The 226,208-nt window shown below is 67.2% G+C and carries 220 protein-coding genes, 2 tRNA genes, 3 rRNA genes, 1 other RNA gene, 3 pseudogenes and 1 other annotated feature (2 of these 230 only partly in view); of the genes and pseudogenes, 133 read left to right on the top strand and 96 right to left on the bottom strand.

What is annotated here, in order from left to right:
* A protein-coding gene (locus tag GKZ92_RS17295) for an MFS transporter (protein WP_035755101.1) crosses the window boundary here: on the bottom strand, positions 1-110 show its beginning. 1,132 nt of this gene lie to the left of the window's left edge; the window shows 110 of its 1,242 coding nt (coding positions 1-110); it begins with the start codon at positions 108-110; the stop codon falls past the left edge of the window.
* Between the two features lie 111 nt (positions 111-221).
* Between GKZ92_RS17295 and GKZ92_RS17290 the strand changes: the two genes are divergently transcribed.
* Positions 222-1,412: a hypothetical protein gene (locus GKZ92_RS17290; protein WP_035755104.1), complete on the top strand. Its 1,191-nt coding sequence runs from the start codon at positions 222-224 to the stop codon at positions 1,410-1,412.
* A gap of 73 nt (positions 1,413-1,485) precedes the next feature.
* Positions 1,486-2,982, top strand: coding sequence for a flavin-containing monooxygenase (locus GKZ92_RS17285; RefSeq protein ID WP_035755107.1), 1,497 nt, complete (start codon positions 1,486-1,488; stop codon positions 2,980-2,982).
* A 10-nt stretch (positions 2,983-2,992) separates the two neighbouring features.
* Here GKZ92_RS17285 and GKZ92_RS17280 read toward each other — a convergent pair whose 3' ends face one another.
* The 3 genes from GKZ92_RS17280 to GKZ92_RS17270 are packed head-to-tail and all read right to left on the bottom strand — an operon-like array spanning position 2,993 to position 5,429.
* Complete coding sequence (locus tag GKZ92_RS17280; RefSeq protein WP_006360107.1) at positions 2,993-3,607, bottom strand: TetR family transcriptional regulator; 615 nt, start codon at positions 3,605-3,607, stop codon at positions 2,993-2,995.
* A gap of 17 nt (positions 3,608-3,624) precedes the next feature.
* The gene (locus GKZ92_RS17275) at positions 3,625-4,305 is read right to left on the bottom strand and encodes an ABC transporter ATP-binding protein (protein WP_035755109.1); all 681 of its coding nucleotides are present in this window, start codon (positions 4,303-4,305) and stop codon (positions 3,625-3,627) included.
* Positions 4,302-5,429: an ABC transporter permease gene (locus GKZ92_RS17270; RefSeq protein WP_155225474.1), complete on the bottom strand. Its 1,128-nt coding sequence runs from the start codon at positions 5,427-5,429 to the stop codon at positions 4,302-4,304. The genes GKZ92_RS17275 and GKZ92_RS17270 overlap by 4 nt, the downstream gene beginning before the upstream one ends.
* Before the next feature lie 139 nt (positions 5,430-5,568).
* Here GKZ92_RS17270 and GKZ92_RS17265 point away from each other — a divergent pair, with 139 nt between their 5' ends.
* Entirely contained in the window at positions 5,569-6,597 is a 1,029-nt protein-coding gene (locus tag GKZ92_RS17265; RefSeq protein WP_075863907.1) for a zinc-binding alcohol dehydrogenase family protein, read from the top strand.
* A 1-nt stretch (position 6,598) separates the two neighbouring features.
* Here GKZ92_RS17265 and GKZ92_RS17260 read toward each other — a convergent pair whose 3' ends face one another.
* Complete coding sequence (locus GKZ92_RS17260) at positions 6,599-7,381, bottom strand: SOS response-associated peptidase (RefSeq protein ID WP_155225473.1); 783 nt, start codon at positions 7,379-7,381, stop codon at positions 6,599-6,601.
* Between the two features lie 62 nt (positions 7,382-7,443).
* The gene (gene ybaK, locus GKZ92_RS17255; RefSeq protein ID WP_006360101.1) at positions 7,444-7,938 is read right to left on the bottom strand and encodes a Cys-tRNA(Pro) deacylase; all 495 of its coding nucleotides are present in this window, start codon (positions 7,936-7,938) and stop codon (positions 7,444-7,446) included.
* A 181-nt stretch (positions 7,939-8,119) separates the two neighbouring features.
* Between ybaK and GKZ92_RS17250 the strand changes: the two genes are divergently transcribed.
* On the top strand, positions 8,120-8,953 hold the full coding sequence (locus tag GKZ92_RS17250; protein WP_006360100.1) for a sigma-70 family RNA polymerase sigma factor: 834 nt from the start codon (positions 8,120-8,122) through the stop codon (positions 8,951-8,953).
* Positions 8,950-9,237 (top strand): mycothiol system anti-sigma-R factor, encoded by a 288-nt coding sequence (gene rsrA / locus GKZ92_RS17245; protein ID WP_035755116.1) that lies wholly within the window; start codon positions 8,950-8,952, stop codon positions 9,235-9,237. Before GKZ92_RS17250 ends, rsrA begins: the two co-directional genes overlap by 4 nt.
* A gap of 122 nt (positions 9,238-9,359) precedes the next feature.
* Here the strand turns inward: rsrA and GKZ92_RS24015 are convergent, their stop codons facing one another.
* Positions 9,360-9,434, bottom strand: a complete 75-nt coding sequence (locus GKZ92_RS24015; protein ID WP_369758845.1) for a 50S ribosomal protein bL37 — start codon at positions 9,432-9,434, stop codon at positions 9,360-9,362.
* A gap of 142 nt (positions 9,435-9,576) precedes the next feature.
* On the opposite strand from GKZ92_RS24015, the gene GKZ92_RS17240 reads away from it, so the two are divergent.
* Positions 9,577-9,792 carry a biotin/lipoyl-binding carrier protein gene (locus tag GKZ92_RS17240; RefSeq protein WP_035755118.1) on the top strand — a complete coding sequence of 72 codons (216 nt, stop codon included), beginning with the start codon at positions 9,577-9,579 and terminating at the stop codon, positions 9,790-9,792.
* 38 nt (positions 9,793-9,830) lie between these two features.
* Complete coding sequence (locus GKZ92_RS17235; RefSeq protein ID WP_035755120.1) at positions 9,831-11,336, top strand: sensor histidine kinase; 1,506 nt, start codon at positions 9,831-9,833, stop codon at positions 11,334-11,336.
* 101 nt (positions 11,337-11,437) lie between these two features.
* On the opposite strand, the gene GKZ92_RS17230 is transcribed toward GKZ92_RS17235, so the two are convergent.
* A complete protein-coding gene (locus GKZ92_RS17230) occupies positions 11,438-11,692 on the bottom strand; it encodes a WhiB family transcriptional regulator (protein ID WP_004023450.1) in 255 nt (84 codons plus the stop codon).
* Positions 11,693-12,137: 445 nt separating this feature from the next.
* Between GKZ92_RS17230 and GKZ92_RS17225 the strand changes: the two genes are divergently transcribed.
* Positions 12,138-13,343 (top strand): MFS transporter, encoded by a 1,206-nt coding sequence (locus tag GKZ92_RS17225; protein WP_155225472.1) that lies wholly within the window; start codon positions 12,138-12,140, stop codon positions 13,341-13,343.
* On the opposite strand, the gene GKZ92_RS17220 is transcribed toward GKZ92_RS17225, so the two are convergent.
* Entirely contained in the window at positions 13,295-14,230 is a 936-nt protein-coding gene (locus GKZ92_RS17220) for a diacylglycerol/lipid kinase family protein (RefSeq protein ID WP_196222055.1), read from the bottom strand. The two genes, GKZ92_RS17225 and GKZ92_RS17220, sit on opposite strands and share 49 nt — an antisense overlap.
* 129 nt (positions 14,231-14,359) lie before the next feature.
* Here GKZ92_RS17220 and GKZ92_RS17215 point away from each other — a divergent pair, with 129 nt between their 5' ends.
* A complete protein-coding gene (locus tag GKZ92_RS17215) occupies positions 14,360-14,806 on the top strand; it encodes a hypothetical protein (RefSeq protein ID WP_035755124.1) in 447 nt (148 codons plus the stop codon).
* 109 nt (positions 14,807-14,915) lie between these two features.
* Positions 14,916-15,704: a ParA family protein gene (locus GKZ92_RS17210; protein WP_006360093.1), complete on the top strand. Its 789-nt coding sequence runs from the start codon at positions 14,916-14,918 to the stop codon at positions 15,702-15,704.
* A 10-nt stretch (positions 15,705-15,714) separates the two neighbouring features.
* On the opposite strand, the gene GKZ92_RS17205 is transcribed toward GKZ92_RS17210, so the two are convergent.
* Together GKZ92_RS17205 and GKZ92_RS17200 are read right to left on the bottom strand one after the other, a co-directional pair.
* Positions 15,715-16,989: an Rv3212 family protein gene (locus tag GKZ92_RS17205; RefSeq protein WP_006360092.1), complete on the bottom strand. Its 1,275-nt coding sequence runs from the start codon at positions 16,987-16,989 to the stop codon at positions 15,715-15,717.
* Between the two features lie 18 nt (positions 16,990-17,007).
* Positions 17,008-18,675, bottom strand: coding sequence for a DEAD/DEAH box helicase (locus GKZ92_RS17200; protein WP_155225470.1), 1,668 nt, complete (start codon positions 18,673-18,675; stop codon positions 17,008-17,010).
* Between the two features lie 340 nt (positions 18,676-19,015).
* Between GKZ92_RS17200 and GKZ92_RS17195 the strand changes: the two genes are divergently transcribed.
* The gene (locus GKZ92_RS17195) at positions 19,016-19,708 is read left to right on the top strand and encodes a ferritin-like fold-containing protein (RefSeq protein WP_006360090.1); all 693 of its coding nucleotides are present in this window, start codon (positions 19,016-19,018) and stop codon (positions 19,706-19,708) included.
* A gap of 113 nt (positions 19,709-19,821) precedes the next feature.
* On the top strand, positions 19,822-20,052 hold the full coding sequence (locus tag GKZ92_RS17190; RefSeq protein ID WP_006360089.1) for a DUF3107 domain-containing protein: 231 nt from the start codon (positions 19,822-19,824) through the stop codon (positions 20,050-20,052).
* 102 nt (positions 20,053-20,154) lie between these two features.
* Here GKZ92_RS17190 and GKZ92_RS17185 read toward each other — a convergent pair whose 3' ends face one another.
* On the bottom strand, positions 20,155-20,835 hold the full coding sequence (locus tag GKZ92_RS17185; RefSeq protein WP_075863905.1) for a TetR/AcrR family transcriptional regulator: 681 nt from the start codon (positions 20,833-20,835) through the stop codon (positions 20,155-20,157).
* Between the two features lie 66 nt (positions 20,836-20,901).
* Here GKZ92_RS17185 and GKZ92_RS17180 point away from each other — a divergent pair, with 66 nt between their 5' ends.
* From GKZ92_RS17180 to GKZ92_RS17145, 8 genes are all read left to right on the top strand, one after another.
* Positions 20,902-21,945: a DUF3152 domain-containing protein gene (locus GKZ92_RS17180; protein WP_035755133.1), complete on the top strand. Its 1,044-nt coding sequence runs from the start codon at positions 20,902-20,904 to the stop codon at positions 21,943-21,945.
* Between the two features lie 72 nt (positions 21,946-22,017).
* Positions 22,018-23,214, top strand: a complete 1,197-nt coding sequence (moeZ, locus tag GKZ92_RS17175) for an adenylyltransferase/sulfurtransferase MoeZ (RefSeq protein ID WP_035755135.1) — start codon at positions 22,018-22,020, stop codon at positions 23,212-23,214.
* Between the two features lie 59 nt (positions 23,215-23,273).
* A complete protein-coding gene (locus tag GKZ92_RS17170) occupies positions 23,274-24,128 on the top strand; it encodes a TIGR02569 family protein (protein WP_006360085.1) in 855 nt (284 codons plus the stop codon).
* Between the two features lie 239 nt (positions 24,129-24,367).
* Positions 24,368-25,831 carry a nitrate/nitrite transporter gene (locus tag GKZ92_RS17165; protein ID WP_155225469.1) on the top strand — a complete coding sequence of 488 codons (1,464 nt, stop codon included), beginning with the start codon at positions 24,368-24,370 and terminating at the stop codon, positions 25,829-25,831.
* A gap of 50 nt (positions 25,832-25,881) precedes the next feature.
* Entirely contained in the window at positions 25,882-28,464 is a 2,583-nt protein-coding gene (nirB, locus tag GKZ92_RS17160; RefSeq protein WP_155225468.1) for a nitrite reductase large subunit NirB, read from the top strand.
* On the top strand, positions 28,461-28,871 hold the full coding sequence (locus GKZ92_RS17155; RefSeq protein ID WP_006360082.1) for a nitrite reductase (NAD(P)H) small subunit: 411 nt from the start codon (positions 28,461-28,463) through the stop codon (positions 28,869-28,871). The genes nirB and GKZ92_RS17155 overlap by 4 nt, the downstream gene beginning before the upstream one ends.
* Positions 28,868-30,058 (top strand): uroporphyrinogen-III synthase, encoded by a 1,191-nt coding sequence (locus GKZ92_RS17150; RefSeq protein ID WP_006360081.1) that lies wholly within the window; start codon positions 28,868-28,870, stop codon positions 30,056-30,058. The genes GKZ92_RS17155 and GKZ92_RS17150 overlap by 4 nt, the downstream gene beginning before the upstream one ends.
* A 36-nt stretch (positions 30,059-30,094) precedes the next feature.
* Positions 30,095-30,838 (top strand): sirohydrochlorin chelatase, encoded by a 744-nt coding sequence (locus GKZ92_RS17145; protein WP_006360080.1) that lies wholly within the window; start codon positions 30,095-30,097, stop codon positions 30,836-30,838.
* Between the two features lie 10 nt (positions 30,839-30,848).
* Here GKZ92_RS17145 and GKZ92_RS17140 read toward each other — a convergent pair whose 3' ends face one another.
* Together GKZ92_RS17140 and GKZ92_RS17135 are read right to left on the bottom strand one after the other, a co-directional pair.
* Entirely contained in the window at positions 30,849-31,148 is a 300-nt protein-coding gene (locus tag GKZ92_RS17140; RefSeq protein WP_035755140.1) for an MGMT family protein, read from the bottom strand.
* Positions 31,149-31,155: 7 nt separating this feature from the next.
* Positions 31,156-31,941 (bottom strand): alpha/beta fold hydrolase, encoded by a 786-nt coding sequence (locus tag GKZ92_RS17135; protein WP_035755142.1) that lies wholly within the window; start codon positions 31,939-31,941, stop codon positions 31,156-31,158.
* 99 nt (positions 31,942-32,040) lie between these two features.
* On the opposite strand from GKZ92_RS17135, the gene GKZ92_RS17130 reads away from it, so the two are divergent.
* From GKZ92_RS17130 to nudC, 4 genes are all read left to right on the top strand, one after another.
* Positions 32,041-35,442 carry an ATP-dependent helicase gene (locus GKZ92_RS17130; RefSeq protein WP_035755144.1) on the top strand — a complete coding sequence of 1,134 codons (3,402 nt, stop codon included), beginning with the start codon at positions 32,041-32,043 and terminating at the stop codon, positions 35,440-35,442.
* A complete protein-coding gene (locus tag GKZ92_RS17125) occupies positions 35,435-38,830 on the top strand; it encodes an ATP-dependent helicase (RefSeq protein WP_155225467.1) in 3,396 nt (1,131 codons plus the stop codon). Before GKZ92_RS17130 ends, GKZ92_RS17125 begins: the two co-directional genes overlap by 8 nt.
* Before the next feature lie 60 nt (positions 38,831-38,890).
* Entirely contained in the window at positions 38,891-39,970 is a 1,080-nt protein-coding gene (locus tag GKZ92_RS17120; RefSeq protein ID WP_006360075.1) for a potassium channel family protein, read from the top strand.
* A 68-nt stretch (positions 39,971-40,038) separates the two neighbouring features.
* On the top strand, positions 40,039-40,959 hold the full coding sequence (nudC, locus tag GKZ92_RS17115) for an NAD(+) diphosphatase (protein WP_006360074.1): 921 nt from the start codon (positions 40,039-40,041) through the stop codon (positions 40,957-40,959).
* Between the two features lie 70 nt (positions 40,960-41,029).
* Here nudC and GKZ92_RS17110 read toward each other — a convergent pair whose 3' ends face one another.
* Positions 41,030-41,314 carry a mycoredoxin gene (locus GKZ92_RS17110; protein WP_006360073.1) on the bottom strand — a complete coding sequence of 95 codons (285 nt, stop codon included), beginning with the start codon at positions 41,312-41,314 and terminating at the stop codon, positions 41,030-41,032.
* Positions 41,315-41,435: 121 nt separating this feature from the next.
* Between GKZ92_RS17110 and GKZ92_RS17105 the strand changes: the two genes are divergently transcribed.
* The 3 genes from GKZ92_RS17105 (at position 41,436) to GKZ92_RS17095 (ending at position 44,459) form a co-directional block, all read left to right on the top strand.
* Positions 41,436-43,568: an ATP-dependent DNA helicase UvrD2 gene (locus GKZ92_RS17105; RefSeq protein WP_035755206.1), complete on the top strand. Its 2,133-nt coding sequence runs from the start codon at positions 41,436-41,438 to the stop codon at positions 43,566-43,568.
* Between the two features lie 125 nt (positions 43,569-43,693).
* Positions 43,694-44,014 carry a hypothetical protein gene (locus GKZ92_RS17100; protein ID WP_075863898.1) on the top strand — a complete coding sequence of 107 codons (321 nt, stop codon included), beginning with the start codon at positions 43,694-43,696 and terminating at the stop codon, positions 44,012-44,014.
* Positions 44,015-44,168: 154 nt separating this feature from the next.
* Entirely contained in the window at positions 44,169-44,459 is a 291-nt protein-coding gene (locus GKZ92_RS17095) for a WhiB family transcriptional regulator (RefSeq protein ID WP_006360070.1), read from the top strand.
* 60 nt (positions 44,460-44,519) lie between these two features.
* Here the strand turns inward: GKZ92_RS17095 and GKZ92_RS17090 are convergent, their stop codons facing one another.
* The 3 genes from GKZ92_RS17090 to GKZ92_RS17080 form a co-directional block, all read right to left on the bottom strand.
* Positions 44,520-45,836, bottom strand: coding sequence for an ABC1 kinase family protein (locus GKZ92_RS17090; RefSeq protein WP_155225466.1), 1,317 nt, complete (start codon positions 45,834-45,836; stop codon positions 44,520-44,522).
* A gap of 15 nt (positions 45,837-45,851) precedes the next feature.
* Positions 45,852-46,763, bottom strand: a complete 912-nt coding sequence (locus tag GKZ92_RS17085) for a hypothetical protein (RefSeq protein ID WP_006360806.1) — start codon at positions 46,761-46,763, stop codon at positions 45,852-45,854.
* Between the two features lie 87 nt (positions 46,764-46,850).
* Entirely contained in the window at positions 46,851-48,320 is a 1,470-nt protein-coding gene (locus GKZ92_RS17080) for a zinc-dependent metalloprotease (RefSeq protein ID WP_006360805.1), read from the bottom strand.
* Positions 48,321-48,427: 107 nt separating this feature from the next.
* On the opposite strand from GKZ92_RS17080, the gene GKZ92_RS17075 reads away from it, so the two are divergent.
* Entirely contained in the window at positions 48,428-49,492 is a 1,065-nt protein-coding gene (locus GKZ92_RS17075) for a YlbL family protein (RefSeq protein WP_051405994.1), read from the top strand.
* Between the two features lie 24 nt (positions 49,493-49,516).
* On the opposite strand, the gene GKZ92_RS17070 is transcribed toward GKZ92_RS17075, so the two are convergent.
* On the bottom strand, positions 49,517-50,074 hold the full coding sequence (locus GKZ92_RS17070; protein WP_035755156.1) for a PPA1309 family protein: 558 nt from the start codon (positions 50,072-50,074) through the stop codon (positions 49,517-49,519).
* Positions 50,075-50,248: 174 nt separating this feature from the next.
* Between GKZ92_RS17070 and GKZ92_RS17065 the strand changes: the two genes are divergently transcribed.
* Positions 50,249-53,239, top strand: a complete 2,991-nt coding sequence (locus GKZ92_RS17065) for a UPF0182 family protein (RefSeq protein WP_035755158.1) — start codon at positions 50,249-50,251, stop codon at positions 53,237-53,239.
* Positions 53,240-53,322: 83 nt separating this feature from the next.
* Here GKZ92_RS17065 and GKZ92_RS17060 read toward each other — a convergent pair whose 3' ends face one another.
* Positions 53,323-53,604 (bottom strand): hypothetical protein, encoded by a 282-nt coding sequence (locus GKZ92_RS17060; RefSeq protein WP_006360800.1) that lies wholly within the window; start codon positions 53,602-53,604, stop codon positions 53,323-53,325.
* A 228-nt stretch (positions 53,605-53,832) separates the two neighbouring features.
* On the opposite strand from GKZ92_RS17060, the gene GKZ92_RS17055 reads away from it, so the two are divergent.
* From GKZ92_RS17055 to rrf, 4 genes are all read left to right on the top strand, one after another.
* Positions 53,833-53,909: transfer RNA gene (locus GKZ92_RS17055), tRNA-Met, on the top strand.
* Between the two features lie 735 nt (positions 53,910-54,644).
* A 16S ribosomal RNA gene (locus GKZ92_RS17050) occupies positions 54,645-56,167 on the top strand.
* Positions 56,168-56,629: 462 nt separating this feature from the next.
* Positions 56,630-59,764: ribosomal RNA gene (locus GKZ92_RS17045) — 23S ribosomal RNA — on the top strand.
* 112 nt (positions 59,765-59,876) lie between these two features.
* A 5S ribosomal RNA gene (gene rrf / locus GKZ92_RS17040) occupies positions 59,877-59,993 on the top strand.
* The 16S, 23S and 5S rRNA genes sit together here, the layout of an rRNA operon.
* Before the next feature lie 221 nt (positions 59,994-60,214).
* Here rrf and GKZ92_RS17035 read toward each other — a convergent pair.
* A complete protein-coding gene (locus GKZ92_RS17035) occupies positions 60,215-62,005 on the bottom strand; it encodes a flavin-containing monooxygenase (RefSeq protein WP_230461968.1) in 1,791 nt (596 codons plus the stop codon).
* 53 nt (positions 62,006-62,058) lie between these two features.
* On the opposite strand from GKZ92_RS17035, the gene GKZ92_RS17030 reads away from it, so the two are divergent.
* Together GKZ92_RS17030 and GKZ92_RS17025 are read left to right on the top strand one after the other, a co-directional pair.
* A protein-coding gene (locus tag GKZ92_RS17030) for an IS3 family transposase (RefSeq protein WP_085948638.1) occupies positions 62,059-63,197 on the top strand; the annotation gives its coding sequence in 2 pieces (ribosomal slippage) (positions 62,059-62,329 and positions 62,329-63,197; 1,140 coding nt in all).
* A 270-nt stretch (positions 63,198-63,467) separates the two neighbouring features.
* Positions 63,468-64,703, top strand: coding sequence for a helix-turn-helix domain-containing protein (locus GKZ92_RS17025; RefSeq protein WP_006357492.1), 1,236 nt, complete (start codon positions 63,468-63,470; stop codon positions 64,701-64,703).
* Between the two features lie 116 nt (positions 64,704-64,819).
* Here the strand turns inward: GKZ92_RS17025 and GKZ92_RS17020 are convergent, their stop codons facing one another.
* Positions 64,820-65,506, bottom strand: coding sequence for a response regulator (locus GKZ92_RS17020; RefSeq protein WP_006357493.1), 687 nt, complete (start codon positions 65,504-65,506; stop codon positions 64,820-64,822).
* Positions 65,503-66,672 (bottom strand): sensor histidine kinase, encoded by a 1,170-nt coding sequence (locus GKZ92_RS17015; protein WP_035750978.1) that lies wholly within the window; start codon positions 66,670-66,672, stop codon positions 65,503-65,505. Before GKZ92_RS17015 ends, GKZ92_RS17020 begins: the two co-directional genes overlap by 4 nt.
* 165 nt (positions 66,673-66,837) lie before the next feature.
* Between GKZ92_RS17015 and GKZ92_RS17010 the strand changes: the two genes are divergently transcribed.
* Positions 66,838-67,443 carry a universal stress protein gene (locus GKZ92_RS17010; RefSeq protein WP_006357495.1) on the top strand — a complete coding sequence of 202 codons (606 nt, stop codon included), beginning with the start codon at positions 66,838-66,840 and terminating at the stop codon, positions 67,441-67,443.
* 45 nt (positions 67,444-67,488) lie between these two features.
* Here the strand turns inward: GKZ92_RS17010 and GKZ92_RS17005 are convergent, their stop codons facing one another.
* A complete protein-coding gene (locus GKZ92_RS17005) occupies positions 67,489-68,445 on the bottom strand; it encodes an alpha/beta fold hydrolase (protein WP_006357496.1) in 957 nt (318 codons plus the stop codon).
* A gap of 73 nt (positions 68,446-68,518) precedes the next feature.
* Here GKZ92_RS17005 and GKZ92_RS17000 point away from each other — a divergent pair, with 73 nt between their 5' ends.
* From GKZ92_RS17000 to GKZ92_RS16980, 5 genes are all read left to right on the top strand, one after another.
* Complete coding sequence (locus GKZ92_RS17000) at positions 68,519-68,962, top strand: MarR family winged helix-turn-helix transcriptional regulator (RefSeq protein ID WP_006357497.1); 444 nt, start codon at positions 68,519-68,521, stop codon at positions 68,960-68,962.
* 154 nt (positions 68,963-69,116) lie between these two features.
* Complete coding sequence (locus tag GKZ92_RS16995) at positions 69,117-70,997, top strand: propionyl-CoA synthetase (RefSeq protein WP_040003984.1); 1,881 nt, start codon at positions 69,117-69,119, stop codon at positions 70,995-70,997.
* A gap of 14 nt (positions 70,998-71,011) precedes the next feature.
* Entirely contained in the window at positions 71,012-71,494 is a 483-nt protein-coding gene (locus GKZ92_RS16990; RefSeq protein WP_006357499.1) for a DUF6790 family protein, read from the top strand.
* A 15-nt stretch (positions 71,495-71,509) separates the two neighbouring features.
* Positions 71,510-71,974, top strand: a complete 465-nt coding sequence (crcB, locus tag GKZ92_RS16985) for a fluoride efflux transporter CrcB (RefSeq protein WP_006357500.1) — start codon at positions 71,510-71,512, stop codon at positions 71,972-71,974.
* The gene (locus GKZ92_RS16980; RefSeq protein WP_006357501.1) at positions 71,959-72,339 is read left to right on the top strand and encodes a fluoride efflux transporter FluC; all 381 of its coding nucleotides are present in this window, start codon (positions 71,959-71,961) and stop codon (positions 72,337-72,339) included. The genes crcB and GKZ92_RS16980 overlap by 16 nt, the downstream gene beginning before the upstream one ends.
* Before the next feature lie 79 nt (positions 72,340-72,418).
* On the opposite strand, the gene GKZ92_RS16975 is transcribed toward GKZ92_RS16980, so the two are convergent.
* Both GKZ92_RS16975 and GKZ92_RS16970 read right to left on the bottom strand, forming a co-directional pair.
* A complete protein-coding gene (locus GKZ92_RS16975) occupies positions 72,419-73,642 on the bottom strand; it encodes an acyl-CoA dehydrogenase family protein (RefSeq protein WP_006357502.1) in 1,224 nt (407 codons plus the stop codon).
* Between the two features lie 26 nt (positions 73,643-73,668).
* Complete coding sequence (locus tag GKZ92_RS16970) at positions 73,669-75,036, bottom strand: acyl-CoA dehydrogenase family protein (RefSeq protein WP_040003985.1); 1,368 nt, start codon at positions 75,034-75,036, stop codon at positions 73,669-73,671.
* Between the two features lie 161 nt (positions 75,037-75,197).
* Here GKZ92_RS16970 and GKZ92_RS16965 point away from each other — a divergent pair, with 161 nt between their 5' ends.
* Together GKZ92_RS16965 and GKZ92_RS16960 are read left to right on the top strand one after the other, a co-directional pair.
* The gene (locus tag GKZ92_RS16965) at positions 75,198-75,656 is read left to right on the top strand and encodes a DUF2752 domain-containing protein (protein WP_006357504.1); all 459 of its coding nucleotides are present in this window, start codon (positions 75,198-75,200) and stop codon (positions 75,654-75,656) included.
* Positions 75,657-75,674: 18 nt separating this feature from the next.
* A complete protein-coding gene (locus GKZ92_RS16960; protein ID WP_006357505.1) occupies positions 75,675-76,334 on the top strand; it encodes an MBL fold metallo-hydrolase in 660 nt (219 codons plus the stop codon).
* Between the two features lie 48 nt (positions 76,335-76,382).
* Here GKZ92_RS16960 and hisN read toward each other — a convergent pair whose 3' ends face one another.
* Entirely contained in the window at positions 76,383-77,213 is an 831-nt protein-coding gene (gene hisN / locus GKZ92_RS16955) for a histidinol-phosphatase (protein WP_006357506.1), read from the bottom strand.
* 19 nt (positions 77,214-77,232) lie between these two features.
* Between hisN and GKZ92_RS16950 the strand changes: the two genes are divergently transcribed.
* The 7 genes from GKZ92_RS16950 to smpB all read left to right on the top strand — a co-directional run bounded on the left by GKZ92_RS16950 (position 77,233) and on the right by smpB (position 82,579).
* Positions 77,233-77,634: a hypothetical protein gene (locus GKZ92_RS16950; protein ID WP_006357507.1), complete on the top strand. Its 402-nt coding sequence runs from the start codon at positions 77,233-77,235 to the stop codon at positions 77,632-77,634.
* 78 nt (positions 77,635-77,712) lie between these two features.
* Positions 77,713-78,828, top strand: a complete 1,116-nt coding sequence (gene prfB, locus GKZ92_RS16945) for a peptide chain release factor 2 (RefSeq protein WP_040003986.1) — start codon at positions 77,713-77,715, stop codon at positions 78,826-78,828.
* Positions 78,825-79,790 (top strand): mechanosensitive ion channel family protein, encoded by a 966-nt coding sequence (locus tag GKZ92_RS16940; RefSeq protein WP_006357509.1) that lies wholly within the window; start codon positions 78,825-78,827, stop codon positions 79,788-79,790. Before prfB ends, GKZ92_RS16940 begins: the two co-directional genes overlap by 4 nt.
* The gene (locus GKZ92_RS16935; RefSeq protein WP_006357510.1) at positions 79,790-80,275 is read left to right on the top strand and encodes a hypothetical protein; all 486 of its coding nucleotides are present in this window, start codon (positions 79,790-79,792) and stop codon (positions 80,273-80,275) included. The genes GKZ92_RS16940 and GKZ92_RS16935 overlap by 1 nt, the downstream gene beginning before the upstream one ends.
* 89 nt (positions 80,276-80,364) lie before the next feature.
* Positions 80,365-81,051, top strand: coding sequence for a cell division ATP-binding protein FtsE (ftsE, locus tag GKZ92_RS16930; protein ID WP_006357511.1), 687 nt, complete (start codon positions 80,365-80,367; stop codon positions 81,049-81,051).
* Between the two features lie 55 nt (positions 81,052-81,106).
* Entirely contained in the window at positions 81,107-82,015 is a 909-nt protein-coding gene (gene ftsX, locus GKZ92_RS16925; RefSeq protein WP_006357512.1) for a permease-like cell division protein FtsX, read from the top strand.
* Positions 82,016-82,102: 87 nt separating this feature from the next.
* Complete coding sequence (gene smpB / locus GKZ92_RS16920; protein WP_075863866.1) at positions 82,103-82,579, top strand: SsrA-binding protein SmpB; 477 nt, start codon at positions 82,103-82,105, stop codon at positions 82,577-82,579.
* A gap of 19 nt (positions 82,580-82,598) precedes the next feature.
* Here smpB and GKZ92_RS16915 read toward each other — a convergent pair whose 3' ends face one another.
* A complete protein-coding gene (locus GKZ92_RS16915; RefSeq protein ID WP_006360811.1) occupies positions 82,599-82,955 on the bottom strand; it encodes a hypothetical protein in 357 nt (118 codons plus the stop codon).
* 130 nt (positions 82,956-83,085) lie between these two features.
* On the opposite strand from GKZ92_RS16915, the gene GKZ92_RS16910 reads away from it, so the two are divergent.
* On the top strand, positions 83,086-83,640 hold the full coding sequence (locus GKZ92_RS16910; RefSeq protein WP_006360812.1) for a TetR/AcrR family transcriptional regulator: 555 nt from the start codon (positions 83,086-83,088) through the stop codon (positions 83,638-83,640).
* Positions 83,641-83,702: 62 nt separating this feature from the next.
* Positions 83,703-84,078: a transfer-messenger RNA gene (gene ssrA, locus GKZ92_RS16905) on the top strand.
* A 53-nt stretch (positions 84,079-84,131) separates the two neighbouring features.
* Here ssrA and GKZ92_RS16900 read toward each other — a convergent pair.
* From GKZ92_RS16900 to GKZ92_RS16870, 7 genes are all read right to left on the bottom strand, one after another.
* Complete coding sequence (locus GKZ92_RS16900; RefSeq protein ID WP_006360813.1) at positions 84,132-84,674, bottom strand: hypothetical protein; 543 nt, start codon at positions 84,672-84,674, stop codon at positions 84,132-84,134.
* 111 nt (positions 84,675-84,785) lie between these two features.
* A complete protein-coding gene (locus tag GKZ92_RS16895) occupies positions 84,786-85,661 on the bottom strand; it encodes a metal ABC transporter permease (RefSeq protein ID WP_006360814.1) in 876 nt (291 codons plus the stop codon).
* On the bottom strand, positions 85,658-86,431 hold the full coding sequence (locus GKZ92_RS16890; RefSeq protein WP_006360815.1) for a metal ABC transporter ATP-binding protein: 774 nt from the start codon (positions 86,429-86,431) through the stop codon (positions 85,658-85,660). The genes GKZ92_RS16895 and GKZ92_RS16890 overlap by 4 nt, the downstream gene beginning before the upstream one ends.
* Positions 86,428-87,354, bottom strand: a complete 927-nt coding sequence (locus GKZ92_RS16885; protein WP_155225465.1) for a metal ABC transporter substrate-binding protein — start codon at positions 87,352-87,354, stop codon at positions 86,428-86,430. Before GKZ92_RS16885 ends, GKZ92_RS16890 begins: the two co-directional genes overlap by 4 nt.
* Before the next feature lie 117 nt (positions 87,355-87,471).
* Positions 87,472-88,614 (bottom strand): ABC transporter permease, encoded by a 1,143-nt coding sequence (locus GKZ92_RS16880; RefSeq protein WP_035751012.1) that lies wholly within the window; start codon positions 88,612-88,614, stop codon positions 87,472-87,474.
* On the bottom strand, positions 88,611-89,450 hold the full coding sequence (locus GKZ92_RS16875) for an ABC transporter ATP-binding protein (protein ID WP_006360818.1): 840 nt from the start codon (positions 89,448-89,450) through the stop codon (positions 88,611-88,613). The genes GKZ92_RS16880 and GKZ92_RS16875 overlap by 4 nt, the downstream gene beginning before the upstream one ends.
* 18 nt (positions 89,451-89,468) lie before the next feature.
* Complete coding sequence (locus GKZ92_RS16870; protein ID WP_035751014.1) at positions 89,469-90,710, bottom strand: CaiB/BaiF CoA transferase family protein; 1,242 nt, start codon at positions 90,708-90,710, stop codon at positions 89,469-89,471.
* A 141-nt stretch (positions 90,711-90,851) separates the two neighbouring features.
* On the opposite strand from GKZ92_RS16870, the gene GKZ92_RS16865 reads away from it, so the two are divergent.
* Entirely contained in the window at positions 90,852-92,636 is a 1,785-nt protein-coding gene (locus tag GKZ92_RS16865; protein WP_006360820.1) for a long-chain-acyl-CoA synthetase, read from the top strand.
* A 22-nt stretch (positions 92,637-92,658) separates the two neighbouring features.
* On the opposite strand, the gene GKZ92_RS16860 is transcribed toward GKZ92_RS16865, so the two are convergent.
* The gene (locus GKZ92_RS16860) at positions 92,659-93,165 is read right to left on the bottom strand and encodes a hypothetical protein (protein ID WP_006360821.1); all 507 of its coding nucleotides are present in this window, start codon (positions 93,163-93,165) and stop codon (positions 92,659-92,661) included.
* A 58-nt stretch (positions 93,166-93,223) separates the two neighbouring features.
* Positions 93,224-93,874: an alpha/beta fold hydrolase gene (locus tag GKZ92_RS16855; RefSeq protein WP_035751018.1), complete on the bottom strand. Its 651-nt coding sequence runs from the start codon at positions 93,872-93,874 to the stop codon at positions 93,224-93,226.
* Between the two features lie 143 nt (positions 93,875-94,017).
* Here GKZ92_RS16855 and pgm point away from each other — a divergent pair, with 143 nt between their 5' ends.
* Positions 94,018-95,661: a phosphoglucomutase (alpha-D-glucose-1,6-bisphosphate-dependent) gene (gene pgm / locus GKZ92_RS16850; protein ID WP_155225464.1), complete on the top strand. Its 1,644-nt coding sequence runs from the start codon at positions 94,018-94,020 to the stop codon at positions 95,659-95,661.
* On the opposite strand, the gene GKZ92_RS16845 is transcribed toward pgm, so the two are convergent.
* Entirely contained in the window at positions 95,662-96,360 is a 699-nt protein-coding gene (locus tag GKZ92_RS16845; RefSeq protein WP_155225733.1) for a VIT1/CCC1 transporter family protein, read from the bottom strand.
* Positions 96,361-96,542: 182 nt separating this feature from the next.
* Here GKZ92_RS16845 and GKZ92_RS16840 point away from each other — a divergent pair, with 182 nt between their 5' ends.
* Positions 96,543-97,292: a DsbA family protein gene (locus GKZ92_RS16840; protein ID WP_005198469.1), complete on the top strand. Its 750-nt coding sequence runs from the start codon at positions 96,543-96,545 to the stop codon at positions 97,290-97,292.
* Between the two features lie 110 nt (positions 97,293-97,402).
* A tRNA-Ala gene (locus GKZ92_RS16835) sits at positions 97,403-97,475 on the top strand.
* A 123-nt stretch (positions 97,476-97,598) separates the two neighbouring features.
* Here GKZ92_RS16835 and GKZ92_RS16830 read toward each other — a convergent pair.
* Entirely contained in the window at positions 97,599-99,245 is a 1,647-nt protein-coding gene (locus GKZ92_RS16830; RefSeq protein ID WP_155225463.1) for an Eco57I restriction-modification methylase domain-containing protein, read from the bottom strand.
* 92 nt (positions 99,246-99,337) lie between these two features.
* On the opposite strand from GKZ92_RS16830, the gene GKZ92_RS16825 reads away from it, so the two are divergent.
* A complete protein-coding gene (locus GKZ92_RS16825) occupies positions 99,338-100,510 on the top strand; it encodes a phospholipase D family protein (protein ID WP_155225462.1) in 1,173 nt (390 codons plus the stop codon).
* Positions 100,511-100,535: 25 nt separating this feature from the next.
* On the opposite strand, the gene GKZ92_RS16820 is transcribed toward GKZ92_RS16825, so the two are convergent.
* The 5 genes from GKZ92_RS16820 to GKZ92_RS16805 form a co-directional block, all read right to left on the bottom strand.
* Positions 100,536-101,018 (bottom strand): tyrosine-type recombinase/integrase, encoded by a 483-nt coding sequence (locus GKZ92_RS16820; RefSeq protein WP_230461826.1) that lies wholly within the window; start codon positions 101,016-101,018, stop codon positions 100,536-100,538.
* Positions 101,019-101,061: 43 nt separating this feature from the next.
* On the bottom strand, positions 101,062-102,315 hold the full coding sequence (locus tag GKZ92_RS16815) for an IS256 family transposase (protein ID WP_155225461.1): 1,254 nt from the start codon (positions 102,313-102,315) through the stop codon (positions 101,062-101,064).
* 107 nt (positions 102,316-102,422) lie between these two features.
* Positions 102,423-102,683, bottom strand: a complete 261-nt coding sequence (locus GKZ92_RS23780) for a hypothetical protein (protein WP_230461825.1) — start codon at positions 102,681-102,683, stop codon at positions 102,423-102,425.
* A gap of 88 nt (positions 102,684-102,771) precedes the next feature.
* On the bottom strand, positions 102,772-103,179 hold the full coding sequence (locus GKZ92_RS23775; RefSeq protein ID WP_230461824.1) for a hypothetical protein: 408 nt from the start codon (positions 103,177-103,179) through the stop codon (positions 102,772-102,774).
* A 38-nt stretch (positions 103,180-103,217) separates the two neighbouring features.
* On the bottom strand, positions 103,218-103,754 hold the full coding sequence (locus tag GKZ92_RS16805; protein ID WP_155225460.1) for a hypothetical protein: 537 nt from the start codon (positions 103,752-103,754) through the stop codon (positions 103,218-103,220).
* 58 nt (positions 103,755-103,812) lie between these two features.
* Here GKZ92_RS16805 and GKZ92_RS16800 point away from each other — a divergent pair, with 58 nt between their 5' ends.
* The 5 genes from GKZ92_RS16800 to GKZ92_RS16780 all read left to right on the top strand — a co-directional run bounded on the left by GKZ92_RS16800 (position 103,813) and on the right by GKZ92_RS16780 (position 106,694).
* Positions 103,813-104,043 carry a helix-turn-helix domain-containing protein gene (locus GKZ92_RS16800; RefSeq protein ID WP_155225459.1) on the top strand — a complete coding sequence of 77 codons (231 nt, stop codon included), beginning with the start codon at positions 103,813-103,815 and terminating at the stop codon, positions 104,041-104,043.
* Between the two features lie 156 nt (positions 104,044-104,199).
* Entirely contained in the window at positions 104,200-104,658 is a 459-nt protein-coding gene (locus GKZ92_RS16795; protein ID WP_155225458.1) for a hypothetical protein, read from the top strand.
* Positions 104,597-105,445 carry an AAA family ATPase gene (locus GKZ92_RS16790; RefSeq protein WP_230461823.1) on the top strand — a complete coding sequence of 283 codons (849 nt, stop codon included), beginning with the start codon at positions 104,597-104,599 and terminating at the stop codon, positions 105,443-105,445. The genes GKZ92_RS16795 and GKZ92_RS16790 overlap by 62 nt, the downstream gene beginning before the upstream one ends.
* A 119-nt stretch (positions 105,446-105,564) precedes the next feature.
* Positions 105,565-106,200 carry a hypothetical protein gene (locus GKZ92_RS16785; RefSeq protein WP_155225456.1) on the top strand — a complete coding sequence of 212 codons (636 nt, stop codon included), beginning with the start codon at positions 105,565-105,567 and terminating at the stop codon, positions 106,198-106,200.
* The gene (locus GKZ92_RS16780; RefSeq protein ID WP_230461822.1) at positions 106,197-106,694 is read left to right on the top strand and encodes a hypothetical protein; all 498 of its coding nucleotides are present in this window, start codon (positions 106,197-106,199) and stop codon (positions 106,692-106,694) included. Before GKZ92_RS16785 ends, GKZ92_RS16780 begins: the two co-directional genes overlap by 4 nt.
* On the opposite strand, the pseudogene GKZ92_RS16775 reads toward GKZ92_RS16780, so the two are convergent.
* Positions 106,652-107,934, bottom strand: a pseudogene (locus GKZ92_RS16775) (IS3 family transposase). The gene GKZ92_RS16780 and the pseudogene GKZ92_RS16775 overlap by 43 nt on opposite strands.
* Positions 107,528-107,656: a sequence feature (AL1L pseudoknot), on the bottom strand. Its footprint overlaps the pseudogene before it by 129 nt.
* Before the next feature lie 244 nt (positions 107,935-108,178).
* Positions 108,179-109,234 (bottom strand): N-acetylmuramoyl-L-alanine amidase, encoded by a 1,056-nt coding sequence (locus GKZ92_RS16770; protein ID WP_155225455.1) that lies wholly within the window; start codon positions 109,232-109,234, stop codon positions 108,179-108,181.
* A gap of 154 nt (positions 109,235-109,388) precedes the next feature.
* On the opposite strand from GKZ92_RS16770, the gene GKZ92_RS16765 reads away from it, so the two are divergent.
* Positions 109,389-109,802 (top strand): NUDIX hydrolase, encoded by a 414-nt coding sequence (locus tag GKZ92_RS16765; protein ID WP_155225454.1) that lies wholly within the window; start codon positions 109,389-109,391, stop codon positions 109,800-109,802.
* Positions 109,803-109,869: 67 nt separating this feature from the next.
* On the opposite strand, the gene GKZ92_RS16760 is transcribed toward GKZ92_RS16765, so the two are convergent.
* Positions 109,870-110,484, bottom strand: a complete 615-nt coding sequence (locus GKZ92_RS16760) for a TetR/AcrR family transcriptional regulator (protein ID WP_155225453.1) — start codon at positions 110,482-110,484, stop codon at positions 109,870-109,872.
* A 455-nt stretch (positions 110,485-110,939) separates the two neighbouring features.
* On the opposite strand from GKZ92_RS16760, the pseudogene GKZ92_RS16755 reads away from it, so the two are divergent.
* A pseudogene (locus GKZ92_RS16755) lies at positions 110,940-112,528 on the top strand (multicopper oxidase family protein).
* A 64-nt stretch (positions 112,529-112,592) separates the two neighbouring features.
* On the opposite strand, the gene GKZ92_RS16750 reads toward GKZ92_RS16755, so the two are convergent.
* The 6 genes from GKZ92_RS16750 to GKZ92_RS16725 form a co-directional block, all read right to left on the bottom strand.
* Positions 112,593-112,826, bottom strand: coding sequence for a hypothetical protein (locus tag GKZ92_RS16750; RefSeq protein ID WP_155225452.1), 234 nt, complete (start codon positions 112,824-112,826; stop codon positions 112,593-112,595).
* Between the two features lie 68 nt (positions 112,827-112,894).
* Complete coding sequence (locus tag GKZ92_RS16745) at positions 112,895-113,371, bottom strand: hypothetical protein (RefSeq protein ID WP_155225451.1); 477 nt, start codon at positions 113,369-113,371, stop codon at positions 112,895-112,897.
* Positions 113,372-113,386: 15 nt separating this feature from the next.
* Entirely contained in the window at positions 113,387-114,586 is a 1,200-nt protein-coding gene (locus tag GKZ92_RS16740) for an NAD(P)/FAD-dependent oxidoreductase (RefSeq protein ID WP_155225450.1), read from the bottom strand.
* Positions 114,587-114,637: 51 nt separating this feature from the next.
* The gene (locus GKZ92_RS16735; protein WP_155225449.1) at positions 114,638-115,378 is read right to left on the bottom strand and encodes a pyrimidine reductase family protein; all 741 of its coding nucleotides are present in this window, start codon (positions 115,376-115,378) and stop codon (positions 114,638-114,640) included.
* Positions 115,375-115,848: a flavin reductase family protein gene (locus GKZ92_RS16730; protein WP_196222053.1), complete on the bottom strand. Its 474-nt coding sequence runs from the start codon at positions 115,846-115,848 to the stop codon at positions 115,375-115,377. The genes GKZ92_RS16735 and GKZ92_RS16730 overlap by 4 nt, the downstream gene beginning before the upstream one ends.
* Positions 115,849-116,042: 194 nt before the next feature.
* On the bottom strand, positions 116,043-117,008 hold the full coding sequence (locus tag GKZ92_RS16725; protein ID WP_155225447.1) for a hypothetical protein: 966 nt from the start codon (positions 117,006-117,008) through the stop codon (positions 116,043-116,045).
* 415 nt (positions 117,009-117,423) lie between these two features.
* Here GKZ92_RS16725 and aqpZ point away from each other — a divergent pair, with 415 nt between their 5' ends.
* The 4 genes from aqpZ to GKZ92_RS16705 all read left to right on the top strand — a co-directional run bounded on the left by aqpZ (position 117,424) and on the right by GKZ92_RS16705 (position 120,957).
* Complete coding sequence (gene aqpZ / locus GKZ92_RS16720) at positions 117,424-118,224, top strand: aquaporin Z (RefSeq protein ID WP_035751045.1); 801 nt, start codon at positions 117,424-117,426, stop codon at positions 118,222-118,224.
* Positions 118,225-118,265: 41 nt separating this feature from the next.
* A complete protein-coding gene (abc-f, locus tag GKZ92_RS16715; protein ID WP_006357372.1) occupies positions 118,266-119,921 on the top strand; it encodes a ribosomal protection-like ABC-F family protein in 1,656 nt (551 codons plus the stop codon).
* Between the two features lie 172 nt (positions 119,922-120,093).
* Positions 120,094-120,468, top strand: a complete 375-nt coding sequence (locus GKZ92_RS16710) for an ArsR/SmtB family transcription factor (RefSeq protein ID WP_006357373.1) — start codon at positions 120,094-120,096, stop codon at positions 120,466-120,468.
* A gap of 3 nt (positions 120,469-120,471) precedes the next feature.
* Complete coding sequence (locus GKZ92_RS16705; RefSeq protein WP_006357374.1) at positions 120,472-120,957, top strand: SRPBCC family protein; 486 nt, start codon at positions 120,472-120,474, stop codon at positions 120,955-120,957.
* 4 nt (positions 120,958-120,961) lie between these two features.
* Here the strand turns inward: GKZ92_RS16705 and ygiD are convergent, their stop codons facing one another.
* Together ygiD and GKZ92_RS16695 are read right to left on the bottom strand one after the other, a co-directional pair.
* The gene (gene ygiD, locus GKZ92_RS16700) at positions 120,962-121,822 is read right to left on the bottom strand and encodes a 4,5-DOPA dioxygenase extradiol (RefSeq protein WP_006357375.1); all 861 of its coding nucleotides are present in this window, start codon (positions 121,820-121,822) and stop codon (positions 120,962-120,964) included.
* A 103-nt stretch (positions 121,823-121,925) separates the two neighbouring features.
* Positions 121,926-122,282: a hypothetical protein gene (locus GKZ92_RS16695; protein ID WP_006357376.1), complete on the bottom strand. Its 357-nt coding sequence runs from the start codon at positions 122,280-122,282 to the stop codon at positions 121,926-121,928.
* 82 nt (positions 122,283-122,364) lie between these two features.
* Here GKZ92_RS16695 and GKZ92_RS16690 point away from each other — a divergent pair, with 82 nt between their 5' ends.
* The 4 genes and pseudogenes from GKZ92_RS16690 (at position 122,365) to GKZ92_RS16675 (ending at position 126,116) form a co-directional block, all read left to right on the top strand.
* Positions 122,365-122,868 (top strand): winged helix-turn-helix transcriptional regulator, encoded by a 504-nt coding sequence (locus GKZ92_RS16690; protein ID WP_035751052.1) that lies wholly within the window; start codon positions 122,365-122,367, stop codon positions 122,866-122,868.
* 71 nt (positions 122,869-122,939) lie between these two features.
* Entirely contained in the window at positions 122,940-124,175 is a 1,236-nt protein-coding gene (locus GKZ92_RS16685) for a serine hydrolase domain-containing protein (RefSeq protein ID WP_155225446.1), read from the top strand.
* Between the two features lie 33 nt (positions 124,176-124,208).
* Positions 124,209-124,793: pseudogene (locus GKZ92_RS16680) on the top strand (DUF1707 SHOCT-like domain-containing protein).
* 81 nt (positions 124,794-124,874) lie between these two features.
* A complete protein-coding gene (locus GKZ92_RS16675; RefSeq protein WP_006357380.1) occupies positions 124,875-126,116 on the top strand; it encodes a cation:proton antiporter in 1,242 nt (413 codons plus the stop codon).
* Here the strand turns inward: GKZ92_RS16675 and GKZ92_RS16670 are convergent.
* Together GKZ92_RS16670 and GKZ92_RS16665 are read right to left on the bottom strand one after the other, a co-directional pair.
* A complete protein-coding gene (locus GKZ92_RS16670; RefSeq protein WP_035751056.1) occupies positions 126,070-127,116 on the bottom strand; it encodes a PHP domain-containing protein in 1,047 nt (348 codons plus the stop codon). The genes GKZ92_RS16675 and GKZ92_RS16670 overlap by 47 nt on opposite strands.
* A gap of 90 nt (positions 127,117-127,206) precedes the next feature.
* Positions 127,207-127,551, bottom strand: coding sequence for a histone-like nucleoid-structuring protein Lsr2 (locus GKZ92_RS16665; protein WP_006357382.1), 345 nt, complete (start codon positions 127,549-127,551; stop codon positions 127,207-127,209).
* Between the two features lie 1,092 nt (positions 127,552-128,643).
* On the opposite strand from GKZ92_RS16665, the gene trhO reads away from it, so the two are divergent.
* The 6 genes from trhO (at position 128,644) to GKZ92_RS16635 (ending at position 134,133) form a co-directional block, all read left to right on the top strand.
* Positions 128,644-129,489, top strand: a complete 846-nt coding sequence (trhO, locus tag GKZ92_RS16660) for an oxygen-dependent tRNA uridine(34) hydroxylase TrhO (RefSeq protein ID WP_006357384.1) — start codon at positions 128,644-128,646, stop codon at positions 129,487-129,489.
* Positions 129,477-130,541 carry a CobW family GTP-binding protein gene (locus GKZ92_RS16655; protein ID WP_075863843.1) on the top strand — a complete coding sequence of 355 codons (1,065 nt, stop codon included), beginning with the start codon at positions 129,477-129,479 and terminating at the stop codon, positions 130,539-130,541. Before trhO ends, GKZ92_RS16655 begins: the two co-directional genes overlap by 13 nt.
* A gap of 219 nt (positions 130,542-130,760) precedes the next feature.
* Positions 130,761-131,786: an N-acetylmuramoyl-L-alanine amidase gene (locus GKZ92_RS16650; RefSeq protein WP_155225731.1), complete on the top strand. Its 1,026-nt coding sequence runs from the start codon at positions 130,761-130,763 to the stop codon at positions 131,784-131,786.
* 33 nt (positions 131,787-131,819) lie between these two features.
* On the top strand, positions 131,820-132,743 hold the full coding sequence (locus GKZ92_RS16645) for an SDR family oxidoreductase (protein WP_006357387.1): 924 nt from the start codon (positions 131,820-131,822) through the stop codon (positions 132,741-132,743).
* Positions 132,740-133,519, top strand: coding sequence for a fructosamine kinase family protein (locus GKZ92_RS16640; protein ID WP_035751066.1), 780 nt, complete (start codon positions 132,740-132,742; stop codon positions 133,517-133,519). The genes GKZ92_RS16645 and GKZ92_RS16640 overlap by 4 nt, the downstream gene beginning before the upstream one ends.
* A gap of 50 nt (positions 133,520-133,569) precedes the next feature.
* Entirely contained in the window at positions 133,570-134,133 is a 564-nt protein-coding gene (locus tag GKZ92_RS16635; RefSeq protein WP_035751069.1) for a nucleosidase, read from the top strand.
* 15 nt (positions 134,134-134,148) lie between these two features.
* Here the strand turns inward: GKZ92_RS16635 and GKZ92_RS16630 are convergent, their stop codons facing one another.
* The 4 genes from GKZ92_RS16630 to GKZ92_RS16615 form a co-directional block, all read right to left on the bottom strand.
* Entirely contained in the window at positions 134,149-135,084 is a 936-nt protein-coding gene (locus GKZ92_RS16630; protein WP_187346528.1) for a DUF6542 domain-containing protein, read from the bottom strand.
* Between the two features lie 4 nt (positions 135,085-135,088).
* Positions 135,089-136,318: a DNA recombination protein RmuC gene (locus tag GKZ92_RS16625; RefSeq protein WP_035751071.1), complete on the bottom strand. Its 1,230-nt coding sequence runs from the start codon at positions 136,316-136,318 to the stop codon at positions 135,089-135,091.
* A 55-nt stretch (positions 136,319-136,373) separates the two neighbouring features.
* Positions 136,374-136,937 carry a methylated-DNA--[protein]-cysteine S-methyltransferase gene (locus GKZ92_RS16620; RefSeq protein ID WP_035751074.1) on the bottom strand — a complete coding sequence of 188 codons (564 nt, stop codon included), beginning with the start codon at positions 136,935-136,937 and terminating at the stop codon, positions 136,374-136,376.
* A gap of 68 nt (positions 136,938-137,005) precedes the next feature.
* A complete protein-coding gene (locus tag GKZ92_RS16615; RefSeq protein ID WP_155225445.1) occupies positions 137,006-138,538 on the bottom strand; it encodes a DNA-3-methyladenine glycosylase 2 family protein in 1,533 nt (510 codons plus the stop codon).
* A gap of 106 nt (positions 138,539-138,644) precedes the next feature.
* Here GKZ92_RS16615 and GKZ92_RS16610 point away from each other — a divergent pair, with 106 nt between their 5' ends.
* The 5 genes from GKZ92_RS16610 (at position 138,645) to GKZ92_RS16590 (ending at position 142,615) form a co-directional block, all read left to right on the top strand.
* A complete protein-coding gene (locus tag GKZ92_RS16610) occupies positions 138,645-138,974 on the top strand; it encodes a hypothetical protein (protein ID WP_230461821.1) in 330 nt (109 codons plus the stop codon).
* Positions 138,975-139,060: 86 nt separating this feature from the next.
* Complete coding sequence (locus GKZ92_RS16605) at positions 139,061-140,362, top strand: AI-2E family transporter (protein WP_035751080.1); 1,302 nt, start codon at positions 139,061-139,063, stop codon at positions 140,360-140,362.
* A gap of 83 nt (positions 140,363-140,445) precedes the next feature.
* Positions 140,446-141,525, top strand: a complete 1,080-nt coding sequence (gene ychF / locus GKZ92_RS16600) for a redox-regulated ATPase YchF (RefSeq protein WP_035751083.1) — start codon at positions 140,446-140,448, stop codon at positions 141,523-141,525.
* Positions 141,518-141,874, top strand: a complete 357-nt coding sequence (locus GKZ92_RS16595; RefSeq protein ID WP_075863840.1) for a zinc ribbon domain-containing protein YjdM — start codon at positions 141,518-141,520, stop codon at positions 141,872-141,874. The genes ychF and GKZ92_RS16595 overlap by 8 nt, the downstream gene beginning before the upstream one ends.
* A gap of 303 nt (positions 141,875-142,177) precedes the next feature.
* Positions 142,178-142,615, top strand: coding sequence for a VOC family protein (locus GKZ92_RS16590; protein ID WP_075863839.1), 438 nt, complete (start codon positions 142,178-142,180; stop codon positions 142,613-142,615).
* Positions 142,616-142,618: 3 nt separating this feature from the next.
* Here GKZ92_RS16590 and GKZ92_RS16585 read toward each other — a convergent pair whose 3' ends face one another.
* Positions 142,619-142,894, bottom strand: coding sequence for a hypothetical protein (locus GKZ92_RS16585; RefSeq protein WP_075863838.1), 276 nt, complete (start codon positions 142,892-142,894; stop codon positions 142,619-142,621).
* Positions 142,895-143,024: 130 nt separating this feature from the next.
* Between GKZ92_RS16585 and GKZ92_RS16580 the strand changes: the two genes are divergently transcribed.
* Both GKZ92_RS16580 and GKZ92_RS16575 read left to right on the top strand, forming a co-directional pair.
* The gene (locus tag GKZ92_RS16580) at positions 143,025-144,440 is read left to right on the top strand and encodes an amino acid permease (protein ID WP_075863872.1); all 1,416 of its coding nucleotides are present in this window, start codon (positions 143,025-143,027) and stop codon (positions 144,438-144,440) included.
* A gap of 65 nt (positions 144,441-144,505) precedes the next feature.
* Complete coding sequence (locus GKZ92_RS16575) at positions 144,506-144,994, top strand: nucleoside deaminase (RefSeq protein ID WP_035751348.1); 489 nt, start codon at positions 144,506-144,508, stop codon at positions 144,992-144,994.
* Between the two features lie 38 nt (positions 144,995-145,032).
* On the opposite strand, the gene GKZ92_RS16570 is transcribed toward GKZ92_RS16575, so the two are convergent.
* The 4 genes from GKZ92_RS16570 to GKZ92_RS16555 all read right to left on the bottom strand — a co-directional run bounded on the left by GKZ92_RS16570 (position 145,033) and on the right by GKZ92_RS16555 (position 148,326).
* Positions 145,033-146,340 carry a S1C family serine protease gene (locus GKZ92_RS16570; protein WP_035751092.1) on the bottom strand — a complete coding sequence of 436 codons (1,308 nt, stop codon included), beginning with the start codon at positions 146,338-146,340 and terminating at the stop codon, positions 145,033-145,035.
* Positions 146,341-146,440: 100 nt separating this feature from the next.
* Positions 146,441-146,944, bottom strand: a complete 504-nt coding sequence (locus GKZ92_RS16565; protein WP_035751095.1) for an SRPBCC family protein — start codon at positions 146,942-146,944, stop codon at positions 146,441-146,443.
* Positions 146,941-147,648, bottom strand: a complete 708-nt coding sequence (locus tag GKZ92_RS16560; protein ID WP_035751097.1) for a hemerythrin domain-containing protein — start codon at positions 147,646-147,648, stop codon at positions 146,941-146,943. Before GKZ92_RS16560 ends, GKZ92_RS16565 begins: the two co-directional genes overlap by 4 nt.
* Positions 147,649-147,678: 30 nt before the next feature.
* Positions 147,679-148,326: a TetR/AcrR family transcriptional regulator gene (locus GKZ92_RS16555; RefSeq protein ID WP_035751099.1), complete on the bottom strand. Its 648-nt coding sequence runs from the start codon at positions 148,324-148,326 to the stop codon at positions 147,679-147,681.
* A gap of 202 nt (positions 148,327-148,528) precedes the next feature.
* On the opposite strand from GKZ92_RS16555, the gene GKZ92_RS16550 reads away from it, so the two are divergent.
* Positions 148,529-149,392: an AraC family transcriptional regulator gene (locus GKZ92_RS16550; RefSeq protein ID WP_035751101.1), complete on the top strand. Its 864-nt coding sequence runs from the start codon at positions 148,529-148,531 to the stop codon at positions 149,390-149,392.
* Between the two features lie 34 nt (positions 149,393-149,426).
* Here GKZ92_RS16550 and cynS read toward each other — a convergent pair whose 3' ends face one another.
* On the bottom strand, positions 149,427-149,879 hold the full coding sequence (cynS, locus tag GKZ92_RS16545; protein ID WP_006357409.1) for a cyanase: 453 nt from the start codon (positions 149,877-149,879) through the stop codon (positions 149,427-149,429).
* A 319-nt stretch (positions 149,880-150,198) separates the two neighbouring features.
* On the opposite strand from cynS, the gene GKZ92_RS16540 reads away from it, so the two are divergent.
* Positions 150,199-151,077 carry a formate/nitrite transporter family protein gene (locus GKZ92_RS16540; protein ID WP_035751103.1) on the top strand — a complete coding sequence of 293 codons (879 nt, stop codon included), beginning with the start codon at positions 150,199-150,201 and terminating at the stop codon, positions 151,075-151,077.
* Here the strand turns inward: GKZ92_RS16540 and GKZ92_RS16535 are convergent.
* Positions 151,064-153,148 (bottom strand): DUF2339 domain-containing protein, encoded by a 2,085-nt coding sequence (locus GKZ92_RS16535; RefSeq protein WP_035751105.1) that lies wholly within the window; start codon positions 153,146-153,148, stop codon positions 151,064-151,066. The two genes, GKZ92_RS16540 and GKZ92_RS16535, sit on opposite strands and share 14 nt — an antisense overlap.
* Before the next feature lie 98 nt (positions 153,149-153,246).
* Here GKZ92_RS16535 and GKZ92_RS16530 point away from each other — a divergent pair, with 98 nt between their 5' ends.
* Both GKZ92_RS16530 and GKZ92_RS16525 read left to right on the top strand, forming a co-directional pair.
* Positions 153,247-153,579: a hypothetical protein gene (locus GKZ92_RS16530; protein WP_006357412.1), complete on the top strand. Its 333-nt coding sequence runs from the start codon at positions 153,247-153,249 to the stop codon at positions 153,577-153,579.
* Between the two features lie 71 nt (positions 153,580-153,650).
* Positions 153,651-154,937 carry an MFS transporter gene (locus GKZ92_RS16525; RefSeq protein WP_042375694.1) on the top strand — a complete coding sequence of 429 codons (1,287 nt, stop codon included), beginning with the start codon at positions 153,651-153,653 and terminating at the stop codon, positions 154,935-154,937.
* Here GKZ92_RS16525 and GKZ92_RS16520 read toward each other — a convergent pair.
* The gene (locus tag GKZ92_RS16520; RefSeq protein ID WP_006357414.1) at positions 154,918-155,520 is read right to left on the bottom strand and encodes a TetR/AcrR family transcriptional regulator; all 603 of its coding nucleotides are present in this window, start codon (positions 155,518-155,520) and stop codon (positions 154,918-154,920) included. The two genes, GKZ92_RS16525 and GKZ92_RS16520, sit on opposite strands and share 20 nt — an antisense overlap.
* Before the next feature lie 179 nt (positions 155,521-155,699).
* Between GKZ92_RS16520 and GKZ92_RS16515 the strand changes: the two genes are divergently transcribed.
* The 6 genes from GKZ92_RS16515 to urtE all read left to right on the top strand — a co-directional run bounded on the left by GKZ92_RS16515 (position 155,700) and on the right by urtE (position 161,987).
* Positions 155,700-156,746 carry an oxygenase MpaB family protein gene (locus GKZ92_RS16515; RefSeq protein WP_006357415.1) on the top strand — a complete coding sequence of 349 codons (1,047 nt, stop codon included), beginning with the start codon at positions 155,700-155,702 and terminating at the stop codon, positions 156,744-156,746.
* Between the two features lie 300 nt (positions 156,747-157,046).
* Positions 157,047-158,330 carry an urea ABC transporter substrate-binding protein gene (urtA, locus tag GKZ92_RS16510; RefSeq protein WP_127962670.1) on the top strand — a complete coding sequence of 428 codons (1,284 nt, stop codon included), beginning with the start codon at positions 157,047-157,049 and terminating at the stop codon, positions 158,328-158,330.
* Between the two features lie 84 nt (positions 158,331-158,414).
* Entirely contained in the window at positions 158,415-159,302 is an 888-nt protein-coding gene (gene urtB / locus GKZ92_RS16505) for an urea ABC transporter permease subunit UrtB (protein WP_006357417.1), read from the top strand.
* A complete protein-coding gene (urtC, locus tag GKZ92_RS16500) occupies positions 159,299-160,411 on the top strand; it encodes an urea ABC transporter permease subunit UrtC (protein WP_006357418.1) in 1,113 nt (370 codons plus the stop codon). Before urtB ends, urtC begins: the two co-directional genes overlap by 4 nt.
* On the top strand, positions 160,408-161,289 hold the full coding sequence (gene urtD / locus GKZ92_RS16495; protein ID WP_155225444.1) for an urea ABC transporter ATP-binding protein UrtD: 882 nt from the start codon (positions 160,408-160,410) through the stop codon (positions 161,287-161,289). Before urtC ends, urtD begins: the two co-directional genes overlap by 4 nt.
* Before the next feature lie 5 nt (positions 161,290-161,294).
* Positions 161,295-161,987 (top strand): urea ABC transporter ATP-binding subunit UrtE, encoded by a 693-nt coding sequence (gene urtE, locus GKZ92_RS16490; protein ID WP_006357420.1) that lies wholly within the window; start codon positions 161,295-161,297, stop codon positions 161,985-161,987.
* 1 nt (position 161,988) lies between these two features.
* Here the strand turns inward: urtE and GKZ92_RS16485 are convergent, their stop codons facing one another.
* The gene (locus GKZ92_RS16485) at positions 161,989-162,732 is read right to left on the bottom strand and encodes a hypothetical protein (protein ID WP_035751111.1); all 744 of its coding nucleotides are present in this window, start codon (positions 162,730-162,732) and stop codon (positions 161,989-161,991) included.
* Between the two features lie 65 nt (positions 162,733-162,797).
* On the opposite strand from GKZ92_RS16485, the gene GKZ92_RS16480 reads away from it, so the two are divergent.
* On the top strand, positions 162,798-162,977 hold the full coding sequence (locus tag GKZ92_RS16480) for a hypothetical protein (RefSeq protein ID WP_035751114.1): 180 nt from the start codon (positions 162,798-162,800) through the stop codon (positions 162,975-162,977).
* Between the two features lie 67 nt (positions 162,978-163,044).
* Positions 163,045-163,467: a hypothetical protein gene (locus tag GKZ92_RS16475; protein ID WP_035751115.1), complete on the top strand. Its 423-nt coding sequence runs from the start codon at positions 163,045-163,047 to the stop codon at positions 163,465-163,467.
* 122 nt (positions 163,468-163,589) lie between these two features.
* Here GKZ92_RS16475 and GKZ92_RS16470 read toward each other — a convergent pair whose 3' ends face one another.
* Together GKZ92_RS16470 and GKZ92_RS16465 are read right to left on the bottom strand one after the other, a co-directional pair.
* The gene (locus GKZ92_RS16470) at positions 163,590-163,925 is read right to left on the bottom strand and encodes a transglycosylase family protein (RefSeq protein WP_035751117.1); all 336 of its coding nucleotides are present in this window, start codon (positions 163,923-163,925) and stop codon (positions 163,590-163,592) included.
* Between the two features lie 274 nt (positions 163,926-164,199).
* Positions 164,200-165,510 (bottom strand): cytochrome P450, encoded by a 1,311-nt coding sequence (locus tag GKZ92_RS16465; protein ID WP_042375623.1) that lies wholly within the window; start codon positions 165,508-165,510, stop codon positions 164,200-164,202.
* A gap of 89 nt (positions 165,511-165,599) precedes the next feature.
* Here GKZ92_RS16465 and GKZ92_RS16460 point away from each other — a divergent pair, with 89 nt between their 5' ends.
* Positions 165,600-166,193 carry a TetR/AcrR family transcriptional regulator gene (locus GKZ92_RS16460; RefSeq protein ID WP_035751122.1) on the top strand — a complete coding sequence of 198 codons (594 nt, stop codon included), beginning with the start codon at positions 165,600-165,602 and terminating at the stop codon, positions 166,191-166,193.
* A 3-nt stretch (positions 166,194-166,196) separates the two neighbouring features.
* Here the strand turns inward: GKZ92_RS16460 and GKZ92_RS16455 are convergent, their stop codons facing one another.
* Positions 166,197-167,282, bottom strand: a complete 1,086-nt coding sequence (locus GKZ92_RS16455; protein ID WP_006357427.1) for an NADH:flavin oxidoreductase/NADH oxidase — start codon at positions 167,280-167,282, stop codon at positions 166,197-166,199.
* A gap of 56 nt (positions 167,283-167,338) precedes the next feature.
* Between GKZ92_RS16455 and GKZ92_RS16450 the strand changes: the two genes are divergently transcribed.
* The 4 genes from GKZ92_RS16450 (at position 167,339) to GKZ92_RS16435 (ending at position 170,313) form a co-directional block, all read left to right on the top strand.
* Complete coding sequence (locus tag GKZ92_RS16450) at positions 167,339-167,857, top strand: hypothetical protein (protein ID WP_230461820.1); 519 nt, start codon at positions 167,339-167,341, stop codon at positions 167,855-167,857.
* A gap of 18 nt (positions 167,858-167,875) precedes the next feature.
* Positions 167,876-168,658, top strand: coding sequence for an enoyl-CoA hydratase-related protein (locus GKZ92_RS16445; protein ID WP_006357429.1), 783 nt, complete (start codon positions 167,876-167,878; stop codon positions 168,656-168,658).
* A gap of 92 nt (positions 168,659-168,750) precedes the next feature.
* Complete coding sequence (locus GKZ92_RS16440) at positions 168,751-169,050, top strand: hypothetical protein (protein ID WP_006357430.1); 300 nt, start codon at positions 168,751-168,753, stop codon at positions 169,048-169,050.
* Positions 169,051-169,176: 126 nt separating this feature from the next.
* On the top strand, positions 169,177-170,313 hold the full coding sequence (locus tag GKZ92_RS16435) for a Rieske 2Fe-2S domain-containing protein (RefSeq protein WP_006357431.1): 1,137 nt from the start codon (positions 169,177-169,179) through the stop codon (positions 170,311-170,313).
* A 60-nt stretch (positions 170,314-170,373) separates the two neighbouring features.
* Here the strand turns inward: GKZ92_RS16435 and GKZ92_RS16430 are convergent, their stop codons facing one another.
* Complete coding sequence (locus GKZ92_RS16430; RefSeq protein WP_035751127.1) at positions 170,374-170,985, bottom strand: TetR/AcrR family transcriptional regulator; 612 nt, start codon at positions 170,983-170,985, stop codon at positions 170,374-170,376.
* 107 nt (positions 170,986-171,092) lie between these two features.
* Here GKZ92_RS16430 and GKZ92_RS16425 point away from each other — a divergent pair, with 107 nt between their 5' ends.
* Positions 171,093-171,845, top strand: coding sequence for an SDR family NAD(P)-dependent oxidoreductase (locus tag GKZ92_RS16425; protein WP_035751129.1), 753 nt, complete (start codon positions 171,093-171,095; stop codon positions 171,843-171,845).
* Positions 171,846-171,858: 13 nt separating this feature from the next.
* Here GKZ92_RS16425 and GKZ92_RS16420 read toward each other — a convergent pair whose 3' ends face one another.
* The 4 genes from GKZ92_RS16420 to GKZ92_RS16405 form a co-directional block, all read right to left on the bottom strand.
* Positions 171,859-172,611 (bottom strand): IclR family transcriptional regulator, encoded by a 753-nt coding sequence (locus GKZ92_RS16420; protein WP_035751131.1) that lies wholly within the window; start codon positions 172,609-172,611, stop codon positions 171,859-171,861.
* A 262-nt stretch (positions 172,612-172,873) separates the two neighbouring features.
* Positions 172,874-173,548 carry an IclR family transcriptional regulator gene (locus GKZ92_RS16415; RefSeq protein ID WP_006357435.1) on the bottom strand — a complete coding sequence of 225 codons (675 nt, stop codon included), beginning with the start codon at positions 173,546-173,548 and terminating at the stop codon, positions 172,874-172,876.
* Between the two features lie 182 nt (positions 173,549-173,730).
* A complete protein-coding gene (gene bphC, locus GKZ92_RS16410) occupies positions 173,731-174,645 on the bottom strand; it encodes a biphenyl-2,3-diol 1,2-dioxygenase (protein WP_005198618.1) in 915 nt (304 codons plus the stop codon).
* Between the two features lie 29 nt (positions 174,646-174,674).
* On the bottom strand, positions 174,675-175,847 hold the full coding sequence (locus GKZ92_RS16405) for an acyl-CoA dehydrogenase family protein (protein ID WP_006357437.1): 1,173 nt from the start codon (positions 175,845-175,847) through the stop codon (positions 174,675-174,677).
* A gap of 240 nt (positions 175,848-176,087) precedes the next feature.
* Here GKZ92_RS16405 and GKZ92_RS16400 point away from each other — a divergent pair, with 240 nt between their 5' ends.
* Complete coding sequence (locus GKZ92_RS16400; protein ID WP_006357438.1) at positions 176,088-176,573, top strand: nuclear transport factor 2 family protein; 486 nt, start codon at positions 176,088-176,090, stop codon at positions 176,571-176,573.
* 16 nt (positions 176,574-176,589) lie between these two features.
* Here the strand turns inward: GKZ92_RS16400 and GKZ92_RS16395 are convergent, their stop codons facing one another.
* The 3 genes from GKZ92_RS16395 to GKZ92_RS16385 all read right to left on the bottom strand — a co-directional run bounded on the left by GKZ92_RS16395 (position 176,590) and on the right by GKZ92_RS16385 (position 178,835).
* A complete protein-coding gene (locus GKZ92_RS16395; protein ID WP_268902896.1) occupies positions 176,590-177,699 on the bottom strand; it encodes an oxidoreductase in 1,110 nt (369 codons plus the stop codon).
* A gap of 96 nt (positions 177,700-177,795) precedes the next feature.
* Entirely contained in the window at positions 177,796-178,335 is a 540-nt protein-coding gene (locus GKZ92_RS16390; RefSeq protein ID WP_042375614.1) for a nuclear transport factor 2 family protein, read from the bottom strand.
* Complete coding sequence (locus tag GKZ92_RS16385) at positions 178,332-178,835, bottom strand: flavin reductase family protein (RefSeq protein WP_006357441.1); 504 nt, start codon at positions 178,833-178,835, stop codon at positions 178,332-178,334. The genes GKZ92_RS16390 and GKZ92_RS16385 overlap by 4 nt, the downstream gene beginning before the upstream one ends.
* Before the next feature lie 182 nt (positions 178,836-179,017).
* Here GKZ92_RS16385 and GKZ92_RS16380 point away from each other — a divergent pair, with 182 nt between their 5' ends.
* From GKZ92_RS16380 to GKZ92_RS16370, 3 genes are read left to right on the top strand one after another with little or no spacing between them, the layout of a single operon-like run.
* Entirely contained in the window at positions 179,018-179,884 is an 867-nt protein-coding gene (locus GKZ92_RS16380) for an alpha/beta fold hydrolase (protein ID WP_155225442.1), read from the top strand.
* Positions 179,881-180,735, top strand: a complete 855-nt coding sequence (locus GKZ92_RS16375) for a MaoC/PaaZ C-terminal domain-containing protein (protein WP_006357443.1) — start codon at positions 179,881-179,883, stop codon at positions 180,733-180,735. Before GKZ92_RS16380 ends, GKZ92_RS16375 begins: the two co-directional genes overlap by 4 nt.
* 2 nt (positions 180,736-180,737) lie before the next feature.
* Entirely contained in the window at positions 180,738-181,802 is a 1,065-nt protein-coding gene (locus GKZ92_RS16370) for a ferredoxin--NADP reductase (RefSeq protein ID WP_042375607.1), read from the top strand.
* Between the two features lie 62 nt (positions 181,803-181,864).
* Here GKZ92_RS16370 and GKZ92_RS16365 read toward each other — a convergent pair whose 3' ends face one another.
* The 5 genes from GKZ92_RS16365 to GKZ92_RS16345 form a co-directional block, all read right to left on the bottom strand.
* Positions 181,865-183,412 carry an FAD-dependent oxidoreductase gene (locus GKZ92_RS16365; protein WP_042375605.1) on the bottom strand — a complete coding sequence of 516 codons (1,548 nt, stop codon included), beginning with the start codon at positions 183,410-183,412 and terminating at the stop codon, positions 181,865-181,867.
* Positions 183,413-183,558: 146 nt separating this feature from the next.
* Positions 183,559-184,710 carry an acyl-CoA dehydrogenase family protein gene (locus tag GKZ92_RS16360; RefSeq protein WP_042375604.1) on the bottom strand — a complete coding sequence of 384 codons (1,152 nt, stop codon included), beginning with the start codon at positions 184,708-184,710 and terminating at the stop codon, positions 183,559-183,561.
* A 20-nt stretch (positions 184,711-184,730) separates the two neighbouring features.
* Positions 184,731-185,963: an acyl-CoA dehydrogenase family protein gene (locus GKZ92_RS16355; protein WP_042375601.1), complete on the bottom strand. Its 1,233-nt coding sequence runs from the start codon at positions 185,961-185,963 to the stop codon at positions 184,731-184,733.
* A 90-nt stretch (positions 185,964-186,053) separates the two neighbouring features.
* The gene (locus tag GKZ92_RS16350; RefSeq protein ID WP_006357448.1) at positions 186,054-187,247 is read right to left on the bottom strand and encodes an AI-2E family transporter; all 1,194 of its coding nucleotides are present in this window, start codon (positions 187,245-187,247) and stop codon (positions 186,054-186,056) included.
* Positions 187,248-187,354: 107 nt separating this feature from the next.
* A complete protein-coding gene (locus GKZ92_RS16345) occupies positions 187,355-188,125 on the bottom strand; it encodes an IclR family transcriptional regulator (RefSeq protein ID WP_035751149.1) in 771 nt (256 codons plus the stop codon).
* 128 nt (positions 188,126-188,253) lie between these two features.
* On the opposite strand from GKZ92_RS16345, the gene GKZ92_RS16340 reads away from it, so the two are divergent.
* The 3 genes from GKZ92_RS16340 to dmpG are packed head-to-tail and all read left to right on the top strand — an operon-like array spanning position 188,254 to position 191,076.
* A complete protein-coding gene (locus GKZ92_RS16340; RefSeq protein WP_035751151.1) occupies positions 188,254-189,066 on the top strand; it encodes a 2-keto-4-pentenoate hydratase in 813 nt (270 codons plus the stop codon).
* Between the two features lie 28 nt (positions 189,067-189,094).
* A complete protein-coding gene (locus GKZ92_RS16335; RefSeq protein ID WP_035751154.1) occupies positions 189,095-190,057 on the top strand; it encodes an acetaldehyde dehydrogenase (acetylating) in 963 nt (320 codons plus the stop codon).
* Entirely contained in the window at positions 190,054-191,076 is a 1,023-nt protein-coding gene (gene dmpG / locus GKZ92_RS16330; protein WP_035751157.1) for a 4-hydroxy-2-oxovalerate aldolase, read from the top strand. The genes GKZ92_RS16335 and dmpG overlap by 4 nt, the downstream gene beginning before the upstream one ends.
* 82 nt (positions 191,077-191,158) lie before the next feature.
* Here dmpG and GKZ92_RS16325 read toward each other — a convergent pair whose 3' ends face one another.
* Positions 191,159-193,558, bottom strand: a complete 2,400-nt coding sequence (locus GKZ92_RS16325) for an acetyl-CoA acetyltransferase (RefSeq protein WP_155225441.1) — start codon at positions 193,556-193,558, stop codon at positions 191,159-191,161.
* Between the two features lie 196 nt (positions 193,559-193,754).
* Between GKZ92_RS16325 and GKZ92_RS16320 the strand changes: the two genes are divergently transcribed.
* Both GKZ92_RS16320 and GKZ92_RS16315 read left to right on the top strand, forming a co-directional pair.
* On the top strand, positions 193,755-194,978 hold the full coding sequence (locus tag GKZ92_RS16320) for an acyl-CoA dehydrogenase family protein (protein WP_155225440.1): 1,224 nt from the start codon (positions 193,755-193,757) through the stop codon (positions 194,976-194,978).
* 17 nt (positions 194,979-194,995) lie between these two features.
* Positions 194,996-196,300, top strand: a complete 1,305-nt coding sequence (locus GKZ92_RS16315) for a WS/DGAT domain-containing protein (protein ID WP_006357455.1) — start codon at positions 194,996-194,998, stop codon at positions 196,298-196,300.
* Positions 196,301-196,547: 247 nt separating this feature from the next.
* Here GKZ92_RS16315 and GKZ92_RS16310 read toward each other — a convergent pair whose 3' ends face one another.
* Positions 196,548-197,462: a hypothetical protein gene (locus GKZ92_RS16310; protein ID WP_155225439.1), complete on the bottom strand. Its 915-nt coding sequence runs from the start codon at positions 197,460-197,462 to the stop codon at positions 196,548-196,550.
* Between the two features lie 82 nt (positions 197,463-197,544).
* Positions 197,545-198,117 carry an HhH-GPD-type base excision DNA repair protein gene (locus GKZ92_RS16305; protein ID WP_006357457.1) on the bottom strand — a complete coding sequence of 191 codons (573 nt, stop codon included), beginning with the start codon at positions 198,115-198,117 and terminating at the stop codon, positions 197,545-197,547.
* A 130-nt stretch (positions 198,118-198,247) separates the two neighbouring features.
* On the opposite strand from GKZ92_RS16305, the gene GKZ92_RS16300 reads away from it, so the two are divergent.
* Positions 198,248-198,700, top strand: a complete 453-nt coding sequence (locus GKZ92_RS16300; RefSeq protein ID WP_155225730.1) for a hypothetical protein — start codon at positions 198,248-198,250, stop codon at positions 198,698-198,700.
* Between the two features lie 10 nt (positions 198,701-198,710).
* Here GKZ92_RS16300 and GKZ92_RS16295 read toward each other — a convergent pair whose 3' ends face one another.
* The 4 genes from GKZ92_RS16295 to GKZ92_RS16280 form a co-directional block, all read right to left on the bottom strand.
* Positions 198,711-199,415: a lysoplasmalogenase gene (locus GKZ92_RS16295; RefSeq protein ID WP_035751167.1), complete on the bottom strand. Its 705-nt coding sequence runs from the start codon at positions 199,413-199,415 to the stop codon at positions 198,711-198,713.
* A gap of 7 nt (positions 199,416-199,422) precedes the next feature.
* Positions 199,423-200,706, bottom strand: coding sequence for an alpha/beta hydrolase (locus GKZ92_RS16290; RefSeq protein WP_155225438.1), 1,284 nt, complete (start codon positions 200,704-200,706; stop codon positions 199,423-199,425).
* Positions 200,707-200,784: 78 nt separating this feature from the next.
* Entirely contained in the window at positions 200,785-201,687 is a 903-nt protein-coding gene (locus tag GKZ92_RS16285; protein ID WP_035751171.1) for a hypothetical protein, read from the bottom strand.
* 308 nt (positions 201,688-201,995) lie between these two features.
* Positions 201,996-202,829 (bottom strand): Rv1157c family protein, encoded by an 834-nt coding sequence (locus GKZ92_RS16280; RefSeq protein ID WP_155225437.1) that lies wholly within the window; start codon positions 202,827-202,829, stop codon positions 201,996-201,998.
* Positions 202,830-203,155: 326 nt separating this feature from the next.
* Between GKZ92_RS16280 and GKZ92_RS16275 the strand changes: the two genes are divergently transcribed.
* Genes GKZ92_RS16275 through GKZ92_RS16260 form a run of 4 tightly spaced genes read left to right on the top strand, consistent with a single transcriptional unit; the run spans position 203,156 to position 207,878 of the window.
* Complete coding sequence (locus GKZ92_RS16275; protein ID WP_127962695.1) at positions 203,156-204,244, top strand: thiamine ABC transporter substrate-binding protein; 1,089 nt, start codon at positions 203,156-203,158, stop codon at positions 204,242-204,244.
* A 7-nt stretch (positions 204,245-204,251) separates the two neighbouring features.
* Positions 204,252-205,913 (top strand): ABC transporter permease, encoded by a 1,662-nt coding sequence (locus tag GKZ92_RS16270; protein ID WP_155225436.1) that lies wholly within the window; start codon positions 204,252-204,254, stop codon positions 205,911-205,913.
* Positions 205,910-206,968, top strand: coding sequence for an ABC transporter ATP-binding protein (locus GKZ92_RS16265; RefSeq protein ID WP_127962697.1), 1,059 nt, complete (start codon positions 205,910-205,912; stop codon positions 206,966-206,968). Before GKZ92_RS16270 ends, GKZ92_RS16265 begins: the two co-directional genes overlap by 4 nt.
* Positions 206,969-206,981: 13 nt before the next feature.
* On the top strand, positions 206,982-207,878 hold the full coding sequence (locus GKZ92_RS16260; RefSeq protein ID WP_155225435.1) for an EamA family transporter: 897 nt from the start codon (positions 206,982-206,984) through the stop codon (positions 207,876-207,878).
* A gap of 4 nt (positions 207,879-207,882) precedes the next feature.
* Here the strand turns inward: GKZ92_RS16260 and GKZ92_RS23585 are convergent, their stop codons facing one another.
* Complete coding sequence (locus tag GKZ92_RS23585; RefSeq protein WP_196222013.1) at positions 207,883-208,059, bottom strand: hypothetical protein; 177 nt, start codon at positions 208,057-208,059, stop codon at positions 207,883-207,885.
* 185 nt (positions 208,060-208,244) lie between these two features.
* Here GKZ92_RS23585 and typA point away from each other — a divergent pair, with 185 nt between their 5' ends.
* The 7 genes from typA to cofG all read left to right on the top strand — a co-directional run bounded on the left by typA (position 208,245) and on the right by cofG (position 217,452).
* A complete protein-coding gene (typA, locus tag GKZ92_RS16255; protein ID WP_006359473.1) occupies positions 208,245-210,155 on the top strand; it encodes a translational GTPase TypA in 1,911 nt (636 codons plus the stop codon).
* Positions 210,156-210,221: 66 nt separating this feature from the next.
* Entirely contained in the window at positions 210,222-212,156 is a 1,935-nt protein-coding gene (locus tag GKZ92_RS16250) for an ABC transporter family substrate-binding protein (RefSeq protein ID WP_155225434.1), read from the top strand.
* The gene (gene mshB / locus GKZ92_RS16245; RefSeq protein ID WP_006359471.1) at positions 212,153-213,043 is read left to right on the top strand and encodes an N-acetyl-1-D-myo-inositol-2-amino-2-deoxy-alpha-D-glucopyranoside deacetylase; all 891 of its coding nucleotides are present in this window, start codon (positions 212,153-212,155) and stop codon (positions 213,041-213,043) included. The genes GKZ92_RS16250 and mshB overlap by 4 nt, the downstream gene beginning before the upstream one ends.
* 5 nt (positions 213,044-213,048) lie before the next feature.
* Positions 213,049-213,438: a hypothetical protein gene (locus tag GKZ92_RS16240; RefSeq protein ID WP_006359470.1), complete on the top strand. Its 390-nt coding sequence runs from the start codon at positions 213,049-213,051 to the stop codon at positions 213,436-213,438.
* A 62-nt stretch (positions 213,439-213,500) separates the two neighbouring features.
* Entirely contained in the window at positions 213,501-214,655 is a 1,155-nt protein-coding gene (locus GKZ92_RS16235; protein WP_196222012.1) for an FO synthase, read from the top strand.
* Between the two features lie 41 nt (positions 214,656-214,696).
* A complete protein-coding gene (locus GKZ92_RS16230; RefSeq protein ID WP_155225728.1) occupies positions 214,697-216,205 on the top strand; it encodes a flavin-containing monooxygenase in 1,509 nt (502 codons plus the stop codon).
* Complete coding sequence (gene cofG / locus GKZ92_RS16225; RefSeq protein WP_155225432.1) at positions 216,205-217,452, top strand: 7,8-didemethyl-8-hydroxy-5-deazariboflavin synthase CofG; 1,248 nt, start codon at positions 216,205-216,207, stop codon at positions 217,450-217,452. Before GKZ92_RS16230 ends, cofG begins: the two co-directional genes overlap by 1 nt.
* A gap of 31 nt (positions 217,453-217,483) precedes the next feature.
* Here cofG and GKZ92_RS16220 read toward each other — a convergent pair whose 3' ends face one another.
* Complete coding sequence (locus tag GKZ92_RS16220; protein ID WP_155225431.1) at positions 217,484-217,870, bottom strand: rhodanese-like domain-containing protein; 387 nt, start codon at positions 217,868-217,870, stop codon at positions 217,484-217,486.
* Entirely contained in the window at positions 217,867-218,487 is a 621-nt protein-coding gene (locus GKZ92_RS16215) for a cysteine dioxygenase (RefSeq protein ID WP_155225430.1), read from the bottom strand. The genes GKZ92_RS16220 and GKZ92_RS16215 overlap by 4 nt, the downstream gene beginning before the upstream one ends.
* A gap of 329 nt (positions 218,488-218,816) precedes the next feature.
* Between GKZ92_RS16215 and GKZ92_RS16210 the strand changes: the two genes are divergently transcribed.
* From GKZ92_RS16210 to fdxA, 9 genes are all read left to right on the top strand, one after another.
* Positions 218,817-219,536 (top strand): 3,4-dihydroxy-2-butanone-4-phosphate synthase, encoded by a 720-nt coding sequence (locus GKZ92_RS16210; protein WP_329602431.1) that lies wholly within the window; start codon positions 218,817-218,819, stop codon positions 219,534-219,536.
* A complete protein-coding gene (locus GKZ92_RS16205) occupies positions 219,533-220,588 on the top strand; it encodes a LysR family transcriptional regulator (protein ID WP_155225428.1) in 1,056 nt (351 codons plus the stop codon). The genes GKZ92_RS16210 and GKZ92_RS16205 overlap by 4 nt, the downstream gene beginning before the upstream one ends.
* 243 nt (positions 220,589-220,831) lie before the next feature.
* Positions 220,832-222,328, top strand: a complete 1,497-nt coding sequence (locus GKZ92_RS16200) for a sodium:solute symporter family transporter (protein ID WP_230461819.1) — start codon at positions 220,832-220,834, stop codon at positions 222,326-222,328.
* Positions 222,325-222,672 (top strand): hypothetical protein, encoded by a 348-nt coding sequence (locus GKZ92_RS16195; RefSeq protein WP_155225426.1) that lies wholly within the window; start codon positions 222,325-222,327, stop codon positions 222,670-222,672. The genes GKZ92_RS16200 and GKZ92_RS16195 overlap by 4 nt, the downstream gene beginning before the upstream one ends.
* A gap of 65 nt (positions 222,673-222,737) precedes the next feature.
* Positions 222,738-224,051: an LLM class flavin-dependent oxidoreductase gene (locus tag GKZ92_RS16190; protein ID WP_155225425.1), complete on the top strand. Its 1,314-nt coding sequence runs from the start codon at positions 222,738-222,740 to the stop codon at positions 224,049-224,051.
* A gap of 59 nt (positions 224,052-224,110) precedes the next feature.
* Positions 224,111-225,118, top strand: coding sequence for a YeiH family protein (locus tag GKZ92_RS16185; RefSeq protein WP_155225424.1), 1,008 nt, complete (start codon positions 224,111-224,113; stop codon positions 225,116-225,118).
* Between the two features lie 83 nt (positions 225,119-225,201).
* Positions 225,202-225,753: a flavin reductase family protein gene (locus tag GKZ92_RS16180; protein WP_230461818.1), complete on the top strand. Its 552-nt coding sequence runs from the start codon at positions 225,202-225,204 to the stop codon at positions 225,751-225,753.
* A gap of 32 nt (positions 225,754-225,785) precedes the next feature.
* Positions 225,786-225,926, top strand: a complete 141-nt coding sequence (locus GKZ92_RS16175; protein WP_230461817.1) for a tautomerase family protein — start codon at positions 225,786-225,788, stop codon at positions 225,924-225,926.
* A 209-nt stretch (positions 225,927-226,135) separates the two neighbouring features.
* A protein-coding gene (gene fdxA / locus GKZ92_RS16170) for a ferredoxin (protein WP_155225423.1) crosses the window boundary here: on the top strand, positions 226,136-226,208 show its start. 257 nt of this gene lie beyond the right edge of the window; only the first 73 of its 330 coding nucleotides appear in the window; its start codon is at positions 226,136-226,138; the stop codon falls past the right edge of the window.

The raw sequence follows: 226,208 nt of genomic DNA, 5'->3' as shown, positions 1-226,208 counted from the left end.
GCGAAGGCGTAGACCGCCGCCACGAAGGAGGGGGTGGTCGAACGAGGCGCGGCCGATGCCGATGCACCTCGGCCGGAACGGGATGACGGGGTGCCGGATCGATCAGTCATGAGACTGCCAAACTACCGCCGGACCGGATCGGGGCGCTCACCGGTAACAGATCCTCGTCATCTGTCCGTCATCACGGGCCGGGTGCCGTCGCGTCGCCTATCGTCCCTGCCATGCAGGCCTCTGAACCGCACATCCTCGTGACCACATCCCGGATGCCGTTCGCCGTCGACGAGATCCACAAGCTCGGGGAGACCGGGCGGGACGTCACCGCCGCGGACACCTTCCGAGCGGCGCCGGGAAGTCACTCCCGCGGCGCGCGACGCCATCTCGTGTTCCCCGCACCCACCCAGCAGACCACCGCCTTCGTCGACGCGGTGATCGATGCGATCGGCGAGCACGGCATCACCTGGCTGCTCCCGATGTTCGAGGAGGTCTTCTACCTCGCCAGACACCGCGACCGCATCTCCGCCGCACACCCCGACGTCGAGTTGTTCTTCCCCGATTTCGAGACCCTCGCCCGCGTCCACGACAAGGTCGGGTTCACCGCCCTCTGCCGCGAACTCGGACTCCCGGCCGCGGAATCGGTGACCACGACGAGCCGCGACGAGCTGCGCGAGGCCACCGAGAAGTGGCCGCACTGGTTCGCCCGGGCGGCCTTCGGTCGCGGCGGGCTCGACGTCCTCACCAACACCGGGCCGCTGGCGGGGGAATCGTCGATCGACGACGTCAGCCCGACCCCCGCCGATCCCTGGCTCGTCCAGGAGTACCTCACGGGCGCCGACCGGTGCAGCTGGAGCGTCGCCCATCACGGCGAGATCGTGCTGCACTCCTGCTACGAGCACCCCCTCGCGATCGACGACCGCGGCGGCATCGTCTTCCAATCCGTCGACTCGCCGGAATCGCTCGCCGCGGCCCGGACCATCGCGCGAGAACTGAACTGGCACGGGCAGATCAGCTTCGACTACCTCGTCACCGACGACGGCGTCCACCACATGGTCGAGTGCAATCCCCGACCGACAGCGGGGTGCACGGTCGCGAGCGCCGAGGAGTTCGACGCCGCCTTGTTCGATCCGGGTGACCTCGTCGTCGTCCCCGCGGGCCGCAAGAAGATGATCAAGGCCGCGGTACTGCGTGATGCGCTCAAGCACCCTTCTCATCTGCGCCGGAATCTCGCCGTGGCCAAGGGAGCGGGCGGCGTGTACGACCAGCCGGGCGACCACCTGCCGCTGATCTACTCGGCCCTCTCGCTGCAGCACATCCTGGCCTATCGCAAGGAACTCGGACTCGACCGGAACAAGCGCGAGGAACTGATGGCGACACAGTTCTTCGATGTGCTCTGGGACGGCACCACGATCGCCTGACCAGGTCCGATACACACGACGGCGGTGTGTGCTAAGTTACAGTAACTGTCGGTTACAGTTATTGGGGTCTCTCATGCAACCTGCACACGACGCGCCTGCCCACGACGTGCTGATCGTCGGCGCCGGCTTCGGCGGAATGGGTGCCGCGATCGCCTTCAAACGCCTGGGCATCGACGACATCGCGATCCTCGAGCGCGAGGACGACCTCGGCGGGACCTGGCATGTCAATCACTACCCGGGTCTCGCCGTCGACATCGCCTCGGTCACCTACTCGTATTCCTTCGAGCCCAACCCGAACTGGTCGCGTCTGTTCGCGCCCGGTCCCGAGCTCAAGCGCTACGCGCACCATGTCGCGGACAAGTACGACCTCAAACGGCACATGGAGTTCGGGACGACCGTCGACTCCGCCGAGTGGGACGACGACGCGCGGCGGTGGCGGGTGCGGACCGGTGACGGAACGGAGCGCACCGCCCGCTATCTCGTCACCGCGACCGGCTTCCTCTCCCAGCCCCACGTCCCGGACTTCCCGGGGATCAAGAACTTCCAGGGGACGATCCTGCACACCGCGGCGTGGGAGGACGGCTTCGATTTCACCGGCAAGAAGGTCGCGGTCATCGGAACCGGTGCGACGGCAGTCCAGCTGATCCCGGAGGTGGCCGAGCGTGCCGATGCGCTCACCGTCTTCCAGCGGACGCCGATCTGGGTGGTGCCCAAGATCGACTTCGCGATCCCGTCCGCGGTGCAGCAGGTGTTCCGGCGAATCCCGTTGACGCAGAAAGTGGCTCGCCTGGTCAACACCTCGCTGCTGGAGCTGCTGATGGTCTCCGGCGTCCTGCATTTCAAGCAGCTCAAGCCCGGCAACAAGCTGGCGGCCCGGCTGGCCAAGGCGCACCTGCGGTCCCAGGTCTCCGACCCGGAATTGCGTCGGAAGCTGACACCCGACTACGACTTCGGCTGCAAGCGGCCGACCTTCTCCAACACGTACTTCGCCAGCTTCACCAAGCCGAACGTGATCCTGCAGACCAACGGCATCGCCCGCCTCGAGGCCGACGGGATCCTGGCCGGCGACGGCACGAAGACCGAGATCGACACCCTAGTACTGGCAACGGGATTCAACCTGTGGGACGTGAACTTCCCGGCCTTCGACATCGTCGGTCGTGAGGGGCGCAACCTCGGAAAGTTCTGGCGAGAGGGCAGATTCCAGGCCTACGAGGGTGTCACCGTGCCGAAGTTCCCCAACTTCATCTCGCTCAACAGTCCGTACTCGTACAGCGGCTTGTCGTACTTCACCACGATCGAGGGGCAGATGAAGCACATCACCCGGCTCTTCGGTGAACTCCGACGCCGCGGGCAGGACACCTTCGAGGTCACCGAGCCCGCCAACGACGCCTTCCTCGACGAGGTGACCGACCGTCTGCAGTCCTCGGTCTTCTACAACGGCAACTGCGTGGGCTCGCGCAGCTACTACTTCAACCAGCACGGCGAGGCGACGCTCCTGCGTCCGGCCTCCACGCTGCGAACCCTGCGGGAGATGGACTCGTTCCCGTTGAGCGACTACGCCTTCCGCTGAGCGGCTCGAGTCAGCGGTCGGTCAGTCCCAGGTAGTCGCCGATCAGCCGGCGGATCATCGCGGTGATCTCCGCGCCTTCGGCTCGTGTGGGATCCTCGGTAGCGGTCGTGGAATGCTCGGCCCCCCACGACCTGCACGCCTGGACGATCATCGAGTCGATCAGCTGCGCGACCTCGAGCGGGCGCGGTTCGCCGTGCGCGATCAGGGCGTCGACGAGCGGTTCCTGCAATTCCCGGTGGAACCGTTGCATCGGCTCCTGCAGGACGCTCGGATCGACGATCCGGACGAGCGCATTCGCCACTGCCTGTTCCGACCCGACGATCAGCTCGACGTTCGCACAGATGTATCCCCAGATCTGCTGTCCCGGTTCGGTCTGGGCACCGACACGATCGCGGACGAACCGATCCCAACTGGGGAGGAGATCGGCCAGGACCGCGGCCACGAGTTGCTCGCTGGACGAGTAGTACTGATACACGCTCGAGCGGGCGAGGCCCACGCGCTTGCCGACCGCGGCAAGGGTCGGTGCCTCGCCGGTTTCCGCGAGGATGGCCTTCGCGCCGTCCAGGATCGCCTGCTCCTGCTTACGGCGGTGCTCGGCGACGGTGGGCGCCTCGATGCGTGGCAAACGCCCACCTCCTCAGCTCATGCGGACGCCGCAGACCCTTCGTTCAGATGTCCGTCGACCATCTCGTACACCTTGTCACAGTGTAGGAGAACGTCCTGGTCATGGGTCACCATGACCGTCGCGACGCCGTGTTCGTGGGCCTCGCGAGCGAGCAGTTCGACGATCTCGTGACTGCGCCGCCGGTCGAGGGCCGCGGTGGGCTCGTCGACGAGGAGGACATCCGGCCGGGTCATCAGCGCTCGCGCGATGCCGACGCGCTGCCGCTCACCGCCCGACAACTGATGGGGGCGGCGCTTCGCCTTGTGCGACATACCGACACCGGCGAGCAGTTCGGCCGGTGAGCGGGCCTCGGCGACGCGACCGAACGTGAGTGGCAGACGCAGCTGGTCCTCGACGGTCAGCGCGTCGAGCAGGTTGCCGCTCTGGAACACGAATCCGATGTGTTCGCGACGGATCCGGGTCAGCTCGCGCTTCGGCGCGGTTCCCAGGTCGGCGTCGCCGACGGTGACCGTCCCCGACGTCGGGGTGATGAGACCGCCCGCGACCGCGAGCAGGCTGGACTTGCCGGAACCGGACGGGCCGACGACGGCGACGAACTCGCCTGCGGCGACCTCGAGGGTCACCGCGTCGAGTGCGGTGACCACGTCTTCCCCGTCACCGTGGACGAGACTGACGTCGTTGAGTGCGAGCGCGGTCATCGGTTGCCTCCCAAGGCGGTCAGGGGGTCGACCCGGGTGATGCGGAGCACCGCGACGGCGGCGCCGATCATGCCGAACAGGATCAGCAGCCCGCCGGCCGCGGCGACCGAACCGGTCTCCAGGGCGAAGGGCATCGGGGTGGAACCGATGGCGGCACCGAGGCCGACGCCGATCCCGATGCCGATGCCGGCAGAGACGAGCAGCAGGATGAACGACTGCATCAGCGAGTCGCGCAGAAGGTAACCGGTCGAGGCGCCCATCGCGCGCATCACGGCGATCTCCTGCCTGCGCTGGATCGTCCAGACCGTGAAGAACGCGCCGACGACCAAGGCCGAGATCGCGTAGAGGAAGGCCTGGATCAACGTGAGGGTTGACGTCTCGGCGGTGTAACCCGGTGAGGCGCCGAAGGATTCGTCGAGAGTCAGCGAGGTGGTGTCGGCGGCGGCGTCGCCGGCGGCCAAATCGACCGAGCTGTCGGTCTTCACCGCTACGGCGGTGATGTCGTCGTAGACGCGCGGCGGCACGGGCTCACCGGGACGAGCGCCGGCGCGGATCTCCTGCCACGTCTTCAGCGGCACGAACGCGACGTCTACGTGTCCGAAGGTGCTCTGGCCGTCGAGGATTCCGACGACCCGCAGCTGCGTGCCGAGCGGCTCGACGGTGACCGTGTCACCGATCGACAGTCCGTCCTCGGCAGCGGTCTCGCTGATGACGAGCTCACCGGGGGTGTTCGACAGCGACCTGCCCTCGGAGGCGGTGGGGCTGACGAAGCTGCCCGGTTCCACGCCGAAGAGGGCGAGGTCGATGTCGACGCCGGTGTTGGTGCGTCCGTTGATCAGGGTGTTGCCGAACGGTGCGGCGTCCTCGACGCCCGGCTGCTCGGCCCATGTCCCGACCGCCGACGTCGGCACCAGGGAGCGGGAGAAGGCGGAGTCGGTGGCGATGTCCTTCTGGAAGGCGAAGGAGGTCACCGGCAGTTTCTTCAAACCGGAGACGCCGTCGTTGACCAGGCCCACCGACAGGCCGCTCAGCAGGACCATCAGGATGGCGATCAGCGCGACCACCGACCCCATCAGGGCGAATCGTCCGCGTGCGAATGAGAGTTCTCGAAGGGCAAGGAACACGTCACTGCCCTCGCATGTTTACCGACACCATGTCGGCAACGATACCGACACTGTGTCGGGAAGGTGTACTCCGTTCGGTGTGAGACCGGTCATTCGCAACACCGTGCCGCGCCGTGCGGGCGGGTTTAGCCTGAGGTACATGCGCGCTTGGGCGGTGACCGAGCCGGGGCCGATCGACACCCGACCACTACGGCTCGTCGACAAACCGGAACCGCGGCCCGGGGCCGGCGAACTGCTGGTCCGGGTTCGTGCTTGCGGTGTCTGCCGTACGGACCTCCACGTCGCCGAGGGTGATCTGCCGGTCCGCCGCGCAGAGGTGACGCCCGGACACGAGGTCGTCGGGGAGGTCGTCGAACTCGGTCGCGACACCGCCGGCTTCTCCCTCGGTGACCGCGTCGGCGTCGCCTGGCTGCACAGCACCGACGGGACCTGTGATCGCTGTGTCCGCGGTGCCGAGAACCTCTGTGCGGCATCGGTGTACACCGGATGGGACGTCGACGGCGGGTATGCCGAGCTGGTGACCGTGCCCGCGGGCTTCGCCTATCCGCTGCCGTCCGGCATCGACGACGTCTCGATCGCGCCGCTGTTGTGCGCGGGGATCATCGGCTATCGCGCGCTACGGCGGACCGGCCTGCTCGACGACCTCGGAGCCGGCTCCGATCGTCCGAAGCGGCTGGGGCTCTACGGTTTCGGTGGGAGTGCGCACCTCTGCGCACAACTGGCGATCGCCCTCGGGATCGAGGTGCACGTCCTCACACGTGGCGAGCAGTCCCGACGCCTGGCCGCCGACCTCGGTGCGGCGTCGGTCGGCGATGCCACCGATGCGCCGCCGGTGTCGCTCGACGCCGCGATCACCTTCGCCCCGGTCGGCGAGCTGGTGCCGGTGGCGATGCGCGCGCTCGATCGCGGCGGCGTCCTGTCGATCGCCGGCATCCACCTCACCGACGTACCGCCGCTCAACTACGAGCGGGAACTGTTCTACGAGAAGGAGATCCGCTCGGTCACCGCCAACACCCGCGCCGACGGCGCCGAGTTCCTGACGCTGGCCGCCCGGCACGGCGTCCGGGCGACGACGCACGAGTACCCGATGTCACAGGCCGACCGCGCGCTCGCCGAACTGGCCGCCGGACGGTTCGACGGGGCAGCGGTTCTCGTCGCCGACCTCTGAGTCAGAGCGGGTTGAGCAGCTCCGGCCCGTTGTTGGCGACGCGGTTGACCAGCGGCGCGACCCCGCGGATGTCGATCGCCTCGGCGAGCGATTCGGCCGGCGGCGCGAACAGGTCGTCCGGTGCCCGGTGATCCGGATCGAGCCAGGCATCCCAGTTGTCGTACGGCATGATCAGCGGCATCCGGTCGTGGACGTCGCGCAGTTTGCCGACCGCATCGGTGGTCAGGATCGAGCAGCTCAGCAGCGGCGGGGCGTCGTCGGAGTGCTTGTCATGCCACACCGACCACAACCCGGCCATGAACAACCGGGTGCCGTCCCGCGGGGACATGTAAAACGGGATCTTGGTGGGCTTGCCCCTGCTGTCGAGCGGGCCTTTCTTCCACTCGTACCAGCCGTCCATCGGCACCAGGCACCGCTTGGACTTCACCGACGCGCGGAACGAACTCTTCTCCGCGGCGGTCTCGGCGCGGGCGTTGAACAACAGTGGCCCCTTGCCGACCTCTTTGCTCCACGGCGGCACGAGCCCCCAGCGCATGGCGCGGATGCGCAGCAGCGGATCGTTGTCGGGATCCTCCGGCGAATGCCGTTTGACCACGGTCATCACCGTGGTCGTGGGCGCGACGTTGTAGTTGGGGCCCAGTGCGCGAGGTGCGGGGGTGTCGAGGTCGAGGTCGAGGGCATCGGGGTCGGCCGGTTCCTTCGCCGGCTCGGGTACCTCGTTCACCGCGTCGATCTCCGCCGCGAGCTTCGCCGGATCGGTGGTCACCGCATAGCGTCCGCACATGGTCACCATGCTGCCCTACGCCTGACCTCCGGTAGTAGATGTTCCCGCGGGAAGAGGAACCCTCACACCGCGATGTCGGCGACCACTGCTTTGGTCACCGCGACGAGGTCTGCGGGTGCCAGTGCGATCTCCAGTCCACGCCTGCCCGCGCTGCAGAGAATCCGGTCGAACTCGAGCGCCGAGGAATCGACGACCGTCGGCAGAGCGGTGCGCTGGCCGACGGGGGAGACGCCGCCGAGGACGTAGCCGGTGCTGCGGGTGACGGCCTTGGCCTCGGCCATCTGGGCCTTCGACGCCCCGAGCGCGGCGGCGGCCGCCTTCACCGACAGCTTGCGGGGAACCGGGACCACGGCGACGGCGAGACCGGGGCGGCTACCACCGGACAGTTCGACGACGAGCGTCTTGAAGACCTGTTCACCGACGATGCCGAGGGTGTCGGCGAGCTCGTCCACTGCTTCGGTGCCGAAGGACTCCGACCGCGGGTCGTGGTCATAGCGGTGGACGGTGTGCGCGATCTTCGCGCGTTCGAGGGCCGCGATCGCGGGTGTTGCCGCCATGGTCGGGGTGCCTCCTGGTGGGACGTGTCGGTGTCTGACCTGGAGAGCGTATTCGACCAGCGCTCTGTTCACCGTGACGAAAAGGGGTGCCGGTCACGTCGGGAACAAACCGCCCGGCCCGACCTGTTGTGACTGGTTGCGACACGAAGATCGGGAGCGCATGCGAGGAGGTAGAACCGAGATGAGCACAACGGCGGTACTCGAGCCACCGGTACTCGTGGAGGCGACGCACCTCCTGGCCGGGCCGGGGTCGGTAAGCTTGACCGGCAACGTCCCAGTGACGCCTCTCATCGAAGGGATCGTAGTGGCCGAAGCCGAATCAGCCGACACCGAAGCAGCCGTTACGGAGTCCACCGCGACCGGAACCGCTGCGCACGTGTCCGCCGAGAAGGGTGCGCCCCGACGCGCCGACCCGAGCGAGTCCCCCGAGGAGCTCACCGAACGGTTCGAGCGCGACGCATTGCCGTTGCTCGACCAGATGTACGGTGCCGCCCTGCGGATGACCCGTAATCCCGCCGATGCCGAGGACCTGGTCCAGGAGACCTACATCAAGGCGTTCACCGCTTTCGCGTCGTTCCGGGAGGGCACCAACCTCAAGGCGTGGCTCTACCGGATCCTGACCAACACCTACATCAACGGCTACCGCAAGAAACAGCGCCAACCCGCGCAGTACCCGACCGACGAGATCACCGACTGGCAGCTCGCGGCGACCGCAGAGCACACCTCCCAGGGGCTGCGCTCGGCGGAGATCGAGGCCCTCGACGCCCTTCCGGACGACGAGATCAAGGCCGCGCTGCAGGAGCTTCCGGAGGATTTCCGGATGGCCGTGTACTACGCCGACGTGGAAGGCCTGCCGTACAAGGAGATCGCCGAGATCATGGACACCCCCATCGGCACCGTCATGTCCCGACTTCACCGAGGACGTCGTCAGCTGCGTGAGCTGCTGGCCGACGTCGCCCGGGAGCGTGGTTTCCACAGATCTGCCACGGCCAAGGGTGCGGAGGTGGCGCGATGAGCGACATCGATCCGGAAGTCACCCAGCTCGACTGCTCGGCCGTCATCGCCGACGTCTGGTTGCTGCTGGACAACGAATGCGACGAGAACGCCCGCATGCGGCTCCAGGGGCACCTCGACACCTGCCCGTCGTGCCTCGCCCACTACGGCATCGAGCGGCAGCTGAAGGCGCTCGTCAACCGCAAGTGCGGCGGCGACCAGGCACCTCAGGGGCTGCGTGATCGTCTGCGCGTGGAGATCCGCCGGACGGTCATCATCCAAGAGATCGCCGAGACCGACCGCTGAATCGCCCGTCACCCCCGGCGAATCCCGGGGGTGACGGCATGAAAAAGCCCGGGTGGCCATGAAGGCCGTACCCGGGCGTTTTTCTTGGTGCTCGTTCGCCGAACCCCGCCGTGAGGCGAAGATCAGGCGTTCGGACGCTTGCCGTGGTTGGCAGCGTTCTTCTTACGAGCGCGCTTCTTGCGTCCGCGCTTTCCCATGACGCATCTCCTTTTGCCGGCGGATGGGGACATCACAGTGTCTCAGGCATTCTCCCACGTGCCAAAACCCGGTCGGCCATCGCCCGGTCGAGACCGGGCCCGACCCGTCGTCGCCGGTGACCCCGTGGGCTAACTTGAGTGCATGGCTGAAGACGTGGTGGCAGAGATCGTCGCGAGTGTCCTCGAGGTCCTGGTCGCACCCGGACAGCAGATCGAGGTCGGTGACACGCTGGTGCTGCTCGAGTCGATGAAGATGGAGATCCCCGTTCTCGCAGAGGAGGCGGGCACCATCGCCGACCTCAAGGTGAAGGTGGGCGACGTCATCCAGGCCGGCGACGTCATCGCCACCTTCGAATAGCCCGCGCCGCACCCTCTCCGCGAACCCGGAGCCTTCCCATGTCGACACTTGCCGACCTGCTCGCCGAGCACACCACCCTCTCCGACGCCGCTGCGGCGCACCTGCAGCGACTCGTCGCCGAGTGGCAGTTGCTCGCCGACCTCTCCTTCGCAGATTTCCTCCTGTCGGTGCGCACCGACGAGGGGGCCGTGGTCACCGTCGCGCAGTGCCGGCCCAACACCGCGTCGACCGTCTTTCCCACGGACGAGGTGGGCCGGGTCATCGACACCGCGGTGCACCCGCAGGTGCTCCGCGCCTTCGATTCCGACAAGGTCCTCCGCGACGAGGACCCGACGTGGTTCGGGGCCACCGCGATGCGGCAGGAGGCGGTCCCGGTCGGCTTCGACGGTGCGGTGATCGGTGTGCTGACCCGCGCCGTCGACCTCACCCATCCGCGGCTGCCGTCGCCCCTGGAGCTCGCCTACCAGGACTCGGCGGACGATCTGTGCCAGATGGTCGCCGACGGCACGTTCCCGCACGAGGAGGGCAATCCGCGGGGATTGTCGACGCCTCGCGCGGGTGACGGTTTCATCCGGCTCGACCGGACCGGGACGGTCACCTACACGAGCCCCAACGCGCTCTCGGCGTTCCACCGCATGGGCTGGACGGCCGAGCTCAACCACACGCGGCTCTCCGACGTGGTGAAGCAACTCGTCACCGAGCCGTTCGAGGCCGACGATGTCGCGATGATGCTCGACATCGCGGCCGGGGTGGCCGAGGTGCCGACCGGCCCGTACCGCGACATCGGCATGCGGGTGGAGGCCGACGCCCGACGCGCGACGGTCCTCATCCGGGCGGTGCCGCTCCGCCCGAAGGGTGAGGAGTCGGGGAGCGTGGTGCTCATCCGCGACGTCACCGAGGTCAAGCGGCGCGACCGCGCGTTGATCAGCAAGGACGCGACCATCCGGGAGATCCACCACCGGGTGAAGAACAATCTGCAGTCGGTGTCGGCGCTGCTGCGCCTGCAAGCCCGGCGAACCTCCAACACCGATGCCCGGGAGGCGCTGAACGAGGCCGTGCGCCGCGTCGCGTCGATCGCTCTGGTTCACGAACTGCTGTCGGGCAGCGTCGACGAGGAAGTCGATCTCGACGAGGTCGTCGACCGTCTCGTCCCGATCCTGGTCGACGTGGCGTCCAACGAGTCACGGGTGACGGTGCGTCACCGCGACCGGCTAGGGGTTCTCCCCGCCGAGCTGGCGATGCCGTTGGTGATGGTGCTCACCGAACTGATCCAGAATGCGATCGAGCACGGTTTCGACGGTTCGCCCCGATCCGACGCAGAGATCGCGGTCATCGCCGAACGCGACGTGCGCAACCTCCGTATCGCGGTGCGCGACAACGGCTCCGGACTGCCCGAGAACTTCGACCTGGCCACCTCGGATCACCTCGGACTCCAGATCGTGAAGACGCTCGTGTCGATCGAACTCGGTGGCGAGCTCGACGTCCGGCCCAACCCGGAAGGGTTGGGAACCGAAGTCGGAGTGCATATTCCGCTGCGTTCCTGAGAACGCAGTTCTTCCGTGGGGTGAGAACCGTTGCCGGACACGAAAAAACCCGGCCGTGGCCGGGTTTCTTCGAATCCGGGCGAACGCCGGCTCGGATGAGCCTAGACGCTGCTACGGGTGCGGGTACGCGCGGTACGCCGCTTCAGCGCGCGACGCTCGTCCTCGCTCATGCCGCCCCAGACGCCTGCATCCTGGCCCGACTCGAGGGCCCACGAGAGGCAGTCAGCGGTGACAGGGCACCGTGCACAGACGAGCTTCGCGTCGGCGACCTGTGCGATGGCCGGACCGCTGGTTCCCACGGGGAAGAACAGCTCCGGATCCTCGTCGCGACAGATGGCCTTGTGACGCCAGTCCATTCCACTACTCCTTCAGGCGCGTTTCCGCGCACCACTCGATTAGTTGATTGCTTGCTGATTGTTTGGCTGGTAACTCTCAGTTCACGCGGCCGCACCAAATGTTTCCGCGTTGTTGCTTGTGAATACTTTCACGAATCCGGCCGAAGTCAATGGTTCTCGGTTAACACGTGGGCAACATCACGTCCCGCGCCTACCACTTCGGCCGAAGGCGCCCCCACGGGGGGTACGGACAGCGGGTTCGCCGTCCGTGTAGTAGCCTACGCGCACCCGCCGACGACTGTCGATGAGTTTCCGCAGGTCGCGCCCCTCCCAAGGCCCGAAATAGTCCGTGACGTGGAGTGACGTGTCGCGTATTCTTGCTCACATGCGTCGACGATGTTGATCCACACCACGCCGATCCGGCCATGACGGGCCGGGTCCACAACGGCGATTAACGGCCGCGGCCGTGTGCGCCGCCCTCTTCGAGGACCTGATACCGCTCTACCCGGTCTACGCGATTCTGTTCGCCGATGCCACCGTTCCCGGGGCCGGGTTGACGGCCGCCGAGATCAGCGCACTGTTCGCGATCTGGTCGCTGTCGACGGTGATCGTCGAAGTGCCGACCGGGATCCTGGCCGACCGATTCTCGCGACGCCGCCTACTGGTCGCGGGGCCTCTGGTCACCGGCGCCGGCTTCGCGCTCTGGACCTACGCGCCCTCCTTCCTCTCCTTCGCCGCCGGCTTTGTGCTGTGGGCGATCGGCGGATCGCTGCGATCCGGCACGAACCAGGCGCTCGTCTACGACGAGCTCGCGCATCTCGGCAGGTCGCAGGACTACGCACGGCTCTCGGGCGCGATGCGGGCGGCGGCCGCGGTCGGGGTCATCGGCGGCACGGCCCTGGCGGTGCCACTCCTCGCGTGGGGCGGATACGCCGCCGTCGGTACCGCAAGTGTCGCGGCCTGCGTGCTCTGCGCGTTGATCTCCGCAGGACTACCGGAGACGGGCCGGATCGGAGTGGGGCGCTCCGGACCGGACGTGACGCCGGATGCCGGCACCGCCGACCTCGACGAACCGCCGGTCGGGTGGTTCGCGATCCTTCGCGGCGGCCTGCACCACCTGCGCAACCAGCCGACCGCACGCCGGCTGCTGATCCTGGTCGTCGTCCTGACCTGGGTCGCGGCGCTCGACGAGTACCTGCCGTTGCTGGTCGAGTCCTTCCTGAGCGGCACGGTGTCGGGCGTCGCGACGCCGGAGTCTGTCGCACTGCTCATGATCGTGGTCGCAGCCGGGGACATCTGCGGTTCCCTCGCGGCCCGGCGCGTCCGGGATCCCGCTGCGATCGGCCCCGCGGTGGGACTCGGCGCATCGGTGCTGATCGTGGCCGCGCTGTGGGGTCACCCGGCCGGTGTCGTCGGCGTGGCCGTCGCGTTCGGGATCTTCGGGTGGGCGCTGGTCGTCGCCGACGCCGCTCTGCAGGACCGACTGGACTCCGCGTCGCGGGCGACGGTCACGTCGATCGCGGGCGTGGGGGAGGAGGTGGTCGCGATCCTCGCCTTCGCCGGATGGGCTGCGGGATCGGTACATCTGGGGCCGGCGGCGTTGTTCGCGATCGCCGCGTCGCCCTATGCGGTGGCGGCGGGTGCGATGACGGTCAGGGCGTCGCGCCGATGATGAAAACGTATGTCGCGGAACGCACCGATGTAGTCGCCGTCCATCTGCACGTCGATCGGGGCCTCCGCCATGAACCGGACCTCGTCGACGTCGTCGTCGCGAAAGAGGTGGTGTGCCTTGGGATCTGCCTGGGCCAGCAGCCGCGTGGCGAGCGGGAGGTTGCGCAGGACCCCGGTCGACGTCGCCACGAACACGCCGAGTCCGGTGTCGAAACCGGTGGTCGGATTGGTGCGGATCTCGCGCGGCCCGAGATAGGTCCACGGACTGGTGTTGGAGACGAAACCGAAACGGGCGCCGACGATCCGGTCGCGGCCGGGGATCTCGACGTCGAACGTCGCCGAGCTGCCGGCCTGCTTGAGGAAGCTGCTGACGGTGGTCCACAGATACCGGGCGGGCGTGGCGGCCTTGCCCGCATGCCGCTTGTCCTCCATCGCGTGCACCACGACGGCGTCCATGCCCATGCCGGTGTTGAACAGGAACCAGCGGTCGTCGGTGTGACCGAGGCCGATTCGACGGCTCTCCCCGGCGTCGAGGAGCGAGATGATCTGCTGGGTCGCGAGCAGCGGGTCGGGGTCGATGCCGAGGGTGCGCGCGAAGACGTTTGCGCTGCCGCCCGGGATGACGGCCAGACTCGGCCGGCGCCTCGCGGGATCGCTCGTCCCCGGGGGATCGAGGAGGCCGTTGGTGGCCTCGTTCACCGAGCCGTCGCCGCCGTGGACGATGACCGTGTCGAATTCCTCGGCGGCCGCACGGGCGGCGAGGTCGAAGGCATGCCCACGGTGGGTGGTCAGCTCGACGTCGAGGTCGAAGTGAGCGCTCAGTGTGTGCACGAGAGCATCGCGCCCGGCCGGACTGGTCGCGGTGGCGAAGGGGTTGACGATGAGCATGACGCGCACGACACCCGAGGATATGGGGTAGGTGGCCCAAGCGCGCAATCCGCCCTGCGTCCCGGTGCCGGGAGGGGGCCCCGTGGGGTGCGCGGCCACCGCCCGACCGGCGCCGAATACCCTGGACGCGTGAGCACGGAGAAGGACCGCCCGGAGCAGGACCGGCTTGAGATCGACGTCGATCCGTCGGTGACGCCCACCCAGATCAAGGTGGCCGGCGCGGTGACCACCGTGGAAGGCCTGGTCGGCGTCGCGGTGGCGGTGATCCTGGTGATCCGCGGGCTCGCCGGACACGAGGAGACGGCCATCAGCGGCTACGGCACCGCCATCTGGTTCGGGATCATCGGTGGCGGCGTCCTCGTCGGCGGCGTGGCCCTGTTGGCGGGTCGGCGCTGGGGTCGATCGATCGCGATGGTCGCCCAGATCCTGCTGCTTCCGGTCGCGTACTACCTGTACACCAGCGGCTGGCCGGTGTTCAGCGTGCCGTTGGCACTCGCGGCGATCGCGGGGCTGGTGATGCTGTTCAGCCCGGCCGCCGTGCGGTGGCTCGCCGGGGATCTCGAGCCCGACCACTGAGCCCTTCACCGGTCGCGGGATCGGGCATCCCGATCAGTTGACCCAGTTGTTACCGCAACCCTGACTCTTATATGTCGACGCCCGGGCGGGCGCCCGTACAGTAGGGCACATGACGCGCATCCTTGCGATTGCCAATCAGAAGGGTGGGGTCGCCAAGACCACCACGGTCGAGTCCCTCGGAGCCGCACTTGCCGACCTCGACGTGTCGGTCCTCGTCGTCGACCTCGACCCGCAGGGCTGTCTCACCTTCTCCCTCGGCCATGATCCCGATCAACTGGAGTCCTCGGTGCACGATGTGCTGCTGGGCGACGAGGAGATCGCCGACGTACTCCTCGACACCGAGGACAAGGTGACGCTGCTGCCCGCCACCATCGACCTGGCCGGTGCCGAGGCGCTGCTGCTGATGCGGCCGGGACGTGAGTACGCACTCAAGCGGGCACTCGCCGAGGTCGGGCAGGACTTCGACGTCATCATCGTCGACTGCCCGCCGTCGCTGGGCGTGCTCACGCTCAACGGTCTGACCGCGGCCGACGAGGTGATCGTCCCGCTGCAGTGCGAGACGCTCGCCCACCGTGGTGTCGGGCAGTTGCTGCGCACCGTCCGCGAGGTCCAGCAGATCACCAACCCCGACCTCACGATGCTGGGTGCGGTGGCGACGCTGTTCGACGCGCGGACCACGCACAGCCGCGACGTCCTCGCCGACGTCGCCGATCGCTACGACCTTCCGGTGCTGAACCCGCCGATCCCGCGCACGGTCCGTTTCGCCGAGGCGTCGGCTTCCGGTGCCTCGGTCATGCGGGGACGAAAGAACAAGGGCGCCACCGCATATCGCGAACTCGCGGAGAACCTGTGGAAGCACTGGGACGCGGGGGAGGACGTGCGGACCCTCGACTTCTGAGGGGACGACGTCAGGCCGGTCCGAAGGCCTCGACCGTCGTGCCGCGCTGTTCGACGACCATCTCGCCGATGACCCGCAGGCTCACCACGCCGTCCGGTGCGGTGCTGCGGGTGAGTGGGATCGACCGGATCTCACGTCCACCGGCCACGTCGCGCACGCTGATCCCGGACGCACTCGGCAGCAGGAGTTGCCCCGCCATCACCTCACCGGGGCCGAGTGTCGCCGGTACCTGGTAGATCGGTTTGAGGCTCTGCGCATCCAGCACCACGGTGGCCTTGCCGGTCCAGTAGGTGACGACGCCGTCGCCCCCGAGCGGGACGCTGTCCTTCGGAGGAATGGCGTCCCCGGCGACGGTGTTCGAGCCGGTGGCCACGCCCTCGGAGTCGAAGCGGCGGATCGACGGTCCGCTGTCACCGCCGAGCGCCGGTGGTTCGGCCGGACTCGCACCGCCGTCGTAGACGGCGATACCCGTCGACGACATCGCGATCACCACCGGCGGAGGTCCGCTGACGTCGCCGGTGATCAGCGTCGAACCGTACTGCTCGACGCGTTCGTCGTCGTCGAGGAGGGCGCCCAGCACGGTCAGCCGGTAGCCCGGGTCGTCGGCACAGCGTTCGACGACGGACAGGCGGTCGCCGGTGATGGCCGAGGAGTAGATGACGCAGTCCTTGCGCTTGGCCTCGTCCTCGGGGCGCACGGGTGCCTCCACGCGGCCGTACTCGATGCCGCGGACCAGGTTCGAACCCCACGTCTCCAGTCGCCCGGAGCCCTGGGCGACCACGTATCCGTAGTCGCTGACCAGCCGGAGCTCGTCGTCGGCGTCACTGGTCCGGGAGCCCTTGCGGGCACCGGTCTTCGCGTCGAGAGCGGTGACCTCCGAGCAGCCCCGCGAGTTGCGGTAGACCGCGAGCGCGAGGTCGGTGCTGGCGGTCCAGGCGGTGTCGACGACGCAGAGGTCGAGGTCCCGGCGATAGGACCACAGTTCGTCCCCCGAAGCGGGGTCGCGTCCGACGACGGTGCCGCCGTCGCCGGTCACCACCACCGAATCGGCGATCGCCGGGACGACGGTGGCGTCGGAGGCGGCCTGCCAGCGCGGCGCGAACGCGTCCGGAACCGCCGCGGGCTGTTCGACCTCGGGTGGGGTGGACTGCGCCTGAACGCTGGTCGTCCCGCGGACGGGGCTCACCAGCCAGGCGATCAGCCCGGCAACGGCGACGAGCACGATGATGGTCGCGGTGATCGCGAGATCGATCGGCCGGCGCCGCTCCGGTTTGACGCGTGCCACGCGTGGACTCGTGGTGGGTTACTCGGCTGCGGCCGGTGCGGACTGTGCGGCGACCGGGGTCGCGTCGGAGCCTGCACCCGAACCCTCGCCCGCCGTCGCGCGGTTGGCGCCGCCCCGACGGCGACGGCGACGACGCGGCTTCGAGGTTCCCTCGGCGGTGTCGTCCCCGGAGGTCTTCGCCTCGGCGTCGTCGGTGGTGCTCGTGGTGGTCTCGCTCGTGGTGGTCTCGCTCTTGGTCGTCTCGGCGCTTGCGGCATCGTCGCCCTGGCCGCCGCGGGTACGACGACGGGTGCGGGTGGAACGCTTACGCGGCTCCCGATCCTCGCGCGTCTCGCGGGTCTCGTTCGGGTCGCGCGCCGGCTTGGCGGCCACGATCCGGCCGGTGACCGAGTCCGGGATGGACATCTCCTCGTGCAGGTGCTCGGAGGTGGAATAGGTCTCCGCGGGCTCGGGGATGCCGAGTCCGAGGGCCTTGTCGATGAGCTCCCAGCGGTGCAGCTCGTCCCAGTCCACGAGGGTCACCGCGATCCCGGTGCGGCCCGCGCGGCCGGTACGGCCGATCCGGTGGACGTATGTCTTGTCGTCCTCGGGGCACTGGTAGTTGATCACATGGGTCACGTCGTCGATGTCGATGCCGCGGGCGGCGACGTCGGTGGCGACGAGGACGTCGATGGTGCCGTTCCGGAACCGGCCGAGGGCCTTCTCACGGGCGATCTGACCGAGGTCGCCGTGCACGGCGCCCACCTTGAATCCGCGCTCGGCGAGGTCGTCGGCGACCTTCTGGGCGGTGCGCTTGGTACGCGTGAAGATCATCGTCGCGCCGCGACCGTCGGCCTGCAGGATGCGGGCCACGAGTTCGGCCTTGTCCAGCGCGTGAGCACGGTAGGCGTACTGCTTCGTGCGGTCGTGCACGGCGGAGTCGTTGGCGTTCTCGGCCCGGATGTGCGTCGGCCGATGCAGGAAGGTGCGGGCCAGGGTGACGATCGGGCCGGGCATGGTCGCCGAGAAGAGCATCGTCTGACGCGGCGTCGGCAGCGCGGACATGATCCGCTCGATGTCCGGCAGGAAGCCGAGGTCGAGCATCTCGTCGGCCTCGTCGAGGACGAGGATCGAGACCTTGCCGAGCACGAGGTGTCCCTGCTGGGCGAGGTCGAGGAGGCGGCCCGGGGTGCCCACAACGACGTCGACGCCGGACTGCAGTTCGGCGATCTGCGCCTCGTAGGGGCGGCCGCCGTAGATCGAGGTGATCTTCAGCATGCGGTTGGTGCCAGTGTCCTTCGGCCCGCTCGCTCCGCTCCCGGCGCCGGGGGCAAGGGTGACGTCGGTCTTGCGGGCGGCGATCTCGAGGTCGCTGGTGACCTGCACGCAGAGTTCGCGGGTGGGCACGATGATCAGCGCGCGAGGGGTGTTGTCGAGGGGGCGGACACCCGTTGCCTCGGCGTTGGCGAGGCGATGGAGCAGCGGGATGCCGAAGCCGTAGGTCTTGCCCATGCCGGTACGGGCCTGACCGATGAGGTCGTCCCCGCCCATGGCGAGGGGGAGGGTCAGTTCCTGGATGGCGAACGTCTGGGTCTTGCCGTCGTCGGCGAGTGCCGAGACGATGCGCTCGTCCACGCCGAGTTCGGCGAAGGTGGGGGCGGTGTGGGTTTCGTCGACGATGGTCGTCTGCACGGCCGAATCGCTCATATGCGTGTGTTGCCTTTCTGGCCAGTCTCTTGCGCGCGTGTGATTCCTGCGCGCACGAGGAAAAAGCTCGAAAGTGCGCGCGCAAATGTCGTGGTGGCACCGGGGATTCGACCGAGGTGTCGTGAGACGGACTCTTCGATCCGGCGAGGAACTCGCTGTCTCGATCCCGCGAGGAGATCGCGAGGGGGCGTCGTCACATCCAATCGGCCGCATCCACACGCTCGCGCCGGCGAGCACGCGATGATCACGCAGCTCAGCGGGCAGGCGCCGGGGGGTCCCGTCGGAGTGCACCGAAGTCGAGTGTACTTGGTGCTTCCGGAGAGGCCGCTACCATCACCTCATGGCGCCTGTACCCGACCCCTCCGACATCACCCCGGTAGCTGCGATCGAGACCCAGGACCGCGTGGTCGGGAAGCTGTTCGCGGTGCTGCTGGCCGGCGAGTTCGCCGCCTTCCATCGGCTCATCGAGGAGTCGGCGATGGCTCCCGACGTGCCCAGCAAGATCGCGATCGCGCGGATGGCCGCCTCCGAGGTCGGCCACTTCGACCGCCTCGCCGAGCGGGTCGAGACGATGACGGGCCTCACCGCCGCCGAGGCGGTGGAACGGTACCGGTCGGTCTTCGACCAGTACCACCGGGCCACCACCCCGAAGACCTGGTACGAGGCGCTGGTCAAGGCCTACGTCGGTGACGGTCTGGCCTCCGATTTCTACGTCGAGCTGTCCGACATGCTCCCGCCCGACTCGCGCACCGTGATGGCCGAGGTGATGGCGGAGACCGCCAACTCGGCGTTCGCCCGCGAGCAGGTCCGGGCGGCCGTCGAGGCCGATCCGTCGATCAAGTCCGCGCTGGTCCTGTGGGGGCGCCGTCTGCTGGGCGAGGCCATCACCCATGCGCAGTGGGTGCTCGCGGCCGAGGAGGAGGTCACCGATCTGCTGTTCTCCGGGGGCTCCTCGCTGTCGGGGGTCGCCCACTTCTTCGACGCGGTCGCGGCCAAACACGGCGAGCGCATGGCCGATCTCGGTCTCGGCTGACCAATCCGCTCGTTCCCTTGCTTTTTCGCTGTCAGCGGAGCGGCTGTCCGGTCCCGTGACCGCTGGACTAGCCTTGTGCGGCAAGCGTTGTTGACACCGGAGGAGGGCGGCACATGGCCGTGGAAGTGAAGATCGGCATCACCGACAGCCCGCGTGAGCTGACCGTCGCGACGTCGCTGACCAGCGACAAGGCCTATGCCGAGGTCGAGGCGGCACTCGGCGGCAAGCAGCAGTTGCTGGCCCTGGTGGACGAGAAGGGCGCCCGTTACCTGATCCCGGTCACCAAGATCGCCTACGTCGAGGTCGGGGCGTCGGAGAACCGTCGCGTCGGGTTCGGTTCCTGAGGCGGGACACAGACCAACGAACAAGGGTCCGGTGCGCACCTCGCGATCACTCGCGAAGGTCGCACCGGACCCTTGTCGTCGGTCTGGGTCTGTCGTCTGAGTTCAGGACTGACCGTAGTCGGTGTCCTCCGCCGGGGTCTCCGCGTCGGTCTGCGGTGCGGCCTGGCGCGGGAAGTGGGACAGACCGCCCCAGAGCAACGCGACGGTGGTGTCGACGGCCGTCTGCTTGTCCACGGGACGCTTGGCCTCGAGCCAGTAGCGCGCGTTGACCTGGCTGGCCCCGACGAGCCCGGAGGCGAGCATGCGGGAGCGGTACGGATCGAGACCGGAATCGTGCATGACCAGGCCGTACACTGCGTCCACGCAGGCCTCGGTGGCACCTTCGACGCGGCGGATGACCGCGGGGTCGGAGGCATCGGAGGAGAAGATCAGCCGGTAGCCGGAGTTGTCCTGGTCGATGAAGTCGAAGAAGGCCTCGACGGCGGCACGGACGCGCTTCCGGTTGTCGGTGGTGGTGCGCAGGGCGGTGTTCACGTCGCTGACCAGCTTCTCGGCATGCGAGTCGACGACCGCGATGTAGAGGTCCAGCTTCGACGGGAAATGCTGATACAGGACGGGTTTGCTCACTCCCGCGTGCACGGCGATCTCGTCCATCCCCGCGGCGTGGTAGCCGCGTTCGACGAAGATCTCACTGGCCGCATCGAGCAACTGCATGCGCCGTGCGCTGCGAGGCAGGCGCGTACTGCGTCCGGGAACCGAGGACGCGTTGGTTGCGGTCGACATGGCGAAGATCGTACTCGGGAGACCTTCCTGCGCAGTATCTGCGGTCCGCTGTGAGAAAGTTGTCCCGTGAGCCGCGCAGAGGATGGTGGCACCGGCCTTGATCAGGGACCGGTGCGCACCAAGGATGTCGGCCCGAGATCGTCGGGACGCCCCAAGCCGGACCAGCCGCTTCGGGCGCGCTGGGACCCGACCGATGACAGCGGCCGTCCCCGCGTCGACCGCGAGGCACAGCCCGAGTACAAGAAGCAGTCGTCGCTCGGCCGCTTCGTCTCGACGTACGGCTGGCGCGCCTACGCCATCCCGGTCCTCACGGTTCTCACGATCGCGCTGATCGTGGTGACCATCCAGGACGGGCGCGGTTCCGATCTGGCCCCGACCGCCGCGGTCAACCCGGACTCGGCTGCCCGCAACACCGACATCAACACCGAGACCCGCCCGATCGGTGCGCCGACTGGCGACATCCAGGCCGCCGCGCTGCCGGCCGGCACCCTTCCGCAGGGCGGACCGTTCACCACGCAGGGCCGCCAGACCTTCCGGGTGCTGCGCGGCGCGGGACCGAAGGTCGGCACCGGAGGCCAGGAGTACACCTACACCGTCGAGGTGGAGAACGGCCTGAACCCGCAGGACTACGGCGGCGACCCGACCTTCGCGAAGATGGTCGACATGACGCTGGCCAATCCGCGCAGCTGGATCGGCGACGGGCGCGTGAGCTTCCGGCGCATCGACCGCGGGGAACCGGACCTGCGCATCACCCTGGTCTCCACCGGCACGACCCGCGAACTGTGCGGGTACCAGATCAGGCTGGAGACCTCGTGCTACTACCCGCCGCAGGAGCGCGTGACCCTCAACGAGGCCCGCTGGGTCCGCGGGGCGCTGTCCTATCAGGGTGACGACATCGCCTACCGGCAGTACCTCGTCAACCACGAGGTCGGCCACGGACTCGGCTACGCATCGCATGAGCCGTGCCGCGAGGACGGGGCGCTCGCGCCGGTGATGATGCAGCAGTCCTTCGGCACCGACAACTCCGAGATCATGGCTCTCGACCCGGACATGAAGGCCAACCGCTCGCTCGTCTGCCGCCCGAATCCCTGGCCGTTCCCCAAGCGCTGACCCCGGGAATGAGCGGACCCTTCCGGTGGTTGTGCCAAGAGTCCGTGTACTCGCCGAATACTGGAGGCGTTCGTGTCGTCGCAAGGGTCGCTCACCGGGTCGCTGCCACCGCTCGTGGAGCCGGCAGCCGAACTGAGCAACGAAGAGGTGGCCCGCTACAGCCGCCACCTGATCATCCCGGATGTCGGGATGGACGGGCAGAAGCGCCTGAAGAACGCGAAGGTGCTCGTGATCGGCGCGGGCGGACTCGGTTCGCCGACGCTGCTGTACCTCGCCGCGGCGGGTATCGGCACCATCGGCATCGTGGAATTCGACATCGTCGACGAGTCCAACCTGCAGCGCCAGGTCATCCACGGACAGTCCGACATCGGGCGCCCGAAGGCCGAGAGCGCGCGGGACTCGATCCTCGAGATCAATCCCTACGTCACCGTGAACATCCACGATCAGCGACTCGAACCCGAGGGCGCGATCGAGCTGTTCTCGCAGTACGACCTCATCCTCGACGGCACCGACAACTTCGCGACCCGCTACCTGGTCAACGACGCCGCGGTGCTCGCGCACAAGCCCTACGTCTGGGGATCGATCTACCGTTTCGAGGGTCAGGCGTCGGTGTTCTGGGAAGACGCCCCCGACGGTCGCGGCATCAACTACCGCGACCTCTACCCGCAGGCCCCGCCGCCCGGGATGGTGCCGTCGTGCGCCGAGGGCGGTGTCCTCGGCATCCTGTGCGCCTCGATCGGATCGATCATGGGTACCGAGGCCATCAAGCTCATCTGCGGCATCGGCGAGCCGCTGCTCGGCCGCCTCATGGTCTACGACGCCCTCGACATGACATACCGGACCATCAAGATCCGCAAGGACCCGGAAGGCGAGCGCATCGCCGGCCTCATCGACTACGACGACTTCTGCGGTGTGGTCTCCAGCGAGGCCTCCGACGCCGCGGCCGGGTCGACGCTCACCGCCGCCGAACTCAAGCAGAGGATCGACGCGGGGGAGAAGCTCGCGATCATCGACGTACGTGAACCGGTCGAGTGGGACATCGTCCGGATCGAGGGCGCGACCCTGATCCCGAAGGGCGAGATCCTCTCCGGCGAGGGCCTGGCGAAGGTTCCGCAGGATCGCCCTACGGTCCTCTACTGCAAGACCGGCATCCGGTCGGCCGAGGCACTCGCCGCACTCAAGCGGGCCGGTTTCGCCGACGCCACGCACCTGCAGGGCGGGGTGACCGCCTGGGCCAACCAGGTCGACAAGACGTTGCCGGTCTACTGACCGCCGTTCCCACCGCGTGCCTTCTCGAATCGGTCACCTGCGCTCGGTAATCTGGCCTGGTGAATACCGTCGAGCCGCCCGAACACGTGTTGAACACGTTCGGGCTCACCTCCCATCCGCCCGTCGCCATGGGCGAATCATGGATCGGTGGCTGGCGCGTCGGTGAGGTCGTGCTGTCGCTCGTGCCCGACCACGCGCGCGCCGCCTGGTCGGCCGCCGTCCGCGAGACGCTCTACGTCGAGGGCATGCGGATCGCACGCCCGTTCCGCGCCACCGACGGCCGCTACGTCGTCTCGGGTTGGCGTGCCGACACCTACATCGCCGGAACACCCGAGCCGCGCCACGACGAAGTGGTCCTCGTCGCCGACCGCCTGCACGAGGCGACCGCAACCCTCGAACGTCCGCGCTTCCTGCTGCAGCCGCCCGCGCCGCCGCACACCGACGTCGACGTCTTCACCGCCGCCGACCGCGCCGCGTGGGAGGAGGTCCCGTTGCGCTCGGCCCGTGCCGCGGGCATGGCCGAGCCGACCGCACCCGACGGGGTGCAGAGCGTCGAGATGCTGAGAACCCTTGCGAAGCTTCGCAAGCCGGTCGACCTGCCGTCCCAGGTCGTGCACGGCGACCTGTTCGGCACCGTGCTCTTCGCCGGTGCCGCGGCGCCCGGCATCACCGACATCGTCCCGTACTGGCGACCTGCTCCGTGGGCGGCCGCGGTCGCGGTGGTCGACGCCCTCGCCTGGGGCGGCGCCGACACCGAACTCATCCAGCGGTGGTCCGATCAGCCGGAGTGGCCGCAGATGATGCTGCGGGCGACGATGTTCCGTCTGGCCGTCCACGCGCTGCACCCGCGCTCGACCGCCGGCGCACTGCCCGGGTTGCAGCGGGTCGTCGAGCTGGTACGTTTGCTCGTATAACCGCAGCTCACAGCCCCGATCTGAGTTTGTCGGAGTTCTCACAGGGCCCTTGGGGTGAAGTGAGAACAACGTGACGGTCCGGTCACCTCGCGGAAAATCCGCGCAACACGCCCCCGGGATGCTTGGTCTCAGTCGCACGACACAGGTGTCGGCGTCCGATATGACAGTTCGCTGTCGTGTCGAGAAGACAGCCCGCACTGCTCGTGCAGTGACCACCAAGCATCGGAAGACGGGGACGAATGGCCTTCGCAGACCTCAGAACACAGCTCAAGCGTGACCACACGATCACCGACTGGGACCCGGAGGATCGCGTCGCCTGGGAGAACGGCAACGCCGCGATCGCCAAGCGCAACCTCGTCTGGTCGGTGATCTGCGAACACGTCGGCTTCTCCATCTGGTCGCTGTTCTCGGTGATGGCCCTGTTCATGGGTCCCGAGTACGGCATCAGCATGGATCAGAAGTTCGTCATCGCCGCGACCGCGACCCTCGTCGGCTCGTGCCTGCGCATTCCCTACACCCAGGCCACCGCGAAGTTCGGTGGACGCAACTGGGCCATCTTCTCCGCCATCGTGCTCCTCATCCCGACGGGCCTGACGATGATGCTGATGATGAACCCGGGCGAGTTCGGGTTCGGCTGGTTCCTCGCGGTCGCGGCCATCACCGGCTTCGGCGGCGGCAACTTCGCCTCCTCGATGACCAACATCAACGCCTTCTACCCGCAGCGACTCAAGGGCTGGGCGCTGGGCCTCAACGCCGGCGGCGGCAACATCGGCGTCCCGGTCGTCCAGGTCATCGGACTGCTGGTCATCTGGCTCTTCGCCGACCAGCCCGAGCTTGTCTGCGCGATCTACCTGGTGGCACTTGCGGTCGCGGGCATCGGCGCGGCGATCTACATGGACAACCTCGACCATCAGACCGCCAGCGGCAAGGCGATGATCGACTGCCTCAAGTACCGCGACACCTGGCTCATCTGCCTGCTCTACATCGGCACCTTCGGCTCGTTCATCGGTTTCGGTTTCGCGTTCAGCCAGGTCCTCAACATCAGCTTCACCTCTGCCGGCGCCTCCAAGCCCGCCCTCGCGGCGGCGCAGATCGCCTGGATCGGACCGCTTCTCGGCTCGCTGGCCCGTCCCTACGGCGGCAAGCTCGCCGACCGTATCGGCGGCGGCAAGGTGACGCTGTACTGCTTCATCGCGATGGCCGCGTCGGCGTCGATCCTCGTGATCGCCGGTATGTCGGCCGACGCCAACGGGAAGGTGATCAGCGGCGGTGTCCTCGCGGCCTTCATCACCGGCTTCATCCTGCTGTTCCTGATCTCCGGGATCGCCAACGGTTCGGTCTACAAGATCATCCCGACGATCTGGGAGCACAAGGCGCAGACGCTGTCGGGTCTGAACGCCTTCGGCAAGTCCACCTGGTCGCGCAGCATGTCCGGCGCGCTCATCGGCATCGCCGGTGCGGCCGGCGGCCTCGGCGGTGTCGGCATCAACCTGGTGCTGCGGTCCAGCTACAAGTCCAATCAGTCGGCGACGCAGGCATTCTGGGTGTTTCTCACCTTCTATGTGGTGGCCGCGGTGGTCACCTGGTGGTTCTACGCACGACGCCCGATCGTCGTCGGCGAGACCACCGACCTGCCGGTCGCGGAGACCGCAGGCACCACCGCCGGCACCGGCGAGCCGGTCACCAAGGAAGCGCTGGCCTGAGTTCACCCGCGGCGCAACCCGACCAACAGGCAAGGCACAGGGAGTAGACAATGAGCAGCGAGACCAGCACCGGCCGCAACACCGTCGTCGTGATTGGTCACGGCATGGTCGGCCACCGCTTCGTGCAGGAGATGCGCAAGCGTGACACCGACAACCGGTGGCGCGTCGAGATCGTCAGCGAGGAAGCCGATCCGGCCTACGACCGCGTGGGTCTGTCCTCCTACGTCGGTGCGTGGCAGCGCGATGCGCTCGCGCTGGACGGCAATACCTACGACGGTGACGATCTCGTCGTCACGCATCTGGGGGAGACCGTCACCGGCCTCGATCGGGCGCAGCGTCGGGTGGTGACCTCCGCGGGACGCGAGATCGACTACGACGCACTCGTTCTCGCGACGGGTTCCTACGCCTTTGTGCCGCCGGTGCCGGGGCACGACAACTCCAAGTGTTTCGTCTACCGCACACTCGACGACCTCGACGACATCCGGGCGGCCGCCGACACGGCCGGCCCGGGTGCGACGGGCGTCGTGGTCGGCGGTGGCCTGCTCGGGCTCGAGGCGGCCAACGCCCTGAAACTGATGGGCCTCAAGCCGCATGTGGTCGAGTTCGCACCGCGGCTCATGCCGATGCAGGTCGACGCCGGCGGCGGGGCGATCCTGAAGAACCTCGTCACCGACCTCGGCCTCGAGGTCCATACCGGCGTCGGCACCTCGGAGATCGCCGACGGCGAGAACGGTGGCCTGCGTGTCACGCTCTCGGACGAATCGCTGATCGACGCCTCGCTGGTCGTCTTCTCGGCCGGTGTCCGACCCCGCGATCAGCTCGCCCGCGACGCGGGCCTGGCGGTAGCGGAGCGCGGCGGTGTCCTCGTCGACACGAACTGCGTCACCGACGACGAGCACATCTTCGCCATCGGTGAGGTCGCCGCGGTCGAGGGTCGCTGCTACGGACTCGTCGCGCCCGGCTATTCGACGGCCGAGGTCGTCGCCGACCGCCTGCTCGGCGGATCGTCGACCTTCCCCGGCGCCGACCTGTCGACCAAGCTGAAGCTGCTAGGTGTCGACGTCGCCAGCTTCGGAGACGCGTTCGCGACCACGGAGAACGCGCTCGAGATCACGTACCACGACGCGGTCGCGGGCCGCTACGCCAAGATCGTCGTCAGCGACGACGCGAAGACCCTGCTCGGCGGCATCCTCGTCGGGGATGCCTCGGCCTACGCGCTGCTCAAGCCGATGGTCGGTCGCGAGATCCCCGGCGACCCCGCTGCCCTGATCGCTCCCGAGGGCGGCACCGGCGTCGGCATGGACGCGCTGCCCGACGATGCCGAGATCTGCTCCTGCAACGGGGTGTCGAAGGGCTCGATCTGCTCGGCCATCGCCGACGGCGCCTGCGACATCGCCGCGATCAAGGGCTGCACCTCGGCCGGCACCACCTGCGGCGGCTGCCTGCCGAGCATCAAGCAGCTCCTCTCCGCGTCGGGCGTCGAGCTCAGCACGTCGCTGTGCGATCACTTCGCCCAGTCGCGCGCCGAACTGTTCGAGATCGTCGCCGTCACCGGCATCCGGACCTTCTCCGAACTCATCGACCGCTTCGGCACCGGCCTGGGTTGCGAGATCTGTAAGCCGACCGTCGCCTCGATCCTCGCCTCCACGTCGAGCGATCACATTCTCGACGGCGAGCAGGCCGCCCTGCAGGACACCAACGATCACTTCCTCGCGAACATGCAGAAGAACGGCTCGTACTCGGTGGTGCCGCGCATGCCGGGCGGCGAGGTCACGCCCGAGCAGCTCATCGTCATCGGCGAGATCGCCCGCGACTACGGGCTGTACACCAAGATCACCGGCGGCCAGCGCATCGACCTGTTCGGCGCCCGCGTCGACCAGCTGCCCGAGATCTGGCGGCGCCTCGTCGACGCCGGGATGGAGTCCGGTCACGCCTACGGCAAGAGCCTTCGCACGGTGAAGAGCTGCGTCGGCTCCACCTGGTGCCGCTACGGCGTCCAGGATTCGGTCGGCATGGCGGTCTTCCTCGAGAAGCGATACCGGGGTCTGCGGTCGCCGCACAAGATCAAGTTCGGCGTCTCGGGATGCGCCCGCGAATGCGCGGAGGCCCGCGGCAAGGACGTCGGCGTCATCGCCACCGAGAACGGCTGGAACCTCTACGTCGGCGGCAACGGCGGTCAGAGTCCCAAGCACGCGCAGCTGCTGGCCAGCGGAGTGGATGACGACACGCTGGTCGCCTACATTGATCGGTACCTCATGTTCTACATCCGGACTGCCGACCGACTGCAGCGCACAGCCCCGTGGCTGGAGTCGCTCGACGGCGGTCTGGACCATCTCAAGGCCGTCGTCTGCGACGACAGCCTGGGGCTCGCCGCCGAACTCGAGGACGCGATGGCCCGGCACGTGGCCGGGTACACCGACGAATGGGCGGCGGTGCTCGACGACGAGGACAAGTTGAAGAGGTTCGTGTCGTTCGTGAACGCACCCGACGTGGTCGACCCGACCATCCGGTTCGCCGAATACGAACGTAAGGTGCCGGTGCTGCTCGACATGCCGCAGGTGCGTCCGGGAGCGGACGCGGACACCGGGCCGGTTGTGGACGCGGCGCCGGTGAAGGAAGGAGTGCCGACATGACCATCGCACCAGACGAGACCGGGCAGATGCCCGGGACGGTCGAGGGGAGTTGGATGCGGGCCTGCCCGATCGACGACCTGATCGTCGGCCGCGGCGTCGCGGTGCTCGGTCCGCGCGGTGAGCAGGCGGCGCTGTTCCGCCTGCCGGCCGCCGAGACCGACCGCGAGGCCGCACCCGGCCGTTCCCGCCTGTACGCCATCGGCAACATCGACCCGTTCGGCCGCGCCGCGGTCCTCTCGCGCGGACTCACCGGGGACCGCGCCGGCGAGCCGACGGTCGCCTCGCCGCTGGGCAAGCAGGTGTTCGCACTGCGGACCGGCGTCTGCCTGGACGACGAATCGGTCTCCGTGCCGAGCTACGGCGTGCGCGTCGTCGAGCGGATCGTCGAGGTGTTCTTTCCCGCGTGAACGCCATCAATCTTCCCGGTGACCCGACCGACCCGGACCCGTTGCCCGCCGACCCGCTACCACTGACCGGATTCACCATCGGCATCACCGCGGCGCGTCGTGCCGAGGAGTTCGCCGCACTGCTCGAACGACGCGGTGCCCGGGTGGTCCAGGCTCCGACGATTCGCATCCTGCCGCTCGTCGACGACACCGAACTCGAGCGGGTGACCGAGGAGATCATCGCCTCGCCGCCGCAGATCATGGTGGCGACCACCGGCATCGGTTTCCGCGGTTGGATCGAGGCGGCCGACGGCTGGGGCAACGCCGAGGACGTGCTGCGTTCGCTGTCGCAGAGCAGGCTGATCGCGCGCGGTCCCAAGGCGAAGGGCGCCATCCGCGCCGCGGGACTGCGCGAGGAGTGGTCGCCGGAGAGCGAGTCCTCCTCGGAGGTGCTCGACCACCTGCTCGCCGAGGGCGTCGAGGGTGTGCGGATCGCCGTCCAGCTGCACGGCGCGACGAGCGAATGGGAACCGCTGCCGGACTTCTGCACCGTCCTGCGGGCCGCGGGCGCCGTGGTCGTGCCGATCCCGGTCTACCGCTGGAACATGCATCCCGACGTGGCGCGCATCGACAAGATGATCGCGCAGGTGCTGCGCGGTGACCTCGACGCGATCACCTTCACCAGTGCGCCGGCGGCGGCGTCGATCCTCACCCGCGCCAAGGAACTCGGCAAGCTGCAGCAGTTCGTGCACGCACTGCGCACCGCGGTCCCGGTGATGTGTGTGGGATCGGTGACCGCGAGTCCGCTGGAGGCGCTGCAGATCCCGACGACGTATCCGCGCCGGTTCCGGCTCGGCGCGCTCGCGCGCCTGATCACCGACGAGCTCCCGCGCCGCGCCCACGTGCTGCGAGTCGCCGGACACGACACCGCGATCCGCGGGCAGGCCGTCGTCGTCGACGGCGAGCTGAAGGACCTGTCGGCGACGGGCCTGCTGCTGTTGAAACTGCTCGCACGCAATCCCGGTCGGGTGGTGTCGCGGCAGGAGATGCTCGCGGTGCTGCCCGGCGACAGTTCCGACACCCACGCCGTCGAGGTTGCGGTCGCGCGACTCCGTGCGGCGCTGGGGGATTCGAAGATGGTCCAGACCGTCGTCAAACGCGGTTACCGCCTGGCCGTCGACCTCGAGTACGACGCCGAAGACGAATGACTGCCGAAGACAATGACCAGGTCCAGGGGAGGACACATGCGAGACAACCACGTCCGGCTCCCGCACGGCGACCGCCTGCGCGACGTCAGTCCGGTGCTGGTCGCCCACGGCACCCGTAACCCGCACGGCGTCAACGTGATCGCCGAGATCGCCGAGGCTGTTGGCGCGCGGATCGGGCTCACCCGTACCGCCTTCGTCGACGTGCTCGGACCGACGCCCAGCGAGGTGATCGCCGATCTCGACAAGCCCGCGGTCCTGGTGCCGGCCTTCCTCGCATCGGGGTACCACGTTCGCAAGGACATCCCCGAACACGTCGCTCTGGGGGGTCGAACCGACACCGTCGTGACCCGTGCGCTAGGCCCCGACCCGTCGATCGCCGCGGTGGCGCGGCTCCGACTCGCCGAGGCCGGCTGGGAACCGGGCGACGCGGTGGTCCTGGCCGCCGCCGGATCGTCGGATCAGAGTGCTTGCGGCCAGGTGCATCTGGCTGCACGGCAACTCGAGTCGCTGATCGGCGGCCGCGTGGAGGTCGGGTTCATCACGACCGCGCAACCGTCGGTGCCCGAGGCGATCGAGAGGGCGCGCCGCACCGGACGCCGCGTCGTGGTCGCCAGTTACCTGCTCGCGCCGGGACTGTTCCACCAGCGGCTCGAGACCTACGGCGCCGACGCGGTGGCCGCGCCCCTCGGACCCGACCCGCGCATCGTCGACCTCATCGTCACGCGCATGCGTGCCGCGATCAGCCCGTACCGACGAACCCCGGTGCCGCGCCTCGTCTGACCCGTCGGCGCTAGGGGATGGCCCACCGGCACTCACGCAACCGGATTCGTCCGCCGACGATCGGAACGCCCTCCGCGGCAAGCCGTTCGAGCTGACGGTTCGCGAGATGAGGTGCGGGACGGCCGCTCGCGGGGACGACCCGATGCCACGGGAGGTCGGCGGTGTCGGTGCGCATGATCCAGCCGACGATGCGGGCGCTGGACAACCCGGCCGCGCCGGCCAGGTCGCCGTAGGTGCTCACCTGACCGACCGGGATCTCCGCGACCAGGGCGCGGACGGCTTCCACCTGCTCCTCGGTGATCGCAGCCATCGGGGCCCTAGAGCAGGGAGCGGATCAGCGACGCGGACAATTCCGGTTCCAGGAACGGCACCATGTGCGCGCAGTCGACGTGGTGCACGGTCACGTCGTCACCGCGTTCGCTCGCGCAGGCCTCCAGGAACGCCGGCCGCACGAACGGCGGCTGCACCTGACCGGCGACGACGATGTGCGTCGGCACGCCCGGCGGCGGTAGGACTGCGGGCCTGGCCATCTCGCTCCACGACGCGGCGGCCGCGGGTGCGCTGACCCGCCAGCCCACCCGGCCGTGCGGGCGGGGGATGAGGTGCTCGGTGAGCTCGGCCTCGAGGATGTCGTCGGGCACGTCCGCCCAGCCTTCGGCGCGTTTGGCCGAGCGTGCGGCGTCGGCGCTCGCGTAGTCCCAGTTGTCGAGACTGTCGGTGGCGACCTGGAGCGCGAACTCGAGGTCGAGGCCCTGGGCGGGGTCGAGGAGGACGAGTCCCTTGACGGCGTCCGGCCGGCGATTGGCCAGGTGTAGCGCCAGCGCACCGCCGAACGAGTGGCCCACGATGACGATCGGCCGCCCGGCCGGGACGTGATCGTCGAGCACGGCGGACAGTGCACGAACATGATGCTCGATGCTCCACGGCGGACGCCACGGCGAACGACCGTGGCCGATGAGATCGGGAGCGACGATGCGGACACCGCTCAGGTTCTGCGCCAGCGGCTCCCAGCGACGACCGTGGCCGGTGAGACCGTGGATCGCGAGGACCGTGTCGCCCTCCGCCGAGCCGCCGCCGAAGACATACGTGTTGAGAGCTGTCACCCGTCCATCCTGCCGTATGCGCGGGTCGCGAGCCCGACCCACCCGCACCGACACCTCGGGCCGCCGGAGTCGTCGGTGCCGCATGATTCGATGGAGCCCATGAGTCGGAAACCGGGCACCCAGGCGTCGCGCAGCGCCCTGCGCGCACGGCTCGTCGCGGCGCCCGAGGCCGCGGACCGTCCCCGTGAGTGGCCGCCGGCGATCGCGCAGGTCATCGACCCTGCAGCCAGCATCCCGGCCGGCGAGGAGGAGCAGGCGTGGCGTCCGGTCCGGGTCCACGGCGGACCGGGCAGCGGCAAGACCGCCCTGATCGTCGACGCGGCCGTCGCGCGTCTGCTCGATCCCGCGACCGATCCCGAATCGGTCCTGGTTCTGGCCTCGAGCCGCCGCGCGGCGGTCGCGTTGCGCGAGGAGATCACCCGGCGCGTGCTCTCGGCCAACGCGACCGGGCGGCGCGTGCTGGGCGGAGCGCTCCGCGAACCCCTCGTGCGTACCGTGCACTCCTACGCCTTCGCGATCCTGCGCCTCCAGGCGAGTGCGCACGGCAACCCGCCCCCGCGGCTCATCACCGGCTCCGAACAGGACGTCGTGCTGCGCGAGCTGCTGGCCGGCGACATCGAGGACGGTGCGGAGTACTGGCCCGCACATCTACGGCCGGCACTCGGCACCGACGGCTTCGCGCAGGCCCTGCGCGACCTGATGATGCGGGCCGCCGAACGCGGCGTCGGCCCGGAAGAACTCGCGGCGCTGGGTCGCGAACACAAACGCCCCGAGTGGACCGCCGCGGCCCGTGCCTACGCCCAGTACGAGCAGAACATGCTGCTGCGCGGCGCGGTCGGACTCGAGACGCCCGGTGCATCGGCACCGGCGGTCGACGCCGCCGAACTGATCGGTTCGGCGCTGTCGGCCTTCGCGACCGACCCCGAACTGCTCAGCGGCGAACGCCGCCGCATCCGCCACCTGCTCGTCGACGACGCGCAGCATCTGGATCCGCAGGCGGCACAGCTGATCCGGCTGGTCGGCACCGGCACCACCTCGACGATCATCGCGGCCGACACCGATCAGTCGGTCTTCGGATTCCGCGGGGCCAGCCCACGTTTCGCCGACGGGCTCGCCGAGGCGGGATCCGAGCGCGACATCGTGCTCGAACACGACTTCCGCTCCCACCCCGATCTCGCGCGCCTGGGACGTGCGATCGCCGCACGGCTCCCCGGGGCGCGCCCGCACGCGTATCCGCAACCGGTGCAGACCGAATCCGCCGCTGGCGTGCCACGCGACGCCGCGGCGGTGCGCGTGTACGGCTCGGCGGCCAAGGAGGCCACCGCGATCGCCGATCTGCTGCGCCGCGCGCACCTGTTCGACGGCGTGCCGTGGTCGCAGATGGCCGTGATCGTCCGGTCGGTGTCCCTCGCCCTGCCTCCGCTGCGGCGCGCGTTCCGGTCGGCGGGTGTCCCGGTGACCACCCCGGCCAGCGACCTGCCGCTGCACCGCCAGCGTGCGGTGATCGCGCTGATGCTGGTGCTGCGCGTGGTCGCCGCCCGCCGCGAGGACCCGTCGACGCGGAGCGAGGCGACCCCGCAGCGCGAGCTGTTCACCACCGAGGACACGCTCACGTTGCTGTCCGGCCCGGTGGGAGCGGCCGATCCCGGCGCGATGCGGCGCCTGCGGCGTGGCATCCGACGCCTCGACGAGAAGAACGACCCGACGGCTCAACCGGATTCGCTGACCTCGCTCACCCGCGCACTCCTCGACCCCGAGCTCGGTGCGCGGTACCGCCGTGCCCTGACCGAGACCGAGGCGGCGCCGCTGGCCCGCGTACTCGACGTCGTGGCCGCCGGGCAGCGGGCACATGATGCCGGCCGCGGCGTCGAGGAGACGCTGTGGGCGGCCTGGCAGGCCACCGGTCTGGAACGACGCTGGGCGGCGTCGGCGGTCCGGGGCGGCCCGGCCGGGGAGCAGGCCGACCGCGACCTCGATGCCGTGATGGCGATGTTCGAGGCGGCGGCCAACTTCGCCGACACCCTGCCCGCCGCCGGTCCGGCCGGATTCGTCCACTACCTCTCCCAGCTGCAGATTCCGCGTGACAGCCGAACCGCCACGGCGGCAAGCGAATCGGTGACCGTTCTGTCGGCGCACGCCGCGGTGGGCCGGGAGTGGGAGGTCGTCGCGGTCGCCGGGGTCCAGGACGGGCTGTGGCCGTCGCTACGCAGCCGGGGTGGCGTGCTCTCCACCGGCGCGCTGGTCGACATCCTCGACGGCATGGACGCCGGCGCGGTCGACACCGTCGCGCGCGGCGCCACCGCACTGGCCGACGAGCGGCGGCTGTTCCTGGTCGCCTGCACGCGTGCACGCAGCAGGCTCCTCGTCACGGCGGTGGAGGACGGCAGCGGCGACGCCTCGCCGTCCCGCTTCCTCACCGAACTGGCCGATCTCGTCGACGATCCCGACGACGAAGCGCCCCAGGCCGAGCTCCGGCTCGACCCCGGCGTGGACCGCGTGCTGTCGCTCCCGTCACTGGTCGCGACCCTGCGTTCGGTGGTCATGGGCGGTGCCCACGAGCCCGATGACCGGACCCGGGCCGCCGCCCGCCTGCTCGCCGAACTCGCCGACTCCGACATCCCCGGCGCCCACCCGCGCGACTGGTTCGGGCTCGCCGAACCCAGCACCGACGCGCCGCTGTGGACGCCGGACACCGGACCCGTCGTGCTGTCGCCGTCGAATGTCGAGGCGTTGAACCGGTGTTCGCTGCGTTGGGTGCTGGAACGGAACGGCGGCCGAGACGGTGACGGTACGCCCGCGCTCACCGGAAGCCTGGTCCACACGCTCGTGCAGGCCGTTGCGGGACAGCTGGATCCGGCCGAGGTGACCGCGGCGCTGCGCGGGATCTGGGACCGGGTCGACACCGGTGCGGGTTGGTACTCGGCCCGGGAACTCGAACGCGCCGAGAGCATGCTCGGCCACTTCCGCGACTGGCTGCGGATCTCTCGTGCCGACCTCGAGGAGGTGGGTGTCGAATTGCCGGTCGACGCAACCGTTCCCGGCGGTCCCACCGGTGATCCCGACTCCGCGGATGCACCCGACGTGCGTCTGCGCGGCCGCGTCGACCGCCTCGAGACCGACTCGGCCGGACGCCCGGTGGTGGTCGACGTCAAGACGTCGAAGAACGCGATCACCAAGGCCGAGGCCGACGAGCACGCCCAGATGGCGGCCTATCAGGTCGCGCTGGCCCACGGGGGAGTGCCGCAGTTCGGAGATGTCCCGCCGGGTGGCGCACGTCTGGTCTACGTGTCCACCGCGAACCGCAATTCCGGTGCGGCCGAACGTGTCCAGTCGCCGCTGACACCGGAGATGCTCGACGAGTGGATCGGCGTCGTGCGCCGGGCCGCGCGGGCGAGCATCGGCCCGACCTTCCACGCGACACCCAACCCGGGCTGCGTGCACTGCAACCTCACCACCAGCTGCCCCGCGAAGATCCCCGGAAAGGCGGTGACCGATGACTAGCGCACCGACGACCGGCCGGACGCTGATCGGCGCGAAATCGCTGGCCGCGGCGCTCGGCCTTCCCGACCCGACCCCGGAACAGGTCGCGGTCATCGAGGCGCCGGTCGAACCGATGCTCGTCGTCGCCGGTGCCGGTGCGGGCAAGACCGAGACGATGGCCTCGCGGGTGGTGTGGCTCGTCGCCAACCAGGTCGTGGCCCCCGACGAGATCCTCGGACTCACTTTCACGCGCAAGGCCGCCAGCGAGCTCGGCGCACGCATCCGGCGTCGCCTGTCCATGTTGTCGGGCGCGCCCGCACTGCGGACCTGGGACCCGGACGGGACGCTGGCCGCGCGCTTGCGCGGCGCGGACCCCGAGGTCAGCACCTATCACGCCTACGCCGGCCGGCTGATCGCCGACTACGGTCTGCTGCTGCCCGTCGAACCGTCGTCGACGCTGCTCACCGAGACCGAACTGTGGCAGCTCGCCTTCTCGCTCGTCTCGTCGTGGCCGGGGGAGCTGAACACCAAGAAGGTTCCCGCCGGCGTCACCGAGTCGGTCCTCAAGCTGTACGGCGAGATGTCCGAACATCTCGTCGACATCGACGATCTCACCGAGGCGGGGTCGCGACTGTACGAGCTCATCGACACCCTGCCGAAAGGACCCAAGCAGCGCGACAAGCCGACGCAGGCGCTGCTGAAGGTCAAGGAGGTCATCGACGAACGGCGCGAACTGATCCCGATGGTCATCGCCCTCGGCGAGACGATGCGGGCGCAGTCCTCACTCGACTTCGGCAGCCAGATGTCACTCGCCGCAAAGCTCGTCGTGTCCAACCCGGAGGTCGTGTCCGCCGAGCGCACGGCGTTCCGCGCGGTCCTCCTCGACGAGTACCAGGACACCGGACACTCGCAGCGCGTCTTGCTGTCGACCCTGTTCGGCGGCCACGACCCGTCGCGTGAGTCGGTCGCCGTCACCGCGGTCGGTGACCCGATCCAGTCGATCTACGGCTGGCGCGGCGCGTCGGCGGCGAATCTGCCGCGATTCGCCCGGGACTTCCCCCGCCCCGACGGCACGCCCGCCGAACGTCGCGAGCTCCTCACGAGCTGGCGCAACGCGGCGCAGGGCCTCCGCCTGGCCAACCAGATCTCGGAGGAACTGCGGCGCCGCGGCATCCCGGTCTCCATCCTTCGACCCCGCCCCGACGCTCCTCACGGCACCGCGACCATCGCCCTCACCGAGACCGTTCTCGACGAACGGAACTGGATCGCCGACGAGGTCGAGCGGCGCTATCGTGCGGCCGAGACCGCCGGTGAGGCACCGCCGACCACGGCGATCCTGGTGCGGCGCAACGAGGATTCAGCTCCGCTGGCTGCGGAGCTGGAGAGCCGCGGCATCCCCACCGAGGTCGTCGGTATCGGCGGGTTGCTGCACGTCCCGGAGATCGAGGACATCGTCGCGACCCTGCGCGTGATGGCCGACCCGATGGCCGGCACCGCGGTCATGCGGCTCCTCACCGGCGCCCGCTGGCGCCTGGGGGCCAAAGACCTTGCCGCCCTGTGGCGCCGGGCCACCACGCTCGCCGCCGAGAGTTACGCGGAGGCGGGTGGCGTCGTCACCAGCCGCGAGCAACTCGACGCCGCGCTCGACGCGGTGCTGCCCACCGAGATCGTCGATCGCGCCGGAATCGCCGACGCCGTCGTCGATCCGGGTGATCCGACCGACTACAGCCCGGAGGGATACGCCCGCATCCGGGCGTTCGGCGCGCAGCTCGAATCCCTTCGCCGCCGCATCGGACAACCACTGCCCGAACTCGTCGCCGATGTGGAGAACACCATCGGCGTGGGGGTCGAGGCGCAGATCCGGGCCCGGCGCATGCGCGGTGCGATCACCGGTCGTGAACACCTCGACGCCTTCGCCGACTACGTCAGCCACTACGCCGATCGTCCCGGCGCGAATCTGCCTGGGCTGCTGGCGTTCCTCGACGCCGCCGAGTCCATCGAGAAAGGTCTCGAACCCGGCAAGATCGAGGTCGCCGAACAGCGCGTGCAGATCCTCACCGTGCACGCGGCCAAGGGGCTGGAATGGGACGTCGTGGCGATCCCGCACCTGGCCAAGGGCATCTTCCCGAGCGCCAAGGCCGACACCACGTGGCTGGGCAGCGCGCGCGAGCTGCCCGCCGACCTGCGCGGCGACCTCGCGATCCCGGCCGAGTCGGCCGACGGCACGCCCGAGGGCTTCCCGCTGCTGAAGATCGACACCGTCGGCGACCGCAAGCAACTCGAGGACGCCCTGTCCGACCACAAGGCGGCGATCGGCGAACGACGCCTCGAGGAGGATCGGCGCCTGCTCTACGTCGCCCTCACCCGCGCACGGCACGACCTGCTGATCTCCGCCCACCACTGGTCGGAAACCGGCGACAAGCCGCGCGGCGGCTCGGATTTCTTCGACGAGCTGATGGTCGCCATCGACGAGGCGATCACCGATCCGGCCGTCGACTCGACCGGCCTGTCGATCGCGGTGCGCAACCCGCCGCCCGCCGAGGATGCGACCAATCCGCTTGCCGAACGCGTTGTGGCGCAGCCATGGCCGCGTGATCCGCTCGCCGGCCGGCGCGACGCGGTGCAGGCGGCCGCAGACCTCGTCCTCGACGCCATCACCGCCCGCGAGGCGCCCGCGCTGTTCGAGGCGCCGGACGCCTCGGACGGTCCGGAGATGCTGCCGATGCCGCCGGACCCGGAGGACGAGGTGGCGGCGTGGGAGGCGGAGGTGTCGGCCCTGCTGGCCGAACACCATCAGGCCAACCAGGCGCTCGTCGAGGTGACGCTGCCGACGCACCTCTCGGTCAGCCAGCTCGTCGAACTCGACGCCGACGAGGCCGAGTTCGCGCGCCGGCTCCGCCGACCCACACCTTTCCGGCCCAACCCGATGGCGCGGCGCGGCACCGCATTCCACGCCTGGGTGGAACGCTGGTTCGGCGCGACCCGGCTGCTCGACATCGACGAACTGCCGGGCGCCGCCGACGCCACGGCCAGCCCCGACGCCGATCTCGACGCGCTCCGCGACGCTTTCCTCGCCTCGCGCTGGGCCAACCGCAGCCCCACGGAGGTGGAGGTGCCGTTCGAGACCGTGATCGGCGGCATCGTCGTGCGCGGCCGCATCGACGCGGTCTTCGCCGAGAAGGACGGGTCGTGGACGGTCGTCGACTGGAAGACCGGCGTCGTACCAGAACCGGCGAAACGGGAATCGCTGTTCATCCAGCTGGCCGCCTACCGGATCGCCTGGGCGCAGCTGGCCGGTGTGCCGGTGGAGAAGGTGCACGCAGCCTTCCACTACGTGCGTGACGGACACACCCTGGAGGCCGACGACCTGCCCGACGAGGCCACGCTCGCCGCCAAGCTCGCCAAATGAGCCCTCGCGCCGCCGGGTGGGTTACATTTCAGCGTGTGAGCGAACTCCAGGAGCGCAAGCGTGGCAGTGCGTAACCGCTTCCGCGGCCGCTTCGGATCAGACGCCGAACTGGCCAACCGGCCCGACCATGCACTGGTCGGCGTCGTCCGTATCCCCGAGCTGCAGCAGAGCCCCGCCCGCGCGATCGGACGCCGCGTGCTCTGGGCATGTCTCGCGCTGTTCTTCACCTCGGTGGTCGTCTGGCTCGATCGTGAGGGATATCGGGACGCGCAGAACAGCGAGCTGTCCTATCTGGACGCGCTGTACTACTCGGCGGTCACCCTGTCGACGACCGGCTACGGCGACATCACGCCGATCAGTCCCTTCGCCCGCTTCATCAACATCATCATCATCACGCCGCTGCGTGTGCTGTTCCTGATCGTGCTGATCGGCACCACCCTCGAGGTGCTCACCGAACGGTCCCGGCAGGCGCTCAAGATCCAGCGTTGGAGGAATTCCGTGCGCAATCACACCGTCGTCATCGGCTACGGCACCAAGGGCCGCACCGCGGTCGACGCCATGCGCGGCGACGGCATCAAGCCATCCGAGATCGTGGTCGTCGACTCCGATCCGACCGTGCTGGAGTCGGCCGCCTCCAACGGGCTGGTCACGGTCCGGGGCGACGCCACCAAGTCCGACGTGCTGCGCCTCGCCGGTGTCGCCCACGCCGCGAGCATCGTGGTCGCCACCAGTCGCGACGACACCGCCGTCCTGGCGACTCTCACCGCACGCGAGATCAACCCGCGGGCCAAGATCGTGGCGTCGATCCGGGAGTCGGAGAACACCCACCTCATGCGGCAGTCGGGCGCGAACTCGGTGGTGGTGTCCTCGGAGACGGCCGGGCGTCTGCTCGGCATCGCGACGATGACCCCGTCGGTGGTCGAGGTGATCGAGGATCTCCTCACTCCCGATGCGGGTTACGCCATCGCCGAACGCGAGGTCGACCCGACGGAGACCGGCGGCTCGCCCGCCCACACCCGCGACATCGTGCTCGGCGTCGTCCGCAACGGGGTGCTGCACCGCGTCGACGACAGCGAGGTCGAACAGATCGAGGTCGGCGATCGGCTGCTGTACGTCCGCAAGAGTCCCGGCGACGACTGAGCCCCGGAAACGACCGGCCGCGTCGCACCGAGTACCCCGCACCGACCACCGAAAAGGGACACACCGACGTGCACTTCGAACTGGTCCAACAGCCGCTGCTGTCGCGCGCGAGCTTCCACCGCGCCGACGAGATCCGCGACGACGCCGAGCGGATGCTGGCGGGATGGCCACAGGCGAAGGTACTGCTCATCGACTCCAACGGTCGGTACCCGGTCGGGGAGTCCGGTGTGCTGCACTGGGTTCCGGCGACCACCGTCGCCGATGCGCCGCCTGCCGACGCGGTGATCCTCGGCATCGTGGACGGCGTCGACCGGTGGGCGCGCCGCGTCGACCACATCGACGGACCCACCGACGACGCGCGTCGTGGCGCGGTATATCTGACGCCGGACGAGGCGGGCCTGCTCGTCACTGCGCTGGGAATCCTGAATTGGCATGAGACGGCAAGTCATTCGCCGGTCGACGGGTCGGCGACCCAGCCGGCGCGTGGCGGTTGGGTGCGTCGGAGCGTCCAGTCCGGCCGGGACGAGTTCCCGCGCACCGATCCTGCCATCATCACCGTGGTCCACGACGGCGCCGACCGGATCCTGTTGGGACGCCAGGCCGTCTGGCCCGATGGCTGGTATTCGACGCTCGCCGGGTTCGTCGAACCGGGGGAGTCGCTCGAACAATGTGTACTGCGCGAGGTACACGAAGAGGTCGGCATCGTGGTTCGCGAACCGCGCTACCTGGGCAGTCAGCCGTGGCCGTTCCCTCGCTCGCTGATGCTCGGCTTCGCCGCGATCGGCGATCCCGCCGACGAACTCGCCTTTCTCGACGGTGAGATCGGCGATGCGCAGTGGTTCCATCGCGACGAGGTGCGCGAGGCGCTGTCGCGGGACGGGTGGACGCGTGCCGATCCCGGGCCCGACGGCGAGGCGCCCCGGTTGCAGCTGCCCGGATCGATCTCCATCGCACGCACGCTGATCGAGTCCTGGGCCGCGGCCCGGTAACCACGCCGCGCACCCCGGAGACGAGAAACCCGGGTCCGGCGAGGGCCGGCCCGGGTCTCAGGTCACGAGATCAGACGCCGAGCTTCTTCTTGACCTCGGCGATCGAGGGATTGGTCGCGGTCGTGCCGTCGGCGTAGAGCACGGTCGGGACGACGTGGTTGCCGCCGTTGACGCTGCCCACGAAATCGGCGGCATCCGGGTTCAGCTCGATGTCGATCTCCTGCCAGGGGATACCACTCGCCTTCAGTCCGGTCTTCAGGCGGGCGCAGTAACCACACCACGAGGTGGTGTACATGGTCAGTTCGCCGGTGTCGGAGTTACGGGCGCCGGCCTCGTCGTCGATCACGTTGCTCATGACTGCCATAACACCACGCATGCGCGGGCTGTTCCCGCCGGCGCATGCGATCGACGACGTGGGACGCGTCACCCACAAGCCCGATCGCCGGTCCGAAAGAGCGTCGGTGGGTGGTGACATAGTGGAGTCCGTGCGCCACCCGACCTTCCCCGCGAACCCCGATGCCCGCTCCCGCGATGCCGGCGCGGTCGAGGGACTCGACCCGGAGCAGTCCGCGGCCGTCCTCGCACCGCGCGGCCCGGTATGTGTGCTGGCCGGCGCGGGTACGGGCAAGACGCGCACCATCACGCGCCGCATTGCCCACCTCGTCGACACCGGGCAGGTGAATCCCGGCCAGGTCCTCGCGGTCACGTTCACCGCCCGCGCGGCGGGTGAGATGCGGACCCGGTTGCGGAGCCTCGGCGTCGGCGGCGCCACCGGCAACGTCGCCGCCCAGACCTTCCATGCCGCGGCGATGCGGCAGCTGCGCTACTTCTGGCCGCGCGCCTTCGGTGATGCCCGGTGGGAGCTGCTCGACAACAAGTTCCCGCTCATCTCGCGCGCCGCGCGCCGCGCCGGACTCGACACCGCGACCGACACCCTGCGCGACCTGTCGTCGGAGATCGAATGGGCCAAGGCCACGCTGATCTCGCCGGAGAACTACGTCGAGGCGGTCGGGCGCCTCGGACGCGAGTCACCCGCGCCCCCGCAGAAGGTCGCCGCGGTGTACGGCCATTACGAGGACTCCAAGGTCTCGCCGGACGGCGATCGCCTTCTCGACTTCGACGACATGCTCATCTACATGACGCAGATCCTGACCATCGAACCCGGCGCGGCCGACGAGTTCCGCTCGCGTTACCGGTGTTTCGTCGTCGACGAGTACCAGGACGTGACGCCCGTCCAGCAGGGTCTTCTGGACGCCTGGCTCGGCGAGCGCGACGACCTGACGGTCGTCGGCGACGCCAATCAGACGATCTACACGTTCACCGGCGCGTCCCCGAACTACCTGCTCGACTTCAGCCGCCGCTTCCCGGAGGCGACGGTCGTCCGGCTGGAACGCGACTACCGGTCCACGCCCGAAGTCGTCGACCTCGCCAATCGCGTGATCGGCGCCGCGCGCGGGCGCATCGCCGGCACCCGGCTCCGTCTCATCGGCCAGCGCCCGTCCGGTCCGCAGCCGCAGTTCGCCGAGTACGACGACGAGCCGGCCGCCGCCACGTCGATCGCGATCGAGATCAAGCACCTCATCAAGGCGGGTGTCGCGCCGTCGGAGATCGCGATCCTCTACCGCGTCAACGCCCAGTCGGAGAACTACGAGCAGGCGCTGACCGAGGCCGGCATCCCGTATCAGGTGCGCGGTGGCGAGGCGTTCTTCGCGCGGACCGAGGTGCGTCAGGCGATGCGGCAGATCGCGACGGTGGCCAACCGCGAGGTGAAGCCCGGTGTGACGACGATCGACGTCGTGCGCGCGGTCCTCGGCGAACTCGGGCTCACCGAGGAGGAACCGTCGGGTGCGCAGGCGCGCGCCCGGTGGGAGTCGCTGAAGGCGCTGGTGCAGCTCACCGAGGACATGGTCGCCGAGAACCCCGATCTCACGTTGCCGCAGCTGTCCGCAGAACTCACGACCCGGTCCGAGGCTCGCCACCCGCCGACGGTCCAGGGCGTCACCCTGTCGTCGCTGCACGCGGCCAAGGGACTCGAATGGGATGCGGTCTTCCTGGTGGGGCTGACCGACGGATCGTTGCCGATCAGTCAGGCCATCAAGGGTTCGTGGGAGGACGTCGAGGAGGAGCGCCGACTGTTCTACGTGGGCGTGACGCGTGCCCGCGAGCACCTACATCTGTCGTGGGCCCTCGCCCGCAACGAGGGTGGCCGCGCCCGTCGTCGGTCCCGATTCCTGACCGATCTCATCCCCGACGATTCGCCGGCCTCGAAGATCGCGAAAGAACGTACGCCCCGCAAGGGACCCACATGCCGCGTCTGCGGCTCGCGGTTGATGGATTCGACGGCGACGCTGCTCGGTCGGTGCGCGGGGTGTCCGTCGGACCTGGACGAGAACCTCCTGGTCGCACTCAAGGAGTGGCGCCGGGCCCGCGCCCAGGCGAAAAAGGTCCCGCCCTTCGTGGTCTTCTCCGACAAGACGCTCACCGCGATCGCCGAACAACGGCCCACGGACACCGCTGCGCTGGTGTCGATCTCGGGGATCGGGGCGCAGAAACTCGACGAGTACGGCGAGGATCTCCTCGATCTCGTCAAAACCGCAGGTCAAAAATAGGTTGTGCGCTTTCTGGCGTACCGTTTAGGCTGATCTCCGTCAGCACACGGGTGGGAAACACTCTTGTGCCCACCAGGAGCCCATCGCTCATGTGGGAGCCGTCGAGAAGAGAGAGGAGCGGATCAGTGAACGGAAGCACCGTGAACCAGGCCGGCATCGCCGTGCCTGCGGCCAAGCCGAATCAGGCACACGCCGTCGTTCTGCGCGCCCGTCGCAACCGCTCCTGGCTGCCTGCAGTCTGCGCACGTCCGGTCGCCACTCGCGCGACCATTCCGGCACCGCCGGCCGACGCAGCGGCCCTCCCGGCGATCGCACAGCCCGCAGCGGCAGTGCATCCGGCAGCAGTCGCCGCGGCGGCAGCAGCGCACGTAGCGCCGCCGGCAACAGCTGCAGCAGCCCCCTCGCCGCATGGGTTCCCCGTACCGACACCGATTCTCCGGAGTTAGACCTCCGAGAACTTCGGGCCACGGGCGAATCGCAGAGGCGAAACCCGTGGCCCTCTTTTTGTCACCGAGCATCATCCCGGCAGGGATTCTCGGACCGGCAGCCACATCGAGGACATGGGTCACCAATCCCAAACGAGCAGATGTGGAGAAACCAATGACTGTCGATTGCGTACTCGAGTCCTGTCTCTCGGCGGACCGCGCAGCGACCGCCCAGCTCGACCTTCCCTGCCAGGTGGCCGACGCCGACCTGTGGTTCGCCGACAATCCCCGCGACCTCGAGCGTGCCAAGGCAATGTGTGCCGACTGCCCGCTGAAGACCCAGTGCTTGCAGGCGGCCCTGGATCGCGCCGAGCCCTGGGGCGTGTGGGGCGGCGAGATCTTCGAACGCGGCGCGGTGATCGCACGCAAGCGGCCTCGCGGCCGGCCGCGGAAGAACGCAGCCTGAGACAGAGAACAGCGACGCCGCGAGCAGTTGCTCGCGGCGTCGCTGTTCTGGTCGGGGGGATCAGTCGCCCAGACCGGGCACCCATTCCTCCATGATGGCGCGGTACGGTGCGTGCGCCTCGAGCTGCGAGGCGATCCCGACACAGCCGCCGAGCACACGGAACACCATCACGAACCGCTTGGGCACGTTGAGGTTCCGCGAAGTCTTGTAGACCTCGCCGCGCACGTCGGTCGCCTTGCCCGCGGCACGCTGCATCCACTTGCGTGTGAAGTGGAACGACTCGGAGTACAGCGGGTCGACGTACGGCCGCAGGTACGCCTCGAGGTCGGCGCTGGTGACCTTCGACGCATGCGACGGGCGGATGAACTCCGCCTCGACCATCAGTTCCTTGAGTTCGTCGTACTTCTTGTCGCGGGCGAGTCGCAGGATCGGCCCGGTCTCCGGAGGCAGTCCGCCGGGGTAATGGCCGACCGCACCGAAGTCGAGGACGCCGAACCGGCCGTCATCGGCGATGAAGAAGTTGCCCGGATGCGGATCGCCGTGGAGCAAGCCGACCCGGTAGGGCGAGCTGACCTCGAACTCGGCCATCTTCGCGGCCGCGTTGTCGCGGGTCTTCTGGTCGCCGGTCGTGATGACCTTCGACAGCGCGATCCCGTCGACCCACTCCGAGACCACGACCTTGGGTGCGCTCGCGATCACCTTGGGGATCAGGAAGTCCGGATGCCCGTCGTACACCTTGGCGAAGGCCCGCTGGTTCTCGGCTTCGCCGAGGTAGTCGAGTTCGGCCTCGGTGCGGTCGATGAGTTCGTCCATCATCGCCTTGACGTCGGTGCCCGGCGACAGCCGCTGCAGCAGTCCCGACATGCGCGACAACGTCTTCAGGTCCGCCTTGAGCGCGTGGTCGGCGCCCGGGTACTGGACCTTGACTGCGACCTCGCGCCCGTCGGACCACACACCCTTGTGCACCTGGCCGATTGACGCCGACGCCGCCGGCTCGTCGGAGAACTCCTTGAAGCGCTCACGCCAGCGGGTACCGAGCTGCTGGTCGAGCACCTTGTGGACCTTGTCGGCCGACATCGGCGGTGCTTCCGCCTGGAGCTTGGTGAGTGCCTCCCGGAACGGTTCACCGAATTCGTCGGGGATCGCGGCTTCCATGATCGACAGCGCCTGGCCCACCTTCATGGCGCCGCCCTTGAGCTCACCGAGGACCGCGAACAGCTGTTCCGCGGACTTCTCGAGGAGTTCCTGGTTGACCTCGTCCTTGTCTTTGCCGACCATGCGCTTGCCGAGCCCCGCCGCCGCACGTCCGGCCATACCGATGGGGAGAGAAGCCAACTTCGCGTTGCGACGACCCTGCCCCCGAGTGATGTCGGTCATAGCATCCTTTCCGCGTCACACAATAGACGACTTGAGCTGTTCGTCTCGCATCGCACGACAATCGCAGCTTGGGTGGGGTAACCATTCTCGGCGGTCCACTCGCACAGGATCATCGCGGAACTCCAATACCTGATTCAACAACTGCGGCGTGCCCCGCGCTGCGGCGGGGGAGGGCCGACGCAGCGCAGTGACCAGACGTTCGATCTGCCCGTGCGCGATCGCGGCGGTAGGCCGCACGATCGCGGGGTCGGGATCGCCGGGCGCGCGGATGAGCTGCACCGCCATCATCGGCCATTCCGGGTCGGCGTCCGAGCGATGGTGATCGGCGCACATCAGACAGCTCGACAGTCCCGGCAGGACGAGAGGGCCGACGATCCCGACGCCGTCGCGCGCCCGGACCAGCAGATGCGGAATCCGGGCCCTCGTCAGGGCGAAGACGACCCGTGGGTCGTGGACGAGGAAGTCGCTGAGGATCACGAGTCTGGTGTCGACGGTGTCGAGCGAGCCGTCGGCGCGTCGGCGCATCGTCCGCTGGACGTGCAGGCCCTGCGCCCGCAAGGACGCACCCAAGAGATCCGACAAAGGTCCCTGACCGTGGATCTGTATCCGGAACTCGGTCGGATCCGGACTCGCCGACGATGTGTCGGCCTCGCCACCCGTGATCGTCCGCCCGGCCGCGGTCAGACCGTCGAGGAGCGTCCGGATCTCGTCGTCGGCGAGCCCGGCCGCCGACGCCCGACGGATGAGTAGTTCCGGCGTGCACGGGCGTTCCAGCGTCCGCAGCATCGCCGCGACCGAATGCGCCGAGATCGCGTCGTCGAGCTCGATGATCACGCTGCCGGCCGGATCGATCCCCACATGCACCCGGTTGCCAGGCCGCACCAGGATCGATGTTCCCGGCCGGATGCGCGGGACCGTGATGGACATGACGCAACTCTGCCAGCGAAAACACCTCGCCGAGGTCGGTCGGGCCGGTTATCCACAACATGGGCGCGTACGGCGTCGACTGTGGAGTTATGAGCCGGCCTGACCGCTCTGTCCGTTCGGCCCGTCGTCCCCGGACTCGGTGTCGTCCTGTTCGGCGAGAGACTTCTCGAGCTGCGCGATGGCGTCGTCGAGTTCGGTGTCCTTGTGCAGGAGACGGTCGATGAATGCGGCCGGGTTGTCCAGATCGTCGGAGTCGGGCAGCAGGTCGGGGTGCGCCCAGACGCCGTCGCGGGTCGACAGATCGGTGGCCTCGAAGACCCGGCGCCACAGCTCTGATGCCTCACGCACCTTGCGCGGACGCAGTTCCAGGCCGACGAGGGTCGCGAAGGTCTGCTCGGCGGGGCCGCCCGAAGCGCGGCGTCGGCGGATGGTCTCGGTCAGTGCGCCGGTGCTCGGGATGCGGTCGCCGAGTGCCCGGGTCACGACCTGCTCCACCCAGCCCTCGACGAGAGCCAGGAGCGTCTCGAGGCGGCCGAGCGCGGCCTTCTGCTCGGGCGTGGTGGTCGGCTCGAACGACGTCGACGAGCTGATGAGCTCCTCGAGCTTCGACGGATCCGACAGCAGTTCGGTGGGATCGATGTTCGCCGTGGCGTCGGTGATCCCGCTGAAGTCGATGCTGATCCCGCGTGCGTACTCCTCGACCGTCGACAACAGGCGCTGACGCAACCAGCCGACGTGCGTGAAGAGCCGGACGTGCGCGGCCTCGCGCGCGGCGAGGAAGACGATGATCTCCTGGCCGGGCTGCTCCAGACCTTCGGCGAACTTCGCGATCGCCTCGGGGAGCAGGACCGCGATGCCCTCGGGTGCCAGCGGCAGACCGATGTCGGTGGAGGTGAGCACCTCCTTGGCGAGCTGACCGAGACCCTGGCCGAGCTGCGTCCCGAAGGCCATTCCGCTCATCTGCGTCAGCATGCCCAGCATCGGGCCGGCGAACTGCGCGGCCTCGGCGGGGAGGTTGTCCTGCCAGGTGCGCGCGAGCTGCTCGGCGACCGGGTTGCACAGACCCTTCCAGGTGTCCATCGACTCCTCGAGCCACTGCACCGGGGTCCACGCGACGGTCTGGGTGACGCCGCTGGGGAAGGTCGTCGCGTCGTCGAGCCAGACGTCGGCCAGTCGCACGGCATCGGCCGACGCCGAGATCTCCTTCTCCAGGATCGGTGTGAACGAACCGATCTGCTGGCGGGCGAGATTGGTGGCGACCTGATAGTTCACCGGACCGCCGCCGCCACCGGCCATCCCGGCGCCCATACCGCTGAACATGCTGCCGAGTTGGGAGAACATCTGGCCGAGCATGTTCGGGTCGAGGTTCGACGGGTCGAAGTCGCCGAAGCCCTGGCCGCCGCCGGAACCCTGTCCGCCCATTGCGAATCCGAACGGGTTGGCGCCACCGAAGGGGTTGCCGGGGTTGTCGCCCGGCTTGTCCTTGTCGCCGCTGTTCTTGTCGCGGTCGTCGTCGCCGTTGCCGGACGCCGAGAAGCCGAAGGGCAGATCACTCATACGTCCACCGTACCGCCCGGACAGGCGCGTTCACGGCGTCGGATGTTCGCCGTGCGCGTAGCGACGCCGGGACCGTCCCCGGAGGTCGGGGCACTATCGTGTGCGGAATGAGTTCGAGCCCTCGCTTCCGCCGGATCGCCACCGCTGCGGTCAGTGCCCTGGTGTTGCTGGCGATGCTCGTCGTCGGCACGCAGGTGCAGGTGCCCTACGCCGCGCTCGGTCCCGGTCCGACGCTGAACACGCTGGGCATGACGAAGGTCGAGCAGGACGGCAAGGTCGTCGAACGCAGGGTCGTACAGATCGATGGTGCCCCCGTCGACAAGACCACCGGCAACCTCAACCTGACGACGGTGTCGGTCAGCGACGGGCTCACACTCTTCGACGCACTGGGCATGTGGCTGTCCGGGAAGTACGCGCTGACCCCACGTGACGAGGTGTATCCGCCGGACCGCACCACCGAGCAGGTGCAGGAGGAGAACGCCCTGCAGATGACCGGATCGGAGGAGAACGCCACCGTCGCGGCGCTGCGTTTCCTCGACCGTCCCACGGTCCTGCGGATCGCCGGTGTGGGCGCCGAGAGCCCGTCGGCCGGTGTCCTGCAGGCCGGTGACGTGGTCACCCGGGCCGGGGGCGTCGAGGTCGAGACGAGCGAGGAACTGCGCGACGTCGTCTCGAAGAACCCGCCGGGCACGGTGCTGCCGCTGGAGATCGTGCGACAGGGCACGCCGCAGACGGTGAGCGTCACGCTCACCGCGCATCCCGACGACGCGAAGGCCGGATTCCTCGGGGTCGCGGCCGAGGTCGCCAATGCCGACCCGTCGCTGAAGGTCACCTACACCGTCGGCGACATCGGCGGGCCGTCGGCGGGCATGATGCTGGCGCTGTCGGTCATCGATCAGCTGAGCCCGGGCGAACTGACCCACGGCAAGTTCATCGCGGGAACCGGCACGATCACCGCAGACGGGGACGTCGGGCCGATCGGCGGCATCACCCACAAGACCCGAGCCGCGCACGACGCCGGTGCCACGGTGTTCCTCGTCCCGGCCCGCAACTGTGCGGAGGCCGTCTCCGACCGTCCCGACGGCCTCGAACTGGTGAAGGTCGAGACGCTCGACGGCGCGGTCGAGGCGCTGGATGCGGTCGGCGAAGGTCGTCCCGCCCCGACCTGCTGAGTCGGCCGAACTCGGTCCGGCGGTTCAGGCCCCGGGGTCGTCGGGAGTGAAGGTACCGGCGAGCGCCGCGCGCAGCTCGGTCCCGAGCTGCGGATGCGTGAGGGTCTCGATCTCCTCGCCTGGCTGATGGCGTAGCCGCATGATCGCGAGGTCCGGGCCGCCGCGCAGCACGCCCGCCACCAGACGCGCCTGCTCCGACGCGCCATCCGAATCGCCTGCGGCGGGGTTGGTTCCGTCCACGACGTAGCGCGGCGTGCCGTCATCGCCGGGCGCCGGGGGAGCGACCACGATCTCGATGGCCACCGCGGCGCCGGCGACCGCCTCCGGCCAGACCGCCGAGGCGAGGAACGCGTCGAGGTCGGGGCACTCCTGCTCGATCGGCGTGAGGACGGAATCGGCGCCGTCTCCGAGAACGTCCGGTGCCTGCTGCGCCAGGACCGCGGTCGGTGCGAGGGCGAACACCGACGGCTCCTGGCCCCAGCCCGCGGCGTCGACGTGGTCGAGGATCTCGCTCAGCGCGCTCCCGAGGTCGTCGGTGGAGAAACCGCGGGGCGTCGAAGGGGGTGTTTTGGGGTCGGACACCCGCCCATCTTGCCCCGACGAGGCCCGTACCACGACCCCGGGGAACCCGTTCCGACCCCGGATCGTTGTCCCGAAGCCCGAGTGTGATCGGCACCCGGGTGGTGCCAGTACAGTGGGCACCACGCCCAGGCTGCTCGTCACGCAGGGCGTTGTCCGGATTGAGAGCTTTGGAGAGTGGGTCTGGTGGGCGTCCGAGGGCCGGCAGGAATGCCGACACTGTCACGCAGGAGCAAGATCGTCATCGGACTAGGCGTTGCCGTGCTGGTCCTCTTGCTCATCGGACCACGACTGATCGGTCTTGCCACCGACTGGCTGTGGTTCCGCGACGTCGGGTATTCGAGCGTGTTCAGCACGGTCATCTGGACCCGCGTCATCCTCTTCCTGATCACGACGCTCGTCGTCAGCGTGATCGTCTTCGCCGCGGTCGCCCTCGCGTACCGGTCACGGCCGGTCTTCGTGCCGACCGCGGGCCCCAACGACCCGCTCGCGCGCTACCGGACCGCCGTCATGACCAAGGTCCGCTGGTTCGCGGTGCTGCCGGCCCTGATCATCGGCGCACTCGCCGGTCTCGTCGCGCAGGGTTCCTGGGCCACGGTCCAGATGTTCCTGCACGGGACCCCGTTCGGTCAGAAGGACCCGCAGTTCAACCTCGACATCGGCTTCTACGCCTTCGACCTGCCGTTCTATCGGTTCGTGCTGAACCTGCTGTTCGTCGTGGTCGTCGTGGCGTTCCTGGCCAACCTGGTCACCCACTACATCTTCGGCGGCATCCGACTCGGTCAGGGCGGGGGATCGGTCACCATGGCCGCCCGCATCCAGCTCGCGGTCCTGGCCGGGACCTTCCTGCTGCTCAAGGCGGCGGCGTACTGGCTCGACCGTTACAACCTGCTGTCGAGTTCGCGGAAGTCCGAGATCTTCCCGGGCGCCAGTTACACCGACATCAACGCGGTGCTGCCGTCCAAGCTCATCCTGATGGCGATCGCGATCATCTGTGCCGTCGCCTTCTTCGCCGCCGTCGTGCTGCGTGACCTTCGTATCCCTGCCCTCGCAACCGTGCTGATGCTGTTCTCGGCACTGCTGATCGGCGTGGGCTGGCCGCTGACCATGGAGCAGTTCTCGGTGAAGCCGAACGCTGCCCAGAAGGAGGCCGAGTACATCCAGCGGGCCATCAACTCCACGCGGGAGGCCTACGGCATCGGGCCGGACAAGGTCATCACGCAGAAGGACTGGACGGCCCAGCCGGCGAACCCCGCGCTCGTCAACAGCGACATCCCGACGCTGTCGAACGTGCGCATCCTCGACCCGAACGTGGTCTCGCCGACGTTCATCCAGCAGCAGCAGCGGCAGAACTTCTACGGCTTCCCGACCCAGCTCGCGGTCGACCGCTACAAGATCGACGGCGAACTCCGCGACTTCGTGGTCGCAGTGCGTGAACTCGACCCGAGCCGGTACCTCGAGAACCAGCAGAACTGGCTGAACAAGCATCTCGTGTACACGCACGGCAACGGCTTCGTCGCCGCGCCGGCGAACCGGGTGAACGAGTCGGTCGACGAGAACGACATCGACGGTGGTGGCGACCCGTTCTACTACGTCAGCGACACCACGAACTACCAGACCGAGGCGTACAAGCGTGACGCCCCGATCAAGGTGACGCAGCCGCGTATCTACTTCGGTGAGCTGCTCGCCAAGATCGATCCCGACTATGCGATCGTCGGTTCCGAGGGCGGCGAACCCCGCGAGCACGACATGGGTGACGCCAAGTACACCTACCAGGGCCCGGCGGGCGTCCCGCTGAGCAACTGGTTCAGCCGACTGCTCTATGCGGGCAAGTACGCGGAGCGCAACTTCCTGCTGTCGGGGGAGATCACCTCGGCGTCGAAGATCATCTACAACCGCGACCCGCGGGACCGCGTCAAGCAGGTCGCGCCGTGGCTGACCGTCGACTCCAAGACCTATCCCGCGGTCATGGAGGACGGCTCGATCAAGTGGATCGTCGACGGGTACACCACCCTCGACAACTTCCCTTACTCGCAGCCGACGTCGCTGCAGAGCGCGACCGCCGACGCCCAGGATCTCAATCCCGGACAGACCGGACGCACGCAGGTCAACAAGACCGTGTCGTACGTCCGCAACTCGGTGAAGGCCACGGTCGACGCCTACACCGGTGACGTCCAGCTGTACGAGGTCGACACCGAGGACCCGGTTCTCAAGACGTGGATGAAGGTCTTCCCGGATTCGGTCGCCTCGCGTGCCGAGTTCGACAAGCAGACCTCGCTCCGCGAGCACGTCCGGTACCCGGAGGATCTGTTCAAGATCCAGCGGGCGCTCCTGACGCGCTACCACGTCGACACCCCGGGGACCTTCTTCCAGGCGAACGACTTCTGGTCGGTGCCCTCCGATCCGACGAGCCCCGACGCCGAACAGCGCGGACTCGATCAGCCACCGTACTACTTCGTGGCCTCGGATCCGGAGAGCAAGCAGGCATCGTTCCAGCTCACCTCGGTGCTCACCCGACTCAACCGGCCGATCCTCGGTGCCTACATCACCGTCTCGTCGGACCCGTCGAACTACGGGCAGATCACCGTCAAGGAGCTCCCGAGCAACAGCCAGCGTTCGGGACCGAAGCAGGCCTTCAACCCGATGAAGACCGATGGTCGAGTCGCCGAGTCGCTGAAGTCACTCGAGAACACGGCGAAGGTCACGTTCGGCAACCTGCTGACGCTGCCGGTCGGCGACAACGGAATCCTCTACGTGGTCCCGATGTACGCGCAGGCCCAGGGCGAAGAGGCCTTCCCGCGGCTCTTCCGGGTGATCACCCGCTATGAGCCGAAGGAGCGTGAGGCCCGGATCGGTTACGCACCGACAACGGCCGAGGCGCTGCGCCAGGTCGGGATCACGCCGGCCGCCGGTGTGGTTCCAGGTGAACAGCAGTCCGAGGGCGCGCCGGACCAGTCCGAGCAGCAGGGTGGGACGACCAACCCGCAGCTGCCGACGCCGCCGCAGGGCGGAACGCCTGAACGCGACGCCGCGGTGAAGGCGATCGGGGATGCTCTCGGTGCGCTGCGCGATGCGCAGACCAAGGGCGACTTCGCCGGCTACGGCCAGGCCCTCGATCAGCTGAACAAGGCTGTCGCGCAGTACGAATCACTGCCCGAGCAGAACTAGCCGGACAGAATCCGATCGATGCGCCCCGGTGAGGGGCGCATCGATCGGGAGAAGGAAGCCGAGCGCTGCTGCGCCGGGTATCGCTAGCCGCGATACTTGCGCACGTAGCGCTCTTTCTCGTCCGGGGTGTTGTCCGGCAGAACCGGGCTGTGGTGATACCGGTGGCCGATGGTGTAGAAGATCGAGATCGCGCAACCGAACGCGGCGACCATGACCAGCGCGAAGAGGACTGCGTGGCCCGTGTTGCCGGCGGCCATGTGGACCAGCCACAACGCCGCGGACAAGAAGCCGCCGAGTGCGAGTACAAAGCCGATGAAACTCATCGGGTGGTTGCCATGGCTCTCATGATGGAAATGGGCGGACATGGTTCCCTCCTCGGTAGTGGGTCAGCCCGGATCGGGTAGCGCCGAGTGTACGCCCGAGAGTGACTCAGCTCACAACGGTCGGCGCTGCTGTTGCCGGACGTAGCGGCGCAGTGACCTCCCCTTTACCCCCATCGGTGACCGCCATCACAGGTATTCGTGCTGGTCACAGGCGGTTGCGGAATCGATTTGCATCGCTGACAAACGCGTGTGTAACGTTGTCTTCACCAACGCGGGGTGGAGCAGCTCGGTAGCTCGCTGGGCTCATAACCCAGAGGTCGCAGGTTCAAATCCTGTCCCCGCTACCAACACAAGAACCCCCGCCCGGGACACCCGGGCGGGGGTTCTTGCATGTGTGCCCAAGGTTCGTGGCTCGCCGGCCTGGGAAGGGCGGACAACTCGGGTCGTTCCCAGCAGGGGATCACCCGTAGAGCGGGTCGGCTTCCGCCATGGCGTGCACGCCGACCTCGCTGTTCGTCCTCGGACGAAGCTACTGACCAGGCGATTTGACGCTGGCGACCCATGTGCGTAACTTATGTCGAGTCAGCGAGCCACGGCGCCGCCCCGGAGGACCTGAGAGGGTCTGACTGGTGGGGAGTGGAGACCGGGTTTTTCGTTGGCCGCCCCTGATCTTCTGGTTTGAGACTTGGTGTCTCGGGCTGGGTGTGTGGGGTTGCTGGACTGTCCTGGTGCGCGGATCTTCGGATTTTGCGGGCGGGGTTTGGGTCTGGTAGGCTGGAAGAGTTGCCCCGGAGACGGGGTGGCGGTGGAAAGTCAGAACGAAGTCTGCTGGTGAAAGCCCTTGTGGGGGTGAGTAGTTGGTGGGTGTGTGTTCTTTGAGAACTCGATAGTGTGATGATGAATTGTCTGATGCCATTTTGGCATCGTGCATTCTTTATGGATGTAGATGTTTGTTTTTTGTGTGGCGCTCGGCTTTGTCTGGGTGTCACATGTTTTGCTAGTTTTGGATTGGTCAGGTTTTGCTTTCCTGATTGTGTTGAAACGCTGGCACCTTGTGGGTGTTGGTTTTGTTTCGCTATTTTTTCATGGAGAGTTTGATCCTGGCTCAGGACGAACGCTGGCGGCGTGCTTAACACATGCAAGTCGAACGGAAAGGCCCAGCTTGCTGGGTACTCGAGTGGCGAACGGGTGAGTAACACGTGGGTGATCTGCCCTGAACTTTGGGATAAGCCTGGGAAACTGGGTCTAATACCGGATATGACCTTGGAGTGCATGCTCTGGGGTGGAAAGCTTTTGCGGTTCAGGATGGGCCCGCGGCCTATCAGCTTGTTGGTGGGGTAATGGCCTACCAAGGCGACGACGGGTAGCCGACCTGAGAGGGTGATCGGCCACACTGGGACTGAGACACGGCCCAGACTCCTACGGGAGGCAGCAGTGGGGAATATTGCACAATGGGCGCAAGCCTGATGCAGCGACGCCGCGTGAGGGATGACGGCCTTCGGGTTGTAAACCTCTTTCACCAGGGACGAAGCGCAAGTGACGGTACCTGGAGAAGAAGCACCGGCCAACTACGTGCCAGCAGCCGCGGTAATACGTAGGGTGCGAGCGTTGTCCGGAATTACTGGGCGTAAAGAGCTCGTAGGCGGTTTGTCGCGTCGTCTGTGAAATTCTGCAACTCAATTGTAGGCGTGCAGGCGATACGGGCAGACTTGAGTACTACAGGGGAGACTGGAATTCCTGGTGTAGCGGTGAAATGCGCAGATATCAGGAGGAACACCGGTGGCGAAGGCGGGTCTCTGGGTAGTAACTGACGCTGAGGAGCGAAAGCGTGGGTAGCGAACAGGATTAGATACCCTGGTAGTCCACGCCGTAAACGGTGGGTACTAGGTGTGGGGCTCATTTCACGAGTTCCGTGCCGTAGCTAACGCATTAAGTACCCCGCCTGGGGAGTACGGCCGCAAGGCTAAAACTCAAAGGAATTGACGGGGGCCCGCACAAGCGGCGGAGCATGTGGATTAATTCGATGCAACGCGAAGAACCTTACCTGGGTTTGACATACACCAGACGCATGTAGAGATACATGTTCCCTTGTGGTTGGTGTACAGGTGGTGCATGGCTGTCGTCAGCTCGTGTCGTGAGATGTTGGGTTAAGTCCCGCAACGAGCGCAACCCTTGTCCTGTATTGCCAGCGGGTTATGCCGGGGACTTGCAGGAGACTGCCGGGGTCAACTCGGAGGAAGGTGGGGATGACGTCAAGTCATCATGCCCCTTATGTCCAGGGCTTCACACATGCTACAATGGCTGGTACAGAGGGCTGCGATACCGTGAGGTGGAGCGAATCCCTTAAAGCCAGTCTCAGTTCGGATTGGGGTCTGCAACTCGACCCCATGAAGTCGGAGTCGCTAGTAATCGCAGATCAGCAACGCTGCGGTGAATACGTTCCCGGGCCTTGTACACACCGCCCGTCACGTCATGAAAGTCGGTAACACCCGAAGCCGGTGGCCTAACCCCTTGTGGGAGGGAGCTGTCGAAGGTGGGATCGGCGATTGGGACGAAGTCGTAACAAGGTAGCCGTACCGGAAGGTGCGGCTGGATCACCTCCTTTCTAAGGAGCACACAACATCACCCATTTCTGCCGGCGTATGTCTGTGCGGTGGGTGTGTGTTCGAGGGTGAAACATCAGACAGCCCTGTTCGATGTTCTGTCACAGGACGGAATGTTGGGGGTACCGCTTTGGCTGTGAGGCCGGCGGGTTCACGTCACACTATCGGGGTTCTGAGAGAACACGCGGCATGCCTTCGGGTGTGTGTCGGGTTGTCTCTGACCTAGCTGTTCGGTCAATCATGCTGGTGAGGTGTCCTGTGATGGGGCGCGGAGGTGTGGGCGGTCAGACGGTGTGTGTTGTTTGAGAAGTGCATAGTGGATGCGAGCATCTTTATTTCAAATCAATTGCTTCGACTCTTTGGGGTTGGAGTGCTTGGTCTGTGATTTAGCAGAAATTTGTTTGTTTTGTGATGTCTACATTCGATCCTCGTTCTTTTGGGGTGGGGGTGGTTTGTAGGTGTTGTTGTAAGTGTGTAAGGGCGTTCGGTGGATGCCTTGGTACCAGGAGCCGATGAAGGACGTGGTAGGCCGCGATAGTCCTCGGGGAGTTGTCAAACGAGCTGTGATCCGAGGGTGTCCGAATGGGGAAACCCAGCACGAGTGATGTCGTGTTACCCACCTCTGAATGTATAGGGGGTGTGGAGGGAACGTGGGGAAGTGAAACATCTCAGTACCCATAGGAAGAGAAAACAAAAGTGATTCCGTGAGTAGTGGCGAGCGAAAGCGGATGAGGCTAAACCATGCGCATGTGATACCGGGTAGGGGTTGTGTGTGTGGTGTTGTGGGGTTCATCTTCTTCCATCTACCTGTGGAAGCGTGAGTCAGAAAATCGTGTGTTAGGTGAAGTGGCCTGGAATGGTCTGCCGTAGACGGTGAGAGTCCGGTAGCTGAAAACACATGGTCTTGCGTGATGGGTGCCCAAGTAGCAGCGGGCTCGTGGAATCTGCTGTGAATCTGCCGGGACCACCCGGTAAGCCTGAATACTTCCTGGTGACCGATAGCGGACAAGTACCGTGAGGGAAAGGTGAAAAGTACCCCGGGAGGGGAGTGAAATAGTACCTGAAACCGGACGCTTACAATCCGTCAAAGCCTGTGCCTCTTCGGAGGGTGGGTGATGGCGTGCCTTTTGAAGAATGAGCCTGCGAGTTAGTGCTCGGTGGCGAGGTTAACCCGTGTGGGGTAGCCGTAGCGAAAGCGAGTCTGAATAGGGCGTTTGAGTCGCCGGGTCTAGACCCGAAGCGGAGTGATCTACCCATGGCCAGGGTGAAGCGACGGTAAGACGTCGTGGAGGCCCGAACCCACTTCAGTTGAAAATGGAGGGGATGAGTTGTGGGTAGGGGTGAAAGGCCAATCAAACTCCGTGATAGCTGGTTCTCCCCGAAATGCATTTAGGTGCAGCGTCACATGTTTCTTACCGGAGGTAGAGCTACTGGATGGCCGATGGGCCCCACAGGGTTACTGACGTCAGCCAAACTCCGAATGCCGGTAAGTGAGAGTGTGGCAGTGAGACTGCGGGCGATAAGGTTCGTAGTCGAGAGGGAAACAGCCCAGATCGCCGGCTAAGGCCCCTAAGCGTGTACTAAGTGGAAAAGGATGTGGGGTCGCGAAGACAACCAGGAGGTTGGCTTAGAAGCAGCCACCCTTGAAAGAGTGCGTAATAGCTCACTGGTCAAGTGATCCTGCGCCGACAATGTAGCGGGGCTCAAGTACACCGCCGAAGCCGCGGCACTCACACGTTAGCCCGTTGATGTTCTACGGAGTGTCAACCAGGTGTGTGGGTGGGTAGGGGAGCGTCCTGCATCCGTGGAAGCCACAGAGTGATCTAGTGGTGGAGGGTGTGGGAGTGAGAATGCAGGCATGAGTAGCGAAAGAAGAGTGAGAAACTCTTCCGCCGAATGACCAAGGGTTCCTGGGCCAGGCTAATCCGCCCAGGGTGAGTCGGGACCTAAGGCGAGGCCGACAGGCGTAGTCGATGGACAACGGGTTGATATTCCCGTACCCGTGTATCCGCGCCCATGCTGAATCAGTTGTACTAACCATCCAGATCCCCCAGGAGCACCTTCGGGTGCCGGGTGGGGTGATGCATGGGACCTTGGCTGGTAGTAGGCAAGCGATGGGGTGACGCAGGAAGGTAGTGGGGCCAGTCAGTGGTTGTACTGGTGTAAGCCTGTAGGGCGTGTTCTAGGCAAATCCGGAACACATCAAGCCTGAGAGGTGATGCGTAGCCGTTGCGGCGAATTCCATGATCCTATGCTGCCGAGAAAAGCCTCTAGTGAGTTGGTACACGGCCCGTACCCCAAACCAACACAGGTGGTCAGGTAGAGAATACTAAGGCGATCGAGAGAACTGTGGTTAAGGAACTCGGCAAAATGCCCCCGTAACTTCGGGAGAAGGGGGACCCAGACCGGTGACGAGATTTACTCTCTGAGCGGGTGTGGGTCGCAGAGACCAGAGAGAAGCGACTGTTTACTAAAAACACAGGTCCGTGCGAAGTCGTAAGACGATGTATACGGACTGACGCCTGCCCGGTGCTGGAAGGTTAAGAGGACCGGTTAGTCACCTTTGGGTGGCGAAGCTGAGAATTTAAGCCCCAGTAAACGGCGGTGGTAACTATAACCATCCTAAGGTAGCGAAATTCCTTGTCGGGTAAGTTCCGACCTGCACGAATGGCGTAACGACTTCTCTGCTGTCTCAACCACAGACTCGGCGAAATTGCAGTACGAGTAAAGATGCTCGTTACGCGCGGCAGGACGAAAAGACCCCGGGACCTTCACTATAGCTTGGTATTGGTGTTCGGTTCGGTTTGTGTAGGATAGGTGGGAGACTGTGAAGTGGGCACGCCAGTGTTCATGGAGTCGTTGTTGAAATACCACTCTGATCGTATTGGACTTCTAACCTCGGACCCTGATCGGGTTCAGGGACAGTGCCTGGTGGGTAGTTTAACTGGGGCGGTTGCCTCCTAAAAAGTAACGGAGGCGCCCAAAGGTTCCCTCAGCCTGGTTGGCAATCAGGTGTTGAGTGTAAGTGCACAAGGGAGCTTGACTGTGAGACGTACATGTCGAGCAGGGACGAAAGTCGGGACTAGTGATCCGGCACCGGCAAGTGGAAGCGGTGTCGCTCAACGGATAAAAGGTACCCCGGGGATAACAGGCTGATCTTCCCCAAGAGTCCATATCGACGGGATGGTTTGGCACCTCGATGTCGGCTCGTCGCATCCTGGGGCTGGAGTAGGTCCCAAGGGTTGGGCTGTTCGCCCATTAAAGCGGCACGCGAGCTGGGTTTAGAACGTCGTGAGACAGTTCGGTCTCTATCCGCCGCGCGCGTAAGAAACTTGAGGAAACCTGTCCCTAGTACGAGAGGACCGGGACGGACGAACCTCTGGTGTGCCAGTTGTCCCGCCAGGGGCACTGCTGGTTAGCTACGTTCGGAAGGGATAACCGCTGAAAGCATCTAAGCGGGAAGCCTGTTCCAAGATGAGGTTTCTCACCCCCTTTTGCGGGGTTAAGGCCCCCTACAGACCATGGGGTTGATAGGCCAGAACTGTACGCACAGCAATGTGTTCAGGTGACTGGTACTAATCGGCCGAGGACTTACCAACAACACCCACAACATCACCAAAACAACATGTTTTGGTGTGTTCGCATCCACTATGCATCTTCTGAGACAACACACAACAAACAAACAAACCGTTGTGGATTGTTTCATAAAGTTACGGCGGCCATAGCGGAGGGGAAACGCCCGGCCCCATTCCGAACCCGGAAGCTAAGCCCTCCAGCGCCAATGGTACTGCACCTTAATCAGTGTGGGAGAGTAGGACACCGCCGAACACAACATCCCATTGTGGCCCTACACGACATCATTCGTGTAGGGCCACAATGCATTTCCGGGGCTGTCGCTGATAGAGGAAACCCACCGGTTTTCCGTACTTCCACCCCCTGACCGGGTGGTGGAAGTACGGAAAAAGGGTGGGTGTGCGGCCGGCTCGGGCCACAGACATGAGAATGCCCCGCGATCTCCTCGTCACGGGGCATTACTCGTCTTCAGGTACTCAGCTGAGGTGATGCACTTCGGCCAGTCCGTAGACCGGAGTGTCGAGACCCTCGTACCGAGCCTTCAGCTGGAGTGCCAGGTAGAGGGAGTAGTGCCGGGACTGATGCAGGTTGCCGCCGTGGAACCAGAGGCCAGGCTGCTGCGTCGGCTTCCACATGTTGCGCTGCTCGCCCTCCCACGGGCCGGGATCCTTCGTGGTGTCCGATCCCAGTCCCCACACCTTGCCGACGCGGTCGGCGACGTCCTGTCCCATCAGGTCAGCGGCCCAGCCGTTCATCGATCCGAACCCCGTTGCGTAGACCACGACATCGGCCTCGAGCTCGGTGCCGTCGGCGAGCACGACGGAGTTCTCGGTGAGGTGATCGAGCTGTCCCTGAACCAGCTTGATGGTCCCGTTGGCGATGAGCTCGCTGGCGCCGACGTCGATGTAGTAACCCGAGCCGCGTCGTAGGTACTTCATGAACAGGCCCGAGTCGTCGTCACCGAAGTCGAGTCTGAAGCCGGCCGCCTCGAGACGGTCGTAGAACTCCTTGTCCTGCTCGCGGATCTGGTTGTAGACCGGCACCTGGAACGCGTGCATGATCCGGTAGGGCAGCGACGCGAAGGTCAGGTCGGCCTTCTTGGTGGTCATGCCGGAGGCGACGGCCTCCTCGCTGTATAGGCCGCCGAGGGCGATCGACCGCAGCGAATCGGACTTCACGATATGCGTCGACGAGCGCTGCACCATCGTGGCGTCGACGCCGTTGTCGACGAGGGCTTTGCAGATGTCGTGAGCCGAGTTGTTCGACCCGATCACGACGACCTTCTTGCCGGCGTAGGCGTCGGGACCCGGGTGCCGGCTGGAGTGATGCTGCTCGCCGGCGAAGATGTCCTGACCCGGCACCGTGGGGATCGAGGGCTTACCGGACATGCCCGTCGCGAGTACGAGCTGCGTCGGGTGGAGCGTGAGGCGTTCGCCGTCGCGATCGAGTTCGACCGTCCAGCGTTCCTGGTCCTCGTCGTAGTTCGCCGACAGGCAGGTGGTCTTGCTCCAGTAGGGCACCTCCATGACCTTGGTGTAGAACTCGAGCCAGTCGCCGATCTTGTCCTTGGGTGCGAACACCGGCCAGTTCTCGGGGAAGGGGAGATAAGGGAGGTGGTCGTACCAGACCGGGTCGTGCAGGCAGAGGGACTTGTAACGCTTACGCCACTGGTCGCCGGGCCGGTCGTGACGGTCCACGACGACCGACGGCACCCCGAGCTGTCGAAGGCGTGCCCCGAGCGCGATGCCGCCCTGTCCGCCGCCGATCACGAGGACATAGGGCTGGGCAGTCCGCCCGAGCTCGCGCTCCTCGTCGGCCTTCTTCTCCGCCCACGATCGGGTGTCCGGATCGGAACCGTGCACGGCACCGAGCACGCGGGTCGGACCGCGGCTCTCCTCGTAACCCTTCAACTCCTGCATGGTCGTGAGGAGCGTCCAGGCGCGGTCGACGCCGTCGGCGTCCGGACGGATGCGTACATGGCCCTCGCAGCGTCCGACGGCGGTCTCGAACGAGAGGAAGGCCGACGCCACGCCGTCACCGTCATCGGTGGCGTCCTCGGTCGTCGCGAAGCCCGCCGGCCGGGTGTCGGCCAGGCGTGCGGTCAGCATGTCGCTGATCTGCTCGTGGCCCTCGACCGTCTTGATGTTCCAGGTGAATGCCGTGAGATCGCGCCAGTAGCTGTCGGTGAGGAACGCACTCGTCGCACGCCCGACATCCAGCGCGGCCAGCGCAGCTTCGAATGAGGTGGGCCCTTCGTAGTGGTCCAGTTGTTGTGCGACTCTGTTGCCCGAGTGTTTGGGCAGGAAGAATCGACGACGACATGGCAGGTAGCAAGCGCCGGCGGCATACGCCGGATCAGATCATCCGCAAGCTGGCCGAGGGCAACAAGCTCCTCGGGACCGGGCAGGAGTTGGCTGAGGTGTGCCGGCATCTGGAGGTCACAGAGTCGACCTGGCATCGCTGGGTGGCCCAGTACGGGGGCATGAAGGCCAATGACGTCAAACGCCTCAAAGAACTCGAAGCTGAGAACGCTCGGCTCAAGAAGTTGGTCGCCAACCAGGCCCTCGATATCGACATGCTCAAGGAGATTTCGTCGGGAAACTTCTGACCCCGAACCGCAAGCGCAGCGCCGTGACGATGCTGCGTGAGCGGTTCGGGGTATCTGAGCGGCGAGCATGTGCTGTGGTGGGCATCCACCGCTCCACGATGCGACTGCACCCAGCGCCGATCACCGCGGAGGAAGCCGAGCTGCGGTCCTGGCTACGTGGGTTTTCCACCGACCGGCCCCGCTGGGGCTGGCGACGCGCCGCGATCGCCGCGCGCAAAGCGGGCTTCACGGTCAACAACAAACGCATCCGCCGCCTGTGGCGCGAGGAGGGGCTGCGAGTTCCCCAGCGCCGCAGGAAGAAACGGCTCACCGGAATCGGGACCGCGGTTGGGGCGATGTGCCCAATCCGGCCGAACGTGATCTGGGCGATGGACTTCCAATTCGACACCACCGCCGACGGCCGAACCATCAAAATGCTCAACGTGATCGACGAGTTCACCCGCGAAGCCCTGGCGATCCACGTCGACCGCGTCATCAACGCCGATGGCGTGGTTGACGTTCTCGACCGCCTGGCCCTGATACATGGTCCACCGTGCTACGTGCGGTTCGACAACGGACCGGAATTCGTCGCTCACGCCGTCAACGACTGGTGCCGATTCAACGGCACCGGATCACTATTCATCGACCCCGGCTCCCCGTGGCAGAACGCCTGGATCGAATCGTTCAACGGCCGCCTGCGCGACGAGCTGCTCAACTCCTGGCGCTTTGACTCCCTGCGCGAAGCCCGGGTCATCATCGAAGACTGGAGGATCGACTACAACGCCAACCGACCCCATTCGGCCCACCACGGACTCACCCCCGCCGAGTTCGCCCTACAGTGGACCACGACCCACCAACCTCAAGCCGCATAGCGACTGGACCATCGAATGGGTCCCCCTCACGAACTCCTGCAGCCACGCGTCGACACGCTGCTGTGGGGTGCGGCCGGTGCTGACAACCGGCTCCATCGTCTGGGTCATCGTCTCTCCTCAAACAGTTCGGGGTGGCGCCGATAGTGACGCGGGCCACAATCTTGCTGAGGACAGCAGACGCCTCGGGTGCCCGCGCCGGCAAGGGTTGCAGTCCGTTGCGACCCGTCCCCTCGTTGCATCGCTTCTGTGATGTGACGCACAATCTTGGTAATGACGATTTCCGACCACGTCTCCGATCTGGAGCCTGCCGTACAGGCCGGCGACGATCCGCGGGAGTTCGCCCACGTCCTCAGCGCCGTCCACGACGCCGCTATGTCGGGTGGGCGGATGCCGGCACGTCCGCGGGCCGTCATCGACGACTCGTGGCAGCGGCTTCGCAGGGCAGGCCTCTCTCCGGACGCCGACACCGCGGTCGAGCGGGGCCTGGACTTCGAAGAACTCGAGGAGCGGCGACGCCAGTCGGGACTGATCGAGGTCGTCGATGAACTCGCACGCAATCTGGACTCGTTGATCGCGGACGGGGACAACATCCTGGTCATCGCCGATGCACGAGGTCACGTGCTGTGGCGCAGCGGGTCGTCGAGGGTGCTCAGTCGTGCCGATCAGCTGGGGTTCATCGAGGGCGCCGACTGGGCAGAGGGTTCGGTGGGCACGAATGCGATCGGCACCGCACTGATGTCCGGCAAGTCCATCCAGGTGTTCTCCGCCGAGCACTTCGTCCGCAGCCACCACTCCTGGACGTGCACCGGAGCTCCGATCAAGGACCCGCGGACCGGAGACGTGCTCGGCGTCGTCGACGTCAGCGGTCCGGCGGCAACGATCCACCCGACCACCCTGGCGCTCGTACATGCCGTCGCGCGGTTGGCCGAGTCGCAGCTGCGGGAACAGCATCACCGACGGCTCGATTGCCTCCGGGCGGTCGCAGCGCCGATTCTCGCCCGCTCGCCGGGGCCGGCGTTGGCCGTCGACGTGGACGGCTGGGTGGCGGCTGTCGATGCGGTGTCCCCACGATCGCGGCTGTTGTTGCCGCGCGGTGTCGGACCTGGCCGGTCCTTCTTCGGTGCACTCGGCGAATGCGATGTGGAAGCGTTACCGGGCGGCTGGCTCGTGCGCGTCGCCGATGCCGCGGATGCGTCGACGACGCGGGTCTCGATGCGAACGGTTGTCGCCGCTTCCGGAGGTGAGTGTGTCGAGGTCTCGGTCGAGGGAGCCAGTGGCGGCTGGACCCATCGGTGTTCGCCCCGGCACGGTGAGATACTCACCTTTCTCGCGCGGCACCGTAGCGGGGTGACCGCTGCGCAGATGTCGGCGCACCTCTTCGGCGTCGACGATCGGACGGTGACCGTCCGCGCCGAGATGTCCCGGCTGCGCAAGCGTTTCGGCGGTCTGCTGATGGCGGGACCGTACCGCTTCGCAGACGGCGTCGAGGTGCGCCTGGCCGGCTGAGAACTGCCCTGCAAACCGCTCCTGAGATCAACACACCTGGAGCGTCACCGCGGACATGTCGTCGTCGACAGCCCTGCTGAGGGTGCGTTTGAGGGGCGGATTCCAGTGGCTCCCGGTCAGTCGTACTCGGCCAGGACGAGTCCCCGGTCGTAGGCGTAGACGATCGCCGCGGCGCGGTCCCGCAGGTCGAGCTTGGTGAAGATGTGGTTCACGTGAGTCTTCACCGTCACCTGCGAAATGCCCAGTGCCGAACCGATTTCGCCGTTCGTCAGGCCGCGGGCGATCAGACGCAGGACGTCGGTCTCGCGGTCGGTCAGATCCGGTGCGATCGAGGTCTGCTCACGCCCGGCGCGTCGGAAACCGTTCAGGACACGTTCGGTGACGGCGGGATCAAGGAAGGCGCCGTCGCGGACCACGGCCCGGACCGCCCAGATCAGGGCCTCTGCCGACGAGTCCTTCAGGATGAAACCCGCGGCGCCGGCACGCAGTGCGCCGGACAGCAAATCGTCGTCGTCGAAGGTGGTCAGTACGAGCACCGGCGGGGGTTCGCGGAGTGTCCGCAACATCGTCGTGGCGGTGATGCCGTCGATGTTCCGCATGCGCAGATCCATCACCACGATGTCCGGTCGGTGTTCGGCTACCGCCGCGAGAACCTCTGAGCCGTCGGCACATTCGCCGACGATGTCGAAACCGTCCCGAGGGCGGAGTATGCGTCGGAGTCCGGTGCGGACCAGTTCCTGGTCGTCGACCAGGAGGACTCGGATCGGGTCGGTGCCGATGTCGGTGGGACCGGTGGAGGTCATACGCCGATCCCGTCGGTCATGACCCGGGCCGGGAGCGTGGCCCGTACGGTCCAGGTCCCGTTGTCGTGGCAGGTCTCGAAGGTGCCGCCGAGCAAGGCGGCCCGTTGCGTCATGCCGTCGATCCCGGCGCCGTCGCGATCTCTCGCCCGTCCGCCGAAGTGTGGGTTCTCGATGGTGATCTCGACCGAGTCGCCCACAGTGACGCTCACCGTGGCCCGGTTGGCGGTCGAGTGTTTGACGACGTTGGCGAGGGACTCCTGCGTGATCCGGTACAGGGCAGCGGAGACCGGATCGGGGAGCGCGGCGAGGTCGCCGTCCACGCGGTGGGAGACGTGGATGCCCGCCTTCCGGTAGTCGTCGATCAGCGCGGCGAGATCGCGATCGCTGGGCGGAGTCGTGGGCGGCTGTGTCTCGTTCGCGCCGAGCACGTGCACGATGTTCCGGATCTCGGACATGGCCTGCCGGCCCTGGCGTTCGGCGTCGGTCAGGGCGTCGATCGCATCGTCGACGTCGCGATCCTGTTCCAGTGCGCGCCGCGCGCCGGTGACGTTGAGCATGGTGATCGACAGCGAGTGCGCGATGACGTCGTGGATCTCGCGCGCGATGCGGCGGCGTTCGTCGCTGGCGGCGCGATCGGCACGCTCACGCAGGACCCGGGCGCGGTTGTCGGACAGACGTTTCTGGATCAGGACCATGTATCCGATCAGCCAACCGCAGGCGACGCCGAGCGCGTACAACGCGGGGGACTCGAGGCCACCGAAAATTCCGAACGCCACGACCAACGCGACGCACACGACCGCGACGCGGATTCCGGTGCGCAGTGAGTACATCGCGGCACCGATGGCCGCCGTGAGGGTCAACTGCAGGGGCGCGGCATCGTTGGGTACCGGGGCCATCAGGAAACACAGAGTGCTCGCCAGCACGGTGAAGCAGACGTACGTCGACGGCGGCACGCTGAGATCGAGGACGAGTGTCAGGCATGCGAGCACGAGTCCCGCGATCACCCAGCCGAGATGATCGAACGGGTATCGCTGCGCCACCGCGACCGCCGTGACGACCACGCTCGCCGACAGGATCACCGCGGGGTACAGCGGGGGATAGTCTCCGCCGGCGCGTTCGACCCGACGCCGCAGTTCGGCTCCGAGGTCTGCTGTGAAGCTCGTCACCGTTCCAGAATAGGTCCGCAGCCCGCGCCCGCTTCCTCCCACCGATGGATTCCGACCTCCACCCACGGGTGGATGTCAGTTCATCCCACAGCATGGCGATTCGGGGTCTTCGCCTCCATAGCGTTGTGAGCAGCACGTTTACATCACTGGCGAGAGGACGAGACGATGATGCTGCTCCCCGGACCCAACGGCCCGCAATGGGTCGCGTCACCCGCTGTTCCGGAACTACACGGACTGTCCGCGGGACGCCCGGTGGTCGTCGGCGTCTCCGGAAGCGAGGCGTCGCGTCGGGCCATCAAGACCGCCGTGCGCGCGACCGGAGGGACGTCCGACGTGATTCTGGTCTGCGCGACACGACGCAGCCGGCGAGACGAGGCCCCGACCGGACTTCACGATGCACTCAAGGACGAGTCCTACCTGCTGAGCGGGCAGGCCACGGTCGCCGAGCAGCTGCGGACCGCGCGTGAACTCGCGATCTGGCTCGGCGCGCGATCGGTGGTGACGGCCACCGACCTCGGCGACCCGGTCGCGGTGATGCAGCGGGCTGTCGAGCGCTTCGGCGCCGGGGCGGTCGTGCTCGGTACCTCCGGTCGTCGGCCCGGGTGGACGGCGAGGTCCCTCGCCCGGCACCTCGATGCCGAGGTGGATCTCGTCGTCACCGATGGGACACGGCATCACCGTCGCCGGTTCACGACCCGGGAGGCATCGCTCCGCACCCTCCGCTGGACACCGGGATGGACCGTTCCGCAACGCGGCCTTGCCTCCCGCTGAACGCTTGGGAGTATGTGCACATGCGCATCACCGATGAGGCACGTCTCAGGGAGATCGTCGGGCATCCGATCCTGGTGGTGGAGACCGCAAGATCCTGTACTGATTCCCTTCGACACACTCCTCCGCAGGTTCGACCGCGTCGAGCAGCGCGGTCATGATCTCGTCCGCGGGCTCGAGCGGCAGCGTGTGATGAGTTCCGCTGGGCAGCATCACGGTCCGCGCATCGGGTAAGTACTGCCGAACCCGAGCAGAGACGCGGGCCGAGTCATGTGCCCTGCTGTGTGGTGCGAACACCGCGGTGACGTTCTTGCCGCCGGCCAACCTCGAGAGCGCTTCTGATGAAGGGCGTTTGGGGACGATTGTCCGGCCGGTGGGGAAGCGTGCTCCGGCCCAGTACATCTCGATCCACGTGCGGTCGAGGGTGGCGTCGCGGGTCTCCCACGACAGGAATCGGCGCTGCCGCTCCGGGTTCGGGGCGAGGAGCGTCGGCAACGCGTGGGTGAGGTAGCCCAACCGCAGGCCCGCGAAGCACGTAGTCGGGTCGAGGAGGACGAGTCGCCGCACCCGCTCGTGGTTGATGCCGGTCGCGTAGGCCAGGGCGATCATCGCGCCGTATGAATGGCCGACCAGGTCAACGGTTTCGAGTCCGAGGTCGTCTAGCGTCGCGTCCAGCCAGGCCATCAGTTCGTCGGCGGTGCGTGGCCGGCCGGGTCCTGGGCGAGAGCGGCCGGCGTCGCCGATGATGTCGACCGCATGAACCCGGCGCCTCTCCGCGAGACGTCCGGCCACGTTCACATACGACGCGGACGTGCCGCCGCCGCCCGGGAGCAGGACGATCGGCGCGTCCGATGCGGTGCCGTAGCTGTTGACGCGAGTCACTCCGTAACCGGTCTCGATGTCGATCGGGCGAGCGCCTCCGCGGGCGATGAGTGCGTCGTAGGCGGCGAAGAACCCAGCGCCGTCGGGGGAGTCGGCGAATTCCTGCAGTGACGGTCGTGCCATGCGTGCCTCCGATGACCATGTATCTCGATGATCGAGAGATTAGATTATCGAGCGAATGTCGTAAAGTGATTGCGTGGCAAACGACGACCTGGTCCACCGCCTGCGGTCCCTGACCGTCGAGCTGGAGTTGCTCGGGTCCGAGTTTGCGGCGCGAAACGTCCTGCACGCCACCGATGTGCGTGCCCTCATCGCCCTGCTCGACCGCTCGAGGGCCGAGGAGGTCGCGACCCCAGGCTGGCTCGCCGGTCACCTCGGGCTCAACTCCGCGTCGACGACCGCGTTGATCGATCGGCTGGAGGGCCGCGGTCTCGTCTCGCGAGCACGCGACGAATCCGACCGTCGACGGGTCACGCTGCACGTCACCGAGCAGGCCCGGGAGATGGGGTGGGCGTTCTTCGGGCCGCTCATCGACCGAGTTCGTGCCGTCGCCGACGGCTTCTCGGCGGCTGACCTCGACACCGTCAGGTCCTTCCTCGACCAGGTCACCGACGCGGTGGGGGAGTTGCGGCAGATCTGATCGAGCACCGCGGGCAACCGTTCGTCGCGTCCGGGCTACCGGTCGGCGCAGGTCACGAGAACTGATTCGGTGTCGGGCGTCACACCGATACGCTCTAGGGGCGGCGTGACACGTGTGGGTGTCCTGCCATGCGCGTGAGGACGAAAGGATGGCCATGGGCCGGTACAGCGAGGCATTCACCCAGGCGGTCAGCGACCGCGAAGGCTTTTGGCTCGAGGCCGCCAAAGCCGTCGACTGGACCACCGAGCCCGCACTCGCTCTCGACGACTCCGCCGCGCCGTTCTACCGCTGGTTTCCCGGCGCGGAGCTGAACACCTCGTACAACGCCCTCGACCGCCACGTCGCAGCCGGTCAGGGGGACTGCACCGCACTCATCTGGGACTCGGCGATGGTCGGCGAGGTCCGCCGCTACACCTACGCCGAACTGCTCGACGAGGTGTCGCGTTTCGCGGGCGTGCTCGCCGCCCGTGGCATCACCGCAGGCGACCGCGTCGTCATCTACATGCCGATGATCCCGGAGGCCGCGATCGCGATGCTGGCCTGCGCGCGGATCGGTGCGGTGCACTCGGTGGTCTTCGGCGGCTTCGCCGCACCCGAACTCGCCACTCGCATCGACGACGCCGAACCGGTCGCGATCGTCACCGCGTCCGGTGGCCTCGAGCCGGGCCGCGCGGTCGAGTACCTGCCGATGGTGGCCAAGGCGGTCGAACTGTCGGCCGATGCGCCGCAGACGGTCATCGTCAAGGACCGTCCCGAGATCGCCGGTTCCGCGGCCGATCACGACGGCTGGGTGGACTGGGATGCGGCGATGGCCGACGCGCAGGCCGCCGATCCGGTACCGGTTGCCGCAACAGATCCGCTCTACATCCTCTACACCTCCGGCACGACCGGTAAGCCCAAAGGCGTGGTCCGCGACAACGGGGGCCATGCCGTCGCGCTGACCTGGTCGATGAAGAACATCTATGACATCTCCGCGGGTGACGTGTGGTGGACGGCCTCCGACGTCGGCTGGGTCGTCGGCCACTCCTACATCGTCTACGCGCCGCTGCTCGTCGGTGCGACGACCGTGATGTACGAGGGCAAGCCGGTCGGAACCCCGGACGCCGGCGCGTTCTGGCGGGTCATCGCCGACCACGGAGTGAAGGCACTCTTCACCGCGCCGACCGCGATCCGCGCCGTCCGCAAGGCCGACCCGAATGCCGCGGAACTGACGAAGTACGACGTGTCGACCCTGCAGACGCTGTTCGCCGCAGGCGAGCGACTCGACCCCGACACGTTCACCTGGGCGTCGGAGACCCTCGGCGTCCCGGTCGTCGACCATTGGTGGCAGACCGAGACCGGCTGGGCGATCGCGGCGAATCTCCGCGGCCTGGAACCGATGCCGATCAAGGCGGGTTCGCCCACCGTGCCGGTACCGGGCTATGCGGTGGGCGTCGTCGATGCCGAGGGCAAGCCGGTGTCCGCCGGCGAAGAGGGCAGCATCGTCATCGAGCTGCCGCTCCCTCCGGGCACGCTCGCCGGCCTGTGGCGCGACGAGGATCGCTACCGCAAGTCCTACCTGGCGGCCTTCGACGGCTACTACCTGACCGGCGACTCCGGATACATCGACGAAGACGGCTACGTGTTCGTCCTCGGCCGGTCCGACGACGTGATCAACGTTGCCGGACACCGACTTTCGACCGGAAGTATCGAGGCGGTGGTGGCGTCGCATCCGGCCGTCGCCGAATGCGCGGTCATCGGCATCCACGACGACCTCAAGGGGCAGCGTCCCAGTGGTTACGTGGTGCTCAAGTCGGGCGTCGACATCGACGCAGACACGCTGCGCAGCGAGCTGGTGGCCAAGGTGCGCAACGAGATCGGCGCGGTCGCGACCTTCCGTGACGTCACCGTGGTTCCCGCTCTGCCCAAGACGCGGTCGGGCAAGATCCTGCGCAAGACGATGCGCCAGATCGCTGACCACGAGGAGTACACGGTGCCGTCGACCATCGAGGACCCGGATGTACTGACCGCGCTGGCCGAACAGTTGAAGGGCTGAGGAGGCCCGACGCTGTGCGTGACCGCGTCCTCCGTACCGCGATAGCCGTCGTCCCGTTCGTCGGGCTCGTCGGCACGATCGTCATGACGGTGATCGATCTGCTGTCACCGGGAGGTGATCTCGGCCGGGATCTGCTCGAGAACTCGGTGCTGTGGATGATCGGCGTACAGGGTTGGATGACCGGCTGCGGACACATGTTCTTCGGCGAGCCGATCGCGGAGTCGATCGGCTGGCCGTCGAAGACGCCGTGGCAGTGGGAAGTCGGGCTCGCGAGTCTCGCGACCGGAGTCCTGGGTGTCATCGCATCGGGGTTCGACGACGAGTTCACCCTGGCCACGATCATCGCGTTCTCCGTGTTCTACCTCGGCGCCGCGGTCGGGCACGTGCGGGAGATGGTGACCAGGCGAAACTTCAAGCCGGGCAATGCCGGACCGATCTTCTTCTTCGATGTCCTGGTGCCGGTCTACCTGGTCGTGTTGTACACGGTCGTCACCTAGCGCAGACTGGGTCGCGTGCATGTGGACAAGCACGGCGAACTCCCCGTCGACCCCGACGAACGTCCGCTGCACCTGCGCGTGCACGCCCTGGTGTGGGTGTTCGCGGGCGGACTGATCGGTACGGGTGTGCGGTACTGGGCGGAGGAGACGTTCCCCACCGTCGAGGGACACTGGCCGTGGGCGACCTTCGCGGTCAACATCATCGGTGCTTTCATTCTCGGTGCGCTGCTGGAACTGCTTGCCCGGTTGGGGCATGACGAGGGATGGCGACAGCGGGTGAGGTTGTTCGGTGGCACCGGAATCTGCGGGGCGCTGACGACCTACAGCACCTTCGCCCTGGAGATCTCGGAACTGACCCGAGCCTCGGCGGCCGCGACGGCACTTGCGTACGCAGCGGTCAGCGTCGTCCTCGGCCTGCTGGCGGCAGCCGGTGGCATCACGCTCGCCTCGAGATCAGCGACCCGATGGGCACGACGTTGATCGCGCTGGCCGTCATGGTGGCGGGAGCTCTGGGCGCGGTGATGCGCTTCGTCGTCGACGGCGCGGTCAAGTGGAAGTGGCCGACCATCACGCCGTGGGGCACCTTCGTCATCAACGTGAGCGGCTCGGCGCTGCTCGGCGTACTCGCCGGACTCGTGCTCTTCCGCGGTGCGCCACACGAGCTGCAGGCGGTCATCGGGACCGGATTCTGCGGCGGCTACACCACTTTCAGCACCGCCAGCTTCGAGGTCGTCCGGCTGGCGGAGAACAGGCAGCGATTGGTCGCCGGCGCGTACGCCCTCGTGACCCTGCTCGCTTCGGTGGCGGCGTGCGCGGCGGGATTGGCCTTGGTCTGGGCGGTCTGAGACAGACGCGCCGCTACACCGATTCGGCCCCGCACCTCGATGGGAGGTCGCGGGGCACGAATGCGCTTGTCTCAGAAGCTCACTTGAGCTCGGCGCTGCTCTTGTTGAGCACGCGGCGGGCGATGATGAGGTTCTGGATCTGCTGGGTGCCCTCGAAGATGTCCAGGATCTTGGAGTCGCGCGCCCACTTCTCCACCAGAAGGCGCTCCGAGTAGCCGAGGGTGCCGGTCAGCTCGACCACCTTGTTGGTGATGTCGGTGACGGTGCGTCCGGCCTTGGCCTTCGACATCGACGCCTCGGTCGAGTTCGGCTGCTTGTTGTCGGCCATCCACGCGGCGCGCATGGTGTGCAGGTAGGCGGCCTCGAAATCGGCTTCCATGCGCAGGAACTCGGCGGCCGCGGCGTGCTGGTCGGCGGCCGGACGGTCGTAGTCGACCTCGACCCCGGCCTCGTCGAGGATATGGCGCAGCTCCTCGAGTGCCGCACGCGCGACACCGACGGCCATACCCGCGACGAGGGGGCGCGTGTTGTCGAAGGTCTGCATGACCCCGCCGAACCCCTTCTTGGTGTCGACCTCGGGGGAGCCGAGCAGGTTCTCCTTGGGGATGCGGCAGTTCTCGAAGCGGATGACCGCGGTGTCGGAGACGCGGATACCCAGCTTGTGTTCCAGGCGAACGACTTCCACGCCGGGGTGCTCACGCGGGACCACGAAGCTCTTGATGGCGGCACGGCCGAGGCTCTTGTCGACGGTCGCCCACACGACGATGTGGGTGGCACGCGAGCCGGCGGTCACGAAGATCTTCTCGCCGTTGATGACGTACTCGTCGCCGTCGAGCGTCGCGGTGGTGCTCACCGCGGCCGAGTCGGAGCCGAAGCTGGGTTCGGTGATGGCCATTGCGGCCCACACCTTGCCGAACTGCTCGAGCTGCTCGTCCGTGGCGACCGCGGCGATCGCCGAGTTGCCCAGGCCCTGATAGGGAATGGACAGCATGAGGCCCACGTCGCCCCACGAGGTCTCCATGACGTTCACGACGGACTGCATGTTGCCGCCGTTGACGACCTGGCCCTCGGCCTTGGGCTTGGCCTTCTTCTGCTGGCTGCGGCCGCCGTCGGCGCCCGCGCCGGCCTGCCCGGTCTCCGAGAGGCCGTCGTACAGGCTGGCCAGGGTGTCGAGCTCGACCGGGTAATCGTGTTCGCGCAGATCGTATTTGCGCGAAATGGGCCGGAAGATCTCCGCCGCCGCCTGATGTGCCTGATCGATGGTGACGTGCAGCTTCTTCGGGAGTTCGAGATTGATGCTCATGTCAGATTCCTTGGGTCACAAGCGGTCTAGAGGACGACGATGCCTTCGCCGATACCGGCGCCACGCAGGTCGCGGTACCAGCGCTCGACCGGGTGCTCCTTGGTGAAGCCGTGGCCGCCGAGGAGCTGGACGCCGTCGAGGCCGATCTGCAGCCCCTTGTCGATGGTGAGCTTGCGAGCGAGGGCCGCTTCGCGGGCGAAGCTCAGGCCCTGCTCGGCGCGGGCGGCGCCGCGCAGCGTGACCAGCCGGATCGAGTCGACCTCGGTGGCCATGTTCGCGACCATGAACGCCACCGCCTGGCGGTTGGAGATCGGCTCGCCGAACGCCTCGCGCTCGTTGACGTAGGGGATGACGTAGTCGAGAACGGCGCGCGCGGTACCGGCAGCGAGTGCCGACCAGCCCAGGCGCGACAGGCGTACGACGTCGCGGTATGCGGCGTGGGCGGCGTCGCCCTCGCCAGCGAGCAGCGCCGACTCCGGGACGGCGACATCCTGCAGGAGCAGGCGACCCATTCCGGCGGCGCGGACGCCCATGCCGGGATCGGCTTCGACGATGAGGCCCTTGGAGTCCGACTCGACGAGGAACAGGGCGGGCTTGCCGTCGAGCTGCGCGCCGACGACGAACAGCTCCGATGACCCGGCGGCGGGGACGAAGGACTTCACGCCGTTCAGGCGGTAGCCACTGGGAACGCGGGTTGCCTTGGTGCTCAACGCGAATGCGTCGAACAGCGGCTTCGGCTCGGCGATGACGACAGCCGACTGCGGCACGTTCTCGCCGGCGAAGTCGGGCAGGTAGGTGCGCTGCTGGGAGTCGGTGCCGAAGTTGGTGAGGGTGGTGGCGACGCCGCTCGGTGCGAGCAGCGGGAGAGCCAGACCCATGTCGCCGTAGGCCATCGCCTCGGCGACGAGTGCGTTGGTGACCACGCCGCGCTCGGTGGCCGCGCCGTCGAAATCCTCGGGCACGTTGATCATCGTGATGCCCAGCTCGGCCGAGCGCTTCACGATGTCCTCGGGCGCGGTGGCTGCGGCGTCGGCGTCGTACGCGGCGGGGCGCAGGATCTCGGTGGCGAAGTCCTTCACCGTCTCCGCGATCATCTGCTGCTCGTCGTCGGGCGTGAGGTTGAAGTAGTCCTTGGGCGCGGTGGTCAGACGCTTGGCGTCACCCGAACCGCCCTGGACGGACTTGAACGCGCGGTTCGCCGCGCCGAGGGTCTGGAACCCGGTCTTGGTGGCCTGGTAGGCCACGCGGTTGATGGGCTCGCGGATCTTGTATTTCTCGGCGAACTCCGAACCCGTCACCGTCGAGAGCACCCGCATCGCGGTGCCGATGAAGTTGCGGGGATGTGGGTTTCGGCCGACTGCGGAGGTGTCGCGCGGTTCGGTGTGAGTTGTCATGATCACCAGCCGTTTCTTCCAGTCGCCCCGGTCAGGGGCCTCTGCACAGGACTTTGCGGACCGATCTTACTCGGTAGTAAGTCCAGACCTTACTCCGTAGTAAGAAGTTTGTCACCTACTTCTCCGACACCGTCGTACGGCCTGCGCGCTAGGCTGGCCGGGTGACCGTGCAAGCCCGCTCCGACCTGCGCTTATCGTCGAGCGGCGCACTGGGCGCGGCGGTCGTCGGACTCGCCGGCGCCGCTGCTGTCGGAGCCGCCTGCGTGTTCACGCCTGCCGGGATCGCCGATGGTCCGGGAATCTGCCCGTTCGCGATGATGACGGGCCTGCCGTGCCCGGGGTGTGGACTCACCCGCAGCTGGGTGGCCTTCATGCACGGCGACGTCGGGGCGTCGTTCCGCTTCAACGTCTTCGGTCCGATCCTGCTCGTCCTGACGGTCGTCACCGTTGTCGTCGCGGTCGCAACCCTGGTGCGGCGGAGGAGGTCTCCGCTCGAGGGCTGGCGCGACGTCGTGCTGGGTCGTGCGGGCGCCGTCCTCCTGGGGACGTGGTTGACCTACGGACTGGTGCGCGTGGTCGACGCCGCGGCGGGGTGGGGGATCTTCCCGATCGTGGTGTGAAGAAGGCAGAGTGGACGTATGCAGATCACCCACTTCGGCCACTCCTGTCTGCTCGTCGAGATCGACGGGACCAAGGTGCTCTTCGATCCGGGCAACTTCTCGCACGGCTTCGAGGGCATCAACGGTCTCGACGCCATCCTCATCACCCACCAGCACCCCGACCATTGCGACGTCGCGAAGCTGCCCGACCTCGTCGCTGCCAACCCCGACGCCGTCCTCTACGCCGACCCGCAGACCACCGCGCAGCTCAACGGCGACAACGTGGCCGGCGCCTGGACCGCGGCGCGCGGTGGCCACCAGATCGAGATCGGTTCGCTCACCGCACGATTCACCGGCGGCCGGCACGCGGTCATCCACCCGGAGATCCCGGTCATCGACAACGTCGCCTACATCCTGGGCACCGCCGAGAAGCCGGGACAGTTCATGCATCCGGGCGACTCGTTTTACATCCCCTTCGAGCAGGTCGACGTCCTCGCGTTGCCGTCGGCCGCGCCGTGGATGAAGCTCAGCGAATCGGTCGACTACCTCCGCGCGATGGCGCCGCGGGTCGCCGTGCCGATCCACCAGGCGGTCTTGTCCGACGCCGGGTCCGCCGTCCACTATGCGCGGCTGGCCGACATGAAGGACGAGGCGACCGAGTTCAAGGTGCTCGACGAGGAAGCCGGTACCGAACTGTAGGTCGGCTCACCGGCCCTGCGTGGCTCGTCGCTTATCGCTCCTCGCACGTCAGGGAGCGGATGGGCTGAGCGCGGCGAGCACCTCGTCGTGGAGGAGTCCGTTGCTGGCGACGGCGCTGCCACCGGCGGGGCCGGGGGTCCCGTCGAGTGCGGTGAACTTGCCGCCTGCCTCGCGGACGAGGATGTCGAGGGGGGCGAGGTCCCAGAGGGAGACCTCGGGTTCGGCGGCGATGTCGACCGCGCCCTCGGCGACGAGGCAGTAGTTGAAGAAGTCGCCGTAGCCGCGAACGCGCCAGACCTGGTCGGTGAGGTCGACGAAGCGGTCGCGGATGCCGCGGTCGGCCCAGCCCGACAGGCTCGAGAAGGCCAGGCTCGACGAGGAGAGGTCGCCGACTCCGGACACCGAGAGTTCGCGGGCGTCCTCGCCGTCGAAGCAGGTGTGGGCGCCGAGCCCCGTGGCGGCCCACCAGCGCCGGCGCAGGGCTGGGGCGGACACCACGCCGACGGTGGGCACGCCGTCGACGAGCAGGGCGATCAGCGTGGCCCAGACCGGGACGCCGCGCACGAAGTTCTTGGTGCCGTCGATGGGGTCGATGACCCACTGACGGCCGGACAGGGTGGCGTCCCCGCCGAACTCCTCACCGAGAACCATGTCGGCGGGCCGGCGGGCGGCGAGCCGTTCGCGGATGAGTGTCTCGCAGGCGAGGTCGGCGTCGGAGACGGGCGTGAGGTCGGGCTTGTCGTCGACGCGGAGGTCGACCGCCCCGAACCGGTCCGTGGTCAGCGCGTCGGCGGAGTCGGCGAGCGACAGCGCGAGTTCGAGGTCGTCGTCGTAGCTCTGTGAGGTGCTGGGGTTTCTCGGACCGGAGTCGGCGGACATGCCCGGTAGGGTAGCCCTCATGCTGCTCACCGTGACGTTCACCCTGTTGCTGGCTGCACTGGTGGTGGTGCTGGTCCTGCAGTGGCAGCGGGGACGCAATCCGCGGGCCATGTCCGCAGGGAAGGCCTCGCAGTACGTGCAGGGCACGCTGACGATCGTCGGCGTCTCCGACAACCAGTCCGATCCGCAGAGCGCCGCCGACAAGAACGGGCAGCGTTTCCACACCATCACCGGAACCATCGTCGGACCCGAGACCAACCCGACCGAGGTGTACGGAACCCTCGTGCTCGGACCCGACGATCCGTGGCCGCAGGTGGGTGACGACCTGCCGGTGATCTACAAGCCGAACAAGGCGGTGACGTCCTGGCAGTTCGGCGTCCTGCCCGATCCGCAGCCGCCCGCGGGACCCGGCGGAATCTGAACCGCGGGACCCGGCGGCTTCTGAACTGCGGGGCCTGACCCTGCCTGACCCGGCCCGCGGCCGGTACTCTGGATGATTGTGCATCCCGACGTGACCGCAGACCTCGAATCCCTCGACGCCACCCTGACCACCGTGGAAAAGGTGCTCGACCTCGAGGAGCTCCGCCGTCGCATCGACGAGCTGGAGATGCAGGCCTCGGATCCGGACCTGTGGAACGACCAGGACCACGCGCAGAAGGTCACCAGCGAGCTGTCGCACGCACAGTCCGAACTACGCAAGGTCTCCGAGCTTCGCCAGCGCCTCGACGATCTGCCCGTGCACTACGAGCTCGCCGAGTCCGAGGAGGGTGAGGACAGGGCCGCGGCCCTGGCCGACGCAGACCAGGAGCGGGCCGGCCTGCGCGCCGACATCGAGGCCATGGAGGTCAAGACGATGCTCGCGGGTGAGTACGACTCCCGCGAGGCCGTGGTCAACATCCGTTCCGGCGCCGGTGGCGTCGACGCCGCCGACTGGGCGCAGATGCTGATGCGCATGTACATCCGCTGGGCCGAACAGAAGGGCTACGGCGTCGAGGTCTACGACACCTCTTATGCCGAAGAAGCCGGACTCAAATCCGCCACCTTCGCCGTGAAGGCGCCCTACATGTACGGCACCCTGTCCGTGGAGCAGGGCACCCACCGCCTCGTACGGATCAGCCCCTTCGACAACCAGAGTCGCCGTCAGACCTCGTTCGCCGAGGTCGAGGTGCTGCCGGTGGTCGAGACCACCGACCACATCGACGTCGACGAGAACGACATCAAGGTCGACGTCTACCGCTCATCGGGCCCCGGTGGTCAGTCGGTCAACACCACCGACTCCGCGGTGCGCCTGACGCACATCCCGACCGGCATCGTCGTGACCTGTCAGAACGAGAAGAGTCAGCTGCAGAACAAGGCGTCGGCGATGCGCGTGCTGCAGGCCAAGCTCCTCGAGCGCAAGCGTCAGGAGGAGCGCGCCGAACTCGACGCCCTCAAGGGCGACGGCGGCTCGAGCTGGGGTAACCAGATGCGTTCCTACGTGCTGCACCCGTACCAGATGGTCAAGGACCTGCGAACCGGCGTGGAGGACAACAACCCGACCGCGGTCCTCGACGGCGAGCTGGACAAGTTCATCGAGGCCGGTATCCGCTGGCGTATGGCGTCCGCCGAGGCGTGATCGTGCAGCCCGGACTCGAGCTGCTGGCCGCTGCGCCGTCCCCGACCGAACTCCTCATCGGTCGGGTTTATGTCTGGCTGGCCACCAGCGGCCTCGAGATCGTCATCTGGATTCTCGGGGCCGTGCTGCTGGCCCGCGTCATCCGATGGTTTGCCGGCAAATATGCCGCTCGGGTGGAGACGAGGTTCTCCACCAGCGACCTGATCGTGCAGACCGAGGACGCCAAACACCGACGGGCGCTGGTCGACGTGGTGGCGTGGACGCTGATCGTGGGCATCGCCATCGTCGTCGTCATCCATATCCTGGGAGTGTTCGGGATCCCGCTCAGCGGCCTCACCGGCCCGACCGCGGTCATCGGCGCGGCCCTCGGTTTCGGCGCGCAGCGCATCGTGCAGGACATCCTGGCCGGATTCTTCGTCGTCGCCGAGAAGCAATACGGTTACGGCGATGTGGTGAACCTGACGGTGACCGGCAACGCCCCGGCCGAGGGAACCGTCGAGGACGTGACCTTGCGGGTGACCAAGCTTCGCACCACCGAGGGTGAGGTCATCACCGTCCCCAACGGCCAGATCATCAAGGCCACCAACCTGTCGAAGGACTGGGCGCGCGCCGTCGTCGACGTGCCGGTGCCGTCCGAGGCCGACATCGGGCTCGTCAACGACACCCTCGACCGGGTCGGGCACCAGTTCTACGAGCTGCCGCGCTGGCACGACATACTGCTCGACGCGCCGTCGTCGCTGGGCGTGATCAACCTCGAACTCGACTCCATCACCGTGCGCATGGTGACGCGGACCCTACCGGGCAAGCAGTTCGAGGTGGGCCGTGCGCTGCGTGTTCACATCATCCGGGCCCTCGCCCGCGAGGGGATCATGGTGCCTGCCGGGCGTGAGGTCCAGGCCGCGGGCGGACCGCCGGCGACCCTGGCCGATCAGACCGGTCGCGACCGGGACGAGGACGAGTGATGGCCGGGTCCCAGGAGAATCAGTCCGACCAGTCGGGGTCGGGTGGCCAGGACGACGGTCGTCGTCGGCGCAGCTTTCGATGGGATCAGCACATCGGACGGACGTCGATCCGCATCAGCACCGCGATCCTCCTCGTGGTTTTCATCCTCTGTTGTGTCCTCTACGGCTACACCTCGCAGCGCTACGGCATCGTCTCGCCGGAACCGCCGCGGCCCGCGCCGAGGACATCGCAGGTCGTCGAGGAGCCCACCTACGAGGAGCCGTTGCCGTCGACGACCTACGAGGAGTCCACCTCGAAGACGCCGTCGGGGTCGACGACCGGTGAGCCGGGGGTCGAGGGCGGGACCGACGCGCCGCTGCCGCCGGGGGAGACCCGGTCCCCGTCACAGCAGTCCGCCCCGCGCAACACCATCCCCGGTCTGCCGGGCGTCGAGATCCCGAATTTCGGCGCCCCGACGCCGACCACTCCGGTTCCGACACGCTGACGCCCACGCAACCGCAGGTCAGTGCCTTCTTCGACGCAGTGCGTCGCGCCTGAACGGACTCTCAGGCGTCGTCGTTACACTGGCTCATCGTGATCAAGCTGGAGAACGTCACGATGCAGTACAAGGCATCCTCTCGGCCGGCTCTGAAGGATTTGAGCTTCGAGGTCGACAAAGGGGAGTTCGCGTTCCTGATCGGTCCGTCCGGCTCGGGCAAGTCGACGTTCTTCCGGCTGCTGCTCAAGGAGGACCGGCCCACGAGCGGCGACGTGTACCTCGGTGAGTTCCACGTCAACAAGATGCCGGCCCGTTCGGTACCGAAGCTACGACAGTCCATCGGCTGTGTCTTCCAGGACTTCCGGCTGCTCCAGAAGAAGACGGTCGCCGAGAACGTCGCCTTCGCGCTCGAGGTGATCGGCCGGCCGAAGTCGACGATCCAGCGCGTCGTGCCCGAGGTGCTCGAGTACGTCGGTCTCGAGGGCAAGCACGACCGCATGCCCAACGAGCTGTCCGGTGGCGAGATGCAGCGCGTGGCCATCGCCCGCGCGATCGTCAACCGCCCGCTCGTGTTGCTGGCCGACGAGCCGACCGGAAACCTCGATCCCGAGACCAGCGAGGAGATCGTCGACGTCCTCGACCGCGTCAACCGTCGGGGCACCACGGTGGTCATGGCCACCCACGACCGGCACATCGTCGACGCGATGCGCCGCCGCGTCCTCGAATTCGACAACGGGCAGCTCGTGCGCAACGACCCGCAGGGTGTGTACGGAATCGGCTGACGGCTCAGCCAACTTCCGACACACAACAACGACCCCCAAGGACGTCTGAGCAAGCATGCGAGCGAATTTCATCATCAGCGAGGTTCTCAAGGGACTGCGCCGCAACGCGACCATGACCATCGCGATGATCATCACCACGGCGATCACGCTGGGAATGTTCGGCGGCGGTCTGTTGGTGATCCAGATGGCCGACAAGAGCCAGAAGATCTTCCTCGACCGGGTCGAGATGGAGTTCTACCTCAATCCCGAAGTCACCGAGCGCGATCCGCAGTGCGAAGCCGATCCGTGTGCTCAGCTGCGACGGGGACTCGAGAACGAACCGGGCGTCACCTCGGTGACGTACCTCGACAAGGACGAGGCCTACAAGCGCGCGAAGGAGATCTTCGCGAACAACCCCGACCTCGCCGAGAACATCGTCGAGGGCACGCTTCCGGCGTCGCTGCGGGTGCGGGTCTCCGATCCCGCCCAGTTCGATGCGGTGCTCACCGAGTACGCGGGCCGAAAAGACCTGGGCGTGGACGCATTCAAGGACGACCGCAAACTGGTGCAACGCATCTTCAGTGTGCTCGACGGGGTGCGCAACGCGACGTTCGCGATCGCCTCGGTGCTCGCGGTCGCGGCGATCCTGTTGATCATCAACACCGTCCAGATCGCGGCGTTCACCAGACGCACCGAGGTGTCGATCATGCGCCTGGTGGGCGCGACGCGGTGGTACACGCAGTTGCCGTTCCTGTTGGAGGCGGTGGTGTCCGCCCTTGCGGGTGCGTTGCTGGCAATCGGTGGACTGCTGCTGGCGAAGAAGTTCTTCTTCGACACCGCGCTGAAGGAGCTCTACGGCGTCAGCTTCTTCGCCCGCATCGAGCTCACGGACGTCTTGTTCGTGGCGCCGTGGTTGATTCTCGGCGGAATCGTGTTGGCGGGCGCAACGGCTTATGTCACCCTTCGTGTGTACGTCCGGGAATGAGCGGACCCGCCGCCGGCGTTCCACACAGGCTTGACTACGGTCTATTCGACCCTGCCAACCGTCGATCCACGAGGAGGTGAGTGCTCGATGCCCAGGGAAAAGGGACGCAACGTGATTGCGTCGAACCGCAAGGCGCGGCACAACTACACCATCCTCGACGTCTACGAGGCCGGCATCGTCCTCGTCGGAACCGAGGTGAAGAGCCTGCGCGCCGGTAAGGCGTCACTCGTGGATGCGTTCGCCACGATCGACGACGGCGAGGTCTGGCTGCACGCCCTGCACATCGCCGAGTACGGCCAGGGCTCGTGGACCAACCACTCGGTTCGACGCAAGCGGAAGCTGCTGATGCATCGGCGCGAGATAGACAACCTGATCGGCAAGATCCGCGACGGCAACCTCACGCTCGTGCCGCTGTCGATGTACTTCAGCGATGGACGCGTGAAGGTCGAGCTGGCGCTGGCCCGCGGTAAGCAGGCCCACGACAAGCGTCACGACATCGCCAAGCGGACCGCGCAGCGTGAGGTTGAGCGTGAGGTCGGCCGGCGCGTGAAGGGAATGGGTTGACCGACCGGGCCGTGACGGCTCAGGCGGCCTTGTACAGGCGGGTGCCCTCGGTGGGTTCGGGCGTCACCGCATGTCCTTTCCGCCGGTAGGTACGCTCGTACCGCTCGACCTGCGCGCGGTAAAGGGGAGGCGTCATCGGGTCCGTGTACACCCGGACGTCGCCACCTCGTTGACTCTCGGCGGCCTGCGCCAGCTGGAGACGAAACGCTGCAACCGCGAGTACGAACAGTACGACCATCGCAGTCCCGGACGGCCACGCGGAACCGCCGAACTGGCCGGCGAGAGTCAAGAGAAACACCCCCATGCTGACGAACCCGAGCAGCAGGATCAGGTAGCCGATGAACCCGTGGGACTTCGGCTGGGTATTGGTGCGCATTCATCCTCCTCGAAACGATCGATACATCCTATGTAGCGCTACGCTCACTGTAGCGCTACACGATGTGTAGCACCTGAGTGCTCCGTGCTATTCCTGATGCATCGATTACGGCGACGAAGGGTGTCTGCAGGTGCCTGCTGACAGCGGCTCGAAGATCATCACGGCTGCGCTGGAACTGCTGCGCGCGAAAGGTCCGGCCGGTGTGACGATCGAGGCGGTCGCGGCACATTCCGGCGTCGCGCGCACGACCATCTACCGGCGGTATCGGAACCGGGACGAGATGTTGACCGCGGCGCTCGTCGCCGTGGGGACGCCGCCGGCCATCGACGAGGAGCTGTCGGGGGAGCAGCGGCTCCGCTGGGTGGCCCGGCAAGCGGCATCGATGGTGTCGGACGGTATCGGGTTCGGTGGGATGGCGGCGCTGCTCACCGACGCCGACCCCGCGTTCACCGAGATCTTCCGCACGGCGCTGGCGAAGCACCGAGCTGATCTCGCGGCCGTCGTCGACGACGGCAAGCGTCGTGGCCTCGTCGGACCGACTGTGGACCCCGACACCCTGATCGACGGCATCGTCGGGACGCTTGTGGCGGAGAAGGCGAGGTCAGGGCGTGTCAGTGACGACTGGGAGGACCGCGTCGTCGAGATGTACGCCCCCATCGTGCTCGTGCGGTCGAAACGGGAATGAAGTCCGCTGTCCGACTTGTTAGACTTAAGTGCTCGCCGACTTCGGTCGGTGGGTACCTCCTCGGGGCTGATCGGTTTCGACTACGTGCGTCGAGGTAGGGGAAGCGTGTCGGTGCAGGCTGGAGACCACCGTATAAGCGTCGCAGCAACCAATTAAGCGCCGATTCCAATCAGCGCGACTACGCCCTCGCTGCCTAAGTAGCGACGGCTAGTCTGTCGGCCCGGATTGTGCTCCCGAATCCGGATGCCGGCATCATCTCAGGGGGCTCACCGTCCTCGCCGGTCGCGGGCGAGGTCGGAAAATCAAACAGCGACTGGGATCGTCATCTCGGCTTGTTCGCGTGACCGAGAGATCCAAGTAGAGACATAGCGGACTGCACACGGAGAAGCCCTACCAACACGACGGAGGACCCGGGTTCAATTCCCGGCAGCTCCACGGCAGAGCGCCCCACCTGTTCGCAGGTGGGGCGCTTTGCGTTGGGGCCCGATCGGTCAGCTGGGCTGGGATTGCTGCCCGGCCGACGGCTGCGGGCTTGGCGTCTGGCCGCCCGGTGCATCTGTCGAAGCGCCACCCGGTTGCTGACCGCGCGGTCCCTGGAAGTCTGGACGTCCTTGGCCATTCGGGCCGGGCATTCCGTTCCCGTCGGGTCCGCCGCGGAAGCGCGGGGGCGGGCCGCCGTGACCGTCCATGCGGTGCCAGTCGCCGCCGTGGCGCGAGACCCCGACGGGGTGGTGGTCCGAGGTCGTGTCGCCGGTGATGTATCCGGCGCCGAAGCCGAGTGCGCCGGCGATGATCGCCACACCCAGACCGCCGGCGACGAGGATCGGTGTCTTCGACTTGGCCGCGGTGATCGTCGGGGAATCAGCGGTTGCGGGGGCTGCCGGAGTAGATGGGGCAGGGGGCGCCTCGGACATCCGCTCGGTCGGCTGGTCGTCGGCGGGCGTGACCGGGGTCGTCGCCGCGTCTTCATGGGCATCGGGAGCGCGACCCGGTTCGGGCGCCTCGGGCGTCGGGTTGTTCGGCGTTGTGTTCATGGCTCTCTCCTTCAAGGAAAAACCGGGTTCTTCCCGGGAAGTGAACGCCATGATGCGCACGCTGTCTGGAGCGACGCTGTTGCTTACCTGTACATCTGCTGGGAACGGTCCTCAGGCCGCGGCCGCGTCGGCCAGGGCGTTCTCGCGGTGACGACGGCGCTTGCTGATGACGCCGTGGGTCGGGCTGAACAGGAAGACGAGCAGGAACAGGATCCCCTGCACCAGAACGACCATCCCGCCGGGCGAGGTGTCCTGGTAGTAGGACACGTACAGGCCGATCACACCGCACAGAGCCGAGGTGGTCGGCGCGATGACGAGCATCCGGGTGAAGCGGTTGGTGAGCAACTGCGCGGTGGCGCCGGGGATGATCAGCATCGCCACGACGAGCACGATGCCGACGACCTGCAGCGCGGTCACGGCCGTGAGAGCCAGCAGGGCGAGAAGTGCCGCGCCCAACAGCCTCGGGCTGAGGCCGATCGCGAAGGCGTGTGTCGGGTCGAACGCGTAAAGGGTGAAGTCGCGACGCTTGAGCAGCAGGATCACCGCGACAATGGCACCGAGGATGGCGATCTGGATCAGGTCGGACGTCGAGACGCCGAGCAGGTTGCCGAAAATGATGTGGTTCAGGTCTGTCTGGCTCGGCGTCACCGAGATCAGAACCAGGCCAAGTGCGAACAGTGTCGTGAAGACGATGCCGATCGCGGCGTCCTCCTTCACCCGGCCGCCGTCGCGGACCGCGCCGATCATCGCCACCGCGAGGAACCCGAAGACGACCGCCCCGATGGCGAAGGGGATTCCGACGATGTAGGCGAGCACGACACCCGGCAGCACCGCGTGCGAGACGGCGTCACCCATGAGTGACCAGCCGATGAGCACCAGCCAGCACGACAACAGCGCGCACACCACCGATGCGATCAACGTGGCCCACAGCGCCCGGGTCATGAAGGCGTAGGCGAACGGGTCGAGGAGGTGGTCGACGATGCTCATGACGCCTCCTCCTGCCGGTCGCGGGGAGTCTGTTCGGTTCGGTCCAGTGGGTCGAGTCCGAACGCGCGGATCAGATTGTCGGTGGTGATGACCTCGGTCGGATCGCCCTGTGCGACGACCCGGCGCATCAGCAGGATCGCCTCGTCGGCGAGGGTCGGCAGGACCGCGAGGTCGTGCGTGGAGACCAGGATCGTCACGCCGGAGTCGGCGAGCTCGCGCAGCAACGCGGTGATCGTGGCCTCGGTGCGTTTGTCGACGCCGGCGAACGGCTCGTCGAGAAGCAGGATCGAGGCCTCCTGTGCGATGCCGCGGGCCACGAAGGCGCGCTTGCGCTGGCCGCCGGAGAGCTGGCCGATCTGGCGGTCGGCGTACTCGGTGAGCTCGACGCGGGCGAGAGCCTCGTCGACGGCGTCGTGGTCGGCACGCTTGGGTCGTCGGGTGAAGCCGAGATGGCCGTAGCGACCGGTCATCACGACGTCGCGCACCGACAGCGGGAACGACCAGTCGATGACCTCGGACTGCGGAACGTATCCGACGAGGCCGGACTTACGGGCAGCTGTCGGGTTCTTGCCGGCGAGCGTGACTGAGCCGGTGGTCGGGGTGACCGCTCCGACGATGGTCTTGAACAGCGTCGACTTTCCCGATCCGTTCATGCCGACGAGCGCGCAGACGCGGCCGGTCGGAACGCGTACGGAGGCGTGATCGAGTGCGAGGATTCGGCCGTAGCGCACGGTGACGTCGTCGACCTCGATGGCGTGCGAGGTGATCATCGGTTGTCTCCCGTCAGTCCCGACACGATGGTCCGGGCGTCGTGGCGGATCAGATCGAGGTAGGTGGGCACCGGGCCGTCGGCCTCGGAGAGCGAGTCGACGTACAGGGTGCCGCCGAAGCGGGCGTCGGTGGCCCCGACCACCTGCTGCATCGCGGCGTCGGACACGGTCGATTCGCAGAACACCGCAGGCACCCGGTTCGTGCGGACGAAGTCGATGGTCGCGGCGACCTGCTGCGGTGTGGCCTGCTGCTCGGCGTTGACCGGCCAGATGTAGCGCTCGGTGAGTCCGGCGTCGCGTGCGAGATAGGAGAAGGCGCCCTCGCAGGTGACCAGTGCGCGTTCGTTGGGCGGCAGGCGGTCCAACGCCGCGACCAGGTCGGTCTGCACCTGCTGCAGTTGCCGCTTGTACGCCGCGCCGTTGGCCGCGAAGATCTCCGCGCCCTCCGGGTCGAGGTCGGTGAACGCGTCGACCAGGTTGTCGACGTAGACGCCGACATTCACCGGACTCATCCACGCATGCGGATTCGGTTTGCCCGCATAGGCATCCGAGGCGATGTCGATCGGATCGATGCCCTCGCTGGCCACGACGTGCTTGACGTCGAGTCCGTCGACGAACTGCCCGAACCAGGCCTCGAGGTTGAGCCCGTTGTCGACGACGAGTGAGGCCGTCGCGGTGCGTCGTACATCGCCTGGAGTGGGCTCGTAGCCATGGATCTCCGCGCCGGGTTTGGTGATCGACTCGACGCGGAGGCGGTCACCCGCGACATTCGACGCGATGTCCGCGAGCACGGTGAAGGTCGTCAGCACCACCTTCTCGTCGGGGAGCCGACCCGCCAGGGTGCAGCCGGAGACGAGGACGCCGATCGCGGTGATGAACGCACCGAATGACAGCAGTCGGCGGACAGCGTGCAGCTTGGGCATGCCGACACTATAGTTTCGGTTAGCCGAACTTTCCAGCCGAGGGTGGCCGAAAGTCTGCGAGGAGGTAACGGCCTCGCGAGAAGGGGTTCCACGCGGCCGGAGCAATCGCCGCGGCGCTCACGCGATCCGGACCCCGCGTGCCAGTTTTCCTGCGGGGACCCGCAATCGTCGTGTGGCCACCCAGAATCCGATTCCGCCGAGGGCCAGGTAGAACGCGAGTCCGAAGTACCACGAGTCACCGACCTTCGACGTCTCGTGTGCCGTCTCGCGGACGCTGTAATCGGCCGGGTCGACAGCTGGGTAGGTGTACGTCGTGTCCGAGCAATACCTCGAGCCGATGTAGGGGCCCGCGCGCACCGCGGAGAAGACCTGCGAGATCTCCGACGCGACGCTGGATGCTGCCTCGCGGTCGAGAGGGTCGCGCTGAGGGGCGGCGGCATCGGCGACGATGAAGAACGGGTTGGGTGCCAACAGCCACCAGATGTGTTCGTGATGGTGGAACTCGCGGTCCTCGCGGACCTCACGACACGTCGACGTCGGGGGCTGCGGAGGGTTGTCGACGAACGTCGTGTTCGGCCGGATGACCGTATGCGTCTGTGTCGTTGCCGGGAAAAGCAGACCGAAGACGATGGGTAGACCCAGGATGAGGAACAGCACGCTCGCCTGGGTGAGGACCGCCGACCCTGCGGGCCGCGTCGTCATCGCGGAGAAACCGAGTCCGATGCCCGCATAGCAGGCGAAGAGGACGATCAGCACCGTCACGCCCGCGAGACCGTGTGCGACTCCATTGGGCGACTCGACGATGCCCCAGATGACATACGGGGCCGCGACTCCCACGAAAGCCAGGCTCGCCAGCCAGCTTCCGATCAATTTCCCCAGTGCCAGCTGCGAATTCGTGATGGACGTGGCTTGGACGACGGCCAGCGTGGCGTCCTTGCGATCGCCGTTGATCGTCGTCGCGGCCAACGTCGGAGCGACGATGATGCCGAGAAACAGCAGAAACCCGACGAGGATCTCGTACAGAGCCGATGACCACCCCCGGTACGTGCCGCCGAATGCGATCACCGACAAGTACAGGGATCCCAGCACGACCAGGGATACCACCGCGAATGCGGTCGCGAGAATGGCCTTCCACCGGGTCGTGCGCAGGCGTTGGCGTAGTTCGAGTTCGACGATGACCCAGACCATCCGCCACCAGGTGGTGAATGCGGTCGTGCGGGTCTCGGGTCGAGTCGGCTGTTCGAGAAGGGGGGTCGTCATCGGCGCTCCGGGTCCAGGGCCAGATAGGCATCTTCGATACCGCTCGAGGTGGGTGCGAACTCCGCGACCGCGGCCCCGGAGCGGATCAACTCGCGCAGATATCCCGCGGCCGCGGGCTCGTCATCGAAATGCCGTTGCTCGGCGTCGGACATCGACTGGCCGGCGAGCCTGATGCGCCACACGTGGCCCGCGGCCGGTGGCGGTCGGTGAGTACGTCCGCCGGTCATGAGGACCACGTCGTCGACCATCTCGTCGAGTTCGGAAAGGATGTGGGACGACACCAGAACCGCACACCCGTCATCGGCGAGTCGGCGGAGTTGGCTGCGTAGGTCCATCCGCGACCGCGGGTCCATGCCGGAGGCCGGTTCATCGAGGAGGAGGAATTGCGGGCTGTGGACCAGTGCCCGGGCAAAGCCGAGTCGCTGCTTCTGGCCTCGGGACAACTCGTGCGCCGGCCGGGCGGCGAACTCGCTCAGGTGGACCAGTTCGAGCAGTTCGTCGGCCCGCTGACGTGCCGAAGCCGTGCGCAAGCCGTACAGCCGGCCGAAAGTCGTCAGGATCTCGTGTGCGGTGAGGCTCTCCCACGTGCCGAAGACATCGGGCATCCAGCCGATGAGTCGCCGGGTGTCCTCGGGCGACGCCGGAGACCCGTCGATGACGATGGTGCCGTCGTCCGGTGCGAGGAGTCCGGCCAGGAGCAGGAGCAGCGTGGTCTTCCCGGCCCCGTTGGGGCCGACCAGGCCGCAGATCCGACCGGGGCGGAGTTCCAGGCCTGCGTCGGCGACAGCGAGGTGCCGGCCGAAGGTGCGTGAGAGCCCGGTCGCGACCAATGACATCCCCCGACCATAGTCGAGTCAGATGACCCCGCCCTCACGCAATTCGGTCAGGTCGGCTGACGACAACCCCAGCATCTCGCCGTAGACGGCCTCGTTGTCGCAACCGGGCGTCGGTGGGCCGGCATTTCGGATGCCGCCGGGCGTATCGCTGAACTGCGGGACGACGCCGGGGCCGAGGACGGTGCGCTGCGCACCCTCGTCATAGTGCTCGGCGATCATGCCGCGCGCCCGCAGGTGCGGGTCGGCGACCACCTCGGCGACCGTGTTGACCGGTCCCACAACGACTCCCGCGGCGCTCAGGACCTCGGTGAGTTTCTCGGCGGAGTACTGCTCCGACCATTCGCCGATCATCACATCGAGTTCGTCCTGGTTGCGACCGCGGGCGGTGTGGTCGGCGAACCGCTCGTCGGTGGCGAGTTCGGGCCGGCCCATCGCCTGGCAGAGCCGGGCGAACACCGAGTCCTGGTTGGCCGCGATGATGACGTGCGTGCCGTCGCTGGTGGGGTAGAGGTTCGACGGCGCAATGCCTTCGAGTCGCGTACCCGACGGTCCGCGCACCACGCCGCCCGCGTCGTAATCGGCGATCGCCGACTCCTGCACGGCAACACAGGATTCGATGAGTGACGCGTCGACGACCTGTCCCTTGCCGGTCACCGTGCGGCGGTACAGAGCGGCGAGTGCGCCCTGCGCGGCGAACATGCCGGCGAGGGTGTCGCCGATCGAAAGTGCCAGTCGCGGAGGCAATTGCCCGGGGTAACCGTTGAGATACCTCAGACCGCTTGCGGCTTCGGCGACAGACGCATAGCCGGCGCGCGTCGAGTCCGGTCCGGTCTGGCCGTAACCCGACACCCGCACGATGACGAGGCCGGGGTTGCGCTCCGACAGCACGTCCGGGCCGATGCCGAGCCGTTCGAGGGTGCCGGGGCGGAAGTTCTCGATGACGACGTCGGCGCGGTCGGCGAGCCGGAGGAAGATCTCGCGACCGCGGTCGGAGCGCAGATCGAGGGTGATCGCTTTCTTGTTGCGGGCGTGGACCGTCCAGTAGAAGCGGTGGCCGTCGACCTCCGCCTGGCCCCAGGTGCGGATCGGGTCGGGCTTGCCCGGCGGCTCGATCTTGATGATGTCGGCGCCCATGTCGCCGAGGAGTCGGGCGGCATGCGGACCCGCGATCAGGGTGCCCAGCTCGAGCACGGTGACGCCCTCGAGCGGGCCCGCCGGGGCTCCTGCCCGGTTCGGCGCGGCAACGGTGTTGTCGGTCATGGGAGACAGTGTGGCCGGTCACAACTGCAACGCCAAGACGAAGGGTCGGTTTTTGGTTGGAACGAATCGATCCTTGCGTTCCATTGTGGCGGATCTCCGGCTATGGTGTGTGTCGTCGAACACAGACTGGGGAGGCTTTGAATGGTTGATCACGCTTCGGGGACCGGGCTCCTGCCCGACATCCGTCTCGCCGACATGGCAGCGGGCGTCGCATCGCTGCGCAAGGACATCGGGGCCGTTCTGCGTGTGCTGCCGGAGATGCTGCCCAAGCCGCCGACGACAAAGATGTCGATCGGCAAGCGTTTCCAGCAGTCCGTCGACAAGTACCCCGACCGCGACTTCTTGCGCTTCGAGGGCTCGTCGATCAGCTACCGCGAGGCCAACGCCCGGGCCAACCGCCTCGCCGACTTCCTGACGCGAGAGGGCGTCGGCAAGGGCGACGTGGTGGCGGTGCTGTCGAAGAACCACCCTGACGTCGTGATCGCGATGCTCGGCATCGTCAAGATCGGCGCCATCTGCGGCATGATCAACTTCCACCAGCGCGGCGCGGTGCTCGAGCACAGCCTGGGGCTCCTCGACGCCAAGGTTGTTCTGTACCAGGAAGATCTGGTCGAGGCTCTCGACTCGGTGCCGCAGAGCTCCCGTCCGGCAAAGGAATTCACCTTCGAGAAGCTGCCGTCGCTGGTCGCGCCGTGCTCGCCGGTCAATCCGAAGGCCACCGAATCCGTCGAGGTCGGGTCGACCGCGATCCTGATCTTCACCTCCGGCACCACCGGATATCCGAAGGCCAGCAAGCTGAGTCACTACCGCTGGCTGGTGGCCATGAACGGTATCGGCGGTCTCGGTATCCGTCTGCGCAGCGACGACGTGATGTACACGGCGCTGCCCTTCTACCACAACAACGCGCTCACGATCTCGCTGTCGTCGGTGCTCTCTTCCGGCGCCTGCCTCGCGATCGGCAAGCAGTTCTCGGCGTCCCGCTTCTTCGACGAGCTCATCGAGAACGACGCCACCGCGTTCAGCTACATCGGCGAGCTGTGCCGGTATCTCCTTGCACAGCCGCCGAAGCCGACGGACCGCGCTCACCGCGTCCGGCTCGCCGTCGGCAACGGCCTGCGCCCCGACATCTGGGACGACTTCACCGGACGTTTCGGCATCGACCGCATCGTCGAGCTGTACGCGGCCAGCGAGGCCAACATCGGCTTCGTCAACGTCTTCGGGCTGTCGAAGACCGCGGGCTTCTCGCCGCTGCCGTACATCGTCGTCGAGTACGACGAGGAGACCGGCGAACCGCTGCGCGGACCCGACGGTCGGGTGCAGAAGGTCGGCAAGGGCGGCACGGGACTGCTTCTCGCGCAGATCAACTCGCGCGTCCCCTTCGACGGTTACACCGACCCGAAGGCCACCGAGAAGAAGATCGTCCGCGACGCCCGCAAGAAAGGCGACCAGTGGTTCAACAGTGGCGACGTCGTCCGCGACCAGGGCTTCCACCACATCGGATTCGTCGACCGCATCGGTGACACCTTCCGCTGGAAGGGTGAGAACGTCGCCACCACGGAGGTCGAGGCCGTGGTGGACGCGCACGACTCGGTCGAGGAAGCCGTCGTCTTCGGTGTTCCGGTGCCCGGCGTCGACGGCAAGGCCGGCATGGCGGCGGTGAGCCTCCACGATGGTCAGGAGTTCGACGCCGCGGGCTTCGCCGCACACGTCCGGAAGGGGCTGCCGAGTTACGCGGTGCCGCTGTTCGTGCGGATCGTCGACCAGCTCGAGCACACGTCGACCTTCAAGAACATGCGCACCGAACTTCGCAAGCAGGCCTACTCCGAGACCGGTGACGACCCGATGTACGTGCTCTCCGGCGACACCTACGTCGAGTTCTACCCGGAGTTCGTCGAAGAACTGTCCGGAGCTCGGCGACAGGAGTGAACGGGGACCGACGTGGGGGGTGTCAGCCGTCCACCACGTCGTAGACCGCCTCGGCCGGCGCGGCCAGGAGCCGATCCGCCATCTCCTGCTTGAGGTAGGTCAGGCGCGCCTCCTCCTCGGCGGTGCGCTCTGCCTGCCGGGCCAGCGCGATGAACTCATCGGTCACGAACCCCTCGCGGATCTCCAGCCGGACCTTCCGGTCGCCACAGGACAGTTCGAAGACGTAGCGCTCGAGCGTCGCGCCGCGGTCGTTGCGCTCCAGTGCGGAGTCGACGGTGAAACGGTTCTCGGTCACCGCGCGGGTGACCATCTCGAAGGTGTCCCGTACACCGGGCCCGGTATGTGCCGTGGCCACGACGATGTCACGGCGCTCGACCGAGCCGGGTTCACCGAGTCGTGGCAGAGCTCGCTCGAGGACCTTGAACGCGTGCGCGACGCCGCCCGGGAAGCCGGGACCGTGGTATCGGGTCACGTCGTCGATGGTGAAGGAGATCTGGGTGCCCTGATCGGTGACGGTGATCGCGCTCATGCGATGGACTCCTTCGTGGTGCGGGCCGCCGGGGACCGGAGACTTCAGCCTGTGAAGTCTACTTACGGTGCACAACGGCCAGGCGCTCGCCGACGAACTCGAGTGCGCTGCGCTGCCAGAGGCCGATGTGATCGAGCATCGCGTGGCCGCCGTCGGGAACATTGACGAACTCGGCGTCGACGCCCTGCGCGGACAACTCGTCGATGCCCTTCCGGGTGCGCTTGGCGAAGGTGCGTTCGTCGGCGTCGCCGTGGACGGCCACCACGCGGGCACCGGGCTGGATGTGTCGCCAGTCGGCGTGCTGCCACCAGGGGGCAAGGGCGAGAACGCCGATGACCCGGCGGTCGGCGGCCAGCTGCGCGGCGACCCGGCCGCCCATCGAGTGGCCGATCGCCACGACCGGTACGCCGGGGTGGCGTCGGCACATCTCGTCGAGGGTTGCGCGGGCCGGGAGCATCGGGCTGCTCTCGTCGCCGTTCCAGCCGTAGACGCGGTACCGCACCTGGTGCACACGCACCGTCCGTCGGTAGCGGAACCGCAGCGACCATGTGAACGGGTACATGCGCAACGCCGACCCCTGCCACGGACTGAACGGCTTGCGACTGTCGTCGGTGCCGCCGGGCAGCACCAGGACGAGAAGGCCGGCCGGGTCACGCCGGGTCGAGAACAGGCCGGGGGAGAGCAGTCGCAGTGGACCGGGATTCAACATGGTCTGGCAGGCCTCCAACGGCACGTCGACGATCGTTTCACCCTAGCGATTCGATTCCGGATGGAATATGGACCGGTCTGTGAGACTCGCTAATTGGTGTCGTCGCACGGGCGAATTCCGATCTTGATGGCAGAATCGCCGATATGGCACATTCCCGCGCTGGAACATTGGCCCTGCCCGAAGACCGCGTCGACGTGGAGGCACTCGAGCGTGCCTATTACGACAACGTCCCAGATCCGTCGGACCCGTTGCAGCAGGTCGTGTTCGGGACCTCCGGTCATCGGGGTTCGAGTTTCGACACCGCATTCAACGAGGCGCACATTCTCGCAACGACGCAGGCCATCGTCGAATACCGGCGCGGCGCCGGAATCACGGGTCCGCTGTTCATCGGTTTCGATACTCACGCTTTGTCGATACCGGCGTGGCGGACCGCGCTCGAGGTTCTCGCGGCCAACGAGGTGTCGGTGCTGACCGCCGAGGACGACTCGTTCACCCCGACGCCCGCGGTCAGTCGGGCCATCCTGACGTTCAACAAGGACAACCCCGGCGTGCTCGCCGACGGCATCGTGGTGACGCCGTCGCACAACCCGCCCCGCGACGGTGGGTTCAAGTACAACCCACCGACCGGAGGTCCGGCCGACACCTCCATCACGTCGGTCATCGCCGCCCGCGCCAACGACCTGCTCGCGGCGAAACTCGACGGCGTCAAGCGGATCCCCTTCGAACGAGCCCGATCCAGCGAGTACATCCAGGACTATTCGTTCCTGCTCGACTACATCGAAGGCCTCGGCGACGTCGTCGACATGAAAGCAATCCGTGACGCCGACATCCACATCGGTGCCGATCCGCTCGGTGGTGCGTCGGTCGGGTACTGGGCCCACCTCGGGCTGCGCTACAACCTCGAACACCTCACCGTCGTCAATCCGACCGTCGACCCGACGTTCTCTTTCATGACGCTCGACACCGACGGCAAGATCCGGATGGACTGCTCGTCGGCGAACGCGATGGCGTCGCTGATCTCCGCGCGCGACTCCTTCGACATCGCGACCGGCAACGACGCCGACTCCGACCGCCACGGGATCGTCACGCCCGACGCCGGCCTGATGAATCCGAACCACTACCTCGCGGTGGCCATCGACTACCTGTTCACGCATCGTCCGCAGTGGTCGGAGCAGGCGGCGGTCGGCAAGACGCTGGTGTCGTCGTCGCTGATCGACCGGGTGGTCACCGGGATCGGGCGGCCGCTGCTGGAGGTGCCCGTCGGTTTCAAGTGGTTCGTCGACGGACTGCTCTCCGGACGCGTCGCCTTCGGTGGCGAGGAGAGCGCCGGGGCGTCGTTCCTCATGTTCGACGGCACGCCGTGGTCGACCGACAAGGACGGCATCATCATGGCGCTGCTCGCCTCGGAGATCCTGGCCGTCACCGGAAAGACACCGTCGCAGCGGTACGCCGAACTCGCCGAGCAGTACGGGGAGACCTCCTATGCCCGTATCGACGCGCCCGCCTCGCGCGAGCAGAAGGCGGTGCTGTCGAAACTGTCGCCGGAGCAGGTGAAGGCCACCGAACTCGCCGGTGAACCGATCTCCGCGGTCATGACGACCGCACCCGGCAACGGGGCGGCGATCGGCGGTCTGAAGGTCACCACCGAGAACGCGTGGTTCGCCGCTCGGCCGTCCGGAACCGAGGACGTCTACAAGATCTACGCCGAATCCTTCAAGGGCCCTGAGCATCTCGCGCAGGTGCAGAAGGAGGCGCAGCAGGTCGTCGACACCGCTCTCGGGAGCTGATCAACCGCCCGCGGGGACGCCGATCGCCAGGCCCACCAGATAGGTGGCGCCGGCGGCGATCGCGCCGAAGCACAGCTGACGCAGCGCGCCCCGGGCGATCGGATGGCGGGTGACGTAGGCGGCGACGCCTCCGGCGATGAGCAGGCCGACGGCGCCGACCGACAGGCCGAGGATCAATGAGGAGAACCCGAGCAGGTAGGGGATCAGCGGGACGACGCCGCCGACGCCGAACATCACGAACGACGAGATCGCCGCCACCCACGGCGACGGCTTGTCCGACGGGGCGACGCCGAGTTCCTGCGTGATGTGGACGTCGACCGCGCACTCGGGGTCCCGATGGATCTCGTGCGCCGCGGTGGTCGCGGTCTCCTCGGTCATACCCATCTCGGTGAACATCTCGACGAGTTCGTTGAGTTCCCCACGGGGATTTTTCGCGATCTCGGAGCGTTCGACATCCACCTCGGCGTCGAGTTGCTCGTTCTGCGTCGACACCGAGGTGAACTCACCGAGGGCCATCGAGAACGCGCCCGCGATCAGCCCGGCGACACCCGACAGGACGATCGTGTGCGCACTGGCCCCCGCCCCTCCGACGCCGGCAACGAGGCTGATGTTGGTGACCAACCCGTCCATCGCGCCGAAGGTCGCCGCGCGCACCCGGCCGCCCGAGACGTCCGGGTGCTCATGGCTGATCGGGTTCATTTCCTCGTCGACATCGCTGTTGGTCACCCGGCGAGCGTAACGACGTATGGAACGAGCCGCCGGGCGCGACTTCCCCCGCCGGTCGAGCCGTGTCGAGATCATCGCGAAAGCGGCACGTAATCGGTGCTCTTCGGCTGTATCTACTCAGCCGATTATCAGTACGGCGCGGATATTGTCGTTACGTGAGCGAAAAGCGTAAGTCGGGAGCCTCCGTGCCCCGCGCCACCACATCGAAGTATCAGCCGAGCGCGCCGTCGAGCACGATGACCTACGTTCTCGGAGGCATCGCGGTCCTGGTGATCGCGGGCCTGGTCATCGGCGGGATCTGGTGGAGCGGTCGTGACAAGGGAACCGCGGACCAGTCCGCACTCGCCGCCAGTTCGACGATGATCGTCGGACCCGAGAACGCCCCGCTGATCGATGTCTTCGAGGATCCCCTGTGCCCGGTGTGCAAGATGTTCGAGCAGCAGTCGGGACCTGCGATCACCGCCGCGGTCACCGAGGGCAAGCTGCGGGTGCGCTATCACACGCTCAACTTCCTGAACTCGCGGTCGGCGACCGGTGACTACAGCTCCCGGGCCGCGGGCGCGCTGACCTGTGTGGCGCAGGAACAGAACACCGACCTGTTCCTCCGGTTCCACAGCGCACTGTTCGCCGCCCAGCCGGCCGAGGACGGCACCGGCAACATCACCAGCCCCGAACTGGCGCGCCTGGCGACCTCGCAGGGCGCGACGCCTGCGACCGCCAAGTGCATCACCGACAACGAGAAGGTCGCGCAGGCCGAAGCGAACGCCACCACGTCGAGCGACGAACTGAAGAAGGCCGCCGGCCAAGTCGGCACCCCGAGCGTCCTCCACGACGGCAAACCCGTCGAAGGACTGCTCGACGGCACCGGCTGGCTCGACGGAATCCTGTCCGGCAACAAGTCCTGATCCAAGGGGACCGGGCCCCGCAATGGGCCCGGTTCCTGCGGATTTGGTCGCCGTCGAGGCAGTGGTGTAACTTTCACAGTGCCCTTGAACAGGGCGGAACAAAAAAATACGGGGCTATGGCGCAGCTGGTAGCGCACCACACTGGCAGTGTGGGGGTCAGGGGTTCGAGTCCCCTTAGCTCCACAGATGAGAAACCCGTTCCGACCTGCGTCGGAACGGGTTTCGTCGTTGTCGGGGTCGTTGCCTACCGCCGCCGGATTGCCTAACTATTGCCTAGGGTGCCGGGAGAGTTGTGCCGTGGCCAGTTCACGATGCTGCGTACTGGAGGCCAGCAGACTGGTTGCGATCCAAGCGGCGATTCATCAAATGGTCTCGCGCCTCTCTCACCGCCCGAAGTACCTCGGGTGTCAACTCTGGAAACTTGGCCGAAATGAGCTCGTCGGTCCGGTCGATAAGGAGTGCGGAGTCTGCACCCTTGCTGCGCACAACCGAGTCCAGCTCACTCAGCTCGTCCTTTGAAATAGTCGCCAGCGGCACAAGCAGGGACCTTATCTCCGAGGGCACCAGTTCGAGGACTCCACCGCCGAAGCTCCTACCGTAGAGTTCGGCGGTCAAGAGCGTTATCGAGTTGTGGAACGATCCCACCAGGTCCTGTGATCGGCGGCGGTATCCACTGAGCATCACGCCTTGATAGATGGTGTCGGTAGTTACGACACCGGCCACATTGCGGATCAGTCGAGGGTAATGATGCGACCGCTTCGAGAGCATGAGGTCTCCCGGCGAAACCACCGGAACCCGATACCAAGGACTTCGAATCCGGCACTTGTATCGAGTGTGGAGGTCGAGCGCCTCTCCGAGTTCGAAGTACTGGCTCGGACCTGGCGATTCGGCCGGGTCACAGGGTCCGAAGGATGTGTCAAGCAGCCATGTCGAGACTCCTGACGCGCGGTTGGTTTGCAGGTCGCGCTCTGTGAACTCCAAACCGGGCGCCTGCCTCGTGCGGGCGAGGAGCGGGCGTGACCAAGCCCCGAGTTCGTAGTTGTCCCGCGTTGTGTCGTTGTAGGAAAAGTAGTCGTTGGCACCCGTGACAGTTGCGACACTGAGGCGCGCGACGGTACCCAGAGGTATTACGCACTCTGCCTCACGGGCAACGTCAAATGCAGACAGTTGGTGCGGTGCTAGCAATAGGCTCGTCCACGTAGTCGCTGTCTCGCTGACGGCGTGAATCCAACGCGACTCCGTTGAGTGGTCAATCACCGTGACCTTCGTCTCGCAGCGTTGCCCTGGTGCGACTCGCCCACTGAGAACGACGACCTCTTGGAGCACTCCCGGAAACGACCCAACGGGAAACATGTCCATCTGAAGTTCCTCGCAGTTCTGTATGAGCCAGTCCCTCACGACCTTTGCCGAGATACCAGTCAGACACTCTGCTGGGATAATGAACGCAAAGACACCGCCAGCTCGTAGCCGGGCAAGCGCCCCCAAGAACAACGGGATCCATAGATTCGCCACCCGCGTGAAGGAGATGCCCAGCGTTTCTGCGAGTTGCTTAATGCTCAATTGGTCCGAAGCTGAAACGAATTGGAATCTCAGGAACGGGGGGTTGCCAACTGCTATGTCGAAACCGGCACCGACCGACGAGTTCTTCGGCTCGAAGAAACTACCGGTCTGTACGTCACCAGGGATGCCACTACTGATCATTGCCTGGTGACAGGACCGAGCCTCCTCGCCGACCAACTCCACAGCCGATAGGCGACTGATCTGATCCACGAGTTCGTGTCGCTGGAGCCCCCGGACGAATGCACCGTCGCCTGCGCTAGGTTCCAGAAGTTGCAAGCCCGTACGACCTTGAGTCAGCGCGCTGACTCGGTCGAGACACATATCGACGAGGGCTGGAGGCGAGTAGAAGCCGCCTCTGAGCTTCTGTGAGTCAAGCTGATCTGCGGTCTTCACGTTTGCATGCTCGCACGGCGCTACGACATCGCTTGGTGCGGGCTGCGGTGTGTCGAGTAGGTGTTACGTGTGTGACACATGAGAATCTACCTGTGACCATGCATTTGGCAGTTCAGCCTTGGAAGGATGGCACCAGTCTCGACGACTGGTTTGCCTCAGTTGGCGGTGCAGACGATGAGGAAGCACAGATCGTCACGATTGTTGTCGCGTGGGCCAAGCGGTCTGGCCTGAGCCTCATTGAGAGCGACCTTCGGAAGATCAGGGCTCGTGGAGGTTCGATCTCAATGATCGTGGGAATTAGCGAGGGCGGCGCGACCCGGCAAGGGCTGGAGCTTGCTCTTGCGCTGTGCGACAGGGTCGAGGTGTTCTTCGACTCCGCGGGGAGGACCTTCCATCCCAAGGTATATTTGTCGCGGTCCGCTTCCCGCGCGCGGATCTTTGTAGGCTCAAACAACCTCACAGCTGGTGGGGTCTTCCGCAACTACGAGGCCGGCCTGGTCCTCGATACTGTTCCAACCGACCACATGGTCACCCAAGTTGAGGAGTGGATTCACCTGTTGCGGTCCGACGCCGAGTGCTGCGTCGAGCTAACTCCGGAAACTCTCGAAGCCGTCGTCGCTAGCGAGCTGTATCGAATCGGCGACGAAGACGTGCGCCGCCAATCGGCTGGCAACAGTGCGGTCGGCTCGACCCCCGGTGCGGTGTTCGGTGTCAGTCGGACCAGAAAGAAGGGTCCGCGTGGTAAGCAGGGTGAGACGGCGACGCCAGCACAGTCTGCTACCGCCGCCGTGGCAATTTCGGGCGAGGTCGTTCGTCGTTGGTCGAAGAAACTGAAGAGGTCCGACGCGCAGCAACTGGGGCCGTCAGCAGGAACCAACCTAACCGGCGCACTCCGCTTGACGATGAGCGGGCATGAGATCGACCAGACTACCTATTTTCGGTACGAGTTCTTTGGTCTGGAGACCTGGCATGCAGACGTTGACAAACCAAATGTGGACTACACGGAAGTGCCAGTCGAGGTGTTCGTTCTAGGTGACGCGTTGGGCGTCATGACATTTCGCGTTGACCATGACGTCAGCCGTGAAGCGGGGCAGGGCAACTTTACGACCGTCCTCAAATGGGGTCCAATGAACGCGCTGCTTCGCCAAACGAGTTACGTCGATAATTGGGTAACACTGGAGGCTCTGACATCTGGCTACCGGCTGTCGATTGTGGCGGACGACCCTCAGACCGCGTCAGGAGGCCCTCTCCAGGCGGGAGTCTGAGCAGCAGAGCGCACGCGCACGCAACTTAGAGAATTCCTGCGCGCGAAAGCACCGTCGCCGCCGCTTTCAACCGGTCGTCGCTCACGCGCCCGTAGACCGCCGTCGTCATGCGTTCGCTGTGGCCATGCCACGCCGCGACGACATCGGCAGGGACACCCGCCGCCCGCATCCGCGAGACCGAGGAGTGACGCAGGTTCCGCAGCGTGATCGAGGGCAGCCCCGCCGCCTTGCGCCGGTCGGTGAACAACCGAGTGTAGTCGCGGACGGGCAGCGGTGACCCGTCGATCCGCGAGAGCAACAGATCGCCGTCGGTCATCGGTCGGCCCACGGCCGTGCGCTCACGCAGGTGCGAGGTCCGCATCGCCTTGACGATGGCCAGCTCACGCGGCGGGATCGGCAGGTCACGCACCGACCGGGCATTCTTCGGATCGCCGATGACATCGTGACCGTTGACATCGACCCGAGCCTGACGAATCCGCAGCGTTCCCGCGTCGAGGTCGAGGGTCAAGCCCCGAGTAGTGGTGTAACTCGTTTCTGATCCTTCGGGGGGGTCAGGCGGGTAGTTGCATCAGTGGATCGGTGGTCGCCTCCGTCGGTGTTGGGGTGTCGGTGGTCAGGGTAAGTCGGCAGCGGCTGAGGACTTCGAGTCCGAGGTAGCGGCGGCCTTCGGCCCATTCGTCGGTCTGTTCGGCCAGGACGGCGCCGATGAGGCGGATGATGGCGTCGCGGTTGGGGAAGATGCCCACAACGTCGGTGCGGCGGCGGATCTCGCGGTTGAGCCGTTCGGTGGGGTTGTTAGACCAGATCTGGCGCCACACGTCGTCGGGGAACTCGGTGAAGGCGAGCAGGTCCTCGCGGGCGTCGCCGAGGTGGTCGGCGACCTCGGGCAATCGGCCGTCGGTGTATTCGAGGAGCCGGTCGAACTGCTCGTGCACCGCGGTGGCGGTGGGCTGGTCATACACGCTGTGCAGCATCGCTTTTACCGCCGGCCACATGGACTTGGGGCATACTGCCATGAGGTTGGCGGCGTAGTGGGTGCGGCAGCGCTGCCATACCGCGCCGGGCAGGTTCGCTGCGATCGCCTCGATGAGCCCGGCATGAGCATCGGAGGTCACCAAGCGCACCCCGCCCAGGCCGCGGGCCACCAGGTCGGCGAAGAAGGTGTTCCACGATGCCTTGGTCTCACTGGTGGCCACCTGCATGCCCAACACCTCGCGGTGGCCGTCGCCATTGACGCCGGTCGCCAGCAGCACGACGGCCTTGACGACCTGTTTGTTCTCACGAACTTTGATCGTCAACGCATCGGCGGTGACGAAGGTGAACGGTCCGGTTTCGTCGAGGCGGCGGTGCCGGAATGCGGTGACCTGTTCGTCGAGGTCTTCGGCCATGCGTGAGACCTGCGACTTCGACAGTGAGTCGATGCCGAGTGTCTTGACCAGTTTGTCCATCCGGCGGGTCGATACACCGGCCAGGTAGCAGTCGGCCACGACGGTGATCAGCGCTGACTCGGCCCGCTTGCGACGTTCGAGGAGCCACTCGGGAAAGTAGCTGCCCGAGCGTAGCTTCGGAATGGCGACGTCGACGGTGCCGACCCGGGTGTCGAGGGGGCGGTGACGGTAGCCGTTGCGGCGGTTGGTGCGTTCGGCAGATCGTGCGTTCCATTCGGCACCGCACACGGCGTCGGCATCCGCCGAGAGCAGGGCGTTGATCATAGTCTGTAGCAGTTCGCGCATCAGATCCGGTGACGCGTCTGCGAGGGCTTGGCCGAGTAGGCCGGCAGGGTCGACAATATGGGGTGCGGTCATCGCGATGACTCCTCGAGGATTCTGTGGAAGGTTGACTCGAAGGATCACGCGGTGGCCGCTTTGCATCGGTCAACAACACAGCGTCAGACACGATCTCGGCCACCGAGTTACACCACTCTATGGGGCACTACTAGGTCGAGATCGGACCACCGCAACCCGCCGATCTCCTCACGACGCAGACCGAGCAGGGGCAGGGCGAAACACCCCGCGAGGCGGTGATCGGCCACCGAGCCGAGGAACGCCGACATCTGTTCGGGTGTCCAGATGTCGCCCTCGGCGACGGCCACGATGACCTTCTGCGTCGGCTCGTCGAGGTGCTGCCTCGGATCGTGGCTGATCCACCGCATCCGCATTGCGTGCGCCATCACGGCCTTGATCGTGACCACGGCCCGCCGCTTGGTCGAGGCCGCGAGGGGTCGGCCCGGCTTGGGGGTGCCGTCGGCGTTGGTCGTCGGCTTAGTCGTCAGGTTGAGCGACCAGTCGATAAGTACCTCGGGGGGTCAACTTCTGCACCGACACCGATCCGAACGCCCGACGTGAGTAGGCCAGTGACTCACGGTCAGCGCGGATCGTGTTCTCACGGGTGCCGTCGTCGGCCTCACGGACCTTGAGCCAATGATCGGCCACATCGTCAAAGGTCCGTTCGGACTTCGCCGCCCACGTCCGCGCATCCCACTGTTTGCGCTGGTCGGTGATCCAATCGCGGGCCGCGCCCTTGGTCAAGAACGTCTTATAGGGCCGGACCTGCTTGCCCGTCACGGGATCGGTGCCCAGCGTCGGACGTGCTCGCCAACGTCCGTCGGACAGCTTGGTCAGTCCGTCATCGGTCCGCTGGCCGCGCTTGCGGGTGTTGTCGGAAGTCATGTCGGGTTCTCCTCGGTGTGCTGTGTGTCGGTGTCGGGTCAGTCGGCGGTTGACCAGTCGCGGCGCAGGTCACCGCGTCGCTTGGCCTCACGAATCCATCTATCGACGGTCGGGATCGCCGCGTGCATCTGTTCGGCGACGTACTCGCGGGGTGAATACCCGAGCCGACGTGCCTCGGTGAGCAGGACGGCGACCTGCCGGTAATGGTCGTCATCGAGTCGCGGGCGGCGTCCGCGACGTTCGGCAACCTCGGGACGTGAGGTCAGGGTCGGGTCGGCGACCTCATCGGCGGTGACGAACGCGCCGTCACCATGGGCAACGAATCGCGCCGCAGCGGCGGCAAGTCGGCGGACCGGCACCTGTCGGATCGTCGAGGGGTCGATCTCGGCGTCGGGGGTGTCCGCGACGACCCGCAATTCGGTGAGACGCGGTGCCGGGCCGTCGAGATCGACCCTGACCACATAGCGGTGATCGTGCCCGACGAGACGAACCTCGATGAGGTCATCGTCGAGACGCCTTGTGCCGCCGGGGATCACGTCACCCTTGATCGGTTCGGGTTCGCTATCAAGTGCCATGAACAAAACGATAGCAGATTGCCTTGATAACTGTCACTCAGTCGCCGACTCTGTAGACATGACGACCACAACCGACACCACCGCCCGCACCCTCGACGCACTGCTCGATGGTCCGCCGACCGTGAGCATTGAGGCCGCCGGGGAATACTTCGGCGTCTCCCGTGCCTACGCCTACACCTTGGCCAAGAACGGCCATATCCCGACGATCCGCCTCGGTGTGCGGCGTCTGCGTGTACCGGCGGCGGCACTCCACCGCCTGCTCACCGAGGGTGAGACCGAAGTCAACTAGCGCACGTCAGGAACGGCGGTGAGGTCGAGGAATGGTTGCGGACCTCTCGACCTCACCGCCGAACATGATGCACAACAGCATGATTCACCGCACAAATACGAGCGCCCGCCCAGCTCACCGAAGCCGGACTGGCAAGACGACCCGAGGAGTTCAGCGGTGAACAACGATACCGCGACGACACCGCCGAACGGGCGCGTGTATCGCGCCGATCTGCCGAGCGATCACCCCGAACACAATCCGTTCGATACCGCAGGTGCCGACGAGAACCACCGCCGAGACCGAGAGCAGGCCGACGCCGACGAGAAACGCCGCAAGCGGTGGGCAGGTCGTCATTACGCCGTCGCCGATCTGCCGACCGGCCAACGGTGGGCACGCACGCTCGCGGGCAAGATCGAGCGATCCAACGCTCAACGCGATCCGGCGAAGTATCCGCCGACGCTGACGATCACCGGCGACAAGGCGGTGAGCGCAGGCGCGACCGACGATCAGGTCGCCGCCCTGCACGCGCTGACCGATGCCCGAGGTCGCCGAGGTGCGATTGCGGGCGGCGGCGATGCACACGGACGCGCGACGGCAGATCGACGCCCTGGCGCGCACACTCACGGCACAACGTGAGGCGGCGGTGGTCCCGCCTGTGCCGGTCACTCTGGCCGATCTGCTGGCACAGCCCGACGACACCGCGACGTACCGCATCGAGGAACTGTGGCCGACCGGCGGGCGGATACTGCTGGCCGCGCAATACAAGTCGGGCAAGTCAACGATGGTCGGCAACGTGCTTCGGACTCTGGTCGATGGTGGCCAGTTCCTCGACAGGTTCGACGTCTCGCCGGTCGGCAAGGTCGCGGTGATCGACACCGAACTCGACACGCGAACGCTGCGCCGATGGCTGCGTGAGCAGAGCATCGAGAACACCGACCGCGTATCCGTCCTGCCGTTGCGCGGCGCGGTGTCGGCGTTCGACATTCTCGACCCCGCTACGCGGTCGCGGTGGGCCGCGCAGCTCGCCGACGCCGAGGTCGTCATCCTCGACTGCCTGCGCCCGGTGCTCGATGCCCTCGGGCTGAGTGAGGACAAAGACGCGGGCCGTGTTCTGGTCGCGTTCGACGCGCTGCTCGCCGAGATCGGCGCATCCGAGGGTGTGGTGGTTACGCACATGGGACACCAGAACGAACGCGCACGCGGTGACTCGCGGCTGCTCGATTGGCCTGACGCGCTGTGGAAGATCGTCCGCGGCGGTGACGACACCAACGACGACGGAAGCCGGGCACGTTACTTCTCGGCGGTGGGCCGTGATGTCTCGGTGCCCGAGGGCTGCTTGACGTTCGACCGCGAGACGCGGCACCTGACCTATGCCGACGGAACCGCCGCGATTCGACCGCCCGCGCCGCCATGCCCGAGCTGATCGCGTTGGTTCGGTCCGAACCCGGCACCCTGTCGAAGAACGCCGCCGAGGCACGACCCGATATGACACGTTCGCGGATACAGCCCCCGCGGCGCCCTCCCTACAGAAAGGGTATCTCGATGAGTACCGAACCGACTGCGCCGCAGTCACTTCCACCTGTTCTGCATCTGACCATGGGATCGAACGCCGGCATGTCCGGCGGCACCGACGTCTCGGCTGAGGTCACGCCCGTCGACCTGTACTCGCTCGACGAAGTGGATCTGACCACCGTCCGCGGGGTGCTGATCAACGGCAACTGCGACCAGATCTTCCTCGAACGACGTCGCGACCTGCTCACCGAGTTCGTCACCGCCGGTGGCCGGGTCGCGATCATGGGGCATCCCCTGACCCGTTTCCTGCCCGGCCTCGGCAAGTGGCGCAAGCTGCAGTACTTCGGCCCCAAGGACCTCGCGATCGTCTCCGGCGACGCGCATCCCGTGTGGGAGGGAGTCGATCCGGGCGACGTCAGTTTCCGACGCGGGGTGTCCGGCTTCTATGCCCGTGGCTACAGTGACAAGCTGCCGGAGGGGGCGGTGGTGGCAAACCGCATCGGCCGCAACGCACTTCCGGTCGACTACGTGTATCCGCTCGGCGCCGGCCAGGTGCTCGTCCACGGTGGCCTCGATGTTGGTGTCTACCAGGAGGACCCGAACACCTCCGCACGAATCTTTCCTCAGCTGCTCACGTGGCTCGCCCAGCAGGAGGCCCAGGTATGACCACGACCACCGATCCCGTCGCCGAACCCTTCGCCCGCACCGACCGCGCGCCGCGCTCGCGCCGGCGCCTGGCGTTCGTCCACGGCGGCTCGCACTTCCATCTGCAGACGATGAAGGACCCGGCGGTGATCGCGCATCAGCCCGAGTTCGTCTACCTCGGTGATCTCGCCGACGGGGATCTCGACGCGTTCGACACCGTCGTGCTCGCCGACCGGCTTCAACCCGTTCGCAAGCACACCGCGCAGCTCCTCGCGGTACCTCAGCGTGGCGGAACGCTCGTCGTGCTCGGTGAGAACGCCGCCCACACCTGGCTTCCGGGCGTCTCGTGGAGTCCTCGTCCGACCAACTTCTGGTGGTGGCTGGAGGGCTCGGACCCGTTGATCCGTACGCGTAACCCCGAGCACGAGGCGTGGGAGTACCTTGAATCGCCCCGGGTTTGCTGGGGGCTCGTTTACTTGGTTCCAGCGACTGCCGGGACCGGGTTCTCACGGTAGCTGGTGACTGTGTGGGTCGACCAGTAGGTGGTCTCGTACTCGACGGGTGGGACGTGCCCGATCTCGCCGTGCAGGCGGCGGTGGTTGAACCAGTCGATGTACTCGGCGACGGCGATCTCGACCTCGCCGACACCGCCCCAGCCACCGCGAGGGCGCATGACTGGGTTACGGATACACTCGGCCTTGAACAACGAGTTGAACGCCTCGGCCATCGCATTGTCGTACGAATCACCCTTGGAGCCAACAGAAGTCACTGCGTCTGCTTCGGCGAGACGTTCGGTGTAGCGGATGGCTCGATACTGCACTCCGCGGTCGGAGTGGTGAATCAGCCCGGCCACGCCCTGGCCGGCACGCGACCGCGCCCACAACCCCATATCCAAGGCGTCGAGCGCGAGGTCGGTGTGCATGGTGGTCGAGACCTGCCAGCCCACGACCATCCTTGAGAAGACGTCGAGGATGAACGCGGCATACACCCACCCCGAGTGTGTGCGGATGTAGGTCAGGTCCGCCACCCACAGCGCGTTGGGCGCCGCCGCGGTGAACTGCCGTTCGACACGATCGGCCGGCTGCGGAGTTTCGGCCCCCTCGCTGTGCGTGGTCTTCCGCGTCTTGGATCTCGTTATCCCGTGCAGCCCATCGGCTTTCATCAATCGCTCGACGGTGCACCGGGCCACGCCGATACCCTTTCTGCGTAGTTCGCCGTGGACTTTGCGGGCACCGTAGACGCCGAGATTGTCGGCATGCACGGTGCGGATCTCACCGAGGATCTCGCGGTCACGGACCACCCGTGGCGCCTCGACTCGTCGAGAGCTCAGATGGGCTCGGACTGTGGACGGAGCGATCTGGGCGGCCGTGTCGCGCAGGGCCGCGCAGATCGGATCGACTCCGTGTTCGTCGCGGAAAGCGGCGACGAACTCCACGATCAACGCTGTGGGCGGTCGATCTCCGCCGCAAAGAAAGCTGATGCCTGCTTCAAGATGGTGTTCGCCCGCCGCAACTCCCGGTTCTCCCGTTCCAGCTGCGCGATCCGCTCAGCCTCGCTGGTCGTGGTCCCCGGGCGGTCCCCGCCATCGATCTCGGCCTGCTTGACCCAGGTGCGAAGCGCCTCCGGGTGCACACCGAGTTGATCGCCGATCCGTTTGAGCGCCCCTGGTCGCGTGGCTGGGTCCTTGCGGGCCTCCACCGCCATCCGCGTCGCCCGCTCCTTCAGCTCAACGCTGTACTTCCGTGGTGCTGCCATGCTCTCCATCCTTCACAGATTCGAGAGCCTCCGACAAACCCGGGGCGTTTCACCTGTCCACCAAGTCCGTGATCTGGCATCACCACGGGTTGCTGCACACCGAGGCCGACGTCGTGCCGCTCGTGGTCTCCGAGGAGCCCGACGAGACCGGTGCCCGCGCCGACGCGGGCGCGATCCTCTACGAGGACACCGTCAGCACGCCGGGCCGGATCATCGCCACCCTGAGGTATGGACGGTCTGGTGATCACACGGCGTCGCTGCGCCGACCCATCTCTTTGACCACCCCGGACGGGTCCCACTGCAGGCGCCCCTTCTGGAAGTCCTGTGCGAGTCCGGTGCCGTTGTCGTATTCGTCGGATATCGGCCAGCCCAGGGGTCCGGTCTCGTGGCCTTCCGCCGCCCAGCGTCTGCCGATGACACCGCGCACCGGGAACCCGTCGTGCCCGTAACGGCGGTACAGGGTGCCGCCTTCGAATGCCTGGATGTCGCCGACGCCGGGGACGACGGTGTGGCGCAGCGTCGGGTAGCCGAGGAATCCGGTCTCGTAGCCGTACTGCGCGTAGGTCTCCATCAGGTGTGCCGGAACGGCCGTAGCCTCGCCGTTCCGCGCATCGGGATGCCAGTAGATGGAACCGTTGGCGAACCGGGCGAACCGTCCGATGCCGTCCGCGGTCGGGAGCTCCCCATGTGTGAGCCGGGCGCCGATCCAGGCACGGGCAACGACGGCTTCGGCGTCGATCTCGTTCTCCACGGGTACCGGTGGGCCGCCGGCGATGAGGCGGGCGACCTCGGCCCGGAACGACACCATGTCGAAGTTCGGGTCGATCTTGCCCTCCGACGACCACTCCTTGTGACCGACGCAATCCGACGCGGGTCGGCCGATCCGACGTAGGATCGCCGCACAGCCACGCCGGTAGGCATCCATCTGCGCCGCCGGCCAGACCTGACCCACGCCGTTGTTCACGCCCTCGATCCCGATGACATGCCAGTTCGCGTTGTCGGTCGGCCACCCGGGATGGGAACCGGCGCCGGCATGCCATGCCACCCCGACGGCGATCACCCGGAACGTGCCGTCGCGCTCGAGGACGAGTTGCGCGAGAGGCGCCGGCAGGCCAGGCCTCCCGTTCTGCACGACCCGCCAGTCGTCAGGGCCGCCGCCTGCGGTGTGGTGGCACATCACGCCGCGCAGGTCGCGGAAGTCCCCGTGCCCGCGGCCGCGCCAGCCGGCGTGTTCGATCACCTTCAGGCCCTCGGCACGCAACACGTCGGCCAGCCAGATCGGGTCACCGGTCCATGCCACCGGGATCACCTCCTCGACGCGACTCTCCGAAAGTCCACCGTTTCAATGATTTTCGCTGTTGATTCGAGCCTACGCCGACGTCTGGATCGGTCCGGGGACTCGGACGCGACCGCTGGTAGAGCCCCCGGTCGGGCGCGGGCTCTACAGTGGCTGGGTGGTCGAGTCAGCTGTCATCCGGGTGAGTGCGGTGGTCCTTCGGGATTCCACCGGTGCAGTCCTGACCGTGCGTAAGCGCGGCACCACCCGATTCATGTTCCCCGGGGGCAAGCCCGAACCCGGCGAGAGTGCGCTGCAGACCGCGATCCGGGAGTGCCGGGAGGAACTACAGCTCGAACTCGGTCCCTCTCAACTCCAGCCGCGCGGCGACTACCGGGCCGCGGCCGCCAACGAGGACGGATTCGACGTCGAGGCGGCGGTCTTCGTCTGCTCGACGCCGCTGGATCGGGATGCGGGCGCCTTGAGTCCCGCAGCCGAGATCGCCGAATTGCGCTGGCTGCCGCTCGACGGCTCGGTGTTGCCCTCGGATCTCGCGCCGCTGACCGAATGTGTACTTCCTGAACTGATGTGAGGATGCATTCGCGAACTAGCGCTTGTGATTTGAGGTAGCGATTTCTACTACAGGGTGAGTCGCAGCGTCAGGGGCTGTCCGACGCAGGCGGTTCCGGATCGGTAGAAGGTTGGGCCAGGGTCAAGGACAACAACCCGGGTATCGCGCGCTGTATGTCGTCCGGGGAGATGGTCGGTAGCCCTTCGTGTCCGTGGATGTAGCCGATCCCGGCGTACACCAGGACGCCGGACAACAGGCGGGCCTCGCCCGGGCCCATCCCGAACTGACCCACGATGGCCTCGACCGCCTGGAAGATCTCCGCGTCGATGTTGCGCACCGTGTCGGCGATGTTGGCGTTGCTGCGCGCCCGGCTACGGATGGCGCGTTCCACCGTCAGATGATCCTTGCCGATCAGCATCGTCGACAAAGCGATCAGGCGGCCGTCGGGCGGCATCTCGGAGAGCTCGTCCACGTCGGTGATGCGTCGGCGGTTCTCCTCCTGCCAGCGCACGGCCATCGCTTCCCACAGGGCGTCGAGGTCTCTGAAGTGCCAGTAGAAGCTGCCCTTGGTGACTTCCAGCGTCGTGCACAAACGGGAGATCGTGACCCCGTGTTCACCTCCGTCTTCGGCGGTGAGCAGTGCGAATGCGGCGTCTACCCAGTCGGTGGCGCCCAGGCGTGAACTCCGACGGGACTCGGGCATCTTTCGGGCGGTCCTCTCCGGTCGGCGCGGACGATGCGCGTGACCGAGTACACCACGACGACCCGCGACGACCCGGCATTCGAGGGTTGCACGGAGCTGTGTCCGGAGAACCATACCGGTGGTATGGTTCATCAGTTTCGAGTCGTCCGGGGTAAGGGGATCGCGTGGGGCAGAGGATCAATCGTCGGCAATTTCTGTGGGGGACAACTGCCGCGGCCGCGTCGGCTGCAACGGCGGGCCGTCTCGGCGCCCCGCCTGCAGTCGGGGATCCGCTGCCGGCCGCGAAGCTGCCGCCCATCAAGCTGCCGACCATCTTCCATTCACCGGAGATGGTTCCGTACGTCGACGACCTTCCCGTACCGCGCACCATCGCCTCGTCGCCGTCGAAGCCGATCGAGATCGTCGCCCGCACCACCAGCAACCGGTTCCATCGCGACCAGCCGAAGGTGCCGACGATGGCGTACAACAACGAGTCGTACCTGGGGCCGACCATCGAGGCGCATGTCGGCGAGCAGACCACCGTGCACTATCGCAGTGAACTCGGAAAGCACGTCTTCGCAGCGGATCTGGACACATCACTGCACGGTGTCTCCGAACGGTATCGCGACGAGCCGGTCACCTCGATGCACCTCCACGGCGGCGTCACCCCACCCCAGTTCGACGGCAACCCCGAACGGCTGATGCTGCCGCATCACGGCACAGCGCTGTTCGAGTTCCCCAATCGTCAAGAGGCCGGCCACCTCTGGTATCACGACCACGCGATGGCGATCACGCGCGCCAACGTCTATGCCGGACTCGCCGGGATGTACTTCCTGCGCGACGACCACGACACGGGTACGCCCCAGAACCCGCTGGGTCTTCCCGCCGGTGAGTACGAGATCCCGCTCATCCTGCAGGAGAAGATCTTACGCGCCGACGGACATCAGTCGCTACGCTCGACGCCCGTGGTCCCCCAGGGGATGTGGGAGGGCGGAGCGGTCGGCGACCGCGGCCTGGTCAACGGCAAGGTGTGGCCGAAGACGACGGTGGCCCGCGGGCTGTACCGTTTCCGGCTGATCAACGCGGCGTCGTTCTCGGTGTGGAATCTCTTCTTCTCCAACCGCATGCGCTTCTGGGTCATCGGCAACGAGGGTGGCCTGCTCAACGCGCCGGTCCCCACCCGATCATTCCAGGCGGCGCCCGGCGAGCGCTTCGATCTACTCGTCGATTTCAGCTCATTGGCGCCCGGGGAGACCGTGGATCTGTGCAATGATCTGGTACCGCCGTTCCAAGCGGCGATGCTCGGCGAGGTGGCGATGACGCGGTTCTGCCGTTTCATCGCCGGCGCAGCACGCGGCGACCGCCGGGGCGTCCCGACGACGCTGAGGGGCGGTCGAGGACGCCCCGCCCGAATCCCCCGATCGCCACCCCGCAGCGCATCCGGAAGGTCAGCGTCTCCCAGCCCTACGAATTGCGTGTCCCACCGGCCATCATGTCGTTGAACAACCTGCGCTACTCCGACCCCCAGATAGAGAAGCCGCGGGCGGGCACCACCGAACGCTGGGACATCATCAACATCACCCCGGACCCACATCCGGTCCACCTGCACCTGGTCATGTTCCGCATCCTCGGACGACGGCCCCTGCGCACCGTCGAGTACCAGGCGGCGAACCCGCAGCCGCCGATCGGTAACCGATGGGCGCCGGACCCGAGCCGCTTCTACGCCGGACCGATGCGCGGGCCGGCCGCCTGGGAAGCGGGTTGGAAGGACACTGTGCACGCCACCGGCGGGCACGTGACCTCGATCGTCGTGCGCTTTCCGACGGCCGACGAACTGGGGTTCGACCCCGACGCGATCTTCTCGTCCGATCCGACGAAGTCCTGGACACGCCCGTCATCCGGTGAGTCGGCGGCCCGGCCGGCACCGTCGTCGCACCACCACCACGCCGGTGCGAGGCCTGCGCACGGCATGGTCACCAAGGATCTCCAGGGGTACGTCTGGCACTGTCACATCCTCGACCACGAGGATCACGACATGATGCTGCGATACCGGGTGGTGCCCTGACCGTGGATGGTCCTACGCCGCCGTCGAGTGTTCCGCGGAACACTCGACGGCGCCTCCGGTGACCTCATCCCCGGCGCTTGCGGCCCCACAGCAGGTAGATCGCCGGCGCGATCCCGGCGGTCGAACCGAACGACAGGCCGATCATCCAGGCACGCTTGCGGCCGTTGATCTCCTCGGGCCGCCGTCCGGCCAGATCCCGCAGGGCCCACACGCGGGTTCCGGCATCGACTGCAGCGACGGCCACGATGGCGACCTTCGCGGTGGGGGACAGCTCTTTCCAGCTCTTCTTCTTGCTCATGGTCGAGAGCCTAGCGGAGCCAGCCGCTGTCCTTGCGAGAGTGCTTCGGGCGAAAGCGTTGTGACAGTTCAAGGTCCGTCGACCCAGAACTGGCCGCCGCACATGATCGCCCTTCCGGAAGGATCCTGGGCGACCTTGTCGACCGCAGGGTCGCAGGGCTCGCCGAGGTTGTGCACCGATCCGTCGTTCTCTGCGTGGCGAGCCCATCGGTAACCGCCGGACGCGCCCATGTAGACGCACACCAGACTCGTTCCATCGGCGGCGGTCCCGAAGGAACGCGCCTCCGACTCGTAACAGAAGCCGCCCTCCGTCGGAGTCGACCCGGTCTGGGTCGGTGGGGCGGTGACCGGGGGCGGCGGTGTCGGACGTGGCGGCCGCTGTTCGGTCGGGGTGTTGCTGACCGTCACCGTGACCGGAGCGGGCGCCGCGCGGTCATCTCCGTTCTTCGTCGCGGCGTAGACGCTGAGCCCGACGAGTACGGTTACGAGGATCACGGCGACCGCCGCGAGGGTCCACACGATGGATCTGGTGCGGTCCGGTTTCATGGCGCAGACGTTAGCTCAGACTCGTCCTCGCAGAATCAGATTCCAGTACAGGCGGGGAAGCACGTAACGGTCGAACGCCCAGGCGCTGCGACGGGGCTTCAGGGGATCGACGAAGGACGGCAGCGCTGAGGCCAGGTTTCCGTCCCGGTCGAATTCTGCCGCGATGAGGCGATGCGATGCGGTCGTGATCGGGGCGACGGTGTACCCGTCGTAATCGCGCATGGTCCCGCCGTCACGTGCGGCGAGAACGTTGTCGGTCAGGATCTCGACCTGCCGACGGAGTCCGCCTCCGGACGGATCGGTGGCGATTGCGGCACCGTCGCCGATCGCCCAGACCTCAGGATGGGTGCGATGACGGAGAGTGTGCGGATAAATGTCGACGAGGCCGCGCTCCTGGTCCCCGGCGAGTCCCGACTCCTCGATCATCGACGGGCCGCGGAAGGGCGGCACCACATGCAGCATGTCGAACTCCAGCTCCTCGGTGTGGTGAGCCGACGTCGCAGTGACCCGCCTGCCGCCGGGATGTAACTGCACCCCGGTATCCAGGAGGACACGGATTCCGAGCTCGTCGAGACGGGCGAACAGGCGGGCGTCGAGGTTGTCGATGCTGAGCAGAGCCGGGCGGTCCACGACCAGGGTGATGTCGAGCGTCGGGAGGACTCCGGTACGTTCCCAGTGCGCGGCGGCGAGGAACAGCGGCTTGAGGGTGGTGCCGGTGCAGCTGACCGGGGATCGCGGCACCGTGAACACCGCTCGACCACCGCGCGGCATCGATGTCACCAGCTCCCAGGTCTTCGCCGCTCGATCGAGGTAGTTGCTGGTCACCGACGGGTCGTCGATCGTCTCACCGATGCCGGGCATCGCGTCCGAGTCGGGTACGAGACCGACCCCCAGGACCAGATCTCGGTACTCCACGACGATTCCCGACGCACACCGGAGCGTCCGTCGGACTGCATCGATCGACGTCACCGAATCCCGCAGCCAGGTCGCAGACTCCGGGGTCACCGAACGCTGGGTGCGCTCGGCGTCGCGGAGGGTCGCCTGTCCGCCACCGACATAGGACAGCAACGGCCGGTAGGTGTGTACGGCTTGGGGCTCGACGATCGCGACGTCGGGGGCGCCGCGCCGGATCAGGCGTGCTGCGGCACTGATGCCGGCGTTGCCGCCGCCTACGACGACGACGTCGAACCGGCGGGTCTCGCTGGATGTGGTCATGGCCGCGGGTACCCGGTGGAACCGCCGGGAAACTGCACGGGGCCGCCGAAGTCACCGCACGTAGCGCAGGAAGACGTCGTCGCCGTGCGGGACGGCGTGCTTGAGCCGGAATCGACGAGGGGCGTCGAGCGGGCTGCGCACAGCGGCGGCGGGGTCGGTCACCGGGTTGCCTTCGGCGGTCACCTGGGGTGCCATCGTCACGCAGAACTCGTCGACCAGGTCGGCTTCGGACAGCTTGTCGAGCAGGCTCGGGCCACCTTCGCAATTGATGCGTCGCAAGCCTCGGGCGCGTAGTTCGGCGATCGCGGCGGTCAGATCGATGCCGTCGTCACCGAGCGCGATGATCTCCGCTCGACCCCGCACCGCGGAGGTGTCGGCCTGTGCCGAGGTGATGACGATCGGACGATGTTCGGGCGGAACGTCGAGCGACCGCTCGGGCAGTGTGCAGGTCAGCGTGACGATTGCCAGGCGCGGGATGTCCGACGCCCCTGGCCACCGGTTGCGCGAGCGTAACTCGGTCAGTTCGTCGGACAGGGTAGGGGGACCGTACTTCTCGACGCGTGCGGTGGCGGCTCCGACGAGCACGACATCGGACAACGCGCGGAGAGCGTGGAAGAGAGCGCGGTCGGCCGGCGAGGACAGCGGGCCGACACGGCCGCGGAAACTGACCGAGCCGTCGATGCTCATCACCATGTTGGTGCGGAGTCCCTCGGGGAAGTCGGCGTAGAGACGTTCGGCGAAGGCCGGCGCGTCGAAGCCGGTGCCGTTCTGCACGTCGGTCTGGTCGCTCATGCGTCGTGTCCCGGCTCGATGTGGCGGGTGTCGGCGAAGCTGACCCACGAATCCCGCTCGGGATCGTCGACGAGTATCGCGCCATCGACCGGTTCGACGATGTGCGCCGTGTGGTCGCCGACATCGATGCGGTCGAGAATGCGTGCGGCGAACCACATCTCCGAGTCCTCGAGGATCGGCAACCCGTGCGGTCCCGCCGACCATCGGCAGCGCTCGAACTTGTCGATCTCGTCGCCGGTCTGTCCTCCGAACAGTTCCGCGAGTTCCCGGTGATCGCTCGGTATCAGGTGCACCGCGAGATACTCGGCGGCCGTTGCGACACCGTGCGTGTGATTGGCCTGGGAGATCCCGATCAGGAAGCGTCGTGGGTCGATGCTCGTCTGGGTGGCGAACCCCACGAGACATCCCGAGCGTCGACCTTCGGCGACGGTCGTGATCACGAACACCGGGTAGTCGATGACTTCGACCATCTTGTCGAAAGCGTCCGTGCCGACCACATCCACCTCTTCCTCTCGCGGTACGCAATGCCGTGAGTTGGTACCCGGTCGGTGGAGGTCTCAACCCTGCGGAATTCGGACGGCACAGCACAACCGCCACCTCCGCGGTCGAACCGCCGGGCTGCACCTGGCGTTCCCGCACGGAGATGGCGGCTCTGAGCGTCGAGCTACGCGGCGTCGGCGATCTGCTGACGCTGCGCGGTGTACATCTCGGCGAGGTTGCTGGTCACCTCGGAGCTGACCGACGGTGCGCTGTCACTGAAGGTGTTGTGGGACACCGAGAACGAGACGCCGCGCTCCTCGCCGACGACCAGCGTGCCCACCATGTGGACCTCGATGTCGGAGATGGAGAACTGACCGGTCATCCGGACGGCCTTGTAGTCGCCGCTGATGGGCAGGGTCTGCTCGTCGAGTTTCATTGCCACGGGGATGGTCTCGCCGTCCTCTTCGAGGTTCAGCGTGAAGGTCTCGCAGGCGGAGAGGATGTCGTCGAAGTCGTCGTAGCCACCATCGGCAGGCTTGGTCACGTCGGCGCTGTACTGGTCGAGGCCGAAGAACACCTCGCCGCCGTCGACGGTCTCGGAGAGTTCGCGCTGCGCGAAGTCGGCGCTGGTGTCCGGGGTGTTCACCAGTTGCGCGCACTTCTCGTTGTCGACGGTGGTGCCGTCGTCGTCGGACTGCTCGGTCTCCAGCGTGAATTCGCCGGTGATGTCCGGGAATTCGGACTCCGGCAGCAGCATGGCGACAGCCGACGCGGTCGGCACCTTCGGCTCGTCGGAGCTGTTGTCACCGCCACCCAGCGTGAACGCCAGGACGACGGCCACGACGACGATGAGCACGAGCAGGAGTCCGCCACCGCCGATGAACCACCACTTCTTGCCACCGCCGGACGACGGGGGCGGAGGCGGTTGCTGACCGTAGGGTTGCTGCCCATAGGGCTGCTGACCGTACGGTTGTTGCTGCCCATAGGGCTGTTGCCCGAACTGGCCGTAGGATTGCTGCTGCGCATAGGGCTGCTGGCCATACGGCTGCTGGCCGGGGGGTTGCTGGCCATACGGCTGCTGGCCGGGCCCGGGTTGTCCACCCTGCGGGCCGAGCCGGGTGGGCTCGTTCGGATCGTAGGGACTGCCCACGATTGGCTCCTTCTCTCAGCGGAACACGACCCACGGCTCGCGGCGGTCGTCGACTCGGGGAGAGTACCGCGCACACTGACGCCCTCGGCGGTGTCCGAGAAAAACGAATCGTGAGTGATGCCTGGATTGTCGCTGCAGGTCAATGCTGGTTCCGGGCTGCGGCGTGACCGTGTCGATCCCGACCGTTGCCACCGCGCGACGCATGCCGTATTTCATGCAGTCGAATGAGGATGTCGACCCGTGGCCGCGGGCGGTCCTCGAACTGAGGGACGCGGAAGGTCAATTCTTGGCATGAGATCGGTGAACCCGCAGACACCGCAGGGGCCACTGCGCTCCACTCGGTAGGCGGTGGTTGGGACCGGCTCGGCGCTGCCGTGCCTGTAGTCGACGAGCCGGGCGAAGGAGACACGGTCTCATGACAGCAAGTACTCCACGCCGGTTGCTCGCCGAGTTGTTCGGCACCTTCTGGTTGGTCTTCGGCGGTTGCGGCAGCGCGATCTTCGCTGCCAAGTACGTCGCGAGCGCCGGCGATGACAGAGACACCCTCATCCAGCTGGGCATCGGGTTGCTCGGCGTCGCGCTGGCGTTCGGATTGACGGTCGTCACGATGGCCTACGCCGTCGGGCATGTGTCGGGCGCGCACTTCAACCCGGCAATCACGCTCGGTGCGGTGGTCGGCGGCCGCCTACCGGTCAAGGATCTCCCAGGCTACTGGGTCGCGCAGGTCGCCGGCGGCCTGCTCGCCGGCACCCTGTTGTACGTCATCGCCAGCGGGAAGCCCGGATTCGAGGCGACCGGAAACATGGCGGCCAACGGTTACGGCGACCACTCGCCGAACAACTACACCCTGCTCGCCGTCCTGATCGCCGAGGTGGTCCTCACCGCGTTCTTCCTGCTCGTCGTACTCGGCGCCACCGACGACCGGGCTCCAGCGGGATTCGGCCCGCTGGCCATCGGTCTGACGCTGACGCTGATCCACCTCGTCTCGATCCCGATCAGCAACACCTCGGTGAACCCGGCACGTTCGACGGCGGTCGCGTTCTTCAACGGGAACGGTGCCCCCGGCCAGCTGTGGTTGTTCTGGCTTGCCCCGTTGCTGGGCGGCCTCATCGGCGGCATCCTGTATCCGCTGATGTTCCGGAACGGAACGTTCGCGCTGGGCAGGGCGCCCGACGAGCCGGCCCCCGCTCCGAGTCCGGGGGAGCCCCGGGGCTGACCGGGCACGGCCGAGGTCATCGGTGGTGCGACCATTGACCGATGACCGCAACTCTCGTCGCCAAGGATGTCGCGGGCGGATACGCCCACCGCGTCCTGTTCGATCACCTCGACCTCACCGTCGCTCCCGGCGATGTGGTCGGGGTGGTCGGAGCGAACGGGGCGGGCAAGACGACGCTGCTGCGCGTCCTGGCCGGCGACCTCGCGCCGCTGGCGGGATCGGTGTCGCGGGCACCGTCGGACGCCTTCGTCGGCTGGCTTCCGCAGGAACACGAGCGGATTCCGGGTGAGACCGTCCGCGAGTACGTCGGGCGTCGCACCGGATGCACGGCCGCCACGCAGGCGATGGACGCTGCCGCCGCGGCACTCGCCGACGACTCGGCCCCGGACGATGCCGCCGACGTCTATGCCGCGGCGCTCGACCACTGGCTCACCACCGGTGCCGCCGACCTCGACGAACGACTGCCGGCGGTGCTCGCCGACCTCGGCCTCGCCACCGATCTCATCGACCCGGACACCACCCCCATGACCGCGCTGTCCGGCGGCCAGGCGGCCCGGGTGGGACTGGCGGCATTGTTGTGCTCCCGCTTCGACGTCGTGTTGCTCGACGAGCCGACCAACGACCTCGACCTCGACGGCATCGCTCGCCTGGAGGAGGTCGTCGCAGGCCTCCGCGGCGGCGTCGTGCTGGTCAGTCATGACCGAGAGTTCCTCGCGCGCACGGTGACCCGGGTCCTCGAACTCGACTCGGCCCAGCACACCAACACCGTGTACGGCGGCGGGTACGAGAGCTACCTCGAGGAACGCGAGGTGGCGCGACGACACAAGCGCGAGGAGTACGAGGAGTTCGCCGCGAAGAAGGCCGATCTGGTGGCGCGGGCGCGCACGCAACGTGAGTGGTCGAGCCAGGGGGTCCGCAACGCGATGCGCAAAGCGCCCGACAACGACAAGATCCGACGCCGTGCCGCGACCGAATCCAGTGAGAAACAGGCACAGAAGGTCCGGCAGATGGAGAGCCGGATCGCGCGCCTGGACGAGGTCGCCGAACCGCGCAAGGAATGGGTCCTCGAGTTCACCATCGGCTCGGCGCCGCGATCGAGCTCCGTCGTCTCGACGTTGAACAACGCCGTTGTGCGCCAAGGCGATTTCGTGATGGGGCCGGTCTCGATTCAGGTGAACGCCGGGGAGCGCATCGGGATCACCGGGCCCAACGGCGCCGGCAAGTCGACGCTGCTCCGGCTCCTCCTCGGCCACCTCGAACCCGATTCGGGCTCCGCGCAACTCGGTGCCAACGTCGCGATCGGTGAGATCGACCAGGCGCGTGGGCAGTTCACCGGTACGACGCCGCTGGCCGACCGCTTCGCCGAACTCGTACCCGACCACACCATGGCCGACGTTCGGACGCTGCTGGCCAAGTTCGGCCTGCGCGCCGACCATGTCGATCGGGCGGTCGGCGAGCTGTCGCCGGGGGAGCGCACCCGGGCCGGGCTGGCGTTGCTGCAGGCTCGAGGCGTCAACGTGCTGGTGCTCGACGAGCCGACCAACCATCTCGATCTCCCGGCGATCGAGCAACTCGAGTCGGCGCTCGACTCCTACGACGGCGCACTGCTGCTGGTCACCCACGACCGGCGGATGCTGTCGAACGTCCGCGTCGACCGGCATTGGCACGTCGAGCGTGGTCGCGTCACCGAGCAGTGACGCGTTGGGCCTGGTCCTCGCCGAGGGTGGCGTAGACCGGTCGACCTCAACTCGGGGCACAGACTTCGGATGAAGTCTGTATGTCGGGCTGAAGTCTGGCGGTGCCGCGGTGACGCATGACGAGTACTGGCGTAGGGGTTGACATACAACCGTCTGGTTGTATGTTGGAGGTGTGGCCGGAACCACTGGCACATCGCCAGACGAGGAGGACAGGGCCGACGCCCTGTTCCACGCGCTGTCCGATCGCACCCGTCGCGACATCCTGCGACGCGTGCTCGCCGGTGAACACTCGGTCTCGGTACTCGCCGCGAAATACGACATGAGCTTCGCGGCAGTGCAGAAGCATGTCGCCGTGCTGGAGAAGGCGGGCTTGCTGACGAAGCGTCGTCAGGGGCGCGAGCAACTGGCCAGTGGCGATGTCGCCGCGGTGCGTTCGGTGGCCTCCATGCTCTCCGAACTCGAACAGGTGTGGCGCGGCCGTATCGCGCGCATCGACGACCTGCTCTCGCTCGAAACACCAACAACTGCAACACCATCGGAGGAATGACCAATGCCTGTCATCGATGTGACCCCGGACCTCGACGCCCGCACGATCACCATCAACGCCGAGTTCGCCGCCCCCGTCGAACGCGTCTGGCAGATCTACGCCGATCCGCGTCAACTCGAGAAGATCTGGGGCCCACCGACCTATCCCGCGACCTTCGTCGACCATGAGTTCAAGCCGGGCGGCAAGGTCACCTACTACATGACCAGTCCCGAAGGTGAGAAGTTCGGCGGTTACTGGAAGGTCGAATCAGTCGACGAGCCACACGGTTTCACGTTTCTCGACGGTTTCGCCGACGCGGACCTCAACCCGCTCACCGACATGCCCGAGTCGCGTAACTCGTACGCGTTCGTGGAGAAGGACGGCAAGACCGTCGCCACCTACATCAGCACCTACGACTCCGCCGAAGCGCTCCAAAAGGTGCTCGACATGGGCGTCGTCGAAGGTGCTACCAGCGCGATCAACCAGATCGACGAGTTCCTGAAGTCCTGACGCGTCAGATGTTCGAGTCCAGGGACGGGAACCCGTCGGGCAGTTCGGCGGCCGGCGTGTCGCCGAACGTTCCCGTCTTCACGTCCAGGCCGTGCGTGTAGGCGGCCATCGAGATCGAACCGGCCGCGTGGCCGTCGACGAGCAGATCGAGCGGCGATTCCTGTGCGAGACCAGCGATGTAGAGAAGCGGCAAGTAGTGATCCGGTGTCGGCACCGAGTTGTCGAAGTCGGGATGGCCGTCGAGGCTCAAGACGTCAGAGGGGTTGTCCTGCAGTACTTCACGGGCGGCGTCGTCGAACCGATGGGCCCAGTCGTAACCGGTGTCGGCCCTGGCGAAATCGATCGCGTGCAGATTGTGGACGATGTTGCCGCTGCCGATGATGAGCACGCCCTGCTCGCGAAGCGGCGCGAGTTTGCGGCCCAGCTCGTAGTGATGCTCGAAGTCCTTGAAGGCGTTGAGCGACAACTGCAGAACCGGGATCGAGGCGTCGGGGAACGTGTGGACGAGCACCGACCAGGTGCCGTGATCGATGCCCCAGCTGTCCAGATCGTGGCCGCACCACGTGGGTTTGACGACGTCGGAAACCATCTCGGCGACCTCGGGGTCGCCGGGAGCGGGGTACTCGACGTCGAAGAGGTCCTGCGGAAACCCGTAGAAATCGTGGATGGTGCGCGGGCGGGGCATCGCCGTGACCGCCGTCGCATTGGTGTACCAGTGCGCCGAGATCACCAGGATCGCCCGCGGCTTCGGAACCGCCTGCCCCAGCGCTCGCCACGCCTCGGTGTACCGGTTGCGCTCCAACGCGTTCATCGGATTGCCGTGTCCGATGAACGCGGCCGGCATCGTCGGTGGGGCAGTGGTCATGGTCGCCGCCTCGGGTCGCGCTGGTCGGGTCACCGGCGACGCTACGCCACGCGTTCCCGCGTGGGCTGTGATCCGGCCACGGCGCAGGCTCCGCCGGGGTGGATCAGGTGCCCGTGGGTTCGATGACCAGGCGGCGGAGTCGTCCCTGCTCGTCGAGGCCGAACCGGTAGTCGAGATCGACCACGCCGCCGGGGAAGTCGCCCTCGAGCCGAGTGGTCACCACGGCTCCGTCGGTCGGCGAGCTCGATGCGCCCACCACGGTCGTGGTGTAGGTGTACTCACTCGCCTCGCGATCGAGCCAGTCGCGGATCGACGCGATGCCGACGTGGTCGCGGCCATCATCGGTGACCGCGGCGTCCTCGGTGAACAATGCGGTGGCTGCGGTTCGGTCGTTGCAGGTCGTCAGCCGCATGAAGGCGCGGACCGCGTCCGGACAGTCCGCAATCGAGGTGTTCGTCACGAGGATCTCCCAGGGGTTGGTGCTACGACAGAAGTAACAAGTCACTGCTAAATTAGCACCAACTGGTGACGAGAGGAACCCGATGGCCACCAAGATCAGGCTCGAGGATCGAGAATGTCCGTTGTCGACGACGTTGGGGATCGTCGGGGAATGGTGGACGGTGCTGATCCTGCACGACTGCTTCGACGGCTACTCGAGGTTCGACGAGTTCCGGGCGAACATCGGACTGTCGTCGAGCATGCTGACCAGCAGACTGAAAACCCTTGTCGAGGGCGGCATCCTGGAACGGCGCCGATATCAGGAGAATCCTGTTCGACACGAGTACGTGCTCACCGAACTCGGCCGCTCGTTGCGTCCGGTGCTCGTCGTGATGGCGGCCTGGCGCAATGCGCAGTTGGCGCCCGACGAACGGTCGATGATCCTCGTCGACGAACAGACGCGCCGTGAGGTCGAACCGGTGGTCGTCGACGCCGACACCGGTGAGCGTGTCGACGGGGCCGGGTTCGTCTACACGGCCGGGCCCGCGGCGGGCCCGGAGACGAGGGAGCGTTACGGAGATTCCGACGGTCGAGCCGCCCGCACCTAGCTTTCGTCGGATATGTGCCATACCCGTCGAATCCGGGTATGCGGTGGCTGTCGGTCACAGATGCTGACCGTATGGCGAAGCGCTGGTCGGGGATCGTGGCAATACTGATGGTCGCCGCCCTCGCGGCCTGCGGAACATCCGGTTCGTCCTCGGATTCGCCGAGCTCGGCCACCTCCTCGGACCCCGGGAAGGCTGCCGAGATCGAGCAGATCGTCGAAGACGTGATGACGTCGAAGCATCTCAAGGCAGTGATCGTTCGCGTGACGCAGGACAACGACGAGGTGATCACCAAGGCGTTCGGCGAATCCCAGACCGGTATCCCGGCCACCCCCGACATGCACTTCCGCAACGGCTCCGTCGCCATCGCGTACGTCGCCGCGGTTCTCCTGCAGCTCGTCGACGAGGGGGTGGTGGCCCTCGATGACACCATCGGCAGGTGGGTCCCGGAGATTCCGCACGCCGACGAGGTGACGCTCGGCCAGTTGGCGACCATGACCTCCGGATACCAGGACTACGTTCTCGGCAACGACGCGTTCGAGACGGAAGAACTCAACAATCCGTTCAAGGCGTGGACGACCGGCGAGATGCTCTCGTACGCAATGGAAAAGCCGCTGCTGTACAAGCCCGGCACCAACTGGAACTACGCCCACACCAACTACGTGGTCCTCGGTCTGGCGCTGCAGAAGATCACCGGTAAGCCCGTCGAAGATCTGCTCCGCGAACGGATCTCGGAGCCACTGGGTCTGAGTAACACCGTGTCGAACCTGACCGCGGCGATCCCCGATCCGGCCCTGCACGCGTACTCCTCCGAGCGACGCGGAATCCTGAAACTGCCTCCGGAAGCGCCGTTCTACGAGGAGACCACCGGCTGGAATCCGTCGTGGAGCATCACCCACGGGGCCATCCAGACGTCGAACATCTACGACGTCGAGGCCACCGGACGCAAGCTCTTCGCCGGTGAGACGCTCTCGAAGGAGTCCTACGAGACGATGACGTCGACGAGGCTCCGCGGGATCGCCCGGCCGTTGCCCGGATGCGCGACGTGCGTGGCGATGAACGAGCGCTACACCTACGGGATGGGTGTGGTCCTGACCGGGGACTGGCTCGTCCAGAACCCGCTGTTCAACGGCTACGCCGCCGTGGTCGGCTACCTTCCCGACCAGAAGGTCTCGATCGCCGTCGCGGTGACCTATGAAGCGGCGGCCTTCGGACCCGACGGTTCCTACGAGAACGGTGGCAACCCGATCTTCTCGCGGATCGGGGCGCTGATGGCACCTGATCACGCGCCGCTGATCCCTCGTGACTAGAGCCGCCGTGGCCCGGTGCCTAGGGTGGGGTACATGGTCGACCGCCTATCCGATGATGATCTACGGGTCGGGAACCCCGAGCGTGAGCGCGCGATCGCGCTGCTGAACGATGCCTTCGCAGCGGGATATCTGGAGATCGTCGAGTTCGAGGACCGCTCCGGACTGGTGTACACGGCGAAGACCCGCCGCGAACTCCGCACGGTGCTCGAGGATCTCCCCAGCGCCGCCAAGCTGTTCCCCGGACCACCCGCTGCCGCACCGACCGGCCCCGCCGCCGAACCGCTCCACCTCGACGCGGACTGGAGCGAGGTCTGACGCAAGGGCGTGTGGGAGGTGCCGTCCTCGATCCTCGCGACAGCGTCAGTGGGTACCGTCGACCTGGACTTCACCGCGGCGCGGTTCACCGGACCGTCGACCTCGGTGCAACTGCAGGTCTCGGCGTCGACGGTGAAACTGAAGCTCGGGCCCGAACACGAGGTCCGTCACCGCGACCTCCACCTGTCCGGTTGGTCGAAGGTCAAGGACAAGGCCGGAGCCCCGACGCGGCCCGGGGGAGCGGTCATCGAGTTGATCGGATCGGCGTCCGGCATGACCTCGGTCATCATCCGCCGTACCTGACCGGTTCGCCACGGCCTCCGTGTGGTCGGGGAACGCGACGCTCTCGCGTGACGAGAGTGGCGCCGTGCCAGGATGTTCTGCATGATTCTCGCCGAGTCCGCGTCCACCGACACCTCGGTGATCGTGTCGCTGTTCTGGATCGTCCTCATCGCCGCGGTGTGCCCGCTGCTGTCGAGGCTGTCCCGCGGGTACGTTCCCGATGCCGTGTTGCTGCTGGTCTTCGGCATCGTCATCGGACCGCACGCGCTCGACTGGGCCGATCGCACGGGCATCGACATGCTCAGCCAGCTCGGTCTGGGCATGCTGTTCCTTCTCGCCGGCTATGAACTCGACCCGAAGCTGTTGAGCGGCAGAACCGGTCGCGTCGCGCAGCTGTCCTGGGCGGTGAGTCTGCTCATCGCCTGGGGATCGGTGGCACTGGTCGCCACGACCCTTGCGCTGGGGCTGGGCGAGGCCGGCTTCACCGCCCACATCGCGATCGCGATCACCCTCACCTCGACCGCGCTCGGCACCCTGCTGCCGATACTCAAGCAGGCGGGCCTCGACAACACCCGGCTCGGGCGTGCGGTGATGGCGCACGGCGCGGTCGGCGAGCTCGGACCGGTGCTCGCGATGTCGCTGTTGCTGACCAGCCGGAGCTTCGGAGGAGCGGTGATCGTGCTGGTGCTCTTCGTGTTGGCCGCGTTGCTGATCGCGGCTGCCCCACAACGCATCCTTGCGCGCGTCCCCGGGATCGGACGGGCCATCGGTGAGATGGCCGGTGGAACCGTGCAGCTGCCGGTGCGCGTCGTGGTCCTGCTGCTCGTGTCCCTCATGACGGTGGCCGCGGTCTTCGACCTCGACGTCGTGCTCGGTGCGTTCGCCGCGGGACTGATCCTCCGCCGACTCATCGGACCCGAGCATCCGCATGTCGGCAAATCCTTGGAGGTCATCGGGTTCGGGGTCCTCATCCCGATCTTCTTCGTCACCTCGGGTATGAACATCGACGTGTCCGCGGTCGCGTCGAAGCCCGGCACCTGGGTGGTCCTGGTGCTGGCCATCGCGATCGCCCGCGGCGTCCCGGTCTGGTTCAGCGCTCGTTACCTCGACGACGAGCACTTCCTGAACAACCCGCGCGAGCGCGGTCAGCTGGCTCTGTTCGCCGCGACCGGACTGCCGATCATCGTGGCGGTCACCGAGGTCGCGGTGTCCTCGGAGCTCATCTCCGCAGCCCTCGCCTCCACCCTGGTGGCTGCCGGCGCGACGACGGTACTGCTGTTTCCCCTCGCTGCCCGGCTCATCGGGAAGTCCACTCCAGCAAGCGATCCGACGACCACGTCGTGACGATCCGGTCCGGGTCGATGCCGTGCTCGACGGCGCGACGCGCACCCAGGACCTTGAACTCGAGCTGCCCGGGTGCGTGAGCATCGGAGTCGATCGCGAACAGACAGCCGGCCTCGAGAGCGATCTCGATCAGTTCGTCGGGCGGGTCCACGCGCTCGGGACGCGAATTGATCTCCACGATCGTGTCATTCGCCGCGCACGCCTCGAACACTGCACGGGCGTCGAAGGTCGACGGGGGCCGGTGGCCGCGCCCGCTGAGCACTCGGCGGCCGGTGCAGTGCCCGAGGACGTGGACGCGCGGGTCGGAGACCGCGGCGACCAGACGTGCCGTCATCGCGTCGTGGTCCATCCGCAGGTGAGAGTGCACGGAGGCGGTCACGATGTCGAGACGCTCGATCATCTCGTCCGATTGATCGAGTGCGCCGTCGTCGAGAATATCGATCTCGATGCCGCGAAAGAGACGAAAACCGTTCGCCTGCCTGCTGTTCCACTCATCGATCGCCTCGATCTGGGCAGCCAGCCGTTCGGCGCTCAACCCGTTGGCGACCGTCAGTCGAGGTGAGTGATCGGTGATGGCCAGCCACTCGTGACCCATGGCGTGTGCGGCAGAGGCCATCTCGTCGATGGGAGAGCCGCCGTCACTCCATTCGGTGTGCGCGTGGAGATCCCCGACGACGGCGGCGACCAGGTCGTCGGCACCTTCCGGCGGGTGGGTCGGATCGTCGTCCTGCAACCGGGCGAGATACTCCGGGACCCGGCCGTCGACGGCTTGTCCGATGACGGCCGCCGTCGTCTTGCCGATCCCTTTCACCGTGGTGAGGGTTCGGCCCGACGCACGGTCCCGCAGCTCGTCGGAGGAGAGTCGTGCCGCGGCCTGGGCGGCGCGCCGGAACGCCTCCACCCGATAAGTGCTTTCCCGCCGCTGTTCGAGGAGCCAGGAGATACGGGCCAACGCCTCCACCGGGTCGACCGGTGCGCCGAGTGGTTCGAGCGCCCTCACGTCTGCACCCCACAGACGACTACCGCCCGGCGCACGAGTGCAGCCGGGCGGTGGTTCGGGACGGGCGAGGAAGTCCTCACGCGTGACCGGTCAGTGTGCGGCCTCGAAGGCCTCGATGATGCTCTGCGGGATACGGCCGCGGTCGCTGAGCTCGTAGCCCTCGCGAATGGCCCATTCGCGAATGGCCTTGGTGGTCTCCTTGTTGCGCCCGCCGCCGGTGGCTGCGGTGGTGGCCGTCGTACGCTTGCCCACCCGGCCGGTCTGGCGCGAGATGTCGAGGTACTTCGAGAGCGAATCGCGGAATTGCTGAGCGTGCTTCGACGAAGTGTCGAACTCGTAATTCTTGCCGTCGAGTGACCACCGAACGGTTTCGTACTGATCCAAAACCTTGCCGTCGAGATCGTCGATGACCTGAACGATTTCCTTCTTCGCCATGAAACGCTTTCCCCTCGATTTGTGTCATGCGACCAACTCGGCCGTGGGGGTCTATTAAACCTTATCCACCCCGTTTTGATCTATTCTTCGGTGCACAGCTTAGACCCAAACTATGAGTAGTCGCTGAGAACCCCCGCCTAGACCATAAAGTATCGAAATGACTCAGGGAAGTCGGGACCCGAGAATTCTTAGGAAGTGGGCACTGTACTGCTGTCGGATGGCCGCAGTCGGGGTGTCTCGGGGCGAGTGGTGGCCCGTGATGTCCGAGTTGTGGACGTGATGGTCGTCGCACGTCGGGCTGATTCGTCCGATTCTTCCGGGGAGAGTGCCACCAGATCTTCGGGCGCACGATCAGCCGCATAGATTGTTCGGTATCCGCTGTCGGTCACCGAGAATCCCGCTTTCGACCGCGATTCGAGACAGAACAAGCCGACTGTCTCGACGAGGCAGGAGAATCGGGAAATGGAAATCGTGTACCCGAAGTCGACTATTGATGAGCGATAGAGAACCGGATAGCGATTGGTGCAGGCACCGCGTTGCGGGCCGTCCGAGCTGAGGATTGCGTAATCGGGTGCCCAGTCACAGGAGGCCGGCTCCGTGGACGGACGGGAGCGTCGCGTCGTGGGGCCGGAGTCGCCACCCTCGTTGATACGGCAGGCCAGTGACGACCTCCCGTTGGTGCCCGTCGAGCAATTGACTGATCGATCGGGTGTGGAGAAATGGAAGCCCGACGAGTCCTGTATCGGTGAATCGGGCGTGACCGATCCCTGATGAAAGCGCGAATTGTCGACCCGGGGAGCGAGTGCGACGACTCGCCCAATTGTCCAATCGGGAAGATTCTGTGCCGTGTCCTCACCCGTGGTGGTGGTTGTCGATGCCGACTCGAGCTCGGTGAGGGTCGACAGTTCGTTGGTGGGCGGAATGACGATTCGTGAAGGCGTGGTGTCGGTGGGTAACGAACATCCCGCAACGGTCACGATTGTCGCGGTGATCACGATCGCGAACGAAGCGCAGATCACGCGGCCGAAATGAGCCGGCCGCCGGCGGGGGACGGGTACGGGCCGCCGCGATCGATTTCCGTACCCTTGCATTGTGTCGACCCCCAAGATCGTCCTGTTCTACGTCTTCGTCCCGCTGCCCGATCCGGAAGCCATTCGGTTGTGGCAGCTGTCGGTGTGCGAGTCGCTCGGGTTGCGAGGCAGGATCATCGTGTCACGACACGGAATCAACAGCACCGTCGGTGGCGACATCGCCGCGGTCAAACGCTACGTCAGAGCGACCCGTTCGTACCCGGGGTTCGCCGACGCGGACATCAAATGGTCGGACGGGACCGGCGACGATTTCCCACGCCTGAGTGTCAAGGTGCGTCCGGAGATCGTGACGTTCGGAGTTCCCGACGAGATCGTCGTCGACGAGAACGGCGTGGTCGGCGGCGGTATCCGGCTGTCGCCCGAAGAGGTGCACCAGCTCGTCGACGAACGCGGTGACGAGGTCGTCTTCTTCGACGGCCGCAATGAGATCGAGGCCCAGGTCGGCCGGTTCGACGGGGCGGTCGTCACCAAGGCGCAGACCACCCGCGACTTCATCCCGCTGCTCGAGAGTGGCGCCTACGACCACCTCAAAGATCGTCCGGTGGTCACCTACTGCACCGGTGGCGTCCGGTGCGAGGTCCTCAGCACGGTCATGCGCAATCGCGGGTTCAGCGAGGTCTACCAGCTCGACGGCGGCATTGTCCGCTACGGCGAGCGCTACCGCGACGACGGACTCTGGAGAGGATCGCTCTACGTCTTCGACAACCGCATGAGCACCGAGTTCTCCGATCACGCCGAGGTGCTCGGACAGTGCGTCGAATGCGGCGCGCCGACGAACAATGTGGCCAATCATCCCGATCGCGAAGGCCGGGACCTCGCGGTGATCTGTCCGGCATGTCTGGCCTGAGCGCGTCCCGATCGGCTCGGCCGCCGGTTCCGGTGATCGTCGTCGCCGGTTTCCTCGGGTCGGGCAAGACCACGCTGCTCAACCACCTGTTGCGCACCGCGGGTGCCACCGGCACGAGGTTGGGTGTGCTGGTCAACGACTTCGGCTCGGTCAACATCGACGCACTGCTGGTGTCCGCGCAGGCCGACGGCGCGGTGAGCCTCAGCAACGGGTGCATGTGCTGCACGGTCGACGCCGACGGACTCGCCGACGCGCTGACCTCTCTCGTCCGCCCGAGCGCGAAGATCGATGCGATCGTCATCGAGGCCAGTGGTATCGCCGAACCCAGGTCGCTCATCCGAATGGTCACCGCAGTGGCGGAACCCCGGGTCCGCTACGGCGGTCTGGTCTATGTGGTCGACGCCGCGCACATCCACACGTTGCGTGAAGAACACCCAGAGGTCGACGCGCACATGGCTATTGCCGATCTCATCCTGGTCAACAAGGCCGACCTGATCTCCGACACGGATCTTCGGGGCGTCGAAGAGCTTGTCGGCCAGCTGAATCCGACTGCAGCAACGCTGATCACGCAGGAGGCCCGCGTCGACCCCGCGCTGCTGTTCGACATCGACGAGACGGCCGTCGACGACGAACCCCGTAGCGGCCAACTGACTCTCGACGAACTCTTCCTCGAAGAGCACGGGCACTCCGATCGCCAGCATCTGCACGCCGGGTACGAGGCGGTCGCCTTCCGCAGCGACGAACCCCTGGACCCGCGGCGGCTCGCGAGGTTTCTGGAGCGGCCCCCGAGCGGCTGCTTCCGGATCAAGGGCATCGTGCACTTCGACCTGCCTCGCTACCGGCAGAAGTTCGTCGTCCACGGTGTGGGCGGTTTCGTCCGGGTCGAGCGCGGGTCCTGGGAGTCGCAGACCCCGTCGACCGAGCTCGTCGCCATCGGTCGAGGCCTCGACCCCGACGCGGTGCATGCCGAACTGCGCGCCGCGATCGCGCGGCCGGAGGACGCGGCCGACGAGCACGGCATCCTCAGCGTCCTGCGGCATGTGCCGGCCTGACCGCCGATCCTCGCGACACGTGTCGTGGATCACCCGACACGCCGGGTGAGATGTCACATCTGGCTAACGAAATCCCAAAGGTCCAGGTCTTCCATTTCGCAAACTCCGCGAACCCTGTTTCACTGTTAAGTCTGTTACCAGTGTGACCGATGGTGCCTAACGGGAGGAGTGAGGCGAATGGCCAGAGCTGAAACGCGTGGTCGTCGCCTCGAAACGCCGATGTTCCAGAAGATGATGAAGAAGCGCATGATGACGACCGCCTTCGCCGTGACGGCGGTGGCGTCGACCGTGATGGCGTCCAACCTGATGGTGGCCCCGGCGCAGGCCGCGCCCGCCCGAGGGGCCGCGCTGGCAGGTAAGACGATCTTCCTGGACCCGGGTCATCAGGCGAGCGCTGCCGGCCGCAGCCTCAGCGCACAGGTGCCCGACGGGCGCGGCGGCAAGAAGGACTGCCAGACGACCGGCGCAACCGGGGTGAACGGCGCGAGGGAGCACACCGTCAACTGGCAGATCAGCCAGCTGGTGAAGGCCGGCCTGGAAAGCCAGGGCGCCCGCGTCGTGCTCAGCCGGCCCGACGACCGTGGCTGGGGCGGCTGCGTGGACGAACGCGCCGCCGCGGCGAGCCGCTCCGGGGCAGCGGTGGCGGTGAGCCTGCACGCCGATTCGACGAGCCGCGGAGCGGACGGAGCCAAGAAGGGCTTCCACATGATCGTGCCGTCGTTGCCGATCCCGGACCCCACCGTCAACCGCGTGCAGTCGGGTGAGGGGCGCAAGGCGTCGAATGTCATGCGCGATTCATTCCTCGCCGCGGGATTCCCGTCGGCCAACTACGCGGGCGTGAGCAACGGCATCCAGACGCGTCCGGACATCGCCGCGGTCAACCTGACCAAGGTGCCTGCCGTTTTCATCGAGATGGGCAACCTGTCCAACCCGGCCGAGGCCGCCGCACTGGCCGGACGCGACGGCCAGCTCAAGTACGCGATGGCCATCACCGACGGCATCCTGAAGTACGTCAACGGCAGCGCGGCAACCGGCTCTGCCCCCGCACCGTCGGTGCCGCTGGCCGACGACGCCAGCGGGCTGTCCGTGGTGATCCCATTCGTCCAGCAGCTGCTCGCCACCGAGGAGCCTGAGGCCGTCGTACAGCTGCTGACGACCCAGGGGCAGGACGTGTCGGCGCAGGTCCTCAAGGCGATGCTGACGATTCTGTACGGCCTGTTCGACGGGAAGCTGCCGATCGGCTGAGCCTGCCCGCCTCCGGCGACTAACCTCGGCCCCATGGGCATTCGAGATCTCCTGGTGATGGACACTCCGGTGCCGTCGTTGCGTGGACGCAAGGTACTGATCACCGGCGCGGCGAGTGGGATCGGACGCGCGACCGCCGAGGCGGCGGCGGCCCAGGGCGCCGAACTCGTGCTGACCGATCTGCACGCCGACCAGCTCGACGAGGTGGTCACCGGAATCCTCCGTGCCGACGGCACCGTGCTGTATCACGTCGCCGGAGACGTCTCCGACTACGACTGGGTGGCCAACTTCGCGCGGCAGGTCGACGCCGAGGTCGGCGTGATGGACGTCGTGATGAACATCGCCGGGATCTCGGCGTGGGGCACGGTCGAGAACCTCGAGCACCGGCACTGGCGGTCACTGGTCGACGTCAATCTGATGGGCCCGATCCACATCATCGAATGCTTTGTGCCGCAGATGGTCCGACGAGGCGCCGGCGGCCACATCGTCAACGTCTCGTCGGCCGCCGGGCTGCTCGCCCTTCCATGGCACGCCGCCTACAGTGCGAGCAAGTTCGGGATCCGCGGCGTCTCCGAGGTCCTCCGGTTCGACCTGCGCCGCCACCGGATCGGGGTGTCGTTGGTGTGCCCGGGTGGGGTGGACACACCGCTGGTCGACACCGTCGAGATCGTCGGCGTCGACCGCGATGATCCGCGAGTCAAGGCCGCCATCAACAACTTCCACAAGGTCGCGGTGTCGCCGGAGACCGCCGCCGCGGCGATCCTCAAGGGAATCCGCAAGAACCGTTTCATGGTCTACACCTCCTTCGACATCCGGTTCGGCTACTGGTGGGCACGGAAGTTCGCGCTGCCCTACGAGATCGTGATGCGGGTGGCCAACGACCGGTTCGACAAGCTCGCGCGCATCAGCGGTACCAAGCTCGAGGAGCGGGCGCGCGACCACCATTCCACTCAGTGAGCCGCGTCTTCCGTAAGACGCTGCGAGGCAGCGGTCCGCCGGGAGGGCATCCCGACTTCTTGGCCGCCGAAGCGGCCGGTCTGCGCTGGCTCGCCGACGCCGGTGCGCCGGTCGCGAAGGTGCTCGCCGGGAGCGAGGACGCCATCGAACTCGAGAAACTCGACACGACCCGTCCCGACCCCGAGGCCGCCCTCGCGTTCGGCGGGGCGCTGGCGAGGATGCACGACGCCGGTGCCCCGCGGTTCGGTTCACCACCCACCGGCTTCGACGGCCAGTTGTTCATCGGCCGACGCCCGCTGAGTTCCGTCGAATACGACTCGTGGGGCGAATTCTATGCACGGGAGCGCGTCGAGCCCTATCTGCGTCCGGCCCGGGATGCGGGCAACCTGACCGCCGCGGACTCCGACGCCGTCCGCGCCGCCTGCGAGCTGATCGCGAGCGGCGCCTTCGACGACGACGAACCCGCCGCCCGCATCCACGGCGACCTCTGGAACGGGAACGTGCTGTGGACCCCGTCGGGCGTCGTCCTGATCGACCCGGCAGCGCACGGGGGTCACCGCGAGACCGACCTCGCGATGCTCGCGCTCTTCGGCTGCTCGCTACTCGACGAGATCGTCGTCGGGTATCAAAAGACGCATCCGTTGGTCCCCGGCTGGGAGGACAGGGTCGAGCTCCATCAGTTGCATCCGCTCGCGGTGCACGCGGCCGGACACGGACCGGGATACGGCACCGCGCTCGGCCGAGCGGCTCGGGCCGTACTCGGCGCTCACGCGTGATCGGGACACGCGATAATCACCCGGTGTCTGATGACGGAGTGTGGAGCGGCGTGTCCGGAAGCGTCCTGATCGTGTCGGCGACCCGAGCCGAGGCGCGGCATCTGCCTGCCGGGTCGCGGTTGCTCGTCACCGGGATCGGCAAGGTCCGGGCGACGATGGCGCTGAGTCGGGAGCTGGCCGCCGGTGCACCGGTCCGACAGGTGATCAGCATCGGTACCGCGGGTGCGCTGCGGGACGGTGTCGTCGGTTCCGGGCGCGATCTGTTCATCCCGTCGGCGGTGCTCGAACACGACATCAGCAGTGCCGAACTGCGCGCCATGGGCTACGAGATGACCGACCGCTGGGAACTCCCGGACGGCGACGGCACGGTGCTCGCATCGGGGGACACCTTCGTCGCCGACCCGGTACGTCGGGCCGAACTCGCCCGCCACGCCGACCTCGTCGACATGGAGGGGTGTGCGGTCGCCCATGTGAGCGCCCAGTTCGGCGTCCCGTGCCGGCTCGTCAAGGCCGTCACCGACAACGCCGACGAGGGCGCGATGGAGTGGCCCGATCTGGTCGACGCCGCAGCCCGCCGGCTGGGGCAGTGGATCGAACTGAACGTCGGTGGCTGAGGGCCACCCGGCAGATCAGGAACGGGTGTCGGCGACGTCGGCCGGACCGGCGTCGGTGGCCGACTCGTAAGCCTGGAAACCCGACGCGGCGGCCTCGGTGCGAGGTGTGTCCGCCTGACCGGTGAGCGGGGCGTCGGACGGGGTGAGATCGGGTGCGCCGAGGTCCGCGACGGTCGGGCGAGCGCTGGTCGGGGTCCGCTGGGCAGTGGTCCGTTCGACGGTCGCCGTACGAGCCGTCGTGGCCGGACGTTCGGACGAGGCCGGACGTTCGGACGAGGCAGGTCGCTCCGACGCCGAGCCGGGACGGGACCGCTGTGGCCTCGACCGGTTGGACGGCGACGTGGTGGTCTGTGCGGCGCCGGTCTGGCCGGAGCCGGACTTGGTCCGGCGATGCGTCGTCGCGCGCTCGGTCGTTTCGCCGGTCTTCGCGCGGTCGGCCTTGTCCCGGCCTGCGCTCCGCGATGCGCTGCGGGTCCCGGTCGGCTTCCCGCGGCCACCGGAGTTCTTGTCGTCGTCGCCACGGGTCAGGAACCACCGGACCAGCACCAGCGCGAGGGTCACCAGGAACACCGTCAGCATCCAGGGGAAATCCGCGGCGATCGGCAGCAACACCTTGAAGATCAGACTCTTCAGTCCGGACGACGCCTGCTCGGAATTGAGTCCGTACAGCGTGGCGATGCCGACGAAGAACGCGATCAGTGGGGGCTGCGCGGCAGCGGTGAACAGTGCGCGGCGACGGACGGCGAGGGCGGCGACGACACAGCCGACGAGATAGCAGAACTTGTAGATCCCGCCGAGCGAGTCATTGCTGCCGGCGTCGATCGCCGCGCCGAGGGCCGTGATCCCGGTAGCCAGGAGAACGGCACCCCACCACGGCACTCCGCGGACCGCGGGCATCACGGACTGCTGGTCCAGTGGTACCGCGGTCTGTAGACGTTGCGGGGAAGGCACATGGTCACGGTACCGGTTCATCGGCGGAAATCGCTCCACCCCCGGACCGTGGCGTGGACGCGGCCGCCGATGTCGTCGCAGGTGCCGCCACGGATCCGGCGGACCTGCAGGTGTCGTGGATCACCCGGGGGCGGGGTGGTTCGCTCACGTCGCCCAGAGCGTCGAGTTCGGCGAGGCGTCGAGCGGTGACGCCGAGGCGGCTCTCGACCGAGCCGATGGTCGAGTTGTAGGCGTCGACGGTGCGTTGCAGTGAGGTGCCGAGTGTCCCGAGATGCCCGAGGACACCGGCGAGCCGCTGGTGGAGTTCCATGCCGAGGTCGTGGATCACCGCTGCGTCGCGCGCCATCGCGTCGTGGCGCCAGCCGAGCGCGACGGTCCGCAGCAGTGCGATGAGGGTGGTCGGGGTGGCGATCACCACATTGCGGGCGAAGCCGTACTCGAGGACGTCGGGGTCGGTGCGCACAGCGGCCTCGAGTACCGCGTCGGCGGGCAGGAACAGCACGACCATCTCCGGGGTGTTCTCGAAGGCCGTCCAATAGGCCTTCGCGGACAACCGCGCGATGTGCGCGCGCAGAGCCCGAGCGTGCTCGCCGATCAGACGGTCTCGTGCCTTGGCGTCGGTGGACTCCGCGGCGCGCAGATAGGCGTCGAGCGGCACCTTCGCGTCGACGACGATGTCTCGTCCGCCCGCGAGGTGGACGACGAGGTCTGGCCGGACCGTCGTTCCTTCCCTCGTCTTGTCCGGCAGCGACACCTGGGTGCTGAAGTCGCAGTGCTTGGCCATACCGGCCAGCTCGACGACCCGTTCGAGCTGTACCTCGCCCCACCGGCCGCGCGAATGGGAACTGTGCAGCGCGTTGGCGAGCTGTCGCGTCTGGTCGTTGAGCGCAACCGACGCCGCATGGATGCCGCGAACCTGCTCGGTCAGTCCCGCGTAGGCGCCGATCCGATTGGACTCGACCCGGCGCAGCTCGTCGGAGAGCTGGGCGAGGGTGGCGCGCAGCGGTTCCACGATGTGCTGCACCTGGCCGCCGATCGCGGTGGATTGTCGACGTGCCGCATCCTCGGTGGCCCACGACAACGACGACGCCACCTCGCTGCGGCCCTCGCGCAGCATCTCGACCTCGGCGCGGGCAGCGGCGACCACCCCGGCGCTGCGCGCGGCGTGCGCCCACCAACCCAGCGCGATGCCGAGCAGGACGCCGAATACGAGTGACAGGGCTGCTGCGATCATGCCCTGATGGTGTCGGATGCCTCCGACAAAACCGGCTGGGCGGTGTCGCGCCGGTTCAGTCCCCGGCGGGGGCCTCGAAGTCGAGCAGCCACTTCTTGGTCTCCAGCCCGTAGCGGAAGCCACCCAGCGATCCGTCGCTGCGCTTCACCCGGTGGCATGGCACGAACAGTGCGGCGGCGTTGCGAGCGCACGCGGTTGCCGCTGCCCGGACGGCGGCCGGTTCGCCTGCCCGCTCGGCGAACTCGGTGTAGGTGACCGGCCGGCCCGGTTCGACGAGGCGCAGGGCGTCCCACGCCTTGTTGAGGAAGGTCCCGCCGGAGAGTTGGACCACCTCGACCCGGGACGGTGCCTCGACCTCGCCCGCGTAGTACGCCGACACCGCGTCGGTGAGCTTGCCCAGCGTCTCGGAACGCTGCAGTGATTCCGGGCGCAACGACCGGTGGATGAGTGCGGAGAGGTACGCCGGATCGTCGGTCCACCCGGACGCGAGTACACGTTCGGAGTCGTCGGCGACAACGGTGAACGGGCCGTTGGGGGTGTCGACGGTTGCGTATCCACCGGTGCCGGTGTTGGTCGTGCTGACGTCGGCGTCGGAGACGGTGGGGGACGGTGCGGACATGTCGCTCCTGTCGGATCGGGGTTCGGATCGAATCGGTGTCGGAGGGGGCGTCATAGGAGATCCGCTCGTCATACGTCCTCGCCGTCGCCGGCGAGGCGGTGTCGCCACAGGTGCACCGTCGCGTACGACCGCCACGGTGCCCAGTGGTGCGTGTCGCGCAGATCGAGTCCGAGGTCGGCGGCAGCCCGGGCGACGACCAGGTCGCTCGCGAGCAGGACGTCGGGATCACCCGTCACCCGCATGGTGACGATGTCGGCGGTCCAGGGGCCGATGCCGGGCAGCTCGATCAGCTGCGCACGTAGATCAGACGCATCGACCCCAACATGCGGTTCCACCCGACCTTCGGCCAGGGCCTCGGCCACCCCGATGACGGCGTCGATGCGACGGCGCGGTCCGCGTAGGACGTCCCGCCCGTCGGCGGCTATGGCAGCTGCGGTCGGGAACGCCTTCAGGATGAGGTCGCCCTCGGTTTGCCCGGCGTCGTGCAGCGGTTGGCCCAGCGCGTCGACGAGCCGGTCGATCTGATGCCGTGCGGCCGCGAGACTGACCTGCTGGCCGAGCATCGTGCGGATGATCATCTCGGCGGCGTCGAGACTGCCCGGTACGCGAAGTCCGGGTGCGTCCTCGATCGGCGTGCGGAGCGTCGGGTCGTCGGCGAGGGCGTCTTCGGCGGCGGTGATGTCGGCGTCGAGGTCGAGGAGCCGACGCACGCGGTTCACCGCGGCTCCGAGATCACGCATGTCGAGATGTGTGAGGACCACACCGACGTGGTCGTCGTGGGGTTCGATCTCGGCGACTGCGGGTCCGTGCGGGAGAGCGATGACGCGCTTGAACCGCCAGCCGAGCGGTGCGTCGGCGTCGTCGACCACCGTCTCGACCCCGGCCGCCGCGTGCGCGGACAGGAACCAGCGCATCCAGGGCCAGCGGTAGGGCGAGCGGAACGGCAGACGCAGGGCGACGGTGCCCGGGGCGGACGCCGCGTCGGACCGCGGGCGGTCGCGCCGGTTGCGGAGGCGGCGGAGTTCGGTCGGAGTGAGTCCGAAGACGGCACGGATGGTGTCGTTGAACTGCCGGATGCTGGCGAAGCCCGCGGCGAACGCGACGTCGGACATCGGTAGTGACGTGCACTGGATCAGCACCCGGGCGTTGGTGGCGCGGTGTGCGCGGGCGAGCGCGAGCGGACCGGCTCCCAGGTGGTCGGTGAGGACTCTGTTGAGGTGTCGGGGTGAGTACTTCAGCCGCGCGGCGAGACCGGCGACGCCCTCACGTTCGACCACGCCGTCGGCGATCAGACGCATCGCGCGGGCGGACATGTCGGCGTTGACATTCCACAGCGACGAACCGGGGACGGCGTCGGGGGTGCATCGTCGGCAGGCGCGGTAGCCCTGCTGCTGGGCCGCGGCCGCGGTCAACACGAACGCGACATTGTGCGGTCGGGGCGTCTGCGCGGGACAAGACGGACGGCAGTAGATCCCGGTGGTGCGGACGGTGACGAAGAACTGGCCGTCGAACCGTGCATCCCGGGCTTGGACGGCGCGGTAGCAGCGGTCGAAGTCCGGAGCCGAGCCCGGGATGGTCTGTTCGACGGATGCTGTGGTCACCTGTCCACTCTGACATCCGGCACGCACGAGTTCTGGCGGAAATCGGACGCGGCAACTGACGCCGAACATGTGATCTGAGTAACAGTCCTGTGGCACGATATGCGCCATGTCCACACGGTTCGATGGCCGACGCGGAAGCCGGCATGACGACCTCCCCCTCGCCGGGCTACCCGGATGGGGCCTGGAGATGATGATGGGCCTGTACGGCCCGGAGACGATCCAGCGCGCGCTCACGGAAGAGACCGAGCAGGGCATCACGCCGGTGCCGTGGGACCGCGGGCGAGCCGACGAGTCGCCCAGCGGGCCGATCGACGCGCCGGACATCGAGATGTGCGGTCGGGACGACGTTCCGCCGGTCTTCAACCAGGTCGACGCCGAACTCGAGGCGGTCAACTCGCTGATCCGCTTCCTCGGGCGCAAACTGCGCCGGCGCTGACCGGCCCGAGGGCGTTCGCGCTGGCGAGGCGATGCCATCCGTCACGTCGACGCCGCAATGTCATCGTGGTGTGTGAAGATCCACGGGTGACTGACAGCTCGGATGATCAGCGTGCCGACGGCGAGGCCGGAACCGACAACTCGGATTCCATCCCGGTAGGGGCCGATGCCGTCCTCGGGGGTGACGCCGTTCTCGGCGGGGTCGAGGAGAAGGCGTACCCGACGCGCGCCCAGGTGATGATGGCCGGCCTGCGCTCCTGCGCGACCGTCGGTCTGCAGATCGTGCTGGTGGCGGCCGCCCTCTGGGTGATGTTCTGGCTCCTCGGCAAGTTCTGGGTGATCCTGCTGCCGGTCCTGCTGGCCATCATCGTGTGCACGATCCTGTGGCCGCCGGTGCGATGGATGCGCAATCGTGGCGTACCGGCCGCCGCGGCGTCGTTGCTGATGATGCTGATCGGGCTCGGAGTGCTCGGTGGCGTCATCGGGCTGATCGTGCCGTCGATCGTTTCCCAGGCTCCGGAACTCGCCAACCGTGCGACCGAGGGCGTGCGGCATCTGCAGGACTGGGTCCAGGGACCCCCGCTCAACATCGAGGACGAGCAGCTCGACAACATCGTCAATGCCATCACCAGCAAGTTGCAGTCGAGTGCGTCGACCATCGCCTCGGGTGTGTTCAGCGGCGTGGGCACTGCGACGTCGCTGCTCGTCACCGTCTTCACAGCGTTCGTGCTGGTGTTCTTCTTCCTCAAGGACGGGCCGAAGTTCGTGCCGTGGCTCGACCGTTCGGTCGGCAAGCCCTCCGGTACCCACGTCGGCGAGGTGCTGACCCGGATGTGGAACAGCCTCGGCGGTTTCATCCGTACGCAGGCGGTCGTCAGTTTCGTCGACGCCGCTCTCATCGGTCTCGGCCTGTTCATCCTCGGGGTCCCGCTGGCCGGGGTGCTGGTGGTCGTCACGTTCCTCGGCGGCTTCATCCCGATCGTCGGTGCCTTCGTCGCCGGCGCGCTCGCCGTCCTCATCGCGCTCGTGTCGAACGGCCTGACCACCGCACTCATCCTGCTCGGCGTCATCCTCGCGGTGCAGCAGCTCGAGGGCAACGTGCTGCAGCCTTGGCTGCAGGCAAAGTCGATGGATCTGCACGCTGTGATCGTGCTGCTCTCGGTCACCTTGGGCGGCACCCTGTTCGGCATCACCGGTGCCTTCCTCGCGGTGCCCGCGGTCGCGTCGCTGGCGGTGGTGCTGCGCTACCTGAACGAGCAGATCGCCGAACGGGCCGGGGAGACACTGGCGCCCGAAGGTGCGCCCGTCACGAAACAGAAGGGCGTCCCCGACAAGGAACCGCCGAACGACCCGCCGAACCCGGTCAAGGGTCTGCTGGACCGCGACTGACGACGGGGCCGGCGATCGGAGCCGAGCAGCTAGGCCCGACGCAGCGTCGGGCCTCGCGGCCGGTGCCGATAGACTGGGCGCCCGTGAGTCTCACCCTGGGAATCGTCGGTCTGCCCAACGTCGGTAAGTCGACCCTGTTCAACGCCCTGACCCGTAACGATGTGCTGGCGGCCAACTACCCGTTCGCCACCATCGAGCCCAACGTGGGCGTGGTCGAATTGCCCGACGCACGACTGAAGCGTCTCGCGGAGATCTTCGGCAGCGAGCGCATCCTGCCCGCCACGGTGTCGTTCGTCGACATCGCCGGCATCGTCAAGGGCGCCTCCGAGGGCGAGGGCATGGGCAACCAGTTCCTCGCCAACATCCGCGAGGCCGACGCCATCTGCCAGGTCGTCCGCGTCTTCGACGACGGCGACGTCGTGCACGTCGACGGCCGCGTCGACCCGTTCGCCGACATCGAGGTCATCGAGACCGAGCTGATCCTCGCCGACATGCAGACCCTCGAGAAGGCGATTCCGCGTCTCGAGAAGGACTCGCGCAAGAACAAGGACCTAGTCGAGGCCCTCGAGGCGGCGAAGAAGGCGCAGGAGATCCTCGATAGCGGCAAAACGCTGTTCTCGCAGAAGGATTCGTTCGACCTGTCGTCGGTGCGCGAGCTGCACCTGATGACCGCCAAGCCGTTCCTCTACGTCTTCAACTCCGACGAGGGCGTGCTCACCGACGATGCGAAGAAGGCCGAACTGCGTGCCGCCATCGCACCCGCCGACGCCGTGTTCCTCGACGCGAAGGTCGAGAGCGAACTCCTCGAACTCGACGAAGAAGACGCCCAGGAGCTGCTCGACTCGATCGGCCAGAACGAGCCCGGCCTGACGTCGCTGGCCCGCGCCGGTTTCCATACCCTCGGCCTGCAGACCTACCTCACCGCAGGCCCCAAGGAGTCGCGCGCCTGGACGATCCGTCAGGGCGACACCGCACCCAAGGCCGCCGGAGTCATCCACACCGACTTCGAGAAGGGCTTCATCAAAGCCGAGATCGTGTCCTTCGCCGACCTCGACGAAGCCGGCTCGATGGCCGCGGCCAAGGCTGCCGGCAAGGTCCGGATGGAGGGCAAGGACTACATCATGCAGGACGGCGATGTGGTTGAGTTCCGCTTCAATGTCTGACCAGTTGCCGCCCTGCCCGGAGTGCTCGCAGGAATTCACCTACGAGCAGGGCGCACTCCTGGTGTGCCCGATGTGTGGGCATGAGTGGTCGGCCTCCGAAGCCGCCGAAGCTGCGGCTGATGCGGTGATCAAGGATTCGGTCGGCAACGTGCTCGCCGACGGCGACACCGTGACCATCGTCAAGACCGTCAAGGTCAAGGGCGGTGGCGGCGGCGTCATCAAGATCGGCACCAAGGTGCGCAACATCCGGCTCATCTCCGACGGCGTCGGTGACCACGACATCGACGCGAAGATCCCGGATTTCGGCCAGATGCAACTGAAGTCGAGCGTGGTGAAGAAGGTTCTGTGAGTTCTCGTTGCGTTTTGTCGCGGTCTGCGGCACACAACGCAACGGCTGCTCAGCGTCACGGTGCGACGGGGTAGTCGCTCCGAATCGCGACGCGGTTCCACGCGTTCATCACGACCGCGAGCCGCGTCCCACGGGGCCGCCGACCAGCGGTTCGCCGGTTGCTTCGCAGATGTGGCGGGTCCCGCCGGGTGCAGTTCCGTGAGCCATGGTCAACGGTCCGATGCCCTCCCGTCCGAGATCTATAGCCTTAGATCTGACGGCGATTTCGCGCTACGGATCTGGGCGCAGAGCTACCGTGGCGACATGGCTATCAAACTCGAGAACGTCGGAATCGCGGTCCGCGACATCGAGGCGGCGATCGCCTTTTTCACCGACCTCGGCCTCAGCGTCGTCGGACGTGACGAGGTCAGCGGCGAATGGGCTTCCATCGCAGTCGGTCTCGACGGCAACCACGCCAAGGTCGCGATGCTGCAGACGCCGGGCGGGCAGGGGCAACTCGAGCTCTTCGAGTACATCCACCCCGCCGCCATCGAGACGACGCCGACGCTGCCCAACGAGATCGGCATGCACCGCGTTGCCTTCTCCGTCGACGACATCGACGCGGCGCTCGAGATCGCCGCGAAGCACGGCTGCCATCCGCTGCGGGGCGTCGCGAACTACGAGAACATCTACAAGCTCTCCTACCTCCGCGGCCCCAGCGACATCATCGTGATGCTCGCGCAGGATCTGACGAAGGTTTGACGCTCAGGGCACGAAGAACGTCGCGAAGCCGGACGTCACGTCCCCCGGGGTTCCCTGGAGCATCGTGAGAACAACCTGTCCGGTCCCGGTTGGTAGTACCGCTTCCGGTGGGAAACCGTTCAGGCCGTTCGACATCCGGGCCGCCCCACTCGAGCCCGTCGACAGATTGAGCCAGCGCACGTCGGCACAGATCAGGCAGCCCCAGCGGCGGAATCCTGTCCCGGTGAGCGCGGACAGAACGACGATGGCGACGGTTCGAACGCGATGCCTTCGATCCATAGTTCGAAATCGCCTGGGCGCGGGTTCGAGCTATGAGACGGCCGGTCAGGTTTCGGAGGCGCACCGGTTGGGCACATCCGGGGGCGGCGCCCGTCGTGGCGTGGAACACACGGATGGAAGCGATGCCGCGATGAGTGAAACCCCGGCGCGAGTGAGCGCCTCCGGCCCGCCGGCCGACCGGCTCGGATCGAGCCTCAAGCCCCGCCACATCACGATGATCTCCATCGCCGGGGTCATCGGCGCCGGTCTGTTCGTCGGCTCGGCGAATGCGATCGAGAAGGCCGGCCCGGCCGTGCTGATCTCGTATGCGCTGGCCGGCACGCTCGTCGTGCTGGTCATGCGGATGCTCGGCGAGATGGCGACCGCCGACCCCGACACCGGCTCGTTCTCCGTCTACGCCGACCGTGCCCTGGGCAGGTGGGCCGGGTTCTCCGTCGGCTGGCTGTACTGGTGGTTCTGGGTGCTGGTGATCCCGGTCGAGGCGACCGCGGCAGCCGCCATCCTGACCGACCTGATCGGCGGTGCCCAGTGGATCTGGGCGCTTGCCGTGACGGTCGCATTGACCGTCACCAACCTGATCAGCGTCGGCAACTACGGCGAGTTCGAGTTCTGGTTCGCGCTCATCAAGGTCGTGGCCATCGTGGCGTTCATCGTGGTGGGCATCCTGGCGATCCTCGGCCTCATCCCTCATTCGGGGGTGAGCGGTCTCCATCATCTGTGGGAGCCGGATGGCTTCATGCCCAACGGTTTCGGTGCGGTCATCGCGGGACTTCTGGTGACGATGTTCTCGTTCATGGGCACCGAGATCGTCACGATCGCGGCCGCGGAATCACCCGATCCGAAGCGCGGCATCACCAAGGCCGTGAACTCGGTGATCTGGCGGATCTCGCTCTTCTACCTCGGCTCGATCTTTGTCGTCGTGGCGCTGATGCCGTACAACCAGCTGTCCGACGGTTCGTATCAGTCGGTGCTGGAGGCGATCGGCCTGCCCGGGTCGGCATTCATCATGGACCTCGTGATCCTGACGGCCGTGGCGTCGTGCCTGAACTCCGCGCTCTACACCGCCTCGCGGATGCTGTATTCGCTCGGCAGGCGACGCGACGCCCCACAGGCGGTCCGTTCGCTGACCGGCAACGGCGTCCCGTGGGTCGCGGTGCTGGCGTCGATGGTCGTCGGGTTCGTCGCCGTCATCGGCAACTATGTGTTGCCTGACAAGATCTTCGGCTACCTCCTCGCGACGAGCGGCGCGGTCGCGCTGTTCGTCTACCTGAGCGTCTCCGCGAGTCAGCTGGTGCTCGGTCGGTCGCTGCGGGCCCGAGGAGAGCAGCCGCCTGTCCGGATGTGGCTGTTCCCGTACCTGACGATCGTGGTGATGGTGTTCATCGTCGGTGTCCTGGTGCTGATGGCCTTCGCCGCCGAGCAGCGGGAGGCCATCGGGTTGTCGGCGCTGTCGGCTGTGGTGATCGTGACGATCGGCGTCGTGCTGCATCGACGCCGGTCCGATGAGGTGGAGGAAGAACCCGAGACGGCCGTCAGGCACGTGTGATCGGCGAGGTTGGGCAGGACGACGTACTGGTTGCTTGGTGACCGTCGGATCGGCAACCTTGCGGTATGAGTTCCCGCACCGACGCCTCAGGTATCGATTTATCGCTCCTGCTGGACACCGCCTACCAGCAGGCCCGACTGGGTCTCGACGAGGGCGGCATCCCGATCGGTGCCGCACTGTTCGCCGCCGACGGGACCCTGCTCGGGGAGGGGCGTAATCGCCGTGTCCAACACGACGACCCGTCGGTGCACGGTGAGACCGACGCCTTCCGTGCAGCCGGCCGGCAACGGGACTACTCGTCGACGATCATGGTCACCACGCTCGCACCGTGCTGGTACTGCAGCGGACTGATCCGGCAGTTCGGCATCGGAGCAGTGGTGATCGGGGAGAACCGTTCCTTCCAGGGCGGACAGGACTGGCTCGCCGAGCTCGGGATCTCGGTCACGATCCTCGATGACGAACGCTGCTACACGATGATGTCGGACTTCATCGCGACCAATCCTGGCCTGTGGAACGAGGACATCGGCGTCGTCGGCGAGGAGAACCGGACCTGACCGCCCCGATGCGATCACCGTCGGCTGAACTCATCCGGTCAGGGCAACTGACCGAACGGGTTGCCGCCGAAGGGAAGACGTGATCCTCCGGACTGTCCGTCGGACTCGGGGACCGTCGTCTGCTGCTTGTCGACGGTGCTCCCCAGCTTCACCTTGACCGTGCGGGCGCCGGAACCGGAACCGATCGTCACGGGTACCGTCTCGCCCGGTGCGTGCGTCAGCACCTGTGCCATCAGGTCGGCGTAGTCGGCGACCGGAGTGTCGCCGATCTTCGTGATCACATCGCCGCTCGAGATACCCGCCGACGCGGCCGGCCCGCCCTTCTGGACCGTTACCGTCGCGCCGTCCTCCCGGTCCGACGACGACAACGAACCAGACACTCCCAGAACGGGTTTCGTTGCCTCCCCGTCCTTCAGCAACTGGTTCGCGATGCGTTCGGCGGTGTTGATCGGGATTGCGAAGCCGAGTCCGAAGGACTGCGGGCCACCGGAGGAGGCCTGCCCGGTGTCGACGGCTGAGTTCACCGCGACCACCTGGCCCTGCAGGTTCACCAGCGGCCCACCGGAATTGCCCGGGTTGATGGGGGTGTCGGTCTGCAAGCCGTTGTAGACGGTGACCCCGGAACCGCTCTCGTCGCCGGCGGCCACGGTCCGCGAGAGTGCGCTGACGATGCCGGAGGTCACCGTGTTGGAGAGGCTGTCGGGGCTACCCACGGCCACCACCTGTTCGCCGACCTGCAGGGCATCCGAGTCACCGAGAATCGCCGGGGTGAGGCCCGACGCGCCGTCGAGCTTGATCACCGCGAGGTCGTACGACGGGGAGGTGCCGGTGATCGTAGCGGGATATTGCTTTCCGTCGCTGGTGGACACCACGATCTTGCTACCCGATCCGGCCCCTGCCACCACATGGTTGTTGGTCAGGACATATCCGTCCGAGGAGAGGACGATGCCGCTGCCCACCGCTGTGCCCTGCGCCATCTGCACCTTGATGTCCGCGGTCGATTTGGACGCAACCTGTGCCGCGTAGGTCACCGACCCGGGCTTGACGTCGGCCGCGTTCACCGTGTTCGCGGGTTGCGAGCTGAGTACCGGCGCAGTCGGTGTGGCCTGGTGGTCGAGTAGCGCGCTCCCGCCGACACCGATGGCGCCGCCGAGGAGGCCCGCGAGCAGAGCGGTCACGATGATCGGCTTCGTCACGGTACGGGGGCGTGGCGACGGGGATGGCGAGCCGGGCGCGGGTACCGGATCGACGGGCGGACCGTCCCAGCCGCCGTACGGGGGCAGGGGCGGGCCGGGCTGACCCAGCGGCGCGGTGGGGGTGCGGTCGGGGGACTGAGGTGCGTTCACGGCACCACGATGCCGGTGCTCCTTGAGAACAAGCCGCTGATTACCTGCGAACTTCCTGACAGCTCAGATGGTGGGCTTCAGGTGTTTCTCGGAATGGTCGTCACGCGTCGTGGGTCGGGAGTGGTTTGCGCGGGCGGGCTGCGGCGAGTGCGGCCAGTCGATCGAGGTCCTCGGCGAGTGCGGCCCGCCGATCGCGGTGCCCCTTGATCAGGAGCCAGTAGATGCGGTCGAAACCCGGTGCGACATGGAGCACGTCGTAGGCCTGCACGATCCGCGTGCCGCCCGCTTCCGGTTCGAGCGTGATCCGCCATTCGGTGCTGTCGATCTTGCCCATCAGCCCGGTGGTCTTCCAGGACAGTAGATGTGGTCGCTCGACGGTGGTGAACACACACGACCGGCTCCACAGGTAGATGCCGGACTTGTTGGTGCCGCGGAAGCGGACGCCCGGCGCCGCTGCCTGCTCTGGACCGACCCAGTGCGCGCCGCGGCACTCGTGACTCCACTCGCCGACCCGCGTCACATCGGAGACGATGTCGAAGACGGCCTCGGGCGGCGCTTCGGCATACGACTCTGTGCGTCCATGGTGGGCCACGCGCCGCGTCATGATGCGCTCTTCGCGCCGACGGTGACCGGGCCGATCCTCGACGCCCCGCCGTGTCCCCAGATGAGTTCGGCGCGGCGTCGGTAACCCCGCGCGAAGCCGTGGACGAGGATGAACCTCGGTACGGCCGGCACCACGCCGAGGATCAATGCCCGATCGTCATCACTGAGACCGTCGATGGCCCAATGCCCCTCCCGGCCGAGTTCGACGAATCCCTTTGGTTTGACGAAGTATTCGTGTTCGACATCGCGATACTCCGCGGTGCTGATCGTGGCCGCGACGACCGGCATCGCCTCGAGCTCCTCTCGTTCGAGGTGGGGGAGTAGGACTTCGGAGAGCCGATCCAGCGCGTCGAGAAGCGTGTTCCGTGCCTCCGCGTCCGTGCGGTAGGCAGAGGCGGCGTCGACCAAAGCGTCGACGGCGGGGGCGATGCGAAGGTGGTCGGCTTCCATGTCATCGAGAAGTGCTGCGGCACCGGGGTTTCGCGACCGGATGAGCGGCCACAGTCCCTCGTCCTCGCCGGTGTGGTGGAGATGGAGGAAGTGCATCATCCACGTGAGGTGGTCGGCGAGGGCGCGTCGTCGGGCGTCTTCGGGATAGGGCGGTGACGTGAGAACGACACGGGCACGCCTTAAGTCGCGGCGGAGCGCGCTGTGCACGACGCCCATGCTCCGGGTGTCGGCGGGTTCGTGCGGGGTGGTGGACATGGCGCTGTCCTCTCATTCGAAGGGCTGGAGTCAATTTGGACCGAGCAGCCGCAGGGTGGCGTCGGCGAGCCAGTTTTGATAGCGCGTCTGGCTCCATCCGGCGTTGTTGACGAGCAGGTCGTAGACCTCGGTGCTGATCACCGCCCACAGCCCCCCGGCTTCGTCGTCGGTGAGCGTGCGTCCGGCGATCGATTCGCCGGCGGTCCGCACGTCCGACCGTTGACGGCGGTACGCGTCGGCGAGCCGGGCGGCGAGTTCGGGGTCGAAAGAGGCGCCTTCCCGCAGCGCGCGGTACAGACCCGCGGTTCTGCCGTAGACCTCGGCGGCCAGGGCGGCGCCGGCTGCCGCACGTTCACGACGATTGCCGGCGGACATCGCGGCGAACCCCGGGCGCTCGACGAGGGGGACCGGACGATCGTCCCCGACGACCGCCACGTCGAACGCGGCGAGGAAAAGCCTTGTCTTCGAGCCGAATTTGGCATAGACGGTCTCGAAGGACACGCCGGCCCCGGCCGCGATCTCGCGTACCCCGACCGACCATCCACGCTCGGCGAACATCCTGATGGCCGTGTCGAGCACACGTGCGCGGGTTTCAGCCGCCTGGTCACGTCGCAGTGACGAGTCGTAGCTTCTCCGCGTCGCGGTGGCTGCGGAGGACTGCGGGTCTGACGTGCCCATACCTGAGTATGCGACTGGGTTCAATTCAATACAAGGGGTGTCAGACGAAAAGTTCGAGCGAGTGATCTGCGCGGCGCCGTTTCATAGCTCGAAGCCGCGGTGGGCGCGAGTCGGAGCTATGGAACGCGCTGATAATTCCTGCCCGGAACGATCGGGTCCGGGGCCATGCAGAGGGACCATGATCGTGGACGAAAGGAGAGCCATGATCGGCACGCTCAACGCACTCGTCGACCTCGTCGACCGGACCACCGACGAGCCCATCGACCTGGCCGGATTCGCCCGGTCCCACGGGACGACGGAGTATCACCTGCGTCGGATGTTCGCCTCGCTGGCCGGGATGCCGTTCTCGGAGTACGTGCGGCGTCGTCGGATGACCCTCGCGGCAACGGATCTCGTGAGCAGCCACACCGGCCTGCTGGATCTCGCGGTGCGCTACGGCTATTCGTCGGTCGAGGCGTTCGGCCGGGCCTTTCGCACGGTTCATGGAGTGTCACCGTCGGACGTGCGGGCACATGGCGGTCCTTTCGAAACACAAGCCGTACTCAGGTTTCGCCTGATCGTCGAAGGGAGTCGTCCCATGGACGTCACGATCACCGACCGACCCGCATTCGTACTCGCCGGGCACGCAGCACAGGTGCCGCTCATCTACGAGGGGGTCAATCCGCACATCCAGCAGCACATCGCGTCGATCGCGCCCGAGGAACACGCCCGACTCAAGTCGCTCAACGACACCGAACCCGCCGGCATCCTGGCCATCACGGACGGAAGCGAGCCCGACGCGCCCGAAGGGATACTGGTCACCTACCTGCACGGTGTTGCGCTGCAGCACGATTCGACGGTGCCGGCGGACCTGTCGGGCATCCCGGTGACCGCCGGGGCGTGGGCCACATTTCGGTCGTCCGGTCCGTTCCCGCAGACGCTCCAGAAGACCTGGGCCGCGACGGCCACCGAGTGGTTCCCGTCGAATCCGTGGCGACTGCGGCCCGGCCCCACATTCGTGCGCTACCTCGAACTGACCGCGTCGTACGCCGACGCCGAGATCTGGATGCCGGTCGAACGAGCCTGAGCACCACAGAACGGCGGCGAGGCCGACGAGGCGGTCACCAGTTGTAGTCGAGGAACTTCCCGTCGAAGGTCACGACGACGCGGTCGCCACCCGGGTCGGCGCGACGCGCGATGTCGACCTTGAAGTTGATCGCGCTCATGATCCCGTCGCCGAACTCCTCGTGGATGAGTTCCTTGAGCGCCGGACCGTAGACGTCCAGGGCCTCGTAGAAGCGGTAGATCGTGGGGTCGCTGGTCGCGGCTTCGTCGGGGGTCCGGGTCGGTTGTCGGCGCAGGCTCTCGGCGACGCCCTCGCCGAGGCCGAGCATCTCGACCACCGCGGTGGCCTTGTCCGCCGGGACGGGATGTTTGCCGAGCAGGGCCGCGACCGTCCACACCAGCGGCGCGTCGATCTTCTCGGCGATCGCTGCCCAGGTGAGTCCCTGCCGGATTCGGGCCGCGACGATGAGGTCGGCGGCGTCGGACTTCGGCATGATCGGGGTGGTCATCGTGTCTCCTCGGTCGGTTCGGTGATGCCCGTCGACGCGGGGATCGGCGATCTGGTCGAATCCTGTTGATACGTCGAGGGTGATCTCCACCATGCGCACGTGCCGGCGGATTTCCAAGGTGCTGCCGGACTCAGCCGAAGAGTTCACACGACGGACACGGCGGTACGAGGAAGAGGTAATCGCGGTGAAACATCACCGCGGCGAACCGCTCGAGAGAGGTCGATGTAACACCGGGTCGTCCCGACGACACCTCCACGACATGTGGCCTCGTTTCGATGGGGGACAAGAGTCACGAATCGAAACGCTCGGGGAGAATGTCTTGTCTTATGTGAATCCGTCCGAATTCGCGGTGAAGATGGTGGACGCCGGTGAGGCGAAGGTGTTCCTGTCCACCCGCGACACGATCATCCGCGCTTACATGGCCGGAGCGATCCTTGCTCTCGCGGCCGCATTCGCTGTGACGGTCACCGTCCGCACCGGTGAACCACTGCTCGGGGCGTTGCTGTTCCCGGTCGGCTTCTGTCTGCTGTATCTGATGGGTTTCGACCTGCTCACCGGGGTGTTCACGCTCGTCCCGCTCGCCCTGATCGACAAACGACGCGGTGTGACGGTGAAATCCATGCTGCGCAATTGGAGTTGGGTGTTCCTGGGGAACTTCCTGGGCGCCTTCACCGTCGCGGTGATGATGGCGGTGATCGTGACCTACGGCTTCAGTGTCGACCCGGACGAGGTGGGCCGGCAGCTCGGCGAGATCGGGCACAGCCGGACCGTCGGATATGCCGAGCACGGCGCCGCCGGGATGCTCACGCTGTTCATCCGTGGCGTCCTGTGTAACTGGATGGTGTCCACCGGTGTCGTCGGAGCGATGATGTCGACGTCGTTGCCCGGCAAGGTTCTCGCCATGTGGATGCCGGTGATGGTGTTCTTCTACATGGGATTCGAGCACTCGATCGTCAACATGTTCCTGTTCCCCTCGGGTCTGATGCTCGGTGGCGACTTCTCGATCGGCGACTACCTCGTCTGGAACGAGATCCCCACGGTCATCGGTAATCTCGTCGGTGGTCTCACCTTCGTCGGGCTCACGATCTACATCACCCACGCACGCACCGCCGCCGACCGTCGGCCCGTCTCCCATGATGAGACGGCCGAGGTCGACGTCGCGGCACCCGCCGAGATCGAGAGCGTCAAGACGGTCTGACCGGAGTATCCGCTCCCGGGGTTGTCGTCGGCGACCCCGGGACGCGTTCGCCCTGGAGCGCCCTGGCATACCAGGCGCCGAGCCCCAGCAGGATCAGGCCCGTCACGATGAACACGAGGACCCGGAAGATCCCGTCGAGGGTGGCAAGGTCGAACAGGAACAGCTTGGCCATCGCCGCGGCGACGAGCACCAGACCGCCGGTGACCGCGGCGGTGCGCTCGTTGCCGGTATGGCGCCGGGCGAAGGCCAGCGCCGCGCCGGCGAGAACGACCCAGCAGGTGGTCGCGACGACATGCCCGCCGAGGAATCCGTCGGCCCCGGCGAACAACACCCCGGCGTTCACGCTGATGGCGGTCACCGCGTACACCACGACCACGCCAGCCGCGGCGTAGGCGACACGGGCCAGATCCCCAGCGGTCAGCCGGGTCCACCCGACGGCAATCGCGATGGCCCCGACGGCGGCGAGCATGCTGCCCACCAGGATCGACAGGGAGGCGTTGTCCTCGACCAGTCGCGCCTGGGCCAGGACGTAGGGCGGCATGTCGTCGAGCAGTGCCGCGAAACCGATGCCCCAGATCACCGTGCTCCCGGCCAGCAGGACCAGCGACGTCGCCGACCAGGCACGGGCGACCAGGGCGGTCACCGTCGCGAGGCCGAGCACCGCGGACACCGCCACCGTGCCGTCGAAGCACACGAGGATCGCGACGAACAGTACGACGAGCGAGGTCGCGGTCCAGATCTGAGCGACCACGTCGGGGAGTTCGAAGTGCTCGGTCCGGACCGCCGAGCAGGTGACGGCGACACCGATGACGAGCACGGCGACCGCCGCCTGCAGCGCAACCGCACCCGCGGTGTCCAGGACCGCACCGGCGAACAGGACCGGGATCGTCGTGGCCGACGCCAGACCTGCGAACAGCTCACGGAATCGGGTGGTGGGCATCGCCACGAGCGCGCCCGCGAACCCGAGGACGATCACGACGAGTGCGGCACCGGCGAACTGGAATCCGGTGTTCGTGGTGCTCGTTCCGCCCAGGGCGGCCAAGCCGACGACGGTGAGCGGGATCGTGGGCGCGGCCAGTCGCACGGTGTGCAACCAGATCCAGTCGCGGCCCCACTGAACCCACGCCGACGCAGCGGCGAGAACCACCATGAATGCGATCAGGGTCATGTCGAGACCGCCGGTCAGCATCGGACCGAGAACGATGAGCGGAACCACCACGAGCAGGCCGAGATGTTCACTGCGCCAGCGATATGCGAGGACCAGGCCGCCGGCCGCAACGATCCCGGCGACGGTCAGTCCCGCCACGATGGGCAGCCACTCGTAGATCTTGGTGGCGGCCAGGACGTCGAGATAGCCGGCCGCAATTCCTGTTGCGGCCGTGGCGATCGCGCCGATCCGGCCATCCGGCTTGCGGCGCAACCAGATCGCGGTGCCGACGAGCGCAGTCGCGAGCATCGCGCCGCCCGCAACGCGGAACTCTGGGCGCAGGATGCCGGCCTGTGCGGCCAGGACCAGCAGCAGGGCGATGCCGATCAATGTGACGCCCACACCGGCGGTGGCGAGAATCTTGCCGATCAGACCTCGCTCGGCGGCCGCGGCGACACGCTCGGACAACGGGCGCGCGGGGGGACGCGGCTGCGGAGGAGCGGCCGGCGGTCGCACCATCGGACCGTACGCGGGATGCGGCCCCGGACGTGACGGAGCCGGCGGGATGGGCGGTCCGTAGGCGTACGAACCCTGATTCGGCGGACGTCCGGGTGACGCCCACTGAGTTGCCGGTTGCGGGTTGGCCGGCGGCGGGCCCATCGGAGGTGCGGGTGCCGGGGCCACGGTCGGCGGGGTGAGCGGTCCGGCCGGATGCTCCTGCTGGAGAGGTTTCGACTGTACCGGACGGTCGGGCCGCGCGGCGTCGCCGGCAGGACCCTCGACATCTGCGACGATCCGCCGCAGTTCGGCGAACTCGGCCGAGACGGTGGACATCTGGCGGGCGATGGCATCGAACTCGGTGGAGATCCGCGCGAGTGTCGCGGCGCCCGGATCGCCCCCGAACGTGCTGCTGGATGTGGTCATGGAATGACCCTGTCTCCTCGAGGTCCACGGGACATGAGTAGTGCTACTCACCGGGGTTGGGGGTTTCGTGCGCAGGTCGGCATGGGTATGCCATCGGCATGAACGACGTACAGAATCCCACCGACCGCGGGCGACAGGACGTCGAGAAGAGGTGGCAGGACACCGGCAGTTACCGGTCCGCAGCCCTCTACGTGGCCGCCGTCGTCGGAGTCGGAGCCATCGCGTGTGCGATCTTCCTCGCCGTCGATCGCACGAACATCGTCCTCGCATCCCTGGTTCCCGGCGTATTCGTCCTCGGTGGTCTCGGCGCGCTGGTCATCGCCTACCGCACCTACCGCCGCGGCGGAACCTGGCCGATGTGGCAGGGCGCCGCGTGGTTCCTCTTCGCGTTGATGCTGGTGACTCTCTCGTTCCCGGCCATGGCGGGTTGACCGCGCCGGAGTCGCTGAGAAGGGTCTGACCGCGACGACCCCGTCCTCGTGACTGCGGCATGATGTCTGCCATGTCGACCCCGTCGCGCACCGGCACGCTCGCCGTCGGCACCATGGTCCTGCTCACGGCGCTCTACTTCGCGCAGGGCCTGCCGTACGGGTTCTTCAGCCAGGCGGTGCCTGTCATCCTGCGCGAGGAGGGATACTCCCTCACGCAGATCAGCGTGTACGGGCTGCTCTTCGCGCCGTGGGGACTCAAGTTCCTCTGGGCGCCGTATGTCGACCGGTACGGAACCCGACGCCGCTGGCTCCTCGCGATGCAACTGACCTCCGCGACGGTCGCCCTCGTCCTGGCCTGCATCGATCTCTCCGGGACGCTGGTCTGGCTCCTCGTCGGCATCGCCGTCATCAACCTGGCGTCGGCGACCCAGGACATCGCCACCGACGGGCTGGCCGTACAGACCCTCGGACCCCGACAACGCGGTCTCGGCAACGGGATTCAGGTGGGCGCTTACCGGGTCGGCATGATCGTCGGCGGCGGTGGGTTGCTGTGGCTGTTCTCGCTCGCCGGATGGCGGAGCCTCTTCGTCGCGATGTCGATCCTGCTCGTCGCTCTCACAGTGCCGGTCTGGTTCCTTGCCCGCACACCCGCGGACGCGACGACAACGTCGACCGCACAGGCGCATGTCTCGCGGATGACGCCGTCACTGCTCCTCACCGGTTGGCTCGCCCGGCTACGACGCCCCGGCGTTGTGGTGTTCATCCTGGTCGTCGGGGCCTACAAGTTCGGCAACTCGATGGGTTCGGCCCTCGTCGGCCCCTTCATGTCCGACATCGGCCTGAGCCTGGGACAGATCGCCCTCGTCGAAGGGGCGTTGTCGTCGGCGGGTGCGCTCGCCGGCGCGGCCCTCGGCGGGTGGCTGGCGTTCCGCTACGGACGGCGTCAGGCCTTGTTGTTCGGCGGTGTCACCCAAACTCTCAGTCTGGCTTTGTATCTGGTGGCCGCATCCGGCGTCGGCGGGTTCTGGCTCGTGGTGAGTGCGAGCCTGGCCGAACACATTCTCGGTGGGGCGGCGACCGTCGCGGTGTTCACGCTCATGATGGACGCGTGTGAGAAGGGATACGAGGGCAGCGACTACACGCTGTTCGCCTGCACGGTCGTCGGCGTCCAGGGCGCGGCCGGGTTCGCGGCGGGCGTCGTCGGTGATCTGTTCGGCTTCCCGACCCTGTTCGGGACGGCCCTGGTGCTCTCGGGTATCGGCGTCGTCGTCATGATCCGCGCGCTCGATCGCGGTATGGGACCGGAGTCGATCCAGGCTCTTGCGCGCACTGGGTCGATCAGCGACGACCGGGGATGAGCGTGGCCAGGGCCTCGTCGACGACCCGTTCGAGATCGTCCCCGAGGCTCCCGGCGAGGAACTGTTGGGCGAGCTCGGCCATGGCGCCGGTGAAGACGGCCGCCCGCACCCGACCGGTGAGCGGATCGGTCTCCCGGGCGTCGGCCTCGGCGAAGGAGAGTTCGAAGAGCATGTTCTGAGTCGCGGCACGCCGCTGCGCGAGCACCGGATTGGTCCGTCCCTCGGTGAACAGGATGCGGCCGCGACGCGGGTCCTCGGACGCGTGACCGAGGACCGCGAGCATGCCGGCGCGGGTGCGTGCTCGGACCGAGTGACCTGCGGTGGTCATGGCGGCTTCGACCACTGCGCCCAGCTCGGCGGCAGTGGCATCGTAGACGGCGCCGAGTAGCTCGTCGGTGTCGGCGAAGCTCTCGTAGAAGTAGCGGGTGTTGAACCCGCAGTGTCGGCACACCGACCGCACCGACAACTCGGTCTCGGGTCCGCTGCCGCCGAAGATGTCGAGAGCCGCGGCGATCAGGATTGCTCGGCGCTCGGCGCGGCGGTCCTCCAGGGGGACGCCGGCCCATCGGGTCGGACTCGACATCGTTTCACCATAGACGGGCTGACCCGGCACGGAGCAAGGTCTGGTCACGTGTGTACCCAAAGCGTTAAAGTGGGTACAACCGTGACCACATGACGACCGTGCCCATGTGGCGTCGTCGTATCGGTGGTCCGGGTCGGGGATGACCCGCTCCGGACGTCGGTATCGAGAAAGGACGATCGATGAACGTTCCCTTGGCGCCCCTACGGCTGCCGTCGACGGAATGGGTCCCGCTGGACCTGCCGCACGAGATGCTGGGATCGTGGCTCAACGGCAAGTTCGACGAGAACGTCCGCGCGAAGTTCTTCCGCGGGATGGAATTCGAGAACCCGGCCGGTGACCCCGGGTGGTTCGGACCGGACAGCGCCACCTGGTACGTCCACTCGCACACGCCTGCGCTGATCTTCGGACTGCAGAGCGCGTCGTACATCGAGCGCCTCGACCCCAGCATCTTCTGGATGGGCATGCATCACTCCCGTCTGGTCCGGCGACGTGAGGACGGCACCGCGACCACCGCCATCGATCCGGACGGTGCGATGACCCGCCTCGGGCACTCGCTCGCGTTCTTCATGGGGACCGCCTACGGATCGACGGAAACCGCTGAGCGACTCGCCCGTACCGTGCGGGCGATGCACCATACGATCAAGGGGGTCCGGCCCGACGGCGCCGCCTACGACGCCGACGATCCCGAGTGGTTGCGATGGAACTACGCGACGGTCGTATGGGGTATCGCCACGGCACACGAGATCTACCACCCGCGACCTCTGCGCGGAGCCGAACTCGACAGGTACTACGGGGAATTCGTGCGCGTGGGTCATGCGCTCGGCGGAACCGGCCTGCCCACCACCAAGGCCGACACCCTGGAATGTCTCGAGTCGTACCTGCCCCGGCTGGCCCTGACGCACGGCAACGCGATGGCCACGGGCGCCAATCTGCGGAATCGTGCTCAGGCGGCGGTGGATTGGGCGATCCGGGACATCCAGCCGCGCTGGGCCCAGCAACTCATCTCCTACCGGCCGCCGAACCCGGTCGAACGGCGCGCCCGCCGATCCGCCGTGTGGACCATCATCAACTCGGCCCATCTGTCGATGGGGGAGGCGCCGGAGTTCGCCGCCGCCAAGCGCCGCGTCGCCGGCGGCACCGACGTGCCCCATACCTTGCCCCGGTACGAACTCGGCTCCGATCCCGAGCTCAGTCGCACGGAGGTTGAAGCCGCTTTCTCCCACTAGGCCGTCGACTCGAAGGGCGGCGCATCCTAACGGATGTGTCGCCCTTTGTCGTCGAAAAAGCCATTCCCGCAACAAGATTCGCCAGTGTGAATCCGGCGTGAGCCTATCTGAAGCGGAAACAGGGAATTCATCTCACGTCACGCCGGTGTAACAAAGCCTAAATACGTTTACCCGACATACGCGAGATCGCTAACCAAGTAGCGGCGCGTATCTCATCGGGGGGTCGAGGTGCGGAGTTGCACCTGCTATCTGTCATGGCCCGCCTGAGCCGACCTGAGACGTATTGAGAAAGGCCTTCGGATGCCGTTTGATTCATTGCCGTCCGCCGTCACCCCCACACGCCGTAGGCGGTACGGAATCCTCATCCCGGCGGCGCTGTCCGCCGTCGCACTCGCGCTGAGCGCCTGTGGCAGCTCGGCCAGTGAGGACGCGGCTTCGGGCGCCGAGTCGTGCGTCGACACCTCGGGCGACACCATCAAGGTCGGTTCACTGAACTCGCTGTCGGGCACGATGGCGATCTCCGAGGTCACCGTGCGGGACTCGATCAAACTGGCCGTCGACCAGATCAACGACAACGGCGGCGTGCTGGGCAAGCAGATCCAGCTCATCGGCGAGGACGGCGCCTCCGAGCCCACCATCTTCGCCGAGAAGGCCGAGAAGCTGATCTCGGCGGACTGTGTTGCAGCGGTGTTCGGCGGCTGGACGTCGTCGAGCCGCAAGGCGATGCTGCCGGTCTTCGAGGACAACAACTCCCTGCTGTACTACCCGGTGCAGTACGAGGGCCTCGAGTCGTCGAAGAACATCTTCTACACCGGTGCCACCACCAACCAGCAGATCGTGCCGGCCCTGGAGTACCTGAAGGAGAAGGGCGTCAAGTCCCTCTACCTCGTCGGCAGCGACTACGTCTTCCCGCAGACGGCCAACCGCATCATCAAGGCCTACGCCGAGGCCAACGGCATCGAGATCAAGGGTGAGGACTACACCCCGCTCGGCTCGACGGACTTCTCGACCATCGTCAACAAGGTCCGCACCGCCGACGCCGACGCCGTGTTCAACACCCTCAACGGCGACTCCAACGTGGCCTTCTTCCGCGAGTACAAGAACGTCGGTCTGACCCCGCAGGCGATGCCGGTCGTGTCGGTCTCGATCGCCGAGGAAGAGGTCGGCGGCATCGGTGTCGAGAACATCGAGGGGCAGTTGGTCGCGTGGGACTACTACCAGACCGTCGACAACCCGGCGAACAAGTCCTTCGTCGAGGACTACAAGGCCGCCTACGGCGCCAACAAGCCCACCTCCGATCCCATGGAGGCGGCCTACGTCTCGGTCTACCTGTGGAAGAACACGGTCGAGAAGGCGAACTCGTTCGCGGTTGCCGATGTCCAGAAGGCCGCCGGCGGAGTCACTTTCGAGGCTCCCGAGGGCCTGGTGACCATCGACGGCGAGAACAACCACATCACCAAGACCGCTCGTATCGGTGAGATCCGCGGTGACGGACTCATCTACTCGGTGTGGGATTCGGGCCAGCCGATCGAGCCGGACCCCTACCTCAAGTCCTACCCGTGGGCCGAGGGCCTGAGCAGCTGACGCGTCGTGCCCCGTCTCGCGCCCGTGCGCGGGGCGGGGCACACCCGTTGTTCTCACCGACACCCATGACGAACGGATGGTGACGTGGAAACCGTTATCGGACAGCTCTTCACCGGGCTGAGTCTCGGCTCGATCCTGCTCCTGGCAGCACTCGGTCTGTCCCTGACCTTCGGTCAGATGGGCGTGATCAACATGGCTCACGGGTCGTTCATCATGGCCGGCTCCTACACCGCGTACTCGGTGCAGGAATATCTGATCTCGAACGCCGGCGTGTCCCTGATCGTCTCGCTCGTCATCGGCTTCGGAGTCGGTGGCCTCATGGGTGTGCTGCTCGAGGTCACCCTCATCAAACGCATGTACGACCGTCCGCTCGACACCCTGCTGGTGACCTTCGGCGTCGGCCTGATCCTGCAGCAGCTCGCGCGCGACATCTTCGGTGCGCCCGCGGTCCGCGTGACCGCGCCGCCGTGGCTGTCCGGTGGCGTCGACATCCTCGGAGCGGTTGTTCCCAAGACCCGCCTGTTCATCATGCTGCTGGCCGTCATCGCGGTGGTGGCGATCGCCGTCACCATGAAGTACACCCCGATGGGGCGTCGTATCCGCGCGGTCGTCCAGCACCGTGATCTGGCAGAGACCAGCGGGATCTCCAGCCGGACAACCGACATCACCACCTTCTTCATCGGTTCCGGGCTCGCCGGTGTCGCCGGTGTGGCGCTGACCCTCATCGGTTCCACCAGCTCCAACACCGGTATGACGTATCTGATCGACGCCTTCCTGGTGGTCGTCATCGGCGGTCTGGGCCAGATCAAGGGCGCGGTCATCGCGGCGGTCGCCCTCGGCATCCTGAACTCGTTCATCGAATACAACACGACCGCATCGGTGGCCAAGGTCGCCGTGTTCGTGATCATCGTGATCTTCCTGCAGATCCGCCCCCAGGGCCTGTTCACGGTCCAGTCGAGGAGTCTCGTGTGAAGGACTATTTCAGCGGTCACTGGAAAACCTACGCGGGGTTCGCCGTCGCGGCGGTGCTCCTGTTCGGCGTCGCACCTTCGGTGCTCTCCGACTTCCGACTCAACCTGCTCGGCAAGTTCCTGTGCTTCGGTATCGTCGCGGTCGGCATCGGTCTGGCCTGGGGTCGCGGCGGCATGCTGACCCTCGGTCAGGGTGTGTACTTCGGTCTCGGCGCCTACATCATGGCGATGCACCTGAAGATCGCCGACGCCGAGATCCGCGGCGACGACGTACCGGACTTCATGCAGATCGCCGGTATCCGCGAACTCCCCGGATACTGGAAGCCGTTCGCCTCACCACTGGTGACGATCCTCGGAATCCTCGTCGTGCCCACCCTGATCGCGGTCCTGTTGGGCCTGGGTGTGTTCAAGCGGAAGGTCAAGGGAGCCTACTTCGCGATCCTGTCCCAGGCGCTCGCTGCCGCCTTCGCGATCCTGCTCATCGGACAGCAGAGCACCGGCGGCAGCAATGGCCTCAACCGATTCCGAAGCTTCTTCGGTCTCGCCCTGAACGACCCGGTGAACCGTCACCTGCTGTTCTACATCGCCTCCGCCGCCCTGCTCGTCGTCGTCGCGATCACCCGGCAGCTGATGTACAGCCGCTACGGAGAACTGCTCGTCGCCGTGCGCGACCAGGAGGAGCGCGTCCGCTTCCTGGGCTACGACCCGGCCAACGTCAAGGTCGTCGCCTACGCGATCGCCGCCCTGTTCGCAAGCATCGCCGGCGCCCTGTTCGTGCCGATCGTGGGCATCATCTCGCCCGCCGACGTCGGCATCGTGCCGTCCATCGCCTTCCTGATCGGCGTCGCGATCGGCGGCCGCACAACACTTCTCGGACCGGTTCTCGGCGCCATCGCGGTGGCCTGGGCGCAGACCAGCCTGTCGGAGAACTTCCCGTCCGGATGGACCTACGCGCAGGGCATCCTGTTCATCGTCGTCGTCGGCTTCTTCCCGGCCGGACTCGCCGGGATCGGCGCCGCGCTCAAGTGGCGCCGGAAGAAGTCGGCCGATCCGTCGCCCACCGGTGACATCGACGAACACACCGACAGCAAGGTAGGAGCCTCGTCATGAGCCGATCCGACACGGTGGGCACGGTCGAACCGGTCGCCGGTGGCAACGCCGGGATGGACAGCGACTACCTTCAGGTGCGCGGACTGTCCGTCGAGTTCGACGGATTCAAGGCCGTCACCGACGTGGATCTCACACTGCTGCAGGGTGATCTGCGGTTCCTGATCGGTCCGAACGGCGCCGGGAAGACCACCATCATCGACGCGATCACCGGTCTGGTGAAGGCCACCGGGTCGATCCAGAAGTCGGGTGTGGAACTCGTCGGCAAGAAGGTGCACCAGATCGCGCGCCTCGGTGTCGGCCGAACCTTCCAGACCGCCAGCGTCTTCGAGGAACTGAGCGTGCTGCAGAACCTCGACATCGCTGCCGGCGCGGGCCGATCGGTGTGGACCATGCTGCGCCGTAGACCCACCGAGATCCCCGAGCCGATCGCCGAGGCCCTCGAGACCATCGGCCTGCAGGACCTGCGTGACACCCCGGCCGGCGTCCTCGCGCACGGTCAGAAGCAGTGGCTGGAGATCGGCATGCTGCTGGTGCAGAACGCCTCGGTGTTGCTGCTCGACGAACCGGTCGCCGGTATGAGCCACGAGGAACGAGAGGAGACCGGAAACCTGTTGCGCCGGATCGGCGGTGAGCGGACCGTGGTCGTCGTCGAACACGACATGGACTTCATGCGGGCGTTCGCAACGTCGGTGACGGTCCTCGCCCGCGGTCAGGTGCTGGCCGAGGGCAGCGTCGCCGAGGTGCAGGCCAATCCGAAGGTCCAGGAGGTGTACCTCGGAACCGCCGCCGGCGGTGAGGAACTCGAGGAGATCGCCGCCGGATCCGACGGACCCGAGGCCGGGGACGTCCCCGCCGTGTCGACCGAGAAGAAGGGCTGAGCCGGATGCTGAAACTCTCCGGGGTGCACGCCGGATACGGCCGCACCGAGGTCATCCACGACGTCGACATCGAGGTCCCGTCCGACGGCGTGGTCGCCGTGCTGGGGCACAACGGCGCCGGGAAGACGACGCTGCTCCGGGCCGCCGTCGGACTGGTGAAGACCACCAAGGGCTCCATCACGTTCGACGGCGTCGACATCACCAAGGCCCGTCCGAGCGCGCGGGTCAAGCACGGCATCGCCTATGTCCCGCAGGGGCAGCAGAGCTTCGGCCACCTCACCACCGCGGAGAACCTGCAGGTGGTGGCCGACGGCCGCAAGCGCGGCAAGGAACTCATCGCCGAGATGCTGGACATGTTCCCGGCGCTGGAGGAACTGCTCGGGCGGCGCGCGGGCCTGCTGTCGGGTGGTCAGCGTCAGCAGCTCGCGATCGCGCGGGCCCTCATCACCGAGCCGCGGATGCTCATTCTCGACGAACCGACCGAGGGCATCCAACCGTCGGTGGTCGCCGAGATCGAGCAGACCATCACCACCCTCACCCGGCGGGGCGGACTCGGCGTTCTCCTCGTCGAACAGCACATCGGATTCGCTCTCGAAGCGGCACAACAGTATTACGTCCTCGAGAGTGGCCGGGTCACCTCGTCGGGCGAGGGCGGTACGGCTGCCGAGGCCACCGTTCGCGAGGCCATGACCATCTGACCTACCGGAGATGGACCGCGATCTCCGGTCCGAGGGTGTGCGGGGCGTGGAGGGGGAGGCGGTCGCCGCTCCAGAACCGGCCGGGGTCGAACCAGTTGGAGTCCTTGGTGGTGTCGAGGATGCTCATGTCGCGGTAGGTGATCGCGACCACTTCGGCGCAGTACGCCGCCTCGAGGCTCACCGGATTCGACGGCGAGACCTCGTGCTGCCGTTGCTCACGACGCTCCCGGACCTTTCGGTCGAGATAGGGGATTCCGCGCACCAGATCGGTGGAGTTGGGGACGCGACCACGGAACCACCGACCGGCCAGGCGTGCGGTGGTCGGGAACGGGGTGCCGTCGAGGCGTGCGATCACCTTGAGCAGCTCATCCTCCTGCGCCCGGCTGACTTCCGGACTCAGCTGACGAATCCAGCACGCTTGCTCGTATCGGACCATCCACTGCTCGACGGCCTCGCGCGCATCGTGCAGTTGGACCCCGCGGTGATTCGACCCGGTCCAGACGTCGGTCAGTTTGTCGCCGAGCTCGGCATGCCACAGCAGCGGCGGCAGATCGTCGATGCACACCGCCATGGCCACATGGTTGACCGGCGCATTGGTGAGTGTGCGGATGGCTCGGTCGGGGCCCGACTGGCCACGGAACAACCAGACGTCGCCGGTGCGGGTGGCTTCGAGCGCGGTGGTCAGGGAGACACCGCCGGACTCCCCGGCGAGATCGGCGCGGCGCGGTCTTCTGCTGGTGGGCATCCCCGAAGACTAGAGCGTGCGGGTGAAGACGGCCATCGGCCGCGGATGCGACTTATCCTGCCTCCATGAGGAATCTGTGGAAGTGGCTCGGGCTCGCCGGCGCCGTCGGGGTGGCCACCGGCGGTGTGCTGATCGCACGAGACCAACGCCAGCGCAAGGCCTACTCGGCCGACGATGTCCGCGAGCGACTGCATCAGCGTCTGGCGGAGGTCGACACTGCTGGTGGCGAGGACGAACGAACCTGAGGACACTGGTTGGCACGGTCGGCCCCCACGGCCGGCCGGGCAAGCCGAACCACAGATAGGGAACACCATGACCGACAACAGCGGATTCGGCGGAGGACCGTTCAACTTCGGCCCCGAGGACTTCGACCGCTTCGCACGCGAGGCGGGCGAGGGGCTGCGCGACGTGTTCGGCAAGCTCTTCGAGGGTCAGGCAGCGCCGGGAGCATTCTCCATGTTCTTCGATGAGGCGGCCCGGGGTCGCACTCGGACGCAGCCGCGGCCGGAGACGGCCGGTGAGACCGGGTCGGGTGTCTGGGCCGTGTTCGTCGTCGACGAGGACGGCGGCGCCCGTGTCGAGCAGGTGTATGCCACCGAACTAGACGCGCTTCGCGCCAACAAGAACAACACCGACCCGCGTCGCAAGGTGCGGTTCCTGCCGTACGGCATCGCGGTCAGTGCTCTCGACGAGGCGCTCGACGGGGAGCCGGGCGAGGACGAGAAGTCGGACTGAGAGGCTTCTCGGAGACGAATGAGGCCGGTGAGTCCGAGTGGACTCACCGGCCTCATGCCGTACGAAGCACGGCTCGTGCTTCTGGTGATGCAGTCACGGCGCCTCAGGCGCCGGCGCTGCTATCAGAGGTTTGCGCCGCAGGTCGGCCACGCACCGGGGCCCTGGGTGGCAAGGACGTTCTCCGCGACGCGGATCTGCTCCTCGCGCGAGGCGTTCGCCGGGTTGCCGGAGCCGCCGTTGGCCTCCCAGGTGCTCTGCGAGAACTGCAGACCGCCGTAGTAGCCGTTGCCGGTGTTGATGCTCCAGTCGCCACCGCTCTCGCACTGGGCGACAGCGTCCCAGTTGCCGGAGGCGGCCGAGGCGTTGGAAGCCAGCATGCCGAGGGGGGCTGCGGTGAGGGCGCCGACGATGGCGGCGCGGGCGGCGAGCTTGGTCATGTGGGTCTTGCTGATACGCATGGTCTTCGTTCCTCCTGATCACCACCCGGGGTTGGCAAGGTGGTTGATTTCGGACGGGGCCGACCCTACGTGCTTGGTAACGGTCAGGTCACGTCAGGGTCGTGACCTGCAAGATTTCGGTAACGCATGGATAACGCCGTTAGCTTTGGGGTAAAACCCCAGCGCATCGCGGCATTCCGCGAGCGGACGCGAACCCGAGTGTTCGGACGTGTTCGATGACGAAGGTCACACCCTGGTAGTGGTGTGGACCACTTGCTTGCGAGGTCTCGCGAGACTATTGGCGCCGTCGGACGGCAATGCGTCCACCGCGTGCGGGCGCATAGGCGACGCCCCGGGAGAACCACCGCTCGGCACGGGCGTCGGTGGGAAGCAGTTCGAAGTCGCTCAGGATCGTCCGGAGCGCCACGTCCATCTCCATCGTCGCGAAAGCGGCACCGATGCAGCGTCGGGTGCCGCCGCCGAACGGCAACCACGCCGGTGACGGCGCGGTGCCCAGGAAGCGGGTCGGATCGAACCGCTCGGGATCGGTGAACTCGCGGCTGTCGTCGTGGAGCAGAGCGATGGAGACCATGACGTTGTATCCGCGAGGTATGCGCCATTCGCCGAGTTCGAGTTGGTCGGCGACGACGTAGCGGGCGGCGAAGTCGATGACCGGGCGGCTGCGCTGGGTCTCGAGGATGGTCGCGTGCCGGTACTCGGTGCCGCCTTCATCGACCTCGGCGACAAGTCGTCCCAGGACTCCAGGGTGGCGACGCAGGCGCTCGAACGCCCAGGCGAGCGTCGTTCCGGTCGTCTCGTGTCCGGCGGCGAGCATGGTCATCAGCTCGTCGCCGATCTCGTCGTCGCCCATCGACGCGCCGTCGTCGTAGCGGCTGCGCAGCATCAGGGCGAGGATGTCGTCGCGTTCCTCGAGTCGGGGGTCGTTGCGTGACCTGGTGATCAGGTCGCCGAGGAGTGCCTTGCCTTCCGCGCGCATGCGCTCGTACCGATGGTTGGGGTCGACAGCGCGCAGCACGCGGGGCAGGTTGGGGACGGTTGCGGCGCGGGAACCGACGGTGACCATCGGCGGGATGATGCGCCGCAAGTTCTCCAGATCTTCGCCGACAGCGCCGAACACCGCGCGGAGGATCACGTTGAGGGTGATCCGCATCATCGGTTCCATCGAGGCGAACTCGGTCTCGACCGGCCACGTGGAGGTCTCGGCCCGGACCTCCTCCTCCACGATCTGTTCATACGTCTTCATCCGCTTGCCGTGCAGCGGCGGGGTCAGCAGCTTGCGGCGTGCCCGGTGCTCCCGTCCCTCGAGGGAGAAGATCGACCCGGCTCCGAGGATGCGGCCCAGGTTGGGTTGGATGTTGATGACCTTGTCGCCGGCGGTGAACAGCTCGCGGGCGAGTGAGGCGTCGGAGATCACCACGGCCCGCCCGAAGACCGGGAGGTGCACGGTGAAGGCTGTGCCGTGCCGAGCGTGGAGGTGGCCGAAGAACAGTCGTCTAGAGGTAATCGCCGCCAGTCCCTGCATCGCCGAGGGGACGCGCGTGGCGGGCGGCAGATGCGGGTCACTGCGCAGGACGGATGTACTCATCGGCTCGAGGCCTCCCAGGTCTGGTACGTCGGCGTACCGGCGACGGTACGCGTGGGTACCGGGGAGGGCAAGAGGCATATGCTCGCTACGTGGAATTGTGGCCGAACGGTGCGACGTCGACGAGGGAGCGACTCCTCGCGGCGATGCTCGAGTGCATCACCGAATCCGGTTACCGCGAGACCACCATCGCCGACGTCGTTCGCGTGGCCCAGACGTCGCGACGCACCTTCTATCAGGAGTTCGCCGACAAGCAGGACTGCTTTTTCGAGCTGCTGCGGGAGACCAACCGGTTCATGATCGCGCGGATCGCGGAGGGCGTGGATCCCGAGGGGAGCCCGGAAGCGCAAGTGCGACAAGCGGTCACGGCCTACGCCACCACCAGTGACCGATACCCGGGACTCATGCTCTCGTGGATTCGCGAACTACCCGCGCTGGGCGGAGCCGCTGCACAGGTGAAGAACGAGGCGATGGATGACTGGGTCGACCTCTTCGTCGGACTCACCTCCACGCCCACGCTGGCCGCGGCCGGGGTGAAGCCGATCAGCCGGCAGCGCGCGGTGTTCCTGTGGGGCGGGGTGCGCGAACTGACGGCGAGTGCCGTCGAATCCGGATCACCGCTGAGCGACATCATCGAACCGGCAACGGCCGCTTGTTTCGCGCTCATGGGGCCCGCCCCGAGCTGACGATCAGCGCCAGGCACCCCGCAGATACTGCGGCGGGTAGGGCGCTTCGTCGCGGGAGAGGCCGAGTTCGTGTGCGGCGCGCTGCGGCCAGGACGGTTCGCGCAGGGCGACGCGTCCGAAGAGGACGGCTGTGATGTCGGCGTCGCCGGCGACTTTCTCGGCCTGATCGGGCTCGACGATCAATCCGACCGCCGCGGTCGGGACTCCGGAGTCCCGGTGGATGGAGCGGGCCAGGTCGACCTGGTAGCCGGGGCCGACCGGGATGTCGGCGAGCACATTGCCGCCCGAGGAGACGTCGATGAGGTCGACGCCGCGTGCGCCGAGGATCTCGGCGAGCCGGGAGGACTCGGCGACGCCCCAGCCACCGTCGCGCCACTCCGTACCGGAGAGACGGATGAACAGCGGCTTCGACTCGGGCCATACGGCCCGCACGGCCTCGACGACCTCGAGCACGATGCGGGTGCGGCCGGCGAAGTCGCCGCCGTAGGCGTCTGTGCGGGTGTTGGAGAACGGCGACAGGAACTGGTGCAGCAGATATCCGTGCGCTGCGTGGATCTCGACCACGTCGAACCCTGCCTCGTCGGCGCGACGAGCCGCCTGGGCGAAGGCGTCGACGACCTCGGCGATCTGCTCGGTGGAGAGGGCGACCGGATCGGCGTATCCCTCGAACGGCACGTCGGACGGGCCGACGGTCGTCCAGCCCCCGTCGTCGAGGGGGATGCTTCCGGACCGTTCGTCGAACGGCGAGTACGTCGACGCCTTGCGGCCCGCGTGGGCGATCTGGGTGCCGATGGTTGCGCCCTGTGAGTGCACGAAGTCGACGGTCCGCTTCCAGGCCTGCGCCTGGTCGTCGTTCCACAGTCCGGCGTCTTCGGGGCTGATCCGACCTTCAGGGACGACCGCGACGGCTTCGGTGAGGATCAGCCCGAAACCGCCGGCGGCGCGGGCGCCGAGGTGGGCGAGATGCCAATCGGTCGGGATTCCGTCGCCGGCGAAGCAGCTGTACTGGCACATCGGCGCGAGCCAGATCCGGTTGGGGATCTCGACATCGCGGAGCGTGATCGGTTCGAAGAGTGCGGTACTGGTCACGATTAGGGTCAACCGCCTCGACTCCAGGCTATTCCCCGGGCGGTAGGTTGAATTCCATGACGCAGCCCTCGCGAGATGCGCGCCGCATGCTCCTGCCTCTGTCGATGGTGGTGTTCGCCGCGGTGTGGACCGGAGTCGCCGTGCTCGGTTCCGACGAGATGGCCGGGCACATCGGCCTGGACGGTGAGGTCACCCGCTGGGACTCGAAGTGGGGGCTCCTGAGCGGTCTCGGTCTCATCGCGGTGCTGGTCGCGGTGCTCTTCGGTCGCGCCGAGCGGATTCTGTCGCGCATCCCGGCCCGCGCAGTCAACTTCCCGAGCCGGCGGCGCAAGGCGTACTGGATGGAAGGTTCGAATCGGGACGAGTTCAATCGCCGGATGGGCGAGGACCTGGCGTTGATGGGCGGCGCGACACTGCTGATGATGGCCTGGCTGCTCGCGGCGTCGGCGATCATCGGCAGCGGCGACAGCGCGTCGTGGACCTTGGCGATACCGGTCCTGACCTACCTGGTGGCCGTGCTCGGTTACACCGTCCACATCAGCGTCGGGTCGCGGTACGCGATCCCCGGCCACTGACACCGAAGGAGCCCGACGATGAGCGAGACGACAGACGCGGTGTCGGTGGAGGTCGACGCGCCGCTCGGGGTGATCACCCTGCGCGCGGCTCGGCGCCGGAACCCGTTGTCCACCACCACGATGAAGGCCGTCACGGCCGGACTCCGCCGATTCGACGAGGACTCGGACGTGCGGGTCATCGTGATCCGTGCGGAAGGTCCGGCCTTCTCGGCCGGGCACGACCTCGGTGAACTCGTCGACCGCACACTCGACGACGAACGCGCCGTTTTCGACACCTGCGCCGAGCTGATGCGAACCGTCCACGAGGTGCGCCAGCCGGTGATCGCGGAGGTCGCGGGCATGGCCTTCGCCGCCGGATGCCAGCTCGTCGCGACGTGCGATCTCGCGGTCGCCGGTCGCAGCGCGAAGTTCTCGACCCCGGGCGTACGGATCGGCCTGTTCTGCTCGACGCCGATGGTCGCGCTGACACGGGCCGTCGGCCGCAAGCGCGCCATGCACATGCTGCTGACCGGGGAGGCGATCGACGCCGAGACCGCTGCCGATTGGGGGCTGCTCAGCGGCGTCGTCGACGATGCAGATCTCACCACGACGGTCCGGGAGCTGGCGCTGCAGATCGCCGGCTCGAGCGCGCGTACGGTGTCGATCGGCAAGCAGGCCTTCTACAAGCAGATCGAGCTCGACGAGGCGTCGGCCTACGTGGAGATGGCGGAGACGATGGCGGCCAATGCGATGACGTGCGATGCGCAGGAAGGGATGTCGGCGTTCCTCGCCAAGCGTGCACCGGTGTGGACCGACAGCTGATCCCTCCGCTCCTGTTCCGCTGAGCTGAAATCGTGTGGTGCCCGACACATCCCGGTTCTTAGTCTTTCCTCATCCGAGGAAGGGATGGACCAATGCAGCCGCTCGTCTGTCAGACCTGCGACGCCCGCGTGTCAGTCGCGAAATACAGTCCTGCTCACACGAGCATCCAGTGGACCGCCGACGCCAAGCAGTCCTGTCATGAGATGGCGTCCGCGTCCGCCGTCGGGAACGCGAACTGCGGTTACGTTCTGCGCTGTGCGGCATTGGATCGCAGCATCGACCATGCGGTGACGCGCGGGGACATCCCGATGTCGACGAGGTCGGAGCCCCGTGTCCGTCCGCTGTCCGCCGGCGATGTCGTCGCCGGGTCCGCGGCCGTCGTGCCCTCCTGACCGTCGCGAAAACCTCATCCGCTCAGTCATTCTCATCGATCGCTTCGGGCATCACTCCCAGCTCGAGGCGATGTCTCGACGATTTCAGCCCCGTCAGTTCCAGCCCCTACACCCATTGGAGACATCATGACCGTCGAACAAGAAAGAATCGAGATCCGCAGCATCGACACCGGCACCAATCCGACGCGTTTCGCGCGCGGGTGGCACTGCATCGGGTTGGCGAAGGATTTCCGGGACGGCAAGCCCCATCAGGTCCAGGTCTTCGGTACCGATTTGGTCGTCTTCGCCGACTCGACGGGCGAACTCCATGTGCTCGACGCGTTCTGCCGGCACATGGGTGGCAATCTCGCCCGGGGCGAGATCAAGGGCGACACCATCGCCTGCCCGTTCCACGACTGGCGGTGGAACGGCAAGGGCCGCTGCGAATCCGTGCCCTATGCGCACCGGACGCCCAAGGTCGCACGCACCAAGGCGTGGACGACCATGGAGCGCAACGGCGTTCTGCTGGTGTGGCATTGCCCGCAGGGGACCGAACCCACCCCGGAACTCGCGATCCCGGAGATCGAGGGCTACGAGGACGGTGAGTGGAGCGACTGGACCTGGACGACGATCCACGTCGAGGGTTCACACTGCCGTGAGATCGTGGACAACGTCGTCGACATGGCGCACTTCTTCTACGTGCACTACCAGATGCCGGAGTTCTTCAAGAACGTCTTCGACGGTCACATCGCCGGCCAGCACATGCGCTCGTACGGACGCGACGACATCAAGACCGGTGTTCAGATGGATCTGCCGGAGGCACAGACCATCTCGGATGCCTTCTACTATGGCCCGTCGTTCATGCTCGACACCATCTACACCGTCGCCGACGGCACGACCATCGAATCCAAGCTGATCAACTGCCACTACCCGGTCACCACGAACTCGTTCGTCCTGCAGTTCGGCACGATCGTGAAGAAGATCGAGGGCATGTCCGACGAGCAGGCCGCCGAGATGGCGACGATGTTCACCGACGGTCTCGAGGAGCAGTTCGCGCAGGACATCGAGATCTGGAAACACAAGTCCCGCATCGAGAATCCGCTGCTGACCGAAGAAGACGGCCCGGTCTACCAGCTGCGTCGCTGGTACAGCCAGTTCTACGTCGACGTCGAGGAGGTCACCCCCGATATGACCCAGCGGTTCGAGTTCGAGGTCGACACCAGCCGTGCACTCCAGAACTGGCACAAGGAAGTGGAAGAGAACCTGGCTGCTCCCAAGGAATGACAGTCTTCCCCTCGGCCCGATCTGGACAAGGTCGGGCCGAGGGGGCACCAGGTTTCACCCCTACGTGCCGAGATCGCCCGTCGCGCTCGCGGCGGGGTTCCGCATGCCGCTCACGAAGACCGTGATGATGGTGCGTGCCAGGTCTGCCAGGGTGTTCTCCGGCGTCGGGCGGAACCATCGCGAGGCGTGCCAGACCGCGTCGTAGATCAGCTCTTGGAAGACCCTCTGGTCGATGTCGGTGCGGAACTCGCCGAGGTCGACCCCTTCTGCGATCGCCTCCCGCCAGGCGATCTCCATCAGATCCGCGGTCGCCGTCATGTCGGCTTCCACGACCCGCTCGCGCATGTAATCGCCTTCGCGCCGCCAGATCGAGGTGGCGCCGTCGTACTGCTCGTTGGTCTCCAATGCGATCTCGGCGAGTGCCACGAGCCGCTCGACGGGCGCGAGACGGCGTGCCAGCACGTCCTCGCATCGGCTCGAGAGGTCGAGGATGTACTCCCGCATGATCTCGGTGACGATGGCTTCCTTGGACGGGAAGTAGTGGTACAGAGCGCCCGAGTGCACTCCCACCGCATCCGCGATCTCTCGGATCGTGGTGGCGGACACGCCTTTACGTGCGAAGATCGCCGCCGAGCGGTCGAGTATCAGCTTTCTGCGTTGCTGCGGATCCACAAATCCCCACCCCTGCCAGGTTCGGGCACCGTCCGTGCCGTGCACGGAGATTGTGCCACATTCATTGATCAAACGATCAATGAACCGTCTCGGAATGAGGAGTACACATGGTTCTCGATGATCGCGTCGCGCTCGTGACCGGCGCCGGCCAGGGCATCGGCCGGGGAATCGCCCTCGCGTTGGCCGCCGCAGGTGCGACAGTAGCCGTCGTCGGTCGTACGCCGGGCACGATCGAGTCAGTGGCCGGGGAGATCGTCGCCCGTGGCGGCAGCGCCGCACCGTTCACCTGCGACGTCACCGACGAGAGTGCGGTCTCAGCGCTCGTGGCCGCGGTGGCCGGGGAGTTCGGCGGTGTCGACGTGCTGGTCAACAACGCGCAGACGCCGGCGCCGGGGACCCTCCTCGAAATCGACGAGGCCACCTACCGGGCCGCCCTCGACTCGGGCCCGACGGCCACCTGGCGACTGATGCGCGACTGTCACCGGTACCTCCGCGGGGGTGGCGCCGTCGTCAATCTCGGTTCCGCCGCGGGTATCCGGTGGAATCCGTCGGGCACCGGCGCCTACGCTGCCGCGAAAGAGGCGGTGAGGGTGCTGACCCGAACCGCGGCCTGCGAGTGGGCGGCCGACGGTATCCGTGTCAATGCGATTCTCCCGCTGGCGAACTCGCAGACGATGGAGCAGTGGGCGCAGTTCGATCCGGAGGGTGCCGCAGAGTACCTGCAGACGGTCCCGCTGGGGCGTCTCGGTGATCCGGAGACCGACATCGGCCCGGCCGTGGTGTTCCTCTGCAGCGACGCCGCCCGGTACATCACCGGCCACACGCTCGCCGTCGACGGCGGGCAGGCGCTGGTTCGCTGAGGCCGGCCCCGGCTCAGCCCGCGCGCCGGACGGAACCGTTGTCGGACAGGGCCTGCCAGATCGCGTTCGCCGTCGCTCGGACAGGGGTTGCCAGAAGTGCGCCGTCGACCGTCTCCACCGGGCCGGTGACCGCGATCGCGCCGGCGCAGCTGCGCAGGTCGCCGATCGGTGCGGCCACACATGCCACGCCGAGGACGGCCTCGTCGCGCTCATAGGCTGTGCGGCGCTGACGTACGACGGCCATCTCGTTTCGCCGACGCGCCTCCTCGGCCGCCGAGGTCAGGACCTCGACTGTCGGCCTGCGACGCGCGGAACCGTTGTCGCAGAAGGCGAGCAGCGTCTTGCCCAGCGCCGTGCGTCCGGCGGGCTGCAGGCCCCCGATGTGCGTCGGCAGGGCGATGGGGCCGTATCCGACCTTGTCCAGGATTCGGACGTCGTTGCCCTCGAGCACGCCGAGGTGGACGACGAGTCCGGTGGTCGCATACAGCTCGTGCAGGAACGGATGCGCGATCTCCTGGAGTCCTGAACGCCGTCGGGCCAGCGCGCCCCACTCGAACAGTGACCGGCCGAGCGTGTAGGTCTGTCCGTGCCGTTCGACCCACCCCAGGTCGACGAGCTGGGAAAGGAGTCGATGCGCCGAGGATCGGGGGAGGTCCGTTCGATTCGACAGCTGTGAGAGTGTCAGCTCGCCGCCATCGCGGAACTCCTCGAGCAGGACCGCCGCACGGTCGATGACGGCGGGGGAGAAATCGTCACTGTTGCGCATGTGAACCTCCAGCGGGGCAGGCCGGGCGGTGGCCTGAGGGCGCTCGGTGGGGGCGCCCGGGGGACGGTCAGAGATCGACCGGGGCTCATTGATCAAGCGATCAATCAATAGGGAAAAGATAGCAGGACTGTGACGTGTGTCAAAGCCGTTTGCGCGAAAACGTCGAATCACAGCCGCGATGTGCATGGTGACCCGGTGGCGGGCTGTGGCAGCACGAACCGCCCGGCGGCCTGATAGGCCGTCGGGCGAGGCGGGGTGTTCGCTAGGAGAGTGAGTGCACCACGGCGCTCACGCCCCGGCGGAGCTCCTCGTCGGCGCTCGGATGGATGCGGGCGGCCGGGAAGGTCAGCGAGATCACCGCGACGCCCCCCGTGGACTCATGCGTCGCGCCCTGGCCGGCTACGTCGAATGTCGCTGCGAGACAGCGGATGTGTTCGCCGCTGTCGAGGGTGCGGTGGATGTCGTGGAACTGTGTCGGACCGCCGGCCTCATGCCGCGTCAGTGCCGCCCCCTCGGCCGTCTCACCCCGGCCGCGACGCTGGCCGACACGAGTGTCCAGGTTGGCGGCCGCCCACCGTCCGCCGATCTTCTCCAGCAACAGGACATCCTCGCTCGCGGCGACGGCCACGTGAACCGCGCCCCGTGTCCGACGGTAGAGCTGGTAGGCGACGGGCTGCGCCGCTTGGTGGACGCGGTCGTGTACCTGGGCGATCGAGCCCAACTCGGCCATCTTGGGGCCGAGGAGGTAGGTCGTGCCCTCGCGACGGATCCAGCCCACGGCCACCAGTTGCGTCAGCATCCGATGCGTGGTCGAGCGCGGAAAGCCGGTGCGTTCGGCGAGCTCGGTCAGCGTGAGACCTTCGCGATGCCGGAACGGCTCGAGCAGGAGGAGTGCGCGTCCGAGGACGGAGGGGGTCTGGCCGACTGGGGTGGTCACGATGCCTCCGACTATCAGCCCAGGTTCTCGGCCCGCGCTGATTGATTGATCGATCATTCAATGCGATGCTATCGCGCCCGGCGCGCGCAGGGAAGACGATCGGGGACAAAAACGACGGAGCACCGCGACGACGTCGTCGCGGTGCTCCTCTGTGTGGCCGAGAGGCCGAGTGGTCGGGATGCTCAGCCCTCGCCGACCGGGATGAACGCCTTCAACGGCTCCGAGCCGCTCTGATCATGGCCCCAGTAGGCGTCGGCGGTGATCTCCTCGGAGGTGTAGTGCCGCTCGTCGACGAGCATTCCCTCCGTGCCGAACTCCAGGTCCCAGCCGCCGGGGGCCCGGACATAGAACGAGATCATCTTGTCGTTGGTGTGCCGGCCCAGCGTCGACGAGATCGAGAACTTCTGCTTGTTCACCCGGTCGAGTGCCTGACCGACCGCGTCGAGGGTGTCCACCTCGGTCATCAGGTGCACCAGGCCGGGCTCCTCGGTCGGCGGGGCCGGGCACAGCGCGAGGCTGTGGTGCCGCTCGTTGATGCCGAGGAAGCGGACGCGGGCCAGGCCCTCTTCGTCGAGCCTGATGGAGCCGCGCGGCAGGAAGCCGAGCACCTGGGTGTAGAAGTCGTACGACTCGGCGAACTGGGCGCTCGGGAGCACCACGTGTCCCAGTCCGAGGCCGCCGGTGACCCAGCGTCCGCCGAAGGGCGTCACGACGGGGCTGTGGTCGAGCACCGGACCGTAGAAGACCTCGAGCCGGGTTCCGGCCGGATCGTCGAAGGCGATGGCGCCCTCGGCGTCGATGTAGCCGGCTTCCTTGCGGGACATCACCGTGACGGCGACGCCGGCGGCCTCCACTGCCTGACGGACGCGTTCGAGTGCGAACTCGTCACGCACCTCCCAGCCGACGGCCAGTGCCTTGTCGGAATCGCCGGGCAGTACGGCGATCCGCGAACGACGCTCGTCGATCCGCGCGTACAGTGCGTCGGCTTCGGGGCCGCTGCCCACGGCCATGCCCAGGCCGTCGATCAGCAGCTCGCGCCAGCGCGCGACATCGGTGCTCTGGACTCGCAGGAAGCCGAGTCCGCGTAGTTCTGTCATCGTTGTCATCCTCGAGAAGTGTTGTCGGGTCAGATCATCGCGCGGTAGGCGCCCTGCGGGTCGCCACCGAGTTGGGTGAGGGCGGCCGAGTGGTAGATCAGTCCGGGGACGTGGATCGCGTGGGTCAGGCCGACGTGCGCGTCACGCCAGAAGCGCTGCATCGGGGTGTTGAGATGAGCCGCTGCGCCGCCGGCGCGGGCGAAGATCTCGTCCATCGCCCTGGTTGCGCGCCACGCGGCCGACACCTGCGTCCGGCGCCCCTCGGCCCGCTCGGCGAAGCTGATCTCCACGCCCTTCTCGGTCTTGTCCCAGAACCGGTCGACCATCTCCAGCAGGGAGACCCGCGACGCGGAGATCTCCGCTGCGGCCTCACTGATGGCGAACAGGACGTAGGGGTCCTCCTTGATCGGGATGCCGCTGACCTGGACGCGCTCCTTCTGGGCCGCGACGTAGCAGGCGAGTGCGCCCTCGGTCATGCCGATGAGTGCGGAGGTGATGCCCAGCGGGAAGATGTAGGAGAACGGGAACTTGTAGAGGGTCTCGTCACGTCCGGCGTGCTTCCAGCCCTGACCGCTCAGGACGATTTCCGCGTCGATGGTGCGGTAGGTGGGGATGAAGGCGTCCTTGACGATCAGGTCCTTGGAGCCGGTGCCGCGGAGTCCCACGACATTCCAGCTGTCGGCGTCGATCTCGTAGTCCGAACGCGGCAGCACGACGTGGAGGATCTGACCGGTGCGGTTGCCGTCCTTGTCGCCCACCGCGGCACCGATCATGACCCAGCCGCAGTGGTCGGTGCCCGAGGAGAAGGACCAGCGACCGTTGAGGACGTAGCCGCCGTCGGTCGGCACGGCCACACCCATCGGTGCGTACGGGGAGGCCATCCACATGTCGTTGTCGGCGCCCCAGATCTCGTTCTGCGCCTTGTCGTCGAAGGCGGCGAGTGCCCACGGGTGGACGCCGACGATGCCGGCGACCCAGCCGGTCGCGCCGTCGAGTGCCGCTGTGGCCATGACGGTCTCGGCGAACTCGCGAGGGTGCGATTCGAAGCCGCCGTACTCCTTCGGCTGCAACATCCGGATGACCCCCGAGTCGCGCAGGCTCTTCGCCGACGCATCGGTCAGACGCATCAGCGTCTCGCCCTCAGCGGCATCCGCGCGGATCTCGTCCGCGTGCTGCATGATTCTGTCCAATACCTGGCCCATGATGTGACCCTTCCTCGGGACGGCCTCGAGACGGCCGGAGACTTCCGTGTTCTTCCGAACGCACCCGCCTGGTCGGTGCAGGTGTGATGCGTCCTACATTCGCAGTGAGTGTGCGCTCGGCGCACGGGAGTTTCAGTTGAACGGGACAGCGGTGGTGGCCTCGGCCGGGTAGGCGGTAGGAAAGTGGTTGAACGGCCACCGCTTCCGACACCACAGGTCGTCTCGGAGAAGGGATCGCAGATGACAGACATCCAGGAGAAGCTCGACGCTCTGCTCGACCGGGTTCGGGTCCTCGAGGACAGAGCAGCCATCGGTGACGTGCTGAGTGCCTACGGCCCGGCCGTCGACGCGGGCGATGCCGAGGCGGTGGGCAGGCTGTGGGCGCCGGATGCCGTGTACGACCTCGACATCGGCGTCATGAACGGGCGGGCGGCGATCACCGAGATGGTGCGGACCTCACCCCACCAGGACTACATCCACGGTGGATGCGGACATCTGTTGGACCCCATCAACATCCGCCTCGACGGTGACACCGCGGTGGCGACCTGCCACTCCCTTCTCGTGCGCCGCAACACCGACGAGGATTCGTTCCGGGTGTGGCGCGCGAGCGCCAACCGTTTCGAGCTCGCGCGCATCGACGGGGAGTGGAAGATCACGCGTCGGACCGCCCGGCTGCTCGACGGCAGTGCCGACGCGCGCGAACTGCTCGGGCGCGCGTCGGACTGAACCGGCGGAAGGCGTCTCAGACCAGGCTGCCCTCGTGGACCGCACGATCGAACGCGGTCAGCGGGGCGCCGGTCCGCAGAGCGGTTGCCAGCCCCGGGTTGGCCAGGTGCAGTCGGCCGATCGCGATCAGATCGAACTCGCCGGATGCGATGCGGTCGTCCACCTCGCAGATGTTGTCCACCAGCGGCGCCGCACCCTCGATACGGCTGTCGCGCATGGGCTTACCGAGCCCCACGCTGCCCACGGCCATGACGCGAGCGCCGGTGAGCATCTTCGCCCAGCCCGCCAGGGACAGGTCGCTGCCCTCGAAGGCCGGCAGGTCGAATCGTCGGATGCTGGCGTCGAAGACGTCCACCCCGGCGTCGGCGAGCGTCCCGAGGATCACCCCGAGTTCATCGGGGGTTTCTGCGATGCGGGCGGTGTAGTCCTGCTGTTTGTGCTGGGAGAAGCGGAAGAAGATCGGTAGGTCGGGCCCGATCTCCGCGCGGATCGCCTTGACCACTTCGGCGGGGAAGAGGGTACGCGCGTGCAGGTCTCGTCCCCAGCGGTCATTGCGACGGTTGGTGTCGGCCCACAGGAATGCGTCGAGCAGATAACCGTGACCGCCATGCAGTGCGATACCGTCGAAGCCGACCTCGACCGCGTTCGCGGCCGCTGACACGAAAGCGTCGATGACATCGTCGATGTCGCGCTCGGTCATGGGCGGGGTCTCCGGCAGCGAGCGTGCCACGTAGTCATCGGAGTACGAGGTGACCCCGGGGGTGCCCCACCGGCCCGAGGGTCGCATCGGGCGGATCGCCGGGTCGACCTCACACATCGCGCCCCACAGCGGTCCCACGTGCCAGAGTTGCGGGACGATGCGCCCGCCTGCTGCGTGCACCTCGTCGACGACGGTTCGCCAGCCGGTCAGGGCGGCGTCGCCGTACATCCGCGGGACCGCCGGATTGTCCACCGCCGCCACGTGATCGATCGCCACGCCTTCGGTGACGATCAGACCGGTGCCGCCGGCGGCGCGTCGTGCGTAGTAGTGCGCGACGTCGGAGCCGGGGACACCGCCGGGGGAGGAGGACCGGGTCATCGCCGACATCGCGATCCGGTTGGGCAGCTCCATTCCCCGAATGCGCAGCGGCTCGAAGAGAGCGGAGGGGTTGTCGGGTGGCGCAGTGTGCTCGTCGGACGCGGGAAGACCGTCGGATACCGAAGGATTCTCAGACACGGGCGATCACAGCGCTTTCAGGAAACGGAAGAAGTGGGGGGAGGAGTCCACGCGCAGGCGGGTGAGCTTTCGGTAGCTGATCAGCCACTGGCCGTTCACCTTTCGATACTCCTCGTGGTAGTGGCCGAAGCCGCGCAGATGGTACTCGCCGGCGTCGTCGGACCACCAGAGGTTGTCTTCCATCGCCCAGATGCCGCGCGCGGTGGTGGGCGAGGTGAGCACGATCTCGGGACTGTGCCCGTGATGAGCGGTGGTCACGGGGACCGGACCGTCGAGCAACGCGCGGATGGTCGACGCCAGCTTCTCCTTGCCCACCACGCGATTGGACTCGCCGTCGGTACGCGGCTGCTTGTCATCGGGTAGGCCGCCCCACGTCTCGCTGATGACGTCGTCGGTGTGCAGGCCGGCGTAGAGATGCCACTGCTTGGTGTCCATGCAACGCAGACGGACGGCGAAGACCCGTTTGATCTCCTCGATGGCGAGGAGCGCCTCGGCGGCGGACATGCCGTCCGGGATCCCGACGGACACGGCGTCGGTCTCGCTCATGCGGTGAGCCGATCGGCGGGGGAGTCGATCCCGAGCTTGCCGCGGAAGAAGAGGAGGGGGCGTTCCTCGCTGGGCGTCTCGAGTTCCAGCACCCGGCCGATCACCACGTCGTGGTCGCCTGCGGTGTGGACATCGTGGATGTCGGCGTGCACGCGCATCAGCACATCGGGCAACGACGGCGTCGACCAGTTGGACAGCTCCCAGTCCAGGCCGTCGAACTTGCGCCCGTCGCGGGAGCCGAACCGCGAACAGATGTCGGCCTGGTTCTCGTGCAGCACGTTCACCGTGAAGCGTCCGGCCCGCAGGATGCGCGGCCACGACCGGCCGCGGTGATCGGCACAGAACAGGACCATCGGCGGCTCCAGCGACACCGAGGCGAAGGACTGGCAGACGAAACCGGCGGGTCCGGAGTCGTCGAGCCCGGTCACCACGGTCACCCCGCTCGCGAACTGACCAAGCGCCTTACGCATATCAGTCTGGGACATCGCTTCGATCGACATCGTGCACCTTTCCGTTTGTCCGCCGTCGCCGAGAGGCCGGCTCCATCCACCGGGCCAGCGTAGGGTCCGCGGGCGTTCGCGCCCAGCACGCTTTCGTTCAGTGGGAAACCGACACGGCCGGTGTTCCGCTCAACTGGAGCGGTGCTGCACGACGGGGCGCAGCACTGGCAGCCTCACCGTTCATGAGCGTTGACGTCACCTATGGGGGCAGCCGCCGCAGGCTCGAGACGAGCCTGGGCGTGCTGCAGTATCACGAGGCCGGCGAGGGGCCTCCCTTGCTGCTGTTACACGGGTCCGGCCCGGGCGTGACGGGATGGCGGAACTACCGCGGGGTCATCGGCGAGCTCGCCGATCACTTCCGTTGCCTCGTCCTCGAATTCCCCGGCTTCGGCGTCAGCGATCCGGTCGACGGACATCCGATGGTGATGGCCGAGACGGCGGTCGGGGTGTTCCTCGACGGCCTGGGCATCGGATCCGCCGACATGATCGGCAACTCCATGGGCGGGATCGTCGCGACCAAGGTCGCCATCGCCGAACCGGAACGTGTCGGCAAGCTCGTCACCATCGGCGGCATGGGCAAGAACATCTTCTCCCCGGCGCCCAGCGAAGGCATCAAGCTGCTGATGGAGTTCACCGACGAGCCCACCCGCGAACGCCTGATCCGCTGGTTGTCGGCGATGGTCTACGACCAGTCTCTGGTGACCGAGAAGCTCATCGAGGAACGGTGGGGACTGGCCACCGAACCGGAAACCCTCGAGATCGCTCGACGCATGTACAGCACCAAGGCCTTCGCCGCGACGATGGCCGCCAACGCGATGGCCGACACCGTCCCGTACTGGGCACAGCTGCACAAGGTGACGTCCCCGACGTTGATCACCTGGGGCCGGGACGACCGCGTCAGCCCCGTTGACTCGGCGATCCTGCCGATGCGCGACATCCCCGACGCCGAGCTGCACGTCTTCCCCCGCTGCGGGCACTGGGCGATGATCGAAGCCCGCGAGGCCTGGTTGTCGGCCGTGCTGGCCTTCCTGAAGCGCGGTGCGGCATGACGTCATCGGCCGCGCGGACACAGCCGACCGGGACGCCGGCGAACACCGGGGAGTGGCGCGGCGCCGATCTCGGCAGTCGAACCGTTGCCTATGACGAACGCGACGCGATCCTGTACGCACTCGCCGTCGGCGCTCGGGCGGACGAGCTCGACCTCGTCTTCGAGAAGCGGTTGCGGGTGCTGCCGACCTTCGCGCTGACGCTCGCACAGTGGGCCCCGGACGAACTCGGCGCACGCGGCGCCTTCGATCCGACCACTGCTCTGCACGGCTCGCAGCAACTGGACGTGCTGGCCCCGCTGCCACCGCGCGGTGAGGTGACCATGACGGCCTCGGTGGGCGAGGTGTGGGACAAGGGTTCGGCAGCGGTCATCGAGGTGGTGGTCCGCAGTGACCACTTCGTCGCCACCTGGTCGCTGTTCGCCCCCGGCGCAGGCGGATTCGGTGGCGATCGCGGACCGGGTAGGCCACCGGCATCGGATGCGGCGCCGACGATCAGCGGTCCGGTGCGTACGACCGAGAACCAGGCGGCGCTCTACCGGCTGACCGGTGACCGCCATCCCATCCACATCGATCCCGCGGCCGCCGCACGGATCCACCAGCCGCGCCCGATCCTGCACGGGCTGTGCACACTCGGTGTCGCGGCGCTCGACGTGGCGCGGCTGATCGGTGCCCATCCGGCGGATCTGCGTTCGCTCGACGGGCGATTCGCCACCGCGATCTTCCCCGGCGACGACGCGGAACTGCGGGTCTTCGGCGACGGGCGCGAGGTGATGTTCGACATGGTGAGCGGTGGCAATCCGGTCATCGCGAACGGGGCGGCGGGTTTCCACGAGTCCGAAGGGCGGAACTGACCATGACCATCACCGATGTGGCCGAGCAGGTCACGACTTCCTCGCGTGCGGTGCGGCTGGAGGTGGCCGCCGTGATCGAGGAGACCGCGGATGCACGCTCACTGGTGTTCACGGTGCCGGCCGATCGTCGAGCCGACTTCGCCTACACGCCGGGACAGTTCCTGACGCTGCGCATACCCAGCGAGGAGACCGGCTCGGTCGCCCGGTGTTACTCGCTGGCCAGCTCGCCGTTCACCGACGAGCTGCTGAAGGTGACGGTCAAGCGGACCCGCGACGGTTATGCGTCGAACTGGTTGTGTGACCACATCTCCGCGGGTGACACGCTCGAGGTGCTGCCTCCCGCGGGGGTCTTCACCGCCAAGGACTTCGACGACGATCTGCTGCTGTTCGCCGCCGGTAGCGGGATCACCCCGGTGATGTCGATCCTGAAATCGGCTCTGAGCCAGGGGTCGCGGAAGGTGGTGCTGCTCTACGGCAACCGCGACGAGAAGTCGGTGATCTTCGCCGCCGAACTGCGGGAACTCGCAGCTGCACACGGCGATCGGCTCACGGTGATCCACTTGCTGGAGAGCGTGCAGGGTCTGCCGACCGTGCCCCAGCTCGCAGCGCTCGCCGCCGCCTACGCCGACCACCGCGTCTTCCTGTGCGGCCCGGGCCCGTTCATGGACTCGGTTCACGCGGCGACGGCGTCCGCCGGGTTCACCCGGGACCGGGTGCACGCCGAGGTCTTCACCTCGCTGTCCGGTGACCCGTTCGCCGACGTCGAGCTGCCCGACGTGGACGCCGATGCCGGTGATGCGGCGTCGGTGACGGTGAACCTCGACGGGCAGGAACACGAGTTCCCCTGGCCCCGCACGGCGACCCTGGTGGATGTTCTCCTCTCTAAGGGGATCAACGTCCCGTTCTCGTGCCGCGAGGGTGAATGCGGTTCGTGCGCAGCCACACTGACCACCGGTGAGGTCGACATGGACAACAGTGCGGTCCTCGACGAGGAGGACATCGCCGGCGGGATCATCCTGGCCTGCCAGGCACGGCCCCGCAGCGAGAACCTCAGCGTGGAGTTCTAGCATTCACGTCCCCCGGATCGCACAGCGGCGCAGGCGAGAGACCGCCTGCGCCGCTGTCGTGTTCACCGCAGCAGGTCGCTACCGAGCATGTGATGGACCGCGCGGTACGAGAACGTCATCGCGGTGCCGAGCGGGACTCCCGGACCGGGGTAGATCGCCCCGCTCACCGACGCGCTCGTGTTTCCTGCGGCGTACAACCCCTCGATCGGGCTGCCGTCGACCGTCAACACGCGGGCATCGGCGTCGGTCCGGACACCGCCCTTGGTTCCGAGGTCACTGAGGACGATGCGCGCCGCGTAGAACGGCCCGGTCGCAATCGGCGGCAGCGCCACGTTGGGCAGCTCCCGCGGCGGGCAGAAGAACGTGTCATACGGGTCGCCGCCGCGGCCGAAGTCCTCGTCGACGCCGCGTTCGGCGAAGCCGTTGAACCTCTCGACCGAGGCGCGCAGCGTGGCCGCGTCGACGCCGATCTTGGCGGCCAGTTCCTCGATCGTCTCCGCCGAGACCCAGGTGCCCGCGGCGAAGTGGTCGTCGGCCGAGGCCTCCGGAATCGACATCGCCGGCAGGACCGGGCCGCCCTCGGACGAGTCGAAGATCAGGTACGACGGCAGCGCGGACTCGCCACGCGCGATCATCTCCCGGCCGAACCGGTCGTAGGGCAGCGACTCGTTGAGGTAGCGGTTGCCGGTGGCGTCGACGAGAATGCCACCGCGGACACAGACCATGAAAGCGCCCGAGCCGTCCGGCAATTCGACGCCGGGGCAGAACCACGCCTGATCGAGGAGTGCGGTGTCGGCGCCGAGCGCGACGGCCGCGCGGATCATGTCACCGGTGTTGGCGCCCGCCGGGCCCATGCTCCACTGCGACTTGCCGGGGGTGCCGTGGGCGGCGCGCATCTCCTCGCTGCCCTCGATGCCGCCGGCGGCGAGCAGGACACCGCGCTCGGCCCGGACACGAAGCGTCCGACCATCGGCATCGGTGGCCTCGACACCCACCACCCGATCGTCCTCGGTCAGGAGCCGGGTGACCGATGTGCGGGCGCGCAGGTCCGCACGACGGGTGCCCCGCAGCGCCAGCAGGAGTCGCCCGATCAGCGCCCGCCCCGCGATGAGGGTCTCGTCGGGGTGCAACTGTCCGGCGCGGTCGACGATCGGAGCCGGACGCACCAGCTCGCGCACCTCTCCGGCAGCCTCGCTCGGCAGGTCGACCGGGATGATCGACCGGCCGGCATCCATGCGTCCCGGAGCGTCGAAGTAGTCGGGGAACGGCTGGTATTCGAACTCCAGGTGCGGATCGCGTTCGAGGAACTCGACCACCGCCGGTGCGGTCGTCACATACGCATCCTGCCGGTCGGCCTCCGCGTCACCGAGCAGTGCCCGCAGATAGGTGCGGGCGTTGTCGGTGGAGTCGTCGAGACCTGCTCGCTCCTGAACGACGCTGCCGGGCAGCCACAGTGACGCACCCGAGTACGACGATGTGCCGCCGAAGAGCGCGGTCTTCTCCAGAACGACCGTGTCCAGTCCGTTCGCCGCCGCGGTGTAGGCGCCGGCGAGGGCTCCGCCGCCCGACCCGACCACCACGACATCGCAGCGAATATCCCAGTCCTGCATGCTTTCTACCTCCGAGTTGTTCGTAGGTGTCATGCAATCGCACGGTGTGACCCGACGCACGCGGGTTCCCGCCCATTGAACATCCCGGACACAGAACTCCCCCGACGCAACGGGGGCCGTCGCGACGGGGGAGCGGATACCTGGTGTCAGGCGTCGATCTGTGCGGTGGCGGTCGCGAACCGCGCCAGATGCGCATCGGCGGTGCCGAACTCGTACTCGATGGCGGTGAGGCGCTTGAAGTAGTGGCCGATCGCCAGCTCCTCGGTCATGCCCATGCCGCCGTGCAGCTGCACCGAGTTCTGCCCGATGAAGCGTGCGGCCCGGCTGATCGTCGCCTTGGCGGCCGAGACCGCGGCGGCGCGTTCGGCGGGCTCGGCGTCGAGCGACAGGATCGCGAAGTACTGGGCGGCCACCGACTGCTCGAGCTGCAGGTGCATGTCCACCATGCGGTGCTGCAGCACCTGGAAGCTGCCGATCGGGACGCCGAACTGTTCGCGTTGCTTGGCGTATTCGACCGTGTCGGTGAAGACCTTGCGCATCAGTCCGACGGCCTCGGAGACCACGGCGGCGGTGGCGGTGTCCCAGGCCTTCTCGAGCAGGTCGATGGCACCGTCGCCGGCGATGAGTGCGTCACCGGGGAGCCGGACGTCGGTGAACGTGATGTCGGCGGCCTGCCGGTCGTCGATGGTGCGCAGCCGCTGCAGTTCGAGTCCCTCCGGCGCGCCGTCGGCGAGATCGATCAGGAACAGCGAAACGCCCGCCGGATCGTGCGGCTCACCCGAGGTGCGGGCACTGACGATGAGGTAGTCGGCGATGGGTGCGGTGGTGACGACGGCCTTGCTGCCGTTGAGCTTCCATCCCTCGCCGTCGCGGTCGGCGCTCGTCTCGATGCGCGACAGCACGCCACCCGAGCCGTCCTCCAACGCGGCGAGCGCGCTCAGGGCCTCCCCCGCGGCGATCCGGCCGGCGGCTTCGAGCGCGACGGCGTTGCCGGTCGAATGCAGCAGTCCGGCACCGAGAACCACCGAGTCGACGAACGGCTCGACGACCAGCGCGTGTCCGAGTGCCTCGGTGACGACCATCAATTCCTCGGCGCCGCCGCCGAATCCGCCGATCTCCTCGGGCAGGCAGGCGCCGACGACACCGAGGTCCTCGACGAAGGCCTTCCAGATCTTGGGCTGCCAGCCCTCGCCGACCTTGGCCGCGTCGCGGCTGACCTGCAGGTCGTAGCGTGCGTCGAGGAACTTGTTGAGTCCGTCGGACAGCAGCTGCTGTTCGGGGGTGAGTGTGAAGTCCATCAGTTTTCTCCTGTGACCCGTCAGAGACCGAGAGCTGCTTTGGCGAGGATGTTCCGTTGAATTTCGTTGCTGCCCGCGTAGATCGAACCCGCGCGGTCGTTGAAGTAGTGCAGCGGGGCGACGGCCTGCCAGGGCTCACCGCTGACGTAGCCGTCGGTGGGCGGCGTGTACTGGAAGATCGGACCGCCCGGGCGGGTCGCATGCGGCTGGAAGACGCGGCCGTGCGGGCCTGCGGCCTCGAGCGCCAGAGTGGTGATCTCCTGGCTCAGCTCGGTGCCCAGGATCTTCAGCATCGACGCGATCGAGCCGGGATCCTTGCCCGACGTCATCGCTGCAAGTGCTCGGTACTCGAGGACTTCGAGGATCTTCGCGCGGATCTGGAGGTCGGTGAGCTTGCCCGCGAACGCCGGATCCTCCGACAGCGGACCGCCGTTGGGTGCGGTCACCGAGGCGGCGTCACGGCCGAGCTGCTCGGCCATGACCTGCAGGGCCGGGGCGGCCGCACCGCCGCCGCGCTCGAAGACGAGGAGGTACTTGGCGACGGTCCAGCCGTCGTCGATCTTGCCGAGCACGTTCTTCTTCGGGACGCGCACGCCATCGAAGAACACCTGCGCCTGGACCTGCTCGCCGGAGGCGAAGACGAGGTTCTGGACCTCGATGCCGGGGGAGTTCATGTCGATGAGCAGGAAGGTGATGCCCTGCTGTTTGCGCTCCTGGCGCGAGGTGCGGACCAGGCAGAAGATCCAGTTGGCCTCGGCGGCGTGGGTGGTCCAGATCTTGGAACCGGTGACGACGAGGTCGTCGCCGTCGTCGACCGCGGCCATGGACAGCGACGCGAGATCGGAACCGGATTCGGGCTCGGAGTAGCCCTGGCAGAAGAAGACGCTGCCGTCGAGGATGCCGGGGAGGAAGAAGTTCTTCTGCTCCTCGGTGCCGAACGCCATGATCGCGTGGGAGACCATGCGGATGCCCATCGGCGACAGCGCCGGTGCGCCGGCCAGGATCGACTCGCGGCTGAAGATGTAGTGCTGCGACTGCGACCAGTCGCAACCGCCGTACTCCACCGGCCAGGCCGGCGCGGCCCAGCCGCGCTCGTGCAGGATGGCCTGCCACGTCATCGAGGCTTCGTGGTCGGAGTAGACCGAGGTACGCAGCGTGCCCGCCGCCCGCAGGTCAGGAGTGAGCTTCTCGTCGAGGAAAGCCCGTACCTCGTCGCGGAACGCGGTGTCGGCCGGAGACCAGTTCATGTCCATGGGCGGTGCGCAACCTATCTGTAAACGGTTGTGGTCAGATTGGGGTCGAATGGCAATCTACCGAATGTTCGCTCCGGAGCGTAGTCCGGCTCACGAATCGGTTCCCAGTGTGACGTGCGCGGGGTCGTCCGGGGGCGATTCGGGCGTCGTCGGCGGGGGCGACTCCTCGGGAACCGGCTTGGTGCCCGACGAGGACAACAGGACGTCGGCCCAGCGGGTGGCCGGGTCGATGTCGATGAGCAGGGCCTTGGCCAGCAGCGTCAGCGGTACCGCCAGGATCGCACCCAGGGGCCCGATCGCCCAGGCCCAGAAGATCAGGGACAGGAACGTCAGCGTCGTCGACAGGCCGACGGCGTCGCCGACGAATTTCGGTTGGATGACCGATTGGATGATCACGTTGATGACGCTGTAGACCGCGATGACGACGAGCATCTTGGTGACGCCGCCGTCGAGCAGCGCGAGAAGCGCGGGCGGTACGAGACCGATCACGAACCCGATGTTCGGGATGTAGTTGGTGATGAAGGACAGCAGACCCCACAGGATCGGCAGCGGGACCGACAGCAGTGCGAGGGCGATGCTGTCGAAGACGGCGACGATGAGGCCGAACACCGTCGACACCCACAGGTAGCTCCGGGTGCCCTGGGCGAAGGAGCCGAAGGCCGCGGCGATGTCGGGACGCATCCCGCGCAGGTGTTCCATCCGGGCGTCGAAGCCCACCGAGTCGGCTGCCATGAACAGCAGCAGGGCGAGCACGAGAACGAGGGCCGACGCGACGCTCAGCGTGCTGGAGAGCAACTCGGTGACCACGTTGACGACCTTGCTGGTGTCGACATTGGAGATCATGTCGTGGACCTTGTCCTGGCTGACCCCGTGGGCGGTCAGGAAGTCCTGGAAGCTCGTGATGATGTCGTTGAACTTGTCGTCGTAGTCCGGCAGGATCGATGCGAGTCTGGCCACCGAGAACACCAGTGACGCGAACAGTCCGATCAGGATGCCGTAGACGAGGACGATCGTCGTCAGGAATGCCGCCCAACCGGGAAACCCTTTGGTGCGCAACCATCTCGGCACCGGTTGCACTGCCACGGTCAGCATCAGCGCCAGGAACGTCGGCGCCGCGAACGACGAGACCGCCTTGATGCCGCCGACCGCGACCACCAGACCGGCGATGGTGATCAGGACTATCGTTCCGCGGGGGAGCGTCCAGGCGGGCGGGTCGGTGCGGTAGGGCGGTGCCTCGGGCGCGCGCGTGGTGGCTCTGGAGCGGTTCGTGCCCCGACGTGCCATGCTCTCGCCTCACTCTCTGTACGACGCGGATCGTGCACGGTGTGCGCGACCGTCATCCAGTGTTCAGTACGACGATCTGCGGCGGAGTGCTTTCCGGTGGCGGGGTGTCAGCCGTCGATGATGTGGGCCCGTCGTGCCAGCGTCGAACTCGCCCCCGCCGCGGCGGCCCGGACCGCGGTCGCGTGCGCTCTCGGGTGGAAGCGGTGTACCGGGCCGGTGACGCTGATCGCGGCGAGCGGGGCATCGTCGGCGTCGAGTATCGGGGCGGCGACGCAGACGAGGCCGAGGGTCGATTCCTCGAACTCGAAGGAGACCCCGTCCTCGGCGATCTGGGAGAGCTGTGCACGAAGGAGCCCGGGGGCGACGATGGTGTGCGGTGTGCGCCGGCGCAGTGGGCGAGCGAGCTGCTCGGCGATGACGGGATCCGGCGAATTCGCCAGCAGTGCTTTCCCGATGGCTGTGCAGTACAACGGCATTCGACCACCGAGTCGCGACGGGGCGGCGGCCTGGCGATGTCCGCCGATCTTCGAGACGTAGACGACCTCGAGATCCTCGGGGATGCCGAGATGGACGGTTTCGCCGGTACGGACGTAGAGGTCCTGCATGAACGGCGTCGCGACTTCGATCAGTCCTCGCTCCGGGGATGCGCGCATGCCGAGCTCGAACAGCCCGCTGCCGAGCGCGTACCCGCCCGCTGTGCGGGTGAGAAGACGAGCGGCGACGAGCTGGCCGGCCAGTCGGTGCACGGTCGTCTTGGGGAGCGCGGTGCGCTGGGCGAGGTCGGCGAGCGTGACCTGCCGGTCATTGGAGTCGAAGGCCTGGAGCACGGTGATCGCCTTACCCAGCACGCTCGAATGGTCGAGCTGTTCCTGGCTCATCTGCGACCTCCTGTCGTACCGCTCACCGGAACGCGATGCTCGACCCAGGGTATAGCGGCACCCCACGATGGTGCGGAGTCGCCCGAGGAGATCGCGGCCGACGACCGAACCGACAACAGAGGCAGCACATGAGTTCCCCGACCTCGGCCCCCGACCGAACCGACCGCGACCCCGCGATCGCCGCTGCGGCGCAACGGCTCAGCAGCGCGCTGACGAATCGCCGGCCCTGTGCGCCGATCCGAGATCTCATCGCGGCCGACGACATCGAGTCGGCCTACCGTGTACAGACGCTGTTCAACGCCGACCGGACCGCCGCGGTCGTCGGCCGCAAGATCGGGGCCACCTCGGTGGCCGTGCAGACCCAGCTCGGCGTCGACCAGCCCGACTTCGGAGTGCTGTTCGCCGACATGGCCTTCGGCGACGGTGAGACGATCCCGATGGGGACACTCCTGCAGCCCAAGGCCGAGGCTGAGGTCGCGTTCATGTTGAAGAGCGACCTGGCCGACGGCGACCTCGACATCGAGCAGTGCCGCGCCGCCATCGACTACGCCGCGCCGGCCCTGGAGATCGTCGACAGCCGGATCACCGGCTGGGACATCACCTTCGCCGACACCGTCGCCGACAACGCATCCGCCGGGCTGTACGTGGTCGGTGACGCTCGCCGCACCCTCGACGAGTACTCGCCGGTCGACTCGACGATGACCATGACGATCGACGGCGAGGTCGTCTCGGAGGGCAACGGGGCCGCGTGTCTCGGGGATCCGCTCAACGCCGTCGCGTGGCTCGCGCGCCGGGCCCGCCAGTTCGGGGAACCGCTGCGCGCGGGCCAGCTGATCCTGTCGGGTGCGCTGGGACCGATGCGGCCGATCGCCCCCGGTGCCACGGTGACCGCCGAGATCGGCGAACTCGGTTCGGTGACAGCACATTTCACCTCCAATTGACTCTTCCGCACATCCAAGGAGAAGGACCATGACAACAGACACGCCACGGACCAAGGTGGCGATCATCGGCTCGGGCAACATCGGTACCGACCTGATGATCAAGGTGCTGCAGCAGTCGCAGTATCTCGAGATGGGGGCGATGGTCGGTATCGACCCCGATTCCGACGGCCTCGCGCGCGCCCGCGCAAAGGGCGTGCCGACGACGCACGAAGGTGTCGACGGCCTCACGCGCATGGAGGGGTTCGACGAGATCGAGATCGTCTTCGACGCCACCTCGGCCAAGGCTCACGTCGCCAACGACGCCCTGCTCCGCCCACTGGGCAAGCGGATGATCGACCTGACCCCGGCGGCCATCGGCCCCTTCGTCGTGCCCGCGGTCAACCTCGCCGACCACATCGACGCGGAGAACGTGAACATGGTGACCTGCGGTGGGCAGGCGACGATCCCGATCGTCGCGGCCGTCTCGCGTGTCGCGCCCGTCGCCTACGCCGAGATCGTCGCCTCCATCTCGTCACGTTCGGCCGGGCCGGGTACCCGCGCGAACATCGACGAGTTCACCGAGACCACGTCGAAGGCGATCTGCTCGGTGGGCGGCGCACAGCGCGGCAAGGCGGTCATCATCCTCAACCCCGCCGAGCCGCCGCTGATCATGCGCGACACCGTGTTCTGCCTCGTCGACGCGCCCGACGAGGGCACGCACGAGGAGATCCGGTCCTCGATCGAGAAGATGATCGGCGACGTCGCCGCCTACGTGCCCGGGTACCGCCTCAAGCAGGAGATCCAGATCGCCGCGATCCCGGCCGATCAGCCCGTCCACACCCTGCTCGAGGACGGCACCGAGATCACCCCGACGCACCAGGTGTCGGTGTTCCTCGAGGTCGAGGGCGCCGCACACTACCTGCCCGCCTATGCGGGCAACCTCGACATCATGACCTCCGCCGGCCTGCAGGTCGCCGAGCGGATCGCGCAGCAGAAGGACAACGCACGATGAGCAAGATCTTCGTCCAGGATGTGACCCTGCGCGACGGCATGCACGCCGTCCGCCACCGCATCACCCCGGAGAACGTCGGCAAGATCGTGCGCGCCCTCGACGCGGCCGGTGTCGACGCCATCGAGGTCGCCCACGGCGACGGTCTCGCCGGCGGCTCGGTCAACTACGGGCCGGGCAGCAACACCGACTGGGAGTGGATCGAGGCGGCCGCGGCCAACATCACCAACGCGCGCCTGACCACCCTGCTGTTGCCGGGCGTGGGCACCATCGAAGAACTGCAGCACGCGTACGACCTGGGTGTGCGGTCGGTGCGCGTGGCGACTCACTGCACCGAGGCCGACGTGTCGGCGCAGCACATCGCCAAGGCGCGCGAGATCGGCATGGACGTCTCGGGCTTCCTGATGATGAGTCACATGGCCGAGCCCGCGAAGCTGGCCGAGCAGGCCAAGCTGATGGAAAGCTATGGCGCACATTGCGTCTACGTGACCGACTCGGGTGGCCGATTGACCATGGACGGAGTGGCCGACCGGGTTCGGGCGTACCGCGACGTTCTCGACGCGGGCACCGAGATCGGCATCCACGCGCACGAGAATCTGTCTCTGTCGGTGGCCAATTCGGTGGTCGCGGTGGAGAACGGTGTCTACCGCGTCGACGCCTCACTCGCCGGACACGGTGCGGGAGCGGGTAACTGCCCGATCGAGGCCTTCATCGCGGTCGCGAACATCAAGGGTATGCAGCACGGTTGCGACCTCTTCGCCCTGCAGGACGCCGCCGACGACATCGTCCGCCCGCTCCAGGACCGTCCGGTGCGTGTCGACCGCGAGACGCTGACCCTCGGCTACGCGGGTGTGTACTCGAGCTTCCTGCGCCACGCGGAAGCCGCGAGTGCCCGGTACGGCGTCGACGTCCGGTCGATCCTGCTCGAGGCGGGCAACCGCAAGCTCGTCGGTGGCCAGGAGGACATGATCGTCGACATCGCACTGGATCTCGCGGCAGCGGAGACTGCGCAGGCGGGCTGAGTTCGTCCTTTTGATTCAGGTTGCGTTCTGTCCCGGGAAGCGGGACAGAACGCAACCTGAATCAGGGGCTACCCGGCGAGGATCAGCGGCCCTTCCACTCCGGAGCTCGCTTCGTCACGAACGCCATGATGCCCTCGAGGGTGTCGCCGCTGATGATCAGCGAGTCGAGCACGTTGGTGCTCGCGCGGACCGCTTCGACGGTGTCGGTGATCGCGTCCGACTGCTCCATGGTCGCGATGGACGCGCGGACCGAGGTCGGCGACGCGGCGAGGATCTCTTCGGCCACCTCGCGGGCGGTCTCGAGAACCTTTCCGGCCGGGGCGATCCGGCTGACCAGTCCGGCGGCAGCGGCCTCGGTGGCCGAGATCCGGCGACCGGTCAGGATCATGTCGCGGGCCAGTGCCGGCGGGATCAGCCGCGGAAGGCGGACCAGACCGCCTGCGGCGGCGGCCAATCCGACCTTCACCTCGGGCAGACCGAACGAGGCCTCCTCGTCGGCGACGATGATGTGGCAGGCCATGGCGATCTCACACCCGCCGCCGAGAGCGAAACCGTTGACGGCGGCGATGACCGGCTTGGGCAGGCTCGCACGTGCGGTGAGCCCGGCGAATCCGTTCTTGGGCACGGACAGTGCGGCCGGGCTGGCCGTCGCGGCGAGGTCGTTGCCCGACGAGAAGGCCTTGTCGCCCTTGCCCGTCAGGATCGCGACCCAGAGGTCGTCGTCGGCGAAGTAGGCGTCGAAGATCGAGTCCAGTTCGGCGTTGGCGGCCGGGTTGAGTGCGTTGCGCGCGTCGGGCCGGTTGATGGTCACCTCGAGCAGGTGTCCGTCGCGACGGATCTCGACGTGCGCGTAGCTGTCCCGGAACGCCGGTGCGACCACGGGGTATTTGGCGTCCATCGCCGCCTCGGTCAGCTTGACCCGGTTGCCCTTGTCGAAGGAGCGCACCACGATCTCGGTGCCGGCGGGATCGTCCGACGTCAGCAGGAGGTCGAAGAACTCGTCGTCGTCGGAGTCGAGGTTGGCGACGAACCGGGCGCCGAGGCGATCCGGCGCGGCGTCGTCGATGAGGCGGCCGATCACGACGCCGGTTCGCTTGCCGCTCTTCGACGGGATCACCGTGTAGGTCTCGATGATCGCCGGGCCGTCGGCGTCGCCGACGGTGGGAACGGTGGGCACCGCGTCGAGCTGCGCCTGGACCTTGGCGCTGTTGTCGGCGCGCCACGGTGCCGGGGTCGTCGAGTAGACGCCGGCCGCGTGCTTGCTGAGCACACCGCCGTTGGCGATGACGAGACCGAAGTCTCCGGGGGATTGCCTTACGCGCGAGACGACCTCTGCGATGGCATGCAGCGAGTAGTTGTTGCCCGGACCGCCGAAGAACGGCAGGCCGCCGGTGACGGTGAGTCCGCGCGGGTCGTCGGCGGAGAGGCCGAGCCCGTCGAGGATGTTGAAGACCGCGATCGGGAAGCAGCTGTAGATGTCGATGACCGAGACGTCGTCGAGACCGATCTCGGCGACCTCGAGCGCATGCTTCACGGCAGCGGGGGCGGCCGGTGCGGCGCCGAGGTCGGGGCGGTCCAGCGAGGTGCGCTCGACGGTCTCGGCGTGGCCGTGCAGGAAGACCCACTTCGACGGGTCGATGCCGGCGGCCTGCGCGGCCCGGATCGACATGACGACCGCGGCGGCCGACTGGTTCACCTGGTCGCGGGCGACGATGTAGCGCGTGAACGGATCGGCGACGACCCGGTTCCCGTCGGTCGGGGTGACCAGCTCGGCGGCGTCGCGTTCGGTCGGGGCGGCCGAATGCGGGTTCGCCGCGGCGACCTTCGTGAAGGGTGCGAACAGCTCGCCCATCGCGGTGGCGTACGCCTCGCGGCCCAGGCCGGTGTTGTGGCGGCGGGCGTTCTCCAGCAATGCGTACTGCGGGATCACGGAGGCGAGACCGTGACGCATCTCGGCGACGGTGATGATGCCCTTGAGGCCGAAGCCGCGGTCCTCGAGTTGTCCGCCGACGGTCTCGGCGAAGCTGGGACGCTCGTTGTCGGGCTTGGATTGCAGGTGACGCACGGTCGACATGACCTCGACGCCGAAGATGACCGCGGCGTCGGAGTCGCCCGCGGCGATGACGCCGGCGAGTTCGGTGAGCATCGTCTGCGGGGTCTGGCCGCCGGTGACGGCCTGCACGGCGCGGCGGGGGTCGGCGCCGACGCGCTTGCCCACGGCGCGGGGCATGTTGTCCGGGCGGCCGAGCGGCGACGAGGACAACGGGCTCGAGATCTCGAACGAACGGATCGCCGCGATGGTGTCGATGGAATACGCGAGGTCGGAGGCACCTGCGTCGTCGAAGGCGGCGGTGACGGCGCGCGCCGCGAGGTCCGCTTCACCCAGCGCTTCGTATCCGGGATCGGTCAGACGCTCAGAGGCCTGGCCGACACCGACCACGACGGGGGTGTTCGGATCGAGATCAGCGATCGAGATTGGCATACGCCCACAATGGCACAAACGCGTGATCGGCGTCTCAACGTGGTCTCGGATGCGCCATACCTGCGGGTTCGGCCTTCAGTGTGGCGGTGGATCCGGGCCTTGGGAACGTTGCGTTCAGCGCGGTTTCAATCGTGGCCGAAGGGCGGGGCGGCGGCGACACTTCTCGCCGAGAAGTCTGTACCGAAAGGACCATGTGATGACCGCAACCGTGCCCACGAGCACGTCGGCCGCCGGCACCACCGACGACCGGCTCGACGAGGTGTTCGCCCCGATCTTCGCTCGCATCGCCGAAGGCGCAGTGGCTCGCGAAGACGATCGCCGCCTCGCACACGACGAGGTGTCGTGGCTGCGCGAGGCGAAGTTCGGCGCGCTGCGCGTGCCGGTCGAGCTCGGCGGGTACGGTGCCTCGGTCCGTCAGGTGTTCCGGCTCCTCGTCGACCTGGCCACCGCGGAGTCGAACCTCCCGCAGGCGTTGCGCGTGCACTGGTCGTTCGTCGAGGATCAGCTCACCGCGCTGCCCGATCCCGAGGCCGAGCGCTGGCTGCGCAAGGTTGCGGAGGGCACGCTCGTCGGGAACGCCATCACCGAGCCCGGTGTCGGCGCGATCGACCGCTACCAGACGCGCCTGACCCGGGACTCCGACAGCGATGACGCATGGCGCCTGGACGGCACCAAGTACTACAGCACCGGCAGCCTGTACTCCCACCACATCCTGGTCGCCGCCGACCAGGACGGTGAGCGCGTCTCGGTGCTCGTCGACGCCGACGCGCAGGGCGTCATTCAGCACGACGACTGGGACGGCTTCGGTCAGCGTCTGACCGCCAGCGGGACCACCGAGTTCAGCGGCGTGCAGGTGTCCGCGGACCGCATCCTCGGCCCGGGTTACGGCGTCTCCGGTCGCACCTACGCCACCTCGTACCTGCAGCTCGTGCAGCTGTCGGTGCTGGCGGGCATCGCGCAGCGTGCCACCGAGGACGTGAGCGAATGGGTGCGCGAACGCAAGCGCACCTTCACCCACTCGACCGCCGACCTGCCCCGCCACGATCCGCTGGTGCAGCAGGTCATCGGCCGGTTGACGGCGGCCGCCTACTCGGCGCGCACCATCGTCCTCGAGATCGCCGATCGGCTCGACCGGCTCGCCGAGACCGGCTGGCAGGACGAGAAATTGCTCGACGAGGTCGAATTCGACGTCGCCCGTGCGCAGGCGACCGTCATCCCGCTGGTGCTCGACGCGACCACCCAGCTGTTCGAGGTCGGCGGCGCGTCGATCACCTCCGAGCGGCTGCGCCTCGATCGCCACTGGCGCAACGCCCGCGTGATCTCGGTACACAATCCGCTGATCTTCAAGCTGCAGGCCATCGGCGACCACGTGCTCAACGGCACCGAGCTGCCCTACGCCTGGAGTGCCGGCCAGAAATAGGGGGCTACCCTGGCCGCATGCAGCGGATGGCGGCGGCGGACGCCGCGTCGTACTGGATGTCCGAACGCATCCCAAACGACCAGCTGCTGCTGTACTGCTTTGCCGCACCGTCGATCTCGCTCGACGAGTGCGCCCGGCGACTGTCGGCGCGGGCGAGGCACGTCGACGACCTGTGCCTACGGGTCCACGACGTCCCGGCGACCGCCGACCGTCCGTACTGGGTCTCCGCCGAACCCGCACCCGACCAGGTCCGCGTCGACACCACGACGCGGACCTGGTTGTCGTGTCTGGACACCGTCGGCGACCTCGTCGCAGATCCGCTGGTGCCGTCCCGAGCGGCCTGGCGTCTGCATCTGTTCGGTCCGGTGACCGACCTTCCGGCCGGTTGTGGTGAGTCGGTCACGGGAGTCGTTGTCGTATTGCAGATCTCGCATGCGATCGGTGACGGTCGGCGCGCATCGCAGATCGCCCGGGACCTGTTCACCGCGCCGTACGACAATCGCCGTGGTGGCGGCTTCGGAATGCCCGGGCCGGTTCGCGATGTCGGAACCCTCGCGCTGGGTGCACTGCGGTTCCCCGGAGAATTCGTCTCGACGGTCCGACGCGGAGTACAGGTCGCTCGGATTGGGAAACCGGCGAATCCGGGAAAGCCGGGTTATCCGCTGACGACACTGAACCGCAGCCCCGGGTCGCGGCGACTCCTACGGGTCATCGTGCTCGACCGCGAGCGTCTCACCGCAGCCGGGTCTCCGGTCACCGTCGCCGTGCTCGTTGCCATCTCGCAGGCGCTACCGCGATACCTGGGCGACGATTGCAGACGTCTCGGTGTAGAGCTCACGGTCGGACGATCAAATAAATCGGAAGCGCGCAACAACTTTCGCAATGTGGGGATCGATCTTCACCTCGAAGTCGACGATCCGCATGAACGAGCACGACTCGTCCGCGCCGAGATCGACGCCGCCCGTGCGGCCGACGCCGACCCCGCACGAGTCGCGCAGCGACGCGTATCGGAGGTCACTCCGGCGATCCTCACGCGCTGGGGCATCCGGGCCTTCGACCTCGACACCCGACCCGAGACGGTCACCGGCGTGACCGTGGTGTCCTCCGTCGACCGCGGTGCCGCCGACTTCGACCTCGATGGCGGCGAGATCCTGTTCACCACCGGCTTTCCCGCCCTGTCGCCGGTACAGGGCCTCACCCACGGGGTGCACGGCATCGGCGACCGCGTCGCGGTGTCGGTGACCACGAGCCCGGACGTCATGCCCGACGTCGACCGGTATGTGGAGTTGCTGCGGGCCGGTTTCGATACGACTCGTCGCTAGGGTCAACTGGAAATCGGACGTGTTGACGTTGGGGCGAGTAGGAAGGGCCGGGTTCACACGAACCCGGCCCGGGTGTTGGTCTAGCGGTGGTTTGGTTCCCGCTCAACCGCTTCCTTCCCGCGGTGTCTGTTTCCTTCCCGCGGGTGCTATCCGGTAAGCGGGAAGGAATCGGCCACGCGGAAACATCTACTACCGAAAGTCGTTGACACATCCAACGATTCGACGATCTCAGCGATCACCGTCGTGGCTAACCGTTGGTGTCTGCATCTGCCGGGGAGGCCCCGTTGCCGTTGCCGCCGGAGCCCTTGGGGCCGCGCGTGAGTCGCTTGGGCAGACGGTCGGCGAGACCGCCGAGGGGAGCCACCGTCTGATTCAGGAGGTCCACGGTCTCGGCGAGTTCGTGGACGGTGTCCTGCATGGCGATCAGGTTGGGTGCGAGCTGACCGATGACCTCGGCCAGCTCGGTGATCCGATCCAGCGGACCGCCCGGCGCGATGGCGCGTTCGACCGCGCCGCCCTCGCCGACCAGCTGATCGAGCAGACCGGCCTCGGCGGCGAACCGGTCCAGGATGCCTCCGGGCGCGGTGACCTTCTCCAGCATGCCGTCGGGTGCGGTCAGCTTGTCGACGACGCCGCCCTCGGAGGTGAGACGTTCGAGGATGCCCTCGTTCTCGGTGAACTGGTCGACGACCCCGCCGGGGCGGGTCAGGCGGTCGAGTGGGCCGTCCTTCGCGGTCAGGCGCATCAGGATGCCGCGTTCGTCGGCCATCTGGTCGAGAAGTCCGCCCTTGGCGGTGAGCTTCTCCAGCAGACCGTCGGATGCGGTCAGCCGGTCGATGACCCCGCCCGGGTTGAGGAGCCGTTCCAACGGCCCGCCCGCGGCCAGGATGCGTCCGAAGGGGCGGTCCGGACCCAGCAACTCGGACAGCTGGTTGAGAAGGGCGAGGGGGGTACGGGCCGCACTGAGTTCGTCCTCGACTCCGAAGGCCTGGGTGATCTCGTGCTGGACGCTGCCCGCGGTGATGCGTGCGATGGTGACGGCGGACTCGGCTGCAGCGAGGACCACACCGGTCACGGTGAACCCCAACCGGAGCGGCATCTGGAGGAGCGCACGAGTCGGGTCGGTCCCGTAGGGTGCGCTTCGGTCGGGAAGAGACTCCATGGTTCCCGACACTAGGCCACCGGCTCGCGATCGTGGGTGAAGCCGGGACGATTCGTGGGTCGGGTGACCCACGTCGGCGTCTCTACTCCGTCGCGGCCTTCGCTGCCGCCTTGGCCGCCTTCTTGAAATCGCGGACCTTCTGCAGCGAGTCGGGGTCGACGACGTCGGCGACCGAGCGGTATCCCTGCTTGCTGTAATCGCCGGCGACCTTGGTCCAACCGGACGGCTTCACGTCGAGCTGCTTGGCGACGAGCGCGACGAAGATCTTCGCCTTCTGCTCACCGAAGCCGGGCAGATCACGAAGGCGCTTCATCAGGTCGGCGCCGCTGCTCGCCTCGGTCCAGATGCGGGAGGCGTCGCCGCCGTACTCCTCGGCGACGACCTTCGCGAGCGCCTGCACGCGTCCCGCCATCGAGCGGCCGTAGCGGTGGATGGCCGGGGGAGTGGAGCAGAGGTCCGCGAAGGCCTCGGGGTCGGCGTCGGCGATCTCCACCGGGTCCATCGTGCCGAAGCGGTCGCGGATCTTGGCCGGACCGGCGAAGGCACGCTCCATCGGGAACTGCTGATCCAGCAACATCCCGACGAGCAGGGCGAACGAATCGGTCGAGAGCAGTTCGTCGGCCGCGGGTTCCTGGGCGATCTGGATCTTCGGCATGGGATCGATTCTGGCAGACGCGGTGCGCGCGCCGCTCTAGACTGCCCCCATGATCAGCGGGGAGAGCATGACGGGGCGAGCAGGATCACGAGGCGCGTTCCGCGCGGGCGTCGGAGCGGTCATCGCGGCGGTGGTGGCAACGGTCATCGGCGTCGTCGGGCCGGGGAGTGCGAACGCGATCCCGGACTACACCGAGCCGAACTACGTCACGACCCTGAACTGCACCTCGGCGAACCCGTGGCCCGCAGGACCGGTGAAGATCCGCGTCGACGTGTTCAACAACATCCGGTTCCCGGCCGACGGTCTGCCCGGGCCGGCGATCGCGCTCATCGGCACCGATCGTGCGAAACCCGTCGCACTGGAATACACCTACGACATCACGGTGTCGTGGCGGAACCTGCGGACCGGGCGCACCGGCACCGTCTTCGTGCCGGGACGCGGATTCACCGTCAAATGGCAGGTCGACATCCATCCCGGTCGTGGTCCGGTCGCGTTCACGATCAAGCAGAAGCTCGGCGCCCTGGCGTTCAACCCGATGGTCAACCCGCAGTACTCGTCGTGCAGCGGGCGCGCGACCGCCTGACCGGTCTCGATCAGCGTCGACGCAAGCGTTCGGCGAGTCCGCCTATGAGCAGGTACTGCGCGGCGAAGTAGCTGGCGAGCACCCACGCCTCGCCCGCCACCCGGACGCGCGGGTCGGTGACGAGGTGGCGGCGGTTGATGATCGCCAGATCCGACAGCAGGAACGTCACGCCGCCGATCCGCAACCGCGGCTGCGGATCGGACATGGCGCTCGCGGTCGCCGACATCGTCGCGAGGGTGTTGCCGTACGTGCCCAGGACGGGCAGCAGCGCCGGCCGGTGACGGGCCAGCACCGCGGCCGATTCGGCGAGCACCCCGACCCGGGGGAGCAGCTGTCTCGCCGACGGCCGGGCACCTGCGCGCCACATCGTCGCGACGTAACTCAACTGGGCTCCGGCGAACAAGGTCGCGCCGAGTCGCAGGTAGCGGTCCTTGGCGACCGGCTCGGTCTCGAACTCCTCGAGCAGCATCAACCGGTCGCCGGCCATCGAGAATGCCAGTGCGCCCGCCAATCCGGCGTTGTCGAGGGCGTCGCGCTCACGTGCCCCGGCCGCCGCCTGTGCCACCAGCAGCAGCATCGGCAGAGGCTTGGTCAGGCCCGCCGCCCGCCGGTGACCGAGAGCGCCGGTGACGGTGGCCGCCGCCGTCGTCGCCGCATAGGCGAGATCGAACGCCCGTTGCTTAGACAGGCGACGGTCCGGAAGACGGCGACCCATCATCGACTCACTTCAGGACTTTGGCGATGAAGGCGCGGATGTCGTTGTCGGACAACTTCGCCGACTGCGCAGCGTCGAGGGTGAGGTAGGTGCGGGCCTGCACCTTGCGATCGGCACGCGCCTGGTTCAGGTACTTCAAGGACAGCGGCACGACGACCGACGTGTCCTGGAGCGACTGGGTCATGATCACCGGCCTGACGAAGCCACGGCTCGGCAGGGCGGTGGCCTCGGTCAGCAGATTCGTCAGATCCGTGTTCCCCGACACCGGCTTGGCGAAGAGGGATCCCATGGCGAGACCGTCGACGTTCTTTCGGAACTCGGTGACGCATTCGTTGGCGGCCTTGGCCATCCACTTCTTACCGGTGTCGGTGAGCAGCGAGTCGACGTCGAGTCCCGGACGCACATTGCGGATCGCGCTGAGCGTGTACAGCGCGTCGGCGGCGAGACCGGACGGGATGCTCGCCGACGACGGTCCGAGATTGGCGAGGAGCGCTCCGAACTCGGCGGGGATCGACGTAGCCGCCGCGCCCCTGAAGTCCAGCGAGTTGCGCGCCTGCAGCTTCGGCGCGAGGCGAGCCAGCGTGATCGCGGCCGCGGCACCCTGACCCTCGCCGACGACGGCCCACGAGCGCGACACGGTGTCGGAGACGTCGCGTGCGGCGCTCACCGCGTCGACGATGTTGCGGGCGGTGGCCTCGAGGTCGTAGTACTGCGGGGTTCCCGGTGTGCCGACGCCCGCGTAATCGGTGGAGACGACGGCGTAGCCGCGGCCGAGCCACCGGCTCAGTTCGGTGGTGTCGTCCTTGGTCGGACGCTCCGACGGTGCGCACTTGTCGGCGATGCCGCGCGAGCCGTGCGCCCACGCGACGACCGGCCAGCCGCCGGCAGGTGCCCGGCCGGCCGGGACCATCAGCACGCCGGACGACAGGTGCGCCTTGCCGTCGGCGCCGGTACTCCAGTAGGTGAAGTCGTTGCCGGCGGCGGAGCCGGCGACCATGCGGTTACGGGGCAGGTCACGGTTGGCGTAGACGGCACCCGGCGCCTGGCCCGGGCCACGGGTGTCGATCGTGCCCGCGTTGTCGTCGGCGGGTGCGCCCGTTTCCTCGTCGGTGGCGTCGGTGGTTGCGCCGGGCGAGGGGGTGCTGGTCGACGGGGTGGTCGTGGTGGGTTCCGCGGCGGCCTCGGCAACGAGGCCGAAGGAGGTCAGGCCCATGGTGAGGGCTGCGGCGACCGCGACCGTGCGGGCGATGGAGGCACTCCGACGGGTGGAAGAGATGCCGTGCGTGTTCATGTGTCGTCTATTCGTTCGGTGTGGCGGTGGGGGTGGAAAGGTCAACGGCGAGAAGAGATCTCACGCGTAGACCGGGAGTCAGGCGTTGACGATGCCGACGGCCGGGAGGAACCAGCAGTTCTGGGAGCCGTTCTGCGCGGTGCCGAAGACCGCGGACAGGATGGTGCCCTTACCGGTCTTCACCGGGGCGAGACGCACACCCGAGAGCAGGGGCAGGGCGGTGAGGGTGGCGCCGTTCTTCAGCGGTTCGAGGTCGGCGAAGCCGCCCTGCAGAGTGCTGGTGTTGAACCAGGCGACCTGCATGGTGCCACCCTTTCCGGCCTTCGGGGAGGCCGGCACGAAGGCGTATGCGGTCTCGCCGTTCTCGACCACGTTCATCTTGTCCGGGATGCCTGCGATCGGCAGCATGTCGAGGAGCGGCTTGAGCCCGGCGATCGGATCGGTCTTCAGCGGCCACGGGCCCGCGACCGCGCCGGCGCCCGCGGTGACCAGACCGAGCGGGTTGTCGGGGGTGGGGGTCGTGCAGAAGGGGGCGACGGACGGGGTCAAGGTCTGGATGCCCAGGCTCTTCAGCAGTGCCAGCGGATCGGTGGAGGCCACCGGTCGGGGTGTCCCCGCAGCGGGAGCGGCGGCCGGCTGGGGCTGCGATGCGTCGAAGGGCAGCGCACCGGCACGTCCGACGACGTCCTGGACGGACAGCTGTCCGGAGCTGCCCATGACCGCCTGTGCGGCCTGGAGGGCCATCTGGTCGACGCCCGCCGACTTCAGCAGACGGACCGCGCCGGCCAGTTCTGCGTCGAACGGGATGGAATACGCGCTCAGCATGTTCGGCGGGAGGAGGGGGAGCGATGGGGCGGCCGAGGCCGGGGCGGTCGAGGTGACCGCTGCTGCGGCCATCGCCACGCCCACCAGGCCCACGCCGCAGCGCCGGATTCCGCGCCGACCGATCAGTGGACGTGTGAATCGAGACGTGATGGACATGGCACTCCTTCGAACAGCCGAACACCCCGCCACGTGTGGCGGGTGTGACAGATGGGACTTGAGTTAGAAGAGACCACGTGTGAGACGACTGCGGCAAGTCGCGAGTCCGAGCTGTGACATGCGCGCGATCGGTGAGATACCGACATTTCCGACGACCTGGGGTTTTGTCCTCGTAGCGAGTGAGACCGCCGCCACAGTCGGTTCGCGACACGTGGCGCGCGGGACGTCGCCGAGCGGATAACGGTCACAGAGACAACGACACCCCGGCGAAGTGCCGGGGTGTCGGTGAAGGAGAAGTCGACCGGAGGTCAGATGACGGCGAGGCCGATCACCGGCACGATCGTGCAGGACACGACCTGCTCCTTGGTCTTGGTGGTCACGTTTCCGTGGATCGCGGAGATGACGCGGCCCTTGCCGGTCCGGGCGATGCCGGTGAAGGTGCCGGGGCCGTCCTTGACGTTGATCTTCGGGTTCCGCTTCAGCGTGGTGGTACCGGTGCGGCCGGTGTCGACGTTGAGCCAGCTCACGATCAGCGGCTTCGCCTTGTTGTCGATGGCGGGGCCGGTGCCGAGTGCGGTGTAGACGTAGCCGCCCTCGCCGCGCTTCGGGCCGGGTGCCGGTGCTTCCTGGGGGCCTGCGGTGACCAGGGCGCGGCCCAGCGAGCCGCCGCCGGGGATGCAGCCGAGACCGAAGGTCGGGTACAGGAATTCCTGGATCTTCGGAGCGTTGGGGCCCTTCGGGATCTCCGGATCGCCGGGCTTGGGCTCGGCGGCCAGCTGGCGTGCCGCGGCCTTGCGTCCGGGCTCACCGAGGAAGTCGGCGACCGAACGCCAGACCTTGGAGACCTCGGCGGGCATTCCCGGCGTGTTGGCGAAGGCTTCGGCCTGCTGGAGGAGCTGGGCGTTGACCTTGCCGTCGGGGCCGGGGGTGGCCACCGAGCCGATGATCGCCGGGGCGAACGCACCGAGCGAGTCCAGCACGCGCTGGTCGACCTTGGGAGCGGGCGCGGCGCCGGCGACCGCCGGGAGTGCGAGGCCGGCCGCGGCAACGAGGGCCGAGGCGCTGAGGAACAGGCGGTTGCGCCGGGTCCGGTGCGGGCGAGAGGTGGTCGAACGCAACCTCGACGGCCGTGTGAAACGCACTGGTGGTGTCCTATCGGTCGTGGCGCTGCGTCGGCTGGGAGAACAAGCTTCGTGCGCCTCGTGGTCGTGTGGATCCTGGTCGTGGAAATTGCCCGGGGATTGACGGGTGTTCGTCGATCTTCCCACCCCGGACGTCGCGGGTCATTCTAAGCCCCTCGATGTCTTCTGTGTCCAGGTAGTCCGGCAGGTTGCGACTGTGACGTATGTGGTTATTGATGCAATTGTTACAGAAGTGATCTTTCGGGCGGCAAATCGTGCGTCGCGACGCCACCTGGTTGGATATGGGGGTGGATGGGACAGGGACAGCGAGTCGCAAGGAGTCGGATGTGACCCAACTGCCGGGCGTGAACGAGCTGCAGGCCGAGAGTGGCGGCCGTCGGCGTGGGTGGTCGGGGATCGCCTCCCGGGCCGTCGCACTCACCGTCGGACTGGGACTGGTCTTCACGACGGCGGTTGCCTGCGCCGACGAGTCGACGACAGGCGGACAGGTCACCCTGCTGACTCACGAGTCCTTCGAACTGCCCGAATCGGTCATCGACGGGTTCCGCCGGCAGACCGGGCTCACCCTCGAGATCGTGCGCTCGGGCGACGCCGGACAGCTGGCGTCGACCGTGTCGTTGACCCCCGGCGCACCCAAGGGTGATGCGGTCTACGGCATCGACAACACCTTCGCGTCCCGGCCGATCGAAGCGGGAGCCCTGGAGTCCTACGAGTCGCCGCTCGCCGTCGACGGGGCCGACGAGTACGCGGTGCCCGGTGCGGCCGACAAGCTGACCGCCGTCGACCGCGGCGACGTCTGCCTCAACATCGACGACGCCTGGTACGAATCACGATCGCTGACTCCCCCGGCGAGCTTCCGCGACCTGGTCAAGCCGGAGTACGCATCGCAAACGGTGCTGACCGATCCCGCGACCTCCTCACCCGGCACGGCCTTTCTGCTGACGACGGTCGGTGCCCTCGGCGACGGCTGGCAGGACTACTGGAAGCGGGTCGTCGGCGGTGGCGCGACCATCGTCTCCGGCTGGGAGGTCGCCTACAACCAGTTGTTCAGCGCGGGGGAAGGTAAGGGCGACAAGCCGATCGTGCTGTCGTACGCGTCCTCGCCCGCCGCGACCCCCGACACCAGCGCCCTTCTCGACAGTTGCTTCCCGCAGGTCGAGTACATCGGCATCCTCAAGGGCACCCGCAACTCCACCGGTGCGCGCAAGCTCGTCGACTACATGCTGAGCCCGGAGGTGCAGTCCGCGCTGCCGGAGTCGATGTACGTGTACCCGGTGCAGCGCGACGTCGAACTGCCCGAGGGCTGGCCGGCCCGCGCGGCCGTGCCGGAGTGGATGTCCTCGCTGCCGCCCGCCACGATCGCGGAGAACCGCGAGAGCTGGCTCGATCAGTGGCGTGACGCTGTCGGCAGGTGACAACCCGGTGAGCCGGGCAGGGGCGCGGCCCGCGGGCCGGACGGCGACGGTCGCCGGCCGGGTGGCACTACGTCTGATCCCGGCTCTGTTCATCGCAGTCCTCTTCGCCTGGCCGGTGCTCGCTCTCGTCCGCCGCGCGGTGAACCTGGCCGCGGCGTCGGGGGAGCGACTCGGTGAACTCCTCACCCGCACAGACGCACTCGCGCTCCTGGGGGTGACCCTCGGGCAGGCGGCGGCCTCGACCGTGCTGGCGCTCGTCGCGGCCGCACCGATCGCGTGGCTGTACGCCCATGTCGGCGGGCGGGCCTCGGTCCTCCTCGCCGTCGTGGTGACGGTGCCGTTCGTGTTGCCGACGGTGGTCGTCGGCGTCGCCTTCCGGTCGCTGCTGACCGGCCCACTGTCCTTCCTGCACATCCAATCCGGTCTCGGTGCGGTGCTGGCCGCGCACGTGTTCATCAACGTCGCCGTCGTCGTCCGCGTGGTCGGCGCGGCATGGCGGAACCTCGACCCCCGGTTGCTCGAGGCGGCGCGCACCCTGGGCGCCGGGCGGCTGCGTGCGACGCTGACGGTGGTGATCCCTCGACTGCTGCCCGCCATCGCCGGTGCCGCCGCACTGATCTTCTTGTTCTGTTCCACCAGCTTCGGCGTCGTGATCATCCTCGGTGCGGGGGAGTTGCGCACCCTCGAGACCGAGATATACACCCAGGCAATCGGCTACTTCCGTATCCCCGAGGCGGTGGTGCTGTCGATGGTGCAGATCGTCGTCGTGTTCGCGGCGCTGATGCTCACCCGCGTGTTCGCCGACCCCGCCGGGACGGGTTCGGCCCGTGGCGGTGTCGAACGGCGTCGGCGTGATGCGGCATTCGTGCACGGGCGGTTCGTGCGCCCGGCGATGTGGCTGGTGAGCGTGTGGACGGTGGTGCTGCTCGTCGGGCCGGTCGTTGTTCTGATCGCGCGGTCGGTGCGGCCGACGGTCGGCGGGGAATGGACGCTCGCCGGGTATCGCGCCCTCGCCGAACCGGTCAACGGGGTCACGCCGCTGGAGAGTCTCGAGTACTCGCTGGTGTCGGCGGCGTTCGCGACCGTCATCGCGCTGGTGGTGGGCGTGCTCGCCGCCGTCGCGCTCCACCGCTCCCGCGGGGTGGTCGGCGCGATCGCCTCGGCCATCTCTCTGGTTCCGCTCGGGATCAGCGCTGTCACACTGGGATTCGGATACCTGATCGTGCTGGCGTCGATGCCCTATGCCATCGCGGCGTCGCCGGCGATCATCCCGTGCGTGCAAGCGCTCATCGCCATCCCGATGGTCATCCGCATCATGCTCCCCGCGCTGGAATCGGTACCGGTCCGGCTGCGGCAGGCCGCCGCGACGCTGGGCGCCCGGCCCGCCCGCGTGTTCGCGACCGTCGACCTGCCGATCGTCGGCCGTTCGATGGGTGCGGCCGCCGGTTTCGCCTTCGTGATGGCGCTCGGCGAGTTCGGGGCCAGCAGCTTCCTGGCCCGTGCCGACACGACGACCCTGCCGGTGCTGATCGGTTCTGCGCTCAACCGGCCGGGCGCCGCCAACCTCGCGACCGCGATGGCCGCGTCCGTGGTGCTGGTCGCCGCGACGACCCTCGCCGTGCTGGTGGTCGAGGCGTTCCGTCCCCGATCGGAGGTGCCGCTGCTGTGAACGGAGAAGGCCCCGCGACGAGGTCCCATGCCCTCCTCGAGATCTCCGACCTCGCCGTCGCCTACGGCGGGCACACCGTGATCGACGGATTGTCCTGGCAGGTCGGGGGATCGGGGTCGCTGGTGACCGCCGTCCTCGGGCCGTCAGGGTGCGGAAAGTCGACGCTGCTCCGCGCCGTCGCCGGGCTGGAGCAGCCGACCCGCGGGGTCGTGCGCTTCGACGGTCAGGACCTCGCCGGGGTGGAGGTACACCGACGCGACTTCGGGGTGGTCTTCCAGGACGGACAGCTTTTCGGCGGACGCAGCGTGGCGTCGAACATCGGCTACGGACTGCGGATGCGGCGCTGGTCGCGTCGCCGGATCGCCGATCGCGTGACCGAGCTGCTCGACGTCGTCGGTCTCCCCGGCTTCGAGAAGCGTTCCGTCGACACCCTTTCCGGAGGGCAGGCGCAACGAGTCGCACTGGCGCGTGCCCTCGCTCCGCATCCGCGGCTGCTCCTGCTCGACGAACCCCTGGCCGCACTCGACCGACGCCTGAGAGATGAGCTGGCGGTGGAGATCTCGGAGATCGTGCGCGCGGCCGGCGTACCGACCGTCGTCGTCACCCACGATCACGCCGAGGCCGCGACCATGGCCGACGAGATCGCGGTCATGCGCGACGGCGCGATGGTGCAGGTCGCCACGCCCTCACAGCTGTGGCGACGTCCGCTGGACGAGTGGACGGCACAGTTCCTCGGCGTCACCACCGTCGTCGACGCGCAGGTGCGCGCCGGAATCGCCGACACCGTGCTCGGCGAGATCGCCCTCGACCTGCCCGACGGTTCGCGCCGGCTCGGGCTCCGCCCGGAGTCGGTCGAGGTCGTGGGTCCGGCAGGCACGGACGATCCGGGCGGGAGCCTCGCGACGGTCGTGCTCGTCGCCGAACTTCCGGCCGGTCCACGCGTGCGCATCGAGACGGCGGTCGGCGAGATCGACGCCGTGGCAGACGAATCCGTTGCCATCGGCGACCGGGTGCGGATCCGCCTGGTACCCGAGCGGGTCGCGGTCATCGGGTGACGACGGCCGCCTGATGACGGATACCGCGCGACGCGACCTCCTGCTCCCACCGGGATTGATGGTGCTCGGCGCGACGTCGATGTATCTCGGTGCGGCGGTCGCCGTCGGCCTCTTCGACGACGTCGCTCCATCGGCGGTGGCGTGGCTGCGCATCGCCGGCGCCGCACTGGTGCTGCTGATCTGGGTCCGGCCGCCGCGGCAGGCGTGGCAGTGGTCCCGCCTGCGGCTTGCCGGGTGCTTCGGCCTGATCACCGCGGGAATGAACATCACCTTCTACGAGGCGCTGGCACACCTGCCGATGGGTACGACCGTCGCGCTGGAGTTCCTCGGCCCGATCACGGTGGCGGCCTTGGGTTCCCGCACCCGACGCGACATCGCGGCACTCGTGCTCGCGGGCCTCGGCGTCGTCCTCATCGCCGACGTCCGATGGTCGGGGACCGGCGTGGGAGTGCTGCTCGCGCTGGCCGCCGCTGCGTGCTGGGCCGGTTACATCGTGCTGGGGAAGCGGGTCGCGGCGCGCGGGGCGGGCGTCGAGGACCTCGCCACGGGCTTCGTGATCGCCGCACTCGTGACCTCGCCGCTGGCGTGGTGGGTGCTGGAGGCGGTAGCCGGTCGGGGTTCTTCCGAGGCGGTGGGCGATGGGGTCTCTCCGGTCGCGCTGATCGGCCAGGGCCTGGTCCTGGGCGTGGCGTCGACCGCGATCCCGTACGCCCTCGACCAGGTCGTGCTGCGTCGCGTCGGGCGAGCGCGGTTCGCGATCCTGCTCGCGCTGCTCCCGGTGACGGCCGCGGTGATCGGCCTGATCGTCCTCGGTCAGGTTCCGCGGCCGCTGGAGGCCGTCGGGATCGCGGCAGTCGCGCTGGCGGTGGCGGTCCGATCGGTCGATGAGGACGAGATCCCGCCGAGCTGAGTGCTCAGGCGGCGCGTGCCTTCTTCAGCGCCTTGCTGAGTTCCTTCTTGCTCATGTCCGAGGTGTGGAGCTTGCGCATCCGGTGGATCACCACGGGACACCGCACGCACCGCGTGGTGCTCTTGCAGCATTTCTTCTTGGGCTTCAGAGAGCCCACCTTGGCCGCGTCGACCTTACCCATGCGGCGAGGTTAGCAGACCCTAATAACGGGTGCTCGGAAGCCTGTGATCGCGGTCTCACCACATAGACCGATACTCTGTAGCGTTGAATCCCTAGGTGATCTGCACTTGTCGCCGGTCAGAGCTGTTCGGCCGCGAGCTGAATGCCTGCCGCCGAGGCGGTCCCCATCAACACGAAAGAGAGCCTGTGAGCGCTGCCCCCACCTTCCGGAACGTCGCCATCGTCGCGCACGTCGACCACGGAAAGACCACCCTCGTCGACGCCATGTTGCGCCAGTCCGGCGTCTTCGGAGAGCGCGCCGAGGTCGTCGACCGGGTGATGGACTCCGGCGACCTCGAACGTGAGAAGGGCATCACCATTCTCGCCAAGAACACCTCGGTTCACCGGCGCCAGCCGGATGGCACCGAGGTGGTCATCAACGTCATCGACACCCCCGGCCACGCCGACTTCGGCGGTGAGGTCGAGCGCGGCCTGTCGATGGTCGACGGGGTCGTGCTGCTGGTCGACTCGTCCGAGGGGCCGCTCCCGCAGACGCGCTTCGTGCTCCGCAAGGCCCTCGCCGCCGAGCTTCCGGTGATCGTGGTCGTCAACAAGACCGACCGCCCCGACGCGCGCATCCAGGAAGTCGTCGACGAGACGCAGGACCTGCTCCTCGACCTCGCCTCCGATCTCGACGAGGAAGCCGCGAAGGCCGCCGAGCTCGTGCTCGAACTCCCGGTGCTCTACGCCTCCGGCCGCGCCGGCGTGTGTTCCATCGAGCAGCCCGCCAACGGCGAGATCCCGGACGCCGAGAACCTCGACGCATTCTTCGACGTCCTGCTCGAGCACGTCCCGGCGCCCAAGGGCGATCCGGAGGCCCCGCTGCAGGCCCACGTCACCAACCTCGACGCGTCGGCCTTCCTCGGCCGTCTCGCGCTCGTCCGCATCCACAACGGCACCCTGCGCAAGGGTCAGCAGGTGTCCTGGTGCCGCGAGGTCGACGGTGAGCCCGTCGTCGAGCGCGCCAAGATCACCGAACTCCTCGCCACCGTCGGCGTCGAACGCGCACCGGCGGAGTCGGCGGTCGCCGGCGACATCGTGGCCGTCGCGGGTATGCCGGAGATCATGATCGGCGACACCCTCGCCGACCTCGAGAACCCGAAGCCGCTGCCGCGCATCACCGTCGACGAGCCGGCCATCTCGGTCACCATCGGCACCAACTCCTCGCCACTGGCGGGTCGCGTGTCCGGTCACAAGCTGACCGCCCGCATGGTGAAGCAGCGCCTCGACTCCGAGCTCATCGGCAATGTGTCGCTGCGCGTGCTCGACATCGGCCGTCCGGACGCCTGGGAGGTACAGGGTCGAGGTGAGCTCGCGCTCGCGATCCTCGTCGAGCAGATGCGTCGCGAGGGCTTCGAGCTGACCGTCGGCAAGCCGCAGGTGGTCACCCGCAAGGTCGACGGCAAGGTCCAGGAGCCGTTCGAGCACCTGACGGTCGATGTGCCCGAGGAGTACCTCGGTGCGGTCACCCAGCTGCTGGCCGCCCGCAAGGGCCGCATGGAGCAGATGAACAACCACGGCACCGGCTGGGTCCGCATGGAGTTCATCGTCCCGTCGCGCGGTCTGATCGGCTTCCGCACCGACTTCCTCACCGAGACCCGCGGTACCGGTATCGCCAACGCCGTCTTCGACGGTTACGACGCCTGGGCCGGCGAGATCCGCGCCCGCCACACCGGCTCGCTCGTGAGCGACCGCTCCGGCACGGTGACCCCGTTCGCGATGATCCAGCTCGCCGACCGCGGCACGTTCTTCGTCAACCCGGGCGACGACAGCTACGAAGGTCACGTCGTGGGTATCAACCCGCGTCACGAGGACCTCGACATCAACGTCACCCGCGAGAAGAAGCTGACCAACATGCGTCAGTCCTCCGCCGACGTGATGGAGACGCTGGCCAAGCCCATGCAGCTCGATCTCGAGGCCGCCATGGAATTCTGTGCCGCCGACGAGTGTGTCGAGGTCACCCCTGAGGTCGTACGGGTGCGTAAGGTGCACCTGGACTCGAACACCCGCGCCCGTGAGCGTTCGCGGGCCAAGTCCCGGGACGCCGCGGTCAGCTGACCGCCGAGCCGGTCTCTCGCGCAAGCGGGAGACCGGCACTCGTCCGATCGACCGAGAAGCATCTTCATGGGGGTATCCGAGGTGAAACGCGCGAGGCCACAGGGTCGCGACGCCACGAACCGGACCCGGGGCCGTGTGCTCGGGTTGCTCTCGTGCGGCGCCGCTCTGCTCATCGCCCTGACGGCGTGCACGGCGGATCCGCCGCCGCCCGTCCGCGACACCGGTCCGCCGCCGACGCCGACCGAGTACCCGGTCGCGAAGACGGTCTTCATCGCCACCGACTCGGTCGGCAACGGGTTCAACCCGCACATCGCGGCCGACCAGAATCCGGTGACCACCGCGGTCGCCGCGATGACACTGCCGAGCGCCTTCTCACCCGTGCAGACACCTGCCGGACCTGTCTGGGAACTCCAGCGCCACTTCGTCACCACCGCGGAGGTGACGTCGCGGCAGCCGTTCACGGTGACCTACCGGATCCACACCGACGCCCAGTGGTCCGACGGCCTGCCGGTCACCGGCGACGACTTCAGCTACCTGTGGCAGCAGATGTCGCGTCAGCCCAACGTGGTGGCCCCGGCCGGCTACCGCCTCATCGACTCCGTGCAGTCCCGCGAGGGCGGCAAGCTCGTCGAGGTGCGCTTCGAGCGGCCGTACCCGGCCTGGCGCGAGCTGTTCACCGGCCTGCTGCCCAGTCACGTCCTCAAGGGCGCCCCCGCCGGCTTCCAGACCGGCATGGACACCGGCAAGCCGGTGTCGGCCGGCCCGTACGCGATCGTCGGGATCGACAAGACCCGCGACGAGGTGCGGCTGGCCCGCAACGACCGCTACTGGGTGACACCGCCCCGACTCGACCAGGTCGTGCTCCGCCGCGCGGGCAACAACGCCCAGATGCTCGACTCCGTCCGTTCCGGCGACTCCGAGATCGTCGCGCTCGGGGCCTCGCCGGCGACCGCCGCCGAACTCTCGGCACTACCCGGCCTGGAGACCGAACGCAGCCTCACCTCGAGGTCACTGGGGATCAGCGTCAACGCCCGCACCGACGCGATGAGCTCGGTCGAGCTGCGGCGCGCGATCCTCGGCCTCGTCGACGCGCGGCTGACCACTTTCGCCGGTGCGGGGGACTGGATCGTGGAGCCGTACGCGAACACCGTCTTCGCGCCGTCCGACCCCGGGTACACGCCCGTCTCGCGGGCGCGACCCGATCGTGCCGCGGTCGACGCGCTCCTCGCCGACGCCGGATACCGCCGGGCGGACCCGGAGACGGCCGGAGAGGCCTCGCCCGTCCCCGAGCCATCCACCGGTGCGCCTGCGTCGGAATCGCCTTCTGCGTCGGGCTCGTCCACGCCGTCGACCCCGGCGGCGACGCCGACCCCCGGTGCGGTCGAGGTCGCCAAGCTGCCCGAGGGCGTCCTGCCGTTCCAGAAGGAGGGCCAGGACCTCCTCGTGCGTGTCGGCGCCGTCGCCGGTGACCCCCGCGCCACGTCGGCCGCGGCGAGCGTCGTCGACCAGCTCCGCAGCGCCGGAATCCGTGCCCAGGTGGTGACGATGCCGAACAGCGAGCTGTACGGCTCGGCGCTGACCCAGAAGCGCGTCGACCTCGTCGTCGGCTGGACCGGACTCGGTGTGCCGCCCGCGGCGTCACTGGCATCGCAGGTCGACTGCAACCAACCCAAACCGAGCACGGAGCCGTCGCCCGCCACACCGCCGACCCCGACCAGCATCGCGCCGAGCGGTGGGGACGTCGGCGACAGCTACGCCAGCAACATCTCCGGTCTCTGCGATCCCACGCTGATCGAACTCGCACGCAACGCGATGTCCGAGAACGACCCGATCTCGACGCTGGAGCAGGCGGAGCCGCTGCTGGCCGCGCAGGCCATCTACCTGCCGCTGTACCAGGATTCGATGATCGTCGGCGTCACGCCCGAGGTGCGCGATGTGCCGCTCACCGGCCCGATCCAGGAGTCGATCTTCGGGACCGCGGTCAACTGGGAACTCTCGTGACCGACGCTTCTCCCACCGCCGACCGGCGGCTGCTGCTCGTCCACGCCCACCCCGACGACGAGACGATCATGACCGGCGGGACCATCGCCCGCTACCTCGCCGAAGGCGTCGACGTTCGCGTCCTGACCTTCACCCTCGGCGAAGAGGGCGAGGTCATCGGAGACGAGTTCGCACAGCTCGTCTCCGACGGCGGCGCCGACCAGCTCGGCGGGTACCGCATCGCCGAACTGACCCGTGCCCTCGCCGCACTCAGCCCGGCCGACGGGCCGGCCCTGACGCCCCGCTTCCTCGGCGGGGCCGGCCGCTGGCGTGACTCCGGCATGGCCGGGGCGCCGTCGGCGGACCACCCGCGCGCGCTCGTCCGGGCGCCGTTCGACGAGCCGGTCGGCGTGCTGTTCGACCTGCTCCTCGGCTTCGCCCCGCAGGTCGTCGTCAGCTACGACGCGTCGGGCACCTACGGCCATCCCGACCACAAACTCGTCCACGAGGTCACCGCGGCCGCGGTCGCGCGTGCCCGGGAGGCCGGTGCGGGCCCGGCGAAGCTGTACGAGTCGGTCACCGAGCGCAGCGCCCTGGAGAACGGTCTCGCGGCGGCTCGCGCCGTGCCGGACGGTTGGCGGATGCCGCGGCCCGGCGAACTGCCGAGCTACCCCGACGACCGGATCACCACCGAGGTCGACGTGCGGGCGTACTACTCGCACAAGGTCGCCGGACTCGCCGCGCACGCCACGCAGGTGACCGTCGCGCCGTCGGGGACCGAGTACGCGCTGTCGAACAACATCCTGCAGCCGATCCACGACCACGAGCACTTCATCCTCACCGACCACGATCCGCGTGAGGCCCCCGGCAGCGACCGGGAGACGGACCTCTTCGCCGGGATCGGATAGCGAAGATGCCAGCGCTCGATCCGCATGTCCGCGACCGGCTCCTGCTGGCGCTGCTGACCCTCGACGGCTTCGTGGTGGGCCTGCTCAGCGTTGCCTTCGCGTACCTGCGGTTCGGCGGGGTCGCGTTGCCTGTCGCGGCTCTGATCGGCGGACTTCTCAACGCCGTGCTGCTGTGGCTGGCGGCCGGATACACCTCGTCACCGCTGCGCTATGCACCGCTTGCCGCATGGGGGCTCGTCGTCGTCATCGCCGGCGGGATCCCGGGGCCGGGTGGCGACGTCATCCTGAGCACGTCGGGAAACTACCTGGTGCAGACCCTTTTTCTGCTGGTGCTGGGTGTCGGCCCGGCGGCGTTTCTCGGCTGGACCCATCGGCTTCCCGAAGCCGACGACTGACTTTCCCCGCCGCCGTTCCCTCGGGGCGAAGGGTGTAACCGAACGAGCGTTAGAGTGTGGTCATGGTTCTGCGCGCGTGGGCCGAAGACATCACGGCCCCGATCGAGCGCGTCACGGCGGCCCTGAGTCGTCTCCGTGACGACCCGACAGCCCTCGGCCCCGATGCCCTCGACGACGAGGGCTGGGTCGCGCTGCTGGGCGCCTCCGGCACCCGGCTGGAAGAACTGTGCGAACTTGCCGACACCGTCCGGGCGAGGGTCACCGATCCCGACGCCGTGACCTTCGTCGTGAACCGCAATCTGGACACCGGGGTCGCCGCCCGACTCATCTCGGATGAACGCCGCCCCGGCGAGCCCGCGCTCGCCGAGCTGGTCGGGGAGGCCGTGGAACTCGGAGCCACCGAGATCTGCATGCAGGGCCCGTTGCCCGCCGACCGGCCGGCCACCGACTACGTCCGCCTCGTCGCGGAGATCACCGATGCGGCAGACGGTCTGCACCTGCACGCGTACCGCGCTGCGGAGATCGCCGACGGTGCGGCCCGGACCGGGGTGCCGATCGTCGAACACCTCCGCCGCCTCCGCGCCGCCGGGCTCGGGTCGATCCCCGGGACCGCCGCCCAGATCCTCGACGACTCCGTCCGCGGGTTCCTGTCACCCACCGGCTCCGCACCCGCCCGCGAGTGGATCGAGGTCATCGAGGCCGCGCACGGCGTCGGACTCTTCTCGACGGCCACCATCGTCTACGGGCACGTCGAGACCCCGGAGCATCAGGTCGCGCACCTGCGGACACTGCTCGGGATCCAGCGCCGCACGGGTGGATTCAGCGAGCTGATCCTGATGCCGATGGTCGCCTCCAACACGCCGCCGCATCTGACCGCCGCCGCGACGTCGACCGCCTCGCAGCGGGAGACCCGCGCACTGCACGCGGTCGCCCGGCTGATGTCCGTCGGTCTCATCGACCACGTGCAGGTCGCCTGGACGAAGCTCGACCCCGACACCGTGGACCTGCTGTTGCGCGGCGGCGCCGACGACATCGGCGGCCTGCTGCTCGACGGTCGGCTCATGCCGGATGCCGGTCCGGAGGTGGGCCGGGTCCTCGACGCCGACACCCTCGTCGCCATCGCCGAACGCGCCGGTCGTACACCGCGTCAGCGCACCACGCGTTATGCCGAGCCGGAAGCCCATCGGTTGCTCCCGATCCCGCAGGTACGTTCGTGACGGTGACGACGACGCAGGGGGGTGAGCGGGTGGACATCGACATGTCGCAGGAGATCGATGTCGCCATCATCGGTGCCGGCTTCGCCGGTCTCGGGATGGCCACGCAACTCGCCCGTCGCGGCCGCGAATCCTTCGTCGTCCTCGAACGTGCCGACGCGGTGGGCGGCACCTGGCGCGACAATGTCTACCCCGGCATCGCCTGTGACATCCCCGCACACCTGTACTCGTTCTCGTTCCGTCCGCCGGCCGACTGGGCCTCGCGGTATCCGAGTGGGCACGAGATCCGCGACTACCTCGAGCTGACCGTCGCCGAAGAGGGCCTGGCCGAGCACATCCTGCTGAACTGCGAACTGCGGCAGGCGGCCTGGGACGAGGCCGCGGCCCGCTGGATGATCACTGCAGGCAACGGTGACGGACCGGGCCGGGCGTTCCGCGCGCGTAGTCTCGTCCTCGCCGTCGGCCGGTTGTCGGAGGCGAAGATCCCCGACATCGAGGGTCTCGGCCAATTTCCCGGTCAGGTCGTCCACACGGCGGCCTGGCACGACGACGTCGCCGTCGACGGTGCCCGGGTCGGTGTCGTGGGAACCGGTGCGTCGGCGGTGCAGCTCATCCCGCACCTGGCCGACGCCGCCGAGGAACTCGTCGTGTTCTGCCGGACCGCTCCCTACGTGGTGCCGCGCGAAGACCGCCGGTACTCGGCCGACGAACGCGCCGCCCTACTCGATCCCGAGGTCGCCGGCGAGGTCCGCCACCGGCTCCTCACCGAGGCCGACGGGGCGTTCCGGCAGCGACTCGGCCTCCACCCCGACATCGACGAGATCCGGGCCCGCGCCCGCAACCATCTCCACGAGCAGGTCGACGATCCGGAGCTGCGTGACCACCTGACACCGGGTTACGAAATCGGTTGCAAGAGAATCCTTCTCAGCGACGACTTCTATCCTGCGTTGCAGCGGCCGAACGTGGTGTTCGAGCCGAGTGCGCTGGAGTCCATCACCGAGTCCAAGGCCACCGCGCGCAGCGGACGCACCTTCGACCTCGACCTCCTCGTCATGGCAACGGGTTTCGAGTCCGCGCGTCCGCCGGCCGCGAGCCGGGTCGTCGGCCGCGCGGGACTGCACCTCGCCGAGCACTGGTCATCGGGCATGACCTCGTATGCCTCGACCGTCGTCAGCGGATTCCCGAACATGTTCGTGCTCGACGGGCCGAACGCGGCGCTGGGCCACAACTCGGCGATCTACATGATCGAGACGCAGCTCGACTACGTGCTCGGTGCGCTGGAGTTCATGGGCGACACCGACGTCCGGGCACTCGAGGTCTCGGCCGAGGCTGAGGCCGCCTACACCCGCGAGATCGACGAGCGCAGCGCGTCGACCGTGTGGCTGACCGGTTGCGACAGTTGGTATGTCGACCCCGACAGCGGGCGGTTGACGCTGCTGTGGCCGGGGACGGCGGCGTCGTTCCGAGAACGCAACGGCACCTTCGACCCGTCCCCGTATCTGACCGGCGAACCGAACGCGACCACCGATTCCGAACTCGCAGAGGGACAGTGATGACCGAACCGGCCACCATCGCGGCGGCATTGTCCGCCGCCCGCGCACGCACACCGATCGGGATCGACGACGCCGTTGCGTTGTTGTCCTGTGCCGGTGACGATCTGGCCGAGTTGCAGTCCATCGCCGGGCAGATCCGGGACGAGGGACTCGAGGCGGTGGGCCGGCCGCGGCAGGTCACGTACTCGCGCAAGGTGTTCATCCCGCTGACCCGACTGTGCCGCGACAAATGCCACTACTGCACCTTCGTCACCGTGCCGGGCAAGCTCGCACGCGCAGGCGAGGGAATGTACCTCGAGCTCGACGAGGTCGTCGACCTCGCCCGCCGCGGGGCCGAACTCGGTTGCAAGGAGGCACTCTTCACCCTCGGGGACCGACCCGAGGACCGTTGGTCGCAGGCCGGTGACTGGCTCAGGGAGCGCGGCTACGCCTCGACGCTGGACTATGTGCGAGCGGCGGCGGTGGCGGTGCTGTCCGAAACCGGTCTGCTGCCGCACCTGAACCCGGGCGTGATGAGCCTCGAGGAGCTCCGGCATCTGCGCCCGGTGGCGCCGTCGATGGGCATGATGCTCGAGACCACCTCGCGCCGTCTGTTCACCGAGAAAGGGCAACCGCACTACGGCAGCCCCGACAAGGACCCGCTGGTCCGCATGCGGGTGCTGCGCGATGCGGGTACGGCGCGCGTCCCGTTCACCACTGGCATCCTCGTCGGGATCGGCGAATCACTGTACGAGAGAGCCGAATCGCTGCTGGCGATCGCCGACGTGCACGCCCGGGGCGGACACATCCAGGAGGTGATCGTGCAGAACTTCCGCGCGAAGCCCGACACCGCGATGCGCTCGACCCCCGACGCGGAGATGACCGAATTCCTCGCGGCCGTGGCCGTGGCCCGCATCGTCTGTGGACCGCACATGCGCATCCAGGCGCCGCCGAACCTGGTCTCGCCCGCGGAATGCGCCGCGCTGATCGCCTCCGGGGTCGACGACTGGGGCGGTGTGTCGCCGTTGACCCCCGATCACGTCAACCCCGAACGCCCGTGGCCCAACCTCGACGCCCTCGCCGCACGCACCGCGGAGTCGGGTTTCGTTCTCACCGAACGGATCACGGCGCAGCCGCGGTATGTTCTCGCCGGCGACGACTGGATCGACCCGGCACTGGCGCGCCACGTGTCGGCGCTCTCGGACCCGGCAACCGGGCTGGCCGTCGACACCCGCCCCGCGCCACGGCCCTGGCCCGCCGTCGCCTGAGCCGCGCAGGGTCGCACACCGCGAGCGGTGATCAGTCGAGGAACGGGGCGAGTGCCTCGTAGCCGCCGATCACGTCGGTCGCCCGGTGCAGCCCGAGGTCCTGCAACGCCGCTGCGGCGAGACTCGACGTGTAGCCCTGAGAACACAGGATGATCCACCGCACGTCGTGATCGATCGCCTGTGGAATCCGTGCATCACCGGCCGGATCGCATCGCCACTCGAGGACGTTGCGTTCGATCACCAACGCTCCCGGTGCCTCGCCCTCCTCGGCGCGCTGCGCGGCGGGCCGGATGTCGACGAGGACGGCGCCGGCCGCGAGTTCGTCGGGCACCGTCGCGGCGTCGATCCGCTCGAGGCGTGCACGCGCGTCGGCGAGGATCTCGTCGATGGTGCGGGGCGTCGGCCTGCCGTCGCTCATTCGGGTTCGTCCGTGAGGACGGTGCGTGTACGACGCAGATGACCGCCGTCGGCGACCTCGTAATAGGACATCGCGGTCAGTGGCGGGGAGTAGGCATGGACGCTCAGCGTGGGGCCGGTGACGGCGAGCGGACCGCCCGATTCGGGGTGCGCGGGCGCTGGGTTCTGCACGACATCGTGTACCCATCCGAGTGGGAAGGCGGCCTGGTCGCCGGCGTCGAAAACGCGCACGGCCAGATCGTCTCCGGTCCACCGGTACTCGCGCAAGGACCCCGACAGGACGGTCAGCGCGCCGAGCGAGCCGGCGTGGTCGTGCAGTTCGGTGGCCTGCCCGGGTGTCCAGCTGATCAGCCAGACGTCGAGATCGTCGTCGGCGAAGAGTCGCGTCGACCACCGTCGTCGGGTATCGAACTCGGCGGGCAGCAGCGCATCGTGGCGGCCGTCGAGGACGTCGGCGACGCCCTGGTCGGTGATGCGGAGCAGGTCGGCGGGTCGGAGGTGCGTCGGCAGATGGGTCCGTGGGCGCGGGGCGTCGGCCGCCACCCGCGTGCGGATGGTGGGCGTGAGGTGCTGCGAGCGGAGGAAGGCCGACGTGGTGCGGGCAAGGGTCGAGGTCATGAGGAGATCCTTGAGGGGAGTGGACGTGCGGGTCGGAACCGAGGTCAGCGACAGCACATACACATGGCCCGCGACGCCGGCTCGAGCCCCGACACAGCCCACAGGCCGGTGAGAGGGCGCCCCACAGCGACCGAATTCACGACGAACATGCCGACGAGAATGCCCAACAGGTCGAGGCTCGTCGAAAATTGTCGGCACAGTGAGCGAAAGTCGCCGGTTGCGTGTCCCAGGTCATGTCGGTTGTCACACCGCCGTAACCCAGGAATTCGCTCGTGACTGCGGTGGTGTCGATAGTCGTGACCGTATCCGGTCCCGACACGAGGTGGCACATGATGAATTCATCAGCTACGACTATCACCGCACAATGCACTGAGCGAGAGAACGATGCAGATCGGGCGGGCGATTCGACTGCGAGTGCGCACGCTGACTCCGCGACCATATCCGAAGCTCTCCTATCCGGTTCGCCTGTGATCGTCACAGGACACGGCAACGCCGGACTCGAGGCCCAGATCTGTTTCGCAGGTGAGTCGTTCGGAGCTGACGCCGCCGCATTCCTGGTGCGTCACACGTCGGGATTCGTGCTCGCAACGGTCCCGACAAATGTCATGACGCGCGCAGGGTTGATGCTGATGAGACCCGGGTTCGAGCGGGACAGTGGTCGGTTCTGTGTTGCAGTCGATGCTTCCTCGGGAATCACGACCGGTATCTCCGGGGCAGATCGTGCCCACACGGTAGGTCTCCTCGCCGATCCCGGAGCACGAGCAGAGCATTTCGTGCGGCCCGGCCATGTGGTCCCCATCGCTGTCGGTGGTGCTTTCAGTGCCGCCCGATGGTCGATCTATGACTCAATCTGGGCAATGAGTTCGTCTGCGGGACTGAGCGGGGTCGTGGCTACGGCGTCGGTCGTCAATGGAATAGAAGAACTGGATGCGGAGTTCCTGTCCGCCTTTGCGCGACGTCTCGGAATCCAGGTGGTCGATGTCAGTGATCTCGGCCGGGATCATCGCAACTTCGTGTCGGCGTCGGCGTCGGCGGCGCAGGACTCGTGAACAGTTCGGCCCCCTCGTCTGAACGGCAGCATCAGCCGAAGGTAACTACGATCGAACGTAGCGCCACAAACAATGGTTGTGCTCATACAAATTCTAATTCGGGAGGGTTGGCGGTGGAAACATCGGCGATACATTACGTACCCCTCCTGGAAACGCTTTCGGTTCTCGGGCAGTCCCAGAGCATCAGCCAGGCCGCCGATCGTCTCAACATGACCCAGCAGGCTGTGTCGGCTCGAATCAAACGTCTCGAGCGTTCGGTCGGCCAACAACTCGTGTCGCGAACCCGCTTCGGTTCAGTGCTCACCCCGGCGGGCGTCACCCTTGCCGGGATGGCGGAGGAATTGCTCGGAGTCGTCGAACGAATCGACACGACGATGGGCTCCTTACGGGGTGGCGACCACGCGGTCGTGCGCGTCGCGGCCAGCCTGACTGTCACCGAGTACCTCTTCCCGCGCTGGCTCGTTCAGCTCCGCGAACTGTTCGGAGACGCCGCGGCTGTCACAGCCGCGAACAGCAGCACGGTGTTCGAACTCGTGCGCAGTGGTGGGCACAACCTGGGCTTTGTGGAAACGCCGGATCTGCCAGGTGATCTGCGCAGCCGGAAGGTATCGCGGGATGAGCTGGTCCTGGTCGTCGCGCCCAGCCATCCGTGGGCCTCGGGGCATCGGACCGGGGCAGACGCCGGAGGTGTCTCGCTCGCCCAGCTCGCCGCGACTCCGCTGGTGACGAGAGAGATCGGATCGGGTACACGGCTCAGCTACGAGCGCATGGTTCAGTCACGGCTGCCCGGGACCGCGATCGCACCTCCCGCGTTGGAACTCCCGACGAACGCGGCCGTCAAGACCGCGGTGATCGGAGGGACCGGTCCCGCTGTGCTCAGCGTGCTCATTGTGCGAGACGACATCGAGTCGGGCCGCATGCAGGTGATCCCGATCAAAAACACACGCTTGATCCGCAACATCACGGCCGTGTGGTCGCCGCGGAACAATGCCCTCACCGAGCCTGCCCGACACCTTCTCGAGGTTGCGGAACGACGCGGTTTCAGACGGTGATCCGCGGCCGGTAACACATCCGCAACACCTCGATGTGTGCCGACCCCAGCACTTGCCCTACAAACAGGGGGCGCCTCGGGCGCGACGAGATCTGGCTCCTCTCAACGGATCACGCATCGCCCCGGTCGCACCCGTCCGTCATCGGCGACGCACCGGGTCCATACATCAACCAGGTGAACACTTCGACGACTCGGCATCGGAGCCCAGGCGTCGACAGACACCACACCCACCATGGGAACGCTTATGACACTGTCACCAGAGCTTGGCTACTGCCTGCTCATCGGGCTCGGAGCATGCCTGTTGGCAATCGCGCTCGTTGTGAAGAAGCTCGTACACGACACCGGAGATTTCATCGTCGCCGGCCGTCGCGTCGGATTCGGCTTCGGAGTCGGATCGATCATCGCAGTGTGGACCTGGTCCATGGCGGTGATGATGTCCTCGGCTCAAGCTTTCAGCTTCGGTACCAGCGGACTGCTGTGGTTTGTCGTTCCGAACGGACTCGCGGTCATGCTGATGATCCCGTTCGCCGTTCTCCTCCGCCGCCGGATGCCGGAGGGTTACACGATCGTCGAGTTCATCCGGAAACGGTTCGACAATCCGTTGGTCGCGAGCCTGATGCTCGTCGTGATGATCGCCATGATCATCTGCGAGATCCTGATCAACCTGTTCGGGATCGTGCTGGTCATGGATGTGGTCTTCGGGTTACCGGCCACCGCGGTTCTGGTGGTCGCGCTGATCGTCGTCACCGTGTACTCGTACTTCGGCGGTATCTGGACATCGGCGATCACCGGAGCACTCTGCACCCTGGGGACGACCGTTCCTGCGGCGCTGGTCGTCCTGTATGTCCTCGGCAAGGCCGGCGGCGCCGAGGCCGTGTTCAGCAAGGTCGGCGAGGCCGACCCGCAAAATTTGGAACCGTTCGCCCCCGCCGCGGCGGTGAGTTTCGGTATCACCCTGGCACTCGGCCTGCTCGCCTCGACAATGGCCGACCAGACTTTCTGGCAGAAGGCATGGTCGATGAAGCCAAAGACCATGGCTCGCACCTTCCTGTGGGCGGGCCTGTGGTTCTATCCGATTCCGTTGACGCTCGGTCTGCTGGGCCTGGTGGGCATCTCCATGGGCGTCAGCGCCGACGACCTCGGTGCCAACGGTGCCGGAGCGATCGGGCCCTATGTGGTGACGCACATGGGTCTGCCCGTGATCATCATCGTCCTCTACGTGATGATCATTCTGCAGGCGTGCTACTCCACCGTCGACGGAGCATTTTCCGCGCTGTCCTCGCTGGTGGCCACAGACATCGTCCGCCGCCGCTGGCCGTCCATGTCGGACCGCAACCTCCTGAAGATCACCAAGGCGAGCATCGTCGCCGGCGGAATCATCGGCGGTGTGGTCGTTCTCGCGAGCAGCGACTACATCACGACCGTCAACACGATCTACTTTTTCAAGGCTTCGCTGATCGTTCCGCTGGGCGCCGCGATCTTCTGGCGTCGGATGAACGCATGGGCCTTCATTCTCGGAGTCTTGGTGTCGGCGGCGGTGGGCTTCTATGTCCGTGAGACCGTGAACGAATTGGCTGGTACCGCAACGCTTATCGGTCTTTCGATCCTCATCGTCGTCACCGTCAGCCTGATGACGAAAACGAACTATGACTTCAGCCGCCTCGACAAGGGTGGCGACCGACTTGCCGCCGGCGAGTCGGAAGACCTCATCGGCTCGAGTGCTTCGGAGGCGCAGTCATGACACTCTTCTGGATTGCCGTACCCGTCGCGATCATAATCGCGGTTCTCTACGTCTCGCACATGATCACCGAGTTCCGTCGCTTGCGGTCGAGCACCGGCGACGATGTGGCCGCGGAACCGGTGAGTGCGGTCGGATCGTTTGCGGTCAAAGCGTTTGGGGGAGTGGCGGCTTCCACGGGCTGTCTCCTTATCATCAGCTATACCAGCTGGGGCTGGTATCTCCTGCCTGCGCTGAGCATGGGCAGTGCCGTCGCGGTCATCTCGGCGTTCCGGGTCGACGCGAAATCCCAACCCTCGGAACCCAAAACGACCGAGACGACCGAAATCGTCACCGTCGAGCCGTAGGAGAGTGCCGAAGCTTTCCGGCGGCACACTCTTTCCATCCACTCAGAAATTGAGGAGCGACAAAGATGTCCAAGAATATCCACCTGCTGGGATTCATCCAGAATGGCGTCAACAGCCACGCGACCGGAATGTGGCGTCATCCGCGTGACAAGGTCAATTGGAAGTTCACGGACCCGGAGTACTGGGAGCACATGGCCCGTGTCATGGAGCGTGGCCTGTTCGACGGCGTGTTCATCGCTGATGAGCTCGCGCCCTACAACACCTACCAGGACAGCTCGGACGCAACGGTGAAGTACGCCGTGCAGTGCCCGACCCATGAACCCTCGACGATCGTCCCGATCATCACCGGAGCGACGGAGCACCTGGGCGTGGGCGTCACGCTTTCGACGGCATTCGAGCACCCGTACTCGATGTGCCGGCGTCTTTCGAGTCTCGACCACCTCTCGGGAGGACGCGTGGCCTGGAACGTGGTCTCGTCGTACTCGAAGAGCGAGTGGGACGCATACGGCCAGGAGATGGCACCTCGCGGCGATCGCTACGACCGCCTCGAGGAGTACATGGAGGTGTGCTACAAGCTCTGGGACTCGTGGGAGCCCGACGCGATCATCGCCGACGCCGAGAGCGGCATCTACGCGGACCCGGACAAGGTCGCGGTCGTCGACCACAAGGGTGAGTACTACCAGTGTCGTGGCCGGCACTTCGTCGCGCCGTCCCCCCAGGGCCGTCCGGTGCTGTGGCAGGCGGGCGGGTCTCCTCGCGGTCGCGACTTCGCCGCCAAACATGCAGAGGCGATCTTCGCGGTGCATCCGAACATCGAGCGTATGAAGGAGTACACCTCCGACCTGGATGCCCGAGTGGTGACGTTCGACCGTGCGCCCGGTGATGTGAAGTACTTCTTCGGCGTCCAGACCGTTGTCGCCGAGACCCACGACGAAGCCGTCGCGAAGTACGAGCGCATCAGGTCGTGCATCCCGCTCGAGGGTGCGCTGGCCTGGATCTCGGGACACTTCGGTCTCGACTTCTCCACGATCGATCTCGAAGACTTCGTGCAGGACATCGAGGTGCCGGGGATCCAGGGTCTGTTCGAATCCATCCTGTACGCCAAGGGTGGCGAGCCCGTCACGGTTCGTGAGGCTGCGCAGATCTACGCGATGGGGATGGGTATGCCGGTTCTGGTGGGAACTCCGGCGGAGATCGCCGACCAGCTCGAGGCATACACCGACGAAGGCGGCGCAGACGGGTTCATGCTGATCGCGACCTATACGCCGGGTTGCTATGAGGAATTCGTCGACATGGTTGTTCCTGAGCTCCAGCGGCGCGGGCGCTACCGCACCCAGTACACCGGGGTCACGCTCCGCGACCACCTCCTGGAGTCTTGACCGCGGCCGACACCCTGCCCGAACCTGTCCCGAGCTCTACGAGCCGTTCCGCCGGTTTCATGAATCTGCTGCGAGCAGCCGGATTCCTGGCGGCCGGGGTGTGCATCGGAACGTATCTCCACACCCAGATCAGCGTGTTCGGCACGCTGACCTGGTCTGTGGTGATCGGCATCGCGATGGCCAATCTCGGTCTGGTGCCGGAGAACCTCGGTGACAGTCTTGCGAAGGCGACGAAGATGACGCTCCGATCCGGTGTCGCCTTGCTGGGGTTCTCCTTGCCTCTGCAGGCCGTCGCGAGTCTCGGTTGGGGAGTAGTCACGACCGCGGTCCTCAGCACGGTTATCACGTTCGTCGTCATGGTCTGGCTGGGCAGACGGCTGAACATCGCCCCGTCTGGTTCCATCCTCATCGCCGCCGGCACGTCGATCTGTGGCGCCTCGGCGATCGCAGGGGTGCGTGACCAGACCGACGCGGACGACAACGATGCAGGCCTCGCGATCGGACTGATCACCTTGTTCGGAACCGCGGTCATGTTCGCCTGGCCGCTCCTGCAGCCGGTGCTCGGGCTCGGCGACCGTGGCTACGGCATCGTGGTCGGCTCGAGCACTCATGAGGTCGGCCAGGTGGTGGCGGCGGCGAGTACAGCCGGGTCAGTGGCGTTGGGGGTGGCGATCCTGGTCAAGCTCACCCGGGTCGTCCTCCTCGCGCCGATCGTTGCGACGATCGGTGTGCTCCGCTGGAAGTGGCCGTCGGTGCTCGGCTTCGAGGAGTCAAGTCAGGCGGATGCTGATGGCACTCGTAAACGGCCCCCACTGATCCCACTGTTCGTGATCGCGTTTCTCGCGTTCGCGGGGATTCGGTCGACCGGAGTGCTGCCCGCCGGCTTTCTCGACGTCGTCGAGACCTGGCAGACGGCGATCCTCGCCGGCGCGATGTTCGGACTCGGGGCCGGCGTGAATCTCCGGACCCTGTTCCGCTCCAGCTGGCGTCCGGTGCTTCTGGCCTTCACCGGCACGGCACTCATTTCCGGGTTGTCTCTCCTCGGCGTCTTCGTTCTCGTTCGGTGACCCCATCGGGGCCGAGCGCCGGTCCATCACCTGTGTTCGGCGCCGAGTTCCCACACTTCACTCTCACAAGACAAGGAAGAACCGTGTCTCAAGTCGATGACATTCCATGCCATGCCGTGCCGGGCACATTCGGCGATTCTGCCAGTGTGATGGCGTCTGCCCGTTCACATTCCATTGAGATCACGACCGCGTTCAGTGCCTTCCCGGCGGCTGTCGGCGCGCTGTGTGCGGTCGTTGACGGTGAGCCGCGAGGTCTGGCGGCCACGTCGTTGGCGGTGGGTGTGTCCTATGCGCCACCAATGGTTTCATTCTCCGTCCGCAACGAGTCCACGACATGGCCGATCCTCAGCCGGGCAGACCGGATCGGCATCTCCGTTCTCACCGAGGATCAGGGGCCCGTGTGCCGCAAGCTCGCCGGTCAGGATGGCGACCGCTTTGCGGGGCTGGACACGACTGTCACTCCGGGCGGTGCGCTTTTCGTCAATGACGCGTCGACGTGGATGGAGTGCGCGATTGCCGGCACTGCACCGGCCGGTGATCACACAATCGTCACCTTTGAGGTGCTGTCCGTCGGCCATGAACGTGCGGCGTCGCCGCTGATCTTCCGGAACAACGGATTCCTCCGACTCCAGTAGCCGTCGACGCGAAACGGCGGCTGTACTCCGAGGTGGTCGACCGCATCGCCGAGTTCGAGATTCCGCGCGATCACGTGACCGTGATCGTCCGGGACCTGCCGACCGAGAGCTGGGGCGTCCGCGGCGGGCAGGCCGCCTGCGACGTCGACCTCGGATTCGATGTGGACGTGTGACTCGCTCACGACGTGATTCTCGTTACAACAGGGCGTCCTGCGCGCTCTGGAGCCGGGGGTGATTTCGTCGTGGGCACCACCGGGGCGGATACTGTGGGTTGCGGTTCGACCAGCCCTCGGATCGCACCGGTGCCGATGCCGGAGAGTTGTTCGACGCCGAACCGCTCATCCGCCTCGCGCCGACAACGATCTTCCTAGCGAAGGAGTGAGTGGTGACCTACATCATCGCGGAGCCTTGCGTCGACGTGTTGGACAAGGCCTGCGTGGAGGAATGCCCCGTCG

Origin of the sequence: Gordonia sp. 135 (assembly GCF_009720185.1) — a bacterium.
Classification (GTDB): domain Bacteria; phylum Actinomycetota; class Actinomycetes; order Mycobacteriales; family Mycobacteriaceae; genus Gordonia; species Gordonia alkanivorans.
The sequence above is the reverse complement of the archived record's forward strand: the minus strand, read 5'-3'. Positions and strand labels throughout refer to the sequence as shown.

What these genes read in the sequence shown, in the direction of transcription:
- GKZ92_RS17290 (WP_035755104.1), top strand. Translation starts at nt 222, where the DNA reads ATGCAGGCCTCTGAACCGCACATCCTCGTGACCACATCCCGGATGCCG.
- GKZ92_RS17285 (WP_035755107.1), top strand. Translation starts at nt 1,486, where the DNA reads ATGCAACCTGCACACGACGCGCCTGCCCACGACGTGCTGATCGTCGGC.
- GKZ92_RS17275 (WP_035755109.1), bottom strand. Translation starts at nt 4,305, where the DNA reads ATGACCGCGCTCGCACTCAACGACGTCAGTCTCGTCCACGGTGACGGG.
- GKZ92_RS17265 (WP_075863907.1), top strand. Translation starts at nt 5,569, where the DNA reads ATGCGCGCTTGGGCGGTGACCGAGCCGGGGCCGATCGACACCCGACCA.
- GKZ92_RS17260 (WP_155225473.1), bottom strand. Translation starts at nt 7,381, where the DNA reads ATGTGCGGACGCTATGCGGTGACCACCGATCCGGCGAAGCTCGCGGCG.
- ybaK (WP_006360101.1), bottom strand. Translation starts at nt 7,938, where the DNA reads ATGGCGGCAACACCCGCGATCGCGGCCCTCGAACGCGCGAAGATCGCG.
- GKZ92_RS17250 (WP_006360100.1), top strand. Translation starts at nt 8,120, where the DNA reads ATGAGCACAACGGCGGTACTCGAGCCACCGGTACTCGTGGAGGCGACG.
- rsrA (WP_035755116.1), top strand. Translation starts at nt 8,950, where the DNA reads ATGAGCGACATCGATCCGGAAGTCACCCAGCTCGACTGCTCGGCCGTC.
- GKZ92_RS17240 (WP_035755118.1), top strand. Translation starts at nt 9,577, where the DNA reads ATGGCTGAAGACGTGGTGGCAGAGATCGTCGCGAGTGTCCTCGAGGTC.
- GKZ92_RS17235 (WP_035755120.1), top strand. Translation starts at nt 9,831, where the DNA reads ATGTCGACACTTGCCGACCTGCTCGCCGAGCACACCACCCTCTCCGAC.
- GKZ92_RS17230 (WP_004023450.1), bottom strand. Translation starts at nt 11,692, where the DNA reads ATGGACTGGCGTCACAAGGCCATCTGTCGCGACGAGGATCCGGAGCTG.
- GKZ92_RS17220 (WP_196222055.1), bottom strand. Translation starts at nt 14,230, where the DNA reads ATGCTCATCGTCAACCCCTTCGCCACCGCGACCAGTCCGGCCGGGCGC.
- GKZ92_RS17210 (WP_006360093.1), top strand. Translation starts at nt 14,916, where the DNA reads ATGACGCGCATCCTTGCGATTGCCAATCAGAAGGGTGGGGTCGCCAAG.
- GKZ92_RS17200 (WP_155225470.1), bottom strand. Translation starts at nt 18,675, where the DNA reads ATGAGCGATTCGGCCGTGCAGACGACCATCGTCGACGAAACCCACACC.
- GKZ92_RS17195 (WP_006360090.1), top strand. Translation starts at nt 19,016, where the DNA reads ATGGCGCCTGTACCCGACCCCTCCGACATCACCCCGGTAGCTGCGATC.
- GKZ92_RS17190 (WP_006360089.1), top strand. Translation starts at nt 19,822, where the DNA reads ATGGCCGTGGAAGTGAAGATCGGCATCACCGACAGCCCGCGTGAGCTG.
- GKZ92_RS17185 (WP_075863905.1), bottom strand. Translation starts at nt 20,835, where the DNA reads ATGTCGACCGCAACCAACGCGTCCTCGGTTCCCGGACGCAGTACGCGC.
- GKZ92_RS17165 (WP_155225469.1), top strand. Translation starts at nt 24,368, where the DNA reads ATGGCCTTCGCAGACCTCAGAACACAGCTCAAGCGTGACCACACGATC.
- nirB (WP_155225468.1), top strand. Translation starts at nt 25,882, where the DNA reads ATGAGCAGCGAGACCAGCACCGGCCGCAACACCGTCGTCGTGATTGGT.
- GKZ92_RS17155 (WP_006360082.1), top strand. Translation starts at nt 28,461, where the DNA reads ATGACCATCGCACCAGACGAGACCGGGCAGATGCCCGGGACGGTCGAG.
- GKZ92_RS17145 (WP_006360080.1), top strand. Translation starts at nt 30,095, where the DNA reads ATGCGAGACAACCACGTCCGGCTCCCGCACGGCGACCGCCTGCGCGAC.
- GKZ92_RS17140 (WP_035755140.1), bottom strand. Translation starts at nt 31,148, where the DNA reads ATGGCTGCGATCACCGAGGAGCAGGTGGAAGCCGTCCGCGCCCTGGTC.
- GKZ92_RS17130 (WP_035755144.1), top strand. Translation starts at nt 32,041, where the DNA reads ATGAGTCGGAAACCGGGCACCCAGGCGTCGCGCAGCGCCCTGCGCGCA.
- GKZ92_RS17125 (WP_155225467.1), top strand. Translation starts at nt 35,435, where the DNA reads ATGACTAGCGCACCGACGACCGGCCGGACGCTGATCGGCGCGAAATCG.
- GKZ92_RS17110 (WP_006360073.1), bottom strand. Translation starts at nt 41,314, where the DNA reads ATGAGCAACGTGATCGACGACGAGGCCGGCGCCCGTAACTCCGACACC.
- GKZ92_RS17095 (WP_006360070.1), top strand. Translation starts at nt 44,169, where the DNA reads ATGACTGTCGATTGCGTACTCGAGTCCTGTCTCTCGGCGGACCGCGCA.
- GKZ92_RS17090 (WP_155225466.1), bottom strand. Translation starts at nt 45,836, where the DNA reads ATGACCGACATCACTCGGGGGCAGGGTCGTCGCAACGCGAAGTTGGCT.
- GKZ92_RS17085 (WP_006360806.1), bottom strand. Translation starts at nt 46,763, where the DNA reads ATGTCCATCACGGTCCCGCGCATCCGGCCGGGAACATCGATCCTGGTG.
- GKZ92_RS17080 (WP_006360805.1), bottom strand. Translation starts at nt 48,320, where the DNA reads ATGAGTGATCTGCCCTTCGGCTTCTCGGCGTCCGGCAACGGCGACGAC.
- GKZ92_RS17075 (WP_051405994.1), top strand. Translation starts at nt 48,428, where the DNA reads ATGAGTTCGAGCCCTCGCTTCCGCCGGATCGCCACCGCTGCGGTCAGT.
- GKZ92_RS17060 (WP_006360800.1), bottom strand. Translation starts at nt 53,604, where the DNA reads ATGTCCGCCCATTTCCATCATGAGAGCCATGGCAACCACCCGATGAGT.
- GKZ92_RS17025 (WP_006357492.1), top strand. Translation starts at nt 63,468, where the DNA reads ATGACGATTTCCGACCACGTCTCCGATCTGGAGCCTGCCGTACAGGCC.
- GKZ92_RS17020 (WP_006357493.1), bottom strand. Translation starts at nt 65,506, where the DNA reads ATGACCTCCACCGGTCCCACCGACATCGGCACCGACCCGATCCGAGTC.
- GKZ92_RS17010 (WP_006357495.1), top strand. Translation starts at nt 66,838, where the DNA reads ATGATGCTGCTCCCCGGACCCAACGGCCCGCAATGGGTCGCGTCACCC.
- GKZ92_RS17005 (WP_006357496.1), bottom strand. Translation starts at nt 68,445, where the DNA reads ATGGCACGACCGTCACTGCAGGAATTCGCCGACTCCCCCGACGGCGCT.
- GKZ92_RS16995 (WP_040003984.1), top strand. Translation starts at nt 69,117, where the DNA reads ATGGGCCGGTACAGCGAGGCATTCACCCAGGCGGTCAGCGACCGCGAA.
- GKZ92_RS16980 (WP_006357501.1), top strand. Translation starts at nt 71,959, where the DNA reads ATGGGCACGACGTTGATCGCGCTGGCCGTCATGGTGGCGGGAGCTCTG.
- GKZ92_RS16975 (WP_006357502.1), bottom strand. Translation starts at nt 73,642, where the DNA reads ATGAGCATCAATCTCGAACTCCCGAAGAAGCTGCACGTCACCATCGAT.
- GKZ92_RS16970 (WP_040003985.1), bottom strand. Translation starts at nt 75,036, where the DNA reads ATGACAACTCACACCGAACCGCGCGACACCTCCGCAGTCGGCCGAAAC.
- GKZ92_RS16960 (WP_006357505.1), top strand. Translation starts at nt 75,675, where the DNA reads ATGCAGATCACCCACTTCGGCCACTCCTGTCTGCTCGTCGAGATCGAC.
- hisN (WP_006357506.1), bottom strand. Translation starts at nt 77,213, where the DNA reads ATGTCCGCCGACTCCGGTCCGAGAAACCCCAGCACCTCACAGAGCTAC.
- GKZ92_RS16950 (WP_006357507.1), top strand. Translation starts at nt 77,233, where the DNA reads ATGCTGCTCACCGTGACGTTCACCCTGTTGCTGGCTGCACTGGTGGTG.
- GKZ92_RS16935 (WP_006357510.1), top strand. Translation starts at nt 79,790, where the DNA reads ATGGCCGGGTCCCAGGAGAATCAGTCCGACCAGTCGGGGTCGGGTGGC.
- ftsX (WP_006357512.1), top strand. Translation starts at nt 81,107, where the DNA reads ATGCGAGCGAATTTCATCATCAGCGAGGTTCTCAAGGGACTGCGCCGC.
- smpB (WP_075863866.1), top strand. Translation starts at nt 82,103, where the DNA reads ATGCCCAGGGAAAAGGGACGCAACGTGATTGCGTCGAACCGCAAGGCG.
- GKZ92_RS16915 (WP_006360811.1), bottom strand. Translation starts at nt 82,955, where the DNA reads ATGCGCACCAATACCCAGCCGAAGTCCCACGGGTTCATCGGCTACCTG.
- GKZ92_RS16900 (WP_006360813.1), bottom strand. Translation starts at nt 84,674, where the DNA reads ATGAACACAACGCCGAACAACCCGACGCCCGAGGCGCCCGAACCGGGT.
- GKZ92_RS16895 (WP_006360814.1), bottom strand. Translation starts at nt 85,661, where the DNA reads ATGAGCATCGTCGACCACCTCCTCGACCCGTTCGCCTACGCCTTCATG.
- GKZ92_RS16890 (WP_006360815.1), bottom strand. Translation starts at nt 86,431, where the DNA reads ATGATCACCTCGCACGCCATCGAGGTCGACGACGTCACCGTGCGCTAC.
- GKZ92_RS16885 (WP_155225465.1), bottom strand. Translation starts at nt 87,354, where the DNA reads ATGCCCAAGCTGCACGCTGTCCGCCGACTGCTGTCATTCGGTGCGTTC.
- GKZ92_RS16880 (WP_035751012.1), bottom strand. Translation starts at nt 88,614, where the DNA reads ATGACGACCCCCCTTCTCGAACAGCCGACTCGACCCGAGACCCGCACG.
- GKZ92_RS16875 (WP_006360818.1), bottom strand. Translation starts at nt 89,450, where the DNA reads ATGTCATTGGTCGCGACCGGGCTCTCACGCACCTTCGGCCGGCACCTC.
- GKZ92_RS16870 (WP_035751014.1), bottom strand. Translation starts at nt 90,710, where the DNA reads ATGACCGACAACACCGTTGCCGCGCCGAACCGGGCAGGAGCCCCGGCG.
- GKZ92_RS16865 (WP_006360820.1), top strand. Translation starts at nt 90,852, where the DNA reads ATGGTTGATCACGCTTCGGGGACCGGGCTCCTGCCCGACATCCGTCTC.
- GKZ92_RS16860 (WP_006360821.1), bottom strand. Translation starts at nt 93,165, where the DNA reads ATGAGCGCGATCACCGTCACCGATCAGGGCACCCAGATCTCCTTCACC.
- GKZ92_RS16855 (WP_035751018.1), bottom strand. Translation starts at nt 93,874, where the DNA reads ATGTTGAATCCCGGTCCACTGCGACTGCTCTCCCCCGGCCTGTTCTCG.
- pgm (WP_155225464.1), top strand. Translation starts at nt 94,018, where the DNA reads ATGGCACATTCCCGCGCTGGAACATTGGCCCTGCCCGAAGACCGCGTC.
- GKZ92_RS16845 (WP_155225733.1), bottom strand. Translation starts at nt 96,360, where the DNA reads ATGAACCCGATCAGCCATGAGCACCCGGACGTCTCGGGCGGCCGGGTG.
- GKZ92_RS16815 (WP_155225461.1), bottom strand. Translation starts at nt 102,315, where the DNA reads ATGACCGCACCCCATATTGTCGACCCTGCCGGCCTACTCGGCCAAGCC.
- GKZ92_RS23775 (WP_230461824.1), bottom strand. Translation starts at nt 103,179, where the DNA reads ATGACTTCCGACAACACCCGCAAGCGCGGCCAGCGGACCGATGACGGA.
- GKZ92_RS16805 (WP_155225460.1), bottom strand. Translation starts at nt 103,754, where the DNA reads ATGGCACTTGATAGCGAACCCGAACCGATCAAGGGTGACGTGATCCCC.
- GKZ92_RS16800 (WP_155225459.1), top strand. Translation starts at nt 103,813, where the DNA reads ATGACGACCACAACCGACACCACCGCCCGCACCCTCGACGCACTGCTC.
- GKZ92_RS16790 (WP_230461823.1), top strand. Translation starts at nt 104,597, where the DNA reads ATGCACACGGACGCGCGACGGCAGATCGACGCCCTGGCGCGCACACTC.
- GKZ92_RS16785 (WP_155225456.1), top strand. Translation starts at nt 105,565, where the DNA reads ATGAGTACCGAACCGACTGCGCCGCAGTCACTTCCACCTGTTCTGCAT.
- GKZ92_RS16780 (WP_230461822.1), top strand. Translation starts at nt 106,197, where the DNA reads ATGACCACGACCACCGATCCCGTCGCCGAACCCTTCGCCCGCACCGAC.
- GKZ92_RS16760 (WP_155225453.1), bottom strand. Translation starts at nt 110,484, where the DNA reads ATGCCCGAGTCCCGTCGGAGTTCACGCCTGGGCGCCACCGACTGGGTA.
- GKZ92_RS16750 (WP_155225452.1), bottom strand. Translation starts at nt 112,826, where the DNA reads ATGAGCAAGAAGAAGAGCTGGAAAGAGCTGTCCCCCACCGCGAAGGTC.
- GKZ92_RS16745 (WP_155225451.1), bottom strand. Translation starts at nt 113,371, where the DNA reads ATGAAACCGGACCGCACCAGATCCATCGTGTGGACCCTCGCGGCGGTC.
- GKZ92_RS16740 (WP_155225450.1), bottom strand. Translation starts at nt 114,586, where the DNA reads ATGACCACATCCAGCGAGACCCGCCGGTTCGACGTCGTCGTCGTAGGC.
- GKZ92_RS16735 (WP_155225449.1), bottom strand. Translation starts at nt 115,378, where the DNA reads ATGAGCGACCAGACCGACGTGCAGAACGGCACCGGCTTCGACGCGCCG.
- GKZ92_RS16730 (WP_196222053.1), bottom strand. Translation starts at nt 115,848, where the DNA reads ATGGTCGAAGTCATCGACTACCCGGTGTTCGTGATCACGACCGTCGCC.
- aqpZ (WP_035751045.1), top strand. Translation starts at nt 117,424, where the DNA reads ATGACAGCAAGTACTCCACGCCGGTTGCTCGCCGAGTTGTTCGGCACC.
- abc-f (WP_006357372.1), top strand. Translation starts at nt 118,266, where the DNA reads ATGACCGCAACTCTCGTCGCCAAGGATGTCGCGGGCGGATACGCCCAC.
- GKZ92_RS16705 (WP_006357374.1), top strand. Translation starts at nt 120,472, where the DNA reads ATGCCTGTCATCGATGTGACCCCGGACCTCGACGCCCGCACGATCACC.
- ygiD (WP_006357375.1), bottom strand. Translation starts at nt 121,822, where the DNA reads ATGACCACTGCCCCACCGACGATGCCGGCCGCGTTCATCGGACACGGC.
- GKZ92_RS16690 (WP_035751052.1), top strand. Translation starts at nt 122,365, where the DNA reads ATGGCCACCAAGATCAGGCTCGAGGATCGAGAATGTCCGTTGTCGACG.
- GKZ92_RS16685 (WP_155225446.1), top strand. Translation starts at nt 122,940, where the DNA reads ATGGCGAAGCGCTGGTCGGGGATCGTGGCAATACTGATGGTCGCCGCC.
- GKZ92_RS16675 (WP_006357380.1), top strand. Translation starts at nt 124,875, where the DNA reads ATGATTCTCGCCGAGTCCGCGTCCACCGACACCTCGGTGATCGTGTCG.
- GKZ92_RS16665 (WP_006357382.1), bottom strand. Translation starts at nt 127,551, where the DNA reads ATGGCGAAGAAGGAAATCGTTCAGGTCATCGACGATCTCGACGGCAAG.
- GKZ92_RS16655 (WP_075863843.1), top strand. Translation starts at nt 129,477, where the DNA reads ATGTCTGGCCTGAGCGCGTCCCGATCGGCTCGGCCGCCGGTTCCGGTG.
- GKZ92_RS16650 (WP_155225731.1), top strand. Translation starts at nt 130,761, where the DNA reads ATGTTCCAGAAGATGATGAAGAAGCGCATGATGACGACCGCCTTCGCC.
- GKZ92_RS16645 (WP_006357387.1), top strand. Translation starts at nt 131,820, where the DNA reads ATGGGCATTCGAGATCTCCTGGTGATGGACACTCCGGTGCCGTCGTTG.
- GKZ92_RS16625 (WP_035751071.1), bottom strand. Translation starts at nt 136,318, where the DNA reads ATGATCGCAGCAGCCCTGTCACTCGTATTCGGCGTCCTGCTCGGCATC.
- GKZ92_RS16620 (WP_035751074.1), bottom strand. Translation starts at nt 136,937, where the DNA reads ATGTCCGCACCGTCCCCCACCGTCTCCGACGCCGACGTCAGCACGACC.
- GKZ92_RS16610 (WP_230461821.1), top strand. Translation starts at nt 138,645, where the DNA reads ATGTCCACACGGTTCGATGGCCGACGCGGAAGCCGGCATGACGACCTC.
- GKZ92_RS16595 (WP_075863840.1), top strand. Translation starts at nt 141,518, where the DNA reads ATGTCTGACCAGTTGCCGCCCTGCCCGGAGTGCTCGCAGGAATTCACC.
- GKZ92_RS16590 (WP_075863839.1), top strand. Translation starts at nt 142,178, where the DNA reads ATGGCTATCAAACTCGAGAACGTCGGAATCGCGGTCCGCGACATCGAG.
- GKZ92_RS16585 (WP_075863838.1), bottom strand. Translation starts at nt 142,894, where the DNA reads ATGGATCGAAGGCATCGCGTTCGAACCGTCGCCATCGTCGTTCTGTCC.
- GKZ92_RS16580 (WP_075863872.1), top strand. Translation starts at nt 143,025, where the DNA reads ATGAGTGAAACCCCGGCGCGAGTGAGCGCCTCCGGCCCGCCGGCCGAC.
- GKZ92_RS16575 (WP_035751348.1), top strand. Translation starts at nt 144,506, where the DNA reads ATGAGTTCCCGCACCGACGCCTCAGGTATCGATTTATCGCTCCTGCTG.
- GKZ92_RS16565 (WP_035751095.1), bottom strand. Translation starts at nt 146,944, where the DNA reads ATGACGCGGCGCGTGGCCCACCATGGACGCACAGAGTCGTATGCCGAA.
- GKZ92_RS16560 (WP_035751097.1), bottom strand. Translation starts at nt 147,648, where the DNA reads ATGTCCACCACCCCGCACGAACCCGCCGACACCCGGAGCATGGGCGTC.
- GKZ92_RS16555 (WP_035751099.1), bottom strand. Translation starts at nt 148,326, where the DNA reads ATGGGCACGTCAGACCCGCAGTCCTCCGCAGCCACCGCGACGCGGAGA.
- GKZ92_RS16550 (WP_035751101.1), top strand. Translation starts at nt 148,529, where the DNA reads ATGATCGGCACGCTCAACGCACTCGTCGACCTCGTCGACCGGACCACC.
- cynS (WP_006357409.1), bottom strand. Translation starts at nt 149,879, where the DNA reads ATGACCACCCCGATCATGCCGAAGTCCGACGCCGCCGACCTCATCGTC.
- GKZ92_RS16535 (WP_035751105.1), bottom strand. Translation starts at nt 153,148, where the DNA reads ATGACCACATCCAGCAGCACGTTCGGGGGCGATCCGGGCGCCGCGACA.
- GKZ92_RS16530 (WP_006357412.1), top strand. Translation starts at nt 153,247, where the DNA reads ATGAACGACGTACAGAATCCCACCGACCGCGGGCGACAGGACGTCGAG.
- GKZ92_RS16525 (WP_042375694.1), top strand. Translation starts at nt 153,651, where the DNA reads ATGTCGACCCCGTCGCGCACCGGCACGCTCGCCGTCGGCACCATGGTC.
- GKZ92_RS16520 (WP_006357414.1), bottom strand. Translation starts at nt 155,520, where the DNA reads ATGTCGAGTCCGACCCGATGGGCCGGCGTCCCCCTGGAGGACCGCCGC.
- GKZ92_RS16515 (WP_006357415.1), top strand. Translation starts at nt 155,700, where the DNA reads ATGAACGTTCCCTTGGCGCCCCTACGGCTGCCGTCGACGGAATGGGTC.
- urtA (WP_127962670.1), top strand. Translation starts at nt 157,047, where the DNA reads ATGCCGTTTGATTCATTGCCGTCCGCCGTCACCCCCACACGCCGTAGG.
- urtD (WP_155225444.1), top strand. Translation starts at nt 160,408, where the DNA reads ATGAGCCGATCCGACACGGTGGGCACGGTCGAACCGGTCGCCGGTGGC.
- urtE (WP_006357420.1), top strand. Translation starts at nt 161,295, where the DNA reads ATGCTGAAACTCTCCGGGGTGCACGCCGGATACGGCCGCACCGAGGTC.
- GKZ92_RS16485 (WP_035751111.1), bottom strand. Translation starts at nt 162,732, where the DNA reads ATGCCCACCAGCAGAAGACCGCGCCGCGCCGATCTCGCCGGGGAGTCC.
- GKZ92_RS16480 (WP_035751114.1), top strand. Translation starts at nt 162,798, where the DNA reads ATGAGGAATCTGTGGAAGTGGCTCGGGCTCGCCGGCGCCGTCGGGGTG.
- GKZ92_RS16475 (WP_035751115.1), top strand. Translation starts at nt 163,045, where the DNA reads ATGACCGACAACAGCGGATTCGGCGGAGGACCGTTCAACTTCGGCCCC.
- GKZ92_RS16470 (WP_035751117.1), bottom strand. Translation starts at nt 163,925, where the DNA reads ATGCGTATCAGCAAGACCCACATGACCAAGCTCGCCGCCCGCGCCGCC.
- GKZ92_RS16465 (WP_042375623.1), bottom strand. Translation starts at nt 165,510, where the DNA reads ATGAGTACATCCGTCCTGCGCAGTGACCCGCATCTGCCGCCCGCCACG.
- GKZ92_RS16450 (WP_230461820.1), top strand. Translation starts at nt 167,339, where the DNA reads ATGACGCAGCCCTCGCGAGATGCGCGCCGCATGCTCCTGCCTCTGTCG.
- GKZ92_RS16445 (WP_006357429.1), top strand. Translation starts at nt 167,876, where the DNA reads ATGAGCGAGACGACAGACGCGGTGTCGGTGGAGGTCGACGCGCCGCTC.
- GKZ92_RS16440 (WP_006357430.1), top strand. Translation starts at nt 168,751, where the DNA reads ATGCAGCCGCTCGTCTGTCAGACCTGCGACGCCCGCGTGTCAGTCGCG.
- GKZ92_RS16435 (WP_006357431.1), top strand. Translation starts at nt 169,177, where the DNA reads ATGACCGTCGAACAAGAAAGAATCGAGATCCGCAGCATCGACACCGGC.
- GKZ92_RS16425 (WP_035751129.1), top strand. Translation starts at nt 171,093, where the DNA reads ATGGTTCTCGATGATCGCGTCGCGCTCGTGACCGGCGCCGGCCAGGGC.
- GKZ92_RS16420 (WP_035751131.1), bottom strand. Translation starts at nt 172,611, where the DNA reads ATGCGCAACAGTGACGATTTCTCCCCCGCCGTCATCGACCGTGCGGCG.
- bphC (WP_005198618.1), bottom strand. Translation starts at nt 174,645, where the DNA reads ATGACAGAACTACGCGGACTCGGCTTCCTGCGAGTCCAGAGCACCGAT.
- GKZ92_RS16405 (WP_006357437.1), bottom strand. Translation starts at nt 175,847, where the DNA reads ATGGGCCAGGTATTGGACAGAATCATGCAGCACGCGGACGAGATCCGC.
- GKZ92_RS16400 (WP_006357438.1), top strand. Translation starts at nt 176,088, where the DNA reads ATGACAGACATCCAGGAGAAGCTCGACGCTCTGCTCGACCGGGTTCGG.
- GKZ92_RS16390 (WP_042375614.1), bottom strand. Translation starts at nt 178,335, where the DNA reads ATGAGCGAGACCGACGCCGTGTCCGTCGGGATCCCGGACGGCATGTCC.
- GKZ92_RS16385 (WP_006357441.1), bottom strand. Translation starts at nt 178,835, where the DNA reads ATGTCGATCGAAGCGATGTCCCAGACTGATATGCGTAAGGCGCTTGGT.
- GKZ92_RS16380 (WP_155225442.1), top strand. Translation starts at nt 179,018, where the DNA reads ATGAGCGTTGACGTCACCTATGGGGGCAGCCGCCGCAGGCTCGAGACG.
- GKZ92_RS16375 (WP_006357443.1), top strand. Translation starts at nt 179,881, where the DNA reads ATGACGTCATCGGCCGCGCGGACACAGCCGACCGGGACGCCGGCGAAC.
- GKZ92_RS16370 (WP_042375607.1), top strand. Translation starts at nt 180,738, where the DNA reads ATGACCATCACCGATGTGGCCGAGCAGGTCACGACTTCCTCGCGTGCG.
- GKZ92_RS16365 (WP_042375605.1), bottom strand. Translation starts at nt 183,412, where the DNA reads ATGCAGGACTGGGATATTCGCTGCGATGTCGTGGTGGTCGGGTCGGGC.
- GKZ92_RS16360 (WP_042375604.1), bottom strand. Translation starts at nt 184,710, where the DNA reads ATGGACTTCACACTCACCCCCGAACAGCAGCTGCTGTCCGACGGACTC.
- GKZ92_RS16355 (WP_042375601.1), bottom strand. Translation starts at nt 185,963, where the DNA reads ATGGACATGAACTGGTCTCCGGCCGACACCGCGTTCCGCGACGAGGTA.
- GKZ92_RS16350 (WP_006357448.1), bottom strand. Translation starts at nt 187,247, where the DNA reads ATGGCACGTCGGGGCACGAACCGCTCCAGAGCCACCACGCGCGCGCCC.
- GKZ92_RS16345 (WP_035751149.1), bottom strand. Translation starts at nt 188,125, where the DNA reads ATGAGCCAGGAACAGCTCGACCATTCGAGCGTGCTGGGTAAGGCGATC.
- GKZ92_RS16340 (WP_035751151.1), top strand. Translation starts at nt 188,254, where the DNA reads ATGAGTTCCCCGACCTCGGCCCCCGACCGAACCGACCGCGACCCCGCG.
- GKZ92_RS16335 (WP_035751154.1), top strand. Translation starts at nt 189,095, where the DNA reads ATGACAACAGACACGCCACGGACCAAGGTGGCGATCATCGGCTCGGGC.
- dmpG (WP_035751157.1), top strand. Translation starts at nt 190,054, where the DNA reads ATGAGCAAGATCTTCGTCCAGGATGTGACCCTGCGCGACGGCATGCAC.
- GKZ92_RS16325 (WP_155225441.1), bottom strand. Translation starts at nt 193,558, where the DNA reads ATGCCAATCTCGATCGCTGATCTCGATCCGAACACCCCCGTCGTGGTC.
- GKZ92_RS16320 (WP_155225440.1), top strand. Translation starts at nt 193,755, where the DNA reads ATGACCGCAACCGTGCCCACGAGCACGTCGGCCGCCGGCACCACCGAC.
- GKZ92_RS16315 (WP_006357455.1), top strand. Translation starts at nt 194,996, where the DNA reads ATGCAGCGGATGGCGGCGGCGGACGCCGCGTCGTACTGGATGTCCGAA.
- GKZ92_RS16310 (WP_155225439.1), bottom strand. Translation starts at nt 197,462, where the DNA reads ATGGAGTCTCTTCCCGACCGAAGCGCACCCTACGGGACCGACCCGACT.
- GKZ92_RS16305 (WP_006357457.1), bottom strand. Translation starts at nt 198,117, where the DNA reads ATGCCGAAGATCCAGATCGCCCAGGAACCCGCGGCCGACGAACTGCTC.
- GKZ92_RS16295 (WP_035751167.1), bottom strand. Translation starts at nt 199,415, where the DNA reads ATGGGTCGCCGTCTTCCGGACCGTCGCCTGTCTAAGCAACGGGCGTTC.
- GKZ92_RS16290 (WP_155225438.1), bottom strand. Translation starts at nt 200,706, where the DNA reads ATGAACACGCACGGCATCTCTTCCACCCGTCGGAGTGCCTCCATCGCC.
- GKZ92_RS16285 (WP_035751171.1), bottom strand. Translation starts at nt 201,687, where the DNA reads ATGTCCATCACGTCTCGATTCACACGTCCACTGATCGGTCGGCGCGGA.
- GKZ92_RS16260 (WP_155225435.1), top strand. Translation starts at nt 206,982, where the DNA reads ATGACGGATACCGCGCGACGCGACCTCCTGCTCCCACCGGGATTGATG.
- GKZ92_RS23585 (WP_196222013.1), bottom strand. Translation starts at nt 208,059, where the DNA reads ATGGGTAAGGTCGACGCGGCCAAGGTGGGCTCTCTGAAGCCCAAGAAG.
- GKZ92_RS16250 (WP_155225434.1), top strand. Translation starts at nt 210,222, where the DNA reads ATGGGGGTATCCGAGGTGAAACGCGCGAGGCCACAGGGTCGCGACGCC.
- GKZ92_RS16240 (WP_006359470.1), top strand. Translation starts at nt 213,049, where the DNA reads ATGCCAGCGCTCGATCCGCATGTCCGCGACCGGCTCCTGCTGGCGCTG.
- GKZ92_RS16235 (WP_196222012.1), top strand. Translation starts at nt 213,501, where the DNA reads ATGGTTCTGCGCGCGTGGGCCGAAGACATCACGGCCCCGATCGAGCGC.
- GKZ92_RS16230 (WP_155225728.1), top strand. Translation starts at nt 214,697, where the DNA reads ATGTCGCAGGAGATCGATGTCGCCATCATCGGTGCCGGCTTCGCCGGT.
- cofG (WP_155225432.1), top strand. Translation starts at nt 216,205, where the DNA reads ATGACCGAACCGGCCACCATCGCGGCGGCATTGTCCGCCGCCCGCGCA.
- GKZ92_RS16220 (WP_155225431.1), bottom strand. Translation starts at nt 217,870, where the DNA reads ATGAGCGACGGCAGGCCGACGCCCCGCACCATCGACGAGATCCTCGCC.
- GKZ92_RS16215 (WP_155225430.1), bottom strand. Translation starts at nt 218,487, where the DNA reads ATGACCTCGACCCTTGCCCGCACCACGTCGGCCTTCCTCCGCTCGCAG.
- GKZ92_RS16210 (WP_329602431.1), top strand. Translation starts at nt 218,817, where the DNA reads ATGATGAATTCATCAGCTACGACTATCACCGCACAATGCACTGAGCGA.
- GKZ92_RS16200 (WP_230461819.1), top strand. Translation starts at nt 220,832, where the DNA reads ATGACACTGTCACCAGAGCTTGGCTACTGCCTGCTCATCGGGCTCGGA.
- GKZ92_RS16195 (WP_155225426.1), top strand. Translation starts at nt 222,325, where the DNA reads ATGACACTCTTCTGGATTGCCGTACCCGTCGCGATCATAATCGCGGTT.
- GKZ92_RS16190 (WP_155225425.1), top strand. Translation starts at nt 222,738, where the DNA reads ATGTCCAAGAATATCCACCTGCTGGGATTCATCCAGAATGGCGTCAAC.
- GKZ92_RS16185 (WP_155225424.1), top strand. Translation starts at nt 224,111, where the DNA reads ATGAATCTGCTGCGAGCAGCCGGATTCCTGGCGGCCGGGGTGTGCATC.